We start from the raw sequence: 225,375 nt of genomic DNA, 5'->3' as shown, positions 1-225,375 counted from the left end.
ACCGTCGGCGGTGACCCGCACGATCGAGGCGTCGTCGCGCTGGGTCACCAGGGCCGATCCGTCGGCGAGGAACACGATCGCCCACGGGACGTTGAGGCCCGACGCGATCGTGCCGTCGATCCGCGGGTCGATCGGCGTCGGCGCCGGAGGGGTGCTCGCGGTGGTGGGCGGCGGCTCGGACGCCGTGGTCGTCGCGGTCGAGGCGCTGGGACGGAGCTTCGGGTCGTCGCCGCTGCAGCCGGCCAGCCAGGCGGCGCCCAGGGCCGCTCCCCCGACGATGACGCTCCGGCGATCCATGACCCGATCATGCCGCAAGCAGCGGACCTGCCCAACCAACGGAATGTCACAGTGGAGATGGACGTTGAAGAAGCAGTACCCGACGAAAGGCCATCATGACCACGATCAACCTGACTGCCGACACGTTCCAGGACACCGTCACCGGTGAGGGCATCACCCTGGTGGACTGGTGGGCCGGCTGGTGCGGGCCGTGCATGCAGTTCGCCCCGGTCTACGAGGCCGCCAGTGAGCGCCACCCCGACATCACGTTCGCCAAGATCGACACCGAGGCCGAGCAGGAGCTCTCCGCCGCGGTCCAGATCACCTCGATCCCCACGCTGATGGCGTTCCGCGACGGCGTGCTGCTGTACGCCCAGCCCGGCGCGCTGCCGGCCGAGGCCCTCGACCAGATCATCGGTCAGGTCCGCGACCTCGACATGGAGCAGGTCCGCCGCGAGATCGACGCCCAGGAGGCCCAGGCCCAGGCGCCCGAGGTTCCGGAGGCCTCGCAGAACTGAGACACTCGGGGCCATGAGTCGTGTGACGTGCCCGGTGGTGTCTGAGCGGATCATGACCGCCGAGGAGGCGGTCCGGTTCATCCGTCCCGGCGACAACGTCGGGATGAGCGGGTTCACCGGCGCGGGCTATCCCAAGGCCGTGCCTCCTGCTCTCGCCGCCCGCGCCCGCGCCGCGCACGACGCCGGCGAGGACTTCCGGATCGGCCTGTGGACCGGTGCCTCCACCGCTCCACAGGCCGACGGCGTCCTGGCCGAGGCGCACGCCATCTCCAAGCGGCTGCCCTACAACTCCGACCCGCTGCTGCGGCGCCAGATCAACGCCGGCGAGGTCGACTACGTCGACGCCCACCTGAGCCACTCGGCCCAGCAGATGTGGTTCGGCTTCTACGGCCCGCTCGACGTCGCCGTCATCGAGGTGACCGCGATCCTGCCCGACGGCCTCCTCGTCCCGGGCAGCTCGGTGGGCAACAACAAGACCTGGCTCGACCAGGCCGACAAGGTGATCCTCGAGGTCAACCACTGGCAGCCCCGCGAGCTCGAGGGCTTCCACGACATCTACGGCGGCACCGCGCTGCCGCCCCACCGCCGCCCGCTCACGCTCACCGAGCCGATGCAGCGGATCGGCGAGCCGTACCTGAAGGTCGACCCGGCGAAGGTCGTCGCCGTGGTCGAGACCCGTGAGCCCGACGCCGGCGCCGCGTTCTCCGCGCCCGACGACGTCTCGCGCGCGATCGCCGGCCACGCCCTGGAGTTCCTGCGCGGCGAGGTGGGCGCCGGCCGGATGCCTCCCGAGCTGCTGCCGTTGCAGTCGGGCGTGGGCAACGTCGCGAACGCGGTGCTGCAAGGGCTCGACGACAGCGAGTTCACGAACCTCGTGGCGTACACCGAGGTGCTGCAGGACGGCATGCTCACGCTGCTCGACTCGGGCACCCTGCGGGCGGCGTCGACGGCCTCGTTCGGCCTGTCCCGCGAGGGGATGGAGCGGTTCCACGCCGGGATCGACGGCTACAAGGGCCGGATCCTCATGCGCAGCGAGGAGATCTCCAACCACCCGGAGGTCATCCGACGGCTCGGCGTGATCGCCATGAACGGCATGATCGAGGCCGACATCTACGGCAACGTGAACTCCACCCACGTCATGGGCAGCGCGGTCATGAACGGCATCGGCGGCAGCGGCGACTTCGCGCGCAACGCCTACCTGAACTTCTTCCTCACGCCCTCGACGGCCAAGGGCGGTGCGATCTCCACGATCGTGCCCATGGTCAGCCACGTCGACCACACCGAGCACGACGTGCACGTCATCGTCACCGAGCACGGGCTCGCCGACCTGCGCGGCCTGTCACCGCGGGCCCGCGCCGAGCGGATCATCGCCCACTGCGCCCACCCGGACTTCCGTCCGCAGCTGCGCGACTACCTCGAGCGCGCCCTCGCGGCACGGCCCGACGCCCGGCACACCCCGCACCTGCTCGGCGAAGCCCTCTCGTGGCACCAGCGCTACCTGGACACGGGCCGGATGTGACCCGCCCCCTCTCCACTTTTGGAACGCGATGCACCTCCATCCAGCGATCCGGCGTTGATCCCGTTCCAAAAGTGGGTCGGGTGGCTGGGTGGATCGGCCTGCTGATCGGTGCGCTGTCACTCGGCGCCTGCACGTCCCCCTCTCCCGGAAGGACCGACTTGTCCGAGGCATCCCTGCCCACCGTCTCCGCGTCGCCGAGCCCGAGTCCCGCTCCCCCGCCCGACTTCGGTGAGCTCGACCGACTGGTCGACTCCAGCGCCTCCACGTGCACGCTCGTGCTGCGTGGCGACGAGGTCGTCCACGAGCACCCCGCCGGCTCGCGGCACGCGACGCGGCGCGTCTACTCGATCACGAAGTCCGTGGTGGGCGTGCTCCTCGCGGTCGCCGCGGCCGACGGCGCACTCGAGCTCGACGACCCGGTCGCCCGCCTCGTGCCCGAGTGGCCCGACGAGTCGCGCGACGTCACGGTGCGGCACCTCATGTCGATGACCTCGGGACGCGAGTGGTCCGAGGCGCTCGACCGGGCGATGATCGGCGCGAGCGATCAGACCGCCGCCGCCCTGGCCGTGGGCCAGCAGGACCCGCCGGGCACCGCATGGCGCTACGACAACCTCGCCAGTCAGGTGCTGTCGGCCGTGCTGGAGTCGGCCGTCGGCGACGCGGAGGCGTTCGCGCGCGATCGGCTGTTCGAGCCCCTGGGACTGGCCGACACCAGCTGGAACCGCGACGGCGCGGGCCGGCTGACGACCTACGCCGGGATCGTCTCGTCGTGCGCCGACCTGGCCCGGCTCGGCGTGATGATGCGTGACGGCGGGGAGTTCGAGGGGCGCCGCATCCTGTCGGCCGAGGCGGTGTCCATGCTGGTCACGACCTCGGCCGAGGGCAACGCCGCCTACGGCCTGCTGTGGTGGAACAACGCCGAGGGCCGCGTCGTCGAGGTGCGGCGGGCGGCCGGCTTCGACGTCGACCGCGAGCCGTTCCGGGGCCGGCTGGCACCCTCGGTGCCCACCGACGCCTTCTGGGCGCTCGGGTGGGGCAACCAGCTGCTCGCGGTGGTGCCGTCGCAGGACGTGGTCGCGGTACGCCTCGGGCCGAAGCCCGCGGGACCCGACGACCTCACGTTCGACGGCTTCACCGCCGCCGTGCTCGCCGGCTGGGACGTCACGCAGCCGTGATGAACGAGCGCATGCCAACCGAGCCCATGTCGATCTCGGTGTTGAAGAAGCCGATCTCCTCGTCGGGCTCGAGCAGGCCCAGCGCCGCCACCATCGGGCGGTAGTGGTCGTCGGTCGGCACGGCGATCCGTGCGGCCGACCATGTGCGGTACGGGTCCACGAGCTTGGCCACGTCGCGCGTCGCCAGCGCGTCGGCGGTCTGGGCGTCGAACTCCTGCGCCCAGTCCCACGCCGGGCCGCCGCCCCAGCGGACGCGGTTCAGCGCGTGCACGATGTTGCCGCTGCCGATGAAGACGACCCCGCGGCGGCGCAGGTCGCGCAGGCGGCCGAACAACTCGTACAGCCGCGGCAGGGGCATCGAGTAGTCGATGCTGATCTGCAGCACCGGCACCTGCGGAGCGGGCGCGAGGAACTTCAGCACGCTCCAGGTGCCGTGGTCGAGGCCCCACTGGCTGTCGAGGCGCGCCTCGTACTCGACCAGGTGCTCGGCCAGGATGCGGGCGACCCGCTCGTCCCCGTGGGTCTCGTACTGCACCCGGTAGAGCTCGTCGGGGAAGCCGCCGAAGTCGTAGATGATCGGGTTGCGGGGAGCGTCGGTGATGTGCGTTCCGCCGGGAGTGAGCCAGTGCGCGCTGATCACGACGATGGCCTGCGCGGAGGGCAGTCCGGCGCCCACGCGCTCCCACTCGCGGGTGAAGGAGTTGTCGGCGAGGGCGTTCATCGGGTTGCCGTGGCCGACGAACAGCACCGGCATGCGCGGGCTGGGCACGAGGCGGTTCGTGAGGTCGGAGAGCGCGTGCGTGGGGACCGTCTCGGGACGCAGGTTCATCGTCGACTCCTGTTAGTTGATGATTCAACTATACCACATGGATCGTCATTTGAAGGGGTGCGCGAGAATGGAGGGATGGCCACGCCGACCGAGTTGCAGATCGCACTGCGGCACCCGGTCAGGTTCGTCCAGGACCCCGACGACCCGACGCGTTCGACCTTCGTCTTCGACACGCCCCGAGGCCCCGTGGAGGCCACCGCCAACGAGGCCGTCGGCCCCCTGAGTGGCGGGATCCGAGCCCTCACCGCCGACCCGAGCGTGCGTGCCTGGGCCACGCCCTCGATCATCGCCCTGCGCCTCATGGCCACCGGCACGCTCGCCTCCCCCGGATCCTCCGAGATGCAGCAGATGCTCGACGCGGGCCGCGCCGTCGGCCCCACGCCCGCCGAGGGGCAGGCGTCGATCCGCGCGTTCCTGGCGGCCCTCGTCGCCGGCGCGCCTGCCGTGGCCACCACGCCCCAGCGGCGGCGCGAGACCGAGCAGCCGCGGCCCACGATCGAGCGGCCGACCAGCTTCTCCTACCGGCTCGACGTCACGCTCTCCGAGCAGGCCGACGCGATGGCCGACCTCGAGCTCCACGTCCGCCCGCAGGCGATGAACCGCGCCTCGGTCCCCGCCCCGACCGTGCTGACCCGCGACGACCACCACCTCGGTCCCGCGGCGCGACCGGCGCTCGTCGCGATGCTCGAGCGCCTCGCCGTCAGCTGGCCGCCCGCCGCGCAGCTCGCCCGCGAGGGCCGGGTCCGGGTGACTCCCGAAGAACTGGGTGAGCTCGGCCAGGGCCGTCCCCAGGTGGCCGCGCTGGCGAACCGCATCGAGATCGACTGGCCCGAGGGCCTGCGCCACGACGTGCGCGCCACCGGCGTCGTCAGCCGCGTCGACCGCGAGGAGCCGCGCCTCGAGCGCGACCACGACCGGCCCCGGGCCTTCACCTCCGACCAGCTGTTCCGCTTCGACTGGAGCGTGTCGGTCGGTGGCGAGCACCTCAGCCGCGCCGAGGTCGAGCAGCTCGCGGAGTCGCAGTCCGGCATGCTGCACCTGCGCGACCGCTGGGTCATGGTCGACCAGCAGCAGGTGGCCCGCGTGCTGGCCGGGCACGGCCGCACCCTCGATCCCGGCGAGGCCCTGCGCGCCGCGGTCACCGGCAGCCTCGAGATCGACGGCCTCGAGACCGAGGTCGACACCGTGGGCTGGCTCGAGGACGTCCGGCGCCGGCTGGCCGAGCAGGACGTGGACATCACCCCGGCCGCCCAGCCCGACTCGCTCGACGGCCAGCTGCGCGAGTACCAGCTGCGCGGCCTGCGCTGGATGAGCCAGCTGGTCGACCTCGGGCTGGGCGGGATCCTGGCCGACGACATGGGCCTGGGCAAGACGCTCATGCTGATCGCGCTGCACCTGCACCTGGACTCCCCCGAGCCCACCCTCGTCGTCTGCCCCGCCTCCGTCCTGGCCACGTGGGAGCGCGAGATCGCCCGCTTCGCACCGGGCGTGCCCGTCTACCGCTACCACGGCCCGCGCCGCAGCCTCGCCGACGCCAAGTCCGGCTTCGTCGTGACGACCTACGCGACGATGCGCTCCAGCGTCGAGGAGCTGCGCCGCCACCGGTGGAACCTCGTGGTCGCCGACGAGGCCCAGCACGTGAAGAACCCCGGCAGCGGCGCCGCGCAGGCGCTGCGCCGGATCGACTCCGAGGCCCGCATGGCACTGACGGGCACCCCCGTGGAGAACCACCTCGGCGAGCTGTGGGCGCTGCTCGACTGGACCACGCCGGGTCTGCTCGGCACGCGCGAGCAGTTCCGGCGCGAGTGGTCGCGACAGATCGAGCGCGATCACGACACCGAGCGCGCGGCCGGGCTCTCGCAGCTCATCCGCCCCTTCGTGCTGCGCCGCCGCAAGACCGATCCCGGCATCGCGCCGGAGCTGCCGCCGAAGATCGAGACCGACCACCGCGTGCCGCTGTCCCGCGAGCAGGTCGGCCTCTACGAGGCGGTCGTCCAGCGCACGATGTCGGAGATCGCCGACTCCACCGGCATCCGCCGTCGCGGCCTGGTCGTGAAGCTGCTGACGCAGCTCAAGCAGATCTGCAACCACCCGGCGCAGTTCCTGCACGAGCCGGAGGCGCGCCTGACCGGCCGCTCGGGCAAGCTCGAGACGTTCGACGAGCTGGTCGAGGAGATCGTCGACGAGGGCGGCGCCGCGCTCGTGTTCACGCAGTACGCGCAGATGGGGCGCCTGCTCGCCCGCCGGCTGGGCGAGCGCAAGGTCCGGCACGACTTCCTGCACGGCGGCACGCCCGTGTCACGCCGCGAGCAGATGGTGAACGCGTTCCAGGAAGGCGAGACCGACGTCTTCGTCCTGTCGCTGAAGGCCGCGGGCACCGGCCTGAACCTGACCCGGGCCGACCACGTGGTCCACTACGACCGCTGGTGGAACCCCGCCGTCGAGGACCAGGCCACCGACCGGGCGCACCGCATCGGCCAGACGAAGAACGTGCAGGTGCACCGCCTCGTGGCCGAGGGCACGATCGAGGAGTCGATCGCCGAGCTGATCAGCGCCAAGCGCGCCCTGGCCGACGCCGTCGTCAATGCCGGCGAGGCCGCCCTGACCGAGCTCACGGACGCCGAGCTCGAGGTCCTGGTGCAGCTGCGCCACTGAGCGCGATCTCGATACGCGGCTCGCTGCGCTCGCCAGCTACTCGATCACCGGGTTCCGACTCGGCGATCGAGTGCCGGCGAGCGCAGCGAGACGGTGTATCGAGATCAGGCGATCAGGCGGTGCCGCCGAGGCGGCGCGATCCGACGGGACGGCGCTGCGCGATGGTGAGCACCATCGACAGGTCGAGCTCGAACTCGTTCAGGACGCGCGCCATGCCGCCGTGCTCCCCCAGCCCCGAGGGGTCGACGGTGAGCAGGTGCAGCATCGACGGGCCTCCGGGCTCGCGCACGCGCAGCTGGGTACCGGGGCGCAGGCCCATGCTGGCGGGGAAGACGATGGCGATGTCGGAGGCGCCGAGCTCCCGACCGGCCGCGATGAGGCCGATGGACAGCAGGTCGGCGAGGTCCTCGGTGTACTCCTGCGCACACACGGAGACGGCCACGAGCTCGGAGTCGGACTCGACCACCGTGTCCACCGCACCCTCCGCGGCGTTCACGTCGTTGAGCCGCCGGCCCCGCGAGCCGCGGTACGCGGTGAAGCCGGCCCCCTTGGCGGCCCGCTCGGCGACCTCCTGGACGAAGTCGCCGAACAGCTTCTCGGTGCTCCAGAGGAAGGCGCGGGTGGGACCGTCGGCACGGCCACTGGTGCCGTTCTGCGGACCCATCGAGAGCACGCGCGCAACGTCGAGCGCGTCGCTGAGGAAGCCGAACTGCGGCGTCAGCTGGAGCCCGTCCATGACCGACGGCGGGGGCAGGTCGCGCGAGGCCTCGGGGAAGAGGTCGGCGTACGCCCGCAGCTCGGACTCGAGCCACGGCTGCTGCACGGCACCGGCCAGCTCACCGCACGCCCACTTGAGGGAGGAGGTGACCGGGCCGTCGGACACGAACTCGGAGAAGCGGCAGTCGACGCTGTAGGGATCGACGACCCGGCGCCACATCCGGCCCGCGTCGACCTGACCGCGGATCGAGGGCGTGACGGCGGTGCGCTCGACGTAGGTGCGTGGCACTCCCTCGGAGGACGCGCGGCCCATGGCGCCGGCCACGATCATGCCGAGGAGGTCGGACAGGCCCGCGTGGCGCGAACCGCGATCGACTCGGGGCACCCACTCGAGGTGGTGGACCGTGGTCAGCATCGTCAGCATCGAGACGCGCCAGCCCGGGTCGTGACGCAGGACGTGGGGCATGATCTCGATCGTCGAGTCGCCGAGGGCGACGAAGCCCGCCACGCCACGGACCTGGATCGTGCCGGCCGCGTCGTCGATGACGAACGGCTCCTCGGTCAGGTTGAGGCGCGTGGCCAGCTCGGTCGATCGGAGCCGCAGCTCGTCGAGGTCGGCGGCGGTGCCCGTGAACGGCTGGGCGGGTCCGCCCTCGAGCAGGGTCTGTCCGGTCATCATCATCATCCACGCACCAGGAAGTCGAGAGCGATCGCGGTGTCCTCGTGGGACTGGCCCATCAAGGAGTCGACGGCCAGGGCACGGCCCGTCAGCGTCCGCGTACGGAAGGGGTAGTTCGGCGGAGCATTGCGCGAGTTCACGCGCAACAGGTCGGCCAGCTGGTCCGGGCGCGCGCCGAAGCGGTCCCGGATCTGCGGCCAGATGTCGTGGTCCCACACGCGCTGGAGGTCCTCCCACGTCGCGATGTTCCACAAGTAGAGGTGGCCGAGCTCGTAGTCCTGCCCGAGGCGCTCGGTGATCTCGTCGTTCAGGTAGCCCAGCAGCGCCACGGCCGCCGCCTGGGGCGTCCAGTGCCCGGCATCGATGTCGGGGGCGGTGGCGATCTCGATGCTGACCCCCAGGTGCTGGGCCAGGAAGTCGAGGTCGGCGTAGGCGTCGATGCGCTCGAAGCGCCGGCCGATCGCCGAGTCCAGCGGGGCGACCGCGCGGTCCACCGAGTTCATCGTGGCGAGGATGTTCACGTCGTACGGGAACGTCCACGGCTGGGGCAGCATGTAGGAGTCGCCCGAGATCATCCAGATCGGCTCGGTCACGGGGTCGCCGGTGGGGCTGCGCTGCACCTTCGGCAGGTTCACCGGGATCGCCGAGCGGGAGTCGCCGTCGCGACCGCGCCGGTAGGACGTGTCCATGAAGGTCATGAAGTCGCCGAGGATCTTCGGGACGTTGCCGCGGTTGATCTCGTCGATCACCAGCAGCGCCGAGCCGCGGCCCTGGCGGTCGAGGCGGATCGCGAGGTCGAGCAGGCGGCCCGCGAACGGGGCGAGGCGGATGCCCTCGCCGGTGGGGCGCAGGCCGACGACGAAGTCCTCGTAGCCGTAGTCCTGGTGGAAGGTGACCCAGTCGGTGATGACGGGGGGCGCGATCGGCGAGGCCTCGAACCCCGACGTGAACGGCTGGTCGATGCGGTGCGGGTCGATCTCGACGGCCTCGCCGCCGGTCCACGCGTCGTCGAGGATCTGGCGGACCTGGGCCACGGCGTGGGTCTTGCCGGTGGCGGGCGGGCCGTAGACGAGCACGCTCTTGCGGTCGCGGAAGGCGTCGAGGATCTTGCGCGCGAGCGGGGTCAGCGTCTGCACCGATCCGCTGCCGACGGTGATGACGCCCGACTCCGAGCCGGTGAACAGGGGCTGGCAGGAGGCCGGCCAGCCGGCCGGCAGGGAGGCTCCGGTGGTGTGCCCGGCGAAGTACTGGCCCGACTGGGTGCGCGCGACGTACACGTGCAGCCCGCCGAGCTCGGCCAGGACCGCCTTGGCATCCTCGACCGAGGTGGGGATGCGCAGGTCCGGCCAGCCGTGGAGGGGCAGCCAGGCGGGGTGGCGCTCGTGGCGCTCGTCGTTGCGGTTCTGGGCGTGGAGCTCGTACACGCCGTGCCTGCGGTGGGCTTTGAAGACGAGGGGGGCCGACACGTCGGGATCGCCCACGACGCGCGGGACGATGCGCACGTCCTGCCACGCCTCCGGCGAGATGTTGCGGTCCAGGCCGACGAACTCCATGAGGTCCGGGATCTGGCGGATCTCCAGAGTCGTCCTGCCGCGGAGGCCTCGCGAGGACTTCTCCATCGTGAAGTAGTCCTCGGCGCCGATCTCGCGCCACCAGATGCGCTCCACCTTCATGCGTCCCGCCCTCCCTTCGTCCGCCGCTCACGGCTCAGCTCCCGCCGTGTGACCGTGAGACGCCGCTTCACGCGCCTCATGACGCAACTCTCGTCACATTTCTTCCATGGGTCACGTCGGGGTGTCCTGCGTACGATGCGAGTGTGGGCTGGTTCACACGCGGTCGGCACCGCGAGCGCTACGTCGCGCTCGCCGTCCCCACCCTCGACGGAAGCACCTGGCCGGCCGCCGACCCCGCCGCCCGGAACGGGTTCGGCGCCGCGACGACGCACCGGCTGGGACTCGACGCGGCCTTCACTCCCGAGGCCCACGAGGTCGCGGACCTGCTGACGGCTCGCCTGCTGCCGCTGCTGGCGCTGGACGCCTCCCCCGAGGACCTGCCGCACACCGTCGACCTGCTGCGCAGTGCCGCCCAGACCGGAGCCGGGCTGGGACTGGTGGACGCCCGCGATCAGTCGCTCGGACCCGATCGCATGGGCGCCCACGTCGCCGGCGCCCTGGGAGAAGCCGAGCGCGAGCTGCCCCCGATGCCCTCCACCCTGCGGCACCAGGCGCGCTTCCTCCTGCACGCCGGCCACCACGTGGCCCGTCTCGGTCCGGAGGCCCTCCCCCGTCTCGAGGCGCAGCTCGCGGGTCCCGTCGACGCCGACTGATCGCCGCCGAGCCCCGCTCGACGCATGAGCGACGACCGTTCGTCGCAGGATCCGGACGCTCGTCGCATGCGCGCCGCGCCCTGATCGCCGCCCACCCACGCCACCCCTAGCGTCGGATGTGACCGCGATCACTGTGACGTCGGTCACGATGTCCCATCACCGTGGAGGTGTTGCTGTGAGCAATCCGACCGAATCCGACTCGGCCTCCGGGCCGACCGACCGGGAGGCGGCGTACATCGCCGTCCTCGCGTCACCTGAGTTCCAAGAGCTGAAGCGCAAGCACCGCAACTGGGTGCTTCCCGCGACCGCTGCCGCCCTCGTCTTCTACTTCATCTACGTCTTCGCCTCGACCTACGCCGTGGACTTCATGAGCCAGAAGGTGTTCGGGAACATCAACGTCGGTCTCATCTTCGGCCTGCTGCAGTTCGTCGCCACGTTCGCCGTGACGATGGCGTACGTCCGCTACGCCGACCGCGAGCTGGACCCGCGCTCGTCGAAGATCCGTGCCGAGATGGAAGCCGAGGGCCTCGCATGATCACCACCTCCCTGACCTCCCTCGCGCAGGCGACCGAGTCGGAGCAGGTCGGCAACACCGCCCTGAACATCGCCATCTTCGCGGCGTTCGTCGTGCTGACGCTGGTGTTCGTCATCCGGGCCAGCCGCACCAACAAGAGCACCTCGCAGATGTACACCGCCGGCGCGTCCTTCACCGGGCGTCAGAACGGCTTCGCCATCTCGGGCGACTATCTCTCGGCGGCCTCGTTCCTGGGCATCGCCGGCGCCATCGCCCTCACCGGCTACGACGGATTCCTGTACAGCATCGGCTTCCTGGTCGCCTGGGTGATCGCGCTGCTGCTGGTGGCCGAGCTGCTGCGCAACACCGGCCGGTTCACGATGGCCGACGTGCTGAGCTTCCGCATGCAGGAGCGGCCCGTCCGCACCGCCGCCGCGGTCTCGACGCTGGTCGTCTCCTTCTTCTACCTGTTGGCCCAGATGGCCGGCGCCGGCGGCCTCGTGGCGCTGCTGCTGAACATCAACGACTCCTTCGGCCAGGCCCTCGTCATCGCCGGAGTCGGCGCGCTGATGATCGTCTACGTCCTCGTGGGCGGCATGAAGGGCACCACCTACGTCCAGATCATCAAGGCGATCCTGCTGATCGGCGCCGCACTGCTGATGACCGTGTGGGTCCTGGCCCAGTACGGCTTCAACTTCTCCGACCTCCTCGGTGACGGCGCTGCCGCCGGCGCCTCGCTGGAGCCGGGCAAGAAGTACGGCCTCGACGGCGTGACGAAGATCGACTTCATCTCGCTGTCCGTCGCCCTGGTGCTCGGCACCGCGGGCCTGCCCCACATCCTGATGCGCTTCTACACGGTGCCGACGGCCAAGGAGGCCCGCAAGTCCGTGGTCTGGGCGATCTGGCTGATCGGCCTGTTCTACCTGTTCACCCTGACCCTGGGCTACGGCGCCGCGGCGCTGGTCGGCCCCGAGCGGATCGCGGCGGCACCCGGCGCGGCCAACTCGGCGGCACCGTTGCTGGCCTACGAGCTGGGCGGCACCCTGCTGCTGGGCATCGTGTCGGCGGTGGCGTTCGCGACGATCCTCGCGGTCGTCGCAGGCCTCACCATCACCGCATCGGCCTCGTTCGCGCACGACATCTACGCGAACGTGATCCACCGCGGCGACGCGCCGGACGGCCAGGAGGTGAAGGTGGCCCGCATCGCGGCCATCGTGATCGGCATCGTGGCGATCTTCGGCGGCATCGCGGCCAACGGCCAGAACATCGCCTTCCTGGTGGCGCTGGCGTTCGCGGTGGCGGCCTCGGCCAACCTGCCGACGATCCTCTACTCGCTGTTCTGGAAGCGGTTCAACACCCGCGGCTGCCTGTGGAGCATCTACGGCGGCCTGATCATCACCGTAGGGCTGATCATCTTCAGCCCCGCGGTGTCGGGCTCGGAGACCGCGATGTTCCCCGACAACGACTGGTCGTGGTTCCCGCTGGCGAACCCGGGCCTGGTCTCGATCCCGGCCTCGTTCCTGCTGGGCATCCTGGGCACGCTCACCAGCAAGGAGCACCTGGAGTACAAGGCCGCCGAGATGGAGGTCCGTGCCCTCACCGGTGCGGGCGCGGAGGGCAAGGCGCTCGACCACTGATCGCCTGAGGTGCAACACCCGGAAACGACGATGGGGCGGACCCGAGAGGCCGCCCCATCGTCGTTTCGTGCGTCAGGAACGCACCAGCCTGCGCGCCAGGTCGCGGTGCAGCGCCTCGACCTCGCGCTCGTCCAGGGGGCCGCCCGACCGGAGCCGGCGCAGCGTGGAGCGGACCGACAGCACCCGCACGCCGTCGACCTCGAGCGGCCGCATCGGCAGCTCGCCCTCGACGAAGCAGTAGTTCGTGTACACGGGGGCGTCGGGCAGGGGACCCGTCGAGACGGCGGCCTGGAGCGCCTCCGCGTGCTCGGCCATCTGCTCGGCCAGGCGCGTGTGGCGCACCCCGTCGATCTCGAACGTGCTCCCGTCGCGACACGCTCGGACCTTCTTGCCCGGGTAGCACCGCGGCTCGATCAGGTGCACGCCGGTCGAGGTGACGGCGATGACCGGCAGGTCGCCGGTCTGGCCGGGGATGCGCCGGTGGAACAGGAACAGCACCCGGTCCCCGAACGCGTCGATGAGGATCGAGGCGAGGACGTCGGTGGCGTCCGCCCGGTCCGTGGACTGCTCCGGCACCTCGGCGGCATCGCCGCGGACGACCGTCAACCTGGGGCGCGACAGCGGGTCCACGCTGCGCACCGTCCTTCTGCTCATGTCCATGAGACGCCGCTCACGTCACCCCATGACGCGGTTTCACGATCTTTGGTGCGAACGGTCGAAGTTTCCCCTGTTCACCGGGGAATCCCTCACGATGCGGGGGAAACTTCCCCCGCATGGCGACAGGAAACCCCGCATGGTCCGCCCGGTGTCGGACCGACACGGCAGACTGAGCCCGACATGACCTTCCACCTGCATCGCGCCGAGCGCACCGACGTGCTGGCCGACGGCCTGGCGACGCTGCTGGCCGAGCCGACGGACGATCCGTTCGCCACCGAGCTGGTCGTGGTCGCGGCACTCGGCACCGAGCGGTGGCTGTCCCAGCGACTGAGCCACCGGCTGGGCGCGTCGCCCGGTGGCGGCGACGGAGTCACCGCGGGCGTCCGGTTCGCGCGGCCGCACTCGATCGTCGCCGAGCTCGTGGGCGAGGACGACCAGGACCCGTGGCGGCCCGACGCGCTGGTGTGGCCGGTGCTCGAGGTGATCGAGGCCGGCCTCGACGAGCCGTGGCTCGCGGCGGTCGCGCGCCACCTCGGGCAGGGCCGGGCCGGGCTCGAGCGCGAGCTGCGCATCGACCGCCGGCTGGGCGTCGCCCGATCGCTCGCCGCGCGCCTGCACGCCTACGCCCGCCAGCGCCCCGCGATGACCGAGGCCTGGTCGGCCGGGCGCGACGAGGACGGCACCGGTGCGCCCCTGCCGGCCGACGTCCGCTGGCAGGCCGAGGTCTGGCGCCGCGTGCGAGCGCAGGTCGTCGCTCCATCCCCCGACGAGCGCATCGCCGCCACGATCGCCGCGCTGGCCGGCTCGCCCGACGCCGTCGGCCTGCCCTCCCGCGTGAACCTCTTCGGCCACAACCGCCTTCCCCTCGGCGAGCTGCAGGTGCTGGCGGCGCTGGCCGAGCACCGCGACGTGCACCTGTGGCTGCCGCATCCCTCCCCCGGCGCGTGGGACCGCCTCACCGACACCGCGGACATCGTCACGCGTGAGGCCGACGACACCGCCCAGCTGCTGCGGAACCCGCTGCTGGCCGCCCTCGGCCGCGACGTCCGCGAGCTCCAGAGATCCCTCGCGGCGGTGGCGCCGCGGGCCACGGTGCACCCCCCGCTGGGCGTGGAGCGACCCGGCACGCTGCTGGGCCGCCTCCAGGCCGACGTCGCGGCGGATCGCCCGGGCTCGGCCGGACCCGCCCCCGAGGCCGACGACCGCAGCGTCCAGGTGCACGCCTGTCACGGTCGCGCCCGTCAGGTCGACGTGCTCCGCGACGTGATCGTGGGGCTGCTGCAGGACGACCCCACGCTCGAGCCGCGAGACGTCCTCGTCATGGTCCCCGACATCGAGTCCTACGCACCGCTGTTCCACGCGGCGTTCGGGCAGGCCGAGATTCTCGGCGACACGCCCCACCACCCGGGCCACCGGCTGCGCGTCATGCTCGCCGACCGTGCCGCGTCGCGCACCAATCCCCTCCTCGGCCTCACGGCGGCCGTGCTCGAGCTGGCCCGGCGCGGGCGCGCCACCAACGCCGAGGTGCTCGACCTGCTCGGTGCCGAGCCCATCCGGCACCGCTTCGACCTCGACGACGACGCGATCGAGCGCATCGCCGGGTGGATCGAGTCCAGCGGGGTCCGCTGGGGCTTCGACGGGCCCCACCGCCAGCGGTTCGGCCTGCGGGTCGAGCAGAACACGTGGCGCACGGGCCTCGACCGCCTCGTCGCCGGCGTGGCCGCCACCGAGGACCCGGCCCGCCTCGTCGCCGAGGTGCTGCCGCTCGACGACGTGCCCAGTGGCGACGTCGACCTGGCCGGCCGGCTGGTCACGTTCCTCGACGGCCTGGAGCGCGCGGTCGACGCGTTCGCCGGCAGCGCCACGATGGCGCAGTGGTCCGAGCGGATCGACGCGATGCTCACCGACCTCGCCGAGGTCCCGCTGCGCGACGCCTGGCAGCGCCAGCAGGTCGACCGCGAGCTCGAGCGCCTCGACGACGACACCACCGTGCTGCGGCCCGGGGAGGTTCTCACGATGGTGCGCGAGCGCTGGGCGGGACGCCCCTCGCGGGCCAACTTCCGCACGGGCAGCCTCACCGTCTGCACGATGGTGCCGATGCGCTCGGTGCCGCACCGCGTGGTGTGCCTCGTCGGCCTCGACGACGGCACCTTCCCCCGCGCCACCCACGTCGACGGCGACGACGCACTCGCCCGCCGGCCGCTCACCGGCGAGCGCGACGCGCGCGCCGAGGACCGCCAGCTCCTGCTCGACGCCGTGATGTCCGCCACCGAGACACTCGTGGTGACCTACACGGGCGCCGACGAGCACCGGGGCCAGGCGCGCCCGCCGGCCGTCCCGCTGGGCGAGCTGCTCGACCAGGTCCGCCGCACGGCCGGCGAGACCGACGTCGTCACGCATCACCCGCTGCAGCCGTTCGACCCGCGCAACCTGCGACCGGGTGCGGTCACCGGCGATCCCCGGCCCTTCAGCTTCGATCCCGCGGCACTGGCCGGGGCGCGCGCGAGCCTGCGGCCCCGGACCGAGCCCGCCCCCTTCCTGCCCGAACCGCTGCCGGCCGCGCCACGCGAGGACCTGGCGCTGGCCGACCTCATCGCGTTCGTGCAGAACCCGGTGCGCGGATTCTGGCGCCAGCGGCTCGACGTCCTCCTGCGTGGTGAGGAGCAGCTCCTCGACGAGGACCTGCCCATCACGCTCGACGGGCTCGAGCGCTGGCGGATCGGGCAGCGCCTCCTCGACGACGCGGTGCGCGGCGTGGCACCGGCCGACGCGTGGTCGGCGGTCTGGCGAGCCGGGATGATGCCGCCGGGCCGCCTCGGCGAGGCCGTCGGCAACGACGTCGGCACGCGGGTCGCCACGCTCGTCGGCGGCACCACGGCGCTGCGCGCGGGCGACGCCGAGTCCGTCGACGTCGACATCGCCCTGCCCGACGGGAGACGCCTCACCGGCACGGTCGAGGGTGTTCACGAGGACCGACTCGTCACCGTCTCCTACTCCACCGTCCACGGCCGGCACCGGCTGCGCGACTGGGTCCGGCTGCTGGCACTGAGCCTCCAGCGGCCCGAGGTCCCCTGGGTCGCCCACCTCGCCGGCAAGGTGGGCCGCGGCACCGCCCAGTTCGTCACCCGCTCCCCCGCCAGCCGCGACGAGGCCCTGGGCCTGCTCGCCGATCTCGTCGACCTGCGCGACGACGGCCTGCAGCGTCCCCTGCCGCTGCCCGTCGAGCTCGCCCGCCTGTTCGCGTTCCAGCAGCGGACGCGCGGGCCCCAGGCCGCGGCTCGCATCGCCGCCCGCGAGTGGCAGCGGGAGGCCAAGGCGTTCGGCCCGCCCGCCGACCGCGACGCCGAGGAGATCGTCCGCGTCTGGGGACCCAAGGCACCGTTCGAGACGCTCGTCGCCGGCGGGTTCACCGCCCTGGCCGCCCGGCTGTGGGACGGCGCTCTCGACCACCAGCAGGAGGCTCAGCTGTGAGTGACCTGCCCCTGACGGCGCCCGAGCTGAGCGCGTTCGACATCACCGACCCGCTGCCGCAGGGCACCACCCTGCTCGAGGCCAGCGCCGGCACCGGCAAGACCTGGACCATCGGCGCGCTCGTCGCGCGGTACGTCGCCGAGGACGTCGTCACGCTGCCCGAGCTGCTGGTGATCACCTTCGGTCGTGCCGCCAGCCGCGAGATGCGCGAGCGCGTGCGCGACCAGCTGGTCACGGCCGAGGCCGCCCTCAGCGACCCGGCCGCCCATCGCGCGGGCGACGACCCGCTCCTGCGTCTCCTCGTCGACGTGCCCGAGCCCGAGCTCGTCGCCCGGCGGGCCCGGCTGCGCGCGGCGCTGGCCGACTTCGACGGCGCCACGATCGCCACCACCCACCAGTTCTGCCAGACGGTGCTGCGCAGCCTCGGCACCGCCGGCGACTCCGACGGCTCGGCCGAGCTGACCGACGACCTCACCGAGCTGGTCGACCAGATCGTCGACGACCTCTACGTGGCCAAGTACGCGAACGAGGACGGCCCCGCACTCTCGCACGGCCAGGCCCGGACGCTGGCCCATGCGGTCGTGGCCGACCCGCACGCGGCGCTCGTGCCCGCCGACGCCGACCCCGACTCGCCGGCCGGGGTCCGGGTGCGGTTCGCCGGGGCCGTGCGCCGCCGGCTCGACCAGCGCAAGCGCGAGCTCGGCCTGCTCGACTACGACGACCTGCTCCGGCGGCTCGAGAGCGTCCTCGAGGACCCCGACTCCCCCGCCCGCACGCTGATGCGGAACCGCTGGCGCGTCGTCCTGGTCGACGAGTTCCAGGACACCGACCCGGTCCAGTGGAACGTGCTCGACCGGGCGTTCAGCGGTGTGGCCACGCTCGTGCTGATCGGCGACCCGAAGCAGGCGATCTACGCCTTCCGCGGCGGTGACGTCCAGACGTACCTGCGGGCGGCAGCCACGGCCACCGAGCGCCGCACGCTGCCGATCAACTGGCGCAGCGACGCTCCGCTGGTCGACGCCCTCGGCGCCACCTTCGCCGGGGCCCAGCTCGGGCATCCCGACATCGCCGTCCGGCCCGTGCGGGCCCAGCACGAGGGCAGCCGCCTCTCGGGCCTGCCGCACCCGGCCGCCTTCCGGCTGCGCGTCCTCGACCGCGAGGACTTCGAGGACTCCCAGGACCTGCCGGTCGCCCTCGCGCGCCAGCGGATCGTCGAGGACCTCGCGGTGGACGTCGCCGAGGCGCTGGCGTCCGGCGCCGCCTACGACACGGGCGCCGAGGTCAGGTCGGTGGCCGCGGGCGACATCGCGGTCCTGGTCGCCACGGGCGTCGAGGCCGACCTCGTCCGGCGCACGTTCGCCCGGCACGGCATCCCCGCCGTCCTCGGCGGCGGCAGCAACGTCCTGGTCAGCCAGGCCGCCGACGACTGGCTCACGCTCCTCGAGGCGATGGAGTCCCCGCAACGGTCCGGCCTCGTCCGCGCGGCCGCCCTCACCGACCTGCTCGGTCACGACGCCTCCAGCCTCGTCGCGGGCGGCGACCGTCTCACCGACGCGATCGCCACCCGGGTGCGCGACCTCGCCGACCTGCTGGGCACCCGCGGCGTGGCCGCGGTGGTGGAGTCCCTCACCGACGAGGTGTTCTCCGCGCGCATCCTGGCCCGACCCGACGGCTATCGCCGGATGACCGACCTGCGCCACGTGGCCCACCTGCTCCACGAGGTGGCCCTGCGCGAGCGGCTCGGCCTGTCCGGACTCGTCCAGTGGCTGCGGCGCCGGCGCACCGAGGCCGGCGAGTCGCCCGAGCTCACCCGGCGCCTCGACAGCGACGCGAAGGCCGTCCAGGTGCTCACGATCCACGCCAGCAAGGGCCTCGAGTTCCCGATCGTCCACCTGCCGTTCCTGTTCAACCGGTGGCGGCCCGACCGCGACGAGCGCCCGCGCTTCCACGACGCCTCCGGCAGCCGGTTCCTCGACGTCGGCGGGCCGGGTCACCCCGACTTCGCCGCCCACTCGCGTGCCGCCCAGGCGGAGGACGCGGGCGAGGTGCTGCGACTCGCGTACGTGGCGATGACCCGCGCGAAGTCGCAGCTCGTCGCGTGGTGGGCGCCCACGCGCGACGCCCGCAACTCCGGCCTGCACCGCCTGCTCTTCCGGCCCGACCCGGCCCGCCCGGAGGTCCCCGACGAGGTCACGACCCCCGACGACCCGACCGCGTGGTCGGTGCTGCGCGGCTGGAGCGAGCGGGGTGGCCCCGTGCTCGAGCGCGTCACCGAGCGCTCGAGTCCCGTGCCACCGCCGCCCGCCGAGACCGCCGATCTCGGAGTGCGCACCTTCGACCGCGCCCTCGACCTCGCGTGGCGACGCACGTCCTACTCCGGGCTCATCCGCGCGGAGCAGGAGTCCACGCCGCACGTGGGCAGCGAGCCCGACGCCGAGGGCACCACCGACGAGTCCGAGACCCTCGTCGTGGCGGACGTCGGACGCGACGAGCGGCTCTCGCCGATGTCCGAACTGCCCAAGGGCGCCACGTTCGGCAGCCTCGTGCACGCGGTGCTGGAGGAGGTCGACGTGACGGCCCCCGACCGGCGCGCCGAGCTCGAGCTCCGGGTCCGCGAGCAGCTGGCGCTCTGGCCGGTCGAACTCGACGTCGATGTCGCCGTGGCAGCGTTCGAGGCCATCCTCACGACGCCGCTGGGCCCGCTCGCCGACGATCTCGACCTGGCCACCGTGCTGGCCGAACGCCAGTTCAAGGAGCTCGACTTCGAGATCCCGATGGGCGGCGGCGACCACCCCGGCGCCACGATGGGCCGGCTCGCCGACCTGGCCGACCTGCTCGAGCAGCACCTTCCCGCTGGTGACCCGATCCGGCCGTTCGCCGATCGCCTCCGCTCGCCGGCGCTGGCCGAGCAGTCGCTGCGCGGCTACCTCACCGGCTCCATCGACCTCGCGCTGCGGCTGCCGTCGGGCCGCTTCCTCGTGGTCGACCACAAGACCAACTGGCTCGGCGCACCCGACGCGCCGCTCACGATCGGCGGCTACCGGCCCGACGCTCTCGCCACCGCGATGAACTCGGGCACCTACCCGCTGCAGGCGCTGCTGTACGCCGTCGTGCTGCACCGGTTCCTGCGGTGGCGCGTGCGTGGGTACGCGCCGCAGGAGCACCTCGGCGGCGTCCTCTATCTCTACGTGCGCGGCATGGTCGGGCCTGACGCCCCACGGCACGAGGTCGTTCCGTACGGGGTGTTCTCGTGGCAGCCGCCCACCGCGCTGGTGATCGCCCTGTCCGACCTGCTCGACGGCACCCGGCCGGAGGCCCTCCGATGACCCCGCACGCCACGATCGACGACTTCGTCGCCGCCGAGGTCCTCACCCCGGGCGACGCGCTGATGACCGCACGACTCGGACGGATCACCGGTGAGTCCGCTCCCCTGCCGTTGCTCGCCCTGGCGTTCGCGCTGCGCGCCGTCCGCCACGGCTCCACCTGCTTCGACCCGCGCCAGGATCCCGAGGTCCCCGGCCTCGCCTGGCCCGATGCCGAGGCGTGGCTGGAGGCCGTTCGCGCGAGCGGGCTCGGACGGGTGCTCGTCGCCGAGCACGACCTGCTCTACCTCGACCGCTACCGCGAGCTCGAGGTCGCGCTGTGCGACGACCTCGCGGCCCGGGCCGCCACGACGCCCCCGGCGCTCGACGAGCAGCGGCTCACCGCCGATCTCGACCGCCTCTTCCCGGGAGACGAGCACCTCGACCAGCGGGCGGCCGCCGAGCGCGCGGCCCGCGTGGCCACGATCGTGCTCACGGGCGGGCCCGGCACCGGCAAGACCACCACGGTCGCCGGCGTGCTGGCGATCCTGCAGGCCCAGTCGCTCGCCACGCTGGGCCGACCGCTGCGCGTGGCGCTCACGGCACCCACCGGCAAGGCGGCCGCGCGCATGCGCGAGGCGGTGGTCGCCACGGCCGCGCGCCTCGCCCTCACCGACGACGAACGCGCGTGGCTCACCGGCCTGCCCTCGTCCACGATGCACCGCCTCCTCGGCTGGCGCCACGACAACCACACGCGGTTCCGCCACGACCGCAACCGGCGGCTGCCCCACGACGTGGTCGTGGTCGACGAGACCTCGATGGCGTCCCTGGAGCACGTGGCCCGGCTGCTGGAGGCCCTGCGCCCGGACACCCGCCTGATCCTGGTCGGCGACGCCGACCAGCTGGCCTCGGTCGAGGCGGGCGCGGTGCTGCACGACGTCGTGGCCGGCTGGTCCTCTGAGCACGTCGTCCGGCTCACGCGCAGCCACCGCTTCGGGGCGGGCATCGGCCGGCTGGCCGCCGCGGTCCGCGACGGCGACGCCGACACCGCCGTCGACCTCCTCACGGCCGGTGAGCCGTCGATCCGGCTCGTCGATCCCGCCCGCGCCCACGCCGAGCTGGAGTCCACCCTGCTGCCGCTGGCCCGCGACCTCGTCGCCGCGGGACGGTCGGGCGACGAGGCCACGGCCCTCGCCCGGCTGGCCCGCCACCGGCTGCTGTGCGCGCACCGCGACGGCCCGCACGGAGCCACCACCTGGAACGACCACGTCACCGCCTGGCTGCGGCCCGACGTGGGCTACGACGAGTGGTACCCCGGCCGTCCGGTGCTGGTCACCCGCAACGACGCCCCGCTCGCGGTGTTCAACGGCGACGCGGGCGTGGTGGTGGCACGCGACGAGCACGTCCTGGTGGCGCTCGACGGCGACCCGGTGCGCGAGCTGGCCACCTCGCGCCTGCCCGACGTGCAGACCGGCTACGCAATGACGATCCACCGCAGCCAGGGCAGCGAGTTCGACCACGTCACCGTGCTGCTGCCGGGAGCCGAGTCGCGCGCCATGACGCGCGAGCTGCTCTACACCGCCATCACCCGAGCCGTCACCGGGGTGACCGTGATCGGCACGCCCGAGGACATCCGGACGGCGATCGGGCGGCGAGTCGCCCGATCCAGTGGGATCGCGGAGCGACTCGCCGCCCGTGCGGCGGTGCGCTGAGTCAGCGCTCGGCGCCGGTCATCGCCTCGGCGGCATCGAGAGCCTGCTCGCCGATCGACTCGTCCTTCTTGCTCGCCTCGATCGTGTGGCGCAGCGGCTTCTCGTGCACGAACCACAGCACTACGGCCGACACCAGGGTCAGCGGCGCGAGCCACAGGAAGATCGGCATGAGCGCCTCGTTGTAGGCGCCCACCACGATGTCGTGGATCTCCTGCGGGAGCTGGGAGACGGAGTCGGGCGTCAGCGAGGACGATCCGCCACCGGCCGCCGGCAGCCTCGTACTGAGCGAGTCCGTCAGGCGCGACGTGAAGATCGAGCCGACCGCCGCGGCACCGAGGGTGCCACCGACCTGGCGGAAGAAGTTGTTCGCGGCGGTCGCCGTGCCGACGATCCGGTGCGAGAACGAGTTCTGCACGATCAGCGTCAGGACCTGCATGCCCAGGCCGATGCCGATGCCGAGCACCAGCAGCGAGCCCTCGATCACCCAGCGGGAGTCGCCGATGTCGATCGTCGAGAGCAGGAACAGGCCCAGGCCGGTGACGAGCGCTCCCGCGATCGGGTACCAGCGGTAGCGGCCCGTGCGGCTCACGGCCTGGCCGACCGTGATCGACGTGACGAGCATGCCGCCCATCATCGGGATCATCATGAGACCGGCGTGCGTGGCGTCGACGCCCACCGACATCTGCAGGTACGTCGGGAGGTAGGACAGCGAGCCGAACATCGCGACACCCAGGATGATGACGCCGACGGTGGTGAGGTTGAAGTTGCGGTCGCGGAACAGCGCCAGCGGCATGACCGGCTCCTCGGCGCGGCGCTCGGCGAACACGAAGGCGATCGCGGCGACGACGGTGGTCACGGCCAGGCCGATGATCTGCGGGCTGTTCCAGTCGTACTGGTGTCCGCCCCACGTCGCTCCGAGGATCAGGGCGCTCGTGGCGATGGCCAGCAGCGCCATGCCCAGGTAGTCGACGCGGGTGCGGGCGCGCTCGACGGCGGGCTTCTGCAGCAGCATCACGACCGCGGCGAACGCCAGCACGCCCAGCGGCACGTTGATCCAGAAAGTCCAGCGCCAGCCGGGACCCTCGGTGAACCAGCCGCCGAGCAGCGGGCCGGCGACGGAGGACAGCCCGAACACGGCGCCGAGGATGCCCATGTACTTGCCGCGGTCACGCGCGGGCACGACGTCGGCGATGGCGGCCTGCGACAGCACCATGAGGCCGCCGCCGCCCAGGCCCTGCACCGCACGGCCGGCGATCAGGACGGTCATGTCCTGGGCGAGCGCGCCGACGAGGGAGCCGATCGTGAACAGCACGATCGCGAGCAGCAGCATGGGCTTGCGGCCGAGCCGGTCGCCGAGGCGGCCGTAGATCGGCATGGTGACCGTCATGCCCAGCAGGTAGGCGGTCATGACCCAGGCGATGTGGTCGGCACCGTCGAGCGAGCCGACGATCGTCGGCAGGGCGGTCGACAGGACGGTCTGGCTCAGCGATGCCAGCAGCATCACGAGCATGAGCGCGGCGAAGACGAGACGGACGGTCCGCTTCTGGTGGGGATCGGTGATGGTGGTGCTCATAGCGTGGTGGAGGTGACCTTCCGGAAGGTGTCGATGGCCGTCTCGAGGGCGGCGGCGCGGTGCGTGTTGAAGTGGTCGGGGTCGGTCGTCCACGCGAGCGTGACGACGGCCCCGGCGAGCAGGATCAGGGCGCGGGCCTGGTGCAGGTCGGTCGGCAGGCTCTCGATGCCGAGCCAGGGCGTCTCGACGTCCTCGACGAGACGCGACGCGACGTGCTTGCGGCTGTCGGTGAAGACCTGCGTGAGCCGGGTGCGCAGGCGCGGATACGCGACGGCCAGCCGGCGGCGCTGCACGAGGTCGACGCCCGGGCCGATCGTGCTGGCGGCGACGTCTGCCACGAGGTGACTGACGCGCAGGACGGGTGTCATGCCCGTGTTGTCCCGGAACGCCCTCAGCGTCTCGTCGCTGACCGACGGCGGACGGACGCCGATGATGGCGTCCTCCTTGGTCTCGAAGTAGTTGAAGAACGTCCGGGGCGAGATCCCCGCCTCGGCGGCGATCTGCGCGACGGTCACCGCGTCGGGGCCCGACTCGAGGGCGGCCGACGCAGCAGCGTGGTGGATCGCCGTCCAGGTCTGACGCTGGCGTTCGGCCACGAGAGGGCTCACGACTACTGATTGCACAAGTGCATTCTATGCACTCGTGCACTGGATGCACCACTGCAAAACCCCTGTAACGCGGGGTTGCGCCCTGTGCTTTCAGTCACGTGCGGTCGAAGGGTCTCACCGGAACTCAGCGCAGGTCGCCCAGCTCCGAGCGGTCCACCGTCGTGCCCACCAGCTGGCGCAGCGTCTCGTTGACGTCCCAGATCCCCACGTTCATGCCCGCGGTCACGCGGGACTCGGCGTCGAGCCAGTAGGCGATGAACTCGTTGGCCGCCAGGTCGCCCCGAATCTCCACCGCGTCCTGCGATCCCGGGCGGCCCACGTACTCCATCGAGAACTCGAACTGGTCGGTGTAGAAGTAGGGCAGCCAGTCGTGCACCGTGTCGCGACCCAGGAGCACGTCGGCGACGGCCCGTCCCTGGCGGATCGCGTTGTCCCAGTGCTCGACCCGCAACCGGTCCTGCAGGGTGACGTTCCACGCGTTGGCCACGTCGCCGATCGCCAGGACGTGCTCGTCCTGGGTCTGGAACCACTCGTCGACCACGATCCCGTCGTCCACCTCGAGCCCGGCGGCCTCGGCCAGCGCCACCGACGGCACCGCTCCGATCGCCACCAGCACGTGATCGGCGTCGATCGTCTCGTCCGCCGTGCGCACGCCGACCGGACCTTCGGCGCCGACGAGCACCTCCTCCACCGTGACGCCGGTCCGCAGGTCGACACCGTGCGAGCGGTGCAGCTCCGCCAGATGGGTGGCCAGCTCGTCGCCCAGCACCTTCTGCAGTGGCAGGTCGTCGCGCTCGAGCACGGTCACCTCGACGTCGTGGCTGCGCGCCGCGGCGGCGACCTCGAGTCCGATCCAGCCGGCGCCGACGATCACGAGGCGACCGCCGGCGCCGATCGCCTCCAGCACCCGGTCCTTGTCCTCGAGGGTGCGCAGGTAGAGCGCCCGGTCGGCACCGGGCAGGTCGGGGACGCGCGGCTCGGCGCCGGTGGCCAGCACGACGAGGTCGTAGTCGAGCCACTCCCCCGACTCCAGGCGCACCCGCCCGTTCCCGCGGTCCAGCTCGGCCGCCCGCGCCCCGGTCAGCAGGCGCACGTCGTTCTCCGTCCACCAGGACTCGCCGAGCACGGTCGGGTCGGTGTCCTTGCCCAGCAGCAGGTCATTCGACAACGGCGGCCGCTCGTACGGGGCCCTGTCCTCGGCCCCCACGACGGTCACCGAACCCTCGTAGCCCTCCTCACGCAGTCGTTCGACCGCCTTCGCGGCTGCCAGTCCTGCTCCGACGATCACGAGTCGCTCCATGGCCCCATCGTCCGCCGGTCCCGCCGAGGTGCAACCCCTGGTCTGCTGGCAGGTGCGACACAGCTGCTCCGCAGACCATCCGTGATCCTTGCTTTCTTTACCGTCCGGTTGGTAAAGTAAGTGTCATGAGCCCACCCGCTGCCGCCCATCGGCCCTCGCTCCGTGACGACATCCTCGAGAGCACGCTCGAGCTGGCCAGGACCGGTGCGGCGATCTCACTGGAGTCCGCCGCGCGCGCCACGGGGATCACCAAGCCCGGACTGATGTACCACTTCCCCACGAAGGAGGCGCTGATGACGGCCGTCGTCGACCATCTGATGGACGGCTACGAGCGTGACCTCCAGGACAGGCTGGGCGCGGACCCGACGGCCCCGTCCGCCACCGAGCGGCTCATCGCCTACCTCGACTGGGTGTGCGAGGGGCGCTTCGACTCCGGCGACCTCGTCATGTTCGCCGACCCGCGCCTGCGGGACACGCTCACCAGCCGGTGGAACGAACGCATCAGCCCGTGGGTGGCCGTCCCCGACAGCCTCCCCGCCACGCGACGAGCCCGGCTCCACGGTGTCCGGCTCATCGCCGACGGCATGTGGTTCAACGCCGCCGGCAACGGCCTCCCCCTGTCGGACTCCGACCGCGCCGCCGTCCGGGCGCTCGCTCATCAGCTCATCGAGGGGACGTCATGACGAAGTGGCTGCTGCTCGGCGCCGCCATCCTCAGCGAGGTGACCGCCTCCCTGTCCCTGAAGGGCGCGCTCGACCGCCCGGCCCTCTACTCCGTGGTCGTCGTCGGCTACGTCGGGTCGTTCGTCCTCCTGGCCCTGGTCCTGCGCCAGGGCATGGCCCTCGGCGTCGCCTACGGAATCTGGGGCGCCCTTGGCGTGGCGTCCACGGCGGTCATGTCGTCATTCATCTTCGACGAGACCCTCACCGCGCTGATGGGCGTCGGCATCGCGCTGATCATCGCCGGCGTCCTCACGGTCGAGCTGGGCTCCCAGCAGGCCCAGCGCAGCGCTCACCCGAAGGAGTCCGTCTGATGCAGTGGCTGTTCCTCGCCTCCGCCATCGTCTGTGAGGTCATCGGGACCCTGTCGCTGCGGATGGCCGCCACCGGGCGCCACGCCCACTACGTCACGGTCGCCTTCGGCTACGTCCTGGCCTTCGTGTTCCTCACCCTGACCCTCGACCAAGGGCTCGGACTCGGAGTCGCCTACGGCATCTGGGCCGCTGCAGGAGTCGCGCTCACGGCCATCGCGTCACGCGTCCTCTTCAAGGAGCCCCTCACACCGCTCATGTCGGGAGGCATCGCGCTCATCATCGCCGGCGTGCTCCTGGTCGAGCTCGGCGCGACCCACTGAGGTACGCGTCACCGTCCCTCCAGCGATGAGGCGGCACGCTGACGGGTGCCGATGCCGGATAGGCGGCATCGCTGAGCGGCCCCGGACACACGAGAGCGGCGCGGCCGTCCCCTTCCCCAGGGACGACCGCGCCGCGGTTCGTGGACGATCAGCTGCAGCCGCTGGTGCTGCCGCAGCCCTCGCAGACGTGGCAGGAGCCGGCCGGCCGCATCTTCGTGCCGCAGGTCATGCACAGCGGGCTGTCGACCGCCGCGCCCGTGATCTCCTCCAGCAGCTCGGCCGAGGTGTGCGCCCGGCCGGTGGCCGGACGCGCCGTCTCGATCTGGACCGCGACCGCCTCGGCGTCGGCGATCTGCGCCTCGGCCTTGAGCTCGGCGGCCTCCTGGGCCGACGGGCCCGCGGGCTCCTCGGTGACCAGCTCGGCAGCCGTGGTGCCGTCACCCTTGGCCGGCTCGTACGATCCGGTGTCCAGGTAGCGCTGACGCTCGTCGACCGAGAAGATCGACATCGCCGAACGGGTGTCGAAGTCGATGTAGTCCAGCGCCAGGCGGCGGAAGACGTAGTCCATGATCGACTGCGCCATGCGCACGTCCGGGTCGTCGGTCAGACCGGCGGGCTCGAACTTGAGGTTCGTGAACTTGCTGACGAACGTCTCGAGCGGCACGCCGTACTGCAGGCCGATCGACACCGCGATGCTGAACGCGTCCATCACGCCGGCCAGGGTCGAGCCCTGCTTGCCGAGCTTGAGGAAGATCTCGCCCAGCGTGCCGTCGTCGTGCGCGCCGGAGGTCATGTAGCCCTCGGCACCGCCGACGCTGAAGCTCGTGGTGATCGACGCACGCGACTTCGGCAGGCGACGACGGATCGGCTTCTCGACGATCTTCTCGACGACCTTGACCTCGGCCTGGGGCGCCTCGGCCGACGTCTTGTCGTCCTGCGACTTCTGGCTGGACAGCGGCTGGCCGACCTTGCAGTTGTCGCGGTAGACCGCGAGCGCCTTCAGGCCGAGCTTCCAGCCCTGGAAGTAGACGTCGGCGATCTCCTCGACCGTGGCCGTCTCGGGCATGTTGACCGTCTTGCTGATGGCGCCGGACAGGAACGGCTGGCAGGCCGCCATCATCCGCACGTGGCCCATCGGCTTGATGGCCCGCTCGCCGACGGCGCAGTCGAAGACCTCGTAGTGCTCGGGGCGCAGGCCCGGCGCGTCGATGACGTGACCGTGCTGGGCGATGAACTCCACGATCGCCTCGATCGTCTCGCCGGTGTAGCCCAGCTTCTCCAGCGCGGCCGGAACCGTCTGGTTGACGACCTGCATCGAGCCGCCGCCGACGAGCTTCTTGAACTTGACCAGCGAGAAGTCGGGCTCGATGCCGGTGGTGTCGCAGTCCATCATGAAGCCGATGGTGCCGGTGGGCGCCAGGACCGAGGCCTGCGAGTTGCGCCAGCCGTTCTTCTCACCGATCTTCAGGTTGGCCGCCCACTGCTTGGTGGCCTCCTTCTGCACGGCGATGTCCATCGCGTGCTTGGTGCGGATCTCGTCGTTGGCCGCCTGGTGCTTGCGCATGACGCGCTGGTGGCCGTCGACGTTGGCCGCGTAGCCCTCGTAGGCACCGACGACACCGGCCAGCTCCGCGCTGCGGCGGTAGGACGTGCCGGTCATCAGCGAGGTGATCGCGCCGGCGAGCGCACGGCCGCCGTCGGAGTCGTACGCCAGGCCCGAGGCCATCAGCAGGGCGCCGAGGTTGGCGTAGCCGATGCCGAGCTGGCGGAACTTGCGGGTGGTGTCGCCGATCGCCTCGGTCGGGAAGTCGGCGAAGCAGATCGAGATGTCCATCGCGGTGATGATGAACTCGACGCTCTTGACGAACTTCTGCGTGTCGAAGGTGCCCTCGGTGGTGAGGAACTTCAGCAGGTTCAGGCTGGCCAGGTTGCAGCTGGAGTTGTCCAGGTGCATGTACTCGCTGCACGGGTTCGAGGCGGTGATGCGGCCCGACTCCGGCGTGGTGTGCCAGTCGTTGATGGTCGAGTCGTACTGGATGCCCGGGTCGGCGCAGGCCCACGCGGCCTGGGCCATCTTGCCCCACAGCTCGCGGGCGTCGATCTCCTCGATGACCTCGCCGCTGGTGCGGGCGCGCAGGCCGAAGCCGGTGCCCTCCTCGACGGCCTCCATGAACTCGTCGTTCACGCGCACCGAGTTGTTGGCGTTCTGGTACTGGACGCTGGTGATGTCCGAGCCACCGAGATCCATGTCGAAGCCCGCGTCACGCAGCACGCGGATCTTCTCCTCCTCGCGCTCCTTGGTCTCGACGAACTCGACGATGTCGGGGTGGTCGACGTCGAGCACGACCATCTTCGCGGCACGACGGGTGGCGCCACCGGACTTGATCGTGCCGGCGGAGGCGTCGGCGCCCCGCATGAAGGACACCGGGCCCGAGGCCGTGCCACCGGAGGAGCGGAGCAGCTCCTTGCTGGAGCGGATGCGCGACAGGTTCAGGCCGGCACCGGAGCCGCCCTTGAAGATCAGGCCCTCCTCGCGGTACCAGTTCAGGATCGAGTCCATCGAGTCGTCGACGGCCAGGATGAAGCACGCGCTCACCTGCTGCGGGCTGGACGTGCCCACGTTGAACCACACCGGGCTGTTGAAGCTGAAGACCTGGTGCAGGAGCATGTACGTCAGCTCGTGCTCGAAGATCTCGGCGTCGGCGTCGCTGGCGAAGTAGTCGAAGTCCTTGCCGGCCTTCACGTAGGTCAGCACGACGCGGTCGAGCAGCTGGCGCAGGCTCTGCTCACGCTCGGGGCTGCCCACGGCGCCGCGGAAGTACTTCGTGGTGACGATCGTGGAGGCGTTGAGGCTCCAGAAGTCGGGGAACTCCACGCCGCGCTGCTCGAAGACGGTCTCGCCGGTCTTCCAGTTGGTCTGGACGACGTCGCGCCGCTCCCACGTCACCGCGTCGTACGGGTGCACGCCCTCGGTCGTGTGGACGCGCTCGATCTTGAGCCCTGCCTTGGAGGACTTGCGGCTGGTGCGAGGGGCGGGTCCCGAGTTCCCGCCGACCGTCTCGGTCATGTGGTGCTCCTGTCCTGGTGTGCTGCGTGAGGTTGGTGTGGCTGTGATGTGAAGCTGGTGGGCCCGTCGAACGGACCGGGACGGGTCAGGACCCGTGGTCGGACGACTGGGGTGACGTCGGCTGGGGTGACGACGGCGGGGTCGACGCGTCGAGCATCTGCCCGATGTCGGCGTGGTCGGCCATCAGCCCGGCGATCTCGGCGACGAAGTCGTCGGCGGAGTCGAAGGACTTGTAGACCGAGGCGAAGCGCAGGTAGGCCACCTCGTCGAGGTCGCGCAGCGGCTCGAGGATCGCCATCCCGATGTCCTGGGTGTTGATCTCGGCCTGGCCCGAGGCGCGCAGGGCGTCCTCGACCTGCTGGCCGAGGCAGGCCAGGTCGTCGGTGGACACCGGACGGCCCTTGCAGGCCTTGGCGACGCCCGCGATCGCCTTCTCGCGGACGAACGGCTCGGTGGCTCCGGAGCGCTTCACGACCATGAGCTGCATCTGCTCGATCGTGGTGAAGCGCTTCTCGCACTGCGAGCAGGCGCGGCGCCGGCGGATGGAGCCGCCCTCGTCGGCCACGCGCGAGTCGAGCACGCGGGTGTCGGTGTTCCGGCAGAACGGGCAGTGCATCGTTTCCTCCTCGCGTGGGGCCGAGATCGGGTCCCCGTGGATGAACCTGGGGACGAACTGTGGACATCTCCGCAGATCGTGTGGGCAACAGGCCGCAACCTGTGGACCTATATGTGGAGAATCACATCCGTGTAACTACTAGATGTAGTGGTTACTGTACGCCGCGCATCGACGCCAAGCAACAACTTCGCAAAGAAGTCCGACAGAAACGACATCGGCCCACGATGGAGGGACGTTTGCGCAGGTCAGGGCGGGGTGTGGGGATCTCGAGTCGCGAAATCCGGGCGTGTCGGAGAACATCGAGGGGTCACCCCCCAACAGCGAGGCCCCAACCGGGGCAGCGCCGGACCGAAGGGAGCCACGATGTCGAACGATCACCTGCTCCGCCCGGCTCCCCGATGACCTCTCAGATCTCGATGATCCTGCCCCTGCCGCCCGAGCTGCGCTCGGCGCGCCTGAGCGCTCTCTCCTCCATCGCCGTGCACCTGCGCGACCTCGGTGCCGCGCGGGACGCGGTCGACCAGGCGCTCGCCGACCCGGACAGCGCCCACGACCTCGTCGCCTCGACCGCACGGATCGCGGGCCTTGCTCCTCCCGACGAGGCACAGACCGGGGACCATGTCCTCACCACCTTGGCCGCGTGCTGCCACCCCGCTCTCCCCGAAGCCGCGCGGATCGCCCTCATGCTCACGACCGCCGCCGGGCTGCCGATCACCGAGACGGCCGGCGCGTTCTCCGTCCCGGACGAGACGATGACGCAGCGCATCACCTGGGCCGAGAACCGCGCCCGCGGGGCTCTCGGTACCGCCATCGCCGAGCGCGAGGCGCAGAGCCATCTCGGCCGTGTGCTCGACGTGCTGCTTCTGATCTTCGACGACGGCATCGTCCACCCGAACTACTCCGTGGACCTGCCGCACGAGGCACTGGAGACCACGCGTGCGGTGGTCCAGCTGTTCCCCGACCAGCAGGAGCCGAAGGCACTGCTGGCCCTCATGCTGCTGACCCGGGCGCGCCGCGACGCCCGCCTGGACTCCGATGGCAGCCTCAAGGCACTCGCACGCCAGGACCGCGACCTGTGGCGCCAGGACGAGATCCAGGAGGGCCTCTTCCTGCTCCGCGGCAGCCAGAGGGACGGCCGCACCGGTCCTTACCAGATCCGTGCGTCGATCCAGGCAGCTCACGTCACGGCCCACGAGGCGAAGGACACCGACTGGAACCGCCTGCTGGCCCTGCACGACCGGCTCATGCAGGTCAGCCCCTCCGACACCGTCGCGCTCGGCCGCGCTTGCGCCGTGGCCGAGGTGCACGGCCCCGAGACGGCCCTGGAGGGCGTGGAGCGCCTCGGCCTGGACAGCCACCTCTACCACGCCACGCGGGCCGAGCTGCTGCGCCGGCTCGACCGCGCCGAAGAGGCCGACCGCGCGTGGAGCGCGGCCGTCGCGCGGGCCCGCGGCGTCACCGAGCACCAGCGGCTGCGCGGCGCACTGGAGCGCTAGACAGGTCACATCCGCTGCGGTTGCGAGCCTCGGCCAGCGCCCTACGGTGGAGGCATGGCCACCAAACCCAAGTACACGGTTCCCGGTCTCAGCATCGCCGATGGCGAGAGCATCGCGAAGACGCTGCAGGACCGGTTGAACGCACTCAACGACCTGATGCTGACCCTGAAGCATGTGCACTGGAACGTCGTGGGACCCCACTTCATCGCCGTGCACGAGATGATCGACCCGCACGTCGTGGAGGTCCGCGACATGGTCGACGAGACCGCGGAGCGCATCGCCACTCTCGGCGCGGTGCCCCTGGGCACGCCCGCCGCGATCGTCGAGGGCCGGTCGTGGGACGACTACCCCCTCGGTCGGGCCACCACGACCGAGCACCTCAAGGCGCTCGACCAGGTGTACATCGGACTGATCGACGACCACCGCAAGGCCCAGGCCGCGGTCTCGGAGCTCGACCCGGTCACCGAGGACATGGTCATCGGGCAGATCAGCACGCTCGAGCTGTTCCACTGGTTCGTGCGGGCGCACCTCGAGAGCGCCGGCGGCGAGCTCAAGAGCTGACCACACCCACTCGAGCAGACGAATGCCCCGGTCCACGACCGGGGCATTCGTCCGTTCGGTCTCAGACCAGCGTGTGGGGGTGGGCCGCGTGGCCCTGCGCGCGGCGGTCCTGCAGGACCGCGATCCCGTGACCCGCGAGCGCGGCGAGCACCTGCAGCGCCATCGACGTGACGACGACGGCCGTCGCGAGCCACCAGTAGACCGGGCCCTCCCCCAGCCCGCTCAGCAGGACGAGGGCCAGGGACACGAAGCCCAGGACTCCCCCGGCCACCACCCACGCCAGGGCGCCCATGTCGGCGGGGCGCACCCGCTGCCAGACGTATCCCGCGACCACCAGCGACAGCAGCAGGGCGACGGCGATCCAGGCCGAGATCTCGGTGAGCGCGCTGCCGAGCCAGGCCGACGGGGCGCCGACGCCGTGGGCGTCGTCACGGACCGGCACCAGCCAGGTGGCGGCGCTGGCCACCAGCAACAGGGCGGCTCGGCTGATCACCTGGCGGCGGAACCTGGTCATCACGTGGATGTGGTGACCATGGGCGACGATGGCCATGGGCGGACCTCCCTCGACGTCGGTGTCACGGCTCACGCTACGCCGCCGGGGTCCGCAGCGGGCCGACTCGGCGATGAACGCGTGTCGAACACGCTCGGACGACCACGAGAAGACGCACACGGCGCCCACCGGCCCCTTCCCCGAGGCATCGATGGGCGCCGTGTGCGGGCGCGGTGGAGCGAGCGCTCAGTCCTGGACGGGAACCGCCAGCGTGGAGCCGATGGGCAGCGGCGCCCCGTCCTCGAGGGCGTTGAGCTTGATGATCTCGTCGACCGTGGCGCGGATGTCCGCATTCGGCCGAGCCTCGGCGGCGATGCTCCACAGCGTCTGACCCGGCTGCACCGTGACCGTGGTGACGGTGCCCGGGTCAGAGGCCGACCCCGTGGCCACGACGGCCGACCCGAAGACGATCACGAGCGTGGTGATGATCGCGAGCGCGACCGCCACGATGGCCACGCGGCCCCGGCCCGTGAGACGCATGGGTGCCGACGGCGCCGCGGCGGCCGAGGCGTACGTCGTGCGGGTGACGACGGGGCGTCGCGCCAGGTCGAGCGGGGCGAACGGGGTGTGGTCGAGGGTGATGCTCATGATGGCCTCCGGGGAAGTTCGGCAGTCGTGTCGTGCGGTGTTCGATTCGATCAGGTGTTCTATCGAACACATGAACGACTGTACGACCGACCTCCGACAAAATCGAGCACCATCGAAAACTTGTTCGAACGGCGTGTCGTGCGCCGCGTGGCTGACGCCGTTAGCGTCGGGGGCATGTCGATCGTCCGCACCTTCCTGACCGCCTGGCGCCAGGCCTCGGCCCGCCAGGCTCCCCTGCTGGCCGCGGGCGTGGCCTTCTACCTGTTCACGTCGCTGTTCCCCGCGCTGATCGCCGCCGTCTCGATCTACGGCCTGGTGGCGGACCCCGCGACCGTGGCCGACCAGACCGAGCGGATCTCCGACGCCCTGCCCGCGGACGCCGCGTCCCTGATCAACGGGCAGATCGAGCAGCTCACCTCGGCGCCGTCGAGCTCCCTCGGTCTCGGCGCGGTGATCGCGATCGTGCTGGCCGTGTACGCGGCCTCGGGCGGCATCGGCAACCTCGTCACCGCCATCAACCAGCTGTACGGCCTGCAGGACACTCGCTCGTTCATCGCACGGAAGGCGCTCGCCCTGGGGCTGACCGCCGCCGGGGTCGTCTTCGGGCTCGTCGCCATCTCCCTCGTCGCCGTGGTGCCTGCCGTCCTCGACGTCGTGGACGTGGTGCCGGGGATCCGGTTCCTCGTGAATGCACTCCGCTGGGTCGTGCTGGCCGCCGGCATCACCGTGGCGATCGGTGTGCTCTACCGCGTCGCGCCCGATCGGACGTCGACCAGCGGCATCGTCAACCGGGGCGTGCTGATCGCCGCCGCCCTGTGGCTGCTGGTCTCCGTGGGCTTCTCGCTCTACGTCGACCTGTTCGGCAACTACTCCAAGACCTACGGGGCGCTGGCGGGTGTCGTGGTGCTGCTGCTGTGGCTCTGGGTCGGCATGTACGCGATCCTGCTCGGCGCGTGCGTCGAAGCCGCCCGCGAGCACATCGTCACCCGCGAGACGCTCACCGAGGACGAGCAGCTGGCGCGCCGGCGCTCACAGGACGCCGAGGTCGCCGCGGGGCTGGACCGGTTCACCGACGAGCTCGACGACAGGCTGCGCCACTGACCGCGCTCCGGCGTTTGGTACCTTCGGCTCAGCGTCGCGTGCCGGTGGCAGTCCGTGCCAGGCATGGAGGCGTGGGACCCGAAGGAGTCGACGATGACCTCGTCGTTGCCTTCGCCCTCGCGTGACTGAGGGCGAGAAGATCAGGCTGACCGCCTGGAGTCATGAGCTGCGCCGAGTCCACGCGCGGCTGCGCGAGGCCTTGGCCGTGACGCGCGCGTCCGTCGCCGCGGGCGAGGCCGCAGGCCCCGCCGCGCGCGACCTGCTGCTGTTCTGCCACGGCTTCTGCACGGCCCTCTCGGGCCATCACCGGGGCGAGGACCACGAGCTGTTCCCCGCGATCGCGTCCGCCCACCCCGAGCTCGCCGACACCCTGCGCCTGCTGCGCCAGGACCACTCGATGATCGAGTACCTCGTCACGGGCCTGCGGGACGCCGTGGACCGGTCCGCCTCGGCTGCGGAGCTCGACCGGCACCTCGAGGGCATCGCCGCGGTCATGGAGAGCCATTTTCGGTTCGAGGAGCGGCGGCTGCTGTCGGTGCTGGAGACGCTGGAGCTCGACGCCGACCCCCACAGCACCCTGGGGCCGCTGTGAGCCCGCCGCGCCGGTCAGCCGAGGAGTCGGCCGAGCAGGAAGGCGATCGCGCCGACCACCACCACGAGGGCGATCGCACCGCTGACCAGCTCGACCGGCCCGAGGCCGTGGTCGGGCACGCCGTGCTGGCGCAGGTCCACCTCGAAGTCCGGCAGCAGCAGCTGCAGGTCGACGGTGGCGTGATCGGCCACCCCGTGCTCCCGCAGCACCTCGCGGGCGCAGGCCTCGACCTGCGCCAGATCCTCGGCCGTGGACGTGCCCACACCGGACACGTCGACCGCCCACTGGTCGCCCACGCGCGTTCCCACCACCACATAGCTCACGTCCCACACCCTAGGCCACGGGCGGACACGCCGAGTCGAACACGTGTTTGATTCGCCGCCCCACCGGGACTACGGTCGTGCCATGAGCGAGAACCTGGACGAGCCGGTCGACCTGACCGGGCTGACCAAGCGTCAACGGCGCATCCTGGTGTTCCTGAAGGACCACATCGAGTCCCACGGCTACCCGCCGAGCATGCGCGAGGTCGGCGCCGCCTGCGATCTCGCCAGCACGTCGTCGGTCTCGCACCAGCTCCGCATGCTCGAGCGCAAGGGCTTCATCCGCCGCGACCCCAACCGGCCGCGCGCCCTCGAGATCTACCTCCCCGACTCCAAGCCGGCGATGCGCTCGCGTCCTGCCGAGGTCGACGAGACCGACAGCGGCGACGCGGTCCCCCAGCCGGCCTACGTGCCGATGGTCGGGCGCATCGCCGCTGGTGGCCCGATCCTGGCCGAGGAGCGCGTCGAGGAGGTCATGCCGCTGCCTCGCTCGCTCGTCGGCGACGGCACCCTCTTCCTGCTCCAGGTCAAGGGCGACTCGATGGTCGAGGCCGCGATCTGCGACGGCGACTACGTCGTGATCCGCCAGCAGCAGGTCGCCGAGAACGGCGAGATCGTGGCCGCCCTGATCGACGGCGAGGCCACCGTGAAGACCCTCAGCCGCAAGAACGGCGAGGTGTGGCTGCTGCCGCAGAACGCCGCCTACGACCCGATCGACGGCACCGACGCCCAGATCATCGGCAAGGTCACCGCGGTCCTGCGCCGGGTCTGAGCCGAGCGCGTCAGTCGGCCGGCTCGACCGGACGCGAAGCCCACGCGCTGGCGACCATGTCGTCGAGCGTGTGGGTCAGCTTCCAGTCGAGGTCGCGCGCCGCGAGTGCGCCCGAGGCCACGATGCGGGCCGGGTCGCCGGGACGACGTCCCATCACCTCGGGCTCGAACGCGATGCCCGTGGCGTCGGAGACCGACTGCATGATCTGGCGCACGGAGACTCCCTCGCCGTTGCCCAGGTTGTAGACCCGCTCGAGCTCGTTCCCGGCCAGCAGGCGCCGCACCGCGGTGACGTGCGCCTCCGCGAGGTCGGCCACGTGCACGTAGTCGCGCACGCAGGTCCCGTCGGGCGTCGGGTAGTCGTCGCCGAAGATCCGCGGCCGGTGTCCTTGGGTGAGGGCCCGGATCACCAGCGGGAAGAGGTTGTGCGGGCTCGAGTCGTACAGGTCGGGCTCGCCCGATCCCACCACGTTGAAGTATCGCAGCGACGTGTGGCGCAGGCCCGTGGCGTGGGCCTGGTCGCGGATCATCCACTCTCCCACCAGCTTCGACTCGCCGTAGGGCGACTCCGGGTTGGTGGCGGTGTCCTCGGTGACCGTCTCGACGTCGGGGGTCCCGTAGACCGCCGCGGTGCTGGAGAAGACGATCGCGCCGATGTCGAGCCGCTCCATGGCGCGCAGCAGGCTCAGCGTGCCGCCGGCGTTCTGGCGCCACGTGTGGGCCGGTCGCTCGACCGAGACCCCGGCGTACTTGAACGCGGCCAGGTGGATGACGGCCTCGATGTCGTGCTCGGCGAGCTGATCGACCAACTGCTTCGCGTGCAGGACGTTGAGGTCGATGAACGGGACCTCCGGGCGCACGAACTCGCGGTGGCCGCTGGAGAGGTCGTCGACGACGACCGACTCCAGGCCGGCTCGCTCGAGGGCCCGGACGACGTGAGCACCGATGTAACCGGCTCCGCCGGTGACCAGGATCGCCATATTGGCAGCCTAGGGCGCCCGACTACTGGCGGAACTTCAGGGTGCCCACGGACTTGTTCTTGCCCCGCGTCACCTTGACCGTCTTCGGACCGGAGAATCCGCGCGAGATGCCGCGCCACGAGTCGGCGTTGACGACGATGCGGTAGCGACCCGACGCCAGGCCGGTGACCTTGAACTTGCCGCCGCCGTCGGTCATCGCGGTGCGGTAGACCTTCTTGCCGTCGGTGGACGTCAGGCGGATCATCAGCTCGGTGCGCGGCTTGACCTTGTTCGCCGTGACGCGACCGCTGACCGAGCCGCCCTTGTAGTTCTTCAGGCCGACGCGCATCGACGAGCCCTTGACGTACACGCGCTTGTACGTGCCGGAGGTCCAGGCCCGGCAGTGCTGGCGGTACATCTTGTAGTTCTTGGCCTTCCACTTCTCGAACCCGCGGTCGAGTCCGTTGAAGTAGCCGTCGTTGTTCTTGTAGCGGCTCTTGTACCAGGCGTGGCAGCCGGTGCGGCGGCCCATCTCGAACCAGTAGTAGCCCTCGCCCAGGCTCACCTGGCGGCCGCTGCCGGCACGGACCACGTCGGACGCGAGGATCGCGCGGCCCGTCGCGTACTCGCGGATCGTCAGGTAGCGGTCGACCTTGGCCGAGCTGGACCGGCCCTGGTAGCCGCCGGTGACGACCGAGACCTTGGTGCGGTGCCCGCCGACGTTCTGCACGCGGCCGGAGAGCCCGCCGTTGGGCAGCGGGAGCATGCGACCCGTGGAGCGGGCCTCGGCACGCTGGTTGACCATCGTGTGGCACGAGCCCCACCCGCGGTCGCTCGCGCCGAACCACAGGCCACCAGCGGGCTTCACGGCGTAGATGCGGTTGCCGGAGGTGGGCAGGAACCCGACCTCGTAGCGGCCGCTGGAGTTGGTGCGGGTGCGTCCGTAGACGTTGGCGCAGGACATGAAGTCCAGGTCGCGCAGCACGCGCGAGGACCTGGACCAGTACGGAGGACGGCCCACGACGGTGACCTCGGAGCCGGCGACCGGCTTCGAGCCGTTGACGACCTGGCCGCGGATCGACGCGTAGCGCGCATTGGCGACGTAGCGGTACTTGCCGCCACGGGTCACGCGGATCGTGGTGCCCGCGCTCATGTCACGCGCACCGCCGATGAAGGCGCCCGCGCCGTTGCCCCGGAACCACCACGAGCGGCGCTCGCCGCCGGAGGTGCCGATGATGTGCAGCTTGTAGCTGGCGGACGGGGAGTTGTTCGCCCCCATGCGGACGCGGAAGCCGAACCGGCCACCGTTGCGCTCGACGTCGTTGGCCGTGGAGATCAGCACGTTGCGGTTGCGCGAGCCCAGGCGCCACAGCTCGACCTTGACGCCGCTGGCGGCTGCGCCGCCCGTGCGGGCGACGGTGCCGGAGATGGTGCCGTACGTGACCTTGGCCTGCATCGTGATCGGCCGAGCGGCCGCGCCGCTCATGCGCACGACCGCCTTCGGCTTCGCGCGCCACGTCGTGTTCCGGAAGGTGACGTAGCGCGACGACCTGGCCTTGACCTTGAAGCTGCGCTTCTGGGAGGAGACACCGTCGACCCAGATGTGTCCCTTGCACGTCTTCTTCTTGGTGCAGCGCGCCCAGACCGAGCCGTATCCGGCGTCGGTCATGGCCACGAGGGAGGTCTTGGTCGACAGCGTGCCCGCGGCCTGCGCGGGTGCGACGGCGACGAAGAGAGATCCGACGAGCGCCAGGCATGCAGCGGCGAGCGAGGGAAGACGGAACGGCATGGGATCCCCGAGCTGGTTGAGCGATGAGTCCGGGCCACGGTATCAAACCGAGGCCTGATTCCCCGCCTTCGCCGTTTCGTCGAGGCGGCGCAGGGCCGCGGTGACCACCGTGCGGTCGGTCGTTCGCCACAGCGGCGGCAGCGAGGACGCCAGGAATCCGCCGTACCGCGCGGTGACCAGACGTGGATCCAGGATCGCGACCACGCCGCGGTCGGTGGAGCGCCTGATCAGGCGACCGACGCCCTGGGCCAGCAGCAGGGCGGCGTGCTGCGCGGCCACCTGCATGAAGCCGTTGCCGCCGCGACGCTCGACGAGGCGCTGGCGCGCGCTGCTGAGCGGGTCGTCGGGGCGCGGGAACGGGATCCGGTCGATGATGACCAAGGTGCAGGTGTCTCCCGGGAGGTCTACGCCCTGCCACAGGCTCAGCGTGCCGAACAGGCAGGCGCTGGGCTCCTCGGCGAAGCGGCGGGCCAGCTCGGGCAGCTGGGCGTCGCCCTGACAGAGGATGTCCAGATCGGGCAGGGACTGGCGGACGTACTCGGCCGCCCGCTCGGCGGCCCGCCGCGACGAGAACAGCCCGAGAGTGCGGCCGCCGGCCGCCTTCACCAGGGCGGTGATCTCGCCGAGCTGCTCGGCCTCGAGGCCGTCGCGCCCGGGCGCCGGGAGGTGGCGCGCGACGTAGAGGATGCCCTGGCGCTGGTAGTCGAACGGGGAGCCGACGTCGAGCCCGGTCCAGTCGGAGCCCTTCAGGTCCAGTCCGAGGGAGGCGGCGACGGGACCGAACGAGCCACCGAGGGTGAGGGTCGCGCTGGTGAGCACGACGGTCTTCTCGCCGAACAGCTTCTCGCGCAGCGCGCCCGAGACGTCGATCGGCGCGATGCGCAGGTGCAGGCCGGTGCGGCCCTCCCCCAGCCACAGCACCTCGGTCTCGCGCCCGGCGGCCATCCGCTCGGCCACGCCCCGGACGTCGTCGATCGAGGTGCGCGCCTGCTGGCGACCCGGGTCGGCCTCCTCGCCCTTCTCCTTGGTGAAGTTCGAGAAGCACGCGCGCGCACTGTCTCGGACCAGCGCGAGCGCGCCGGCCAGCGCGGGCTCGATCGCGTCGATCCGGCCGGGCTGGACGTGCGTGAGCGCGTCGGCGAGAGCGTCGGCGGCGTCGCCGAGGTCGTCGGCGGTGCCCGCGTCGTCGAGGTAGGAGCGGGCGCGGCGGGCGGCCCGCTCGATGAGGCCGGGATCGAGCTCGTCGGTGGACGCCTGGGTGACCCGGGCGGCGAGCTCGTGCGCCTCGTCGACCACCACGGCGTCGAACTCCGGCAGCATCGGGATGCCCTCGATCGCGTCGATCGCGAGCATGGCGTGGTTCGTGACCACGACGTGGGCGTTGGCGGCGTCCTCGCGGGCCCGCTCGGCGAAGCACTCGGCGGCGTACTCGCAGCGCGAGGCGCCGAGGCACTCGCGCGAGGAGACGCTGACCTGGCGCCAGGCGCGCTCGCCGTGGGTCGGCGCACCGTCGCGGTCGCCCGCGTGGCCGCCCTGCGCCTGGTCCTCGGCCCATTCGCGCAGCTGCACGACCTCGGCGCCCAGCGAGCCCTCGGGGACCTCGACCAGGACGCCCTGGTCGTCGGGAGCGCCCTGGCGGACGCGGTGCAGGCACGCGTAGTTGGCGCGGCCCTTGAGCACGGCGTGGTGCGGCACCGTGGACATCGTGCCGCGCGCCGCCTCCTTGAGGGCGGGGATGTCGCGCTCGACCAGCTGGTGCTGCAGGTTGAGCGTGGCCGTCGCGATCACGACGCGCTTGTCGTGCAGCAGCGCCGGCACGAGGTAGCCCAGCGACTTGCCGGTGCCGGTGCCGGCCTGGACCAGCAGGTGGCGCTCCTCGGACAGGGCCTTCGCGACCGCCTCGGCCATCGCGACCTGCCCGGGTCGCTCGGATCCGCCCACCGCCGCGACGGCGGCACCGAGAACGTCGGTCACACCGGGGCGGGAGGGCATGGCAGAACGCTACCCGGCGACCGGAGCCGCAGGCTCACCGATCCACAGGTGACCGGTCAGTGGGCCCGGGCGAACTGCTCGAGCTCCGCGGCGAGCTCGGGATGGACGCGGGCGACGACGTGCGTGCCGTCGGCGACGTGCTCGAGCTGCTCGATCTCGGCGTGCAGGTGCAGCTGGTTCACGAGGTCGCCGCGCGAGTACGGCACCACCGCGTCGACCAGCACCTCGGGCACCGGCAGGTCGGCCTCGATCGCGTTCAGCAGCTCGTCGATGCCCTCCCCCGTGCGGGCGCTCACGACGACCGCGTGCGGCTCACGGGCCAGCAGCGCCTTCAGCACCAGGGGGTCGGCCTGGTCGGCCTTGTTGATGACGATGACCTCCGGGACCCGGACGGCCTCGATCTGGGCGAACACCTCGCGGACCGCGGCGATCTGACCCTCGGGGTCGGGGTGCGACCCGTCGACCACGTGCAGGACGAGGTCGGCGTCCGCCACCTCCTCGAGGGTGGAGCGGAACGCCTCCACGAGCTGGTGCGGCAGGTGCCGGACGAACCCCACGGTGTCCGAGAGCGTGTAGACGCGTCCGTCCGACGTCTCGGCGCGACGCGTGGTGGGGTCGAGGGTGGCGAACAGCGCGTCCTCGACCAGCACGCCCGCGCCGGTCAGCCGGTTGAGCAGGCTCGACTTGCCGGCGTTCGTGTACCCGGCGATCGCGACCGAGGGGATCTTGTTGCGGCGGCGCTCGGCCTTCTTGGTCTCGCGGGTGCCGCGCAACTCCTTGAGCTCGCGGCGCAGCTTGGCCATCTTGGCCTGGATGCGGCGGCGATCGGTCTCGAGCTTCGTCTCACCGGGACCACGACCACCGATGCCCTCGCCGCCCGCGGCCTGGCCACCGGCCTGCCGGGACAGGTTGCCGCCCCAGCCGCGCAGGCGCTGGGTCTGGTACTGCAGCTGCGCCAGCTCGACCTGGGCCTTGCCCTCGGCGCTCTTGGCGTGCTGGGCGAAGATGTCGAGGATCAGGGCCACGCGGTCGACGACCTTGACCTTGACGCGGTCCTCCAGGTTGCGCAGCTGGCTCGGCGCCAGCTCACCGTCGCAGATCACGGTGTCGGCACCGGTGGCGCGCACCGCCTCGCGCAGCTCCTCCACCTTGCCGCTGCCGATGTAGGTGGCGGGGTCGGGCTTCTGGCGCCGCTGGATCAGGGCGTCGAGCACGTCGGAGCCGGCCGTCTCGGCCAGCGCCTTCAGCTCGGTCAGGGAGTTCTCGGCGTCCTCGACGGTGCCCTCGGTCCACACGCCGACGAGCACCACCCGCTCGAGCCGCAGCTGGCGGTACTCGACCTCGCTGATGTCCTCGAGCTCGGTGGACAGCCCGGCGACGCGGCGCAGCGACGAGCGGTCCTGAAGGTCCATCTCCCCCTGCTGGAGGTCGGGACGGTTCTCGTCGCTCATCCGCGCCACTCCATCGTTCCGCCGGCCACGATGACGGCCGGCCCTCGCAGGACGGTGCGCTCCGGCTCGACGGTCACGTGCAGGGTTCCGCCGGGCACGTCGACCCGGTACTCGGTGGGATCGTGTGCTCCGTCGGCACGCGCCGTGGCGATCGCCGCGGCGCACGCGCCGGTGCCGCAGGAGCGGGTCTCGCCCGAGCCGCGCTCGTGAACGCGCATCGCCACGTGGTGGGTGCCGCGCCGCTCGACGAACTCGATGTTCACGCCCTCGGGGTAGACCGACTCGGAGAACGCGGGCTGCTCCAGGAGGGTGCCGGCATCGTGCACGCGGTCGACGAACGCGACGGCGTGCGGGTTGCCGGTGTGCACCTCGAGCGCCTCCCAGGTCTGGCCGGCGGCGGAGACCTTGGAGTGGGTTCCGGTGGTGAAGGCGCCCATGTCGACCGCGATCTCGTCGCCGACGACGGAGAGGAACTTGAGTCCGTCGCGCGTGTCGATCGGGAACTCGGGCCCCTCGACCAGGCCCTGCTCGAGCAGGTGGCGTGCGAACACGCGGATGCCGTTGCCACACATCTGGCTCAGCGAGCCGTCGGCGTTGCGGTAGTCCATGAACCACTCGGCGGGCGAGTTGTGGCCCAGCGCGGTGCACCGCACGACGCGCATGACGCCGTCGGCGCCGATGCCGCGGCGCCGGTCGCACAGGGCGGCCACGAACGCCGGGTCGAGGTCACCGTGCAGGGTGCCGTCGTGGTCGGGCAGCAGCACGAAGTCGTTCTCGGTGCCGTGCCCCTTGAACCACGTGAATTCCATGTCCCCAGCCTACGGGTGTTCGACGAGCGCCACCGCACGCCCGAGCAGGTCGGGGTCGTCGAAGGGCAGCCAGTGGATCCGCGGATCCTTGCGCATCATCCGGTCCTGGCGCCGCGCGAATCGCCGCGTGCCGGACTTCGTCTCGGCGCGGGCCTCGTCCTCGGTCATCTCACCGGCCAGCATCGCCAGCACCTGCTGGTAGCCGAGCGCCCGCGAGGCCGTGGGCGAGCCGGCGAGGCCGGGCAGTCCCGTGACCTCCTCGACGAGGTCGTCGGCCCACATCGCGTCGACCCGGGCGTCGATGCGCGCGTCGAGCACGTCGCGCGGCACGTCGAGGCCGATCATCACGACCTCCGGGTAGATCGACACCGGGGCGGGCATCGTGGCGACGAACGGCCTGCCCGTCAGCTCGCCCACCTCCAGGGCGCGCACGATCCGGCGTCCGTTCGTCGGCAGGATCGCCGCGGCGGCCTCGGGGTCACGGGCGAGCAGCTCCGTGTGGAGCGCCTCGGGGCCGAAAGCGTCGAGGCGCTCGGTCCAGCGGCGGCGCACCTCCGGGTCGGTGCCCGGGAAGTCCAACGGGTCGAGCACGGCGCGCACGTACAGCGACGAGCCACCCACGAGGATCGGCACGGCGTCCCGGCCACGGACCTGCTCGATCACGGCTCGCGCCTCGCGCTGGAATGCCGCGACGCTCGCCTCCTGGGACGGGTCGAGGACGTCCAGAAGGTGGTGCGGGACGCCGTCACGCTCCTCCTCGGTGGCCTTGGCGCTGCCCACGTCCATGCCGCGGTACAGCTGCACGGAGTCGGCGTTGACGATCTCGCCGCCCACGGCGCGAGCCAGACCGACCGAGAGCCGCGTCTTGCCCGAGGCGGTAGGGCCCACGACGGCGACGACGGGGCGGCTCGGTCTCATGGTCCCAGTCTTTCAGGCGGGGTCCGCCGAGCCGAAGTACCGTGACGTCCGGGACCGATGCACGGTCCCGTCACGGACGAGAGGGCCATCCATGGGCTTCCTGGACAAGTTCAAGGGCAAGGACGTCGAGCAGCTAGTCGATCGGGCCAAGGAGGAGGCGGCGCAGCACGACGAGGACATCGACGCCGCGATCGACAAGGTCGCGGACCTCGCCGACAAGGCCACCGACGGCAAGTTCACCGAGAAGATCGACGACGCCGCCGCCAAGCTCAAGGAGGCCGCGGACCGGCTCGAGGACGACCCGAAGGCCTGAGGAAGCGCTGGCAGTGACGTTCCGGGGGTCGCCTACGGCGCGTCGGCCCCGGAAACGTCACGCTCAGGGCTCTCGCGGTACCGGCGGCCGGCCCACACGAAGTAGGCCAGGGCCAGGCAGAACACCACGATCGAGGTCCAGATGTTCAGCCGGAACGGCCCGATGTGGTTCACCGTGTCGATCCGCAGGGACTCGATCCAGCCGCGCCCGAGGGTGTAGAGCATGACGTAGAGCGCGAAGACCCGTCCGTGCGTCAGCGCGAAGCGCTTGCCCAGCCACACGAGCAGCGCCGCGGCCGCCAGGTTCCACAGTGCCTCGTAGAGGAACGTCGGGTGGAACGTGGCGAACTGCTCGAAGCCGTCGGGACGGTGCCGCTCGGAGATCTCCAGGGCCCACGGCACCGTGGTGGGACGGCCGAAGAGCTCCTGGTTGAAGTAGTTGCCGAGTCGTCCGATCGCCTGCGCGACGAGAAGTCCGGGCGCCAGGGCGTCGGCCATCTTCAGGAAGTCGATGTCGTACCGTCGGCACGCGATCCACGCGCCCAGGCCGCCGAACGCGATGGCGCCCCAGATGCCCAGGCCGCCCTCCCAGATCTTCAGCGCGTCGATCGGGTCGCGACCGTCGCCGAAGTAGAGCTGGGGGTCGGTGAGGACGTGGTAGATCCGTCCGCCGATGATGCCGAACGGCACGGCCCAGATCGCCACGTCGCCGATCGCGCCGGGACGGCCTCCGGCAGCCACGTAGCGCCGCTCGGCGATCCAGATGGCGGCGAAGACGCCGGCGATGATGCACAGCGCGTAGGCCCGCAGGGGCAGCGGCCCGAGGTGCCAGACGGCCTGCTCGGGCGAGGGGATGTAGGCGGCGATGGTCATGTCAGTCCCGCTCGACGCCGGTGCGCAGGTCGGTCACGAGGTCGCGGATCGCCGCGAGCCCGGAGGCCTCGTCGGGCTGGTCGAGCAGGCAGCGCACGAGCGCCGAACCCACGATCACCGCGTCGGCGAACGCGGCGATCTCGTGGGCCTGGGCGCCGTTGCTGACGCCGAGCCCCACGCCGACGGGCTTGTCGGTGACCTTGCGCAGCCGGCCGACCAGCTCGGGCGCGAGGCTGCTGGTCTGCTCGCGCTGTCCCGTGACGCCCATGACCGCGGTGGCGTAGATGAAGCCGCTGGCGGCCTCGGCCGTCATCGCCAGTCGCTCGTCGGACGACGACGGCGACACGAGGTAGACGCGGTCCAGGCCCTGCTCGCGGGAGGCGCGCTCCCAGTCGATGGCCTCGTCGGGAATGAGGTCGGGCGTGATGATTCCGGCTCCCCCGGCGGCGGCGAGGTCGGCGGCGAACCGGTCGACGCCGCGGCGCTCGACCGGGTTCCAGTAGGTCATGACCACGGTGGGAGCGCCGGCGGCCGAGGCCTCCACGACGCGGAACACGTCGTCGACCCGGGTGCCGTTGACCAGCGCGGCCTCCGCGGCGGCCTGGATCGTGGGACCGTCCATCACCGGATCGCTGTAGGGCAGGCCCACCTCGACCAGGTCCACGCCGGCCTCGATCATGGCGCCGATGGCCGCGATGGAGCCGTCCACCGTGGGGAACCCGGCGGGCAGGTAGCCCACGAGGGCCGCGCGGTTCTCGGCGCGCGTGCGCTCGAACAGCTCGTCAATCACCGTCATCGCGCCACCGCCTCTGGAAGAGCAGGATAGGTCGGCGGCGCGATGTGTGCGCCGGATTCGTTCACTCGCTCGCGCTCGCTCATCGGTCGGTCTCCGCCCGGTCGTTCTCGTCCAGCAGGCCGAAGTACTTCGCGGCGGTGTGCACGTCCTTGTCGCCGCGGCCCGAGAGGTTGACCAGGATCGTGGCGTCGGGGCCCATCTCCTTCGCGAGCTCCACCGCACCGGCCAGCGCGTGCGCCGACTCGATCGCGGGGATGATCCCCTCGGTCTTGCACAGCAGGTCGAACGCGGACATCGCCTGCGCGTCGGTGGCGGGCCGGTACTGGGCCCTGCCGATGTCGGCCAGGTGCGCGTGCTCGGGTCCCACGCCCGGGTAGTCGAGACCGGCGCTGATCGAGTGGGACTCGATCGTCTGGCCGTCCTCGTCCTGCAGCAGGAACGAGCGGGCGCCGTGGAGCACGCCGACCTCGCCGGCGGTGATCGTGGCGGCGTGGCGACCGGTCTCGAAGCCGTCGCCGCCGGCCTCGATGCCGATGAGCCGGACGCTCTCGTCAGGCACGAACGCCGTGAACAGCCCGATCGCGTTCGATCCGCCACCCACGCACGCGACGGCCGCGTCGGGCAGCCTGCCGGTGAGCTCGAGGACCTGGGCCCGTGCCTCGTCGCCGATGCCCCGCGTCAGCTCGCGCACCATCGTCGGGAACGGGTGCGGCCCCGCGGCGGTGCCGAAGAGGTAGTGCGTCGTGTCGACCGTGGTGACCCAGTCGCGCAGGGCCTCGTTGATCGCGTCCTTGAGGGTGGCGCTCCCGGTGGTGACCGGGATGACCTCGGCGCCCAGCATCTGCATGCGGGCGACGTTCAGGGCCTGGCGCTCGGTGTCGACCTGGCCCATGTAGACGGTGCAGTCCAGGTCGAGGTAGGCGCACGCCGTGGCCGAGGCGACTCCGTGCTGGCCGGCTCCCGTCTCGGCGATGCAGCGCGGCTTGCCGATGCGCTTGGCCAGCAGGGCCTGCCCGATCACGTTGCGGATCTTGTGGGCGCCGGTGTGGTTGAGGTCCTCGCGCTTGAGCAGGATGCGCGCTCCCACGGCCCGCGAGAACCGGTGCGCCTCGTACAGCGGGCTCGGCACGTTGGCGTACTCGCGCAGCATGCGGTCGAGCTCGGCGCGGAACACGGGGTCGGCCTGGGCGGCCTCCCACTCGCGGGTGATCTCGTCGAGCGGGGCGATCAGGGCCTCGGGCATGAACCGGCCGCCGAAGCGACCGAAGTGGCCGGGACCGTCGGGAAGTGCCGATCGCGACGGCGATCGGCCGGAGGTGTCAGTCATGGTCGTCCTGGGTGAGGGGTCGGCAGGGAGCTGGTGGGTTCAGCTCGGCTGCCATCGATGCTGCAGCGCCGGATGGGAGCCGGCCGCGACCAGGTCCGCCACGGTGGCGCGAGGGTCGTCGCCCTTGACGAGGGTCTCGCCGACGAGCACGACGTTGGCGCCGAAGCGCGCGTACTCGATCACGTCGTGCGGCCCGCGGACGCCGGACTCGGCGACCTTCACCACCGAGTCGGGGATGTGGGGGGCGAGCCGCTCGAACGTCTGGCGGTCGACCTCGAGCGTCTTGAGGTTGCGAGCGTTCACGCCGATGAGGTCGGCGTCGGCGTCGAGGGCGCGGCGCACCTCGGCCTCGTCGTGGACCTCGATCAGCGGGGTCAGGCCGATCGACCGAGCGCGGTCGATCAGCGACTCCAGCGCGTTCTGGTCGAGAGCGGCCACGATCAGCAGCGCCATGTCGGCACCGGCGGCCCGGGCCTCCCACAGCTGGTACGACGTGGTGATGAAGTCCTTGCGCAGCACCGGCACGTCGACCTGGCCGCGCACGGCACGCAGGTCGTCGAGGGTGCCGTTGAAGCGACGCTGCTCGGTGAGCACGCTGATCGCGGCGGCGCCGCCGGCCGCGTAGTCCGCGGCGAGCTGGGCGGGGTTCTTGATGTCGGCGAGCGCGCCCAGGCTGGGGCTCGACCGCTTCACCTCGGCGATCACCGAGACGCCTTCGGCCCGGAACGCCGGCATGGGGTCCAGTGCGGGGGGCTGCTTGTCGGCCTGACGCTTGAGGTCGTCCAGGGACACCCGGCTCTGTCGCTCGGCCAGGTCCTCGGCCACCCCCGCGAGGATGTCGTCGAGTACGGTCATCGCACTCTCCCTTCCCCTGTCGGGACTCGGCTCCGAACTGACCTCCAGCGTATCCCCGCGCCGTGGTCAAGCGGCACGCACCCTCCGTTTCGAGACAGCATCACTGGCAGGATCGATGATCCGCACGGTGTACGGAGCGCCCGATCCTCCCTATGCTCGCCCGTATGTCGACCAACGAGCCGCCCACCGGACCCGACCCGGAGACCCCGGACGGTCCCGTCCCGCCCCCGCCGCCGCCCCCGCCCTCCTACGGCGGCACCTCCTACCCGCCGCCCCCGCCCGGTGACGCGTCCGGCGGCGGCTACCCGCCTCCCCCCGGAGGCCCGTCCGGCTACGGCGCCGGCGGGTACCCGCCTCCCCCGCCCGGCGGCTCGGGGTTCATCGAGCCCTTCAGCCCGACCGACGCGATCGGCTACGGCTGGCGCAAGTTCTCCGCCAACGCGGGTCAGTGGATCATCGCCGGACTGGCGATCTTCGCCGTCTCGGTGATCTTCGGCCTCTTCAGCTTCCTCGTGCAGCCGGACATCGACGCGAACGAGACCAACCCGTTCGCCGGGTTCAACTTCGCGAGCATCGTGGTGAACCTGCTCTCGACGCTGGCCACCTACGTGATCTCCGCGTTCATCTACCGCGGCGCGCTCGACGAGACCGAGGGCCGGCCGTTCTCGCTCGCCGACACGTTCTCGCGGGTGCCGGTCGGGCCGGTCATCCTGACGTCGCTGCTGGTGTCGATCGGCATCACGATCGGCCTCGTCCTGTGCGTCCTGCCGGGCATCATCTTCGCGTTCCTGTCGTACTTCGCGCTGCTGTTCGTCGTGGACGAGAACCAGTCCCCCGTCGACGCGATCACGTCGAGCGTGAAGCTGGTGTCGGCCAACCTCGGCCAGGCCCTGCTGCTGGCGCTGCTGAGCTTCGTGATCGTGCTGATCGGCGCGTGCCTGTGCGGCCTCGGCCTGCTGGTCGCCTACCCCGTGGTGACGATCGCCACGGCGTACGCCTACAAGAAGTTCCGCGACCAGCCGGTCGCCGCCTGACACGGCAGGACACGGCGCGGCCGGGCGAGCAGCCCGGCCGCGCCGTCCTATGCTCGGCGGGTGACGAGCTATCCCCCGCCGCCCGGCCAGCCTCCCTACGGCCAGGGGTATCCCTCGGCGCCGGACAACAACCAGGCCGTGTGGGCCCTGGTCATCGCGATCGTGAGCGTGTTCCTCTCCTGCTGCTGCGGGGTGTTCTCGATCGCCGGCGGCATCGCGGCCATGATCCTGGCCAAGGGTGAGCGCGACCGCGCGCGGCAGTGGGGCGGCCCGTACGCCGACACCTCGATGGCCACCGCCGCCTACTGGGTGGGCGTCGCCGCGATCGTGATCGGCGCGCTCTCGCTCGTCGTCGGCGCCCTCAGCGTCGTGCTGGACCTGGCACTGACGCCGTGACGGGGCGCGGCAGCAGCAGGCTGCCCACCGCCGCAGCCACGGCGAGCGCTCCGGCCAGCAGCCACGCCGACGTGTAGTCACCCGAGGACGCGCGCAGGGCGCCACTGGCCGCGGCCGCGACGCCGGCGCCGATCATGTGCGCCGCGAACACCCAGCCGAACACGATGCCGCCCCGCTCGGGACCGAACGCGGTCCGGCACAGCACCACCGTCGGCGGGACCGTGGCGACCCAGTCCAGGCCGAACAGCGCCACGACCACCAGCATCGGCGGCTCCACCGTCGGGCCGAGCAGCGCCGGCACCGCCAGCAGCGCGACGCCGCGCAGCGCGTAGTAGACCGACAGCAGGAGGCGCGGGTCGTAGCGGTCGGTCAGCCAGCCGGAGCCGATCGTGCCGACGATGTCGAAGATGCCCACCACGGCCAGCAGCCCGGCCGCGGTCGTGGCCTGCATGCCGTGGTCGTGGGCGGCGGGCACGAAGTGGCTGCTGATGATCCCGTTCGTGGTCCAGCCGCACACGAAGAAGGTGCCCGCGAGCAGGAGGAACGAGCGCGTCCGGAGAACCTCGCGCAGCACCGTGACCGCGTGGACGACGGCGGCGCCCGCGGTCTGCGGCACGACGGCGGCCGCCTCGTCGTCGATCCCGCCGTACGGCTCGAGGCCCACGTCGGAGGGGCGGTCGCGCAGCACCACCGCGACGACGGGCACCAGGGCCGCGCAGCAGCCCGCGATCGCCAGCGACGCGGCGCGCCACCCGAACTCGTCGACGATCGCGGCCAGCAGCGGCAGGAACACGAGCTGCCCGGTGGCCCACGCGGCGCCCAGGATGCCCAGCACGAGGCCCCGCCGAGCGACGAACCAGCGATTGACGACGATCGCGCCGAACACGAGCGCGACCGAGCCGGTGGCGACGCCGATCACGAGGCCCCACAGCACCGAGAGCTGCCAGGGCGCGGTCATCACGGTGGAGGCGAGGCAGCCCAGGGCGATCAGCAGGAGGGCGGCGACGGCGGTGCGGCGGACGCCGATCCGCTCGAGGAGGGCCGCGGCGAACGGCGCCGCGACACCGTAGACGATGAGGTTGAGCGAGACGGCGATCGACGTCTCCGTGCGGCTCCAGCCGAGGTCCTCCTCGATGGGCACCAGCATCACGCCGAGGCTGGACCGGAACGCGGCCGACGCCAGGAGCACGAGGAACGTGACCCCCGCGACGAGCCACGCCCGGTGCACCCGCCGCCGAGGTCGGCCTCCAGCCATCGACGCAGCCGCGCCGGCCGGCGTCCCCATGTCCGTCACGGTGTCTCTTCTCGTCAGGGGGCCAGCCAGGCGCCCCACGGCGTCAGCCGCGCGATGCCGAAGACGGCGGCCACCACGCCCAGGGCGGTCACGGTGCGCGCCGACCAGGTGAGGTAGCGCGCGGGCAGCCCGCGCGCCCGCCGGCCGAGCCACACGAGCCACGCCACCACGCCCAGGGCGACCAGGGCGACCGCAAGCAGGTTGCTGGAGACGGCGGCCGCGAAGTCGCCGCGCGTCAGCAGGTTCACCGCGCGCAGTCCCCCGCAGCCGGGACAGGGCTGCCCGGTCAGGACGAGGAACGGGCAGAAGCCGTAGGCGCCCTCGACGTGGGGGTCACGGAAGTGCAGCAGGGCGAACGCCGCGAGGCCGGCGCCGCCGGCGATCAGCGGGGCGCGCAGCAGACGACCGCGCGAGGCGGTCGTCGGGATGACCTGATCGGTCAGTGATCCTTCACCCGGCTGGTGCCGTACCCGGCGACGGACATGACCTTGCCGAGCGGGAGCGCACCCACCGCCAGCACGACGCCGATCGTGAAGAGGACCCAGTTCGGCTCGGGGATCAGGGCGATCCCGCCGATCAGGAAGCCGGCGAGGCTGACGAGGACGGCGGTCCAGGCGGCCGGCGACGATCCGTGCGACATGGGTGGTGCTCCTAGTGGTGCTCGGGGTGGTTCGGACGACAGCCTACTCGGTGGTCAGGCGGTGGGATCGACGCCGTCGTCCATCGCCTTCCACAGGTCGCTCGCGTCGGGCTCCCGGGCGGCCGGGGTCTCGTACTTGCGGCCCATCGTGGCCCAGCGCGGACCGAGCCAGGCGACGGCGCCACCGACCACGACCACCAGCGCGAAGCCGGCGATCGCGAAGGCCGGAGCGGCGGTGGAGCTCCAGTCCACCGTGGCACCGGCGACGGCGGCCTCGTCGATCGCGCGCTGCTGCGCCGTCTGCAGCGCGTCCCCGGTGCGGCTCGAGATCACCACGCCGACGACGCCGGCCACCGCGACGAGGGCGCCGATCACCCGACGCAGCCGGGGCCCGCCCGCGAGCACGCCGAGGGCGGCGGCCATCACCAGCAGGGCGAGCCCGGCCGCACCCGGGACGACGTCCGCGCCCGACACGGCGAGGTCGGTCTCGGGGATTCCCGCCGCGCGCGCGGTGGCCTCGGACCAGGTCGCGCGGACGGCCAGCAGCGTGCCCCCGCCGAGCGCCAGCAGCACGAGGACGGCGGGCCCGAGGAGGTTGCGGTTCACGTCAGGAGGTCCTGGTCGAAGCACGTGGTGGCGCCGGTGTGGCACGCGGCGCCGACCTGGTCGACGACGACGAGCAGCGTGTCGCCGTCGCAGTCGAGGCGGACCTCGCGCACGTGCTGGGTGTGACCCGACGTCTCGCCCTTGACCCAGTACTCGCCACGGCTGCGGCTCCAGAAGGTGGAGCGCCCGGTGGTGAGGGTGCGGTGCAGCGCCTCGTCGTCCATCCAGCCGACCATCAGCACGGCGCGCGACGTCGCGTCCTGCACCACCGCCGGGACCAGGCCGGCCTCGTCGCGCTTCAAGCGGGCGGCGATCGCCGCATCCAGGGAGCTCACGTCCCCCAGTGTCTCAGGCGCGGCCCCGCGCCCCGCATCAGGCGAGGGTCGCCTGCGCGACCCAGGAGGCGTGCAGGCGAGCGTAGACGCCCTCGGCCTTGACGAGATCGCGGTGGTGACCGTCCTCGACGAGACGGCCCTGGTCGAACACGAGCACGCGGTCGGCGTTTTCCGCGGTGGACAGCCGGTGGGCGATCGTCACGCTGGTGCGGCCCTGCAGCAGACGGTCGAGTGCCCGGGTGGCGCGCAGCTCGGTCTGCGGATCGACGGCACTGGTGGCCTCGTCCAGCACGAGGAACGCGGGGTCGGCCAGCGCCGAGCGGACGAGCGCGACCAGCTGCCGCTCCCCCGCCGACAACGACTCGCCACGCTGGCCCACCCGCGTGTCGAGCCCGCGCGGCAGGGCCGCGAACCAGTCGGCGAGGCCGAGCCGCTCGACGGCGTCGACGAGGTCGGCGTCCGTGGCGGTGCGCGATCCGTAGCGCAGGTTCTCGCCCAGCGTCGCGTCGAACAGGAAGCCCTCCTGCGGCACCATCAGCACGTGACGGCGCAGGTCGTCGAACGGGACCTGCGCGATGTCGACGCCGCCGAGGACCACACGGCCCTCGGCCGGGTCCATCAGGCGGGTGAGGAGCTTGGCGAACGTGGTCTTGCCCGACCCGGTCTCGCCCACGACGGCGACCCGCTGACGGGCCTGGATCGTGACGTCGACGTCGGCCAGCACGGTGGGGCCCTCGGGGTAGGAGAACGAGACGTGCTCGAAGCGCGCCTCGAGGTCGCCCTCGGGGAGGCGCTGCCCGTCCGGGCCCGGGTCGACCACGTCGGCCGGGGTGTCGAGCAGGTCCAGGACCCGGCGCCACGAGGAGATCGCGTTCTGTGCCTCGGAGATCACCTGGGTGGCCATCTGCGCCGGGCCGGTGAAGAGCCCGACGAGGAACACGAACGCCACGATCGTGCCGACGGAGAGCTCGCCGAGCACACCCAGCCAGACGCCCACGGCGAGCACCGCGGCGTTGGCGATGCCGCCCACGAGGATCGCGGCGGAGAACGCGCCGGCGGTGATCGTCTGGGCGCGGATGTTGTTGCGGTAGTTCGCGCTGACGGCGACGTCGACGCGGTGCTGCGTGCGGTCCTCGATGCCGTAGGACCGCACGACGGCCGCGCCCACGACGGGCTCGGCGATGACGGCGAGCATCTCGCCGACGCTGGCGCGCACGCGGTCGTAGGCCCGCGACATCGCGCCGGCCAGCCAGCGCAGGCTCAGCGCAAGGGGCACGAAGCTGATCAGGACCACCAGCGTGAGCTGCCACGACAGGAACGCCATGACCACCGTCGCCACCAGCATCTGGCCGATGCTGATGATCATCATGATCCCGGTGAACTGCAGGAACTGGCTGATCTGGTCGACGTCCGAGGTGACGCGCGAGACGAGCGACCCGCGGCGCTGCGTGTTCTGCGTGAGCATCGACAGGTCGTGGACGTGCCGGAACGCCGCGACGCGCAGGTTCGCCAGCCCTCGCTCGCTCGCGGTGAAGATCCGCACCTTCGACCAGTAGCCCGCAGCGGCGATCACGATCATGAGCAGCGCGGCGATGCCCACGTAGCGGGCGATCAGCGCGGTGTCGACGTCGCCCGAGGCGAAGCCGTCGTCGAGCGCGGCCCGCACGACGATGGGCACGAGGGAGCCGCCCGCGGTGCTGAGGAGCGCGAGCACGAGCGTCAGCCAGATGCCCTCGGTGATCTCGGGGTTGCGGCGCATGCCGCGGACGAGGACGGAGATGCCGCCCTCGCGGGGCGCGGAGTCACTCATGGTCGACCTCCTCACGGGCCTGGTCGTACGCGTCGACGAGGTTGCGGTAGGCGGCCGAGCGCTCGCGCAGCTCGGCATCGGTGCCGCGGTCGGCGACACGGCCGCCGGCGAGGAACACGACCTCGTCGGCCAGCGCGATCGTCGCCTTGCGGTACGCCACCACGACAGTGGTGGGCGAGCCGTCGCGGTCGGCCAGGGCACGCAGGATGCGCTGCTCGACCTCGGGGTCGAGGGCGCTGGTGGCGTCGTCCATCACGAGCACGCGCGGGTCGCGCACCAGGGCCCGGGCCAGAGCGAGACGCTGGCGCTGGCCGCCCGAGAGCGACGTGCCGCGCTCCCCCAGCTCGGTGTCGAGGCCGTTCGGCAGGGCCGACACGAACCGGTCGGCCTGCACGATGCGCAGCACCTCCCAGACCCGCTCGTCGGGGACGTCGAGGTCGAGCACCACGTTGGCGCGGACCGTGTCGTCGAACAGGAACGTGGACTGCGGCACGAGGGCCACCGCACGGGTGAGCGCTCGCTGCGAGAGCCGACGGGCGTCGGTGCCGCCGATCAGCACCGCGCCGTCGTCGGGATCGACGAGGCGGGTGACCAGGGAGGTCAGCGTGCTCTTGCCGCTGCCGGTGGCGCCCACGACCGCCGTGACGGTGCCGGCGGGCACGGTGAACGCGATGTCGTTGAGCACCGCCGTGTCGGGCTCGTCGGGGTGGCTGTAGTCGAGGTCTGTCACGGTGAGGTCGACAGGTCCGGCGCCCGGCACATGGGCGTCGCCGTAGTCCATGGCGTCGTCCTCGTCGATGACGCGCGACACCCGGTCCCAGCCGACGACGGCGCGCGGCAGCTCGCCCAGCACCCACCCGAACGAGCGGATCTGCATGCCGATCACGGTGAACAGGTAGGCCACCTGGACCACGTCGCCCGCGTCGGCGCCGCCGCCCTGCACGCGCCACGCGCCGAGCAGGAGCACGGCCAGGACGGCGAGGTTCGGCAGCGCCTCGATGACGGGGTCGAAGATCGCGCGGATCCGACCGATCGCGATGGCGGCGTCGCGCAACCGCTCGCTGGCGGCGCGGAAGCGTGCCGTCTCGTCGGCCTCCCGGCCCAGCGACTTGACGACGAGGGCGCCGTCGAACGACTCGTGGGCGACGGTGGAGACGTCACCGCGCAGGCTCTGGGCGAGCGCGATCCGGGGCCCCTGCCAGCGCTGGTAGACGGCGTTGGCCAGGAAGAGCAGCGGGATGACGACGAGCCCGACCACCGTCAGCACCGGATCGGCCAGCACCATCGTGGCGATCGCGGCGACCAGCATGGCAATCGTGCCGAGCGCCATCGGCAGCGGCATGAAGACCGACCAGGTCGCCTCGACGTCGGCGTTGGCGTTGCTGAGCAGCTGACCCGCGGGGTGCCGGTGGTGCCAGCGCAGCGGCAGCTGCAGGTAGCGGCGCGTGACGCGCAGTCGGTCGTCGCGCACGAGCCGGAAGAACACCACGCCGCCCAGCAGGCGGCGCCCCACCACGCCCACGGTGCGCAGCACCGCGGCCAGCACGAACAGGCCCACGCCGGCCCACAGGGTGGACCAGGTGACGGCACCGGCGGCGACCGAGGGGGCGATGACGTGATCGGTGGCCCAGCCGAGCACCCACGCGTCGGCGACGGTCATCACGCCGAACAGCAGGGAGGCGAGCGCGGCCCACGTGAACATCACCTTCTGGCGGGCGATGCCCCGGCCCATGACCCCGAAGCCGCGCCGGGTCAGCCGGTCGGTGCCACCGCCGCTGAGGGTGTCGAGCGCCGGGGCGCTCACCGGACCACGTGTCCGGCGCCTCGCAGCGTCTCCTTCACCGCGGGGATCGTCAGCGTGCCGAAGTGGAAGACGCTGGCGGCCAGCACGGCGTCGGCGCCCGCGTCGACCGCGGGGGCGAAGTGCTCGAGGCGCCCGGCGCCTCCGCTGGCGATGAGGGGAACGTCGGTGGCGCCGCGGGCGGCGCGGATCATCTCGAGGTCGAAGCCGGCCTGCGTGCCGTCGGCGTCCATCGAGTTGAGCAGGATCTCGCCCGCGCCGAGCTCACTGGCGCGGCGCACCCACTCGATGGCGTCGATGCCGGCCGACCGGCGGCCACCGTGGGTGGTCACCTCGAACCCGCTGGGCTGATCGTCTGCACGTCGAGCGTCAACGCTCAGGACGAGCACCTGATTCCCGAAGCGGTGGGCGATCTCGCCGATGACGTCGGGTCGGGCGATCGCGGCGGTGTTGATGCCGACCTTGTCGGCGCCGGCGCGCAGCAGCCGGTCGACGTCCTCGACGGCGCGCACTCCCCCACCGACGGTGAGCGGGATGAACACCTGCTCGGCGGTCTGGCCGACGATGTCGTAGGTCGTGGAGCGATCGCCGCTGGACGCGGTGATGTCGAGGAAGGTCAGCTCGTCGGCGCCCTGGGCGTCGTAGACGCGCGCCATCTCGACCGGGTCGCCCGCATCGCGCAGGTCGACGAAGTTCACTCCCTTGACGACGCGACCGCCGTCCACGTCCAAACAGGGGATCACACGGACGGCTAGGCTCACGGCCATGAGCGTAGTGCGTGGGTCCGACGTTCCTACGAGCCGCCTCTGGCTCCTGGCGGCGGTCACCGCACTGGCTCTCGGCGCCTGCTCGGAGTCCCCCGACGAGACCCCGGACCCGGCGACCTCCGCGACCTCGGCGGCCCCGAGCCCCACGACGGAGCCGCCCACCTCGGAGCCGCCCGCCGCCCTGCCGTCGATCGAGGACCTGACCGTCGCCCCGGGTGTCGTCGGCCCGGCACGCACCGGCATGTCGCGCGACGAGGCGCTCGCCACCGGCCTGTTCGACGCCGACGTCGAGGTCCCCGGCGAGGAGTGCGGCCGCAGCGAGCCGCTCGGGTGGAAGTCCGACTACGCCTCCTCGCTCGACGTGCTGACGAAGGAGGACGGCACCGTCGTCTCCTTCGGCGTGCGCGGCGAGCAGCCCCGCACCGCCGCCGGCCTGGGCGTCGGCAGCACCCTGAAGGACGTGACCGGCGTCTACGAGACCGCCGAGATGATCGAGGCCGGCTACGGACAGACGGGCGTGTTCGTCACCGAGGGCGATGCCTGGCTGGGCTTCCTGTTCACGGAGGACCCCGAGTCGATCGAGCCCACCAGCGAGGTGCTGATGGTCGAGGTCACCACGGGCACGCGTCCCGACCTCATGCGCGACGGCTGCTGAGCGTCAGCTCTCGTCGTCCTCTTCGTCCTCGCGCCGGCTCAGCCGGCGCTCGATCCTTCGCTCGTGGTGCTCGATGCGCTGCCCCCGGTTGACCACGTGCATGAGCCAACCGACGCCGACGCCGAGGATCGGGAAGATCGGCCAGAAGAAGAGCAGCTCGCCGCTCGCGATGCTGGTGGCTCCCCAGATCCCGCTCGTCATGACCCCGATCGCCACGACCCCGTTGCGGGCGTCACGCGTCTCCCGCCGGTAGCGCCGCAGCGCCTCCTCGTGCACGGACAGGGCCGCGGGAGTGGGCGCCTCGAGGTCCTGCAGCAGGGGCACGAACTCCCCCAGCAGCGTGGCCGCCAGGGCGCTGTGGGACCTGCGGTCGAACTCGATCCGGTCGAGCCGGCCGTCGGCGTAGGCCTCCCGCAGGGCCTCGACCGCCGTCTCGCGGTCCTGGTCGCCCGCGCGGATGCCGGCCACCTCCGCACGACGCGGATCGGCACTGAAGCCCTCCCACCGCACGAGGCCGGTCACGACTACTCCGCGACCGCGGCCAGCGCGTCGGGCAGCGTGAAGGCCCCGGCGTAGAGCGCCTTGCCGACGATCGCGCCCTCGACGCCGATGCCGGTCAGCGTGGCGATCGCGCGCAGGTCGTCGAGGCTCGAGACACCGCCCGAGGCGACGACCGGCTTGTCGGTCTGCTCGCACACCTGACGCAGGAGGTCGAGGTTCGGACCCGTGAGCGTGCCGTCCTTCGTGACGTCGGTGACCACGTAGCGCGCGCAGCCGTCGGCGTCCAGGCGGGCCAGGACCTCGAACAGGTCGCCACCCTCCTTCGTCCAGCCCCGGGCGGCCAGAGTGCGGCCGCGGACGTCGAGGCCCACCGCGACCCGGTCGCCATACCGGGCGATCGCCGAGCGGCACCAGTCGGGATCCTCGATGGCGGCCGTGCCGAGGTTGACCCGACGGCAGCCGGTGGCCATCGCGGCGTCGAGCGACTCGTCGTCTCGGATGCCGCCCGAGAGCTCCACCTTCACGTCCAGGCGGCCCACGACCTCGGCCAGCAGGTCGCGGTTGCTGCCCTTGCCGAAGGCGGCGTCGAGGTCGACCAGGTGGATCCACTCCGCACCGTCGGCCTGCCACTGCAGGGCGGCGTCGAGCGGGGAGCCATAGGACGTCTCGCTGCCGAGCTCGCCCTGGACCAGGCGCACGGCCTGGCCCTCGGCGACGTCGACGGCGGGGAGGAGTTCGAGAGTCACCCCGCGATCGTATCGACCGCCCTCCGTAGAGTGGGCGGGCCATGAACGACAGCCACCCCGAGCACGCCCCGGTCGACGCCGAGGACCCCACCGAGCCGTCCGCCGTCACGCTGCCCCACACGCCCGCCGAGGACGTGCTGGGCGTGCTCACCGGCACGTGGCTGGCCTCGCTGGGCCTGCACCTGCTGTACGAGGCGCACGCCGTCACCGGCGGCACCGCCGGCCTGTCGCTGCTGATCACCTACGCCGTGGCCCTGCCGCTCCCGGCCGTGCTGCTCCTGGCGAACGTGCCGTTCTTCGCCCTCGCGCTGTGGAAGAAGGGCTGGCGGTTCACGGTGAGGTCCGTGATCGCCGTCGCGCTGATGTCGCTGTTCACCGCGGTGCACGCCGAGATGATCCCCTCCCCCGACCTCGCCCCCGTCTACGGGATCGCCACGGGCAACCTGCTGGCGGGCGTGGGCATCCTCATCCTGTTCCGGCACGGCTCGAGCCTCGGCGGCTTCAGCGTGCTGGCGCTCATCGCGCAGGAGCAGGCCGGCCTGCGCGCCGGGTACGTGCAGATGGCCCTTGACCTCCTCGTGGTCCTGGCCGCCCTGCTGGTGGTGCCGTGGGACAACGTGCTGCTGTCCGCGCTCGGCGCGGTGATCCTCAACGTGGTGCTGGCGTTCAACCACCGGCCGGAGCGCTACCGCGCCTGACCGCGGCTAGAGGGTCGCGATCCAGTTCTCGAGCAGGCGGCGGCCGGCGTCGCCGGACTTCTCCGGGTGGAACTGCGTGGCCCACAGCGGGCCGTGCTCGACGGCGGAGACGAAGCGGTCGCCCCCGTACTGCGTCCACGTGACGCCCGGCGCCCGGAAGGCCGTGCCCTCGGCGTCGAGCAGCCACTCGCGCACGCCGTAGGAGTGCACGAAGTAGAAGCGCTCCGACTCGATCCCGGCGAACATCACCGTGTCGGCGGGCGGCTCCACCGTGTCCCAGCCCATGTGCGGCACGATCGGCGCCTGGATCTTCTCCACCGTGCCGGGCCACTCGCCGCACCCGGTGCTGCGCACGCCGTGCTCGATGCCCTCGGCGAAGAGGATCTGCATGCCCACGCAGATGCCCAGGACGGGACGGCCGGCGATGAGGCGTCGCTCGATGATCCGCTCGCCGTCGACCGCCCGCAGGCCCTTCATGCAGGCGTCGAACGCGCCGACGCCGGGCACCAGCAGGCCGTCGGCCTGCTCGGCGACCTCGCGGTCGGCGGTCAGGACGACGTCGACGCCCCGCGACTCCCCCGCGCGCTCGACGGCGCGCACGGCGGAGCGGAGGTTGCCCGAGCCGTAGTCGAGGACGGCGACGGTGGTCATGCCGGCGCTCCGCTCACAGCGCGCCCTTGGTCGACGGGATCCCCGTCTCGCGCGGGTCGGGCTCGACGGCGGCACGCAGGGCCCGCGCGAGCGCCTTGAACTGGCACTCGGCGATGTGGTGCGGGTCGCGCCCGGAGATGAGGTTCATGTGCAGCGTGATCCCGGCGTGGTGCGCGATCGACTCGAAGACGTGCGAGGTCAGCGAGCCGATGTACGAGCCGCCGATGATCGCGGTGATCTGCCGCTCGGGCTCGCCGGTGTGCACGAAGTAGGGGCGGCCCGACACGTCGACGACGCACTGGGCGACGGCCTCGTCGAGCGGGATCATGGCGTTGCCGTAGCGACGGATCCCGGCCTTGTCGCCGAGCGCCTCGCGGAGCGCCTCGCCGATGCAGATCGCCGTGTCCTCCACCGTGTGGTGGGCGTCGATGTGCAGGTCGCCCTCGGAGCGGACGGTGAGGTCGATGAGCGAGTGACGGCCCAGCGCCGTGAGCATGTGGTCGTAGAAGCCCACGCCCGTGCTGATCTCCGTGCGGCCGGTGCCGTCGAGGTCGAGCTCGACGACGACGTGCGACTCGGACGTCTTCCGCTCGATCCGTGCGGTCCTGCTGCTCATCGGGGGCCCACCTCCATCAGTGCGGCGCGGAACGCCTGCATCTCCTCCGGGGTGCCGATCGACACCCGGAGCCAACCGTCGGGTCCCACCTCGCGGATCAGGACGCCTCGATCGACCAAACCCTCCCACACGGCGTGACGATCGGGGAAATGCCCGAACAGGACGAAGTTCGCGTCGGACGCGGCCACGTCGTACCCGCGCTCGGCGAGCCAGTCGGCCGTCTCGTCGCGTGTCGTGCGCAGCGCGTCGACCTGGGCGAGCAGCTCGTCGGTGTGCCGCAGGGCGCCGAGCGCGGTGGCCTGGGTGACCGAGGAGAGGTGGTACGGCAGCCGCACGATCCGCAGCGCGTCGACGACCGCCGGATCGGCGGCGAGGTAGCCCAGCCGTCCCCCGGCGAGGGCGAACGCCTTGCTCATGGTGCGGGTGACGATCAGCCGCGGGTGGCCGGCGAGCAGCTCGAGCGCGGTGGGCGTCCCCTCACGCCGGAACTCCGCGTAGGCCTCGTCGACCACGACCATGCCGGGCGCCACGTCGAGCACGGCGCGGAGCTCCTCGGGTGCCAGCGCGGTGCCCGTGGGGTTGTTCGGCGAGGTCAGGAAGACCACGTCGGGCTGCTCCGCCTCCACGAGCGCGACCGCGGCCGGCACGTCGATCGCGAAGTCCTCGCGCCGGCGCCCCGCGACCCAGCGCGTGTGCGTATTGCGGGCGTACTCGGGATACATCGAGTAGGTCGGCGCGAAGGACAGCACCGTGCGGCCCGGGCCGCCGAACGCCTGCAGGATCTGCTGCATGACCTCGTTCGACCCGTTGGCCGCCCACACCCGGTCGGCCGTGAGTCCGTGACCGAGGTAGGCCGCCAGGGCCTCGCGCAGCGCCCACGCCTCCCGGTCGGGGTACCGGTTCAGCTCCAGCGCGGCCTGGTGCACCGCACCGGCGATGTCCGCCGCGGCCTTCTCGCTCGGGCCGTAGGGGTTCTCGTTGGTGTTCAGGCGGACCGGGACGTCGATCTGGGGAGCGCCGTACGGCTCCTCGTTCCTCAGCTCGTCGCGGATCGGCACCCAGCTGGGCACAGTCACTGGCCACGCTCCAGGCGCGCGGTGACGGCGGCGCCGTGGGACGGCAGGTCCTCGGCCTCGGCGAGCGTGACGACCTGGGGCCCGACGTCGCGCAGGGCGGCCTCGGAGTAGGTCACGACGTGCATGTTCTTCACGAACGCGCGCACGGACAGGCCCGACGAGTGGCAGGCGCACCCGGCGGTGGGCAGCACGTGGTTCGACCCGGCGGCGTAGTCGCCGAGCGAGACGGGGGCGAACGAGCCGACGAACACGGCCCCGGCGTTGACGATGCGGTCCGCGACCGCCGGCGCGTCGGCCGTCTGGATCTCGAGGTGCTCGGCCGCGTAGGCGTTGGCGACGTCGACGCCCTGGTCGGTGTCGCGCACCAGCACGGTGGCCGACTGCGAGCCGGCCAGGGCCGTGCGGATCCGCTCCTCGTGACGGGCCAGGGGCACCTGGCGGGTCAGCTCGGCGTCCACGGCGTCCGCGAGCTCGAGGGAGTCGGTGATCAGCACGGCGGCGGCCATCGGGTCGTGCTCGGCCTGGCTGATGAGGTCGGAGGCGACGAACGCCGGGTCGGCGGTGGAGTCGGCGACGATCGCGATCTCGGTGGGGCCGGCCTCGGAGTCGATCGCCACGACACCCTGCAGGTGGCGCTTGGCGGCGGCGACGTAGATGTTGCCCGGGCCCGTGACCAGGTTGACGGGCTCGTTCTCCTCCGTGCCGTACGCGAGCATGGCGAGCGCCTGCGCGCCACCGGCGGCGTACACCTCGTCGATGCCCAGGCGCGCGCACGCGGCGAGGATCGTGGGGTGCGGCAGGCCGCCGAACTCGACCTGCGGAGGGCTCGCGAGGGCGATCCCGGGCACGCCGGCGACCTGGGCCGGCACGGCGTTCATGATCACGGTGCTGACCAGGGGCGCGAGGCCGCCGGGCACGTAGAGGCCCACCCGCTGCATCGGCACGATGCGGCGCTCGACGAGCGCACCGGGCGCCACCTCCACGGAGACCGTGCGCTCGAGCTCGGCCTCGCAGGTGGCCCGCAGCCGGGTGATCGACTCGTCGATGGCGTCCAGCACGGCGGGGTCCAGGCCCAGGCGCGCCTTCTCGATGTCCTCGGCGGACACGCGGAGGCGCTCGGACCGGACGCCGTCGAAGCGCTCGCCCGCGTCCAGGACCGCGGCCGCCCCGCGGTCGCGCACGTCGTCGCAGATGGGGACGACCGCCGCGAGCGCATGCTCGACGTCGACCTCGGCACGGGGCACCGCGTCGCGGTAGCCGTCGGTCTGGTCACGCAGGTCGAGTCGTCTCAGCACACCCTGAAGTCTAGGTCGCACGATGGCCTAGCCTCACAGCGTGTCCCACTCGCCCATCGACGCGCACTGGCAGCAGCCGGTGACGGCGGGCGCGGTCACGGCGCTCGTGGGCTTCACCTCCTCGTTCGCGGTGGTGCTGGCCGGCCTGCGCGCCGTGGGGGCGACCCCGGGCCAGGCCGCCAGTGGCCTGCTGGCGCTGACCCTCGGCTTCGGTGTCCTGATCATCGCCCTGGCCCTCGTGCACCGCGTCCCGGTGACCCTCGCCTGGTCCACCCCGGGCGCCGCGCTGCTCGTGTCCACCGGGTCGGTCGAGGGCGGCTGGCCCGCCGCCGTCGGAGCCTTCGTCGTGACCGGACTGCTGATCGCGCTCATCGGCGCGGTCCCGGCGCTCGGGGCCCTCGTCGCCCGGATCCCCACCGAGATCGCCCAGGCGATGCTGGCCGGAATCCTGCTGCAGCTGTGCATCGCGCCGTTCGTCGCCCTGGCCGACTCTCCCGGGTACGTGGTGCCCGTCATCGTCGCGTGGGTCGTGGCCAGCCGGCTCGCGCCGCGGTGGGCCGTGCCGGTGGCGCTGCTGGTCGCGGTCGGCGCGATCGTCGTGGCCGCGTCCCGGTCAGGCGAGTCCCTGGACACCGCGGCGCTCGTCCCCCACCTCGAGTGGACCACACCCACGTGGACGTGGCCGGCGATCGTCGGCATCGCGCTGCCGCTCACGATCGTCACGATGGCCTCGCAGAACCTGCCGGGTGCGGCCGTGCTGCGCAGCTTCGGCTTCTCCGTGCCGTGGCGGTCGTCCGTCGTGTCGACCGGTCTCGGCACCGCGGTCGTCGCGCCGTTCGGCGGACACGCGATGAACCTGGCGGCACTGTCGGCCGCGCTCGCCGCGGGTGAGGAGGCCGGACCCCGTGACCGGCGCTGGATCGCCGCCACCTCGGCCGGCGTCGGCTACCTCGTGATCGCCGGCGCCGCGGGGCTCGTCGTCGCCCTGGCCGACGTCGCGCCCCCGGGCATCATCGAGGCCGTGGCCGGGCTCGCCCTCATCGGGGCGCTCGTCGCCTCGCTGCAGGGTGCCTTCGCGCACGAGCGCCACCGCACGAGCGCCGGGCTGACGTTCCTGTTCGCCGCCTCGGGCGTCTCCCTGCTGTCGGTCGGCGCCGCCTTCTGGGCCCTGCTGCTCGGGCTTGCCGTCCGCGCCACCCTCGAGCGCGACTGACAGCTCCCCCGGTCAAGCGGGGAAACTGACACTGAACATGGTTCGCGAACCTCGTTCAGTGAGAGAAAACCCGGCTAACCGGGGAAACTGCACCCCGGACGGCGGTAGCCTCACGCAGGTGGTCAACAAGAAGGTCGGCGACGCGACCCCGGCGCTCGCCGCGCTGCACCGCGCGGGCGTGACGGTCACCGCCCACGCCTACGAGCACGACCCGCGCGCTCGCTCCTACGGGCTCGAGGCGGCAGACGCCCTCGGGCTGGAGCCGGCACGGGTCTTCAAGACGCTGATGATCGACGTCGACGGAACGCTGGCCGTGGCGGTCGTCCCCGTCTCGGGGAGCCTGGACCTCAAGCGCGCCGCGGCGGCGCTGAACGGCAAGCGCGCCCAGCTGGCCGACGCAGCGGCCGCACAGCGGGCCACCGGCTACGTCCTCGGCGGGATCAGCCCGTTCGGCCAGCGGCGCCTGCACCGCACGGTGGTCGACGCCAGCGCGCTGACCCATCCGACGGTGTTCGTCTCGGGCGGCCGCCGCGGGCTCGACCTGGAGATCTCGCCCGACGACCTGGTGGCTCAGACCCGCGCCGTCACGGCTCGGATCGCTCGCTGACCTCGTCCGGGTACTCCTCCCGGTCCTCTTCCCCGTCGGAGCTGAGGTAGAGCGCGAGCGTGTAGCTCAGCACCGCGACGAGCGGCCACACCAGGAACGGGACGATCCCGTCGACCCCGAACTGGGCCGACACCTCGTCGCCCACCTCCAGGCCCTTGACGTCCTCGGGCGGCGGAGGCCCGAGCCAGATCCCGAGCCGCCAGCACACGAGCGACGCGGCCGACGACGCCGCGGCGAGTCCGACGACCGTCTCCCACCGGCCGGGACGGGTGAGCCGGTGGACGGCGACGCCCGTGAGGACGCCGAAGACGATCCCGACGATGACGAACACCGCCACGACCTGGAAGTCGCCGGTGGCGTTGCCCTCGGTCAGCACGAGGCCGCGCTCGGTGGCCAGCCAGCGCGAGGGCTCGGCGAACGCCCACCACACCAGGGCCGCGGGGATCCCGCCGGCGACGACCGCCAGCAGCACCCGGGACGTCCGGTTCACGCGAGGCACCCCGGTCCGAGGAGTTCCTTCAGGTCGGCGAACAACGATGACGTGGTGGACACCCGCAGGCCCTGGTCGAGGCGCATCGTCGTGGTCTTGCCCTGGCCGGAGAGCCTCAGGTGCACCTCGGTCACCCCCGGGTGCGCCCCGAGCACCTGCTTGAAGGCGTTGATCGTGTCGAGCGTGCAGCGGGAGGCGGCCAGGCTGACGACGAGAGGCTGGTCGGTGCGACCCTCCCCGATCGCCGGGCGGGTGACCTCGTTGGCCGACAGGTCCATGCCGTCGTCGTTGCGCCGGACGCGCACCTTGGCCACGACGAGCGAGTCCTGGGTGAGCACCGAGGCCGCGAGGTTGTAGGCCGCGGGGAACACCGCGATGTCGACCGAGCCCTCGAGGTCCTCGAGGGTGATCGTCGCCCACGTGTCGCCCTTCTTGCTCATCCGGCGCTGGACGCTGGTGACCAGGCCGCACAGCTTCAGCACGTCGCCGTCGGGGCGGTCGCCGTCGAGCAGCGTGCCGACCGAGGAGTCGGAATTGGCCGCCAGCACGTGCTCGAGCCCGCCGAGGGGGTGGTCGGAGACGTAGAGACCCAGCATGTCGCGCTCGAACGCGAGCTTCTGCGTCTTCTCCCAGTCGGCGATGTCCGGCACGGTGATGCCGAGCCCGTCGAACTCCTCCTCGAACGCGCCGAACAGCGAGTCCTGGCCGATCGCCGCGTTGCGCTTGATGTCGATGTACTGGTCGACCGCCTCCTCGGCGATCGAGGCCAGCGCGCGCCGGCCGTGCCCCAGGGAGTCGAACGCGCCGGCCTTGATCAGCGAGTCGAGCACGCGCTTGTTGCACACCTGCGTGGGGACCTTGTCGAGGAAGTCGGCGAAGTCGGTGAAGGCGCTCTTGGTCTCGCGCGCCTCGATGATCCCGGCCACGACGTTCGCGCCGACGTTGCGCACGGCGGTGAGGCCGAAGCGGATGTCGGGACCGACCGAGGCGAAGTTCGCCACCGAGTCGTTGACGTCGGGCGGCAGCACCTTGATCCCCAGGCGCCGGCACTCGGCCAGGTAGAGCGCCGACTTGTCCTTGTCGTCCTTGACGCTGGTCAGCAGCGCCGCCATGTACTCGGCCGGGTAGCGCGCCTTGAGGTAGGCGGTCCAGTAGCTGATGACGCCGTACGAGGCCGAGTGCGCCTTGTTGAACGCGTAGTCGGCGAACGGGACCAGGATCTCCCACAGCGTCTTGACGGCCGCCGTGGAGAAACCGCGCTCGACCATGCCGGCCTCGAAGCCGACGAACTCCTGCTGGAGCACCTCGCGCTTCTTCTTGCCCATGGCGCGACGCAGGTTGTCGGCCTGTCCGAGGGAGTACCCGGCCAGCACCTGGGCGATCTCCATGACCTGCTCCTGGTACACGATCAGCCCGTAGGTGGTGCCCAGGATCGGCTTGAGCGCCTCGGTCAGCTCAGGATGGATGTAGTCGATCTCCTGGCGCCCGTTCTTGCGCTTGGCGTAGTTCGTGTGGCTGTCCGCGCCCATCGGACCGGGACGGTAGAGCGCGATGACGGCGCTGATGTCCTCGAAGTTGTCGGGCTGCATCTGCTTGAGCAGCTGGCGGATGGGCGGCGAGTCGAGCTGGAACACGCCGAGGGTGTCGCCGCGGCACAGCAGCGCGTACGCCTCGGGGTCGTCGAACGTGAGGTCCTCCAGCACGAGGTCGATGTCGCGGTTCGCCTTGATGTTCTCGATGGCGTCATTGAGGACCGTGAGGTTGCGCAGGCCCAGGAAGTCCATCTTGACCAGGCCGAGCGACTCGCACATCGGGTAGTCGAACTGCGTGATGACCGAGCCGTCGGCCTCGCGCTTCATGATCGGCACGATGTCCAGCAGCGGGTCGCTGCTCATGATCACGCCGGCCGCGTGCACGCCCCAGTTGCGGATCTGGCCCTCGAGGCCCAGCGCGATGTCGTAGACCTTGCGCACGTCGGGGTCCTGCGCGTGGAGGTCGCGGAAGTCCTTGCCGTCGTTGTAGCGGCTGTGCGACTCGTCGAAGATCTCGGCGAGCTTCACGCCCTTGCCCATGACGTCGGCGGGCATCGCCTTGGTGATCTTGTCGCCCATGGCGAACGGGTAGTCCAGGATGCGGCTGGCGTCCTTGACCGCGGCCTTGGACTTGAGCCGCCCGAACGTGGCGATCTGGGCGACCTTGTCGGTGCCGTACTTCTGGGTGACGTACTGGATGACCTCGCCGCGACGACGCTCGTCGAAGTCGATGTCGAAGTCGGGCATCGAGGGGCGCTCGGGGTTGAGGAAGCGCTCGAAGATCAGGCCGTTCTGCAGCGGGCACAGGTCGGTGATCCGCAGTGCGTAGGCCGCGATCGAGCCGGCACCCGATCCACGGCCCGGACCCACGCGGATGCCGTTGTCCTTGGACCAGTTGATGAAGTCGGCCACCACGAGGTAGTAGCCGCAGTACCCCTTCTGCGCGATGATGTCGAGCTCCATCTCGGTGCGCGCGCGCACGTCGTCGGAGAAGTCGGTGCCGTAGCGCGACTCGATCCCGCGCCAGACCTCCTGGCGGAACCAGGACTCCTCGGTCTCGCCGGCGGGCACGTCGGCGCGGGCCATGTAGCCGCCGGTGGACTCGGTGAACTCGACGTCGCAGCGCTCGGCGATCAGGAGCGTGTTGTCGCACGCCTCCTTCATGCCGTGCTTGTCCTCCCACAGCGAGCGCATCTCGGCGGCGGACTTGATGTAGTAGCCGCCTCCGTCGAAGCGCAGGCGCTTCTCGTCGCTGATCCGCTTGCCCGAGGCGACGCAGATCAGCGCGTCGTGGGCCGCGGCGTCCTGCGGGTGCGTGTAGTGCGAGTCGTTGGTGGCCACCGGCGGGATGCCGAGCTCGCGGCCCAGGCGCAGCAGGTCGTCGCGGACCCGGCGCTCGACGGAGATGTCGTGGTCCATCAGCTCGAGGAAGAAGTTCTCCCTGCCGAAGATCTCCTGCAGCTCGGCTGCCTCGCGCCGCGCCTCCTCGTACTGCCCGAGCCGCAGCCGGGTCTGGACCGCGCCCGACGGGCAGCCCGTGGTGGCGATGAGCCCGTTCGAGTAGGTCTCGAGCAGCTCGCGGTCGGCGCGTGGCTTGTAGTAGTAGCCCTCGAGGCTGGACAGCGACGACAGCCGGAACAGGTTGTGCATGCCCTCGGTGGTGGAGGCCCACATCGTCATGTGGGTGTAGGCGCCGCCGCCGGCGACGTCGTCGCCACCCTCCTCGGCCGCGTTGCCGCGGCCCCAGCGGACCCGCTTCTTCTCACTGCGGTGCGTGCCCGGGGTGAGGTAGGCCTCGAGGCCGATGATCGGCTTGACGCCGTGCTTGCGGGCGGTGTTCCAGAAGTCGTAGGCGCCGTGCACGTTGCCGTGGTCGGTCATCGCGATCGCCGGCATCTGCTGCTCGGCGGTGCGGGCGAACATGCCGTCCAGCAACGAGTGTCCGTCGAGCATCGAGTACTCCGTGTGGACGTGCAGGTGCACGAAGCTCGAATCACTCGCCATGGTCGCCGTCGGCCTCCGCTACGTCGTTCGTTCCCCGCCCGGGGACAGGTGTCGGGCCGCCAGAGGAGCCGGCAGCCGAGGGGTCGGGGAAGGACTCCAGCCTACGTGAGCACCCGACCGGAGTCGGTAGGCACGCCCACGCGGGAGTCCTCCCCCGATGCGCTACTTGGTGGACGCTCGCTGGTAGGCCCGCACCGAGAGCGGCACGAACACCGCGATGATGAGCACCACCCACAGCAGCGTGTACAGCACCGGGTTCTGCAGGCTCCACACGTCGGGCACCGGGACCCCGACGGGGACGTTGCCGAACAGCTCGCGCACGGCCTGGGTGAGCGCCGACACGGGGTTCCACTCGACGAACGGCTGCAGGAACGGGGGGAACGACTCGGTGGGCACGAACGCGTTCGAGACGAACGTCAGCGGCATGATCACGATGAACGACGCGTTGTTGATCACGTCGACGCTGGGCACGATCAGACCGACCCAGGCCATGATCCAGCTGATGGCGTAGGCGAAGACCAGCAGCAGCAGGAAGGCGGCCAGCATCTTGGGGATGCCCTCGTGCGCCCGCCAGCCGACCAGCAGGCCGGTGAGCGCCATGATGATCAGCGACAGCACGTTGTAGACGACGTCGGCACCCGTGCGCCCCACGAGCACCGCTGAGCGTGACATCGGCAGGGAGCGGAACCGATCGATGAAGCCCTTCTGCATGTCCTCGGCCATCGCCGCGCCGGAGAACGTGGCACCGAACACGACCGTCTGGGCGAAGATGCCGCCGATCAGGAACTCCTTGTAGTCCAGGCCCGGGCCGGCATCGATCGCGCCGCCGAAGACGTAGGCGAACAGCAGGACGAACATGATGGGCGAGATCAGGACGAACACCATGATCTCGGGGACCCGCTTGATCTTGATGAGGTTGCGCTTCGCGCACACCCACCCGTCGCTGAGGACGCGCATGGGCGCGCTGCGCTCGGTGATGACGGTCATCGTCCAGCCTCCTGCTCGTTCGCTTCGTCCTCGGCCTGGTGACCGGTCAGGGACAGGAACACGTCGTCGAGGGTGGGCCGTCGCAGCCCGATGTCGAGGACGTCGATGCCGGCGCCCCGGATGTTGCCCAGCACCTGCATGAGGTCGTCGGCCCCCGAGCCGCTGACCGCCGCCGAGAGCGCGCGGTCGTTCTGCGCCACCTCGCCCTTGGCGACCTCGGCCAGGAAGTCGTGGACGCGGGGCGCCTGCTCGAGGTCGTCGACGACGACCTCGATGCGCTCGCCGCCCACCTTCGACTTGAGCTGGTCGGCGGTGCCCTCGGCGATGGAGCGGCCCCGGTCGATCACGATGATGTTGTCGGCCAGGAGGTCGGCCTCCTCCAGGTACTGCGTGGTGAGCAGCACCGTGCCGCCGTTCGCGACGAGGTCGGCGATGACCTCCCACATCTGCTGGCGACTGCGTGGGTCGAGGCCCGTGGTGGGCTCGTCGAGCACGATCACCGGCGGCTCGGCCACCAGCGCGCCCGCGAGGTCGAGCCGGCGCCGCATGCCACCCGAGTAGGTCTTCGACGGCCGGTCGGCCGCGTCGGACAGGCCGAACCGCGCGAGCAGGTCGCGCGCCCGGGCGCCGGCCGCCTTGGCCTTCATCCCGTACAGCCGCCCGACCATCTCGAGGTTCTCGTAGCCGGTGAGGTACTCGTCCACCGCCGCGTACTGCCCCGACAGGCCGATGCGCCTCCGCACACCGTCGGGGTCGGCCAGGACGTCGACGCCCGCCACGGATGCCTGGCCCTCGTCGGGTGTGAGCAAGGTGGTGAGGATGCGGACCGCCGTGGTCTTTCCCGCACCGTTGGGCCCGAGCAGTCCCAGGACGGTGCCCTCGGGCACCGCCAGGTCGAGACCGGCCAGGGCCTCGACGTCGCCATAGCGCTTGACCAGTCCGGTCGCGCGGATCATGTCACTCATCCTTCGATCATGGACGAAGGGTCCGACAGAAATAAGCCCCTGCGGGACGACTCCTGCGATCGGTGGTAGGAATGGGCCAGCATTTCCGCGAACTCGGGGGGTTCATCATGGTGGCCGAACTGCAGCTGGTCCTGCGATTCGATCCGGACGCGCTCGAGATTCCGGGGGATCCCGAGCGCCTGCGCGGCGGTGCCGAGAAGCTGCAGGACTTCATCACCGGGCTCACCGACGTGGGCCAGCGGCTCCGCGAGGCCGACGCGCCGAAGGAGTCGCGAGGGCCCACGGTCCGTGCGATGTCCCGCGTGGCCGGCACCGTCGGACGGGTGCTCGAGGCCGACGCCGAGCAGCTCTCGGACGTGGCCGAGCTCGTCCGGCGCCAGGCCGATCGCCTGACCGATGCCCAGGGCACGGTCGATGAGGCCCGACGCCGCTGGCGTCAGGCCCGTGACGAGCTCCGTGACCAGGTCGACGACCTCAACGAGCGCGTCGCCCGGGCCGAGCGCGAGCGGAACGAGCGGATCGAACGCGAGGAGCGCGAGGAGAAGGCTCGCAAGGACGGCAAGAACGGGGGTCACGGTGGTGGCGGCGACCGCGACCGTGAGCGTCGCGATCCCGAGCCGCCCACCGAGGCGGCGCAGCTGATCCGCGCCATGGACCAGCAGGTGCTCAACCAGGTGGACGGTCCGCTGCGCCGGCTCGCCGGCCTCGAGTTCACCGACCGCCACGGCGCCGTCGCGATGGCGATGGACGGCAAGGTCGACCAGATTGCCGAGCGCTACCGCCAGAGCGTGCAGGCGATCTTCGACGACGTGGTCGAGGCGCTCCGCCAGGTCCACCGGGTCGACGAGCAGCTCGTCGAGCAGCTCCCCCGGCGCGAGAAGGCCCTCGCCTCGGTCGCGCAGGCGCCCGACCAGCAGGCGGCGCCCGACCTGACCCGCGTGTCCCGCCCCGAGGACCTCACCACCGTCGGCGAGCAGCTGCAGGAGTGCGCGCAGGCCCTCAACCGCGCCGACGAGCAGCTCCCCGAGATCAGGATCGCCATCCGCGAGGGTCGCATGACGCCCGAGGACGAGCGCATCGGCAGCATGAGCGGGTTCCAACGCACCTGGAAGGAGCACCTCGACCAGGTGCGCGAGGACCTGAACCACGCCCGCAAGGCCGGTGAGGAGATCGCGCGCGAGCTGCGCGAGCTCGACGAGCGCGGAGCCCGCGAGGTCCGCCGCGCCTTCCGCCAGGCCGACTGAACCCGCCGACGCGCCAGCTGCGCGAAGGGCCTCTCCCTCGGCCCGGGAACCGTGTACGTTAACCGGACGTTCACGTACGGTTCGTGTGCGTGACACCGAAGGCAGGGGGAAGCATGAGCAGCGCGGTCGACCGGCTCGACTCCTCGCAGGAACGCGACGACTACTGGAACGCCTACTACGCCGACAGCGGCGTGGGGCGTCCGTTGCCGTCGCAGTTCGCCGCCTTCGTGGCGGGCGAGCTCGACGGTCCGGCGCGGATCATCGAGTTCGGCAGCGGGTCCGGACGCGACACCCTGTTCTTCGCCGCACACGGTCACGACGTCACCGGCGTCGACGCCTCGAAGGCCGCCGTCGAGGCGTGCACCGCGCAGGCCGCCGAGCTCGGCCTCGACGTCGAGTTCCTCGCCGCCACGATCGACCAGGACGGCCTCGCCGCGCAGCTGCGCATGAGTCCCGGCAGCTCCGTGGTCTATGCCCGCTTCTTCGTGCACGCGATCACCGACGAGGAGCAGACCGCGTTCCTCGACCTGGCGGCGGCCCTGACCTCCCCCGGCGACCGGCTGGCCGTCGAGTACCGCACCGTGCGCGACTCCAGTGGCGCCAAGGTGACCGGCAGCCACTTCCGCCGATTCGTCGACCCGACCTCCTTCAACGCCGAGGCCGTCCTGCACGGGTTCGACGTCACCTACGCCGTCGAGGGCTTCGGCTTCGCGAAGTACCGGCAGGACGACGCCTACGTGGCGCGGGCGTTGTTCGCGAGGCGGTGAGGTGACCCCGCTCGAAGCGGCGCTCCGCGAAGCCATCCGCGAGGTCGACGGCACGTTCCCGGACTTCGACTTCATCCGTCCGGGCGGTGAGCTGCGCGTCGACCTCGGTCGCACCGTCGACCGGGTGCGGGTGGACCTCCTCTCCCCCGGGATCCTGCGCCTGCAGTCCTTCGGCATCGTGACGGCGGACGCACTCCCGCCCGACGCGCTGGCGCGTCGCAGCACCGTCGCGGCGAGCAGCTGGTCCGGGAGCGCGCAGGAAACCCTTCAGCCGTCCCGCCTCCTGGACCCCGCCCACCACGACGGCCTGATGATCCAGACGCAGCACGAGGACCACCCCTGGGCCGAGGTCACGTTCGATCCGCCGGTCGAGGTCGCGGCCGTGCACCTGCGGGCGATCGACGCCCGCGCGGCGGTCGAGGACCGCGACGTCCGGGTGCACGTCGGCTCCCCCGGCTCGGAGCTCGAGACCGTGTACGACGCGACCGAGCGCGGGGACGGCCTGCGCGAGCTCCTCGCCGCCGCGGCCGACGAGGTGCCGACCGAGATCCGCGTGCCGTTCCAGGCGGTGACCGAGTCCCTCGCCCTGACGATCACCGGCGAGTACCGCGACGCCCGGGCGACGATGAAGCAGGTCGCGAAGAAGATCCCGGAGGAGGACCGGCTCGCCTTCGTCGCGGCCGTGAACGACGGGGTGCTGCTGCGCCGGTCGCTCGAGTGGACCGCGCACGGCCCGACGCGGTCGTTCCGCTTCTGGTCCGACGAGGAGAAGGTCGACTACGTCCGGTTCACCGCCTCGGTCGCCGAGGCCCTGCGCGAGCTGACCCCACACGTCTGCTTCGGCTACGGCGCCGCGCTCGCGGTCGTCCGCGACGGCGACCTCATCCCCCACGACGACGACCTGGATCTCATCGTGGCGTTCGAGCCCCACGAGGCGGCCACGCTGCCCGAGGCACATGCCCGCGTGGAGGAGTTCCTGCGCGGCCGCGGCTTCGCCGTGAAGGGCGACTTCTTCGGCCACCGTCACGTCGCCTCCGCCCCCGGCAGGAAGAGCGTCGACGTGTTCTCGGCGCTGTTCGAGGGCGACCGCATCGCGTGGTACCCCGGCACCCGGGGCGCCCTCCACCGCTCGACGATGTTCCCCCCGAGCCAGGGAGACCTGCTGGGCGTCCCGTGCCCGCTGCCCGCGCACCCGGCGGAGTACCTCGAGACGATCTACGGACCGGGCTGGAGCACGCCCGACCCGGGCTTCCGGCACCGGTGGCGCAAGAAGGACTTCGCCGACCAGGCCGTCGCGGCACCCACCGCGACCGAGCCGGAGCCCGAGCCCGAGCCCGAGCGACGCGGCTGGCTCGCGCGGGTGCTTCAGTCCTGGCGGTAGGTGCTGAGGAAGTTCCCCATCCGCTGGATGGCCTCGGCAAGATCGCGCGACCACGGCAGCGTCACGATGCGGAGGTGGTCGGGATCGGGCCAGTTGAAGCCCGTCCCCTGCGTGAGCAGGATCTTCTCGCTCATCAACAGGTCGAGCACGAACCGCTGGTCGTCCTTGATCGGGTACACCTCGGGGTCCAGGCGCGGGAAGGCGTAGAGGGCTCCGCGCGGCGTGACCACGCTGACGCCGGGGATCTTGCGCAGCTCGTTGACGGCGGTGTCGCGCTGCTCGAGCAGGCGGCCGCCGGGCAGGATGAGCTCCTTGATCGACTGGTAGCCGCCGAGCGCCACCTGGATCGCGTTCTGGGCCGGCACGTTGGGGCACAGGCGCATCGAGGCCAGCAGCGTGAGGCCCTCGAGGTAGTCCTCCGCGCGCTCGAGCGGGCCGGTCACCACGAGCCAGCCGGCGCGGTAGCCGCACACCCGGTACGCCTTGGACAGGCCGTTGAAGGTCAGGGTCAGCACGTCGGGCGCGACGCTGGCCATCGGGATGTGCACGGCGTCGTCGTACAGGATCTTGTCGTAGATCTCGTCGGCCATGAGGATCAGGTCGTGCTTGCGCGCCAGGTCGGCGATCGCGGTGAGCGTCTCGCGGCTGTAGACCGCGCCCGTGGGGTTGTTCGGGTTGATCACGACGATGACCTTGGTGCGGTCGGTGATCTTGGACTCGAGGTCCTCGAGGTCGGGGTTCCAGTCGTTCTCCTCGTCGCACCGGTAGTGCACCGGCCGGCCGCCGGCGAGGTTGGTGACGGCGGTCCACAGCGGGTAGTCCGGCGTGGGAATCAGCACCTCATCGCCGTTGTCGAGCAGCGCCTGCAGGGCGATCTGGATCAGCTCGCTGACGCCGTTCCCGAGCCAGACGTCGTCGATGTCGATCGCCGGGAAGCCGTCCTGCAGCTGGTAGTGGTGCACGACTGCGCGGCGGGCGGACTGGATGCCGCGGGAGTCGGAGTACCCCTGCGCCGTCGGGAGGCCGGCGATGACGTCCTGGAGGATCTCCGAGGGCGCGTCGAAGCCGAACGGCTGCGGGTTGCCGATGTTGAGCTTGAGGATCCGGTGACCCTCGGCCTCCAGCTGGGCAGCTCGCGCGCTGACGGGGCCGCGGATGTCGTACAGGACATCCCTCAACTTCTCCGACTGGCGCACGACAGGGCTCATGCGCCCATTGTGCCGGACGGCCTCCGTGCGCAGCGCTGGCAGTGACGTTTGCGGGCGCGACACGCCGGTCAGTACCCCACGAACGTCACTGCCAGCGTCGACCCGGCCCCCAGGAGCGGAACCACGCGGGTTGCTCGAGGGTCCAGTCGCGACGGTGGGAGAGCCGGGCGTCGCGATGACCGAGCCGGATGCGGTGGACCAGGCCCGGAACGTCCCTGTGGTCGAGCGACGTCGCACGGACCACGACCAGGCCGGCGCGCTCGAACCTCTCCTCCCGAACGTTGTCGTCGGTGTGGTTCTGCGCGTCGCGGTGGTGAGCGCCATCGGTCTCGATCACCAGCCCGGTCTCCTCGTCGAGAAGGTCGGCGACCCCGAGCAGGGCACCCGATGGACCAAACACCGGCGCGTTGACCTGTTGGTCCTGCAAACCGGCGTCCAGCTGTGCGACGAGCCTCGTCCGGGTCTCGAGCGGACTCGCGCTGCGCTCCGATCCGAGCCGCAGGGCCTTCTTCGCCCTCATGATGCCGCGCGTCTTGCGATGTGAGTCCACCACCTGCTGCACCGCCCGCAACGAGGTGTGCGCCGTGTCCCGCACTCCTGCGACGGCCGAGTCCAGGGCGACGACCGCTGCCCTGAGTGACGGGGCGAGGCGCATCTCGTCGTACACGGCTCGCGCCATCGTCGTCACCGGAACACCCTCGAAGCACGTGACCTCGTGTTCCCAGACGGCGGCCCGGCACGGTTCGACCACCTTGCGGCGGCGCATCTGCGTTCCCGCACCGCAGTGCACGAGCGCCGGGCGCAGCTCTTGGTCGCGGCCGTCAAACGCGTCGTTGCCCTGGAATCGCAGGGAGGCCCATCCGCCGAGGACACATCCGTCGGTCAGGAGCGCTATCGCGTCCGCGACTCGCCCGTCGGCCTCCCCCACCGCCATGCCGGCGGGCCGCCACAGTCCGTGCGCACGCTGCTCCCACATCGGGCCACGCAATTCATCCGGCGTCGCCGTCAACGCACGGGTTCTCGCGGTCGCGAAGATCGGCTCCATGATCCGCAAGCGTGGGCCGTCCAGCGCTCGTTGCTCGCGTTTTCCACATCCGAATTCGCGAGCGTGACCCTTCGGGGGTACTCACCGGCGTGTCGGCCCCGCAAACGTCACTGCCAGCGCTTCCCGCGCCCGCGCCTCAGTCGAGGTCGCGCACGACGTCGAGCGCGCGCTGGAGGTCGTCGGGGTACGGGCTCTCGTACTCGGCCCACTCGCCGGTGCCGGGGTGGGTGAACCCGAGCCGCACGGCGTGGAGCCACTGGCGCTCGAGGCCGACGCGCTTGGCCAGCACCGGATCGGCGCCGTAGAGCGGGTCGCCGACGCACGGGTGCTTGATCGCGGCCATGTGCACGCGGATCTGGTGGGTGCGGCCCGTCTCGAGCTTGATCTCGAGCAGCGACGCGAAGCGGTGCGCCTCGAGCGTGTCGTAGTGCGTGATGCTGGCGCGGCCGTCGGCGCGCACCGTGAACTTGAAGTCGTGCTTGGGGTGACGCGCGATCGGCGCGTCGATCGTGCCGGTGTGCGGGTCGGGGTGGCCCTGGACGAGCGAGTGGTAGGTCTTGTCGACCGTGCGATCGCGGAACGCCTGCTTGAGGATCGTGTACGCGCGCTCGGACTTCGCGACCACCATGAGGCCGCTGGTGCCGACGTCGAGCCGCTGCACGATGCCCTGGCGCTCGGGGGCGCCGCTGGTGGAGATCCGCACGCCCACGCCAGCCAGGTGGCCCGAGACCGTGGGACCGTCCCAGCCCACGCCGGGGTGCGCGGCCACGCCGACGGGCTTGTCCACGACCACGATGTCGTCGTCCTCGTGCACGATCGACATGCCCTCGACCTCGGTGGGCACGACGACGGCGCGCCGCGGAGCCGGGATGGTGGCCTCCATCAGCGCGCCGTGCTCGACGCGCTCGGACTTCATCGGGGCGGCGCCGTCGAGCAGCACCAGGCCCTCGGCGACCAGGTCGCCGGCGCGCGTGCGCGAGACACCGAACAGCCGCGCGAGGGCGACGTCGACGCGCTCACCGGCCAGGCCCTCGGGAATGTAGACGCTACGCACCTCGGTGGTGTCGTCCGATGTCACGAGTCCTCCCGGGTGCCGTCGAAGCGGTGACCCCGCCACGACCGCCAGATGATGATCACGGCCGCCACCGTCAGGGCGATGTCGGCCACGTTCCCGACGAAGAACCCGGCGTAGTCGATGAAGTCGACGACGTGGCCCCGCAGGAACGACGGCTCACGGAAGAGCCGGTCGATCAAGTTTCCCACGGCGCCGCCCAGGAACAGCCCGAGCCCCACCGCCCACCAGGGATCACGCAGTCGCGGGGCGATGACGACGAGGGTCACGGTGACCGCGATCGCGATCAGGCTCAGCACGATCGTGTAGCCGGCTCCGGTGCCGAGCGCGGCACCGGGATTGAGCACGAAGCGCAGGCTCAGCAGGTCGCCGAGCACGGGGATCGCGTCATGCCCGTCGAGTCGGGCGACGGCCCACCACTTGGTGAGCTGGTCGATCGCCACGACGGCGAGCGCGACTCCGGCGAAAAGGCCGACCCGGCGCCGGCCGAGGGGCTCGGCCACCGGGTCCGTGGACGGGGTCACGGGAGTCAGCGACGCTCCTCGCGGCGCTTGCAGTCCATGCACAGCGTCGCGCGGGGGAAGGCCTGGAGGCGCAGCTTGCCGATGGGCTCGCCGCACTGCTCGCAGACGCCGTAGGTGCCGTCCTCGAGACGGGCCAGTGCCTTCTCGGTCTGGAGCAGCAGCTCGCGCTGGTTCGCCGCGAGCGACAGCTCGGCGTCACGCTCGAGACTGTTCGACCCGACATCGGCCTGGTCGTTGCCCGCACCGTCGACGCCTCCGGACAGAATGTCCTGCAGATCCTTGGCCGAATGGTCGAGCTCGGTCTTGAGCCTGGCGAGGTCCTCGGTGAGTTCCTCGCGCACGGCCTTGGCCTCGGCGGGGGTCCACGGCTCTTCGTCCGCGCGCACGGCCAATGTGGTCTTGGGCATGCCCGGGACAGTAGACCGACCACGGGGCCGGTGCAAGTCGGCCCACCGTAGGATTGGCCGAGTGAGTCAGGACGCCCCGAACGCCCCCGCAGTGCCGCCCACCTCCGCTCCTTCCGGGGCCGCCGGTGATGCGCTGCGCTACCGCCCCGTGCCCGCCCACGTCGACCTGCCGGCGATGGAGCGCGAGATCCTCGATCTGTGGGCCGAGCAGGGCACCTTCGCGGCCAGCCTGAGCACCCGCGCCGACGCCGAGCGCTGGACCTTCTACGAGGGCCCGCCGACCGCGAACGGGGTGCCCGGCACCCACCACGTGGAGGCCCGCGTCTTCAAGGACGTCTTCCCCCGCTTCAAGACGATGCAGGGCTACCACGTCGAGCGCAAGGCCGGCTGGGACTGCCACGGCCTGCCGGTGGAGATCGCGGTCGAGAAGGAGCTGGGCTTCAACGGCAAGCCCGACATCGAGGCGTTCGGCATCGCCGAGTTCAACGCGAAGTGCCGCGAGTCCGTCCTGCGCAACGTCGACCAGTTCGAGGCCATGACCGAGCGGATGGCGTACTGGACCGACATGTCGGACCCCTACCGCACGATGGACGCGTCCTACGTGGAGAGCGTCTGGTGGGCGCTGTCGCAGATCCACGGCAAGGGCCTGCTCGTCGAGGACTACCGCGTCGCCCCCTACTGCCCCCGCTGCGGCACCACGCTCTCCGACCACGAGCTGGCGCAGGGCTACGAGACCGTCGTCGACCCGTCGGTCTACGTGCGCTTCCCGCTGACCTCGGGACCGTGGGAGGGCACCGACCTGCTGGTCTGGACCACCACGCCGTGGACGCTCGTCTCGAACACCGCGGTGGCCGTGCACCCCGACGTCACCTACGTGGTGGCCACCGACGGCACCGATCGCGTCGTCGTGGCCGAGCCGCTCGTCGGTGCGGCCCTCGGCGAGGGCTGGGAGGCCGTCGAGACCGTCACGGGCCGCGACATGGAGCGCTGGACCTACCGACGGCCCTTCGACCTCGTCGAGATCCCCGACGCGCACTTCGTCGTGCTCGGCGACTACGTCACCACCGAGGACGGCACCGGCCTGGTGCACCAGTCCCCCGCGTTCGGCGCCGACGACATGGCGGTCTGCAAGGCGTACGGACTGCCCGTGGTCAACCCGATCACGCCCGACGGCCACTTCGAGGCCGACGTCGAGCTCGTCGGCGGCGCGTTCTTCAAGGAGGCCGACCCCACCCTCGTGGCCGACCTCGACGCGCGCGGCCTGCTGTTCACCAAGCTCGACTACGAGCACAGCTACCCGCACTGCTGGCGCTGCCACACGCCGCTGATGTACTTCGCCCTCCCGGCCTGGTACATCCGCACCACGGCCCGCAAGGACGAGCTGCTCGCACAGAACGAGCAGACCAACTGGTACCCCGGCACGATCAAGCACGGCCGCTACGGCGACTGGCTCGAGAACAACATCGACTGGTCGCTGTCGCGCAACCGGTTCTGGGGCACTCCCCTGCCGATCTGGCGCAACGACGCCGACCCGAGCAAGGTCGTGTGCGTCGAGTCGCTGGCCCACCTGTCGGAGCTGACGGGCACCGACCAGTCCGACCTGGACCCGCACCGGCCCTACATCGACGACGTGACCTTCACGGTCGACGGCGAGCCCGGCACCTACCGCCGCGTGCCGGAGGTCATCGACGCGTGGTTCGACTCCGGCTCGATGCCGTTCGCGCAGTGGGGCTACCCCCACGTCGAGGGCTCGAAGGAGAAGTTCGAGCGCGCCTACCCCGCGCAGTACATCGCCGAGGCGATCGACCAGACGCGCGGCTGGTTCTACTCGCTGATGGCCGTCGGCACGCTCGTGTTCGACCGGTCCAGCTACGAGAACGTCGTCTGCCTGGGCCACATCCTGGCCGAGGACGGCCGCAAGATGAGCAAGCACCTGGGCAACATCCTGCTGCCCATGCCGCTCATGGACGACCACGGCGCCGACGCGCTGCGCTGGTTCATGGCGTGCTCCGGCTCGCCGTGGTCGGCGCGCCGCATCGGCCACAACGCCCTGACCGACATCGTGCGCAAGGTCCTGCTGACGTACTGGAACACCGTGGCCTTCCACGTCCTGTACGCCCGCGCCGAGGGCTGGAGCCCGGCCGGCGCCGACGTGCCGCCGCCCGCGGAGCGGGGTGTGCTCGACCGGTGGCTGCTCTCGCAGACCCAGGACCTCGTGCGCGAGGTGACCTCCGCGCTCGAGGACTTCGACACCCAGCGCGCCGGCCTGATGATCTCGACCTTCGTCGACGACATGTCCAACTGGTACGTGCGCCGCTCGCGCAAGCGCTTCTGGCGTGGCGACGCCGCCGCGCTGGCCACCTTGCACGAGGTCCTCGACGTCCTCACGAGGCTGATGGCTCCGCTCGTGCCGTTCGTCACCGAGCGGGTCTGGCAGGACCTGATCGTCCCGGTCGATCCCGACGCCGCGCCCTCCGTGCACCTCGCGGACTGGCCGGTGGCCGACGAGTCGCTGCGCGTGGACGGTCTCGCCGAGCGGGTCTCGCTGGCGCGACGTGTCACCGAGCTGGGCCGCGCCGCGCGCGCCGAGGCGAAGGTCCGCACGCGCCAGCCGCTGCGCCGCGCCCTGATCGGCTCAGTGCACTTCGAGCAGCTCGGCGACGACCTGCGCGCGCAGGTGTGCGAGGAGCTCAACATCGAGCAGCTCGGCTCGCTGGCCGATGCCGGCGCCGATCTCGTCGAGTTCTCCGCCAAGGCGAACTTCCGCCAGCTCGGCAAGCGCTACGGCAAGCAGACCCCGGTGGTCGCCCAGGCGATCGCCGCGGCCGACGCCGGCGAGCTCGTCGCGCGACTCGAGAAGGGCGAGGCCACGGTCACCGGCGAGGACGGCCAGACCTGGCAGGTCGAGGCCGACGACGTGATCGTCACCGAGCGCCCGCGCGAGGGCTGGTCGGTCGTCAACGAGCAGGGCGAGACGGTCGCGCTCGACCTCGCGATCGACGACGAGCTGCGCCGCGCCGGCCTGGCCCGTGAGGCCGTGCGCGTGATCCAGGAGGCCCGCAAGGCCGCCGGCCTGGAGATCACCGACCGGATCACCCTGACGTGGACCGCCGACGGCGAGACGGCCGACGCCCTGCGCGAGCACGGCGCGAGCATCGCCGAGGAGGTCCTCGCGGTGTCGTTCGAGCCCGGCGACGCCGCCGACGTGCGCGACGACGACCTCGGCCTCGCGGTCAGCCTCAGCCGCGCCTGACCCGCGCGCCCGCCAGGCCCAACGAAGGCCCCGGACCCACTTCTGTGACAGGAGTCGGGTTCCGGGGCCCTTTCGGGCCGAATCCCGTCACAGAAGTTGGGGCGGGGCGGCCGGGGCAGGCACACGAACGACGGCGCCCGATCCCCTGAGGGATCGGGCGCCGTCGTTCGACTCAGTACGCGCGGTGTCGCAGCGTCACTCCTTGCCGTCGAGCGCAGTCCCCTGCTGCGGCGCGACGGGCTGGCTGCCCTCCAGCTGGGCCAGCTGGTCCTGGAAGTAGGCCTTCAGGCGGGCGCGGTACTCGCGCTCGTAGGCACGCAGGTGGTCGATCTCGCCCTGGAGCTCCTGACGCTCGCGCTCGAGGTTGGAGATGACCTCCTTGCGACGCTGCTCGGTCTCGACGTCGAGCTGCTCGGCGCGCTTGCGCGACTCGTACTGCAGGGTGTCGGCGTTGCGACGGGCCTCGGCGGACACCTGCTCTGCCTCGACACGGGCCTCACCGATGATCGTGTCGGCCTCCTCCTTCGCGGCGTCCATGAGCTGGTCGGCGTTGGACGACGCGATCTCGAGGAGACGCGCGGCGGCCGTGGAGGCCTCGGCGGTGGAGGTGACGCGGAGCTCCTGGGGCGCGGCCGGCGGCGCCACGGGGGCGGGGGCCGGCTCGGGCTCCTTGACCGGCTCGGGCTCCTTGACGGGCTCGGGCTTGGCGGCGACCGGGGCGGGCTGCGCCTTCGAGGCGTCCTCGAGCGCGGACTCGAGCTCGGCGACCTTGGCCTTCAGCTCGGAGTTCTCGCTGACGAGACGCTCGAACTCGACCTCGACCTCGTCGAGGAACTGCTCGACTTCGCCCATGTCGTAGCCGTCGCGCAAGCGCACGGCGGTGAACTGCTTGTCGCGAATGTCCTGGGGCGTGAGCGCCATCTGGTCACCTCTGCGTGTGAGTCGGGTCTGTCTTGGGAAAGATTCGGGGCCTCATCAACGGTACCGCTTCAGTCTAAGCACCGGACAACGGCCCGGTGCTCAAGTCTCAACGATCACCTAAAAGATCACGACCACCAGGGACTGGGCGATGAACAACAGGAGCAACAGCACCATCGCCGAGACGTCGAGCATGATCCCGCCCAGACGGATGGACGGGATCACCCTGCGCAGGGCGCGCAGTGGCGGATCGGTGACCGTGAAGATGAACTCGCACAGCACGGCGATGAAGCCGCGCGGCTGCCACTGACGGGCGAGCAGCTGCACCCAGTCCACGACGAACCGGGCGATCACGAAGATGATCGCCAGGTAGATCAGGTTGTAGAGGACGACGCCGATCGTCGACACGTCGCCTCAGCTCTGGTTGTAGAAGCCGCCGGCCGCGAGCTGCGCGCGGTCCTCGTCGGACACCTGCACGCCCTCGGGCGACAGCAGGAACACCTTGGCGGTGACGCGGTTGATCGTGCCGTGGACCGCGAAGACCAGGCCGGCCGCGAAGTCGACGAGGCGCTTGGCGTCGTCGTCGCCGATGTCCGAGAGGTTCATGATGACCGGGACGCCGGACCGGAACGACTCGCCGATCGTGCGGGCGTCGTTGTACGTCCGGGGCGTGACGGTCTCGATGCGCGCGAGGTCGGCCACGGACATGCCGGGCTGACGACGGTCGTCGAGGGCCGTGACGGAGCGCGGCGCGACCTGCTGGGGGGCGGCCTGGCGCACGGGTGCCGCGGCGCGAGCCGGGGCCTCCGTCTCGTACTCGAGCGCCTCGTCGTACTCGGCCTGCTCGACGAGTCCGAGGTACTCGCCCATCCTCCGCATTGCGCCAGCCATGCTCACTCCCGATCTTCGGTCTTGACGTTGTTGAGACTACTGCAGTACAGGGCGCTGCCCGAGCACCGAACGACCCACGCGCACGTGTGTCGCGCCGTGCGCGATCGCGACCTCGAAGTCCTCGCTCATCCCCGCTGAGATCATGGTCGCCGACGGCGTGGTGTGCCGCAGTTCGGCGCTGATCTCGCGCAGGTGGGCGAAGCTCGGGGCGGGATCGCGGCCCAGGGGCGCGACGGTCATCACGCCACCGAGCTCGAGGTGGGGGCACTCCCCCGCGATGACGTCGGCCAGGGCCTGAACGTCGGCCGGGAGCACGCCCGCGCGCCCCGGGTCGGTCGTGTCGAAGTCCACCTGGACGAGGCACCGCAGGGTGCGCCCGGCGGCCTGCGCGCCACGGTCGAGCGAGCGGGCCAGCTTGGCCCGGTCGACGCTGTGGACGACGTCGGCGTAGCGCGCGATCGCGCCGGCCTTGTTGGTCTGGAGGCCGCCGACGAAGTGCCAGCGCAGCGCCACGCCGGCCTCGACGGCCGCGAGGTGCTTCCCGGCCGCCTCGGGGTGGCGGTTCTCGCCGACGTCGGTGACGCCGAGCTCGGCCAGGAGCGCGACGTCGGACGCCGGGTGGGTCTTGGTGACGACCACGAGGGTCACCTCGTCGGCGGACCGGCCGGCCGCGTCGCAGGCCTTGGCGATGCGCTCGCGGACGGCGGCGAGGCTCTGCGCCAGCTCGTCACGGCGTTCCATCGCCACTCCCCTCGTGCAGCACCACGGCGGCGCCGAAGCGACCGGCGGCATCGCCCTGGCGCCGGTGGGACCAGAACCGCTCGTCCTCGATCGTGCAGCCACCGAGGTCGTGGACGACCACGTCGGCGCGCCGCAGCTGGGCGACGACGCCGGCGCCGATGTCGAGTCCGGGCGTGCCTCGGCGCGTGGTGGCGCGGGCGGCCGGCTCGACCGCCGCGACCTCGTCGGCCATCGCGGCCGGCACCTCGTAGCAGGATCCGCACGCCCGGGGACCGACCCACGCCTCGAGGCGCTCGGCACCGCGGGACCGCATGGCCTCGACCGCCGCGCTCGCGACTCCCGAGGCCATGCCGACGCGGCCGGCGTGGACCACGGCGGCGAGCGGTCGGTCAGGATCGACGAGCACGACCGGCACGCAGTCCGCGACGCGGACGATCGCGACCACGCCGGTGCGGTCGAGCACGAGGGCGTCGGCCTCGGGCTGGGCCTCGGGGTCGGCCACGGCGACGGTCGCCCCGTGGACCTGACGCATGAGCGCCGGGCGGCCACCGAGCGCGGCAGCGACCACGCCCGGACCCTCCGCGGGTGATCCGTCGGCCGGACCCCGGCCCAGGTCGGTGCGCGCGTCGGTGAAACCGAACGACGCGACCCCCAGGTCGGACCGGAACCAGAACGGCGCGGAGCGGTCAGGAGCGTGGGCGGGCACGGTCAGCGCAGGAAGTCCGGGATGTCGAGGCCGTCGCCGAACTCCTGGCCGGCGGGCTGGCCGACCGGGACGGGCTCGGTGACGACCCGCTGCTCGGAGCTGTCGGACCGCTCGGCGGGCTTCTGCGCGGCGGGCGCCGACTCCTTGGCAGCGGCCTGCTGCTCACGGCTGCGCAGCGCCGGCTGGGCGGCGTCGCGCTGCTTGGGCTCGCCACCGTCGAAGCCGGCGGCGATCACGGTGATGCGCACCTCGTCGCCGAGCGAGTCGTCGATGACCGTGCCGAAGATGATCTTGGCGTCGTCGTGGACGGCCTCCTGCACCAGCTCGGCGGCCTCGTTGATCTCGAACAGGCCGAGGTCGGAGCCGCCGGCGATCGACAGCAGGACGCCGCGGGCGCCCTCGATCGAGGCCTCGAGCAGCGGGCTGGAGACGGCGAGCTCGGCGGCCGTGGCGGCGCGGTGCTCACCGCGGGCCGAGCCGATGCCCATGAGGGCCGAGCCGGCGTCGCTCATGATCGACTTCACGTCGGCGAAGTCGACGTTGATCAGGCCGGGCGTGGTGATGAGCTCGGAGATGCCCGAGACGCCCTGGTAGAGCACCTGGTCGGCCTGGCGGAACGCGTCCAGCAGGCTGATGCTCTGGTCGCTGATCGACAGGAGTCGGTCGTTCGGGATCACGATGAGGGTGTCGACCTCCTCGCGGAGTCGCTGGACACCCACGTCGGCCTGCGCCGCGCGGTTGCGTCCCTCGAACTTGAAGGGCCGGGTGACGACCCCAATGGTCAGGGCACCGAGCGACCGCGCGATGCGCGCCACGACCGGCGCGCCGCCGGTGCCCGTGCCGCCGCCCTCGCCCGCCGTGACGAAGACCATGTCGGCGCCCTTGAGGGCCGCCTCGATCTCCTCGGCGTGGTCCTCGGCCGCCTTCTTGCCGATCTCGGGATCGGCGCCCGCGCCGAGGCCGCGCGTGGAGTCACGGCCCACGTCGAGCTTCACGTCGGCATCGGTCATGAGCAATGCCTGGGCGTCGGTGTTGATCGCGATGAACTCCACACCCTTGAGCCCGGCCTCGATCATGCGGTTGACGGCGTTGACACCACCGCCGCCGATGCCGACGACCTTGATCACCGCAAGGTAGTTCTGGACCGCCATGTCGTTCCCCTTCAAACCTTAAACTTCAAGTGGAGGCTTATAGTTATGTCAACCTCGTCGATGGTTTGACACTAGGTGGGCCGTCCGGACGATCGTCGATGACACGCCGTGTCGCGCGTGTGTTGTTGAACTCGATGCGGGTGGGGCGGCTGAGGGCGCGCGTCACTCGAGCGTCGTCGGGCGCTCGGGGGCGCTGACGTCGTAGCTGCGTGCGTCGATCTGCAGCAGCGGACGCAGCACCGACAGCTTGGCCTGCGCCTCCTCCGCGCTCCCCCACACCACGGTGCGGTCCTTCGACAGGGCCAGCTCGATCGAGTCGCGGGTCTCGGCCGTGATCGTGTCGGTGTCGCCGAGCAGGTCGCGATCCCCCGCGGCGATGTCCGCGGCCACGCGTGCCGTGGCGGCCACGACGCGGCGGTCCTCGATATCGACGTCCAGCTCGGGCAGGTGCCGAGGACGAGAGTTCAGCGGACGGTAGATCACGCCGGAGGGGTCGACGGCCCACGGCGTGCCCGAACGGTCGACCCACGCGACCGCGTCACGCTCGGTCACCACGATGCGGATCGTGTGCGGCAGGTCCCGCTCGACCTTCACGGACTCGACCGGCTTGAGGGTCGCGACCCGTTCGGCGATCGCGTCGGTGTCGACCCGCAGCACCGGCGTGCCCAGGGGAACCTCGGCGGTGCGAACGACTCGGTCGACCGGCACGTGCTCGGTGCCGCTCACGGTGACCTCACGGGACTCGAAGACGCTCGAGAACCAGATGGCCCACACGGCCCCGGCGACGACGAGCACCAGCAGGACCACGCCGGCGATGCGCCACCGCGAGCGGCGACGCTTCAGGCGGAGCTTCTCGGCGAACCGGTCACTCATCGCCGGAGTCCCGCAGCAGCTCGAGCAGGGCCGGCCCGACCGTGGTGACGTCCCCGGCGCCCAGGGTCAGCACGAGGTCGCCCGACCGGACCAGCGGCAGCAGGAATCCCGGCACGTCCTGCACCGGTCCCCCGGCGACGGCGTGGGCACCGGCGGCCTCGACCACGAGCGCCGACGTCACGTCAGGATCGGCGGCCTCGCGCGCAAGGTAGAGGTCGGCCACGACGACGAGGTCGGCCGCGGCCAGCTCCTGACCCATGCGCGCCCCGAACAGGCGCGTGCGGCTGACCAGGTGGGGCTGGAACACCACCACGAGACGGTCGCCACCGGCCAGGGCCCGGGCCGCGGCGAGGTCGGCGGCGATCTCGGTGGGGTGGTGGGCGTAGGAGTCGACGACGCGCACGCCGGCGGCCTCACCCTTCGGCTCCATCCGGCGGGCGGCACCCGTGTAGGCCGAGAGGCCCTCGATCATCCCGATGAGGTCGTGGCCGAGCTCGCGGCCGATCGCCAGGGCCAGCAGCGCGTCGGCGGCGTAGTGGCGTCCCGGCACGGCCAGCACGACCTCGGTGGGCGGCCAGTTGCTGGCGGAGACCGTGAAGCGGGTCGTGGAGCCCACGACCTCCACGTCCTGGCCTCGCACGTCGGCGTCGTCGGCGAAGCCCGCCGTGACGAGGCGCGGGCTGTCGACGGACTCGCGCAGGCGCCGGCAGCCGGGATCGTCGGCCGAGATCGCCACGACCTCCTCGACCGTGCCCGTGAACTCGGCGAACGCCTGCTCGTACGCGTCGACGGTGCCCCACGTGTCGAGGTGGTCGGCGTCGATGTTGGTGATCACCGCGGCGTGCGGCCGGTAGTGCAGGAAGGCGCCGTCGCTCTCGTCGGCCTCGACGACGAACTCCGGACCCGCACCGCGGCGGGCGTTGGTGCCCAGTCCCGCGACCTCGGCGCCGATCGCGAAGGACGGGTCGGCACCGGCGCCCCGCAGCGCGAAGGTGAGCATCGCGGTGGTGGTGGTCTTCCCGTGGGTGCCCGCGATCGCGATCCGGCGGTCGCCCAGCATCGTGGACATGAGCCCGGCGGAGCGCGGCCACAGCCGCAGTCCGCGCCGCTGCGCCTCGACGATCTCGGGGTTGTCCTCCGGGACGGCGGTGGAGGCGATGACGGTGTCGCGGTCGGCGAGGTACGCCGCGTCGTGGCCCACGTGGCACGTGATGCCCGCAGCGCGCAGGCGCCCGAGCACCGCGGACTCCTTGCCGTCGCTGCCGGTCACGTCGACACCGGCCTCTTGCAGGAGCAGGGCGATCGCCGAGAGACCGGCCCCGCCGATCCCGATGAGGTGCACGCGACCGAGGCGGTCGGCGGGCAGGACCTCGCTCGGCAGGTCGATCCTCACCGGCGCTCCTCCCCCGCGCGGTGCACCAGGTCGGCGAGGCGCTCGGCGGCGTCACGCCGCACGATGCCCGAGGCGGCCCGGGACATGCGCTCGAGGCGCTCGGGCGAGGTGACCAGCGAGACGACCGCGCTGTCGACCCAGGCCGGCGTGAAGGCCGCGTCCTCGATCAGCAGCGCACCTCCTGCCCCCACCACGGGGTGCGCGTTGAGGGCCTGCTCACCGTTGCCGATGGGCAGCGGCACGAACACGGCAGGCAGGCCGACGGCGGCGACCTCGGTGACGGTGTTGGCGCCGGAGCGGCACACGACGAGGTCGGCCGCGGCGTAGGCCAGGTCGATCCGGTCGATGTACTGCTCGACGACGTAGGGCGGGTCACCCTCACGACGGTCGAGGTCGACCTCCTCGGGACGGCCGGCCGCGTGCAGGACCTGCACCCCGGCGTCGGCGAGGTCGCGGGCCGCGGCGGACATCGTGGTGTTGATGCGGCGCGCGCCCTGCGAGCCGCCGGTGACCAGGATCGTCGGCCGGTCGGCGTCGAGGCCGAAGTGCGCGCGCGCCTCGGCGCGCGCGGCATGACGGTCGAGGTCGGCGATCTGCCGGCGGATCGGCAGGCCGATGTAGGTGGCGTGGCGCAGATCGGTCTCGGGGAAGCTGGTGGCCACGTGACGCGTCAGGCGCGCGCCGAGCTTGTTCGCGATGCCGGGCAGCGCGTTGCCCTCGTGCACCACGAGGGGCAGCTTGCGGCGGCGGGCGGCGAGGTAGGCCGGCACCGAGACGTACCCGCCGAAGCCCACGACGACGTCGGGACGGAAGCGGTCGATGACGTCGAGGGTGGCCGAGACCGAGCGGCGCAGGTTCGCCGGCAGCCTCACCAGGTCGGCGTTCGGGCGACGCGGCAGGGGCACGGGCGGCACCAGCTCGAGCGCGTGGCCGGCCTGCGGGATCAGGGTGACCTCGAGACCGCGGGGCGTGCCGAGGCAGACGATGTCGTCGCCTCCCTCGGCCAGGACGGCGGCGGTGGCGAGCAGCGGAGACGTGTGACCGGCGGTACCACCGCCGGCGAGCAGGACACGCACGGTCAGCGACCCACCGTGCGCTGCTTCTTGCGCGCCTTCGCGCGACGCGAGGTGGACAGCGCCCGTGCGGCGCCCGGTTCGGTGGTGGCGCAGTTGGCCAGGAGGCCCAGCGCGGCGAGTGTGGCGATCATGCTGGACCCACCGTACGAGATGAGTGGGAGCGGGACGCCGATGACCGGCAGCATGCCCAGCACCATGCCGATGTTGATGACGGCCTGGGTCGTGAGCCAGATGGTGATGCCGGCGGCCAAGTAGCGCGCGAAGCGGTCGCGGCTGCGGTGCGCGATGCGAAAGCCCGTGTACGCCAGCAGGCAGAACAGCACGAGGATCACGAGGCTGCCGGCGAGGCCGAGCTCCTCGCCGATCACGGCGAGGATGAAGTCGGTGTGCGCCTCGGGCAGGGCACCCCACTTCTGGCGGCTGCTGCCCAGGCCGAGGCCCCAGAAGCCGCCGCGGGCGAAGCCCATCATCGCCTTGATCGCCTGGTAGCCCGACTGCTCGGGATCGGCCATCGGGTTGAGGAACGACATGAACCGGTCGACGCGGTGCTGGGCCGTGGCGACGAAGAACAGCAGCAGGACGACGAGTCCGGCGCCGAAGCCGAGCATCGGCTTCAGCGGCAGCCCGGCCACCCAGAGCATGCCCGCGATGATCGCGAACAGGATCACGGCGGTGCCGAGGTCCTTCTGGAACACGACCAGGCCCGACACGGCGCCGGCGATCGGGACGACCGGCGTGATGACGTAGCGCGGCGTGCCGAGGTGACGGTGCCGTCGCGTGTAGAGGTCGGCGATCCACAGCACGATCGCGAGCTTTGCGAACTCCGACGGCTGCAGGTTGAAGCCGGCGAACAGCGGGATCCAGTTCCGGTTGCCGTTGATGTCCATGCCCAGGGGCGTGAAGGTCAGGCCGATGAGGAGCACGACGACGAGGAGCGCCGGTCGCGCCAGCTGCCGCACCCGCGCCAGGGGGATGCGCATCGCGATGACCATGGCGACCAGGCCGACCACGGCGAAGATCGCCTGGCGGCCGAAGATCTCGAAGGAGTTGCCGTACACCCGCAGGGCGAACACCGAGCTCGCGCTCAGCACCATGATCAGGCCGAGTCCGAGCAGCAGGCCGGTGGTGCCCAGCACGAGCTGGTAGGAGGCGAGCGGACGCTCGAGCAGGGTCCGCACGGTGTCGAGGGTGCTCGACGACCGCCGAGATGCGGTGGTACTCATGGCGTTCCTTCGGGGAAGAGAAGAGAAACTGCTCACCAGTGTGGCCCGTGGGACGGCGTGCCTCGGGGACCTGCGGGCGCGTGTCGCCCGAGGACCCGGTCAGGCCCCGCCGACGGGCGCGCGCGCGGGGCTGGTCGGTGACCGGTGCCGGGCGTACGGTGGATCGATGGGGCTCGACTCGGACTTCCCGGTCGCACGCATCACGGACCCGGACGATCGCGTGCCGATCTACTTCGGGCGGCGGGTCATCGGGCACCTGGGACCCGCCGACGCCTTCCACTCGTCGGCGACCAACGTCACGTGCCGCATCAGTCGCCGCAACGGCGCTTGGTACAGGCTCTGGAACCCCGGCGGGTGGGACCCGACCGCGACGTCGGCCTACGTCTCGACCGCACGCACCTTCCTGCAGAACGTGGACGCCCCGAACCCGATGCACGACTGCGTGGGCAACACCGACTCCCCCGGGCCGCCATGGTGGCGCGATGTCGTCGTCGCCACCACGATCGCGGGCAGCGTCCTCGCGGCGATCGCGGCACGACGGTTCCTGCGCGAGCGGCTCCCGCGTCCCCCGATCCCGCCGCCCGTCGAGAGGCCCGGAGCGGGACCGTGAGCGTGCGGTGGGGTCAGTCGCGGCCGAGCCGGCGCACGGCCTCCGCGAACGCATCGCCGCGGTGGGCGTAGTCGCGGAACTGGTCCATCGAGGCGGCGGCCGGCGCGAGCAGGACGGTGTCGCCTGGGCGCGCGAGCCGGCGAGACGCGGCGACGACCGAGTCCATGAGGGAGTCGGCGTCGGCCCCGTCGGCCAGCTCCACCGGGACGTCGGGCGCGTGCTCGGCCAGCGCGGCCGCGATCAGCTCGCGGTCGGCGCCGATCAGGATCGCGCCACGGATGCGATCGCGAGCGTCGCGGACGAGGTCGCCGTAGGACGCGCCCTTCGCCAGTCCACCGGCGACCCACACGACCTGGTCGAACGCCTGCAGGGAGGCGCGCGCCGCGTGCGGGTTGGTGGCCTTGGAGTCGTCGACCCAGCGCACCCCGTCGGCCTCGGCCACGGTGCTGATGCGGTGGGGGCCCAGCCGGAAGGCGCGCAGACCGTCACGGACCGCGACGGCGGGGACCCCATGAGCCCGCGCCAGCGCCGCGGCCGCCAGGGCGTTCTGCACGTTGTGCGGCGAGGCGTCGTCCAGGTCGGAGAGCGCCGCCAGCTCGGCGGCGCTGGTGGCGCGCTCCTCCACGAACGCACGGTCGACCAGCAGGTCGTCGACGATGCCCACCATGCCGCGGTCGGGGATGCCGAGGGTGAAGCCGATGGCGCGGGCGCCCTCGACGACGTCGGCCTCCTCCACCAGGTGCATCGTCGCCTCGTCGGCGACGTTGTAGACGCACGCGCGCTGGACCTGCTCGTAGACCTTGCCCTTCGCGGCGGCGTAGGCCTGCGCCCCGCCGTGCCAGTCGTAGTGGTCGGGGGCCAGGTTCAGCACGGCGGCCGCCTCGGCCGACATCGACTGCGTCCAGTGCAGCTGGAAGCTGGAGAGCTCGACCGCGAGCACGTCGCGGCCCTCCGGATCCATGACGGCCTCGAGGATCGGCGTGCCGACGTTGCCGACGGCCTGGGCGCGCAGGCCGCCCGCCTGCAGGATCGCCTCGAGCATCTGGACGGTGGTGGTCTTGCCGTTCGTTCCCGTGACGGCCAGCCACGGCGCCGGGTCGCTGCCGCGCAGGCGCCAGGCCAGCTCGACCTCGCCCCACACCGGGATGCCGCGTCCAGCGGCCGCGGTCAGCAGGGGTGCACTCGGGCGCCAGCCCGGCGAGGTGACCACGAGGTCGACGTCGCCCGGAAGCGCGGCCGTGGTGCCGGTGCCGAGGCGCACGTCGGCGCCGAGGACCTCCAGCAGGTGGGCCTGCTCGCGACGCTGGTCATCGCCCTCGGACTCGTCGAGCACGACGACGCTGGCGCCGAGGTGGTTCAGGGTGTCGGCGGCGGCGAATCCACTGACGCCGAAGCCCGCGACGACCGCGCGGACGCCCTCCCACGAGGAGTCGCGGTGCAGCGACGTGACGTCACGCTCAGAAGGCACCGACGACCCACTCCCAGTAGAAGAGGCCGATGCCCGAGATCACGCAGATGCCGCTGATGATCCAGAACCGGACCACGATCGTGATCTCGGCCCAGCCCTTCAGCTCGAAGTGGTGCTGCAGCGGGGCCATCCGGAAGATCCGCTTGCCGCCGCTGATCTTGAAGTACCCCACCTGCAGGATCACCGAGAAGGTGATGATGACGAACAGTCCGCCGAGCACGATGAGCAGCAGCTCGGTGCGGGTCATGAGCGCGAAGCCGGCCATCAGGCCGCCGAGCGACAGCGAGCCGGTGTCGCCCATGAAGATCTTGGCGGGCGAGGCGTTCCACCACAGGAAGCCGAAGCACGCGCCGGTGACCGCGGAGGCGACCACCGCGAGGTCGAGGGGGTCGCGCACCTCGTAGCACTTGGGACCGGGGTCGAGCAGGAAGCAGCTCTGGTTCGACTGCCACACGTTGATCAGCACGAAGGCGCCGAACACCATGACGGCGGCGCCTGTGGCGAGGCCGTCGAGCCCGTCGGTGAGGTTCACGCCGTTGCTGGCGCCCGCGATCATGAGCAGCACCCAGACGATCAGCAGGACCGTCGGCAGCTCCCACGACAGGTCGCGGGTGAAGGAGATCGCGTGGGTGATCGGGGTCTGGCCGTTGTCGTTCTCCCAGCCGATCGCGAGCACGGCGAAGACGAGGCCGACCAGGATCTGGCCGATCATCTTGGCCTTGCTGCGCAGCCCCAGGTTGCGCTGCTTGGCGACCTTGATCCAGTCGTCGAGGAAGCCGATCACGCCCAGCCCGACGAACAGGAAGAGCAGCAGGATGGCCGAGGCGCTGGGCTCGTAGCCGGTGACGAGCTTCGCGATCGCGTAGCCGAGCACGGTGGAGATGATGATGACGAGTCCGCCCATCGTGGGCGTCCCTCGCTTCACGTGGTGCGACGTGGGACCGTCGTCGCGGATGAGCTGTCCGTAGCCCTTCTTCACGAGGACGGCGATCGCGAAACGGGTGCCGACGAGTGTGCCGACGAGCCCCACGACTCCCGCGATCAATACGGCCAGCATCGCTTCCGTTGTTTCCTTCCGTGCGTGTCAGTCGCGCAGCAGCGCTTCGACGACCCGCTCCAGACGGGCCCCCCTCGATGCTTTCACAAGCACCACGTCACCGGCGTTCAGGCTCGCAGAGAGCTCACCCACTGCCGACTCGACATCGTCCACCAGCACGCCGGCGGGTCCAGCGCCCCGAGCGATCTCGGCGGCTCCGGCACCCACGGCGATGACCCGGGCGATGCCCAGGTCGGCGGCCAGGCGACCGATCCGATGGTGCTGCTCGGGCGACTCCTCGCCCAGCTCCAGCATCTCACCGAGGACGGCGGTGCCACGGCCCGGGGCCAGCCCGGCCAGCGCCCGCAGCGCCGCGGCCATCGACTCGGGATTGGCGTTGTAGGCGTCGTTCACGACGACGACTCCCCCGCGCGTCTCGTGGCGCTCCATGCGCATGGGCGAGGTGGCCCGCGCGGTGGCGAGCGCCTCCACGGCGGCGGCGGGCGGGACGCCCAGGGCGGAGGTGGCCGCGACCGCGGCGACGGCGTTGATCGCGTGGTGCTCACCCAGCTGCGGGACGGTGGCGTCGAGGACCGTGCCGTCGACCTCGAGCCGGAAGTGCGGGTGACCCGACGGATCGAGGACGACGTCGCCCGCGAGCCGCACGCGGCCGGCGCGGCCGAAGGTCAGCACCGTGCCCTGCGTGCGCGAGGCCATCGCCGCGACCCGCGGGTCGTCGGCGTTGAGGACGGCGGTGCCGTCGGGTCCCAGCGCCTCGACCAGCTCGCCCTTGGCCTGGGCGGTGCGCTCGAGTCCGCCGAACTCGCCGGCGTGCGCCGTGCCGACGTTGAGGACCACGGCGACGTCGGGTGGCGCGATCGCGCACAGCGAGGCGATGTGGCCGATCCCCCGCGCGCCCATCTCGAGCACCAGGTGACGCGTTCCGGCGTCGGCGCGCAGGACGGTCAGGGGCACGCCGAGCTCGTTGTTGAACGAGCCCTCCGGCGCCACGGTGGCACCGTGCGCGGCCAGGATGTGGGCCATCAGGTCCTTGACCGAGGTCTTGCCCTGCGAGCCGGTGACGGCGACGACGTCGACATCGGTGTCCGCCCTGAGCGCCGCCAGCCGGTCGGCCGCGAGGCGGCCCATCGCGGTGACGGGGTCCTGGACGATCACGTGAGGGCCCGCGACGGGGCGCGTGGCGATCGTGGCCACGGCACCGGCCTCGAGGGCGGTCTGCACGAAGTCGTGCCCGTCCACCCGCTCGCCCGGGATCGCCACGAAGAGCGAGCCCGGGGCGGCGCGTCGCGAGTCGATGACGACCGCGCCCTCGACCGCGAGGGTGTCGTCGCCCTCCACCCGCCCGTGCGTCGCGGCGGCCACCTGGGCGAGGGTCGTGCGGATCACGTCGTGCCGCCGATCAGGGAGACGAGCACCTCGCGGTCGTCGAAGGGGTGGACGACGTCGCCGACCTGCTGGCCGCGCTCGTGACCCTTCCCCGCGACCACGACGGTGTCACCCGTGCGGGCCTGCCCGACGGCGGTGGCGATGGCCTCGTGGCGGTCGCCCACCTCGAGCACCTGCGCCGCCCCGCGCTCCGCGCCGGCCAGGACCTCCGCGCGGATCCGTGCCGGGTCCTCGGTGCGGGGATTGTCGTCGGTGACGATGACGACGTCGGCGAGCCGGGCGGCCACCTCGCCCATGAGGGGCCGCTTGCCCTTGTCGCGATCACCGCCGGCGCCGATCACGACGATCAGCCGTCCTGCCGTGACGGGCCTCAGCGCACCGAGGACCGCCTCGACCGCCTCGGGCTTGTGCGCGTAGTCGACGACCGCGGTGAAGGGCTGGCCGGCTTCGACCCGCTCCATGCGGCCGGGGACGCCACGAGCGGCGGCGACACCCCGGACGAGGTCGTCGAGGTCGTGGCCCTCCCCCGCGAGCGCGACGATCGCCGCGACCGCGTTGGAGACGTTGAACGCGCCGGCCAGCGGGACCGACAGCTCGGTCTCGGCGCCGTCGGGCGCGATGAGCGTGACGTCGCTGCCGAGCCGGTGGGCCCGCACGTTGACGGCGCGCCAGTCGGCCGCCGCGCCCTCGGTCGAGAACGTGGTGACGGGCAACGAGGTCAGCTCGGTGAGCCGCCGACCGTGGGCGTCGTCGAGATTGATCACGGCGCGCCGGGCGTGCTCCGGCGTGAACAGCTCGGCCTTCGCGGCGAAGTAGGAGTCCAGGTCGTGGTGGAAGTCCAGGTGGTCGCGGCCCAGGTTGAGGAACACGGCCGAGTCCAGCACGAATCCGTCGACGCGTCCCTGGACGATGGCATGGCTGGACACCTCCATCGCGCACGCCGCCACCTGCTCCTCGGCCATGACCGCGAAGAGCGCCTGAAGCGCGGGCGCCTCCGGCGTGGTGAGGCTGCTGGCCGCCGGGCGTCCGGCGATGCGCGTGCCGATCGTGCCGATGACGGCCGAGTGCGACTCCCCCAGCGCGGCCTCGGCGAGGTAGGTGGTGGTGGTCTTGCCCTGCGTGCCGGTGACCCCGACCGTGGTGAAGCGGGTGCTGGGGCGGTCGTAGAAACGGGCCGCGAACTCGGCGAGGTGCGAGCGCGGGTGCTCCACGACGACCGTGGGGACGCCCACCGGCAGCGCCGCCGCGCCCTCGGCGTCGGTGAGGATCGCGACGGCCCCGGCCTCGAGCGCCTGGGGCGCGAAGCGGGATCCGTGCGTGGTCGCTCCGGGCAGCGCGGCGAACAGGTCTCCGGCCACGACGTCACGGGTGGAGAGGCTGATGCCGGTGACGGTCGCCTCGCCCGACACGGTGGCCGCGGGCAGCTCGGCGGCCACCCGCGAGAGGGGCCACGTGGGCCTGTCGTGCGGCCTGACCCTCATCTCGTCCACCCGCCCCAACTTACCGGGCGGCACGACGGCTACCAGTCCTGCTTGATCTTCGGCGGCTTGGCGCCCGTGGGCGTCACGCCGAACCGCTCCAGCGCCATCGACATGATGTCGTGGAAGACCGGGCCGGCCATCGAGCCGCCACCGGCGTTGCGCGGCGGCTTGTCGATCACGACGTACGTGATGAAGCGCGGGTTGTCGGCCGGCGCGAAGCCCATGAAGGAGATCGTGTTCTGGCCGCGGACGTAGCGCCCCGTGTTCGGGTTGACCCGCCAGGCGGTGCCCGTCTTGCCGGCCACGCGGTAGCCCTCGATCTGGGCGGCCGGCGCGGTGCCGTCGTCGGCCGTGACGGCCTCCATCATCCGGGTGACCTCGGCGGCGGCCTCGCGGGAGACGACCCGCCGGGACTCGCCCGCCGGGGTCTTCTCCACCGAGCCGTCGGCCTTCGTCAGCGAGTCGACGACCCGCGGCGTGCACATCACGCCGCCGTTGGCGATCGCGCCGACCGCGCGGACCATCTGGATCGCGTTGACCGACACACCTTGGCCGAACGAGGTCGTCGCGTGCTTGGCCTTGGTCCAGTCGCGCACCGGGGAGACGATGCCCACCGACTCCTCCGGCAGGTCGATGCCGCTGCGCGCGCCGAAGCCGAACTTGCGCAGGTAGGAGTAGAAGGTCGAGTCCGACATCTGCTCGGCCGCGACGATCGTGCCCAGGTTGGAGGACTTGGCGATGACGCCGGCGGCCGTGAGCTTCAGGGCGCCGTGCTGCCAGTAGTCACCGATCGGGAAGCCGTCGATGACCATGCCCGAGGGCACCTTGATCTTCGTGTCGGCCGTGACCTTGCCCTGGTCGGCCAGGGCCGCCATGGTGATCGTCTTCATGACCGAGCCGGGCTCGAAGACGTTGGAGACCGCACGGTTGACGAGCGTGTCGTCGCTGACGCCGTCGCGGCTGTCCGGGTTGAAGGTGGGCGCCTGCGAGAGCTGCACGATCTGGCACGTGCGGACGTCCATCGTGACGGCCAGGCCGTAGTCGGCGCCGGCCGAGCTGACGACGTCGCGCAGCCGCTGGTCGGAGTACCACTGCAGGTCGCGGTCGATCGTGGTGTTGACGTTCGCGCCCGGCACCATCTCCTTGACCGTGGAGTCAGCCATCGGGATGCGCTGGCCGGTCGAGGAGACCTCGTAGGTGGACGAGCCGTCCGTGCCGGTCAGCCCGGCGTCGTACTGCATCTCGAGGCCGGCGATGCCCTTGCCGTTCTCCTCGGTGATGCCCAGCACGTTCGCCGCCAGCGAGCCGCCCGGGTAGCTGCGCAGGCTCTCGGTCTCGGTGAAGACGCCGGTGTAGTTGGCCTCGGCCACCGCCTTCACGGCCTTGCGAGCCTCGTAGGCCGGCAGGTCCTTGACCAGGTAGACGAACTTCGAGTCAGGGGTGCGGAGCTTCTGGATCGTGTCGAAGTAGTCGATCTCGTCGCCCAGCTTCTCGTGCAGGATGCGCGCGATCTCCGGGGCATTCTCCGCGGTCATCGACGGGTCGGCCGTGATGGTCAGGCCGTCGGTGCTGGTCACCAGCTCCTCGCCGTTGCGGTCGACGATGTCCCCGCGCGGCGCCGGGATCACGGCCTTGCGGGTGCCGGCCTCGATCGCCATCGCGGCATAAGCCTTCGTGTCGACGGCCTGGATCTGGAAGAGCCGGGCGCCGAAGATGACGAACAGGGCCAGAACGCAGATGACCAGGACGCGCAGGCGGCTGCGGGTGATGGCGAGCGGCATCAGCCGGCCCTCCTGACGTTGGTGTCGGGTTCGGCGGGGACGGGCTCGCCGATGACCTTGCCGTCGGCGAGTCGCAGGAAGACAGGGTTCGCGTTGGGCACCATGCCCTCGCTCAGCGCTCGGTCGGCCAGGCCGGAGGGGCTCTGCATCCGGTCCACCTCGGTGGCGAGCTGCTCCCGCTGGGCCTGCAGGAGCGTGGAGCGCTGCTGCAGCTCGTCGATCTTGAACGCCTGCGCCTGCATCGCGGTGCTCAGCAGGATGAGGCCGACCAGTCCGGCGGCCAGGATCGAGAGCACGACGACGACGAACGGGGCGCGGCGCGCGCGCACCCGCACCGGGCCGACCAGCTTGAGACCGACGTCGCGGGCGTCACGACCGCGGGCCGCGAGGCCGGACGCGAGCGCGGAGGAGCGGGCGGCCGCCGAGCGGCTCAGGGCACGGGGAGACGTTGCGGTGCTCATCGGTTCTCTCGCTGGCGCTCGTTCATGGGGCGATCCGTTCGACAGCGCGCATCCGGACCGAACGCGCGCGGGGGTTGTCGGCGATCTCGTCCTCACCGGCCAGCTCGGCGCCCCGGGTGAGGGAGCGGAAGCGGGCCAGCATGGACTCGGGCACCACGGGGAGGTCCCGCGGAGCCGTGGACGTGGTGGCGGAGGTGATCACGCGCTTCGTGATCCGGTCCTCCAGCGAGTGGTACGACAGCACGACGACGCGCCCACCCACCGACAGCAGGTCGAGCGCGGCCGGCAGGGCGCGGCGGTAGACGCCGAGCTCGTCGTTCACCTCGATCCGCAGCGCCTGGAACGTGCGCTTGGCCGGGTTGCCGCCCGTGCGCCGCGCGGGCGCCGGGATGCAGCGACGGATGAGGTCGACGAGCTGGGCGCTGCGGTCGAAGGGCCGGGTCTCGCGCTCGGTGACGATCTCCCGGGCGATGCGGCGGGCGAACTTCTCCTCGCCGTACTCGCGCAGGATCCGGGCGAGGTCCTTCTCGTCGTACGTGTTGAGGACGCCGGCCGCGGTGAGCTCGTCCTCGGAGTTCATCCGCATGTCCAGCGGGGCGTCCTGGGCGTAGGCGAAGCCACGGTCGGCCAGGTCGAGCTGCATCGAGGAGACGCCGAGGTCGAACAGGACCCCGTCGACCGTGGTGCGGCCGCTGTCCGCGACGACCTCGGGGATCTCGTCGTAGACGGCGTGGGCCGCCTCGAAGCGGTCACCGAAGGGAGCCAGCCGCTCCCCCGCCCGGCGCAGCGCCTCGGGGTCGCGATCGACGCCGATGACGTGCAGGGACGGGTAGCGCGTGAGCATCGCCTCGGCGTGTCCACCCAGGCCGAGCGTCGCGTCGATGATCACCGGGTGCTCGTGACGCTCCACCACGGGGGCGAACTCCGACACGACGCGGTCCAGCATCACCGGGACGTGCCGGGCGCTCATGCGCTCGCCTCGTCCAGGCAGGCCGGCAGGGCGATGGGGCCCGATCCCCGCCTGCAGAGTTCTGACGCCGGGGAAGTGACGTCAGAACCCCTCAGGCGGGCATCGCGCCCCACCGCGGAGGTGCTCAGAAGATCCCGGGGAAGATCTCCTCCGACAGGTCGGCGAAGCCCTCCTCGTGCTCGTCGGAGAAGTCGTTCCAGCGAGCCGAGTCCCAGATCTCGAACCGCTCGCCCGTGCCCACGACCGTGCAGTCGCGGTCCAGGCCGGCCCAGTCGCGCAGCAGCTGCGACACGGGCACGCGTCCCTGCTTGTCCGGCGTCTCGTGCGCCGCTCCACCGAAGAGCATGCGGACGAAGTTCCGCGCCTGCCGGTTCGTGAACGAGGCCTGCCGGGCGCGTCCGGAGAAGTCGTCGAACGCCTCGGGCGTCCAGCCGTAGATGCAGTGCTCCTGACCTCGGGTCAGCACCACACCGTCCGTGAGCAGCGGCCGGAACTTCGCCGGCAGGAAGAGCCGACCCTTCTCGTCGAGGCGCGGCGTGAAGGTGCCGAAGAAGTGCGTCGATGCCGGTGCGGTCATCGCGTCCTCCCTGCTCCACGTCGCTCTCCTCTGAGGTCGAAGTCCGGTGTTTCCACCACTACGCCCCACCTTAACCCACAACGCTCCACCATCCACCCGCTTTTCGTCAAGGGAAGGGCGTGTCGCGTGGGACGGGAACGAAAAAAGCCCGCCATCTGGGCGATGGCGGGCTGGTGGAGCGAAGTGGGGGAAGTCAGGTCATCGGGACCGTCTCGGGCGGGGCATGACGAAGGCCCCGCCGATCGGCGGGGCCTCGTGGAGCGTGCGTGTCGTGGTGGTGGATCAGATCCCGTCGTCCTGGCGGCGCTGCCAGCGCTCCTCCATGCGCTCGACGAAGGAGCCGGAGCCCTTCGGCGAGGCCGGGGCCGGTCCGCCGGCATCCTGGGCGCCACTGATGCCACGGCGCCAGGCTCGGACGAAGAAGTAGGCGGCGGCCACCATCGCCACGAAGCCCAGGGCACCGATCCAGGTCATCTTGGACACGGCTCCGCCCAGCAGCATGGCGACACCGGCCAGGAAGCCCACGACGCAGATGGCCGCGACACGGCGGTTGTGCGCGATCAGCTTGGAGCCGCGCAGCGTGGACGCGAACTCGGGATCCTCGGCGGCCAGCGACTGCTCCAACTGGGCGAGCAGCCGGGCCTCTTCGTCCGACAGTGGCACGGTGACTCCTTGGTCAGGGGTGTGAGGTCGATTCTAGGCGGGCCATGGTCTGCAAACCAGCCGAACGACCTGCGAACTGCGGAATCCGGCGAATCGTCTGCTCGAGCCCGAACAGCTCCTCGCGCGCACCGGCCGATCCGTCGACCACGACGCCCGGCACCTCGTCGCTCAGGACACGCACGCCCTGGCTCACGACAGGGGTGAGGCCCTGGCCGGAGAGCAGCTGCTCGAGCTCCTCGAGGTACCACCGTCGCGGGCCGAGGGTGTCGAGGTCCCAGGTGGCGTCGGGCACGGCGTCGACGAGGGCTCGGGCCGCGGCGAAGTCGCCCGCGGCGGCACGTGCGGTGATGGTGGCGACCCGTCCGGCGACGACGACGCTGAGCCAGCCGCCGGGCCGCAGCACGGCTCGCGCCGCACCCACGGCCTGGGCCGGGTCGACGACGTGCTCCAGCACGCCGTGGCAGATCACCAGGTCGACGCTGGCGGGCGGCACGTGCTCGGCCAGGTCGGTGGAGTCGCCGAGCCGTCCCTCGACGTCCACGCCGGCCTCGGCGGCACGCCGGGCGGAGGCCGCGAGGGCATCGGGGCTGGGGTCGACCACGACGACGCGGTGGCCGAGGGCGGCGACGCGGACCGCATCGGACCCCGTTCCCCCGCCGAGGTCGAGGACACGGAGGGAGCCCGAGCCGTCAGCGGCGGCGCCGGCCTGCACGAGCGCGTCGAGCACGGACTGCCACGCCAGCACTCCACGGATGGGACCCATGACGCCACCCTCCCACAGTCCCCCGGAGCGCGATCGAGGGCCGGTCCCCCGCGCGATACGGTCACGGCATGGACCTCGCCGCCCTCGTCTTCGCCACCGGCTGGGCCAGCGGCGTGAACGCCTGGGCCACCGTGGGGGTGCTCGGGATCGTGGCGCGTGCCGGCGGCTCGGAGTGGGTCCCGGCCGGCTTCGGCGACTGGTGGGTGATCGGCCTGAGCCTGGGCATGTTCACGATCGAGTTCGTCGTCGACAAGGTGCCGTGGCTCGACTCGGCGTGGGACGGCATCTCCACCGTCGTGCGTCCCGTGGTCGGCGCGGTCGTGGCCTGGAAGCTGGCCGAGTACGGCGGCGAGCTCGACCCGGCCCTGCTCGCCTTCCTCGGAGGAGGCACCGCGCTGGCCTCGCACGGGGTGAAGTCCGGCGTGCGCGCCGCGGTCAACACCTCGCCCGAGCCCTTCTCGAACGCCGCCCTCAGCGTCGGCGAGGACGTGAGCGTCGTGGCGGTGGTGCTGCTGGCGCTCGCGCACCCGTGGATCGCACTGGCCGTCACCGCCGTCGCGCTGGTGCTCGGCGTCTCGCTCTTCCTGTGGCTGTGGCGCGCCGTCCGCCGGGCGCGGGCGCGACGACGCGACAGGAGGGGATGACGGTGGCCCGGATCATCGTCGTGGGCAGCGGCTTCGCCGGACTGTCCGCCGCCGCGCGCCTGGCGAAGCTGCGTCACGACGTCACCGTCCTCGAGCGTGACGCCGAGCCCGGCGGGCTGCTGCTGGGCCGCACGATCGGCGACCGGCGCTGGGCCGCCGGACCCGACAGCGTCACCCTCCCGGGCGTCTTCCGCGACCTCTTCCGCAAGTCCGGCCGTCCCATGGACGCCCTCATCGCGATCTCGCCCTCGGGCCCGCGCCGCCACCTCGTCGGGGCACGCTGGCCCCGCCGCGCCACCGAGCTCGACCTGCCGTTCGGCACGCGCAGCGCCCAGCATGACGCGGTCACCGCGGCCCTCGGGTCCGATCCGTGGTCGCCCTGGGTCGACGAGCTCGCCGATCCGTGGGACACGGTGCGCCGGACCGTGTTCGAGGCGGTCCACGCCGGCGCTCCCGTCGCGGAGGCTCCCTTCGCGGATCGGTCGCTGCGTCAGGTGGCGCGCGCGGCCGGCGACCCGCGCCTGCGTCGGATCGGCGCCGAGCTGCCGGGCGTGGATGAATCGGGCCCGTCCGTCCTGGCCGTCTGGCACTACGTGGAGCGGAACTTCGGCCGGTGGCGGTTCGACGGTGGCAGTGCCGGGCTGGCCACCGCGCTGCTGACGCGACTGCGGGAGCGGAAGGTCTCGGTCGAGACCGGCGTCGAGGTGGCGGAGCCCGCGGTGTCCTCCGGTGTCGTCGACGGCGTCGTGCTCGCCGACGGCTCCCACCGGGCGGCCGACGTCGTCGTGTGGGCCGTGGGATCGGGTCCGAGCACGTCCCGCGCCCTGACCGCCGTGCGACTCTCGGGGGCCGACGTCCCCGAGGACCTCGTGGTGCATGGGCGCGACGTCGTGCGCGGGTGGAGGTCGGACGACGACGGCTGGGTCCTCGAGGCCCCGACGGGCGTCGATCCGCTCGAGGAGCTCGCCCGGGTCGGGCTCGACCTGCGACCTCACGTGACGTGGCGCGAGACGGTTCCCGCTCCCCCGGTGCTCACCGAGCTCCCACTCGCCGCGCGAAGTCCTCGCGACGGACTGTGGCTCGTCGGCGCCGCCGCCGCACCCGGGGCCGGCCTCGAGATCACCGGCATGGGCACCGCCGCGCTGGCCGCCCACCTCGGTGCCGCTCCGCGGTAGGCGAAGTTTCCCCTGTTAACAGGGGAAACCACCGCCTTGCGGGGGAAGTTTCCCCCGCAAGGCGGTGGGAAACCCCGCACGGTGGGGTCGGGGGGGGTCAGACGAGGCCGTCGGCGCGGAGCTCGTCGAAGATCTCGCGCGTGGCGGGCGACCGGTTGAGGGTCATGAAGTGCAGGCCCGGGGCGCCGCCGGCGAGGAGGTCGCGACACAGCTGCGTGGCGAGCTCGATGCCCTTGGCGCGGACGGCCGCCCGGTCGTCGGCGATGGGCTCGATCTGGTCGAGCACCTCGCGCGGCATCTCGGCTCCGGACAGCTCGGCCATCCGGGCGACCTGGCCGAAGTTCAGGATCGGCATGATGCCCGGGATGATCGGCAGGTCGCAGCCGCGGTCGCGGACGCGCCGCACCAGACCGAAGTAGTCGTCCGCGCGGAAGAACAGCTGCGAGATCGCGAAGGACGCCCCGGCGCGCGACTTCGCGACGAGCACGTCGGCGTCGTCGTCGAGGCCGCCGCAGTCGGGGTGGCCCTCGGGGAACGCGGCCACGCCCACCGACAGGCCGCCGACCTCGTGGACGAGGGCGACGAGGTCGATGGCGTGGTCCATGCCGTCGGGGTGCGGCTCCCACGGGGCCCGCGGGCCGCCCACCGGGTCGCCACGCAGGGCCAGGACGTGCTGCACGCCCGCCGCGACGTACTGCTTGAGCACCGTCTCGATCTCGCCGCGCGTCTGCCCGACGAGGGTCAGGTGACCGACCGGCGGCATCGGGGCCTCGCGCGCGATGCGCTCGGTGATGCGCACCGTGCGGTCCTGGCTCGTGCCGCCCGCGCCGTAGGTGACCGAGACGAAGGTCGGCTCCAGCGGCGAGAGGTCGGCGATCGTGCGCCAGAGCTGGGCCTCGCCGTCATCGTCCTTCGGCGGGAAGAACTCGAACGACACCGCAGGCCGATCGGCGGCCAGGGCCTGCAGGATCGGGTCGTCGAGCGCGGCGTCGAAGGAGTCGGGCATGCCCCCAACGGTATCGTCACCGACGTGAACAGCCCGGCAGCCGATCCCACCTTTCGGACAGCGGTCGCCCGACAGCTGGAGTCGTTCGTCGAGGACCAGCGAGAGCTGCTGACCGATCTGGACCCCGCCGTCGGCGACCTCGTCGACGCGGCCGTGGACTTCACCGCCGGGGGCAAGCTCTTCCGGCCCACCTTCTGCCACGCCGGCTGGCTGCTGGCCGGAGGCGCACCGGCGGACGATCGGGTCGCCGCCGCCGGTGCCGCGTTCGAGTGGCTCCAGGGCAGCGCCCTCGTGCACGACGACCTGATGGACGGATCGGACACCCGACGCGGCCGCCCGAGCGTCCACCGCGACTTCGAGGCACGCCACGTCGCGGCGAACGGCCACGGCACCGCCGACCAGTTCGGCGCCCGCGTGGCGATCCTCGTGGGCGACCTGATGCTGTCGTGGGCCGACGAGCACCTCCGGCGCGCCGAGCCCGACGCCCGCACGGCCCGCCTGTGGGACGCCTGCAAGTCCGAGGTCGTCTCGGGCCAGTTCCTCGACGTGCTGGCCCAGACGCGCGACCGGCTCGACGTCGAGAGCGCGATGCACGTGATCCGCTTCAAGTCGGCCAAGTACACGATCGAGCGGCCCTTGCACGTGGGCGCGGCGCTCGCCGGCGGGGACGACGCGCTGCTGGCCCAGCTCACCGAGGTCGCCCTCCCCCTGGGCGAGGCGTTCCAGCTGCGCGACGACGTGCTCGGCGTCTTCGGCGACCCGGCCGACACGGGCAAGCCGACCGGCGACGACCTGCGCGAGGGCAAGCGCACCGTGCTGGTCGCCCGCACCGCCCAGGTGTGCGGCGACGACCGCGTCCTGGCCCTGCTCGGCACCGAGGAAGGCGTGGACGAGCTGCACGAGCTCATCGCCTCCAGCGGCGCGCTGGCCGAGGTCGAATCGGACATCGATCGCCTCGTCGGCCGGTCGCTGCGCGCGATCGACGCGATCGGCCCGTCGGCGGCCGCGGTGCTCGAGCCGCTCGTCGACGCGGCCGTCCGACGCGTCCGCTGACCCGGCGGATCACGGGGAATCGGGTCCGAGCCCTTAGAATCAAGGTGTTCCAAGGGAGGCGGGCATGACGCTCACGGATGACGACGCACTGGTCGGGCGCACGCTCGACCAGCGTTACGTGATCCACGAACGCATCGCCCGCGGCGGCATGGCCAGCGTCTTCCGTGCCACCGACCTGCGTCTCGACCGGATCGTCGCGGTGAAGATCATGCACCCCGACAGCGACCTCGAGGACAATCCCGAGCGCTTCGTCCGCGAGGCGCAGTCGGCGGCGAAGCTCAATCACCGCGGCATCGTCTCGGTCTACGACCAGGGCGTCGACGGCGAGACGATCTACCTCGTCATGGAGTACGTCCCGGGCCGCACCCTGCGCGACGTGCTGCGCGAGGAGGCGCCCATGCCTCCGCGGCGGGCGCTGTCCTACCTCGAGCCGGTGCTGATGGCCCTGTCGGCCGCGCACGACGCGGGTCTGATCCACCGCGACATCAAGCCCGAGAACGTCCTCATCTCCACCACGGGCGAGGTGAAGCTGGCCGACTTCGGCCTGGCCCGCGCGATCAGCAACGAGTCCACCTTCGACGGCGTCCTCGTGGGCACCGTCTCCTACCTCGCTCCCGAGGTGATCACCCACCAGGGCGCCGATCCGCGCACCGACGTCTACGCGTGCGGCGCGATGCTGTTCGAGATGCTCACCGGCTCCAAGCCGCACACGGGCGACTCGCCCCTGGCCGTGGCCCACCTGCACGTCAACGAGGACGTCGCCGCGCCCTCCACGCTGCAGCCGGGCATCCCGCCCTACCTCGACGCGCTCGTCCGCCGGGCCATGACACGCGACCGAGGGCGCCGCTCCCCCGACGCCCGGGTCCTGCTGCACCAGCTGCGCCAGGTGCAGCGCGCGCTGGCAGCGGGCCTCGCGGACGATCCCGAGCTCACCCAGGACCTCCTCCCTGGGTCCGGCCCCACGCCCGCCGAGTTCCCGACGCTCGACGGCGCGCCCGCCGACGTCGAGATGACCACTCCGGTCACCTCCCTCTACGACATCGGCCGCGAGCAGCCCACCGCCGCCGTCCACGAGCCCACCACCACCTTCGGCGGGGCCGTCGTCGCCACCCGTCCGGCCGCGTCGGCCGTCGCCGAGGCGCCCTCCGGCCGGCGGCGCCGCGGCCCGGTCCTGCTGCTGGTGGCGCTGGCCGCTCTCGCTGCCACGGCCGTGCTCGGCTGGTACCTCGCGATCGGGCGCTACGAGACCGTCCCCAACCTCGTCTCCCTCGACCAGGCCGAGGCCGTCAAGACCGCCGAGGCCGCCGGCTTCACCGTCGACATGGGCACCCCCGCGTACTCCGAGGTCGTCGAGAAGGGCGCGGTCGTGTCGACCGACCCCGACGCCGGCTCGCGACTCCTGCCCGACGAGGCGATCACGCTGGTGGTCTCCAAGGGCAAGGAGCGGTACGAGATCCCCAACATCCAGGGCCGCACGCTGTCGGAGGCCGAGACGATCCTGGGCTCCCTGAACCTGCGGGTGGGCGAGGTCACCCAGCAGTTCAGCGACAAGATCCCGACCGACGGCATCGTGAAGTCCACCAGCCACAAGGTCGGCGACCGGGTCAAGCGCGACACCGCCGTCGACCTCGTCGTGAGCAAGGGCCCCAAGCCCATCGAGATCGCCGACCACACCGGCGACCCCGCCGACGAGGCGAGGGCCGACCTGGAGCAGCAGGGCTTCGTCGTCCGCACGGTCGAGCAGTTCAGCAACACCGTGAAGAAGGGCGTCGTGATCTCGCAGACGCCGTCCGCCGGCACCGGAGTGCGGGGCGACACGATCGCGCTCACGGTCTCCAAGGGACCCGAGTCGGTCGCCGTGCCCGACCTGCGCGGCATGACCGAGGCCGAGGCGCGCGCCGCCGTCTCGGCGGTGGGACTGAAGCTGAACGCCGCGAAGAACCCGTTCTCCGGGGACGACGCGCGCGTGCAGTACCAGATGACCGACGCCGGCAAGAAGGTCAAGCCGGGGTCGACCGTGACGGTCTTCCTGTCCTGACTCGCGTCAGGCCGTGATCACGAGCGGCCGGCGAGCATCTCGGCGACGAGGAACGCGAGCTCCAGCGACTGCGCGCGGTTGAGGCGTGGGTCGCACAGGGTCTCGTAGCGGTGCTCCAGGTCCTGCGCGGACAGCTTCATCCCGCCGCCGAGGCACTCGGTGACGTCGTCACCGGTGAGCTCGACGTGCAGGCCGCCCGGCCACGTGCCGAGCGCCCGGTGGACCTCGAAGAAGCCGCGGACCTCGTCGATGACGGCGTCGAACTCGCGCGTCTTGTAGCCGTTGTCGGTGGCGAACGTGTTGCCGTGCATGGGATCGGTGACCCACGCGACCTCGGCGCCCGCGGCCGTGACCTTCTCCACGAGCGTGGGCAGCAGGTCGCGGATCTTCTCGGCGCCGAAGCGGGTGATGAAGGTGACCTTGCCCGGCACGTGCTCGGGGTTGAGCTTCTCGTAGAGCGCGAGCGCGTCGTCGGCGGTGCTCGTGGGGCCGAGCTTCACGCCGATCGGGTTGGCGATGCGGCTCAGCAGCTCGACGTGGGCGCCGTCCAGCTGGCGGGTGCGCTCGCCGATCCACACGAAGTGGCCCGAGACGTCGTAGGGCAGGTTGGTGCGCGAGTCGATGCGCGTGAGGGCGTGCTCGTACTCGAGCACGAGAGCCTCGTGCGAGGAGTAGAAGTCGACCGTGTGCAGCTCGTCGGGATCCGAGCCGATCGCGTCCATGAACGCGAGGGCACGATCGATCTCGTCGCCGATGCGCTCGTAGCGCTCGCCCACAGGGCTGTTGCGCACGAAGTCGGTGTTCCACGCGTGCATCTGGCGCAGGTCGGCGTAGCCGCCGGTGGTGAAGGCGCGCGCGAGGTTCAGCGTGGCGCTGGACGCGTGGTAGACGTCGAGCAGCCGCTGCGGGTCGGGGTGACGCGCCTCGGGCGTGAAGTCGAAGCCGTTGACCGCGTCGCCGCGGTAGGCCGGCAGCGTGACGCCGTCACGGGTCTCGGTGTCGCTGGAGCGCGGCTTGGCGTACTGACCGGCGAGGCGGCCGACCTTGACCACCGGCACGCTCGCGGCGTAGGTCAGGACGACGGCCATCGAGAGCAGGACCCGCAGCTTGTTGCGGACGTTCTCGGCGGTGACGCCCTCGAAGGTCTCGGCGCAGTCGCCGCCCTGGAGGAGGAACGCCTCGCCCCGGGCCACGGCCGCCATCTTGTCGCGCAGGGAGTCGCACTCACCCGCGAAGACCAGCGGCGGCATCTTGCCCAGCTTCTCGACCGCACGATCACGCGCGTCGAGGTCGGGGTACGTCGGCTGCTGGGCAGCGCCGATCGCACGCAGTTCTTCCAGGCTGGGAATGCTCACCTGCCAAGAATACGCGACGCCCTCGCGGCCTCTGAACGCCGTCCAGAACGGTGGCGCCGTCTACTCGGTGATCTCTTCCCAGACCTCGTCGGCCTCGGCCTTGTCACGCTCCTTGGCAGCCTGGCGCTCCAGCTCCTTGTCGCGCTTCTTGGCGTCGGGGGCGTAGAGGTCGACGTACTCCTGGCCGGAGAGGTTCATGATCTCGTAGAGGATCTCGTCGGTGATCGCGCGCAGGATGTAGCGGTCGTCCTGCATGCCCTCGTAGCGCGAGAAGTCCAGCGGCTTGCCGAACCGCACGCCGGGGCGGGCATAGCGGCCGAAGATGCGGCCGGGAGGGGCGACGACGTCGGTGTTGATCACCGCGACGGGGATCACCGGCACCTTCGCCTCCAGGGCGAGGCGCGCCACGCCGGTGCGCCCTCGGTACAGCTTGCCGTCGTGCGAGCGGGTGCCCTCGGGGTAGATCCCGCACACCTCGCCGTCGGCCAGGAGGCGCAGCTGCGTGCGGATCGCGCCCGCGGCCGCACTGCCGCTGGAGCGGTCGATCGGGACCTGGCCCGAGCCCGAGAAGAACTGGCGCTGCAGGAAGCCCTTCAGCCCGGTTCCCTCGAAGTACTCGGCCTTGGCGACGAACGTGACGCGCCGTGGGATGACGAGCGGCATGAACAGCCAGTCGCTGTACGAGAGGTGGTTGCTGGCCAGGATCACGGCGCCCTCGCGCGGGACGTTCTCGGTGCCCTCGGCCCACGGCCTGAAGATCAGCTTGAGCACGGGACCCAGCGCCAGGAACTTCAGGAACCAATAGAACACGCACGAGACATTACCGCGCCCCTGCACCAAGGGACGTGACATGGGGCACCATGGCGTCATGTCCGACTCCAGCCCACACGCCACCTCCCCCGTCCGGCCGGGCGCCGAACCGTTCTTCGCCCCCGGCGGCCGCGTCGGCGTCCTGCTGAGCCACGGCTTCACCGGGTCGCCGGCCTCGATGGTCCCGTGGGGTCGCCGGCTGGCCGAGGCGGGCCACACGGTCGCGGTACCGCGTCTCCCCGGCCACGGCACCACGTGGCAGGAGATGAACACCACCACGTGGCGCGACTGGTACGGCGAGCTCGACACCGCCCTGACCGACCTGCGCTCGCAGTGCGAGTTCGTCGCGGTGTGCGGCCTGTCGATGGGCGGGGCCCTGGCGCTGCGCCTGGCCGAGCAGCGTCCCGAGGAGGTCGACGCGCTCGTGCTGGTCAACCCGGCGATCGCGCTGCAGCGCCGCGACCTCAAGCTCGTTCCGCTGCTCAGTCGCGTGCTGCCGTCGATGCCCGGGGTCGGCAACGACATCAAGCTCACCGGGCAGGACGAGGTCGCCTACGACCGGATGCCCCTCAAGGCGATGGCCTCGCAGCTGCAGCTGTGGCGCGACGTCCGCGAGAACCTCGACCGGGTCACCGCGCCCCTGCTGATGTTCCGCTCCACCGAGGACCACGTCGTCGACGCGACCACGGCCGGACTGGTGATGAAGGGCGTCTCCTCCCCCGAGCGCGAGCTGGTCGAGCTCGGCGACAGCTACCACGTCGCCACGCTGGATCATGATGCGGAGTTCATCATGGAGAGGTCGGCGCAGTTCCTCGCCGACCACGCGCCCGTCGCGTGAGCCGCCTCGTCGCCGACGTCACCAGGAGGTCGTCATGACCGACCCCGCATCGCCCCGTGACGACTTCGACCGGATCGTCGAGGGACTCGACCTGGACCTCTCGGGACTGGAGGACTTCGACCGGTCCGCGGCGCAGGCCGCCGCCGCGCGGGAGCGGGCCGAGCTCGAGGAGGAGCAGCGTCGCGCCGCCGAGCCGGTCGAGGCCGACGACCAGTTCTACCGCGAGGTGGGGCCCGCCGACCTGCCCTCCGACCGGCGCACGAAGATCGCCTGGTTCGTCGTCGTGGGCGCCCCGACGCTGCTGCTGCTGGCGCGGTTCGCCTCGATCCGGCCGCCGACGTTCGTCGTGGCCTGCGTCGTCATCGCGGTCGTCGTCGCCGTCGTCTACCTGATCGCGCGACTGCCGGACCGCGGACCGAGTAACCCGGACTGGCCGGACGACGGCGCCGCGCTCTGAGCCGAGCGAGGTCGGCCGCGCCCACGAGGCCGGCGTCGTTGCCCAGGTGCGCCGCCACGATCCGAGCCTCGGAGCGGTAGCCGCGGCCAGTGAGGTGCTCGGCGAACGCGGCACGCGCGGGCTGAAGCAGGAACTCCCCCGTGCGGCTCACTCCCCCGCCGATGACGAAGATCGCGGGGTCCAGCGAGGCCGCGAGGTTCGCCAGGCCGATGCCCAGCCAGCGGCCGACGTCACCGACCCAGGCCTGCGCCTCCTCGTGGCCCTCGGACGAGAGGCGGCCCACGGTGGCGCCGTCCACCAGGTCGACGGCGCCGGCCAGCTCCACGAGGGCTCGACCGATGTCGGTGCCCTCCGCCACGGCGGCACGGGCGCGGCGCTCGAGGACGCGCCCGCTCGCGTACTGCTCCCAGCAGCCCCGGTTGCCGCACTCGCACGGCAGCCCGTCGTCGACCACGCGCTGGTGGCCGAACTCGCCCGCCATGCCCGAGTGCCCGCGGTAGAGCTTCCCGTCGAGGACCATGGCTCCGCCGATGCCGGTGCCCAGGTTCACCAGGACGACGTCGGCAAGGTTCTGGGCGGCACCGAAGCGCCACTCGGCCCAGCCCGCCGCGTTGGCGTCGTTGTCGACGAGCACGGGCAGCCGCGTGCGCCGCACGACCGCATCGCGCAGCGGCTCGTTCCGCCACGCCAGGTGGGGCGAGAACACCACGGAGGACCCGGTGACGTCGACGTAGCCGGCGGCGCCCACGCCCACCGCGCGCACGGGGTAACGGTCACGGAACTCCTCGACGATCCCGGCGATCGCATCGAGCACCGCCGCGGGATCCGTGCTGGGCGTGGCCCGCTGGGTCCGCGCCAGGATCCGGCCGTCCTCGTCGACGACTCCCCCGGCGATCTTCGTGCCGCCCACGTCGATCCCGACGGCGAGCCGCTCAGGCACCGACCTGGCTCTCGACCCGGCGCTTGAGTCCCTTGAGCGCGGTGTCGACGATGACCTTCTCGGCCTTGCGCTTGAGCATCCCCAGCAGCGGGAGCTTCAGCTCGACCGACAGCTGGTAGGTCACGCGCGTGCGGCCGGCGTCCACGGCGTCGAGCGAGTAGGAGCCGTCCATCGCCGAGAGCATCGTCGCGTCCTCGGGCACGAGGCTCCACGTGACGAGCAGCTCGTCGCGCCAGTCGTAGCGCAGCGTGAACGTGTCGCGGATCGGGGCCGAGTCCACGACGAAGCGGACGTCGAGCGGACGACCCTGTGCATCGGTCTCCAGAACGGTGACCTCGCGCATGCCGGTGGCCCAGTCGGGGTAGTCGGGGAACGCGGCGATGACCGACATCACGGCCCCCGCCGGAGCCTCGATCACGATGTCGCTGACCGTGCGCGCCATGTCCACCTCCTCGACTGCGGCCCAGCCTATCGGCGCGCGGCCGGCGACGGCGGGGACGGTACCGTGCTGTCTGTGACCACGGAGAATTCGAACGCCGTCCCCGCGCGCGCGTGGGGAACCCTGAGCCTTGACGTCCTCGACCGGCTCGACGCCCACCGCGACCGCGTGTCGCTTCGTCGCGTCGTCGACGGCGAGTGGATCGACGTCACGCTCGGGCAGTTCCACCAGGAGGTGACGGCCGCCGCGAAGGGCCTGCTGGCCGGCGGAGTCGCCCACGGCGACCGCGTCGCCCTGCTGGCCAAGACCCGCTACGAGTGGACCGTCCTGGACTACGCCAACTGGTGGATCGGTGCGGTGACCGTCCCGATCTACGAGACCTCGTCGGCGCCGCAGATCGCCTGGATCCTGGCCGACTCGGGCGCCACGCACGTGTTCTACGAGAACGACGAGCACCGGGCCCGGATCGACGAGGCTCGTCCCGAGACGCCCGAGCTGGCGTCGAGCCGGCCGATCGAGGACGTTCTCACCTCGCTGGCCGCCGAGGGCACGTCGATCGACGACGAGACCCTCGAGGCGCGCCGCGCCGCGGTCGTCGAGGACGATCTCGCCACCTTGATCTACACGTCGGGCACCACCGGGCGCCCGAAGGGCTGCGAGCTCACGCACGCGAACTTCCGCGCCGAGCTGTGGGGCGCCAACGAGCGCCTCGAGGTGATGTTCGCGCCCGACGACGCGGCCACCCTGCTGTTCCTGCCGCTGGCGCACGTGTTCGCTCGCATCGTGCAGGTGGGCGCGATCCGCTTCGGCTCCGTGCTCGGCCACACCGCCGACATCGCCAACCTCGTCGACCACCTCGGAGAGTTCCAGCCCACGTTCGTGCTCGCCGTGCCGCGCGTCTTCGAGAAGGTCTTCAACAGCGCCAGCACCAAGGCGTACTCCGAGGGCAAGGGCAAGATCTTCGACGCCGCCGTGCGCACCGCGATCGCCTACAGCCGCGCCACCGAGTCGGGCAAGCCGTCGCTGTCGCTGCGCGCCAAGCACGGCCTCTACGACAAGCTCGTGTACGGCAAGCTCCGTGCCGCCCTGGGCGGCCGCGCGAAGTACGCGATCTCCGGCGGTGCCCCGCTGGGCGACCGTCTCGGCCACTTCTACCGTGGTGTCGGCCTGAACGTCTTCGAGGGCTACGGCCTCACCGAGACCACTGCCGCGCTCACGGTGAACCACCCGGGCGCCCAGCGCATCGGCACCGTCGGTCCGCCGCTGCCCGGGGTGGAGGTCCGCATCGGCGACGACGGCGAGCTGCTGTTCCGCGGGCCGCAGGTCTTCCAGGCCTACTGGAACGCCGAGGCCGCCACGCGCGACGTGCTCAGCGAGGACGGCTGGTTCTCCACGGGCGACCTCGGCGAGGTGACCGAGGACGGATTCGTGAAGATCACGGGCCGCAAGAAGGAGCTCATCGTCACCGCGGGCGGCAAGAACGTCTCCCCCGCGATCCTCGAGGACCGCGTGCGGTCGCACCCGCTGGTCAGCCAGTGCCTCGTCGTCGGCGAGGGCAAGCCCTTCGTGGCGGCCCTCGTCACGATCGACGCCGAGGCGTGGGAGGGCGACCTGGACGACCCCGAGCTGCTCGCCCAGGTCCAGAAGGCCATCGACGACGCCAACTCCCAGGTCTCGCGCGCCGAGGCGATCCGCAAGTTCGCGATCGTCGAGGAGGACTGGACCGAGGAGAACGGCTACCTCACCCCCTCGTTCAAGGTGAAGCGCCACATGGTCGTGCGCGACCTGCACGACACGATCGAAGCGCTCTACGTGCGCTGAGAGTCCGAGCACGAGAACGGCCCCCGGCGATCGCCGGGGGCCGTTCTCGTGGGGCCGGTTCGGGCCCGCGGGTCAGGAGACGCGCGCGTAGACGCCGAAGCCCGAGGACAGGCTGGTGATCTCGACGCTCTTGCCGGGGCGCGGGGCGTGGATGACCTTGCCGCCACCCAGGTAGATGCCGATGTGCGACATGCTCGGGTAGGCCACGAGGTCGCCGGGCGCCAGGTCGCCGGCCGAGACCGAACGGCCCGCCGACATCTGCGGGCCCACGACGCGCGGCAGCGAGACGCCCGCCGCGGCGTAGGCCTTCATCACCAGGCCGGAGCAGTCCCAGCTGTCCGGGCCGGTGCCGCCGTAGACGTAGGGCTCGCCGAGCTGGCTCATCGCGAACGCGATGGCCTTCTTCGCGGCGCCGGCGCCCGCGTTCTGCACCGCGTCGACGTCGCCGGCGTTCATCTCCGACTGCTGGGCGGCCGAAAGGAGGGCGAAGTCGGACTTGGCCTTCTGGTAGGAGTCGACGAGCTTCTTCTTCGTCTTCTCGGCCTTCGCCAGCTTCGCGTCGAGCTCACGCTCGTGCTCGGCGAGCTGGGTCTGGCGCTTCTCGAGCTCGACCCGCGTGCGGGTGAACGACTCGAGGGCGTCGGCGCGCGTGGTGTTCAGCGCGTCGATGGCACTGAGGCCCTCGATGAAGAGGTCGGGGTCCTGGCTGGCGAGCAGGCCGACGGTGGGGCCGAGCGGCTGCTCCAGCTGCTGCTGGACGATGTCGGCGCCCAACTCGTCGCGCTGGACCGTGAAGACCTTGCGGATCTTGCGGATCTCGGCACCGACCTCGTCGATGCGCGCGTCGAGGTCGTCGGCGTCCTCGGTGAGCTGGTTGAGCGTCTCGTTGGCGGCCTCGGCCTGGTCGAAGGCCTTCTCGACGTCGGCCTCGGTCACCTCGGGCTCGGCGTTGGCGGGTGAGACGGCGATGAACGAACCGGCCACGAAGGCCGAAGCGGCCACAGTGGCCGCAGCGGTGCGAAAGCGCACGAAATGAACTCCTGAGTACCTCGACGCCTACCAGGTGAGCTGACGGATTCGGGCCTCGGTCTTGCCCTACGACCGGCGAGCCGGTCGATTCACCCCACGTACCTTGGTTCCCCGGCTCGCCGGCCGTTTCCGGTCCGACGATTCGGCGGCGCCGCCGTTCGGCGACACAAGAGACAACTGTAGTTGGCGGGTCAACCCCGATCAACTCGCATCGACGTGTCGTTCCGGGTCGGACACGCCCACGACGAGGCGCAGCGGGGGCACCAGACCGGTGGCGGCGAGGGCATCGAGGGCGGCGCGCTCGTCGGCGTCGAAGGCCACGTCGCTGGGTGGTCCGAGCAGGACCGAGACGACGCAGTCGCCGCACACGGCCGGGCAGCGGACGAGGCAGCTGTCGCAATCGACGACGACCGGTGCCGTGGTTTCCATCTCGTTCATGGCCGCGACGCTAGGTGTGACCTCCGACAGTTTCCCTCCCCGGCGCCGCCTGACCGGATTCGTCGGACCCGCGACCTACGGTCACCCCATGGCATCGCACCAACCCGCCTTCGACGACCCCGACATCGACTGGGGTGGCCGTCCCCTCCACGACACCACGTTCTGCGTGGTCGACCTGGAGACCACGGGCGGATCGCCCGCCAAGGGGTCGCGGATCACCGAGATCGGTGCGGTCAAGGTGCGTGGCGGCGAGATCCTGGGCGAGTTCCAGACGCTCGTGAACCCCGACCAGCTGATCCCCGCGTTCATCACGGTGCTGACGGGGATCACCGACCAGATGCTCGTCGAGGCGCCCCGCATCGCCGAGGCGCTGCCCAGCTTCCTGGAGTTCGCGCACGGCACCGTCCTGGTCGCCCACAACGCGCCCTTCGACGTCGGCTTCCTCAAGCACGCGTCCAGGGAGCTGGGCATCACCTGGCCGGGCTTCGACGTCATCGACACCGTCCCACTGGCCCGTCGGGTGCTGCTGCGCGACGAGGTGCCCAACGTCAAGCTCTCCACGCTCGCGGCCCGCTTCTCCCCCGTCCAGCCCGATCACCGGGCGCTCACCGACGCCCGCGCCACGGTCGACGTCCTGCACGCCCTCTTCGAGCGGCTCGGCACCTGGAACGTGGCCACCGTGGAGGACGTCGCCAGCTTCACCTCGAAGGTCACGCCCCAGCAGCGCCGCAAGCGTCACCTCGCCGACGGCGTCCCCGATGCGCCCGGCGTCTACCTCTTCCGCGACGCGCGCGATGAGGTCCTCTACGTGGGCACCTCGCGATCGCTGCGCACCCGCGTGCGGTCGTACTTCACCAAGGCCGAGACGCGCTCGCGCATGGGCGAGATGATCGCGCTGGCCGAGCGGGTCGACACCGTGGTGTGCTCCACCGACACCGAGGCGCGCGTGCGCGAGCTGCGCCTCATCGATCGCCACCGCCCGCCGTACAACCGGCGCTCCAAGTTCCCCGAGCGGGTGTCGTGGCTGCGCCTCACCGACGAGCCGTGGCCGCGTGTCTCCCTCGTCCGCTCGGTCACCGAGGGTGCGGCCACGCACATCGGCCCCTTCGGCAGCCGGCGCCAGGCCGAGGCGGCTTTGGCCACGCTCCACGACGCCTTCCGGATCCGGCAGTGCTCCGGCCGGCTGCCGATCAAGCCCAGTCGCGCCGCCTGCGTGCTGGCCGAGCTCGGCCAGTGCCTCTCCCCCTGCGACGGTGCCGTCACGCCGGCCGACTACCTCCTCGAGGTCTCGCGGGTGCGCACGGCGATGACCGCCGACCCGGTCGAGGTCGTCTCCCACCTCGAGCAGCGCATGGCCCACCTCGCCGAGAGCCAGCGATTCGAGGACGCCGCCGTCCTGCGCGATCGCGCCGCCAGCCTGATCCGCGCCGTGCGCCGCACCCAACGGCTCGACTCCCTCGCGGCCGAGCCCGAGGTGATCGCCGCGGCGCCCCACGCCGACGGGTGGCAGGTGCACGTGATCCGTCACGGCCGGCTCGCGGCCGCGGCGATCCTGCCGCGCCAGGTCGCCACCACCCGAGGCGCAACGGCCGGCTGGGTCGACATCCTGCTGACCACCGCCGAGACGGTCGAGCCGGCGATCCGGCCGATGCCCGCGGCCCTGATCGAGGAGACCGAGGCGCTGCTGCGCTGGCTGGAGTCGCCGGGTGTCCGCATGGTGCGGGGCTCCTGGAGCTCGGCGTGGCCCGCCGCGGCCCGGCACCTCGAGCGGTTCGACGTCGACCTCCAGGTCGCGCGCCTGGCCTGACGACGCGGCTAGGCTGGCCCGGTGATCACCGCCATCGTCTTCGTCCAGGCCGAGGTCTCCTCCATCCCCGAGACCGGCGCCGCGATCGCCGACATCCCGGGGATCAGCGAGGTCTACTCCGTCACCGGCGACCACGACCTCATCGCCATGGTGCGCGTGCGCACCCACGAGGAGATCGCGTCGGTCGTGGCCGACCGGCTCAACAAGGTGCCCGGGGTGCTGTCCACCCAGACGCAGATCGCCTTCCGCACCTTCAGCCGCCACGACCTCGAGGACGCGTTCAGCATCGGGCTGGACTGACTCAGCTGCTGCCGCCGGCCGAGCCGGCGACCGCCGCGCCCATGATCGCGGCCATCACGGCCGCCTCGGCCCCGGCCACGGCGCGGCGCACCGCCTCGCTCGCCCAGTCCTCGGCGGACACCGTCTTCGCCCGCGCCTTGGCCCTCTTGCGGTCGGGCCGGTCGACGACCAGCCCCAGCTGGTTCACGGCGGCCAGCAGCGACACCACCGGCCCGGTCCTTCCGTCGGGAGCGGCCTCCTCCAGCAGGACCGCTCGCACCGCTCGGACGAGCTCATCGCGGCCGTCGGTGTCGAGCACGTCGTACCGGGTGACGTCGAACAGCAGCACCTTCTCGGTGCGCGAGCGCACGCGGTGCTCCTGCTCGAGCGCCGCGTAGGCGCGCTTGCGCCCCTCGTGGCCGAGCCGTGAGATGACCGAGGACACCGGGAGGGGCTTGTCCTTGGTCAGGCGCGAGAGTGCATGGTCGAGATCCGGGCGTCCCGTCGGGGACCGGTCGTCGACCACCACCCGCAGCCTGCGTCCCTCGCCCCGCGTCGACAGCCGTCCGGCCTCGAGCAGGTCGATCAGGTGCGCTCCGGCGTAGACCGCACCGGGGTTCGCGGCGCTCAGCCGGAACTTCCCGGTCGCGGGATCGGTCGCGATCAGCGTCAGGTCCCCGGCAACGGTCATGCGGTCACGCTAGGGCGCGCACGGGCCTGCGGCCAGTCCGGAGGATCAGGCCACGTGGCGCGAGGTCGCCTCGACCCAGCGACCGAGCGCGGCGCGGGCGGCTCCGGAGTCGATGGACTGCGTGGCGCGGGCGACGCCCGCCCGCAGTCGCTCGACCAGGGCGCCGTCGGCGTTCTCGTGCGCGGCGATCGCCGCGCCGGCGTTGAGCACCACCGCATCGCGCACGGGGCCGGGCTCGCCGTCGAGCACGCGGCGGAAGACGTCGGCGTTGTACGAGGGCTCGCCGCCGCGCAGCGCATCGGCGGGCGCGTGGTCGAAGCCGAGCTCGGCCGGGTCGAGGACCTGCTCCTCGATGCCGTCGGGACCGGGCAGCCAGAACCGCGTCGTCGTGGTGACCGTGATCTCGTCGAGGCCGTCGTCGCCGCGGAACACGAACGCACTGCTGCCGCGGCGGGCCAGCACGTCGGCCATGAGCGGCGCCATCCGCGGGTCGGCACAGCCGATCGCCGAGGCCGCCGGGCGCGCCGGGTTGGTCAGCGGGCCGAGGAAGTTGAAGAACGTGGGGATGCCGAGCTCGCGCCGCGTGGGCCCGGCGAAGCGCATCGAGGCGTGGAAGACCGGCGCGAAGCAGAAGGTGATGCCGGCCTCGCGGTAGACGTCGAGAACGTGCTCGGCCGGGACGTCGAGGCGCACGCCGAGCTTCTCGAAGACGTCGGCCGTGCCCGACTGGCTGGAGGCCGCACGGTTGCCGTGCTTGACCACGCCGATGCCCGCGCCCGCCGTGGTGACGGCCGCCATGGAGGAGATGTTCACGGTCTTGGCCATGTCGCCCCCGGTGCCCACGATGTCGACGACCCGGTCGTCGAGGTCGAGCGTGGTGGCCTTGGCGTACATCGCGTCGACGAGCCCCTGCAGCTCGGCAGCCGTCTCGCCCTTGGCGCGCAGCGCGACCGCGAACCCCGCGATCTGGGCACCGGTGGCGTCACCGGAGAGGATCTCGCCCATCGCCCACTCGGTGGTGGCCGTGTCGAGATCGCGCGCGGCGATCAGCTCGGTCAGGACGTGGGGCCAGGTGAGGGCCACGGACCGGCCGCTCAAGGACGCGCGCCGGACACGGCGACGCCGCGCAGCAGCGCGATGACCGACTCGGCGAGCCGGAACGGGTCGAGCGGCTGCGGCACGACCGCGTCGGCGCGGGACCACGTGGCGAGCCACGCGTCCTGCGGACGGCCGGTCAGGACGAGGCTCGGCGGCGCCTGGTAGAGCTCGTCCTTCATCTGCCGGGCGATGCCCATGCCACCGGCGGGAACGGCCTCGCCGTCGAGGATCGCCAGGGCGATTCCCCCGGCGTCGAGCTGCTGCCAGACGACCGGCTCGGTGGCGCACTCGACGAACTCCATAGGCGGCAGATCGGGGTGCGGCCTGGTGCCAAGCGCTGCGACGACGGCGGTTCGGACCTCCTGATCGTCGCTGAAGAGGAGGACTCGAAGGGGCTGGTGCTCGCTCACGATGGCATCGTACATAATGATCACGTGGCAACTACTTCTGCGATCCCCGCGTCCCGGCTCCATGGCGTCGAGGGCCGCCCGTCCTACGTGACGGTCGGCACCATCGTGTGGCTGTCGAGCGAGCTGATGTTCTTCGCGACGCTGTTCGCGGCCTACTTCACGGTGCGCAGTGTCGCCCCCGAGCTGTGGGCCCAGGAGACCGAGCTCCTCAACATCCCGTTCGCCACGGTCAACACCACGATCCTGGTGCTCTCGTCCGTCACCTGCCAGCTCGGCGTCTACGCCGCGGCCAAGGGCAACGCGGCCGGCATGCGCAAGTGGTTCATCATCAGCTTCATCATGGGAGCGGTCTTCATCGGCGGCCAGGCCACCGAGTACGCCGAGCTGGTCCACGAGGGCCTGACGATCCAGAGCTCGGCCTACGGCTCCCTCTTCTACCTCGCCACCGGCTTCCACGGCCTTCACGTCATCGGCGGCCTGCTGGCCTTCCTGCTGGTGATCGGCCGCACCTACGCCGCCCGCAAGTTCACCCACGAGCAGGCCGTCTCGGCCATCGTCGTGTCGTACTACTGGCACTTCGTCGACGTCGTCTGGGTGGCCCTGTTCGCGGCCATCTACATCATCCGCTGACCCTCTCGGGGATAGGCGGACCTAACTACACAGTCTGAGCTCGGCCCTCGCTACGCTGAGGCGAACGCATGGGCCCACATGGCTGGGGACGATAGCGGAAATGCCGTCCTCATCCTGGTCCGATTTTCAGATCTTCAGGAACGAGGTTCTCTCGGTGCGGAAACTGTCGACACGCCGCCGGCATCCCATGGCGCTCCTGGCGCTGCTGGCCCTGGCGCTCTTGCTGACCGGCGCGGCGTACGCGACGGTCGCGCCGGAACCGGCCACCGCCGAGTCCGCCTCGTCGGTCTCGCAGGTCGAGGCCGGCCGGCAGCTCTTCGTCGTGGGCTGCGCCAGCTGCCACGGCCTCAACGCCGAGGGCATCACCACCTCTGGCACCGATGACGCCAAGGGCAACTACGGCCCCTCGCTGATCGGCGTCGGCGCCGCCGCCGTCGGCTTCCAGATGGAGACCGGCCGCATGCCCATGGCGCAGACCGCGCCCCAGGCCCCGCGCAAGCACATCGAGTACACGCAGGACGAGATCGACCAGATCGCGACCTACGTCGCGTCGCTGGCCCCCGGCCCGGCGCGTCCCTCCGCGGAGGACCTCGACTGGCAGAGCGTCGACAAGCAGGGGATCTCCGAGGGTGGAGAGTTCTTCCGCACCAACTGCACGGCGTGCCACAACTCGGTCGGCGCCGGTGGCGCCCTGCCGAGCGGCCGCTACGCCCCGACGCTCCAGGGCGTCGACGCGATCCACATCTACGAGGCCATGCTGACCGGCCCGCAGCAGATGCCCGTCTTCTCCGAGGACGTGCTCACCCCCGAGGACAAGCGCAACATCATCGCCTACGTCAAGACCATCCAGCAGCAGGGCAACGCCGGCGGCATCGGCGGCGGCGGCCTCGGCCCCGTGGTCGACGGCATGTTCGCGTGGATCATCGGCATCGGCGGCCTCACGGTCTTCGCGGTGTGGATCGGCATGCACGGAACGAGGTCGAAGAAGCGATGACGACGGAAATCGAACGCACCGGCGACCCGATCGCCGACCCGGGGCTCGCACCCCACCAGTACCGCCCGCAGGACGTCGACGGAAACCAGGAGCGCCGCACCGAGCGCCAGATCGCCGGCATGTTCGGCGTGGCCACGCTCCTGCTGATCGGCTTCTGCGTCGCCTACTTCACGATCGACTCCGACGTGCGCGTCTTCGCCTTCGGTGATCCGAACAGCGGCGACGCCTTCGGTGGCTGGTCGGCGCAGAACTTCACGTTCGGCACCACGCTGGGCGGCGCCCTGCTGCTGATCGGCATCGGCATCATCCAGTGGGCCAAGAAGCTCATGGGCGACCACGAGATGGTCGAGATGCGCCACCCCGCGCGCTCGAGCGACGAGGACCGCTCCGCGGTCATGGCCGACATCAACGCGGGCGTCCAGGAGAGCGGCATCGGCCGTCGTCCCCTGATCCGCAACAGCCTGCTCGGCGCCGTCGGCGCCATGGGCCTGCCGGCCATCGTGATGCTGCGCGACCTCGGTCCGCTCCCCCACAGCCAGGACGAGACGGTCTGGAAGAAGGGCATGCGCGTCGTCAACGACGTCTCGGGTGCGCCGATCAAGCCGGCCGACCTCGAGGTCGGCCAGCTCGTCAACGCCGAGCCCGCGATCTTCTTCGAGACCGACGACGAGGGTCACCCCGTCATCCACGGTCACGACCTGCTGGCCGCCAAGGCCAAGGCCGCCGTCATCGTGGTGCGCATGCGCCCCGAGGACATCACGCCGAAGAAGGGCCGTGAGAACTGGGGCGTCGAGGGCATCCTGTGCTACTCCAAGATCTGCACCCACGTCGGCTGCCCGATCAGCCTGTGGGAACAGCAGACCCACCACCTGCTCTGCCCGTGCCACCAGTCGACGTTCGACCTGGCCGACAACGGCAAGGTGATCTTCGGTCCCGCCTACCGTCCGCTGCCGCAGCTGCCGCTCGCGGTCGATGGTGAGGGCTACCTGGTCGCCGTCAGCGACTTCCCCGAGATCGTGGCGCCCAGCTACCCCGAGCTCGCTCGCGACCAGGAAAAGCTCAACGAGAAGTTCGGTGGTGAGGCATGAGCCAGAGCACGTTCACCCGGATCGAGGACTCCCCGTCCGGCAAGAAGCTGTCAGGCCCGGTCGGCTGGTTCGACGACCGCCTCGGCCTCGCCGCGGCAGGCAAGAAGAACCTGCGCAAGGTCTTCCCCGAGCACTGGTCCTTCATGCTCGGCGAGATCGCCCTGTGGAGCTTCGTCGTCCTGCTGCTGACGGGCGTCTTCCTGACGTTCTGGTTCGTCCCGAGCATGGGCGAGGTCGAGTACACCGGCTCCTACGCGCCGCTGTACGGCATCGAGATGTCGCAGGCCTACGCCTCGACGCTCGACATCTCGTTCGACATCCGCGGCGGCCTGCTCATGCGCCAGATCCACCACTGGGCGGCTGCGCTGTTCGTGGCGGCGATGATGGCCCACATGCTGCGCGTGTTCTTCACGGGCGCGTACCGCAAGCCGCGTGAGATCAACTGGCTCATCGGCGTCGGTCTGCTGAGCCTCGGCATGGTCGAGGGCTTCGCGGGCTACTCGCTGCCCGACGACCTGCTGTCCGGCACGGGCCTTCGCTTCGTCGACGGCTTGATCCGCTCGATCCCGCTGGTCGGCTCCTACCTGGAGTTCTTCATCTTCGGCGGCGAGTTCCCCGGCGAGATCATCATCCCCCGCCTGTACATGGCGCACATCCTGCTGATCCCGGCGCTGCTGCTCGGCCTGATCGGCGCGCACATGCTGCTGCTCGTCTACCACAAGCACACGCAGTGGCCCGGCGCCGGACGCACCAACGACAACGTCGTGGGCTACCCGATGCTCCCGGTGTACATGGCCAAGGCCGGCGGATTCTTCTTCATCGTCTTCGGCTTCACCGCGCTCATGGGCGCCCTGATCCAGATCAACCCGGTCTGGGCCTACGGTCCGTACAACCCGTCCGAGGTCACCGCCGGCTCGCAGCCCGACTGGTACATGGGCCTGTCCGAGGGCCTCGTGCGCCTCATGCCGCCGCTGGAGACCACGTGGTTCAACCGCACGTGGACCTGGAGCGTCTTCCTGCCCGGTGTGGGCGGTCTGGGCATCCTGTTCACGTCGCTGGCCGTGTGGCCGTTCATCGAGCGCTGGATCACCGGCGACACCCGTGAGCACCACCTGCTCGAGCGTCCGCGCAACGCGCCGGTCCGCACGGCGCTGGGTGTCGCGGCGATGACCGCCTACGCCTGCGGCTGGATCGCCGGCGGCAACGACATCATCGCGCTGAAGTTCGGCCTGGACATCTTCGCGATCACGTGGGTGCTGCGCTTCGGCATCTTCATCTTCCCGGTCATCGCGTTCATCGTGACCAAGCGCATCTGCATCTCGCTGCAGCGCAAGGACAACGAGACGCTGACCCACGGTTGGGAGACGGGCGTCATCGACCGCGCCCCCGACGGTGGGTACTCCGAGCGTCACGCGCCGCTGCCCGACCGCGCCGCGTATGCGCTCACGGCGTCGCGCGAGCGTCTGCCGGAGCTGGAGGAAGTGCACAAGCACGACGCCTACGGGGTGCGCAACCCGCACTACCGCAAGCAGTCGCTGCGCCAGAAGCTGCGCAACTTCTACTACGACGGATCGGTCGACAAGCCGACCCGCCACGACATGGAGCACGCGGCCGAGCACCTGGCCGGCGGCGGCGAGCACCCGGTGGAGCTCGGCGACGACTTCCAGGGCGTCTCCGAGACCGGCGTCCCGCGCGTCCACTGAGTCATCCAGCACGAGGGCCCCGACCGTTCCGGTCGGGGCCTTCGTCCGTCCGGGGCAGATCGTGAGGGAAAGCCCCGCTCGGTCCGCTCAGCGGGTGCGGTGGGCGATGTCGTCGGCGAGGACGCCGGGCCAACGCCGCACGTCGTCGGGCGTGTGCGCCACCTGGAGCGTGGCGTGCGGCATGAGGTCCACCAGCGCCTCGGCGGTGGACAGCGGGTGTGCGGGGTCCTCCACCCACGCCAGCACGGTGGTGGGAACGTCGATGCGGGCGATCTCCTCAGGGGCCGGGAGGTCGCTCAGCGACGCACCGCGCAGGACGGACGGCAGCAGCTCGGGGCGGACGTGGGGCACGGTGTCGGGGTGCCCCACCGTCGCGGGCGGCTTCGGGGCCGAGCGGTCCAGCTCGAGGAACGGCTCGACGCCCTGCGCCTCGATGGCATCGGCCATCTCCCGGTAGTCGTCGGCGCGCGCCGCGCGGGTCTCCCAGGCCGTGGGCGGCAGCAGCAGCGTGAGGCCGTCGAAGCGGCCGGGATCGCGCACGGCGGCGTGCAGCAGCGTGCCAGCACCCATGGAGGGCCCGACCCCGTGCACCGGCTCGTCGGGGAACCAGAAGTCCAGCAGCCGCAGCAGGTCGTCGGCCAGCGTCGACCACCGGTAGTCCTCGGGCACTCCCCTGCCGGACGAGTGACCGTGCCCGCGGGCGTCGTAGCGCAGCAGGCGGGTGTCGGACAGGCCGCGCCCCAGGTCGAGGTCGAGCACGCGGTCGCGCGACCGGCTCGACGTCAGGCCGTGGAGCTGCACGACGGCGTGCCCGGACTCATCGCTGAACGCCCAGGCGAGCTCGGCATCCGGCACGGAGAACCTGTGCACGACGGCTCCTGATCTGATGGGGTGACCGGGGCAATAGGTTACTGGCATGCGTCTCACGCACGTCGCGCACCTGCGCCTTCCGTTCGGCCCGCTGCTCAGCCACGAGCTCGTCGTGTCCGAGCCCGGACCGCAGCTGCCCGTCTCGTTCGACCAGGCGCGCCACGTCGGCTTCGGCGACCGCACCGGGTCGTGGATGGCGCTGGCCATGCGGCTGGGCGCTCCGGTGCCGCGCGACGACCTGGCGGCCGCGTGGTGTGCCGTGGTGCAGGCGCACGGGACGCTGCGCTCGGTGTTCGTGCCGGGGACCGACGGCTCCCCCACCCTGCACGAGGTGACGGTGGAGGCCGGACGATGGACCGAGCACGAGGTGCTTCCGGGTCAGTCCATGAACGATGCGCTGCGCGATGTGCTGGACGAGGGCTGCCGCCCCTACCAGCGGCCCTCCCACCGGTTCTGCGTCATCGAGACGGCGGACGGGCCGAGTCTCATCATGGCGGCCGACCACGCCCACGTGGACATGTGGTCACTGCTCGTCATGGCGCGCGACCTGCTGGCGGTCCTCGACCAGATCCGCGAGGGGCGGACGGCGGAGCTGCCGGAGGTGCCCCCGTTCGCCGAGCACACGGTCGAGCTCGCGCGGCTCACGCCCGCGCCGGAGGAGATCCACCACCGCTGGGACGAGGTCATCGAGGCGGGCGGCGGGGCGATGCCGCGATTCCCCCTCCCTCTCGGCGACCCCACGCCCCAGCCCGAGCGCGTGGTGATCCGCGACGTGCTCGACCTCGGCGAGCTGGCGGCGTTCTCCGCGCGGGCCGCCGATCAGCGCGTCTCCACGCTCGCCCTCGCCGTCTCCGCGATGACGGCGACGACGCTCGAGCTCGCGGGCACGCCGCTGCGGACGGTCTTCCCCGTGCACAGCCGCCACGAGGACCGGTGGCACGACTCGGTCGGCTGGTTCATCACGAACTCCGTGCTCGAGTCCGCCGACGAGGACCCGCGGGCGTGCTCCGCTGCCGTGAAGGAGGCGATCCGGCTGGGCTCGTGGCCGTTGGCCGACCTGATGAAGCCCTGGGGCGGGATGCCCGAGCAGCCGGGCATGTTCGCCGTCTCGTGGCTCGACCTGCGTCGCCTCCCCGTGCGGATCGACACGGCCGGGCTCGACGCGCAGTACGTCGGCGCGGCCATTCGCACGCATGGCGTGATGCTCTGGTTCATCATCGACGACTCCGGCGTGCACCTGCGCTGCCGCTACCCCGACACCCGCGAGTCGCGGAGGAATGTCGGCGCCTGGCTCGACGACCTGGTGGCGCGGATGCGCGGTCTGGCGACGGGTTCGGCCTCCACCGAGGGCTGAGTCCCGGACGGCGAGGGATCAGCCGGCCACGGCCTCGGCCGCCGCGAGGACGGCGAGGACGTACTCGTCGGAGTGGTTGTACGAGTGGATGGCCCGGCTCCAGCCCTGGCCCGTGCTCAGGTCCTGGCCCGCGGCGCACAGGTAGCGCGCCGCCGCGAGTGCGGCGTCGTCCAGGTCGTGCGGGTCCTCGACCCCGTCGCCGTCGCCGTCGGCCCGCCAGCGCTCCCACGTGGACCCGATGAACTGGAACGGCCCGACCGCGTGGTCCCAAACGGGGTCGCCGTGGCGGGCCGTCGAGGCCGCGTCTGCCGGTATCGCCGCCAGGCCCGGTGATCCGTCGAGCGCGGGTCCGATCACCGGCACGGTGGTGCGGCCCTGCGCGTCGAGGGTTCCGCCAGCGTGTCGCCCGTGGTCAGACTCGACCGTGGCGATGCCGGCCAGGGTGGTCCATCCCAGGCGGCACGCCGGCTGCTCGGTGCCCAGAGCGAGGGCGGCGTCGGCGTACGCGCCCACGGCGACCGCGGGGATGCCCGTGCGGTCCGCGTTCCGGCGGACCCAGGTGGGGTCGACGCCCGATTGGGCGGTGGCGTCGACGGACGGGGGCAGCGCGGAACCGGCACCGATCGAGAGCTCCTGCACTCGGTCCGTCCGCGATGGTGAGCGTGGCCACTCCCCCGGTGAGGGCAGCGGCGCCGACGACGGCCAGGGTGCAGATCCCGGCCACGGCCACGGCGGCGGTGAGGGCGAGCCGCAGCCGGGCCGCGCGCCTCATCCGAAGCGGCCGTTGACGTAGTCGTGCGTCCGCTGGTCCTGGGGCGAGGCGAACATCGAGGCGGTGTCGCCGTGCTCCACGATCACGCCGGGTGTCCCCTGCGCCGCGAGGAAGAACGCGCACTGGTCCGAGACGCGTGCGGCCTGCTGCATGTTGTGCGTGACGATGACGATCGTCACCTCGCGCGCCAGCTCGATCATCGTCTCCTCGATGACTCGCGTCGAGGTGGGGTCCAGGGCGGAGCAGGGCTCGTCCATCAATAGGACCCGCGGCCGGATCGCGAGTGAGCGCGCGATGCACAGGCGCTGCTGCTGACCGCCGGAGAGACCACCGCCCGGCGCGTCGAGGCGGTCCTTGACCTCGTTCCAGAGCCCGCCGCGGCGCAGGCAGGACTCGACGAGCTCGTCCTTGGTGGACCTGCTGGCGCGGGTGCCGGTGAGCCGCAGGCCGGCCAGCACGTTGTCGCGGATCGACATGGCCGGGAACGGGTTGGGCTTCTGGAACACCATGCCGATGCTGCGGCGCACGTCCATGAGCTTGCGGCGCGGGTCGTAGATGTCGTCGCCGTCGAGGCGGACCGCGCCCGCGAACTGGGCGCCGTCGACGAGCTCGTGCATGCGATTGAGGGTGCGCAGGAAGGTGGACTTGCCACAGCCGGACGGGCCGATCAGCGCGGTGACGCGTCCCGCGGGCATGTCGAGCGACACGCGGTCGAGGACGTGGTGGCGGCCGAACCAGGCGGAGACGCTCTCGGCGTGGAGGCCGGCCGGTGTGGGCCCGTCCACGACCGGGATGACGGTCGTCTCTGACTCCACGAGGGGAATGATCGACGTGTCGGTGGTGACGCTCATGAGGGGTTCCTTCGATGGTGAGGGCCGGGCCGGGGCGGGCTCGAGGAGCACCGCCCCGGCCGCGACCCGGGACTCAGCGGGTGACCTTGACCTTCAGGGTCCTGGCCTTGGCGCCCGTGACGTTCCGGTCGCCTCCGTACGACACCACCAGCCGGTGCGTGCCCTTCTTGAGCTTCGCCAGCTTGACGGTGACCTTCCCGTTCCTGACGACGCCGCGACCGACGACCTTCGAGCCGGCCTTCACGGTGACCTTGCCCGTGACCGGCACGCCCGCGGGCTTGACCGTCACGCGCAGCACGCCGCGCTGCGACGCCTTGACCTTGGCCTTCACGAGCTTGGCGGTCACGCTGCCCTTCGCCTTGGCGATCTTGAGCGTGAACGTGCGGCTGGCCGGGTCGACGGACGCCGAGCCGGGCAGCGAGGCGACCACGCGCAGGGCGCCCGCAGCCGTCCCGGCCGCGACCGGGACCGTCGCCGTGCCGCGCGACAGGGGGTAGGCCCTGGCCGCGCCGGTGCCGACCGCGACCCGCACGGAGCCGGTGGCGGCCGCGCCGTTCACCGTCGCCTTGACGGTGACCGTCTTCGCCTTGCCGTACGGGGCCGAGACACCGGTGACCGTCACCGCGGCGGGGGTCTTGACGACGACCTGCTGCGGGGCGGACTCGGACGGGGTGAAGTCGTTCGCCCGAGTCGGCACGAACGTCGCGGTGTACTGGTGCGAGCCGACCGAGACACCGGACAGCGTGAGCGAGGCGACGCCTCCCGAGGTGAAGGCGGACCCGACGACGGACTCGCCCTCACGGAACTCGACCTTGCCGGCCGCGGGTGCGCCGCCACCGGTGCCGACCGTCGCCCGGAGGGCCACGGTGCGGTTGCCCGGTGCCGAGGCCGCGAGCGTCGTCGTGGTGGCGACCGCGTCGGCCTGGTCGGAGGTCTTGAGGTTGGAGACCGGATCGGTGACGAACTGGCCGCACGCGCCGCCGTCCTCCGTGGAGGCCAGCTGCTCGAAGCCGGCCCTCTCGATCACGGCGCGACCATCCGGCCCGCAGATCCAGCCGTCCTCACCGAAGACGTTCGTGAGCGTGGACCCGAGGGTCCCGCTCGCCAGGTCCGCGGTGCGCACGACGTTGTAGACCGCGCGCGTCGCCTTCCAGCCGCCGAGCGCGTCGACCGTGGAGGTGATCGTGGCGCGGGCGCTGGAGAACGGCGCGATCGCGTTGGGGTCGCCCTTCACGTCGACGTCGCTGTGCTCCTGCGTGGAGCTGGCGACGGGGGTGAACGGGATGCCACCGTTCGCGGCGGTCAGCTGCGACGTGAAGAAGCTCAGGGTGCCGGAGCCCGACTGCGGGATGAGCGCCCTGATGGCGCCCGGCCGGCCGCCGACCTGGCTCCAGTTCGTGACCTCGCCCTTGTAGATCCGCAGGATCTGGTCGATGGTCAGCTCCGCGGGCGCGTTCGTGGCGCTCGAGCTGACGGCCATCTGCAGACCGTCGACGGCGAAGGCCGCCTGCTTGAGCCCGCCGGTGATCTCGGCCGGGTTGAGGGTGGACGAGGACCGGGCGAACGAGACGTGGGGGTTGTTGTCGGGAGCGTAGAGCAGCTTCTTGCCCGCGCCCGAGCCGTTCGGACGGGTGATCGCGGCGAGTCCGCTGCGCAGCGTCACGGTGGCCGGTGCCCCGTCGGCCGCGAACGACGCGATCCGGCCCGAGGCACGGCCCGCGTTGTAGGCGACCGCGATGTCGTGCGTGACGATCTGGGTGGTGTCCGATCCGACACCGACGAGGTCGTCGGTGGTGTTCGGGACGAAGGTCGGATCGAAGGGGTTCACGTCGGCCGCGACGGCGGGCGACATGAGGGTCAGCGTCGAGCCGACCACGAGGGCCGCACCGGCCGTGACGGCCGATACACGGTTTCGCTTCATCGGGGGTTCCCTTTCCTCGAGCCGGCGCTCTGCCGGGTCTCGTGCGGCACGCTATGAGGGATCCCTCGTGTGGCGCGGTGCTTGCGGTGAACGGCAGGTGAAAGGCGGAGGGCCATCTGGCACTCACACCAGATTCGGCAGCAGGCTCACGCCGAGATCGGTCGCGATCCAGGCCAGGGCGACGAGTGGGGCCGACAGCAGGACCCAGGCACGGGCTCTCCCGAGCCGGGCGCGCGCATAGGTCGCGAGTGCGACCACCGCTGCGACGCCGGCCAGGACCAGCGCCAGCAGGGGCAGGACGGACGTGTCACGGCCCATGGGCTGCTCCGCCTCGGGCACCGAGGGCACGCGAGGAGCCCCGGCCTCGTGCGGCTTGGAGACGAGCTCCGCGTCCACGAAGACCACCGCGCCCGGGGACAGTGCCGCGAGGCGGCCCTGACCCTCGGCGCCGACGAGTACGAGCCGGCCCGCGCCCGGTGCCAGCGGCTGCGGCAGCGGGTCGCCCGCGCGCCTGAGCCCACTGACCTCGTAGGCCGCCCGGCCCTGCCCCGTGACGGTCATGATCGGGTCGCCGACGCGCAGGTCGTCGAGCCCGCCGAACGGTGCGCCGAAGGTGCTGCTGCGTCCGTAGAGGACCGAGGTGCCGGGCTGTCCCGGCAGGACGGTGTCGCGCCGGTGCCCGGGTCCGCCGAGTGTCTGGCTCGATGCGGTGCCCTCGACCACCACCTCGCTGATGCCCCGGCCGGGGATGGTCAGCGTGGAGACCGGCGTGCCGGGATCGATGACTCCGCCGACCGGCGCGGTGGCGGAGGCGAGGTCCGTGCGGAACTGGGCGTGGAGCACGTGCTGGGCACGGTCGTGCGAGACCCCGCCGAGGACGAGCAGCTGCAGGACGACCCAGGCGCACACGACCGCGACCACGGTCAGCGCCTCGGTCACGACCGCGATCTCGGCCGGCAGGGCGACCGGTGCGGCCACGGGTCGTGGCTTCGCCCGCCGCCCCGGCACCCGCACGCTCCAGGTGGTCACCGCCGTGCCCTCGCCGCCGCGACGCCCCGCAGGACCGGCCCGAGCGCGCCCGCCGCCAGGCCCACGCACAGCAGCAGCGGCAGCAGCATTCGTCCCGACGTCGAGGTGATCGCGCTCGTGGGCTCCGTCGCGACCATGGTGGCCTTCGCCGGTCCGGAGGCGCGGGCCTGCTCCGGCGGGACGTCGCCCTGCGGCGCCGTCACCGAGGTGTCGGGACCTGAGCCACCGCCCGCCGACGCGGTGGTGGTGTCGTTCGTCCCCGGCGCACTCTCGGGCCGCTGCGCAGCGATGAGGTCGGCCGCGTGCCGCGCCGCGTCGTACAGGCGCTTCGTGACTCCCGCGGCCAGGATCGGCAGGTAGCCCGACGGCAGCGTGCCGTTGGCCGACCCCGGCCGCTGACCCTCGCTCGTGGCGACGCGGATGAACTGGGAGACGTGCTGGGCGTCCTTCGGAGCCAGGCCGCGCGTCCGCGCCACGGTGTAGACGATCATCGTCCCGGGGTAGGCCTGCGGTCGCTTCGCCAGCGCCCGCGGCGTGATCTCGAAGGCGCCGGTCGAGCCCTTCACGGCCGTCGCGGTCCCGACGGCGGCCGCCATCGACGAGCGGGTCGGCGACACCCAGGTCTTCCCGGAGGTGCGCACCGCCGCCGTCCTCAGGCCGAGCCGCTCGGCGTCACCGAGGCTGACGACGCCCAGCATGAAGCGCGCGCCGACGCCCTGGCGGTCGGCCCGCCCGAACTTGTACGGATCGGAGCTGGAGGGCCGCTCGCACTTGGTCTGCACGTTCGGCCAGGCGTCGAGCACCGCCTCGGCGATCGTGCGCAGGCTCGAGACCGGTGCGGCGAGCTGCGTGAAGTAGGGGGTGCTGAGCTGCTGCTGGCAGTCGAGGTCGTACTCGGGCACGAACGTGTCCAGCAGCGGCCACTCCGCCACGGGCAGCTTCAGCCGGCGGTAGCTCGGGTTGATCGCCATGCCCCACGGATCGGCCTTCCCGTCCATGAAAGCCCGGGCCTCGGGATCGGCGGCGATGTAGGAGGTCAACGAGGTCATGACGTCCGAGGACTCCGACAGGGACAGCACCGTGGCCGCCGCCTCGCGAGTCGTGGCGTCCAGGCCCGGGTTGAGCGCCTGGAACTCGGGGTCCTGGTTGAGGGACTGCGGGTTGCGGCCCATCCCCGGATGCTGCGCTCCGTAGGCGGAGCCGGTGTAGGACTGCGTGAGGAGCTTCGCGAGGAGGCGCGGGGTCAGCCTCAGCCGGTCGTACTCGCCGGCGTTCTTCGGCCGGTCGATGACGTAGGAGATCGCGAACCCGGTGACGGCGGTGGGCGCGTAGGCCACGGGGGCCTCGTCCTCCTGCTCGCGACGCCCTGACACCAGCGCCGCCGGCGCGCCGCCCTTCTCCACCAGGGCGAAGGCGGCCTCGTCGGACATGCGGTTGTGCTGGAACTTGAAGCGCTTCCTCGACAGGCAGTAGGCCGGTGCCCACTGCAGTGCCGCCTGCGACATCAGCTCGGAGCCGTAGAACGCCGTCGGCGCCCGCGAGTCGAGGACGTCGCACACGTTGGGCGCGGTGCCGAACGTGACCGGGATCGTGATCCGGTTGCGCCAGTTCGACCCGGCCCACCAGTAGGAGGCCGAGACCGCGTCGTCGACGCCGTCACCGGCGAAGTTGCTGGAGCCGGGGGCGAAGCGTCCCGTGCGGGTGCACTCGTCGTCCCCGTCCACGCAGCTGAGGCCCATGACCGGGATGACGACGATGGAGCACGCCACCGTGTCGCTGCAGCCGAGGGACTCGTTCTCGGTGGCGGTACGGACCTCGAAGCTGGTCGACCCGGTCCCGTCGGCGTCGGTGTACGCGGCCTGCTCGGCGGCGGGCAGGGCGGCGTCGACGGCCGCCTCGGGCGCCATCGTCTCGGCGCTGCAGGACGTGTACGACTTCCCCTTCGCGTCGACGAACGTCACGGCGTGCGCCGAGAAGCTCGGGACGTCGTCGCACCCGCTCGTCGGGAATGGGTCGATCCCGCTCTTCTGCCTCGTGTCGCCCTCGCGCGCGTGCAGGTCGCGACGCCAGATCGCCTGGCGCTCCGACGTCGACCGGAAGCGCTGCTGGGCCGTCGAGGTCCAGCACGTCTCCGGCGAGACCCGCTTCGCGGCTGGCAGGGCGGCATCGTCCCGTCCCCGGCACTGGAGGATGACGACCGGGTACTCCTGGCGCAGGCCGGCCGCACCGAACGGGCTGGCCGCGCGACCACCGCTCGGGTGGGCACCCTTCCAGGAGATCTGGACGCGCTCGCGGCCGCGGAGGTCCTGCGTGTGATCGACCGTCACCGACACGCGGCGCTTCTCGACCGACACGGCCTGGCCGTCCTCCTCGAAGGTGCGGTCGACCTCCTTCGTCCGGCTGAAGGACGAGCCCGACGCGGCCTGCGCCCCGGGGGTCACGGCGGGCGGCAGACCGGCCACCACGACCAGCAGGGCGGGGATCAACAGCAGCGTGCGCTTCATCGGACCTCTCCTCGACGACGCAGGAACGCCGCCACCATCCCGGGTATCAACACGATCGCGAGCAGCTCGAGGGCCGCCACGGTGCCGAAGACCCGTGAGTCCCCCGGCCGTGACGACGTCAGCTCGACCGGCACGGCCTGGGCGTTGCCGCCCGTCGCGCCGGCGGCCTGCACGGCATCGCCCGTCACGGGGTCGATGGCCCCGCTCTCGGGCGCGGCGTCCACCGCTGCGGACGGGCCGCCCCCCGCGCCGGTGGACGCCCCTGCGGACGAGTCCTTCGCCGTCTTCTCGGCCTCCTCCAGCGTGGTGGGCGCCGAGCCGGTTCCGCCGTCGCAGGGTCCGGCACCGGCCTTGTCGCAGGCCGCCGGCTTCGGGGCGATCTCGGCGAGCTTGTTCTTCGACAGGTCGCCCGCGACGAAGGTGGGGTTGTTGCACGACTTCACGTCGCGCCCGGCGATCTCGACCTTCGGATCGGCGGCCTTGAGCCGCTTCAGCTGGTCGAATCCGGCCTTCACCAGGTTCAGCGGCAGCGGCGAGTAGCCGTAGGCGCCGGCCTTGGACTGCCCCTCGCACAGCGAGTAGTACATGAAGTCCGCCAGCGTCTGGCGCTTCGTCGTGGTCATCCGGCGATCGGACGCACCCGTCGGCAGCAGCATGTAGGAGTACGAGCTCAGCGGGTACGCGCGCGGGTCCGCCGCGTTGTAGACGCCGTCGAGGATCTGGGTCAGGTAGTTCTGGGAGCCCTTGTCGGTGTTGATCCGCGCCTTGGTGAGGGCGACCGCCACGTTGTACTGGGTCGGCTCGACGAAGAAGCCGGAGCGGTTCAGCACCTTGACGACCGGGAACTTCTTGTTGACCGGGTACGAGTACTCGACGTAGCCGATGGTCCCGTTGCCGGCCGCCCCCGCGATGGTGTTCATCACCTGGTCGGAGCCGGCCGCGGCGATCGTGTCACCACGCCGCGGGTAGTACGAGGTCAGGCCGGACTTGCCGAAGAAGCCGCGCCACACCTTGGGGTACTGGGCATCCATCCAGCGGGTGAACTGCGCGGTGGTGCCCGAGCCGTCGGATCGGACCACCGGGATGATCTTCAGCGACGGCAGCTTGCGGCCGTTGTTGTCCTTCGCGATCGCCGGGTCGTTCCAGTTCGTGATCTGGTTCGTGAAGATCTTGGACAGTGTCTCGCCGGAGAGCCTCAGGTTCTTGACCAGCTTCCCGCCGACGCGGATCTGGTACGAGAACGCGGTGCCGCCGGCGATGATCGGCATGTAGGCGAACTCGCGGCTCCCCGCGGTGTCGGCGTTGCCGCTCTCGTCCTTGCCCTGGTAGGGGATCTCGGTGATGCCGAAGTCGGTGACGTGCTGCGCGAAGGCCTTGCGCCCCTGCGAGGACCCGCCTCCGTTGTACGTGACCTTCATGCCGTTCGCGTTCACGTCGGCGATCCACTGCTGCACGATCACCTCGGACCAGGTGGAGCCCGATCCCTCGATCTGGGCGTACGCGGCGTGCGCCGGGCGGATCGACGCCAGCGCCACGACGGACATCACCGCCAGCACGAGAGCGAGGCGCTGGTACCGGCTGCGGAGCGGGGACAGGGTCATCGGGAGACCTTTCGGGGGCGGGCGAGGCGGCGAGCGATCGCGAAGAGCACGAGCACCAGCAGGAGCAGGACGGTGGCGGCCGCGAAGGCGCGCTCGATGTACATCGGCTCACCGCTGCGCACGGTCGAGTAGATGAACAGCGGCAGGGAGTTCATCACGCCGTCGGTCGGGTCGAGGACGAGGAAGGAGGCGGCACCGGAGGTCAGGAGCACGGGCGAGGTCTCGCCGATCCCCCGCGCGACGCCGAGGATCAGGGCCGTGGCCAGGCCCGGCCGGGCGGTGGGCAGGACCACGTGCCAGACCGTGCGCCACCGCGACGCACCGAGGGCCAGACTCGCCTCGCGCAGGCCGCCGGGAACGACGCGCAGCACCACGTCGGCGGCGCGGGCGATGATCGGGAGCATCATCACACCCAGCGCCATCGCGGCCGCGAACCCGGATCGGTCGATCCCGAGGGCCACGATGAGGGTCGTGTAGATGAACAGCCCGGCCACGATCGACGGCAGCGCCGTCATCGCCTCCACGACGGTGCGGACGATGCGCGCGTAGCGGCCACCGACCTCGGTCATGAAGACCGCCGTGCCGATCCCGAGCGGCACGGTGACCAGCACGGCGATGCCCACCTGGATCAGGGAGCCGACGACCGCGTGCAGGATGCCTCCGCGGTCGAACGCGTCCCGTGGCCCGACGCCCGACATGTCCTGCGTCAGCAGCGAGAAGTGGAACAGTGCGCCCAGCCCGCGGTACACGATGAACGCCACGGTCGACAACAGGGCGACGGCGACGATGAGGGCCGCGACGTGGACGAGTGCCGCGACGACACGGTCGACGACCACGGGTCGCGGCTCGGTCATCGCCGTGGCCACGGCCAGCACGCCCAGGCCGGCGACGACGGTCGAGATGACGAGCGGCAGGAGCCCCGTCCACGGCAGCAGCCGCGCGTTCACGATCCACGCCAGTGAGAAGCCGGCCACCCACGAGCCGATCTCGACGAAGCGGTCCTCGGCCGTCACGGTGGAGAGCCGGCGGGTGCCGGCGGGCGGCTGGGGCGTGGCCGGCTCGGACCGGGCGATGGTCGTGCTCATGCGTCGGTCCCCGCTCCGGAACGGCTCCGCGAGACGACGACGGCCGCCGCGGTGTTGATGAGGAGTGTGATCACGAACAGGACGAAGCCGGCCGTCAGCAGGGCCTGGAGCTGTCCCCCGCTGGCCTCGCCGAACCGTCCTGCGATCAAGGCCGAGACCGTGTTGGTGCCGATCTCGAGGACGCGGGGCTTCAGGACGAAGGCGGGCGAGATGATCAGCAGGACGGCGATCGTCTCGCCGAGGGCACGGCCCAGGCCGAGCATCGTGCCGCCGATGATGCCGCCACGCCCGAAGGGCAGCACGACCGAGCGGATCATGCCCCACCGCGTGGCGCCGAGCGCGTACGCCGCCTCCCGCTCGCCGAGCGGCGCCTGGCTGAACACCTGGCGCATGATGGCGCACGCCATGGGGATCACCATCATCGCCACAGCGAGGCCGGCGATGAAGGCCGAGGCCGTGTAACGGCTCTGCTCCCAGATCGCGGCCCCGGGATCGGCCTTGACCTCGAAGAACGGGAGGAAGCCGAGGTGCTGGTGCATCCACCTGGCCACCGAGCTGGCGTGCGGCTGGAGCAGGAAGAACCCCCACAGCCCGTAGATGATGCTGGGCACGGCCGCCATCAGGTCGACCATCGAGATGAGCGGTCCCCGCAGCCGCGCCGGCGCGTACTCGCTGATGAACAGCGCCGTGGCGAGAGCGAGCGGGAACGCGACGACGAGCGCGACGGCGGCGACCGAGAACGTGCCGACGAGGACCGAGCCGATGCCGACGACGTCCGCGTCCGGCTCCCACTGCGTCTCGGTGAAGAACGAGAGCCCGTAGTGGCGCAGGGTCGGCACCGCCTGCAGCGCCAGGAAGAGGCCGATCCCGCCGGTGATCAGCAGGACCGTCGTCCCGGTGGCGCGCATCGCGAGGTCGAAGACGCGGTCGGCGCCGGCCTGGCCGCCGCCGATGGCGCGGGGGGCGTCCGGTGCAGCATCGGACGGCGCCCGGGTGGGCAGGACCGTGGTCACACGACCTCCATGATCTCGACCCCGAACAACGACGCTGCGACTCTAGGGAAGACCTCACGGTCCGTTCAGCACGTGCGGTGAACGCGGTATGAACGTTGCGAGGCGCTTCGGCGAGAGTGCGACGATGGGTCCATGAGCCTCTCGATCACCGGCGACCCCACCGCCGACCAGCTGCTGACCGACGACCCCTTCGCCCTGCTCGTGGGCATGCTGCTGGACCAGCAGATCGCGATGGAGGCGGCGTTCTCCGGCCCCGCGAAGATCCTCGACCGGGTGGGCACGCTCGACCCCGCGGACCTCGCCGGGCAGGAGCCGGAGGCGTTCGAGGCGGTCTTCCGCCAGACCCCGGCCGTGCACCGCTACCCCGGCTCCATGGCCGGGCGGGTGCAGGCCCTCGCCGCGTCCGTGCGCGACGAGTGGGGCGGCGACGCGACCGCGATCTGGACCCAGGGCTCCCCCGACGGTCCCGAGGTCCTCAAGCGGCTCAAGGCGCTGCCGGGGTTCGGCGAGCAGAAGGCCAAGATCTTCCTCGCCCTGCTGGGCAAGCAGTACGGCTACGACGGCGCCGGCTGGCGCGAGGCGGCCGGCGACTACGGGCAGCCGGGCCACCGGAGCGTCGCCGACATCACGAGCCCTGAATCGCTCGTGAAGGTCCGCGAGTTCAAGCGCGAGCAGAAGGCCGCCGCGAAGGCCGCCAAGGGCAGCTGAGGGCTCAGGCGCCCTCGGCGTCCTCCCCGAGGGCCGAACCCTCGAGCCACTCGTCCCACGAACGGTTCCAGTCGGTCCAGCCGTTGCCCGGCTCGAGCCGGCGAGGGCTGCCCACATAGCTGACCACGTCGCCACGCTTGCTCTGCGCGAACACCCACGCCGCGTCCTTGGTGCTCATGCCGACACAGCCGTGGCTCACGTTGGCGTTGCCCTGGGCCGCGGCCGACCACGGCGCCGCGTGCAGGAACTCCCCCGAGTTCGTGACGCGCATCGCCCACTTCACGCCCTTGAGGTTGTAGTAGCCGGGGTCGTCGGAGTCCACGCCCGTGGTGGCGGCGTCCATGTCGATCGACCGGTGCTTCTCCATCACGACCTTGATGCCGTTGCGGCTGCGGTGGTCGGCGTCGCCCGTCGAGACCGGGATCGTGCGCACGTTCTTCCCGTTGATCTTCACCGTGGCCCGGTGCCGGCTCGTGTCCACGACGGTCATCACCGAACGGCCGACACGGAACTTCACGTGCTGGTCCTGCTGGCCGTAGACGCCGTTGCCCGCGTGCACGCTGTTGAGTCCGAGGTCGACCGAGACCTCGGTGCCCGGCTTCCAGTACTGCTTCGGCCGCCAGTGCGCGGTGTTGTTGCTGAGCCAGTACCAGCCGCCCGCGGTGGCCGGCTGGGCCGTGACCTTCATCCGCTTCTCGAACGCCGCGCGGTCGATGACCGGGACGTCGAAGCTCACGATCACGGGCATCCCGATGCCGACGGTCTCCCCCTCGAGGGGCGCGACCGCCGGGTACGTCTGCTCGTCGAGGGTCAGGGCGCGGGTGGTGAACCGCGAGATCGTGGTGACCGGCTTCCCGTCGTCGCCGGTGCCCAAGGCCTTCAGCACGTAGGACGTGGCGGGCTCGAGGAGACCGGATGCCGTCCAGCGCACTCCGTGGATCTCGCCGGGAACGGTCGACTTCCCGTCGTCGGAGGCCAGCGAGACATCCGCCAGCTGGCCGTCGAAGCCGTCGACGGTGACGACCGAGTCGACGGCAACGTCCGCGGCACCGTCGTCGACGCTCGCCGAGATGCTCAGCGGCGCCTTCTCCTCGACCTCGTCGGCCGGGCTCGCCGCTCCGCCGCCGGTGCACGACGCTGCCAGGACCATCACCGTCAGCAGGCCCACGGCCCGCGCTGCCCACGTACTCACGCCTGAAAGTCTAGGCAGACCGACCCACCCGCAGGACGACGAAACGCCCCCGGTGTCGAAACACCGGGGGCGTGGTCGTGCGGGGCGCGGCTCAGTGAGCGTGCGCGCCGCGGTAGTACTCGAAGAGCCAGCCGATCAGACAGATCGCGCCGAACGGCAGGGCCATGATGAACATCCACCAGCCGAAGACGACGCCGAGCACGAGCAGGCCGAACGACATCGCCGCGAACAGCGGCCACCAGCTGTAGGGCGGGAAGAAGCCGAGCTCGCCGGCACCCTCGAGGATCTCGCCGTCCTGGCGGTCCTCAGGACGCTCGGGGATCGCCTTGGCGACGAACCACAGGTAGAAGCTGATCATGAAGAACAGCAGCATCGCCATGACGAGCGCGACCGTGCCGGTGACCTCGTGCGCGACGGCCCAGTAGACCGGCGTCACGATGACGAAGAAGATGGCGCAGCTGAAGAACAGCCAGAATTCCTTGCGCATCGATCACTCACCAGCCTTCGGGTTGTTGCCGCCGAGCGCCTCGCGACGACCCTCGACATCGGGTGCGTCGGCCAGGGGCTTGTCCTCGTCGGGGTTCTGCGCCAGCTCGAGCTCGACCACGTCCGGGTGGTGCAGGTCGAACGCCGGGCTCTCCGAGCGGATCCGCGGCAGCGACACGAAGTTGTGACGCGGCGGCGGGCTGGAGGTGGCCCACTCGAGCGTGCGGCCCCAGCCCCACGGGTCGTCCTGGCGAACCAGGGGCGCCTTGCGGGACTTCCACACGTTGTAGAGGAACGGCAGCGTGGAGGCACCCAGCAGGAACGCACCGATCGTGGAGATCTCGTTCAGGCGGGTGAAGCCGTCGCCGGGCAGGTAGTCGGCGTAGCGACGCGGGAAGCCCTCGACACCCAGCCAGTGCTGCACCAGGAAGGTCAGGTGGAAGCCGACGAACAGCAGCCAGAAGTGGATCTTGCCCAGCTTCTCGTCGAGCATCCGGCCCGTGATCTTCGGCCACCAGTAGTAGTAGCCGGCGAACATCGCGAACACGACCGTGCCGAATACGACGTAGTGGAAGTGCGCCACCACGAAGTAGGTGTCGGACAGGTGGAAGTCCAGGGCCGGGGAGGCCAGGACGATGCCGGTCAGACCGCCGAAGAGGAAGGTCGTCAGGAAGCCCAGCGCGAACAGCAGCGGTGTGTCGAAGGAGACGGAGCCTCCCCACATCGTGCCGATCCAGTTGAAGAACTTCACACCGGTTGGCACGCCGATCAACAACGTCATGAAGCTGAAGAACGCCAGGTTCACCGCTCCGGTGACGAACATGTGGTGCGCCCACACCGCCGCCGAGAGGACGGCGATCGCCAGCGTCGCGCCGACCAGGCCGACGTAGCCGAAGACCGGCTTGCGGCTGAAGACCGGCAGGACTTCGGTGATGATGCCGAAGAACGGCAGGGCGATGATGTAGACCTCAGGGTGACCGAAGAACCAGAACAGGTGCTGGTACATGATCGGCCCACCCGTGGATGGGTCGAACACGTGCGCCCCGAGCATACGGTCGGCGCCCAGCGCGAGCAGCGCGGCGGCGAACACCGGGAAGACGATGATGATCAGGATGCTGGTGACCAGCGTGTTCCACACGAAGATCGGCATCCGGAACATCGTCATGCCGGGTGCGCGCATGCAGAAGATCGTGGTGATGAAGTTGACCGCGCCCAGGATCGTGCCCAGACCCGACATGTAGAGGCCCATGACCCACAGGTCGCCACCGACGCCGGGGCTGTGGATCGAGTCCGACAGCGGCAGGTAGGCGAACCAGCCGAAGCTGGCGGCGCCGCCGGGGACGATGAAGCCCGAGACGGCGATCAGCGAGCCGAACAGGTACAGCCAGTAGCTGAACATGTTCAGACGCGGGAACGCCACGTCGGGGGCGCCGATCTGCAGCGGCATGATCATGTTGCCGAACGCGAAGAACAACGGCGTCGCGAACATCAGCAGCATGATCGTGCCGTGCATCGTGAACAGCTGGTTGTACGTCTCGTCGCCGACGAACTGTCCACCCGGGCGAGCCAGCTCGGCGCGGATGATGAGCGCCAGGATGCCGCCGAAGATGAAGAAGAAGAACGTCGTCACGGCGTACATCTGACCGATGACCTTGTGGTCGGTGGTCGTCAGCAGCGTGAAGGCCTTCGTCCCGAAGGAGCGCTCCCGGACGCCGGTGCTGCTGCGCGCCTCGGGTGCGTCGAAGGTTGCGGTGGCCATCAGTCCTCCGGTTCGCTCTCGCCGCTGGCAGTGATGCCGGCGACGGTGTCAGCTGTCGTCGAGCCCTTCGGCGTGCCGATCTGTCCGGCAGCCTCGAGGTCGGCCAGGTGGGCCTCGTACTCGTCGGCGGACACGACCTTGACCTTGAACAGCATGCGGGTGTGGTAGACGCCGCACAGCTCGGCGCAGCGACCGGTGAAGGTGCCCTCGCGGTTCGGCGTCATGGTGAATGAGTTGTTGCCGTCCTTGCCGGGGATGTTGCCCGGGACGACGTCCATCTTGAAGTAGAACTCGGGGACCCAGAAGGAGTGGATGACGTCCGGCGAGATCAGCTCGAACTTCACCGACTCGTTCACGGGCAGCCACAGCTCGGGCAGGTTCGCGGTGTCGCCCTGGTCGAAGACCGGCTCACCGCCGGGGGCGCCCTCGAGGTAGTTGAACGTCCACTGCCACTTGCTGCCGACGACCTCGATCGTGTGGTCGGGGTTCTCGACCTCTTCGAGCTGGGCGTTCTGCGACTCCACGGTGTGGAAGAAGAACACGGCGACGATGATCACCGGCGCGATCGTGTAGAGCGCCTCCAGCGGCAGGTTGTAGCGCACCTGCACGGGGGCCGGGTCGTCGCTCTTCTTGCGGCGGTAGCGGACCGGCGCGTAGACGATCATGGCGAACACGAGCACGAAGACCACGAGGACCGCGATCCAGGTGCCCAGCCACAGGTTCCACATGTAGATGGATCGGTCCGATCCGGCCACAGGGAGGGCGAGTCGGTTCAGATCCGACTCGTCCAGGGGCGAGCAGCCGCCAAGCATGACAGCGGCCAGGGCGGTCAACACCGCCAGTTTCATCCGACCCACGGGGCGCCTTTCTCAGAAGATCTTGACCACACAGGGTTTTGAAGAACAGTAACGCAGGCGACCGGTCGCCCAGCGGGTTAGGTCAGCCTGACTTGACTACCGCGTCATGGCTGATCGAGAGGGCCTCGCCGATCTCGTCGCAGGCCTCGTCGCCGTACGTCGAGCGGACCCGGTCGAGGAACGCCGAGCGTTCCAGCAGGTACTCCTGGGTGCCGATCGTCTCGACGACACTGGCCGCGATCGTGCAGCCGACCTGGGCCGCCCGGTCGAGCGACAGGTCGGCCGCGATGCCGGCCATGAAGCCGGCGCGGAAGCTGTCGCCGACGCCCGTCGGGTCGACCGCGGTGACGCCCTCGATGGCGCCGATCTGGTGGCGGGTGCCGTCGGACTCGATCACGACGCAGCCGTCCTTGCCGTGGGTCACGACGCGCACGCCGACCCGCTCGGCGATGTCGGCGTCGCTCCAGCCGGTCTTCTTGGCGATCAGCGCCGCCTCGTAGTCGTTGCTGAAGAGGTACGCCGCGCCGTCGATGAGCTCGCGGATCAGCTCACCGCCCGCCCACGCCAGCTGCTGCGACGGGTCGGCGGCGAACGGGATGCCGAGCTCGCGGGCGGTGCGCGTGTGACGCAGCATGCCGTCGGGATCGTCGGGGCCGATGAGCAGCAGGTCGATCGGCTGCTGGGCGTGCAGGGCGGCGATGTCGATCTCGCGGGCCTGCGCCATGGCGCCGGGGTAGAACGTCACGATCTGGGCGTGCGCCTCGTCGGTCGTGATGGTGCACAGGGCGGTGTGCAGCGTGGGGTGGACCAGGACGGTCGAGGTGTCGACGCCGGCCTCCTGCAGCCACTCGCGGTAGCCCAGGTCGAAGTCGCGTCCGACAGCCGCCACGAGGGTGGGGTGCAGGCCCAGGCTGCCCAGCCCGAAGGCGATGTTGGCGGCGCATCCGCCGCGGCGGACGTCGAGGTCCTCGACCAGGAACGAGACCGCCAGCTTGTCCAGCTGGTCGGGCACGAGCGAGTCGGAGAACTTCCCGGCGAAGGTCTGCAGGTGGTCGGTGGCTACCGATCCGGCGATGGCAAGGTGCACGGCCGCCACGATAGGCGATCGGGGCACGCCTCCGGAAACCCGGTGGCGTGCCCCGATCGGCGTACGCGTTCTGGACGGCTGAGTCTGGACGGCTCAGTCCGCGTGACTCAGTGGAAGGAGTCGCCGCAGGCGCAGGAGCCGGTGGCCATCGGGTTGTCGATGGTGAAGCCCTGCTTCTCGATGGTGTCGACGAAGTCGATGGTGGCGCCGTGGAGGTACGGCAGGCTCATGCGGTCGACGACGACGTTGACGCCGTCGAACTCGCGGATCTCGTCACCGTCGAGCGTGCGCTCGTCGAAGAAGAGCTGGTAGCGCAGGCCCGAGCAACCGCCGGGCTGCACGGCGATGCGCAGCGCGAGGTCGTCGCGGCCTTCCTGCTCCAGCAGGCTCTTGACCTTGCCGGCCGCGCCGTCGCTGAGGCTGATCCCGTCGGCGGGCGTGGTTTCGGTGCTGGTCTGGTCCGTGGCGGTCATCGAGGCTCCTCGGTCTACGGATGGATCGTGCTACCGGGTGCAACGCGGCGCGATCCGTTTCGATTCCCATCGTACGCGGCCCATCGAGCCCGTCGAGCCGGCCGGGCTCTTTTCGCGCGTCGCGTCAGGCCGACCAGGACCGGGCGACCCGCGCGGCGAGGTCGGCCAGGTGCCGTCCTGGCTCGCGCAGGGCGGCGTCCTCCCCCACCCGGTCGACCACTGCGTAGGCCGACTCGACGCCGAGCGCCCGCATCTCGCGGCTGCCGACGTCGACCCGCCCGGCCAGCACGACACACGGCGTGGCGCCGGCCATCGCGATCGACGCGACACCGTGGACCACCTTCCCCGCACGGGAGGAGTAGTCGAAGGCCCCCTCCCCCGACACCACGAGGTCGGCGCCCTCCACCAGCTCGGCGAGGCCCGCCTCCCGGGCGACCAGCCCGATCCCCGACGTCACCTCGGCGCCCAGCACGAGCAGCGCGAAGCCCAGCCCGCCCGCGGCGCCGGCGCCCTTCTGGTCGGCGACGCGCCGCTCTGCGGGCGTGCTGCCGCACACGGCCTCGACGAGACGGTCGAGCCGGTGGTCCACCGTGAGGACCTGCTCGTCGCTGAGGCCCTTCTGGGGCCCGAAGGTGCGGGCGGCTCCGAACATGCCCAGCAGGGTGGTCTCCACGTCGGCGGCGATCACGAGCTCCACGCCGGTGAGCCGGTCGCGCACCGGGCCGAGGTCGACGCGTGTGACTCCGTCGAGCCCGGCGGGCCCGGCGTCCAGTGGGACGTCGGCCGTGGCCCCGAGGGCCGCGAGCAGTCCGGCGCCGCCGTCGCTGGTGGCGCTGCCGCCCAGGCCCACGACGATGCGGTGCGCTCCCCCGTCGACGGCCGCCGCGATGGCGCGGCCCACCCCCACGGTGGTGGCGTCCATCGGTCGCGGGTCGGGCACGAGGTGCAGGCCGCACGCCTGCGCGGACTCGAGATAGACCGTGTCCCCCACGACGAGCAGCCCGACGGGCGTGGGCTCACCCAGCGGCCCGGGGACGCTGACGACCTCGAGCCGCCCGTCCTCGCCGAACGCGTCCTGCAGGGCGTCGACGAAGCCCGGTCCCCCGTCGGCCATCGGCGCCTCGACGAGCTCGTCGTCCGGAGCGGTGCGCCGCCAGCCCTCGGCGATGGCGCGCGCCGCCTCGGGAGCGGTCAGGGTGCCCGCGAACTTGTCCGGCGCGATGACGATGCGCACGTCAGGCCGAGACGGCCTTCTCGGCTGCGGCGAGCAGCACGCAGGTCGCCAGACCCTCCATGGCCTGCGTCAGCTCCGCCATGGGCGGGAACGACGGCGCGATGCGGATGTTCCGGTCGCGGGGGTCCTTGCCGTAGGGGAACGAGGCACCCGCCGGGGTGAGCGAGATGCCGGCCTCCTTGGCCAGCCGCACGACGCGCGAGGCCGTGCCGTCGACCACGTCGAGGCTGACGAAGTAGCCGCCCTTGGGGGTGGTCCAGGTGGCGACGTCGTGCGGGCCGAGGCGCTCGGACAGGATCCTCAGGACGGCCTCGAACTTCGGGGCCAGGATCTCGCGGTGGCGCGCCATCAGGTCGAGCACGCCCTGCGGGCTGCCGAGGAACCGGGCGTGGCGCAGCTGGTTGACCTTGTCGGGACCGATCGTGCGCACGGCCGTGTGGGACAGGTACCACGCGACGTTGTCGGGCGAGCCCGCGAGGAAGCTGACGCCCGAGCCGGCGAGGGTGATCTTGGACGTGGACGCGAACATCAGCGGCCGGTCGGGGTGACCGGCGGCCGAGCACAGCCCGACGATGTCGGCGGACTTCACGTGCTGGTCGGTCAGGTCGTGCACCGCGTAGGCGTTGTCCCAGAAGATCCGGAAGTCGCCGGCCGCCGTGTCCAGCGACGCGAGCTCGGCGGCGACCTGCTCGCTGACGACGGCGCCGGTGGGGTTCGCGTAGGTGGGCACGATCCAGATGCCCTTGACCGCCGGGTCGGCGACGTGCTCGCGGACCGCGGCCATGTCGGGCCCGTCCTCGAGCATCGCGACCGGGATCATCTCGATGCCGAGGTGCTCGCAGATGGCGAAGTGGCGGTCGTAGCCCGGCGAGGGGCACAGGAACTTGACCGGCCCGTCCTTCCAGGGCGATCCGCCCGGCGTGCCGTGCAGCATCGCGAAGACGATCGAGTCGTGCATCATCGACAGGCTCGCGTTGTTGCCGGCGACCAGCTGGTCGACCGGCACGCCCAGCAGCTCGGCGAAGATCGCGCGGAGCTCGGCCAGTCCGGTGCCGCCCCCGTAGTTGCGCACGTCGACGCCGTCGGACACGTGATCCTCCACCGGCGTGGTGAGCAGTCCCTCGGAGAGGTCCAACTGGTCCGCCGAGGGCTTTCCACGCGTGATGTCGAGCTTCAGGCCCGCCTGCTGGAGGTCGGCGTACGCCTGCTGCTGCTCGGCCAGGAAGGCGTCGAGCTGGTCACGGGAGAGGGAGTCGAGGGTCACGGTCCCAAGGTATCGCGCACGGGTGGTCGGTCAGTCCCGGCATCGCGGGAGGACGCGCTGCCCTAGCATCGGGCCCATGATGGGGGACGAGGGCGGCCGCCTGCGCCGATGGCTGCGGCAGGTGTCGCGCACGATGACGCTGCGCCAGGTGCTCGCGGCGCTGGCCGCCGTGGTGGTGCTGGCCTCGGGCCTGTTCGGCGGCCTGGCCACGGCGGAGACCACCGGCCCGGCCGCGCTGGAGCCCGGCGAGGAGATCCACGCCGAGCCGTTCGACCTCACGGTCGACCGCGTGCGCTGGTCCACCGACCTCGGCCTCGACGAGGAGGTCCGCGGACGCTACCTCGCGGTCGTCGCGACGCTCGAGAACACCTCCGACCACCCCGTGTACACCGGCACGCTCCGCGACACGATCCGCCTGCGCGGACTCGACGGCCTCTACTCCGGGCTGAGCGGTGACGAGACCGGGGCCAGCGAGGACGCTCGGCCGCAGGTGCTCGTGATGACCGACGGCTCACCGCTCAGCGCCGCCGCGCCGGGACTGGAGTACGAGGTCGCGTTCGTCTGGGAGCAGACCGAGTCCGAGCCGCTGCCCGCGGAGGCCACCGTCGAGGTCTCGCAGTGGACCTGGCGCCGCAGCACCCTCGACGACCAGTTCATGTGGTTCGACCCGACACCGACGCACGAGGGGACCTTCGACGTCGAGCGGGGGCGCGAGTCGTGAGCCGGCTCGGACTGCGCCGGCCGCCCGCCACCGCCGGCGTCCTGGTCGTGCTCGCCCTGGTCCTGGGGCAGTGGCTCCACCAGCAGCTGCCCGAGCGGGCCCAGTCCTCACGTCCCTACGAGGTCGAGGTCGGGGTCGGCGAGACCGCCGAGCTGCGTAGCGGCGACCTCGAGGTGCTGTCCGTCGACGGCGCGTCCTCGGTGGCGCCGCAGGGCGGGTCGGTGCTGGTCTCCCCCGGCGTCTTCGTCGCGGTCGAGTTCACGTTCACGCCACGCGGCGAGTCCTCCGACCTCACGTACGCCGCGCTGCGGGACAACGACGGTCGCGTGCTGCCGTTCTTCGGCTCCAGCGGCCGCAGCTCGATCAGCTGCACGGGCCGTCTGGTCGACCGTCCCACGCGGTGCCTCGCGGTGGCGGAGGCCGATCCCGCGACGCTGCCGGGCGCGGTCGTCGCCCTCGCCCCGAACGGCACCGACGAGCGATGGGACTCCATGGCGCTCGTGGACCTCGACGTCGACGCGGCCGACGTGACGGCGTGGATGGCGCGCAGCGAGCCCCTCGATCTCCCCGAGGCCGGCGTCATGACGCGGACGGAGGCGCCGTGAGCACGATCGAGCACCGCCGCACGTGGTGGCAGCGCAACCGGTGGGGTCTCGTGGCCCTGCCCGTCGCGCTCGTCCTGGCCCTCGCCGCGGGCAGCTCGCGCCTGCACGACTACTGGTGGACGCGCGGCTTCCACTCCCCCGCCCCGGTGACCTCCAGCCAGGCACATCTCGTCGACGAGTACGACGACGGCCACCTGCGCTACCCGATCGAGGCCCGCTACGCGGTGGACGCGTTCGAGCCGGCCGACGACATCGCCCTGTTCACCGGCGACCCGCTGCCCGACGGCGTGCGGGCGTGGCGGCTGAGGCTCGACGTGAGCGCCGACCCGGACGTCTCGCTGGTGGGCTGCACGGTCGCGGTCGTCGACGCCGAGGGCAACCTCCACGGCGAGTCCGACTCGGCGCTGAGCATCGACGGTCCGCAGTTCTCCTCCTGCGTGCCGGGTGACACCCCGGGGCCGCAAGCCACGTTCGGCAGCACGGAGCAGCCCGGCCTCCGCGAGGGCGACGATCCACGCCCTGCGGAGTTCACGACCGACACCGTCTTCGTCCTGCCCGAGGAGGCCGAGCCCGCTGCGGTGCGGCTCTGGTACTTCCTGCCCCGCTACGTCGAGCTGCCGGTCGACGGCTCCGCCGCCTGACCCGCGGCCTCCTGCTCCCTGCGGCGCTGGTTGCCCAGGATCCGGCCGATGGCGGCGGCCAGCAGGCCGGCCAGGATGACGTACTCGATCGCCGAGGCGGTGATGTCGAGCCATGGCGAGAACGCCAGGGCCGTGTCGCGGTCGCGCGGACCGAGCACGAGGCGCCAGAGCTCGTTCACGAGGGCGTTCGCCTGGTCGGCGATGACGAACACGAGGCAGAACATCACCATCGGCACGAGCCCGCCGAGGGCCAGCACGCGGAAGCCGTCGCGCAGGCCGCTGAAGCGGCCGCGGAAGTCCGAGGTCGCCTCGCCGGCCCAGCGCTTCACCACGGCCGGGGTGCGCGAGCCCACGGCCGCGATCGGACGCACGCGGCCGAACCGCGACGTGCGCTGCTTGGGCGGCGGCGGGGCGATGCTGCGCCCGAAGACCACGGCGGCCACGGTGAGCCACGCGAGCGGGACCAGAACCACGTCGTCGGCGTTGTCGATGAACGTCCCGATCCACCCGACGGCCGTGGCGATCGGGTCGCCGATCGGGCCGAGGAAGTCGATGAGGTCGGCCCACGTGTCCTGCACCCAGTGGACGAAGCGCCGCTCGGTGATCCACTGCCAGATCTCGTCCTGGAAGGTCGAGAACGAGACGCCCAGCGTGACGATCCAGAGCGTCTCCACGTAGGCCGCGGCGAAGGCGAGCGGGCGGCTGCGCGCCGGCAGGTTGAAGCGGTCGAACGCGAAGCGCAGCACCAGCGCGATGACCACGATCGCCGCGAGCATCCAGCCGGTGGCGATCGCGGTGCGGTCGATGTTGGCCGCCTCGCCGTAGACCGCGCCGGCGCTGCCGTAGATCTCGTCGTAGGTGGCCTCGTTGACGTAGGCGCGCACGTCGGCCTTGAGCAGGCCCTGCGCGGCGTACACCGTCAGGAAGGGCAGCAGCGCTCCCGCCAGCACCCCGAGCCACCCGCCGCCCTGCGCGCCCGCGGCGGGATCGGACGTGTCGGCGACCAGCACCGTGACGGAGGTGGAGACGACGAGCAGCATCGCGATGATCGCCACGAGGCTCGACAGCGGCGCGAGCGGGACCACGAGGCCGGCGAGGGTGGAGTGCTCCTCGCTCAGCGCGACGGCGAGCCACAGGAAGCCGTAACGGCCCGCGGCGCCCAGCAGGTAGATCGTGACCAGCACGGGCCAGTGCGCGCCGACGAGCCGGAAGCCCTGCCACACCACGGCGATCGCGTCGCGCAGCACGCTCCTCAGCTCCCCCATGGGCGCTGAGTCTAGACCGGGATCGTCAGAGCCCGGGGGCGCCCCAGATGGCGAGCCAGCGCTCCAGATCGGGCTCGATCGGCACGTCCTGCTCGATCAGCGCCCGCATCCGCAGCTCGGTGGGGTTGTCGCGGCGGCGCGCGGCCGTCGGATCGGGGACGAACGGGTAGAACGTGCCCCGCTTGAACAGGTACACCAGCGCCGACCGCTGCCCCTCGTGCTCGAACACCACGGTCGAGCACAGCATCGACGCGTCGAAGCCCTGCGCGGCCATCGTGGAGTTCACGGCGTGGAGGTCGGTGACCAGGCCCGAGACGTCGCCCGAGGGTCGCACGACCTCCAGCCAGGTGAACCCGAACTCGTCAGCGTGCATCTCGACCGTGGCGGTGGGGTCGGTGCGGATCATCTCCTGCGCCGACGCGATCACCTCGTCGTCGGCCCGGCCCTCGGCGTCGCGGAAGCAGACCGCGCCGTGCCCGCTGAAGGCGAACCCCTCGGCCTGGAGCGTGAGCGCCGCCTGCGGCACGGAGAACAGCACGTCGAGGTTGGCCTTCGGCGGCTTGGTGCGGCCGAGCAGCCCGTCGAGGAATCCCACGCTCAGTGCCTCTCGGTGAGGTCGGCGCCGATGCGGGCGAGCTGGTCGAGCCGGGCCTGCAGCGGCGGGTGCGTCGACATGAGGGCCTGCGCGGTGTCGCCCTTGAGCGCCGGCGCGATGAAGAAGGCGTTCATCGACTGCGCCTCGCGCAGGTCGGAGGTGGGGATGCGGCCCATGTCACCGGAGATCTTCACCAGTGCCGACGCCAGCTTGGACGGCCGGCCCGTGAGGTAGGAGCCGGAGCGGTCGGCACTGAGCTCGCGGTAGCGCGAGAGGGCCCGGGTGAGCAGGAAGCTGACGGCGGTGACGACGAGGCTGACCAGGACGATGACGATCATCGCCGGGCCGCTGTTCTTGTCGCGGCCGCCGCCGAACCACATGCCCCAGCGGGTGAGGAAGCCCGCCAGCAGGCCGAGCGACGACGCGACCGTCATCACCGAGACGTCGCGGTTGGCGACGTGCGCGAGCTCGTGCGCCAGGACGCCCTCCAGCTCGTCGGCGTCGAGGCGCTGCATGATGCCGGTGGTCACGCAGACCGCGGAGTGCTTCGGCGAGCGGCCGGTGGCGAACGCGTTCGGCATGTCGGTGACCGCGACGGCGACCCGCGGCTTCGGCATGTCGGCCAGCGCCACGAGGCGGTCGATCATCGCGTGCAGCTCGGGCGCCTGGTCGGGCGTCACCACGTGGGCGCCCATCGACTTCAGCGCGAGCGAGTCGGAGAAGTACCACTGGCCCCACGCCATGCCGAGCGTGATGAGCAGCGCCACCCACAGGCTGCCGGCGACCGAGATGAGCATCGCGCCGAACAGCACGTAGAGCAGGACCAGTCCCAGGCCGACCCCGCCCATCCGCAGGGTCAGCCCGCGGTCACTGCGAAATCTGGTGCGGGCCATGTCCGTCTCCCTCCACGGCGCGCGGCTCGGCGTCCACCGAGCCGAGGGCCTCGTCGAAGCGCCGCAGCAGCGCCTCGTCCTGCGACTCTCCCGGCCGGGCCAGGATGCCTTCGTTCATGAGCTCGTCGACGGCGTCGGCCGTCGCCTCCAGCTCGCGGGTGTGCCGCTCGGCGTCGGCCATGACGCGGCCGACCTCACCGGCCGTGGCGCCGATCCCGGCGGTGGCGCCGTGGATCTCGTTGCGGGCCTGGGCCGCCGAGTAGCGCGCGGCCAGCGTGTCCTTGCGGACCCGGAAGTCCTCGATCTGGCGCTCGATGGACGCCGCGGAGCTGATCAGCTGCTCCTCCTCCGAGCGCAGCTGGACGTGGCGGTCGTCGAGCTCGCCCGCGGCCTTCTCGAGCGCGACCTGGCGCTCGAGGGCCCGGCGGGCGCCGGCATCGTCGCCGCGAGCGACCGAGGCCTTGGCCTCGTCGTCGGCCGCCGCGATCTCACGGCGCAGCGAGGCGAGCTGGATCTCGACGCGCTTGCGGCTCGTGGCCACGTCGGCGACGCCGCGCCGTACCTGGGCCAGCAGCTTCGACTGGGTCCGGTAGGCCTCGTCGAGCCGCGCGCCGACCTCCTCGATGTCGGGTCCGTCGTTGCTCGCGGACCGCGACTTGAAGATGCGCGTGACACGTGTCCAGAACCCGCCCTCAGCCATGGCCCCACCCTAACCGTGCGCTCCAGCGCTCGCCCCGGCCTTGTAGGGTCGTCGGCGTGAACGACGCAGCCGACGAGACCCCCCAGCGCAAGGGTGGACCGACCCGCAGCCGCCGGGAGGCCGAGGCCGCCCGCAAGCAGCAGATGAAGCGTCCGCTGACGCGCCGCGAGCAGGCCGAGCGCGAGCGTCGCCGCCGCTCCGCCGCCCGCGACAAGCAGCGCGAGGCGCTCCTGGGCGGCGGCTCGACCGCTGACCTGCCGGCCCGCGACCGCGGCCCGGGCAAGGCGCTCGCCCGCGACGTCGTCGACCGCCGCCGCACGGTGGCCGAGTTCATGCTGCCGCTGCTCGTCGTCATCCTGGTCCTGAGCTTCTTCCCCGCGATGGCCGAAGTGGTCTTCTCCCTGTGGACCGTCACGATCTTCGCCACGCTCATCGACGAGATCTGGCTGATCACCGTGCTCAAGCGCGAGCTGAAGAAGCGCTTCACCCCAGCGGAGCGTCGCGGTGCGGTGCTCTACGCCGTCCTGCGCAGCACGCAGATCCGCCGCATGCGCCTGCCGAAGCCGGCGCTCGCGGTCGGCCAGCCGCTGCGCGAGCACTACTGAGCCGCGCGCGGCCGGATCACTCCGGTCGCAGGGACATCGGGCCGTAGACCTCGGTCCCGTCCTCCAGCAGGCGCACCTGCTCCACGCCGTCCTCGAGCAGGTCCTCGAAGGCCGTTCCGATCCACGACTCGGCCTCGCCGCGCTGGTCGAACTCCTCCGACGTGCCGACGGTCTCGCCGGCGCTGTTCTCGTACTGCCACGTGAAGCTCATGTCAGTCCTCCTTGGTGGACGGTTCGACGAACGGGGGCTTGGTCACCGTGAACTCCTGCTGACGGCCGCGCACGTCGACGGTGACCGTGTCGCCGTCGGCGACGGTGCGGTCGAGCAGCGCGAGGCCGATCCCCTGGCGCAGCGTGGGCGAGAAGGTGCCGGACGTGACCTCGCCGAGGACGCCGCCGTCCGCGGCGTGCACCGCCATGCCGGGTCGCGGGATGCCGCGTCCCTGGGCCAGCAGGCCGCGCAGGGTGCGCACCGTCTTCTCCTCGCGCTGGCGCTCGAGCGCCTCCTTGCCCCAGAACGTGGGCTTGGACCAGCCGACGGCCCAGCCGGCCCGCGCCATGACCGGCGAGACCTCCGCCGAGAGCTCGTGGCCGTGCAGCGGATAGCCCATCTCGGTGCGCAGCGTGTCGCGCGCGCCCAGGCCGCAGGCGCGGATGCCGAGCGACTCCCCCGCCGCCATGACGGCGTCCCACACCGGGACGACCTCCTCGGCGGCGACGACCAGCTCGTAGCCGCGCTCGCCCGTGTAGCCGGTGCGGCACACGGTCAGCTCGACGTCGTCGATCGTGCCCTTCGTGAAGGACATGTAGTCGTGGTCCGAGGGAAGCCCCAGCGCGTCGAGCAGCTCGTCGCTCAGCGGACCCTGGATCGCCAGGACGGCGAAGTCGCGGTGCTGGTTCTCGACCTCGATGCCCTCGGGAGCCGCGGCGCGGAGCCGGCGCACCACCTCGGCGGTGTTGGCGGCGTTGGGGATGAGGAAGACCTCGAACTCGCTGCGCAGGTAGGCGATGAGGTCGTCGACGGTGCCGCCGTCCTCGGAGCAGCACAGCGTGTACTGGGCCTTGCCCGGCGCGATCTTGCCCAGGTCGTTGGTCAGGCACCGGTTGACGAAGTCGACCGCCCCACTGCCGCGCACGAGCGCCTTGCCCAGGTGGCTCACGTCGAACAGGCCGACCGCCTCGCGGACGGCCTTGTGCTCGGCGAGCACCCCGCCGCCGGCGTACTCGAGGGGCATCGACCAGCCCCCGAACTCGGAGAACTTGGCGCCGAGGGCCTCGTGCCGTTGGTGCAGGGGCGACAGGAGCAGGACCATGCGAGCCAAACTACCGCTGACTAGAGTGACGGCATGTCCACGGTCCAGTTGCGTGCCACCCTGCCCACCGTCGATGCCGTCATCGCGCTCCTGCCCTCAGGTTCCGGCCTTCCGGACGGCATCCCCTGGAGCGCCTTCGGGTTCACCGGTGAGGCCGGCGACGTCGCTGTCGTGCCGAGCGGCGACGCCCAGCTGACCGCCTGGGTGGCCACGGCCGAGGCGCCCACCGCCGAGCAGCAGCGCCGCGCGGTGGCCAAGGGCCTGCGCTCCGTTCCCAAGGCGACCCGCGTGGGCATCGATCCGAGCCGCGTGGCCGAGGCCGACCTCGCCGCCATCGCCGAGGCCGCCGTCCTGGCGACCTACGCCTACCTCGACTACAAGGGCGACGAGGCGCGCCGCAAGACCACCCTCGTCGACACCGTCACGATCCTGAGCGCCGATGCCCGCAAGGCCGCCGCCAAGCGCCTCGTCGAGGACGCCGTCGTCATCGCGGAGGCCACCTGCGTGGCGCGCGACTGGGTCAACACTCCTCCCGGCGACCTGCGCCCGCCCTCGTTCGCCGACGCCATCAAGGCCGCCGCGCCGGCCGGCGTGCGCGTGCAGGTGTGGGACGAGAAGCGCCTCGCCAAGGAGAGCTGCGGCGGCATCCTCGGCGTGGGCGCCGGCTCGGACGCCCCGCCGCGCCTCGTGAAGCTCACGTACAACCCCGAGGGCGCCAAGACCCACCTGGCCCTGGTGGGCAAGGGCATCACCTTCGACTCGGGCGGACTCTCGCTCAAGCCGGGCGCCTCGATGATGACGATGAAGTGCGACATGGGCGGCGCGGCCGCGATCGTCGCCGCGACCACCGCCATCGCGCGGCTCGGCCTGCCCATCCGCGTCACGGCGTTCGCCTGCATCGCCGAGAACCTGCCCAGCGGCACCGCCACGCGTCCCGGCGACGTGCTGCGCATGCGCTCGGGTGCCACGGTCGAGGTCCACAACACCGACGCCGAGGGCCGCCTCGTGCTCGCCGACGGCCTCGCGCTCGCGGTGGAGGCCAAGCCCGACCACATCATCGACGTCGCCACGCTGACCGGCGCCGCCATGGTCGCCCTCGGCACCCGCACCACGGCCGTGCTCGGCAACGACGAGGCGCTCCAGGACCGCGTGCTCGGCGCCGCCGAGGTGGCCGGCGAGTCGATGTGGCGCCTGCCGATCACCGAGGAGATCGGTGCCGCCGTGAAGACCTCGTCGATCGCGGACCTGCGCCAGCACAACCCGAAGCCCTACGGCGGCACGATGTACGCCGCGGCGTTCCTGCGCGAGTTCGTCGCCGACGCCTCGTGGGCGCACCTCGACATCGCCGGTCCGGCGTTCAACGACGGCGCGGCCTTCGACTACACGCCCGTCGGCGGCACCGGCGCGGGCGTCCGCACGCTCGTCCACCTCGCCCGCGACCTCGGCTGACCGCGGTGTCGGCGTTCGACGACCTGCTGCACGCCGAGCGCGAGGGATCGGGCTCGGCCTCGGTCTCGGCAGCAGTCGTGCGGCACGGCAGCCTGCACTGGTCCGGCGCGGTCGGCACGCTCGACGGACGTGACGGCCCCGCGGCGACCCCCGCGACCCCGTACCGCATCGGCTCGATCACGAAGACGTTCGTCGCGGTGGAGGTCATGCGCCTGCGCGACGAGGGTCGGCTCGACCTCGCCGACCGCATCGATCGCCACCTGCCGGACGTGCCCTTCGGCCACGTGACGATCGCGCAGCTGCTCACCCACACCTCGGGTCTGCAGGCCGAGACCAACGGCCCCTGGTGGGAGCGCACGCCCGGCGGCGACTGGGACCAGCTGATCGCGTCCGGGCCGGCGCTCGTGCACACGCCCGGCACGCGCTTCCACTACTCGAACGTGGGCTTCGCCGTGCTGGGCCGCCTGGTGGAGGTGCTGCGCGGCACCTCGTGGTTCGAGGCGATCCGCACCGGAATCCTGGTGCCCCTCGGACTGCACGGCATCAGCCAGGAGCCGGGCGAGGGCGCCGCGACCGGGCTCTCACACCATCCGGCCGACGGCCGGCTCATGGTGGAGCCGCACCACGACGCCGGCGCCATGGCGCCGGCCGGTCAGCTGTGGTCGAGCGCGGAGGACCTCTCCCGCTGGGCGGCGTTCGCCGCGGGCGACACCGGGGGCGTGCTCGCGGAGTCGAGCTGGGCCGAGATGGTCGTGCCGCTGGCGGTCGACGACCGCCCGGGCGTGCCGTGGGCGACCGCGCAGGGACTCGGCTGGCGCATCTGGCCCGGCAACGGCACCGGCCGCCTCGTCGGTCACGGCGGATCGATGCCCGGCTTCCTCGCGACCGCGATCGCCGAGCCGGCGAGCGGCTGGGGCGTGGTGGTGCTCGCCAACGACACGCTGCACCTGGGCGACCTCGCCACCCGACTCCTCGACGCGGCCACCGCGCTCGACCCGCTAACCACCGAGACCGCCCCGGTCGAGCCGCCGGAGGACGTGGCAGCGCTCGTGGGCGACTGGTTCTGGGGACCGGTCCCCTACCGGCTCGAGCCGACGGCCGACGGCTTCCACCTCTCCGACGCGATGAACAACCGCCGCTCGCGGTTCGTTCGCGACGGCGACGGCTGGCGGGGGCTGGACACCTACTTCGCCGGCGAGCGCCTCGTCGTCCGCGACGACGGCGCCCTCGACCTGGCCACGTTCGTCCTCAGCCGCGAGCCCTACGACCCCGCCGTGGACCACCCCGGCGGCCTCGACCCCCGCGGCTGGCACTGAGTGCGGGTCTCGATACGCCGGCTCGTTCCTCGCCGCGCTACTCGACCAGCGGGCTCGGTGATCGAGTGACGGCGAGCGCAGCGAGACGTCGTATCGAGATCACGATGGGTCGCGACTAGAGGCCGAGCTTGCGGGCGGCCTGCTCCACCTGGTCCCAGCGGGCGCGGTCGCCACCGGTGCGGTCGGGGTGGGCCTTGCCGCGCGCGGCGCGCAGGACGCGCTCGAGGTCGGACTTCGAGGGGTTGCGGGGCAGCGGCTCGGTGCCGGCGATCGTCTCGAGCGTCATGATCGCGGCGAACTGGGCCGGGCTGTAGTCGCCGCGCTCCACCTCGACGCTGGTCTTCTTGGCGCTGGCGCGGGCGTTGTACTCGCGCATCCGCTGCGGGTAGCCCACGCGGTTCGCGTCGTAGAGCGGGATCTTGAGGCTGCGCGCGAGGTCGGCGGCGGCCTTCTCGTTCGGCACGCGGCGGCGGGTCCACTCCCCGTCGGCGGCCACGAACACCACGGTGGTCTGGGTGACCGTGGTCTTGGGCTCGACGAAGGCCTCGACCCCGGAGCGTGAGGTCGCGAACTCCCTCAGGGCGGCCAGATCGGCCCTGCTGGCGTCGCGATCGGACACGACGGCACCGGCTGAGGTGCGTCGACGGCGTTTGAACAGTCCCACGGCGCAATTCTGCCCGACCGCACCCACCCCCATCAGGAAGCGCGCGGAACCTACCCCGAAGTCACGTCCCGCGAGCCCTCCCCGGTGGCAGCCCTCACCGGACAGGTGACAAGATGACAGCAGACCACCTACCCGGAGGACATCGTGCCCGACGACGCACCCCATTCGTTCGACATCGTCATTCTCGGAGCCGGAAGCGGGGGCTACGCCTGTGCCCTGCGCGCCGTCCAGCTCGGCAAGACCGTTGCCATGATCGAGAAGGCCAAGGTGGGTGGCACGTGCCTCCACGAAGGCTGCATCCCCACCAAGGCGCTCCTGCACGCGGCCGAGGTCGCGCACGTCGCCAGTGAAGGTGACTCGATCGGCGTGCACACGTCGTTCGACGGCGTCGACATGACCAAGGTCAACGCCTACAAGCAGGGCGTCATCGACCGCCTCTACAAGGGCCTGACCGGCCTGGTGAAGTCCGGCGGCATCACCGTCATCGAGGGCGAGGGCAAGCTCGTCGACGCCAAGACCGTCGAGGTCGACGGCCAGCGCTACACCGGCACCAACGTCGTGCTCGCCACCGGCTCGGAGCCCCGCACGCTCGGGATCGAGATCGGCGGCCGCGTGATGACCAGCGACCAGGCCCTCAAGCTCGAGGAGGTCCCGAAGCGCGCCGTCATCATCGGCGGCAGCGTCATCGGCGTCGAGTTCGCCTCCGTCTGGAACCACTTCGGCGCCGAGGTCACCATCATCGAGGCGCTGCCCACGCTCGTCCCGCTGGAGGACCCGATCCTCAGCAAGGGCCTGGAGCGCGCCTTCCGCAAGCGCAAGATCGCCTTCAAGACCGGTGTGAAGTTCACCGGCGTCGAGCAGAACGACAACGGCGCGGTCGTCACGCTGGAGAACGGCGACACGATCGAGACCGACCTCGTCCTCGTGGCCGTCGGCCGCGGCCCCCGCTCGGCCGGCATGGGCTTCGAGGAGGCCGGCATCACCGTCGAGCGCGGTTGGGTGCCCACCGACGAGCGCCTGCGCACCAACGTCGACGGCGTCTACGCGGTCGGCGACCTCGTGCCCGGCCTGCAGCTGGCGCACCGCGGCTTCGCCCACGGCATCTTCGTCGCCGAGGAGATCGCGGGCCTGAGCCCGCGCCCGATCGTCGACGTGAACATCCCCCGCGTCACGTACTGCGAGCCCGAGCTCGCGTCGGTCGGCCTCACCGAGGCCCAGGCCAAGGACAAGCACGGCGAGGTCGAGACCGTCGAGTACAACCTCGCCGGCAACGGCAAGAGCCAGATCCTGCAGACCGCCGGTGTCGTCAAGGTGGTGCGCGAGAAGGACGGCCCGATCGTGGGCGTCCACATGCTCGGCGCGCGCATGGGCGAGCAGATCGGCGAGGCGACCCTCTGGGTGGGCTGGGAGGCCTACCCCGACGACGTCGCCGAGTTCATCCACGCCCACCCCACCCAGAACGAGTCCCTCGGCGAGGCTGCCCTCGCCCTGGCCGGCAAGCCGCTGCACTCGCACGCCTGAGAACCGAACAGGACACCCACATGGCAACCGAAGTCACCCTTCCCGCGCTCGGCGAGTCGGTCACCGAAGGCACCGTCACGCAGTGGCTGAAGGCCGTCGGCGACACGATCGAGATCGACGAGCCCCTGCTCGAGATCTCCACCGACAAGGTCGACACCGAGATCCCCTCCCCCGTCGCCGGCACGATCCTGGAGATCCGTGCCGAGGAGGACGACACCGTCGAGGTGGGCGCCGTGCTGGCGATCATCGGCGACGCTGACGAGTCGTCGTCCGACTCCGGCGACTCGGGTGAGTCGTCCGAGGCAGAGGCCGAGCCCGCCGCCGAGGAGCCCGCCGAGGCTGAGGAGGAGTCGCAGCCGGCTCCTGCCGAGGAGCCCGCCCCCGCCGAGGAGCCTGACGAGGAGGCCCCGGCCCCCGAGCCCGAGACCAAGCCCGCGTCGTCCGGCAGCACGAGCGGCCAGGCCGTCACACTGCCCGCGCTGGGAGAGTCCGTCACCGAGGGCACGGTCACGCAGTGGCTGAAGGCCGTCGGCGACACGGTCGAGGTCGACGAGCCGCTGCTCGAGATCTCCACCGACAAGGTCGACACCGAGATCCCGTCCCCGATCGCCGGCACGCTGCTGGAGATCAAGGTCGACGAGGACGAGACCGTCGAGGTCGGTGCCGAGCTCGCGATCATCGGCGAGGAGGGTGCGGCCCCCGCCGAGTCGGAGCCCGAGCCGGAGCCCGAGCCCGCGCAGGAGGAGGCCCCGGCCGAGGAGCCGAAGGCCGAGGAGTCCCAGCCCGAGCCCGAGCCGGAGCCCGAGCAGCCGAAGGCCGAGGAGCCCAAGGAAGAGCCGAAGGTCGAGGTCTCCGCGTCCTCCGACGCCGGTTCGTCCGAGGGCTACGTGACGCCGATCGTCCGCAAGCTGGCCAAGCAGCACGGCGTGGACCTGTCCACCGTCACCGGTTCCGGTGTCGGCGGCCGGATCCGCAAGCAGGACATCCTCGACGCGGCCGAGAAGAGCAAGGCCGCCGAGAAGCCCGCCGCCGAGAAGCCGGCTGCCGCCGCCGCGGCACCGTCGGCACCGGCGTCTCCGCTGCGCGGTCGCACCGACAAGCTCAGCCGCCTGCGCAAGACCATCGCCAACCGCATGGTCGAGTCGCTGCAGGTCGGGGCTCAGCTCACGCAGGTGCACGAGGTCGACGTCACCGAGGTCGTCCGCCTGCGCGCCCAGCACAAGGACGCGTTCCTGGAGCGTGAGGGCGTCAAGCTGACGTACCTGCCGTTCTTCGCGAAGGCGGCCATCGAGGCGCTCAAGCAGTACCCGCAGGTCAACGCGGCACTCGACCTCGAGGGCGGCACCGTCACGTACCCCGACGGCGAGCACCTGTCGATCGCGGTCGACACCGAGCGCGGCCTGCTGGCGCCCACGATCAAGGACGCCGGCGACCTCAACATCGCCGGTCTGGCCCGCAAGATCGCCGACATCGCCGATCGCACCCGGAACAACAAGATCCTTCCGGACGAGCTCTCCGGTGGCACGTTCTCGATCACGAACCTGGGCAGCAACGGGGCCCTGTTCGACACGCCGATCATCAACCAGCCGCAGGTCGCGATCCTGGGCGTCGGCTCGATCGTCAAGCGTCCGGTGGTCATCACCGACGCGAACGGCTCGGAGTCCATCGCGATCCGCTCGATGGCCTACCTGGCGCTCACGTACGACCACCGCATCATCGACGGTGCCGACGCGGGCCGCTTCCTGACCGCGATCAAGGAGCGGCTGCAGGCCGGCGCCTTCGAAGGCGAGCTGGGCTGAGCATGCGAGTCGTGATCGGGGGCGCGTCGGGGTTTCTCGGCGCGCCCCTGGTCCACCACCTACGCCAGCGCGGCCACGAGGTCACCACGCTGGTGCGGCGCACCGCGGGAGCCGGCGAGTCCTGGTGGAAGCCCTCCGAGGGCCTCATCGACCAGGACCTGATCGCCCAGGCCGACGCGGTCATCAACCTGTCCGGGTCGCCGATCTCGCAATGGCCCCGCACCCCGTCGCGCAAGCGCGAGATCCTCGCGTCCCGCCTCGGCGCCACCTCCACGCTCGCGCGCGCCGTCGCCGCCTCCCCCACGCCTCCGGCGTTCCTGTCGGGATCGGGGATGTCCTGGTACGGCGTCGACCGCGGTGACGAGGAGCTCGACGAGACCTCCGGACCCGGCACGGGATTCCTCGCCGACGTGGCCCAGCAGTGGGAGGCGGCGGCCGCTCCGGCGGTCGAGTCCGGCGCCCGCGTGGCCTACCTGCGCACGGCGATCGTGCTCGACAGGTCCGGCGGCGCGCTGAAGCTCATGCTGCTGCCGTTCCGGCTGGGCCTGGGCGCCCGGCTCGGCGACGGGCACCAGTACTTCTCCACGATCTCGCGTCGCGACTGGGTCTCGGCGGTGACGCACGTGCTCGAGGGCGACCTCAGCGGCCCGGTGAACCTCGCGATCCCCGACGACGTCACCAACCGCGACTTCACCCGCACGCTGGCCTCCACCGTGCACCGGCCGGCCGTGCTGGCCGCTCCGGCGTTCGCGATCCGGCTGGCCCTCGGAGGACTGGCCGACGACCTCCTCGGCTCCCTGCGGGTCCGTCCCGCGGCGCTGATGGCCGACCGGTTCTCCTTCGCCGACCCGGGCATCGACCGCGTGCTGCGCACGGCCCTCGGCCGCGGCGCCTGACTCAGCGCACCCGCACGATCCGCCACCAGCCGTCGCGGTGGGCGACCTCGACGATCCTGCGGTCCCACGCGTCGGCGGGCAGCGGGCGGCGCGTGCCGTCCGCGAGCACCGCCACCGTGGGGCCGAGCCGCTCGACCACCTCCACCCCATCGGCTCCGACCCGGCAGGAGGCCCGCACGGTGCGCGCGCCCTCGACGGTGATCCCGCGCTCGCGCCAGGAGCGCAGCCGCTCGACATCGGCCTCGTCGGTGCCCGGCACGTAGGCCCTGGCGAGCAGCTGCTCGTCGCTCGAGGTCCACGCGAGGGCACGCAGGGCGTCGAGCGCCGTGAGCGCGTCGCAGTGCCCCGTGAACGGCACGGCGAGGGCGGCGAGCGCCGCGATCCACTCCCCCATGACCGCAGCCTCGCGGGTGCCCGCGTGCCGTGTCGACTCGTGGTCCACAGCCCTGCCACGATGGACCGGTGGCGACCATCCGCGCGGCGATCCCGGCCGACCTCCCGGCGATCCTCGACATCCACAACGAGGCCATCGAGAACACCACGGCGATCTGGGACGAGACGCCGGTCGATCTCGCCGATCGCGTGCACTGGTACGAGACCCGCGTCCGCGCGGGTCACCCGGTGCTGGTTGCCGACGTGCACGGTGAGGTGGCCGGCTACGCCAGCTACGGGACGTTCCGCCCCCGCGAGTCCTACCGGCACACGGTCGAGAACGCCGTCTACGTCCACCCCGACCACCGGCGCCGCGGGATCGCCCGTGAGCTCATGGTGGCGCTGCTGGGGCACGCCTGCGACGCGCCCGACGTCCACGTCGTGCTGGCGCTCATCGAGTCGGGGAACTCGGTGTCGATCGAGCTGCACGAGGACCTCGGGTTCGAGCAGACCGGGCGCCTCGAGGAGGTCGGTCGCAAGTTCGACCGCTGGCTCGACCTGACCATCCTGCGCCGCGTCGTAGGCTGACCCCGTGCGCTACCTCCAGGACTGGTACGGCGACGCCGCGATCGACTACACGCAGGCGTGGCAGCTCCAGCGCGACCTGCACGCCGATCGCGTGGCCGACCGCATCGAGGACACGGCCCTGCTGCTGGAGCACCCGCCGGTGTACACCGCGGGCCGGCGCACCGAGCCCCACGAGCGTCCGCAGGACGGCACGCCCGTCGTCGACGTCGACCGCGGAGGCAAGATCACGTTCCACGGCCCCGGCCAGCTGGTGGGCTACCCGATCGTGAAGCTGCCCTCGCACGTGCTGGTCGTCGACTACGTCCGTCGCATCGAGGAGGCGCTGATCCGCTCGCTGTCCGACCACGGCCTGGCCACCGGCCGCGTGCCGGGGCGGTCGGGCGTGTGGCTGCCCGAGACCGCGGGTCGCCCTGAGCGCAAGATCGCCGCGATCGGCATCCGCGTCTCGCGCGGCGTGGCGATGCACGGCTTCAGCCTCAACTGCGACGTCGACCTCGGTTGGTACGACCGCTTCGTCCCGTGCGGGATCGCCGACGCGGGCGTGACCTCGCTCGACCGCGAGATCGGCCGCGACGCCGCCCCGCGCGACGTGGCGCCCACCGTCATCGCCCACCTCGACGACCTGCTGACGTGGCGCACCTACGAGCCCTCCCCCGACATCGACCGCGTCGAGCACGCGGCAGTCCCGCTGCTCTGATCACCGGACGCCACGTAGGGTGGTCACCGTGACCATCGCTCCCGAAGGACGCAAGATGTTGCGGCTCGAGGTCCGCAACGCCGAGACCCCCATCGAGAAGAAGCCCGCGTGGATCAAGACGCGCGCCAAGATGGGGCCGGAGTACAACGAGCTGATGAAGCTCGTGAAGAGCGAGGGCCTGCACACGGTCTGTCAGGAAGCCGGCTGTCCCAACATCTTCGAGTGCTGGGAGGACCGCGAGGCCACCTTCCTCATCGGCGGTGAGCAGTGCACCCGCCGCTGCGACTTCTGCCAGATCGACACGGGCAAGCCCTCCGACCTCGATCGCGACGAGCCCCGCCGCGTGGCCGAGAGCGTTCGCACGATGGAGCTGAAGTACGCCACCATCACCGGCGTCGCCCGCGACGACCTGCCCGACGGAGGTGCTTGGCTCTACGCCGAGACCGTGCGCAAGATCCACGAGCTCAACCCGGGCACCGGCGTGGAGAACCTGATCCCCGACTTCAACGGCATCCCCGAGCTGCTCACCGAGGTCTTCGAGTCGCGTCCCGAGGTTCTCGCGCACAACGTCGAGACCGTGCCGCGCATCTTCAAGCGCATCCGCCCGGCGTTCCGCTACGAGCGCTCGCTCGACGTGCTGACGCAGGCGCGGGCCTTCGGCCTGGTCACGAAGTCGAACCTGATCCTGGGCCTGGGCGAGACGCGCGAGGAGGTCTCGCAGGCGCTGCGCGACCTTCACGCGGCCGGCTGCGAGCTGATCACGATCACGCAGTACCTGCGTCCGTCGGCCCGTCACCACCCCGTCGAGCGGTGGGTCAAGCCCGAGGAGTTCGTCGAGCTGCAGCAGGAGGCCGACGAGATCGGATTCTCCGGTGTGATGTCCGGACCGCTCGTCCGTTCGTCCTACCGCGCGGGAAGGCTCTACCAGCAGGCCATGGACGCTCGGGCCTGACGTAGAATCGGGCTCATGTCCAGCCCCGCTCCCGCAGCACCCGCCGGACGCATCGCGCAGCTGCGCAATGCGTACCAGATGACCAAGCGGACGCAGCCGCGTCTCGGCCTGCTCCTGCTCGGTGTCTTCGTGCTCTCCGCCGCCGCCATGGCGACGCTGTCCCTGTTCATCCTCGGGACCTGGTGGCTGGGCATCATCATCACGGTCCTGCTCTCGCTGACCACCGCTCTGCTGGTCACGATGATCGTGTTCGGCAAGCGCGCCGAGAAGTCGATGTACGAGCAGGCCGAGGGCCAGCTGGGCGCCGGCGCGGGTGCGCTGCAGATGCTGCGCCGCGGCTGGGACGTCAAGCCGGCCGTCGGCTTCACGAAGCAGCAGGACGTGGTGCACCGCCTCGTCGGCCGTCCCGGCGTCGTCCTCGTGGGTGAGGGCCAGCACGCCCGTGTGAGCAACCTGCTCGGCTCCGAGGTCAAGAAGCACCGCCGGATCGTCGGCGAGGGCGTCCCGATCACGACGCTGATCGTCGGCCGCGGCGAGGGCGAGGTGCCCCTGCCCCAGCTGGTGAAGCGGGTCAAGAAGCTGAAGAAGGCGATCAAGCCCGCGCAGCAGACCGACGTGCTCTACAAGCTGAAGGCGCTCGACGCGATGCGTCCGGCCGCCCCGATGCCGCGCGGCCCGGTGCCCACCAGCACCAAGGGCGCCCGCAAGATGATGCGCGGCTGACCCAGCCTCCGCTCAGCGCCCGCCACTCGTCGAGTGGCGGGCGTTGTTGCGCCTGTCGGTGATCGAGTAGCGGCGAGCGCAGCGAGACTGGGGGCACCTCCCGCTTGCGGGGGAGTATCGAGATCAACCGGCCTAGGCAGGCTCACGCCTTGACGACCTTGCTGCCTGCGGCGAGGTCGTGCAGGCCGCGCTTGTCGTCGGTCATCACGATCGCCGGGATCACGAGGCTCAGCAGCACGGTGCGCAGCAGCGCCCGCAGCACGCCGATCGGGCGGCCGTCGGGGTTGATCAGCCGCAGGCCCATGATGCGCTTGCCGATCGAGAACCCGGTGAGCCCGACGAGGATCGCGACCTCGACGACGAACACGCCGTTGATGATCAGCTGGTCGCGGATGCCGTCGGGCGGGAACCGCACACCCGTCCACCCGAACAGCGCCACGGCGGAGAACGAGGCGATCACCCAGTCGATCAGCAGCGCCACCAGGCGCCGCCCGAGGGACGGCTCGTCGAAGGTCTCGGTCACGGTCCCAGCCTAGGCAGCGGCACCGCCCTCGGCTTCGACGCCTACGGTCTCGCGCCCGGATCGCGGCAGGAGCAGGCAGTCCTACGCCGGCGGAACCAGCAACAACAACGACGAGCAACAGGTCAACTCCTCGACGAGGGAGACGAGTTTCTTGTCGAATCGCCAGCCCGACGAGTCCGGAACCCCGTGCCTAGGTCGCTGAGTTGATGCCTCGGACGCTCCGAGCTCGGCGAACCGCCGGAGGGCATCGCGCGCCCGCGGCCAGGCGCCATGAACGTCACAAAGCAGGCCGAGCTTTGCGCCCTTTCCATTCGTCGACTCGGGTTTGCGAGCGTCCAGGCAGGAGTCAGGTGACGAACAGGTCCGGCCGGACTAGTCAGGCGTCGGCCAGCCAGGAGTTCCGGACGACGGCCCACGCCTCGTCGGGGCCGACCCGGATGACGCACTGGTGGCCCAGCGCCGTGGTCCACTCGTCCTCAGTCGGCGCGCTGGCGAACATGAAGGACGCTGGCCTGCGGGCGGTGGGGCCGTGCTTGACGAACAGGTCGACGGCCCCGGTGGTGACTGCGCCACGCTGAGCGAGTGCCCAGAGGTCGTACAGGTCGCGTGGGGCTGCACGTTCGCACCATGCGGCGAGCTTGGAAGCGGCGAAGGCAGCGAGCGTTGGCACGCGCATGGTGGCGGCGGGAACGCCGGCGTACCGCTGATACAGGCTCACAACCTCGGTAGGCCAAGCGGGATGGCCGGTGCCGTCGAGGAGCTGCACCTGCACCTGGAGACCGGCGACCTGCAAGACCGCCGGCTCTGAGCCGCGGGTGATGGTGAGTTCGGGCAGCCAAGTCACCTCACCGTAAGCCCTGGCCAGCGCACGCGAGACGACGCGGTCAATATCGTTGGTCACGTCAGCGCGACGACCCAAGGCGATCAGATCGATGTCCTCACTGAGCCGCAGATCGGGCAGGTGGGTGCGGCTGAGCGCGGTGCCGCCAAAGAACATCAGCCGGTCATCCGGCAGCTTCGACAACGCGACCAAGACGTGCGAGATCAGCTTGTCGCGCTCGACCTGTGCGTTGCCGACGCCGAACTGCTCGGCGACACGAGCTTCGTCTGTGGCCGCCGGCGGGTCGATCGGTCCGGTCATCACGCAGTCCTGACGAGCTCAGCGGCGCGGCGGCCGAAGTTGTGCTCGTCGGCGAGCTCGAGCAGGTACTCGGTGTCAACGCGCGGCATCACGTTCGCGATCGCGGCGCGAGCCTCGACCTCCAGGCCCCCCAAGTTCGGGCGTCGTGCGAGGTCGAGGACGGTCTGCTCGACGGTAGTGACCAGGACGCGGCCGGTCTCCACGGGCATCCGCACCGCGTCGAGACGGTCGGTGTCGCGGGCGACAAAGAGGACTCGGCCTCCGTCATCGAGGGTGATGGGCGAGTGCTGGCGTGGGACGGCGACGATGCCGACACCGATTGCGCGAGGCAGCGCCCCGTGAATGCGTGCTGCGGTCAGACCCATCAGCACGACATCCTCGTCGGGGTAGGCGGTCGTTGCGATAGCCGCGGCGGCGGTCTCGATAGTGGGCCGCCATGCGAGGGGCTGGTCATCCGGCGGAGCCATGTAATAGCCGGGAGCAAGCCGGATCAGTTCGCCCTTCGCGGCGTGGTGGCGCAGGAGGGCCCGCGGGTTCGCGTACTTGTCCGCGAGGTTCACCGGGCGTGCGGCGCGGAGTTGCGCACGTGCGACATCTCGGAGTGCAGTCATGTCCCGCCCTTCGCTATTACTGAAATCGTAGCATAGGACACTACGATTTCATTAGTATCCCCTCTTGAGGAATCACAGGGAGTTGACCACCAACCTCCCCGAACACCTCATCCGGCCCGACTTTCTCGCCTTCTTCGCACGGGCCCTCCAGTCGCGGCGTTAACTGGCGACGCGGACTTTCAGGGCGCGAGGTGCAGGCGGGCTGACGCCTCGGCGCGGACCGTCGCCGTGTCGGGGAGGCCCGGCGGCACGAGCGGGAGCCGGGCCCGGCGGGTGACCCGGACGTCGACGCGGTCGTCGGCGGTGGTCAGCGTGAGTCTCACGTCGGGCGGGACGATCCCCGCCGTCAGCGCGCGGGCGTCGGCAGCGTCCAGGGTCGCCTCGTCGGTGAGGCCGCCCAGGTAGACGCGGTCGCGGTCGAGCCCGTCGGCGGCGTGCAGCGCGATCCGGTCGGCGAGGTTCATCAGCTCGCGCCTCTCGAGGAATGTGGCCGACGCGTTGACGACCACGACGACAAGCAGGCCCAGCACCGCGAGGAACCCCACGGTCAGCACGGTGACGTTGCCACGCTCGTGAGCACTCACGGCGCCGCCCGGTAACGCCCGAAGGGCTCGGTGTGGGTGGAGGCGACGTCGAAGGCCGCGACCGGATCGCCGAACAGGTCCGGGGCCAGCGGGAGGCGCTGGGACGAGCGCACCCGGACGACCACGCTCGAGCCGGGCACGAAGCACTCGGGCCGGCACTCGGCGGAGATCGCGGCGCCCGCGACGCCGTGGTCGGCCAGGACCAGTCGCGCCGCGACCCGGGCCCGCGCCTCGGCCTCGGCGGGGCCCGCGGCCTGGATGAACGCCCGTGCCGCAGCCTCACTGGCGGCCGTGACCCCGTAGGCCGCGCGCTGGGTCTCGAACACCGCCACCACGATGTAGACCAGCGGCACCAGCAACAGCAGCGTCAACCAGGTGAACTCGACGGTCGCGCTTCCCCGCTCCGTGCTCATGGAGCCTCCTGACGCACGGCCCGGCCCACCGCATCCACCGCGACACCCGGACCCCACAGCCCGAGCGGCGGCACCTCCGCGCTGACGCGGACCTCGATCACCGAGATCCCGTCCACCTGGGCCTCCCGAACGCTCACGTCCTCGGCGTAACGGTCGGCCAGGGTCGTCCGCAGCACCTCGCGGGCCCGCGAGCGCGCCTCGCCGATCGGCGCGTCCAACGACGCTGCGGCGCGGGCGCCGTCGGACGCGGCGGCGGTCATCGTATTCCTCACGTGCATCACGAGGGCGACCTGCGCGATGGCGAACACGAGCGGGATCAGCACCATCAGCACCATGACGAACTCGGGGACCGCGGAGCCGCGCTCGTCGCGCACGGGCCACCGCGTGCGCACGCTCAGCCGCCGACGGACGACAGTGCCTGGTTGAGCATGGCGGACAGTCTCGGCCCGGCGATCGCGGTGAGCCCGACGACGATGCCTGCCGTCATGAGCGTGATCATCACCCAGCCGGGCACGTCACCTCGCTCACGATGGCGGCGTCGGCGCAGCTGCTCGATCCGTGACGTCATGCGGTCTCCTTCATCTCAACCACCCGAGGACAGGTGGAGTCCGGCCAAACCTGGGAAGAATGCGAACGCGATGGTGACGGGAAGGATCAGGAAGACGACCGGCACCATCATCGCGATCTCGCGCCGTCCGCCCGACTCGATGAGCTCGCGACGGGCCTGCTCGCGCACGTCGGCCGCCTGCGCGTGAAGGACGTCGATCAGCGGAGTCCCTCGGTCGATGGCGACGGCGAGGGCCTCGGCGAACCGGGCCACGCTCATCACGCCGGTGCGGGCGGCGAGGCGGTCGAGGGCGTCGACGACCGTGGCGCCCGCCCGGACCTCGGCCAGGACCCGGCTCAGCTCCAGGGAGAGCGCTCCGTGACTGACCCGGCTGACGCGGTCGATCGAGGCCACCGGGCTCTCTCCCGCCGCCACCGACAGCGCGAGAAGGTCGGCGACGGTCGGGAACTCGACTCGCATCCGGGCTTCATGGCTGCGCACCCGGGAGGACAGCCACTGGTCACAGGCGAGGCAGCCGCCGATCAGCCCCGCAGCGCACCAGAGCAACAGCACCACGACGGGAGGCCGAGCCACCGACCACGCGACCATCGACGTGGCCACCGCCCCCGCGAGGCCGATCGCTCCCCAGGTGGCCTGCCGAACACGGAAGCTCTCGACGGTCTCGTCGCTGGCGCACCGGCGCAGCCGGCGGGCGATCGCCGCGTTGCTGCCCAGCGACTCGCCGATGGAGCGCGTCAGACGACGCCACCACGGCCCGATGAGCTGGTCGATCACCCGGCTCGCGGGGAGGTCGGCGGAGGGGTGGACGTCGCGGACGTAGGGGACGACGCGATCGGCCAGCGACGGACGCCGTGCCCGCCGCCATCCGTCGGCGACGAGGAGGAGCCCGGTCGTGAACATGGCCGCGACGATCGCGCCGGTCATGCGAGGATCCGCTGTTCGGTGGGAAGCCGTCCGAGTCGGAGCATGAGTCGGTAGGCCACGAGGCACGTCGTGGCGCCGGCCACGAGCAGGACGACTCCGGACGGCGTGGCGAACCGGGCGATGACGTCGCGCTGCAGGCTCATCATCAGCAGGACGAGCCACGGGGCTGCCACCGCGAGCCTCGCGGCGCCGATCGTCCACGACTGACGTGACTCCAGCTCGCCGCGCGTGCGCAGGTCGTCGCGCAGGAACCCCGACAGGGAGCGCAACAGCCGGCCGAGGTCGCCGCCGCCCACCTCGCGGGCGATGCGCAGTGCTTCCACGACGCGATCCCCGATGGGGTCGGCCAGGCGGGCCTTCAACCGGTCGAGACTCTCGGCGAACCGGCCCGTCGACGTGTAGTCGCGCCCGAACTGGCTGAACGGCTCGCGCAGCTGCTCGGGCCCGCGCTCGCCCAGCTGGATGAGTGCCTCGGGCAACGACAGTCCCGCGCGGACCGCCGAGGCGAGGTGGTCGACGGCGTCGGGCCAGGCCTCGGCGTGCTCGCGTTGGCGCCGACTGGCTCGCGACCGGATGAGCGCGAACGGCAACCACCCTGCGGCCATCCCGGCCAGCAGGCCCACCACCGGCACGGCGGTGAGCGTGAACGCGATGAGGGCCGCGACCATCGCCATGACCAGCGAGCCGAGAAGAAGGGTGAACGGCGCGACGTCGGGCATGCCCGCCCGTTGGAGGAGGCTCTCCAGATGAGAGGGCCGTACCGGCCGCGCCGCGCGCGATGGCCGTGGGTGTCGGCTGTCCACGATCAGCAGCACGCCGATGCCGAAGACGAGGCCGATCAGTGTTCCCACAGCGCCTCCGGATCGATCCCGGCGGCCTCGAAGGCCTCGCGACGCTGGGGCGTTCCCGCCCCTCGGACCAGGACCCCGCCGCGGCGGACGAAGACCGGCTCGGCCTCGATGATCCCGTTCTCGGCGCGGCCCGTGGTGGCGACGATCTCCCGGACAGCGCGGCGGCCGGCCGTGTCGATGCCGGTGTGGATGACGATGTCGACCGCCGTGGCCACGGTGGGCACGACGAAGCCGGCCGAGACGTTCTCCCCGGCGAGCAGTGGCAGCGTGCACAGCTTCACGAGCGCCTGCTTCGCCGAGTTCGCGTGGATCGACGCCATGCCCGGGAGCCCCGAGTTCAGCGCGAGCAGGAGGTCGAGTGCCTCCTCGGCGCGCACCTCGCCGACGATGATGCGGTTCGGCCGCATTCGCAGCGCCTCCTTCACCAGCATGCGGAGCGTGATCTCGCCCGTGCCCTCGAGTCCGGCCTGCCGGGTCTGCATGGCCACCCAGTCGGGGTGCCCGGTCTTGAGCTCGAAGACCTCCTCGACCGACACGAGGCGCTGCGTGCCGGGGATCGCTCCGGTGAGGCAGTTCAGCAGTGTGGTCTTCCCGGCCTGCGTGCCTCCGCTGACGACGATGTTGAGACCCGCCTGCACGCACGACGTGAGGAAGGCGGCCGACCGCTCGTCGAGGGTCCCCAGAGCGACGAGGTCGTCGAGCCCGGCGGCCTTGGCGACGAACTTGCGGATGTTGACGGCGGTGAACCCGCGGGTGATGCCGTCGAGCACCACGTGGAGCCGGTGGCCTCCGGGAAGCATGGCGTCGACGAACGGCTGACCGAGGTCGAGCCGCCGGCCGCTGGACGACAGCATCCGCTCCACCAGCTCACGGACCTGCGCGGTGGTCAGCATGACGGAGGTGAGCTCGTGTCGGCCTGCGCGGGCGACGAAGACCCGATCCGGCTCGTTGACCCAGACCTCCTCGACCTCCGGGTCGTCGAGGAACCGCTGCAGCGGACCGAAGCCGACCAGGTCGGAGACGAGCTCGCCCACGACCCGCTCCGGCTCGTCGAGCGCCCGGACGGCGCCGGTGAGGCTGCGCTGCTCGTGCTCGGCGACCGCCTCGGCGGCGGCTCGGCGCACAGCCTCGACGTCGGTGCGCGGATCGATCCGTCGCTCGCGGACGAGCGCGCGCACGCGATCGCTCAGTACTTCCATTCGCTTCCCCCCGAAAGCCGCTCCCACCCGAACGTCGGCCCGATCCTGCCCAACTCGCAGTGACGCGTGCAAGGTGCCGTCCCAAACCCTGTGGACGGTGGGACGGACGGGCCTGGTGGGGGAAACCAGGCTCGTCGGAACCGCCGCTACGAGCGCCGCAGTCGCTTCACCATCGGGGCCTCGTCGAACTGCTCGCCGCCCGCGCCGAACGAGAGGACGAACTGGGTCGAGACGTACTTCGTCGCGTGACCCTTCAGGCACGACCGCGGCACCTTGAGCCGGACCACCTGGGGACCCCAGCTGCCGGAGATGCCCTTGCAGGTGCGCTTCTTCAGGTCGAAGTGGTCGTAGTAGAGCAGGCTGACCTTCGCGGGCTGGCCCTTGTGCTGCCGGATCCGCACGACGTACCCGGCCTCGAAGATCTCGTGGCGAGACACCAGGAAGTCGGCTGTGCCGGACTTCCCGAGCTCGGGGATCTTGGCGGCCACGCGGACGCGGTCGGACTCGTGGGAGTACCGCACCTTCGTGATGTCGATCCGAGCCGGTGCGTCGCCACTCGGGTCGTTCCTCGTGACGGTCTGGGCGGAGGCCGGTGCGGCCACCCCGCCCACGAGCAGCACTGCTCCGAGCAGCCCGGGAACCATGGTTGAACGCCTCATCGTCGGCCTCCTTCGCGCGCGGGCACCGTGCCCGCCCTCTCCCCTCGGTGAGCGGCGCGCGCTCCGACCGATACCTGCCCAGGCGGTTGCTACACCGGGGCGCAGGATGCGTCTGGGACCGATGTGTTGCACGCTGTGGGCATGGTCCGCGTCGCCCGTCGGTGGAGCATTGCAGTCGCTTCCTCCCTCGCCCTCTCCCTTGTCGCCCTTCCCAGCCATGCCGAGACCCCGGAATCCGAACCGAGCTCGACCCCGTCCACTCCCGCCGTCACCGCGCTCCCCGAGAACGCTGCGAGCCCCGAACCCGCGCCGGTTGCTTCCTCCGAGCCTTCGACGGCCGCGCCCGCCGCGCCGGCCCGCCGCATGACGGCTTCGCGTGCGCCGGCAGCCGCCTCGGCGCCCTCGGTCAACACGCCCGCGAAGTCGGGCCGCTGGGTGAGCATCCGCATCAACAGCGGCGCCGACACCCGCGTCCTGACTCGCGAGAACTTCTGGCTCCGTGGCCGCGTCCTGACCACCAGCGGCAAGCCGCACGCCCGCACGAAGGTGCGGATCTACCGCGACACGAGCAAGGGCCGCGTCAAGGTCGCCACGGTGCGCACCTCGGCGAACGGCTGGTACTCGTGGATGCCGCGCGTTCCCAAGAGCGGCAAGTACCGCGCCATCGTGAGCGCCACCCGCTACTCCCCCAAGATCACCGTGAAGCGCGCCTACGGGAACCGCTCGCTGGCCTCGCGCGAGAAGGCGATGTCGTTCCTGCTCGGCGCGCCGAGGGGCGGGGTCCAGCGGGCCAACGGACTGATCTGGCGCGACTACTCGAGGGCGACGCTCATCCAGCGCGGCAACCGCACATGGGTCGTGCGCACCCACGCCCTCAAGCAGATGCGCGCCCACGGTGGCGCGGCCGGCAGGCTCGGCGCCCCCACCGGCGACCTGCGGTGCGGCCTTCCAGAGGGTGCCTGCCTGCAGCAGTTCCGCACCGGCGCGGTCTACGTGAACAAGAAGGCGAAGAAGACGGTGACGTCGGCCGTGGCGTCGAAGTTCGGCGCCGCCGACCTGGTGGCCGCCGCGAAGTCGCAGGTGGGCTACCGCGAGAAGAGCCCCCGGAAGAGCAAGTACAACAAGTGGATCGGGCGCACCGGCCCCCGCGACCCGTGGTGCGGCTACTTCGTCTCCTGGCTGGCGCACGCCGCCGGGAAGCCCGGATCGGTCATCAAGGCCAAGTCGTTCCCCGCCCTGCTCAAGGCCGAGCGCAAGCGCGGACGCACCTCGAAGACGCCTCGGGTCGGCCGCCTGGCCTACATCGGCTACTTCGCCAAGGGCACCCCCTCCCACGTCGGGATCGTCGTGAAGGCCCAGGGCGACCACGTCTGGATGGTCGAGGGCAACGTCGACGCCGGCGGCGGCTCGAAGCATCCCCGCGGCGTCCACGTGATCAAGCGGCACAAGTCCGCCGTCGTCTTCTACGCCGATCCGAAGTACTGAGCGAGCGGGCGACCGGGCGCCTCGGCGCACCCCCGAAGACGCGTAACCTGCATGTAACAATCCGGTGATGGACGGGAAACTGCCCCCGCCTAGCCTCTAGGTGGACGCAGGGAGATGCTGTCCGCACCGATCTATCCGCCGCACCGCGGTCGAGGAGGCCACATGTTCGGCAATGCCGACGAGTTCTTCAAGTTTGTCCGGGACGAGGGCGTCGAGTACATCGACATCCGATTCACCGACCTCCCGGGCATCCAGCAGCAGGTCACGATGCCGATCTCGGCATTCGACGAGGACACCGCCGCCGAGGGCGTCGCGTTCGACGGCTCGTCGATCCGCGGTTTCCAGACCATCGACCAGTCGGACATGAAGCTGCTGCCCGACTACGGCACGGCGTACGTCGACCCCTTCCGCAACCCCAAGACGATCGCGATGGACTTCTTCGTCCACGACCCGATCACGGGCGAGGCCTACTCGCGCGACCCGCGCAACATCGCCCGCAAGGCCGAGGCGTACCTCAAGACCACCGGCATCGGCGACACGGCGTTCTTCGCCCCCGAGGCCGAGTTCTACATCTTCGACCGCGTGTCCTACGGCACCAGCGCCCACAAGAGCTACTACGAGATCAAGTCGGCCGAGTCGGCCTGGTCCACGGGCGACGAGGTCCACGAGAACCGCGGCTACAAGGTCCGCTACAAGGGCGGCTACTTCCCCGTCCAGCCGACCGACCGCTTCGCCGACCTGCGCAACGACATGATGACCCACCTGTCCGACGCGGGCCTCATCCTCGAGCGCGGCCACCACGAGGTCGGCACCGCCGGCCAGGCCGAGATCAACTACCGCTTCGACACGCTGCTCAAGGCCGCGGACGACACGATGAAGTTCAAGTACCTCGTCCGCAACACGGCGTGGGCCGCGGACAAGACCGTGACCTTCATGCCGAAGCCGATCTTCGGCGACAACGGCTCGGGCATGCACGTGCACCAGTCGATCTGGAACAACGGCGAGCCGCTGTTCTACGACGAGTCCGGCTACGGCGGACTGTCCGACACCGCCCGCTGGTACATCGGCGGCATCCTGAAGCACGCCCCGTCGCTGCTGGCGTTCACCAACCCCTCGGTGAACTCCTACCACCGCCTGGTGCCGGGCTTCGAGGCCCCGATCGCGCTGGTCTACTCGGCCCGCAACCGCTCCGCCTGCGTCCGCATCCCGATCACGGGCTCGAACGCCAAGGCCAAGCGCATCGAGTTCCGCTGCCCCGACCCGTCGAGCAACCCGTACCTGGCGTTCTCCGCGCTGCTGCTCGCCGGCATCGACGGCATCAAGAACAAGATCGAGCCGCCGGCCCCGATCGACAAGAACATCTACGAGCTCCCGCCGGAGGAGTACGCCGAGATCGACATGGTCCCGACGTCGCTCGGCGAGGTGCTCGATGCCCTCGCAGCCGACCACGAGTACCTGACGGTGGGCGACGTGTTCACGCCCGACCTGATCGAGACGTGGATCGACTACAAGCGCAACGAGGAGATCCTGCCGATCCAGCTGCGCCCGCACCCGCACGAGTTCGAGCTGTACTACGACATCTGATTCGTCAGCACCGAGACGGCCCTCGACCTGCCCAGGTCGGGGGCCGTTCTCCTTCCCGTAGGCGATCGTCTGCGCGGTTGATCCCCCGGTTGCGCCCGCCCGTCCGCTGCGAAATCATCGGTGTCGGACGGTGCCGCGCGGGGCCGGTCCCGTATCCCCGTCCCCCGGGCTCTGACGCCCGGATCCGAGAGCAAGGACCACCATGGCCCACTCCTCCCCCGACGCCACGACGCGACCAGGATCGCAGTGGTACCGCGTGCCGGTCGAGCACCGGATCCTCGGCCTGGACAAGCGCAGCTTCCCCTTCGCGCTCATCGTTCTCGCGCTGTGGCTGGGGCTGCAGTTCGGGGTGCCCGCCGTCAACGATGCCGTCGCGAACGACGACCTGACGGTCGCAGGCGACCGCATGCTGGTCACCGAGACGCTGGCGATCACTCCGACCACGGGGTGGGAGGTCAACCAAGGAATCCGGACCACCGACGACGTGTCCAGCCCCGAGCCCGAGGCGGTCTACCTGACGAAGGGTGGCGTCCAGTTCTTCGTCCAGAGCGACGACTTCGAGGGTGACGCCACCGAACTCCTGGACCAGATCGATCGGGTCGCGAAGGCGACGGATCCCAGCGCGTTCAACCCGGCGACCCACCGCTCGACCGTCACCACGACGGCCGGGATCACGGGTGTCGCCGAGACGGTGCAGGGCGCTGCCACCACGGGTCAGGTCATCGCTCTCACCGAGGACGGGACAGGCATCGAGATCCAGGTCGCCGGGCCGTCCGACCAGATGGCCACGCTCGCGCCGGAGGTTCACCGCATGATCCAGAGCCTGGGTCCCGTCAAGTCCACCGAGGAGAACTGATGCTCGACACCACCAGCGACCTCGCGACCTTGCAGCAGCTGCGCCGGGACGCGCTCGACGAGACGGGCTGGGGTCTGCCGTTCCGCTTCCTGCAGCCTCGCAACCTGTGCTTCTGGACGTTCCTCGTCATCGTGACCTTCGGTGCGTACCAGGCATGGAGCTCCTTCACCCCGCAACTCGGCTACTTCCTGCCGGCCATCGGGCTGAGCGGAGGCGTCGGCATCCTCTTCACCATCGCGTGGGCGATCTGGTTCCGCCATCTCGACAAGTTCGAGCGTCAGCCGTGGTCGCTCCTGGCGGTGGCCTTCGTCTGGGGCGGTTTCGGAGCCACCTTCGCCATGGCGGTCGCAGCGAACACCTCGCTCAACTACCTGTACGGCAAGCTGTTCGGACGCGACTTCTCCGCGGACTGGTCCGCCTCACTGTCCGCGCCGTTCGTCGAGGAGTTCGCCAAGGGCGCCGGCGTCCTGCTGCTCATGGGCCTGGCACGGCACCTCGTCGTCACGGTCGCCGACGGGGTGATCATCGGCATCTTCGTCGGGCTGGGCTTCCAAGCCCTGGAGGACTTCATCTACTCCGGGCGAGCCGCAGCCGCCCAGTTCGGATCGGACCAGGTCGGCGTCTCGATCCACATGGACGTGACGCGTGCCTACTCCGACCTCATGTCGCACCCGCTCTTCACCGCGATCTTCGGTGCGGGTGTCGTCTACCTCGTCGGCACCCGGGTCCAGCCGCGACGCATCGGGCGCGGACTGCTCCTGATCGCGACGGCGATGCTGATCCACGGCGTGTGGGACGGGATGGTGGCGATCAGCGGCGGAAATCCCGCACTCGTCTACGTGGTGCTGCTGACGGTCTCCACGGTGGCGGCCGTCGCGCTGTGGTGGGCGTTCGAGTGGGCCACGCGTCAGGCCGCCCCCTACGCGGCCGCCGTGCTGGCACCCGAGGTCGCCACCGGCGTGGTGCAGCAGCCCGAGGTCGACGCGCTCTTCGGGCGCAAGGCCCGCAAGGCGTTCATCAAGTCCCACGCCGAGGACAAGCGACGCGCCAGCAAGGTGGCGCGCTGGCACCACCGCCGCATGATCGCCGCGGTGCTCGACCTCAATGCCGACCTCGCGAAGAGCTACGGCGAGGACAGCGCGGACGTGATCCACTCCCGCGCGGAGGTCGAGCGGGTTCGGGCGCTCTAGGGTCGTCCCTTCGCCCCGAAGGATGATGCCTTCGGGTACCCCAGCGGGGCCGAAGGCATCATCTTTCGCCCCCAGGTCTGGGGGAAAGCGGCGCGCGGCTCTCGCCGATGGCCCCTCTTCTGCGACGATGTTCGGACGATGGTGTGATCCACGCCGCCCGGAGTCCCTTCCGAGAGGAGCCACATGTCCACCGACGTCAGGTCCGAGAAGGTCAGGCGGGGCGCATTCTCCTCGCGCAAGGTGTTCATCTTCGCCGCAATCGGCTCGGCCGTCGGGCTGGGCAACATCTGGCGGTTTCCCTACGTCGCCTACGAGAACGGCGGCGGAGCGTTCCTGATCCCCTACCTGGTGGCACTGTTCTGCGCCGGGTTGCCGTTCCTCTACCTGGACTACGCGCTGGGTCACCGGTTCCGCGGTTCGGCTCCCCTGTCCTTCGCGCGACTGAGTCGCCCAGCCGAGGCGATCGGCTGGTGGCAGGTCGGCATCTGCTTCATGATCGCCGTCTACTACGCCGCGGTGATCGCATGGGCGCTGCGCTACACGTTCTTCTCGGTGAACACGGCGTGGGGGGACGATGCCGAGACGTTCTTCATGAAGGACTTCCTGCAGACCGGAGACGTCACGGTCGACCTGAAGGTCGTGGCCGGCGTGCTGGTCCCCATGGTGATCGTGTGGCTCGCCGTCATCCTCATCATGGTCGTCGGCGTCGAGAAGGGCATCGGCCTGACTTCGGTGGTCGCCATCCCCGTGCTCGTCCTCGCGTTCCTCGCCCTGGTGATTCGCTCCCTCTTCCTGCCCGGCGCGGCCGAAGGCCTGGAGGCGTTCTTCACGCCCGACTGGAGCACCCTGACCCACGGGGGCGTGTGGGCGGCGGCCTTCGGACAGATCTTCTTCTCGCTCTCGATCGGCTTCGGCATCATGATCACCTACGCCTCGTACGTCGGCAGGGACACCGACATGACGGGCTCGGGCACGGTCGTCGGCCTGGCGAACTCCAGCTTCGAGCTGCTCGCCGGAATCGGCGTGTTCGCCGCTCTGGGCTTCATGGCGCAGAGCCAGGGCGTGGCTGTCGACGAGGTCGTCCAGGGCGGCGTCGGTCTGGCGTTCATCACCTTCCCGACGATCATCGGTGAGGCCACCGGCGGCGCGCTGATCGGTGTGCTGTTCTTCGCCTCACTGGTCGTCGCGGGCATCACGTCCCTGGTCTCGGTGCTCGAAGTGGTCGTGTCCGCCGTGCGGGACAAGTTCGACCTCTCGCGGCCGGTGGCCGCTGCCGCCGTCAGCATCCCCGCCGCCGCGATCAGCCTCGTGTTCTTCTCCACCGCGAGCGGGCTGTACGTGCTGGACATCCTCGACCACTTCATCAACCAGTTCGGCATCCTGCTGGTCGCGATGGTCTCGATGGTGGTCGTGGCGTGGTCCTTGCGCGCCCTGCCGCAACTGGCCGACCACATGAACCAGCACGGGTCCATCCAGCTGCTGTTTTGGTGGCGACTCCTCGTGGGCGGCGTGGTGCCGATCGCGCTGGCCTACCTGGCGCTCGACTCGTTCCGCACCGACGTCGAGACGCCCTATGGCGGCTATCCGACCTGGATGATCGCGCTGTTCGGCTGGGGAGCCGCGGCGTCCGTCATGGTCGCGGGCTACATCCTCGCCCCCATCCGATGGCGACGCGGCACGTCGCTGGACCTTCCCGTTGACGACACCGAAGGAGCTGAACGATGAGCGCCGCCGCCATCACCATGATGATCGTCGCGATGGTCGCCCTCTGGGGCGGCCTCGCCCTGGCGATCTTCAGCCTGACGCACCACGACCCCGAACCCGAGGACTTTCACCGAGACCTCTGAACCCCCGGTCGGCACGCCGAGGCGCAGCGCGAGTGAGAACGAATCGGTGCCTAGGATGAACCATCGGCGCGCCGGCTCCTCCGAGACTCGGCACAGACTCCACGGAGGACCACGTGACGGACGAGCGCTCCCATGATTCCGTCGACTGGCTCGAGCTGGTCGCCGTCGTGCTCCTCTCGGTCACGGCGATCCTGACCGCGTGGACCGGCTTCCAGGCCAGCAAGTGGGGCGGCGCCATGTCCATCTCCTTCGCGCAGGCATCCACGGCCCGCATCGAGGCCGCGCGCCTCGAAGGGGACGCCAATCGCAAGCAGACCGTCCAGGTGTCGCTGTTCACCCAGTGGCTGCAGGCGTACCAGGCCGAGGACGACACCCTGACCACCTTCCTCGAGCAACGCTTCCCCGAGCCGTTGGCCAGCGCCTTCCCCGTGTGGATCGCCGAGCAGCCGTTGAAGAATCCGGCGGCCGCGCCCACCCCGTTCCAGCTCGAGGAGTACGCGATTCCGGAGCTGGAGCAGGCGCGGGCGGCCGACGCCCGTGCCGACGCCAAGTACCAGGAGGCCTTGCGCAACAACCAGCGTGGGGACAACTACACGATCCTCACCGTCGCCTTCGCGAGCGTGCTGTTCTTCACCGCACTGGCCACCCGCCTGCGTCGCCCGCGCACGCAGTGGGTGCTGCTGGCGATCGCCGGGGTCGGGTTCCTGTCGACCACGGCGTTCCTGCTCAGCTTCCCCAAGCTCATCTGACGGCAGGGTCGTGCGGGACCCGGCCTAGGATGGCGAGGATCCCCATGTCTGTCCCCGTGAATCGTCCCCGCAAGCTGCTGCTCGTGGTCGACGCGCCCTCGCTGCTGCACCGCAACCACCACGCCCGGGCCCACACCCGGCTGATGGACCGATCGGGACGGCCCGCGTGGGCGCTCCACGGCATGCTGCGCCAGATCATCGAGGCCATCGAGCGGTTCGCGCCCGATGCCGTGATCTTCGGGCTCGACGACCGGGCGGCGTCCGAGCGCGCGGACTTCTACCCGGCCTACAAGGCGGGGCGGGCGGAGAAGGATGCGGCGCTCGTGGGTCAGCTCGAGCGCACGGGAGCGTTCCTCGACGCGCTCGGCCTGGCCACGCTCACTCCCCCGGGGCTCGAGGCGGACGACGTGAGCGCCTCAGCCGCCACGTGGGCGCGCGACAACGGCTGGAACTGCGTGATCGTCACCTCCGACCGGGACGCGTTCGCCCACATCAGCGACCACACCCAGGTGCTCCGGCTGATCAACGGCGGTATCGATGGATCGCCGCTGCTCAATCCGGCACGGCTGCTCACCATGTACGGCATCGCGGCCGAGCACTACCTGGCGTTCGCGGCCCTGCGCGGCGACCCCAGCGACAACCTCCCGGGCGTCTCCGGCATCGGTGAGAAGACCGCGGCCGTCCTGCTCACCCAGGCCGGATCCATGGAGACCGTCTGGGCGGACATCGACCACAACGAGGGACGCACCCTCGCCGCGACCCTGGATGCCTGGGCGACGGAGACCGGCGGGCGCCGGACGGGTGCCACCGTGGTCCGCCGTCTCGCCGCTCCCGGGGCCCGCGAACGCTACGACTTCAACGTGCGGATCATGTCGGGTCGCGACGACCTCGACCTCGGTCTCACCCCTGACGTTCCCGGCACCCCGGGCCTGCTCCCGCTGGATCTCGGCCGGGTCAACACGGTCGTGGGCTACCTGGGCGTCGAGTCCACGACGACACTCGCCGTGAGGGTGCTCAGCACGAACCCGGCGTCCGCGTCGATCCGCTGAGTCCCGCGGTCGGGCCCGCGCCGCGACCGCCGTCACCCCGTGCTGCCACGCCGGGTAAATTCGCTGGGTGTCCGACAAACGCCCCCGCCGCACGTTCGCCGTCATCAGCCACCCCGATGCCGGCAAGTCCACGCTGACCGAAGCGCTCGCGCTGCACGCCCGCGTCATCAACCAGGCCGGTGCCGTGCACGGCAAGGACGACCGCAAGGCGACGGTCTCGGACTGGATGGACATGGAGAAGGCTCGCGGCATCTCGATCACGTCCGCGGCACTGCAGTTCGTGTACCGCGACCACGTGGTCAACCTGGTCGACACCCCGGGCCACAGCGACTTCTCGGAGGACACCTACCGGGTGCTGTCGGCGGTCGACTCGGCGGTGATGCTGGTCGACGCCGGCAAGGGACTCGAGCCCCAGACCCTCAAGCTCTTCCGGGTGTGCGCACTTCGCGGCATCCCCGTGATCACGGTCATCAACAAGTGGGACCGCCCCGGCCTGTCGCCCCTGGGCCTGATGGACGAGATCGAGCAGGAGATCAAGCTGCGTCCGACTCCCCTGACCTGGCCGGTGGGCGAGGCGGGCGACTTCCGGGGTGTCCTGGACCGTCGCACGGGCGAGTTCGTGAAGTACACCCGGACCGCGGGCGGGGCCGAGCGGGCACCCGAACGCCGGATGTCGTCGTCCGAGGTCGAGGACGTCGACGCCGACGTCTGGTCCGCCGCGGTGGACGAGAGCGAGCTGCTCTCCCTCGACGGCGCCGACCACGACCAGGAGCGCTTCCTCGGCGGCGAGACCACGCCGGTCATGTTCGCCTCGGCCCTGCAGAACTTCGGCGTGGCCCAGCTGCTGGAGCTGTTGCTCGAGCTGGCGCCCGGACCGAGCGCGACGGCGGGGATCGACGGCTCGGTCCGTCAGGTCGACGACGCCTTCAGCGCGTTCGTGTTCAAGGTGCAGTCCGGCATGAACACCTCCCACCGCGATCGGCTGGCATACGCGCGCGTGGTCTCCGGGACCTTCGAACGCGGCATGGTCGTCACCCACGCCTCGACGGGTCGGCCCTTCGCCACGAAGTACGCCCAGGCCGTCTTCGGCCGGACGACCTCCTCGGTCGAGCACGCCGCGCCCGGCGACATCATCGGCTTCGTCAACGCCCAGGCTCTGCGCGTCGGCGACACCGTGTACGACGGCGACGCGATCGACTACCCCCCGGTGCCGAGCTTCGCCCCCGAGCACTTCATGACCGCCACAGCGAAGGACATCGGGCGGTACAAGCAGTTCCGTCGCGGCATCGAGCAGCTCGACCAGGAAGGCGTGGTCCAGGTCCTACGCTCCGACCTTCGAGGCGACCAGAGCCCGGTCCTGGCCGCCGTCGGACCGCTGCAGTTCGAGGTCGTCGAGGAGCGGATGAAGAACGAGTTCACCTCGCCGATCCGGCTCTCGCGCTTGGAGTACCAGGTGGCCCGACGCACCGATGCGGACGGCGCGAAGGCCCTGAGCGGCGAGCGTGGCGTCGAGGTCCTGCAGCGCGCCGACGGCACCCACCTGGCGCTCTTCACGGACAAGTGGCGGGCGAACAAGGTGGCGCGCGACCATCCGAGCGTCATGCTCGACGAGCTGCCGGCCGGGGGCAGCTGAGGACGCACCCCGCCGGGGAACGATGATGCCTTCGGGTACCCCAGCGGGGCCGAAGGCATCATCCTTCGTCGCCGACTGATCCCAGCGCCGGCACCCCCCGATAACGGGGGCAGTCAGGACGTTCCAGGGGCACTAGGGTCAGCACCATGCGTCTCCTGCGTCCCGCGCTGCTCGCCCTCCTCGCCCTCCTGCTCGTCCCGCTGACAGCCACGTCGGCGCAGGCGGCGGACGGCCGGATCACCGGCGTCGCCCTCGATCCCAGCGGCAAGCCGCTGCCGAACGTCGGGTGGGAGATCTACATTCGCGAGGGCGGCGAGTGGACGACGCTCCAGTTCGGACCGAAGCTCACCGACGCGCAGGGTCGCTTCTCGTGGCAGGTGCCCGTCGGCGGGCAGTACCGCGTCTGCTTCGCCGACACCTACTACGGCGAGGTGTCCTCGACGAAGTTCTGGCAGCCGGAGGTGCGCCACCGCGACACGTGCTGGCCCAACGCCACCTCGTTCGAGACCGCGCAGACCTGGACCTCCTCGACCGCGACGCCGTCCAAGACCTTCTCGGTCACGTTGCCCAGGCAGGGCCTGGGCATGGCGCCGGTGGACCCGTTCATCGTCGGCTCGTACCGCGTCGGCGAGCCGCTGACGATCGTCGGGCAGGAGGGCTGGCGCCCCACGGACGCCACCTTCAGCTACCAGTGGATCTCCCGGCGTGACGGTGCTCCCGCCGTGACGATCGCGGGAGCCACCTCCGCGAGCTTCACCCCGACGCCGGCCCAGGACGGAGCGTGGATCCACGCGAGGGTGACCTCCAGCCGCCCGGGCTACAAGCCCGCCACGCTCATCACGCCCACGACGAAGGTCGGCGGCACGCAGCACGTGCAGCCGACGTCGCCCCTCACGATCGCCGGCACGGCCACGCCCGGCGCCACGCTGACCGCGAGCTTCGGCAAGCCGGCCAGCACGTACAGCGAGATCTCCTGGTTCGTCGACGGCGTCCCCCAGCCGGCCTCCACCACGTACAACGGCGCCACCTCGCGCTTCACCGTGGCCGCGGCCCACGCCGGCGCGCGGATCGACGCCCGCCTGAAGATCTACCGGACCGACGCCCAGGGCAACTACGTCGACGGCAGCGACAGCTTCCAGCGCGCGCAGGTGCAGGTCGCGGGGAGCCGTCCGGTCCAGGCGCTGCGCGCGACCCCGGCGCCCGCCGGCGCGCCGACCGTCGGACGAGTCCTGGCCGCGCCGACCGGCCTGACCGCGGACCCCGCCGCGAAGGTGACCCATCAGTGGCTGCGCGGCTCGACGGCCATCACGGGCGCGACGGGCAGCCGTTACACGCTGCGCTCCGCCGACGTGAACCAGAAGGTCCGGGTGCGCACGACCGTCACCCGCCCGGGCTGGTGGAACCACTACGTCAGCACCTCGGGCGCCACGGTCGCCAAGCGTGCCCTCAAGGTTGGTGGCGTCAAGGTGATCGGCACCGCGAAGGCCGGCAAGCGGCTCAAGGCGCACACCGCCAAGTGGGGGCCGAAGCCCGTCAAGGTCCGCTACCGCTGGACGCGGAACGGCAAGCCGATCCGCGGCGCCGTGAAGTCGACCTACAAGGTCAAGAAGGCCGACCGCGGCAAGGTGATCAGGGTCCGCATCACCGTGTTCAAGTCGTCGTACCTGACGGTCGCCAAGACCAGCAAGGGGCGCAAGATCAAGCGCTGACCCTCACGGATCAGGACTGGCGCGGCGGCAGCGGCACGAAGACGGACGTCCGGGCCGCGTACGCGTCCCAGCCGGATCGGCCGCGCATGCGCCGTTCGGCGATCCGGACGCCCGAGACGACGGTGACGATCGCCGTCAGCACGATCGGCGCGGGCAGCGTCCACAGCAGGGGCGCCCACCCGCTCGCGGCACCGGCCACGAGCCACAGCCCCCACCAGGTCATCGCTTCGCCGAAGTAGTTCGGGTGCCGACTCCACGACCAGACGCCGGTGGACAGGACGGCCGCGCGCCGCTCCTTGGGCGTCGCACGGTACGCCGCGAGCTGACGGTCGGCGACGGCCTCGAAGGCCACCCCCGCCACCGCCACCACCGCACCGACGATCGCGACGACCGGCCACCGCACGGACAGCGAGGCCGACGCGAAGACCGGATAGCCCACCGCGAGCACGAGGACCGCCTGCAGTCCGTAGACCTTCGTCAGCAGCGCGACGAACGCCACCTCCCGCGCCGAGCCGCCCATGTACTCGAGGTACCGAGGGTCGTCCTCCTCCGCCGCGAAGGTTCGCCGGCCGAGGTGGGAGGCGAGCCGCCCGGCCCAGACCAGCACCAGCACGAGCGCCAGCACCGTGCGCCAGGCCTCCCCGAGATCGCCCACGAGGCCCACCGATGCCGCTGCCGCCATGCCCACGCCGAAGGCCACAGGCCAGGCGACGTCCACGATCGCGAACGTGTCCCTGACCCGCGACGCCACGGCTCCGGCCGCCATGACCAGGACGACCGCCGCGAACGCGACGACGACGGTCACCATGCTCGGGGGCCGTCGTCGAGACCGTGCGGCGCTCCCGGCCGCACCGCCAGGATCTGGTCGACTCCCATGCGGCCGTCCCGGAAGGCGGCGGCACCTCCGGCGAGGTAGAGCCGCCAGACGCGAACGACCTCATCGCCGACCAGCTCGGTCAGGCGGTCGACGTTGCGCTCGAAGTTCTCGATCCAGCCCGCGACGGTGCGCACGTAGTGCTCACGCAGGGCGTGGACGTCGCGCACCTCCAGCCCGGACTGCTCGAGCAGGTCGACCGTCTGGCCCACCGGCCGCATGTGCATGTCGGGAGCGATGAAGCTCTCGATGAACGGTCCACCACCCGGCCACCGTCCCGTGCGCGACATCTGCTGGATCAGCACGCGGCCGCCGGGGCGCACCCGGTCGCGCAGGACTCCGGCGAACACCGGGTAGTTCTCGGCGCCCACGTGCTCGCCCATCTCGACCGACGCGGCGGCGTCGTACTCCCCCGTGGCGTCGCGGTAGTCGCACAGCCGCACCTCCACGAGGTGCTCGAGACCCTCGCGGCGGACCCGTTCGGCGACGAAGTCGCGCTGCTCGGCGGCGATCGTGACCGCCACGACCTGCGCCCCGAAGTGCTTCGCGGCATGGATCGTGAGCGATCCCCAGCCACAGCCGACGTCGAGCAGACGGCTGCCCTCACCGAGCCCGAGCTTGCGGCAGATCAGCGAGAGCTTCGCCTCCTGCGCTTCCTGCAAGGTGGCGTCCTCGGAGGTGTAGTACCCGCAGGAGTACGCCATGGTCGGGTCGAGGATCTGCTCGTAGAACTCGTTCGACAGGTCGTAGTGGTGGGCGATCGCGGCCCGGTCACGGTCGCGCGAGTGCAGGCGGCCCTTGACGACCGCCTGCGACGCCGGCGGCGTCGGTCGTCGGCCGATCGCCCCGGCCCGGACGAGCAGCGGCAGGGCTCGCGCCATCGTCCTCGCCGTCCGTGTGGCGGGGACCGGTCCCACGCTCCGGCCCGCAGCCAGCAGGGTCGTCAGCGCAGCGTCGAGGTCTCCCTCGATCTCGGCCTCGCCGGACACGTAGGCCTGGGCGGCTCCGAGCTCGCCCGGACTCCACAGCAGGCGACGCAGCGCCGCCGGCGAGGTGATCCGCACGATCGGACCTCGCACCGGTCCGACGACCGACCCGTCCCAGAACTCCAGGCGCACGGGAATCTCGCCCACGACCGGTTCGAGCACGGCCGCGGTCTGCCCCGCCAGCCCGTCGATGTGCTGCCTTTGGCTCATCGGCCGCTCTCCTTCGTCCAGACGAGGTGGTGGTCGTCGAGGTAGCCCGAGTCGAAGCCCGCTCGGGAGTACTGCAGGTAGAAGTGCCACATCCGGCGGAAGGTGTCGTCGAAGCCGAGCGCCCTCACGTCGTCGGCCTTGGCCAGGAACGTCTCGTCCCACTGCCGCAGCGTCTCGGCGTAGTGGGCTCCGATGGCCTCGGTCGACGTGAGGCGCAGCGACGTCCCCGCGGTCGCCTCCTCGAGCGCCCGGGTCGACGGCAGGAACCCACCGGGGAAGATGTACCTCGTGACCCAGGTCTGGGTGTTGCGGGTCGCCTTCATCCGGTCGTGCGGCATCGTGATGGCCTGGATCGCCGCGCGGCCCCCGGGCTCGAGCACCCGGTCGATCGTCGCGAGGTAGGTGCTCCAGTGGCGCCAGCCGACGGCCTCGATCATCTCGATCGACACGACCGCGTCGTAGCGTCCCTCCACGTCGCGGTAGTCGCACAGGTCGACGTCGATCCGGTCCTGCAGACCAGCCTCGGCGATGCGCTCGCGGGCCAGCTGCTGCTGGGCCACCGACAGGGTGATGGTCCGGACCCGGGCGCCGCGGCGCGCGGCCCGCAGGGCCAGCGACCCCCAGCCCGATCCGATCTCCAGCAGGTGCGTGCCGTCGCCGACGTGTGCGAGGTCGAGCAGCCGGTCGAGCTTGCGCTCCTGGGCCTGCTCGAGGTCGCCACCGACCACCGGGGTGCCCGTGTCGGTCTCGTCGAACAGCGCGCTCGAATAGGTCATCGTCGGGTCCAGGAACGTCTCGAACAGCTCGTTCGACAGGTCGTAGTGGTGCCCGACGACGCGCTGGGTGTCCGCCTTGTCCCCCCGCTCGTCGCGCGGCGGCCGCGGCATGACGGCACTGCGCATCACCTGCAGCGGCCGCGGCACGAGGGTGCGGATCCCCGCAGCGAGCACGGTGAGGAATCCACCGAGGTCATCCGCGTCCCACGCCCCGGTCATGTAGGACTCGCCGAACCCCGTCGAGGGCTGGCTCCCCAATCGCCGGAAGAACTCGTCGGAGCGGTGGATCGTCATCCGGGGCCCGCCGGCGCCGAGGATGCGGCCGTCGAGCTCCACGGTCACGTCCAGCCGGTCCACGGCCGAGGTGAAGAGGCGGCGGGCCACGGCCACCCGCAGATCGGTCGTGCGCGTGCGTGGCGGGAGGACCAGTGTCGGCCAGTGAGAGGCCGCGAGAGTGGTGAGAGTCGTCATCGGACACCTTCCTGGTGGTGCATGGGGCGAGGTTGGATGGGCAGGCGCCGCATCCAGAGAACGAGGCCGTGTGCGGTGATCGCGAACCGGTCGACCATCCCGGCGGTGGCGGCTCGCCATCGGAGCCCGCCCGTCCGCCGGCCGTGGAGCGACGCCTGGAACGTCGCGCCGTCCGGGTGGTCGAGCTCGACGCTGACGTCGAGGACGTCGGTCGGCGGAGGCGCGGACACCCGGTAGGAGCCGGCCACGCCGTGGAACGGCGAGACGTACATCGCCTTGTCCACGCGGCGCTCGGTCTCCGTCCCACGGTCGAACAGGTACGCATGCCGGTCGCCATACGTGTTGTGCACCTCGACGACCGTGGCGAGGGGGGTGCCGTCGCGGCGCGTGCACCACCACACGCTGATCGGGTTGAAGCAGAATCCGAAGGCCCGCGGGTGAGCCATCAGCCGCACGCTCGCGTCGCCCAGCTCGATGCCGTGCCGGGCCAGGAACGCCGCCAGGTTCTGTCGCAACGTGGCCGTCGGGTCGCCGAGGTGGTCGCGCGCCTCGATCGTGCCCCCGGTCACCCGGCGCCAGAACGACTGCTGTTCCTGCCGCGCTCCCTGCTCGTCGATGTCGACGACCCACATCGAGGATCGCTGCTCGAACGTGCGGGTGAAGGGCTGGGTCCGGCGATGGCCGACCCGGGTACGGAAGACCTCGGGCGCGCGATCGGCCGGTGGGGCGGCCGCCGGAACGGCCAGGCCCAGACGCCTCACCGCGTCGGCGCCGGAGCGCGCGCCGTCCTCGTGGAATCCCCAGCCGTGGTAGGCGCCGGCGAACACGATGCGGTCCGTCTCGATCTCGGGCAGTCGCCGCTGGGCGGCGACGGTCTCGGCCGTGTAGAGCGGGTGCTCGTAGTCCATCCGCGCGATGACCGTGCCGGGATCGACGAGGTCCTCGCCTCCGAGGGTCACGAGGTATCGCGTGTCGGTGGGCAGCCGCTGCAGGACGGTCATGTCGTAGGTGACCGTCACTCGCCCCTCGGGGGAGCTCGGCAGCCTCAGGTTCCACGCCGCCCGAGCGCCGTCCGCGCGCGGCAGCAGCCGGTCGTCGGTGTGCAGCAGCGCCGGGTTGGGCGAGTAGGGCATCGCCGCGAGCACCTCCCGCTGAGCCGGCGTCGGCGCCGACAGCATCGTGAGCGCCTGACGGGGATGCGTCGCGATGACGACGCGATCGAATCGCTCCTCGCCCCCGTCCGCATCGCGCACGATCACGCCACCGGCGTCCTCCTCGACACCCGAGACCGCCGTCGAGAGCCGGATGTCCGGGAGCTCCTTGGCGATCCGGCGCACGTACTCGTGCGAGCCGCCCACGACGGTGCGCCACTGAGGACTGCCGAACACCGAGAGCATCCCGTGGTTCGCCAGGAACGCGAACAGGTGCCGGGCCGGGTACTGGCCGGCGATCTCGGGATCGCAGGACCACACCGCCGCCACGAGCGCACGGACGAAGCTCCGGCGCAGACGGCCGCTGAACCGGTGCTGGTCCAGGAACTCGTCGAGGGTGGGGTCACCGGCCTCCGACGGCATTGCGAGCAGTCGGCGGGCTGCTCGGTGGAAGCGCGGGATCTCGGCCAGCATCCGCCAGTGCCCGACGTCGAGCAGCCGGCGCGGCTCGGGGAACAGCCCGCGCCGTCCCTTGGCGCCCGCCCACTCGAGCCCGCTCGCCACGTCGTGCACCGACAGGGACATCTCCGACGGCTGCGTCTGCACCCCGAGCTCGTCGAACAGACGGCAGAGCACCGGATACGTGCGGCGGTTGTGGACGATGAAGCCCGTGTCGATCGCCAGCTCCTGCGTCCCGTCGTCGACGAGGTGCGTGTCCGCGTGACCGCCCAGGCGCTCGTCGGACTCGTACAGCACGACGTGTGCGCCTGTCTGGGTGGCGAACCAGGCCGCGCTCAGGCCGGAGATCCCGGACCCGATGACCGCAACCCGGCATGTCTCCGGTGCATCCATGTGAGCCATTCGGAGCCGCGGGCCCATCGGATGGGTCCGCGGACGAAAGGACACGCCGTGAGCCGGCCGCGGCGGCCACACCGTCTCCTGCGCGAGGGCGCGGGAGCGCGCTGCCTCGGGGTCGTCGCCGAACCTGCTTCAGGAGGGCGAGGGCGATCCCGCGAGGAGCTCTCGGCACTTCACGACGCAGGCACGGACGGCGCCGCGAAGAACGCCAGCTCGTGCTCGGCGGAGGCCCGGTAGGCGCGCCACATCGCCCGCCGCGTCGCCTCGTCGGCGTCGCTCGCGAGGCGCGTGGCGATCCTCGTCGCCTGCTCGGTGGCCGCCGCGAACGCGGGGTCGCCGTACGTCAGCAGCCACTCGCGGTAGGGATGCTCGTCGGTCGCGACGCGACGGAGGCGCTCCCCCAGGTCCGCGTAGATCCAGTAGCAGGGCAGCACGGCCGCGACGAGCACCCGGTAGTCGCCCCGCGCCGCCGTCGCCAGCAGGTGGTCGAGGTAGGCCGTGGTGGTCGGGCCCGGCTCCGGCGGCGTGATGCCGCCCAACCAGTCGGTGTGCAGGCTCAGCTCGGTCACGAGGGCGCCGTGGGCCCCCGCGGCCCAGAAGGCCTGCTCGTCGAGAGTCGGCGCGAGCCGGCTCGCCTCGGCGAGCACCCGGGCGTAGTCCCGCAGGTACAGCGCGTCCTGGGCGAGATACCAGCCGAACGCCTCCTCGGGCAGGGTCCCGTCCGACAGTCCGCGCACGAACTCGAGGTCGTCGATCGCGGTCCGGATGTCCGCCACGCCCTCCCACCACTCGCGCTCCACCTGCTCGGGCGCCGGACGGGTGGCGGTGCCACCGCGCGCCCACATCCCGGCGAAGTGGCTGATCGGGCCGTTGCCCCGTCCCACCTCGAGGGACGCTCCGTGGCGGATGCTCTCGGTCAGCCAGCGCTTCGCCTCGGCGGTCGCCGGCTCCCACGACCCGAGGCGGGCTCGGTGCGTGGCGACGGCCGAGGACAGCGAGCAGCCCGTCCCGTGCGTGTTGGTCGTCGCGATCCTCGCGCCGGGGAACTCCACGACCTCCCGGCCGTCGAGCCGGGCCCCGCCCACGTCGACGAGCGCGTCCGGCACGGCGTCGCCCTCGACGTGTCCGCCCTTCGCCAGGACGATGACGTCATGGGCCGCCGAGACCTCCCGTGCCTGCTCCAGCACGTCCGGCCACCGCGTCGCCGCGGCACGCCCGGCGAGGACCGCGAGCTCGGCCACGTTCGGGGTGATCAGGTCGGCCAGCGGCAGGAGGTCGCGCAGCGCCTGCTCGGCGTCGGCGTCGAGCAGCCGGTCGCCGCTCGTGGCGATCATGACCGGGTCGATCACGACGACTGGGGGACGCGTCCGGTGCAACCACGCCGCGACCGTCTCGATCACCTCGCGACCGGCGAGCATCCCGATCTTGACCGCGTCCAGAGTCACGTCGTCGCTGACCGCGTCCAGCTGCGCGGCGAGGAAGTCGGTCGGCGGCACGTGGACCGAGCGGACACCGCGCGTGTTCTGGGCCACCAGCGCCGTGACCACCGCCATGCCGTAGCCGCCCGCGGCGGCGATGCTCTTCAGGTCGGCCTGGATCCCCGCACCGCCCGTCGGATCGGTGCCCGCGATGGCGAGCACGCGCGGCACGCGGTTCCCGCCGCTCATGCCGCGCCTCCCCAGGCGGCGGCGAACTCCGTGGCGGCGCGGCGGGGATCCTCCGCCGCGCAGATGCCGGAGACGACGGCGGCTCCCGCCGCACCCGCGGCCCGCAGTGGGCCCAGGTCGGCGACGGTGATCCCGCCGATCGCGACGGCCGGAAGCTCCGTCGACCGGGCGAGCTCGGCGAAGCCCTCCACCCCCAGGGGCGGCGGCGCATCGGTCTTGGTGGCGGTCTGCCGGACCACCCCCACCCCGACGTAGTCGACGCGACCGGGATCGGCGGCCGCCGCGGACAGCTCGGCGAGGGTCGCCGCACTCACCCCGATCACCGCGTCGTCGCCGACCAGCTGCCGCACGAGCGACGGCGGCAGGTCGGACTGCCCGACGTGCACGCCCGTCACCCGGGCGCCGGCGGCGCGGGCGGCCAGGAACACGTCGACACGGTCGTTGACGATCAGCGCGACGTCGTCGGGCAGCACGTCCGACACGGCCAGGACCGTCGCGAGGAACCGCGCGGCCGGCACGTCCTTCTCGCGCACCTGCACGGTCGTCACTCCCCCGGCCACCGCCTCGGCAACGGTCTCGGCGAGGTCGCGTCCCCGCGAGGCGGCCAGCCCGGAGTCGGTCACCAGGTACACCGACAGGTCGGTCATGACAGCCGCGCCCGCGCCGCGAGGTCGGCCTCGCCGACGGAGTCCAGTGCGTCGATGAAGGCGGTGGCGAAGCTGCCGGGACCGGTGCTTCGCTCGGCCGCCAGCTCCGCGGCCACGGTGTACACGGTGACGGCGGCGACCGTGGCGGTGAACGGGTCCTCGGTCACTGCCGCGAACGCTGCCATCACCGCTCCGAGCGCACAGCCGCCACCGGTGACCCGCGTCAGAAGCACGTCGCCGTTGGCGATCCGCACGACCCGCTCCCCGTCGGTCACGGCGTCGACCGGTCCCGACACGGCGACGACGCCTCCGGTGGTGGAGGCGAGCGCGCGGGCCACCTCCACGGCGCCGTCCACGTCGTCGGTGGAGTCCACGCCGCGTCCGCCGGCACCCGCGCCGGCGACCGCGATGATCTCCGAGGCGTTGCCCCGGATCACCGTGGGGCTCAGGTCACGCAGGCGGTGGGCGAACGGGGTCCGGACCGGGAGGGATCCGACCGCCACGGGGTCGAGCACCCACGGCGTGCCGGCCCCCGCAGCCGCCGAGGCCGCCTCGAGCATGGCCTCGCGCTGCTCGCCGGCCGGCGTGCCGAGGTTGATCAGCACCCCGCCGGCGACTGTCGCGAACGGTCCGGCCTCCTCGGGCACGTCGACCATCGCGGGCGCGGCGCCCACGGAGAGCAGGGCGTTGGCGGTGAAGTTCACCACGACGCTGTTGGTGAGGCACTGCACGAGGGGCGCGTCCGCGCGCACCCGGGCCAGGGCCTCAGTGGTGGAGGTGAGCAGGTCTTCAGGCGTGCGCGACATCGCGACATCCCTTCGCTAGTGCGAACTAGATCAGGTTCGACGGGTGTGATCTCAGCCCCGGCGGGGCACCCCGTGTCTTGGCGCTCACAGGCTAGCGCCATCCCTCCGTCACCGGACCTGACGGTCCGGCGGTGGCTGTCGGCGGCTACCCCAGTGCCGCGACGAACTCCGCGGTGAAGCGATCCTGGAACGCATCGTGGTCGAGGCCCGGCGTGGGCACCTTGTTCGACGGCAGCGGCGACATGAAGTCGAAGTGGCCCACGCCCTCGTAGCGACGCAGGTCGAGCCCGGCGGGTGCCGGATGCAGCACCTCGGCCGACTCCGGGGGCGTCACGGTGTCCTCCGACCCGACGAACGCGGTGACCGGCGCGGCGACCTCGTCGAGGGTGTCGGGTCCGGCGAACCAGCCGGCCGCGGGCGCCAGCACGATGACGCGCGAGACGCGCGGCTCCGAGGGCACCTCGAACGCCTCGCCCCGGCGGTTCCGCGGCCTGGCTCCCGCGAGGCACAGCGCCGCACACCCGCCCAGGGAGTGCCCGGCCGCCACCACCGGCAGGTCCTCCCGCCCGATCTCGGCGAGCGGCGCACCCAGGGCGGACACGCGCTCGCGCACCACGTCGTCGGAGAAGATCTCCGTGAGGTGGTGGGCCGGGGCGGCCACGATGAAGCCCGCGTCGGCGGCGGCGCGCAGGAGCCGCTCGTAGCGGGACGGGTCGCCGCCCGCGCCGGGCGCGAAGAGCAGGATGCCGCGGGGATCGTCGGACGTCAGCAGGATCGGCGTCATGCCCACGACCCTAGGCCGATCCGCGAGGCGAGACACCCCAGCGCGCTGCCGCAGAAGGTGAGGCTACCCTTCGTATGTTGTTGCCTTCGACCCGCTCGGGAGTCTCCGGATGCCTCGTACGTCCCGCCCGCTGACCATCCATCCGATCGTCCTGCGCCAAGCCGAGGTGACCCGGGTGGTCGACGTCAGCCCGAACCTGCGTCGCCTCACGCTGGCCGGTCCCGACCTCGCCGAGGGCATCATGGGCGAGGGTTTCGCGCGGCCCGCGTTCTCCTCGACCGGGTTCGACGACCACGTGAAGATGGTCGTCCCGCCCGCCGACGGCGACCTCCCCCGGGCCGGCACCCAGGAGGAGCGGCGGTTCGCGTGGAATCCCGAGGTGCTCGAGTTCACCCGCGACTACACGGTCCGCGCCTGGGACCCCGCCGTCGGCACCTTCGACGTCGAGGTCGTCCGCCACGACCACGGCCTGGCCGCCGAGTGGGCCTTCCGCGCCACCCCGGGCGACGCCATCGCGTTCGCCGGCCCCAAGTCCTGCGCCGGGGTCAACCACGACGTCGACTGGCACCTGGTCGCCGGCGACGAGACCGCGCTTCCCGCGGTCGCACGCTGGCTCGAGGAGGCCCCCGAGGACGTCCGCGGCCACGCCATCGTGGAGGTGCCGAGCGAGGCCGACCGCCTCGACCTCCCCCGTCCCGCCGGCGTGACCCTCGAGTGGCTGGTCCGCGGCGAGGTCCCCGCCGGGCACAGCCGTCAGCTCGACGCCGCCGTGCGCCGGTTCACTCCCCCGTCCGGGCGCGGCTTCGCCTGGATCGCGGGAGAGGCGATGACGATCGCTCCCCTGCGGCGCTACCTGCGCAACGAGCTCGGGCTGCCGAAGGAGGACGTCGAGGTCGTCGGGTACTGGCGGCGGACCGCCTCGCCCGAGGAGACGGTCGTCCAGCCTCCCGAGCGCGACGACGCCGAGCGGCTCGTCCCGCCGACGCCGGCCTCGGAGGACACCGCCCGAGCCGTGCTCGAGCACGTCCACGAGATGACCGAGCTGGCTCCACCGATCGTCACGCGTGTCGCGGTGACCCTGGGGATCAACCCGGCCGTGGCCCGCGGGGCCGACACCGTCGCCGCGCTCGCCGACTCCACCGGGGTCGCCGCCGAGCGGCTCGCTCCCCTGCTGGACGCGATGACCGCCCTCGAGCTGCTCGAGCACGACGGGAAGGCCTACCGCAACACCGCACGGGGGGCCGTCCTCATGGAGGAGCACTCCATCGACGAGCTCGATCTCGCCGACCCGGCGAACCGCGATGCGCTCGCCCTGGTCGACCTGCTCGACGTGCTCCGCACGGGCCTGCCCTCGGCGCGCTCAGGAACTGCCACGTGGCGAGGCCGCCGTGCCGCCGATCCGGCGCTGCAGGCCGGCTACGACTCGCGGGCGGCCGACGAGCTGCAGTACGTGCTGCAGGCCCTCGCCGAGCTGGCCCCGGTGAAGGCAGCCGGCACCCTGGCGGTCTTCGGCGACGCCGCGGCGCTGGTCGCCTCCTCCGTCGCCGCCGGCCGCACCGTCCACCTCCCGGGCGAGGACGTCGCGGACTGGCCGGCCCACGACTGCGCCGTGGTGGTGGGCGCCCTCGAGGGCCGCACCGACGACGACGCCCTGCGCGTCCTGCGCTCCGCCCTGTCCTCCGGCACCACCGTCGTCCTGTCCGAGCGGGTCGCCGACGGCGCCGACGAGGACGACCACGTCGCCGAGCACGCGCTGACCAGCCTGGCGCTCAGCGGCCTGCCGATGCGGACCCGTGACGAGCTGACCGCCCTCCTGCGTCGCGCCGGCGCGAGCGAGGTCGAGCGCGAGGTGCTGGGCTGGGGCTTCGGCCAGCTGTCCCGCGTCCTCGTCGCGCAGGCCTGAGCGGAGCCCGGATGACGACGACGGTCCAGGCGCGCCCGGACGGGACCCGCCGCACGCGGATGCCGCTGGCGGTCCTCGGCCTGTCGGTGGCGCTGCTGGCCGCCGTCGCGGCGAGCCTCCTCGTCGGCACCGAGACCCTCGCGCCCGATCGCGCGCTGGCCGGCCTGCTCGGGCACGGCGACGCGGAGGCGGAGGCGCTCATGCAGTCCTACCGGCTGCCCCGCACCCTCGTCGCGATCTTCGTGGGCGCGGCCCTGGGCACCGCTGGTGCGCTCATCCAGGCGTACACCCGCAACCCGCTGGCAGACCCCGGGATCCTGGGCGTCAACGACGGCGCGGCGCTCGGGGTGACCGTGGCCGTCGCGCTCGGGGCCACCGGAGCGGTCGGCACCCTGGTGTGGCCCGCCCTCGCCGGTGCCGGCGTGGCCACCCTCGCCGTGCTCCTGCTCGCGGCGACGGGTCGCGGACCCGCCACTCCCCTACGCATGACCCTCGCGGGCGTCGCGCTGGCGGCCGTCCTGGCCGGCGTCGCCACCGCGATCCGGCTCAGCGATCCCGACACGTTCGAGCGCTTCCGGTCGTGGGCCGCGGGCTCCGTCGCCGGCCGCTCGCTCGACGACCTGGCCGGCGTCGTGCCGTACATCGTGGCCGGACTCGTCCTGGGGCTCGTGCTGCTCAAGGCGCTCAACGCGGTCGCCCTCGGTGACGACGTCGCGGCCTCGCTCGGCGTGGATCCGCGCCGCACCAGGCTGCTCACGGTGCTCTCGGTGACCCTGCTGGTCGGCTCCGCCACGGCGGTGGCGGGACCGATCTGGTTCCTCGGCCTGATGGTGCCGCACGTGTGCCGCCTGCTGGTCGGCAACGACCACGCCCGCATCGTCCCGCTCTCGATGCTGGCGGCGCCCACGATCCTGCTGCTGGCCGACACGCTCGCCAGGGTGGCCGTGCCGCTGCGCGAGATGCCCGTCGGCGTCGTCACGGCGTTCGTGGGTGCGCCCGTCCTGATCTGGCTCATCTCCGGGCGGCAGGTGCACACCCAGTGATCACCCGTTCGCCCGCCGAGCAGGGCTTCGTCGTCGTCCGCGTGCCTCAGGGCCTCGCGATCTCCGGGCTCGTCCCGGTGCGTGCGGTGCTCGGATGCCTGGGCCTGCTGGTCGCCACCCTCGCCGTGACGGGCGCGGCCCTGATGCTCGGCGAGGTCACCTTCTCCCCGCCCGAGGTCGCCCGAGCGCTCTTCGGGGACGCGGCCCGCGACGTCGAGCTCTTCGTCGTGCAGTGGCGGCTCCCGCGGGCGCTGGCCGCCGCGGTGTTCGGCGCCATGCTCGGCGTGGCCGGCGCGATCTTCCAGTCCGTCACGCGCAATCCGCTGGGCAGTCCCGACATCATCGGCTTCACGGCCGGTGCCTCGGCCGGGGGCGTCATGATGATCGCCCTCGTCGGCTCGAGCTACCTGCTGGTGACGTGCGGCGCGGTGGTCGGCGGCCTGCTCGTCGCCGTCGCGGTCCTGCTGCTCGCGCGCGGCGGCGGCGTGGCGGGCTTCCGACTCGTGATCGTCGGCATCGCCCTGAGCGCGATGCTCAACTCCGCGCAGACCTGGATCGTGCTCACCGCCGACCTCGAGCTGGCCCGGGTCGCCGCGGTGTGGGGCTCGGGCTCCCTCAACGGGGCGAGCTGGGCGTACACGGGCCCCGCCCTGGTCGCGGGTCTCGTCGTGATGCTCCTGACCGGCGTCCTGCTGAGCCGGCCGCTCGGGCTGCTCGACCTCGGCGAGGACAGCTCGGCCGCACTCGGCGTGCCGCCGGGCCGCACCCGGCTGATCGCGGTGCTCACCGGCGTCCTGCTCGTGGCGATCGCCACCGCCGCGGCCGGCCCGATCGCCTTCGTCGCCCTCGCCGCGCCGCACGTCGGCCGCCGGGTCGCCGGCACGAGCGGTGCCTCGATGGCCCCGGCGGCCTGCGCGGGCGCGTTCCTGCTCGCGAGCGCCGACCTCGTCGCCCAGCACGCCATCCCCGACCGCTCGCTGCCCGTGGGCGTCGTCACGATCGCCCTCGGCGGCCTCTACCTCGTCTCGCTGCTCGTCCGCGAGAGCCGGAAGGGAACCCTGTGAACCACACCGATCTCGACCGTCCCGCCGCCCTGCGCGCCCAGGACCTCACGATGGGCTACGACGGTCGCGTCGTGGGCGAGCACCTCGACCTCGCCGTGCCCGAAGGGGCGTTCACCGTCATCATCGGTCCGAACGCGTGCGGCAAGTCCACCCTGCTGCGCTCGCTCGCGCGACTCCTCAAGCCCCGCGCCGGTGCGGTGCTGCTGGACGGCAAGGACATCCACCGGATGCGCGGCAGGGACGTCGCCACCCGGCTCGGCCTGCTGCCGCAGTCGGCCGTGGCGCCCGCCGGCATCACCGTGTTCGACCTCGTGCGCCGTGGTCGCTACCCGCACCAGTCGATCCTCACCCGCTGGAGCGAGGCGGACGAGCGGACCGTCCGCCGAGCGCTCGAGCAGACCGACCTCGTCGACCTGGCGGACCGGCCCATCGACGAGCTCTCCGGCGGACAGCGCCAGCGGGCCTGGGTCGCGATGACCCTCGCGCAGGACAGCCGGATCCTGCTGCTCGACGAGCCCACGACGTTCCTCGACATCGCCCACCAGATCGGCCTGCTCGATCTCTTCGCCACGCTGAACCGGTGCGACGGCCGCACGATCGTCGCCGTCCTGCACGACATCAACCACGCCGCCCGGTACGCCGACCACCTCGTGGTGATGTCCTCGGGCCGCATCGTCGCGCAGGGGTCGCCTCGCACCGTCCTGACCACCGAGCTGCTCGCGGACGTCTTCGACATCGACGCCGCGATCATCGAGGACCCGCTCAACGGCGGTCCTCACGTCATCACCCGTCACCACGGCCACTCCGCGCCCGTGGACGACCCGATCCGAAAGGTCACCGCATGAAGACCGTTCCCACCTCGCGAGCCCGGCGCGGCCGCGTCGTCCTGACCGCCGCCGCCGCGGCGCTCGCCCTCACCCTGAGCGCCTGTGGCTCGGACTCCGCGGCGTCCGGCGACGAGGCCGAGACCCGCACCGTGACCGACGCCCTCGGCACCGAGGTGAAGGTCCCGAAGGAGCCGAAGCGTGTCGCGACGCTGCACTACGCCGCGACCCAGCCCGTGCTCGACCTGGGGATCACCCCGGTCGGCCAGGGCTCGTTCGAGGAGGGGATCATCCCGGAGGACCTCGTCGAGACCGTCGCCGACGTCCCCGTCGTCACCAACGACGCCACCGAACCCCAGCTGGAGAAGATCACGGGCGTCGATCCCGACCTGATCCTGGCCCCGAACGTGCTCGAGGAGGAGGTCCTCAAGCAGCTCGAGGCCATCGCGCCGGTCTACGTGTTCACCCTGCGGGGAGGCGACCGTGCCAACTGGGCGCAACGCACCGAGGAGATCGCGGATGCGCTCAACGCCACCGAGAGGGTCGACGAGCTCGCCTCCGACTTCGCGAAGCGCCAGGAGGAGATCGCGACGACCTACGCCGACGTCATCGAGGGCAGGACGGTGGGCGTCATCGGCGCCTACGAGGAGAACAACTTCTACGCCTGGGGCGAGAAGAACATGAGCGGCACGCTGCTGGAGCCGCTGGGCTTCACGTGGTCCGCGCGGGAGGACGCCGTCGTCTCGAAGGAGAAGGAGCCCGAGGCCACGGTCTCGTTCGAGAAGATCGGGTCGACCGTCGGGGACGCCGACATCCTCTTCCTCGACTCGAACCTGCGCGAGGAGGTCAACCCGTTCATGGAGGCGCTGCAGGGCACGAAGCTCTACCAGCAGCTGCCGGCCGTGAAGGCCGACCAGGCCTACGTCATGGGCAAGAACACGGTCGCCGGCTACACCGACGCGCACTACAGCCTCGACCGCGTGGAGGACGCGCTCCAGGACCTGCAGGCGAAGTAGCCAACGAGCAGCGGGCCGACGTCGTCACCCGACGGCGCCGGCCCGTTGCCGTCTGCCCTTGACCTCAACGCCGGTTGAGGTTGTCCGATGGACCCATGCACGCGATACGACACCACGAGTTCGGTCCCGCCGACGTCCTGCGCCTCGAGTCCATCCCCGATCCGGAGCCGGCAGCCGGGCAGCTCCGCATCGCCGTGGAGGCCGCCGGGGTGCACCTGCTCGACACCTCCATCCGCGCCGGGGAGGCCTTCGGTGCCGGGCCGGCCCCCGACCTGCCGATCGTCCCGGGCCGCGAGGTGGCGGGCGTGGTGGACGCGATCGGCCCGGGCGTCGACCCCGGGTGGCTCGGCCGTCGCGTCGTCGCGCACCTCGGCTTCGGCGGCGGTGGCTACGCGGAGCAGGCGGTCGTCGACGCCGGGCGCGCCCATCCGATCCCCGAGGGGATGGACGCCGCCACCGCCGTGGCCGCGATCGGGACGGGCCGCACCGCCACCGCCATCCTGGAGCTCGCCGAGCTGCAGCCCGATGACGTCGTCGTGGTGACCTCCGCGGCCGGCGGGCTCGGCCCGCTGCTGCTGCAGGGCGCCACGAACGTCGGCGCACGCACCGTGGGGGTGGCCGGAGGTCCGGACAAGACCGCGCTGGTCTCGCGGTTTGGCGCCACCCTCGCCCTCGACCGCCACTCCCCCGACTGGCAGCTCCGGCTCCACGACGTCGGCACGCCCACCGTCGTCCTCGACGGGGTCGCCGGCCCCGTCGGGCGCGCGCTGTACCGCAGTCTCGCGCCGGGTGGTCGTCTCGTGCGCTTCGGCTGGTCGTCGGGTGAGCAGAACGACTACGCCGATCCGCAGCGGCGGGTGATCGACGTGCTGGGCCCGCCGATCCTCGACCGGATCGAGGAGTTCGAGTGGGCGGCGCTGGCCGCCGCGGCGGACGGGACCCGCGTGCCCCACGTCGGGACGGCGCTCCCTCTCGCCGAGGCGGCGGAGGCCCACCGCGCGCTGGAGACCCGGGCCGCGGTGGGCAAGGTCGTGCTGGTGGTGCCGCGCTGACCCGTCAGGGCAGTCCGGGCGCGGACGTGCCCGCCTGGCCCGGACGTGTCACGGTGAGGGGATGGAAACAGCGCGCGGGTGGCTCCTCGACCGGTGGGTGAATCACCCCCGAATCGCTCTCGCCCTGCGCGCGGCCGTCGCCGCGGCGATCGCCTGGACCCTCGTGCGGTTCGTCCCCGGCTCGCAGGACTATCCGTACTACGCGCCGTTCGGCGCCATCATCGCCACGACGTCGACCCTCGCGGGCTCGGTGCGCGAGTCGCTCCAGGCGGTCGGCGCCATCGTCGTCGGCGGCGCCATCGCGTGGCTCGTCGACACGGCGACGGGCGACTACGTCGCGGCCGTCACCCTGGCGCTCGTCGTCGCGCTGTCGGTCAGCGCGGCGGGATGGCGCGTCCTGGGCGCCATGGGCGGCTGGGCGCCGACCGCGGCGGTCTTCACGCTGATCATCGGCCATGGCGAGGCCCAGTTCATCGGCGCCTACGGGGGGCTCACGCTGTTCGGCGCGCTCGTCGGGATCGTCGTCAACATGGTCTCCCCACCGCTGCCGCTGGCCCCCGCACGGTCCGCCGTGGGCCACACGCGCGAGGTGCTGGCGGAGCAGCTGCGCGAGATCGCCGACCTCATGGTCGAGCACGAGCTGCCGACCCTCGACCAGTGGCACCGCGAGCACTCCGAGCTCCGACGCGCCCGGACCGAGATGCGCGACGCCGTGTCGCGCGTCCACGAGTCGCTCACCGCGAATGCTCGGGCGCGACGCCACCGCGACGCCCTCGCGGTCCTCACGGAGGAGGCCGACAGCCTCGACCGCGTCTCGCTCTTGGTCTCCGACGTCGCGGACCTGCTCCTGCGGCCCCACGGCGTGCCCGGCGATCCCGCGACCCAGACCGTGCTGAGCGACGAGGTCCGCGAGCCGATCGCGCGTGCCATGCATCGGGTCGCCGACGCACTCGACGCCTACGGGCACGGCGCCGACGTCGATCCCCGGCTCGAAGCGGCCGACGTCGAGCTCACCGCGCTGCTCGAGAACCGGATCGGCGAGACCCACGAGCAGCTGCTCGTGGACAGCGTCGTGCTCTCCCTGCGGCGGGCGCTCGACACCTTCGCCTGACCTCCGCCGGGGCATCGCCGCAGGTCAGAGGCACAGGCTTGACGGTCGAGTCCCGATTCGGCCCGGGAATTCCATCGACCGGCTCCCGCGCTGGTTGACTCGTCGCATGACATCGTCGAAGAAGGCCTTCGGTCAGTTCGTGACCGCGAAGCGCAAGGCCGCGGGCCTCACGCAGGCAGGGCTGGCCGAGCGCCTGTTCGTCACCGAGTCTGCGGTCTCCAAGTGGGAGCGCGGGGTCTCCTACCCCGACATCTCGATGGTCGCTCCCCTCGCCGAGCACCTCGGCGTGACGGAGGGCGAGCTGATCCGGGCCAGCGACGACGTGGTGGCGGCGCGGGTCGACCGCGAGGCTCGCTTCTACCGCCGCTGGCGCGCGGGGATCCTGTGGACGACCGCCATCGGCTACGCCATCGCCCTCGTCGCCTGCCTCATCGCGAACCTCGCCGTCGAGCAGACCCTGAGCTGGTTCTGGATCGTCCTGGCGTCCGTGGGCGTGGCCTTCAGCCTCACCACCCTGCCGCTGCTGGTCGCGGAGCGGCGGGTCCCCACCGTGGTCGGTGCGTTCCTGGTCAGCCTGCTCGCCACGTTCACGGTGGCCTGGGCGATGAACGGACGCGGCGAGTGGCTGCCGATCGCCGCCGGAGCAGTCCTGCTCGCCGTCGTGGTGCTCCTCGGCCCGCTCGCGCTCCGCCATGCGCCCCTGCCGGCACCGTGGTCACGGCACGAGGTGGTCATCGCCCTGGCGCTCGACACGGTCGCCCTCCTGGCCTTCCTCTTCGTGGTCATGCTCGCCACCGACCAGCTCGACACGTGGTGGAGCCAGACCGTCCCGATCACGGCCCTCGCGCTCGTCTATGCGTGGGTCGTCGCGCTCGTCAGCTGCTACCTGCCGACCTCGCGCCTGATCCGCGCAGCCGTCGTGATCGGCTTCAGCGGCATCTACGCCTGGTTCTTCCGGACGGCCGTCGGGCGGATCCTGGACGAGCCCAGCCAGCCGGTCGACCTCGCCCGGTGGCGCGACCCGTACATCAACGGGAACGTCTCACTCCTCGTGCTGATCGCCTGCCTCGCGATCGCGGCGGTCCTCGTCGTGGTGTCCGCCGTGCAGGCGTCACGCGAGCGGCGCCCGGCGCCCGCCGTGGACTCGCACGGCCTCTCCGGCGCCCCGTGAACGTGTGACGCAGCGGCTCGCTGGTCAATGGCAGGCACAGAGGGAGGCACATGATGGCGATCACCCGTGAGGTGTTCCAGAGATTCGATCCGGCAGACCATCTCAACGATCTCGCCGACGTCACGGACCATCTGCAGATCGCGCTCCACGCCTCACGTGAGGACCCGACGGCGGTTCCTCGCGCGCTCGGAGTGATCGCTCGGTCGCGGAACATGAGTGAGCTGGCACGCACGGTCGGCATGAGCCGCGACGGGCTCTGCCGCGCCTTGTCCGAGAACGGCAATCCTCGATGGTCGACCGTCATCAAGGTCACGCAAGCGCTCGGACTGAGATTCGAACTGCACCCCGTCGCCCAGCCGGCGCCGCGATCCGAGCACTCACCCGACGCTCGCAGCGAAGGCGGGTGGGTCGTGACGACGACGCGCGGCTCTGCGGCGCCTGCCAGTTCGAGCTCCTCGTCGAGGACCCGCCGGGCGGGCTTCACGAAGGGCTCACCCCCGAGGTGTACCTGCGAGCGCCGGCCTTGACGCGTCAGCCCTGCGCGAGCGGCCGGTCGGGATCGGCCGTCCACGCGTTGAGCGAGCCGTCGTAGACAGCGACGTCGTCGCGACCCAGGCCCTTCAGCGCGAAGGCCACCGCGGTCGCGGCGATGCCGCCGCCGCAGTACGTCACCGGTGCCACCTCGGGATCGAGCGCGCCGACCGACTCGAACAGCGGGCGCAGCTCGTCGAGGCTGCGCTGCCGGCCCTGGTCGTCCACCAACTCCGAGAACGGGACGTTCACGCTTCCCGGGATCCGGACGCCCGAGAAGGACTCCCGGTCGAGCGAGTTGATGAGCAGCACGGAGGAGTCCTGCGTCGCGGCCTCGACGTCGGCCGTGGCCACGCTGCGCTCGGGGTGCCGCTCGGCCCTGAACGAGGCGGGCGCGGTCGAGGCGTCGCCAAACTCGACCGGCAGCCCGGCGTCCTGCCAGGCCTTGAGCCCGCCGTCGAGCACCACGACGTCCTCGTGCCCCTCGAACGCGAACTGCCACCACAGGCGCGTGGCCCAGATGCCGTTGACCGTGTCGTAGACGACGACGGTGTGCTCGTTGCCGATGCCGAGCTCGCCGACAACGCGGGCGAACTGCTCGGACGGAGCGGCCTCGAACGGCGCCTCGCCGTCGTGGACGGTGAGGTCGGTGAGCTGGTCGGCGAAGACCGCCCCGGGCACGTGGCCCTCGCGGTAGGTCTCGCGACCGGACTCGGTGTGCGCGCCGTCGTCGTCGAAGGTCAGGTGAACGGTGGCGTCGACGATGCGGATCGACGGGTCGTCGAGCCGGTCCTTGAGCCACTGGACGTCGACGAGGCGGGGATGCGAGGAGGTCATGCTCCGAGCCTAGGTCGGCACGGCGCCCGTGGTTCCTCGTCTCACCTGGTGCGCAGCACACAGGCGGTGGTCACCGACGTGCGCCCAGACGCAGGCGCTCCCACCCGCCCCCGTTCCACTTTTGGAAACGGATTCACCTCGGATCGCCGCGCAGCGGTGAATCCGTTTCCAAAAGTGGAGAGATGGAGCGGAGGCGGCCGAGCGGAGGCGGCCGAGCGGAGCGGCCGAGCCGGGCTACTCCCCCGGCGTGAACAGCTGCTGCACCTGGCGCCGCATCACCTTGCCGATCTGCGAGCGCGGCAGCTCCTCGACGACCTCGACCCGGCGCGGGAGCGCGTAGCGGGCGAGGCGCTGCTCGCCGTGCGCGCGAACCGCCTCGACCGAGGGCGCGTCGGCCCCCGGCTCGAGCACGAAGGCCGCCAGGACCTGGTCGTCACCGCCCGCCGTGGCCATGCCGACGACCGCGACGTCGACGATGCCGGGCATCAGGCGCAGGTGGTCCTCGACCGTGGACGGGTACACCTTGAAGCCGCCGACGATGATCATCTCCTTGACCCGGTCGACGAGCGTGACCCAGCCGGTGGGGTCCACCTCGACGACGTCACCGGTGCGCAGCCACCCGCCGTCGAGCAACTGGTGCGCGGTCTCCTCGGGCCGGTTCAGGTAGCCCGCGAACACCTGGGGTCCGCGCACGAGCAGCTCGCCACGTCGCACGCCGTTCCCGTCGGACTCCACCTCGCGCGTGTGGTCGTCGATGTCGACGATCCTCATGTCGGTGTTCGGGAAGGGCACGCCGAGGGTGCCGGGGCGGCGGGTGGGGACGCACGGGTTCCCCAGCGCGATCGGCGCGCACTCGGTCATGCCGTAGCCCTCGATGAGCAGTCCTCCGGTGAGCCGCTCCCAGCGCTCGACCGTGGCCGGCGGGATCGGCATCGCGCCGGCGAACCCGAGCCGAGCCTGCCGCAGTCCGTCGAGGGACGCCTTCGGCGCGGAGTCGGCCGCCACCGCGATGCGCTCGAACATCGGGGCGACGCCGGCCATGAACGTGGCGGGCCGGCGCCCGAACGCCTTCAGCACCGTCTCGGGCTCGAAGTTCGGGAACATCACCAGCGTGGCGCCGATGTGGCCGGGCAGGTTGAGGCAGAAGGTCAGGCCGAACGCATGGAAGAACGGCAGCACGCCGTAGACCGTCTCCTCGCCCTGGCGGAAGGACGCCCACGCCTGACCGTGGACGACGTTCGCCACGAGGTTCCGGTGCGTCAGCATCGCCGCCTTCGGCGTGCCGGTCGTCCCGCCGGTGTACTGCAGCAGGGCGAGGTCGTCCGCCCCCACCGGCGCCGCCGGGACCTCGCCGTGAGCCCGCTCCAGCAGCGTGTGCCAGTCGGGAACGCCCGCAGGGACGGTGCCGCGCAGCGCGCTGCGCTTCGCCCGCGCCGCCTTCACCGGCAGCTTCAGCAGCAGCTGGGCCGAGCGCGGCAGGTCTCGGCTGATGTCCACGCTCACGACCTGCAACGTCGAGTCCCCGCTCGCGGCCAGCACGGTCGCCACCACCTTGTGCCAGACGAGCGCGTGCTGCGCCCCGCAGTCGACCAGCAGGTGGGCCAGCTCGGCCTCGGTGTAGGTCGGGTTGAGGTCCACGACGACCGCGCCGAGCCGCAGCACCGCGTGGTACGCCACCAGGTGGCTGGGGCTGTTCGGCAGCACCAGCGCGACGGTCCCGCCCGGCCTCACGCCGAGGTCGCGCAGGACGACCATCGCGCGGCGGATCGCCCGCTCGGTCTCGGCATAGGTCGCCGTCGCACCGAGGAAGTCGGTCGCGACCCGGTCGGGCCACCGCTGCGCGGCTCGTTCAAGACCGGCCGTGATCGGCTCGTCGGGGATGTCGATCTGGGTCGGCACGCCCGGTCCGTAGTGGACGGACCAGGGACGCTCACCGTGCTCGTGCATGTTCCTGCCTAGCGGGTCGAGGGTCGGATGCCTGCGGGCTCCGACTGACCTCCCGAGTCTAGGAGCCGTGGGGGCACGGCGAGAGGCGCCGGTCCGAGTACCGGCGCCCGCCGCGCACGACCCGCGTGACGTCCGGTCAGGACGCCCTGCGGAACGCGCGGTCCGAGACCTTCACCACCTGGCCGGCGCCCTCGATCCCGAGGAAGCCGGCGATCGACCACGCGGTGGCGTACAGCGACCTGCCCGCGAGCACCACGCCGGTGGGCATGGTCACCTGGGCGTACGTCCTCTTCCCCCACGGCGAGACCTTGACGATCTGGCCGACGGTGGCCGGGTCGAACTCGGGTCCGGGCTCGCCCTCGGGCATGCCCTCCAGGACCTCGGTGACGTACATCGTGCCGTCCCTGCCCACCGCGATGCCGGTGGGTGCGGTGAAGCCCTTGATCACCTTGCGCACCTTCGCGGTCCGGGCGTCGAGGACGTAGACGCGACCCTCGCCGGGCGCCTCACCGGTCAGCGCCGACACGTAGATCGTGTTGCGCGGGCCGTAGGCCAGTCCGGTCGGGACGGAGTCGCAGCCCGTGTGGGCGGCGTCGTTGTTCGGCCGGCCCGCGCAGGCGCCGGTGTTGACGGTCGGCGGGACGAAGAACGTCGACACCCGGCCCTTCGAGTTCACGCGCAGGACCGCGTTCGCGCCACCGTCGGCGACGAGCACTCCTGCGTGGCGTCCTCGCTCGGCGAGGAGGCTGAAGGGGTTGGACAGGGCGTCGAGCGGCGTGGTCCCGTCGGGCGCGAACTGGGTCTGGCCGTCGGGGTTGTACTTGAGCTCGTGCGCCATCAGGTCGGCGAAGACGCTGACCTTGCCCTTCGAGGCCACCAGCACCGACGATCCGGGGTAGGGCCCGGCCGGAGCCGAGGGATCGGCCTCGCCCGTCACGATGGCGATGTGCTTCCCCACCCTGACCGCTCCACTGGCGGCGTTGGGCCCGAGGCCGCTCACCAGGGTGCGCACGCTCCCCCGCTTCCTCGGGTCGACCGAGATGACACGGCCGGCTCCGGACTCCATGACGAGCAGGCGATGGTGGCCGTCCCGGGAGATCTGGAACGGCCCTTCGAGGCCGCCGGCGACGACGCTGATGGGGCGGGGCGCGGGCCGGTGCTTGCCGTGGGCGGAAGCAGATGGCGCGAACGCGAGGGCGACGCATGTCACGGTCGCGGCCGTGGTGACGACTCGAAGTACTGGGCGCATCTCGGACTCCTAACGAGGGGGGACGGTTCCCGAGATAATGTGACCTACATCACACCTAGCACGGAACGCGCGCTCGGTGAACCCCCCTCCCGGGCCCTCCTGTCCGTGGCTCGGGGACTGTAACCGGGTGTTCCCCGAGAAGCCCGAAAGGATTCGACCTAGGCTCACCGGGACGGAGGTGGCAACGTGGTGAGGCTCCACGCGGAGGAACGACGCAAGCAGCTGCTCGCTGTGGCGCGCGAGGAGTTCGCGCGCGTCGGACCGGAGGGCGCGCGCATCAGCGACATCGCCCGGCTCGCCGGCGTCAACGTTGCCCTCCTGTACCGCTACTTCGACTCGAAGGAGCAGCTGTTCGAGGAGGCGATCGTCGAGCCGATCGACCACCTCCTGCAGGACGTGCTCGCCCAGACGATCGCCGGCAGCATCAACGGATCGTCCGAGGCGGTCAAGATCTTCTACCGCTCACTGCTCCTGGTGTTCGTGGAGTACCTCGACCTGTTCAACGTGGTGCTGTTCCGCGATCGAGACAGCGGCCAGGAGTTCTACCTGCGTCGCATCGCGCCGTTCATCGACTCCCTCGTGGACCAGGTCCGAAGCGCCGACGAGCTGTGGTCGCAGAAGGCGGACCCGAGGCTGACGGCCCCCATGTGCGTGGGCATGTGCTGGGGCGTCGCCATGGACGCACACTTCCGAGGCATCGACCTGGACGCCGAAGGGGTCGCGGAGACCCTGGCGGCGATGACGTTGAACGGGCTCTCGGGCCGACCCCCGTCGAGTTGACGGCGATCCTGCTTGGCCCGTACCGGAGCGCCCACTAGCGTCGGCGCCATGACGCACAGCGGCCCATGGCTCGACGACGACGAGGCCGAGGCGTGGCTCGCACTCGTCTCCATCATCGAGGTGCTGCCGGCCGCGCTCGACGCCCAGCTGCTCCGGGACGCCGACCTGACGTTCTTCGAGTTCCTCGTCCTCGTGCAGCTGGCGGAGGCCGGGGACGAGTCGATGCGCCTGTCCGATCTCGCCGCCGCCACCCACACCTCGCCACCGCGACTCTCGCGCGTCATCGCCCGGCTGGAGAAGGACGGACTGGTGACGCGGACGGCGGACTCGGACGACGCGCGGTCGCGCCACGCGGACCTGACCGACACAGGATGGCAGCGACTCGAGACCGCCTCCCCCGGGCACGTCGAGCTGGTGCGCGAGATCTTCGTCGGGCCCCTCACCCGCGAGCAGCTCGGGCAGGCCCGCCGGATCGGCAGCCGCATCCTCGCGGTGCTCGATCCCGGCGGCAGCGTGCTCGCCGGCACGCGGGACTCCACCCGCGGTCGTCAGGGACTCTCCCGCTTGCCCGAACGGCCCGGCGCTCCCGACTGATCAGGTCCGGTGGACCTTCCAGAACCCGAGGATGAAGGTGGCGATCGCCGAGCCCAGGGCCATCGCGACCCAGAAGGCCAGGTCCCACGAGGTGGTGGTCGCGCCCTCCTGAGCGGGCTGCTGCACCAGCTGGACGAACGAGAACAGCCAGACTGCGGCCGTCAGCACCATGAGACCGCGCAGGACCTGGCCGCCGCGCTTCGTCGGCTGTCCCGGGGCAACGGCATCGGTGTCCCGCTCGGTGACTGATTCCTGAACACCGTGACCGCCGTCGTGGCGGAGATCCGAGGTCTCCGACGCGCCCATTGACTTCCTCCTGGAACTAGTTGTAGATACAACTTTCTGAAGCCAGTCTAGGCCGGACTCCCGGGGCCCACAACTCGCGCGTGACGGGCTCAGCCGCGGACGTAGCTCGGGTCCTCCTGCGACTGGTGAGGCGTCGCGAAACCCGTGCGCCAGCGTGCGCGCGGCGGCAGCGCGTGGACGTCGTAGTAGTCCAACGCCACCACCCGTCGCGCGACGCGCCAGCCCGCCTCGGGCCGGTGCTCGAACCGGTCGAGGTAGCGCACTCCGAGCGTCTCGAGGACCTCCCCCGAGCCGTCGGCGTCGGGCAGCACGTGGCGCGCCGTCGCGTAGCTCTCCACGTACGCCACGTCGCCGGCCAGGTCGATGTCGATCTGGTGCAGCGCGTGCATCGAGCCGCTCATCGCGGAGACGTGCCCGATCACCCACTCCACGAAGCCGTCGGGGCCGCCCCGGTACTTGTCGCCGTGGTCCTCGACGGCGTCGTCGTGGTACGTCGCGCGGATGAGGTCGGCGTCGCAGCGGTCCACGCCTCGGCAGTAGGCCGTGATCCGGGCGCGGATCCGCTCCTTGGCGACCAGCTCCGACAGCTCGTGGGGCGTCAACCGACCGCCGCCGAGCCGAGGTAGGCCTCCTTGACCTCGTCGTTCTGCGAGACCTCCGCCATCGTGCCGGTGGCCACGATCGTTCCCTGGTTGAGGACCACGACCTTGTCGGCCAGCGCGTTGACCGCCTGCAGCACGTGCTCGATCATGACGATCGCCACGCCTGCTTCACGGCACGCACGGACCTGCTCGATGACGACGTCGACCTCCGCCGGCGTCAGCCCGGCCATGACCTCGTCGAGCAACAGGATCTTCGGCTTGGCCGCCATGCCGCGCGCGCAGTCGACGATGCGGACCATCGCGGTGGGGATGTCCCCCAGCGCCCGGCCGCGGTACTGCCAGAGACCGAAGCGTCTCAGCTCCTCCTCGGCGATCGAGTTCGCCTCGCGGTACGAGCTCGCCGTGCGATAGGCCGACATCGCCACGCACTCGAAGACGTTCAGCTCGGCGACGTTCCCCGAGACCTGGAAGGTCCGCGCGACTCCCTCGCCGAACACCTTCGCCGGCGCCATCCCAGAGATCTCGTCCCCGTCGAGGCGGATCGACCCCGTGTCGGGCGTGAGGTAGCCCGACACCAGGTTGACCAGCGTGGACTTGCCCGCGCCGTTGGGACCGATGAGGGCGGTGACCTTTCCCGACTCCGCCGTGAAGGACACGTCGGTCAGCACCCTCAGTCCACCGAACCGCTTGGCGACACCCGTGACCTCAAGCATGAGCGACCTCCTTCTCCGTCTCGTTGCGCCGTTCGTCCTCCAGGTCGTCTGGACCCGGATCGCTGCCGTCGCCGAACAGGCGCTCCAGCAGGGCGTTCCACATCGGCACGATGCCGTCGGTGCCGAACCGCACGAGGAGGATCACGATGACGGCGTACATGATCTGCGTGTAGCTCGACACGTTCGAGCTGGACACGTCGAACGACCGCAGCAGCTCGTCGAGCGCGGCGATGCCGATGCCCGCGACGATCGGTCCGGCGAGGGTGGCCGAGCCGCCGATGATCGCGCCGACCATCATCGCGATGCCGATCTCCATGTTCAGCACGGAGTCGTAGCTGACGAAGTTCGTGTACTGCGCCATGAGTGATCCGCTCACCGCGGTGAGTCCCATGCTGAGGCCCATCGCCCCCGCCTGGTTGCGCACCACGTCGATGCCCATGCTGGCTGCCATCTGGGGGTCCTCGCGGATGAAGGCCAGCGACCGGCCGAAGCGGGTGCGCTTGATCATCCACGCGGTGCCGATCACCATCAGCGTCAGCAGCACGAGGGCCACGAAGTACAGCGGGATGGGGTTGGTGAACCACTGCAGGTGCAGCAGCCCCTCGTCCGCCGACAGGTTCTGCAGCCCGTCGTTGCCGCCGGTCACCGACCACGACGCCGCGATGCCGGCGATCGCCAGCGACAGCGCCATGGTGCCGAGCGCGAAGAAGAAGGCGTTGACGCCGAACCGGCTCATGATCAGGCTGACCACGACCCCGACGGCCGCGGAGAGCACCATGCCGACGACGATCGCCAGCCACACGTTCCAGCCATGGGTCCAGGTCAGGATCGCCACCGCGAACGCGCCGATCCCGAAGCCCGCCACGTGGGCGAGCGACAGAAGGCCCGTCAGGCCTCCGGCGATGTTCCAGGTGAAGTTGCGCATCGCGAAGATGAGCGCCACGAATCCGACGCTCACCAGCGGCGACTCGACGACGAACGGGTAGATCACCGCCACGACGACGGCGACCGTCACGATGACCGCGTTGATCTTCTTGACCGGCGTGTCGAAGCGCCGCAGCACATCACGGATGCTCATGAGACGGACACCTTCCTGCGCAGCACGAGTCCTTGCGGCCGGACGAGGATGACCACGAGGAAGAGGAGATAGATCGCCGACGTCGCCAGCGAGCCGGAGACGAGGATGCTGCCCGCCGCCTCGGCGATGCCGAGCAGGATGCCGGCCGAGAGCACGCCCCACAGCGACTCACTGCCGCCGACCACCACGACGATGAACGCCTTGATCGTCAGGTCGAGGCCAAGGTGGGGCGAGACGGGCTGGAACGGAATGAGCAGCGCACCGGCCACCGCCGCGATCGCCGCGCCGAGCGCGAACGTCGCGCGGTACACGCGGGTGTAGTTGATGCCCACGTGGACGGCGCCCTCGAGCGACTGCGAGCACGCCCGCATCAGGCTGCCGAACCGGGTGCGGTAGACCAGCCAGGAGACCGCGAGCGCCAGCACGAGGCTGATCGCACCCGCCGCCAGGCGACCGGAGCCCACCGTCACGCCGAGGACCTGGATCGCGTCGAAGGGCCAGGGGTTGGCGATCTTCTGGTACGGCTCGGGGAACATGATCTGGAAGAAGTACTGCATCGCCAGGCCGAGGCTGATCGTGATCACCAGCTGGGCGTGACCCGGCTTGTGCAGCGTGGACTCGATCAGCGTGCGCTCGACCAGGTAGCCGAACGCGCCGGACAGCGCCACCACGACGAGCGTGGCCGCCAGGAAAGCCGGGAGCGAGGTCGGGCCGAACCACAGCAGCCCATACATGCCCAGCAGGACGAAGAAGCCGTGCGCGAAGTTGACGACGTTCATCACGCTGAAGATGAGGTACAGCCCCAGGCCGATCAATGCGTAGATCAGCCCCTGGAGCACCCCGGTCATGAGGATCTGGGTCAGTGTCGACATCAGCCGACTCCTTTCTCTTCACCCGTCGGCACGGCGCCGAGGTAGCCCGACTCGAGCAGGGGCGAGTCGCGGAGGTCGTCGCTGGACTCCGAGGCGATGACCGCACCCGCGTCCAGGACGTGCGCCCACGAGGACATCGAGAGCGCCTGGTGCACGTTCTGCTCGACGAGCAGGATGGAAAGGCCCGTGGCCGAGATCTCGCGGATCGTCGCCATGATCGAGTCGATGACGACCGGCGCCAGGCCCAGCGACGGCTCGTCGAGGATCAGCAGCCGCGGCTGCAGGGCCAGTCCCCGCGCGATGGCGAGCATGCTGCGCTCGCCGCCGCTGAGCGTGCCGGCGAAGTTCGTGGCACGCTCCTGCAGCCGGGGGAAGAGGTCGTAGAGCTCGTCACGGCTGAACCGCGCTCCCCCGGCCTTGGCGCCCTTGGTCTGCACGATGTCGAGGTTCTCCTCGACGGTCATCGCGGGAAAGAGCCGCCGCTCCTGGGGAACCACGACCAGGCCGCCGTTCACGAGGTCCCAGGGCTTGCGGCCACGGACGTCCTCGCCGAACAGCTCGAATCGGGTCGCGCGCGTGGGCAGGATGCCCAGGACGCCCTCGATGAAGGTGGTCTTGCCGGCTCCGTTGGAGCCGACCAGTGCGACCAGGGACCCGCCCGGGATCGTCAGGTCGATGGACCTGACGATCTCCGAGCGGCCCCGCCACACACTGAACTGCTCGACGAGCAATGCGGTGTCCATGACGATGTCCTTGATCCCGCGTCAGCGCTTCGGGTAGATGATCTTGGCGTTGGCGACGTCGTCCGGGAACACGGGCACGTACTTGCCGTCCTGGATCTGCGTCACCAGGCCGACCGCGGCCGCGTTGAACCCCTGCTCGTCGAAGTCCACGCCGTGGCTGACGATGTACAGCCCGTTGTCGTCGCCGTTGATGCCGGAGATGTCGACGTCGCGCAGCGCCTTGGTGAGCGACTCCTTGTCGTCCACGTCGTCCGCGTTGCGCAGCGCCTCGGCCACGACGGCGGCCGCCGAGTAGTAGTACGCGCCGACGCCGTCGGGCGACTGGCCGTCATAGGCCTCCTTGTAGTCCTCGACGAAGCCCTGCGGCGTCTGCTTGGCGTCGTCACCGGGCTTCAGCTCGGCCGTCCAGTAGTTGCCGGCGACGTCACCGTCGGCGGCCTCGGCTCCCACCGAGGAGATGAACTGGGCGTTCGTGTTGCCGCCCAGCGATCCGAGGGTGGCCTTCGGCTGCCAGCCCGAGTCCTGCAGGGCCGGGTAGAACTGGAACGCGCTCTGCGGGTTGCCGCCGAAGATCAGCAGGTCGGGATTGGCCGCCTTGGCCTTCGCGACGAGGGGTCCGAAGTCGCTCGTGGACGCCTCGTCGAACGTGATCGTGTCGATCAGCTCGACGTCGGGGAACTCCTTCTCCAAGGTGCCCGTCCACGCCTGGCCCGCCTCGGGGAACGCGCCGGTGCTGGCGTTGATCAGGAACGCCGTCTTGATCGGGTCACCGGCATCCTGCGACCCCTTCATCACGGCGCGGACGCCCTGGGCCGACCAGCCCTGGTCCGCCAGGACCGAGGGCGCCAGCTTGAACACGTGGGACCGGCCCTCGCCGATGATCACGTCGCCGGCCTCCATCGGCACCAGGAGCGGGACCTTCAGCTGATCGGCGGCCTGCGCGCCCGTCACGGTCAGCGGCGTGGAGGACGCACCGAGGATGATGTTGACGTCCTCGCCGACGAGGCGACGCATGAGGGCGGGCACCTCCTCGGGCTTGGAGCGGTTGTCCAGCGCGACGACCTCGAGGTCGCGGCCGTCGATGCCGCCCGCCTCGTTGATGTCGTCGACGGCCAGCTTGAAGGAGTTCAGGCTCTGCACGCCGTAGGGAGCGGCGATGCCCGTCAGGGCCGCCACCACACCCACCTTGATCGGTCCGTCGCCGTCGCCCTCGTCGTCCCCGCCGGCGCATGCCGAGAGGAGCAGGGTGCCGGCCAGGGGCAGCGCAATGGCAGCCCGCAACGCCGAGCTGGCTCGGCCTCGTCGTGTCGACTTCATTGTCAATCTTCCTTTCGGGGGGTGGTGGGCTCCGGTGAGCCCGTGGCGCTCCGGTGCGGGCCGACTCATCGGCCACTCCAGATCGGTTCTCTCTTCTCGCGGAAGGCGCGAGCGCCCTCCGCACGGTCCTGGCTGAGGTACGGGCTGGGACCGGGGTCGAGCCGCAGCGCGGCGGCGATGGGCAGGGTCGAGCCGAGGTTCACCATCGCCTTGTAGCGACGGATCGTCACGGGGGCGCGGGAGGCGATGAGCTCCGCGGTGCGGTCGGCCTCGGCCTCGAGCTCGTCGGCCGGGAGGGCGCGCGACACGAAGCCGATGCGCTCGGCGTGGGCGGCGTCGAAGGGCTCGGCGCCGTAGAGGATCTCGAAGGCGTGGGTGTGGGCGACCAGGCGCGGGAGCATCTGGCTGCCGAAGTTCGCGCCGAGCCCGACCTTGGCCTCGGGGAGCAGGAAGCGGGCGTCGTGCGACGCGAGCCGGATGTCGCAGGCCATCGCCAGCTCCATGCCCCCGCCGACGACCCAGCCGTCGAGGACGGCGATGGTCGGCTTCCGGCACTCCAGGACCGCCTCGTAGACGTTGCGGGTGGCGCCGTTCATGGGCTCGTACGGAGCCGCGCCCCGATCGTCGCCGGACGCCATCTCCTTGAGGTCGGCGCCCACGGAGAACGCCCGGCGGATCGTCGAGCCGAGCGTCACGGCCCGAACCCGCTGGTCACGGTCCAGCTCGGCGAAGGTCTCGACGAGCTGGGCCTGCAGCGAGGAGCTGAGGGCGTTGAGGCGCTCGGGCCGGTTGAGCCGGACGTCGGCGACCGCGCCACGGAGCTCGACGAGGAGCTCCGGGCCGGGCTCGACGTCCTCGACCTCGACGGCGGTCACCACGGGACCGACTCCCCCACCTCGCGGGCCGCGACGGCCGGGTGCGGCGGCGTCAGCACCTCCCACAGTCCGGGCGCCTCGGGGAAGATCAGGCGATCACCGAGGTAGTGCGCCCACTCGTGCTGCGTGCCGTACTCGTCCTGCCAGCTCCACAGGCGCCGCGTGAGGAGGTGGAGGCGGTGCTCCTCGGTGGCGCCGATCGCGCCGAACACCTGGTGGGCCGAGCGGGCGTGGCGACCGGCCTGGATCCCGAGGGTGACCTTCGCTGCCGCCGCCGTCATCACGCGGTGCTCGGGCGCCGCCATGAAGGTCGCCTCGACCGCGGCCCGCGTCGCGGCGGCGGCCTGGGCCACGGTCACGACGTGCTGCTGGATGGCCTGGAACGACCCGATCGGCTGACCGAACTGGTGGCGCTGGCCGGCGTACTCGACCACGAGGTCGACGACCGAGTCCATCGCGCCGGCCGCGGCGGCGGCGCGGAGCAGCGCACCGCGGGCCCGGGCCTCGCGGGGGCCGAGGGCGGAGTCGGTGGACACCTGCCCGGCATCCACGCGCTGGCGCTCGACGTGCACGGTGTCGCGCGGCTCGCCGGCGAAGTTGCTGCCCTCGGTCATCCGCTGGGGCTCGAGGGCGACCAGTGACGTCGTCCCGTCGCCGTGGCGGGCGAACGCGAGGACGACCTCGGCGTGACGGCCCCACGGGACCCGGCGCAGCGCGCCGTCCACGACGAGCCCGTCGTCGTCCCGGTCCACCACGGTCAGGACCTCGCCGGTCGAGACGGCGGGGACCGCCAGCCCGCCCGGCAGCTTGATCCCGGCCGACGCGGCCATCCACGCCGCGAGTCCGGCCTCCACGAGTGGAAGCCCGAGCGCCTGCGCGCCGACGGCGGTCGCCACGGCGCAGAACTCCGCCAGGCCGACCTCCGGCTCGGCCGGGTCGATCGAGGCGTACCCCTGCTCGTTCAGCGCGGCCCACAGCTCGGGGTCCCACGTCGCGACGGCGCCGTGACCGTCGCGGGCGGCGCGCGCCCCGACGATGTCGTCCAGGGCGCTGAACAGCTCCTGTGCCAGCTCGCTCATGCCGATTCCTTCCTCGTGCGCCGCAGCGACTTCCAGACGACGGTCCGCAGCACCTCGTTCGTCCCGCCGCGCAGCGTGAACGTTGGCGCGGTGATGACCGCGTCGGCCAGCAGCCCTTCGAGTCCCGGCGCGCCGGGGTCGAGCTCCCCGCCGGCGAGCGTGCGGAGCTGCTCGATCGCCTCCTGCTCGAACTGCGTCCCGAGGTCCTTGACCAGCGCGGCCTCGACGGCGGGCGTCTCGCCCCGGTCGAGAGCGCGGGCGATGGACAGCGACATCGAGCGCAACGTCATGTAGGTCGCGAACGTGCGGCCCAGCGACGTGCGAACGTCCGCCGGCACGTCGGCCGTCTTGAGCTGCTCGAACATCAGCGCCAGCACGGGCATGACCGACATGAAGCGGTCAGGACCGGAGCGCTCGTGGGCGAGCTCGGAGGTCACCTGGTGCCAGCCGTCGCCGACGTTGCCCAGGACCATCGAGTCCGGGACGAAGACGTTGTCGAAGTGCACCTCGTTGAAGTGGTGGAAGCCGTTCAGGAGCCTGATCGGCGAGACCGAGACGCCCTCGGCGCGCAGGTCGACGATCAGCTGGCTGAGGCCGATGTGCTTGCGTCCCTCCGCGGGCGACGTGCGGCACAGGGTGATGACGTAGTCGCTGTACTGGGCGCCCGAGGTCCAGACCTTCTGGCCGTTCAGCAGCCAGCCACCCTCGGTGCGGGTGGCGCGCGTGCGCACCGACGCGAGGTCCGAGCCGCTGTCCGGCTCGCTCATGCCGAGGCAGAACCACACGTCGCCGGCGACGATGCGCGGCAGAAACTCCCGCTGGTGCTCCTCGCTGCCGAAGCGCACGAACATCTGCGCGGTCTGACGGTCCCCCACCCAGTGCGCGCTGATCGGCGCCCCCGCGGCGAGCATCTCCTCCACCACGACGAACCGCTCCACCGCGGTCCGGCCGGGGCCGCCGTGCTCCTTCGGGATCGTCATGCCGACCCAGCCTCGGGCGGCGACGCGACGGCTGAACTCCATGTCCGCCGCGGCGTTGATGCCCAGACCCACGCTCAGGCCGTTGGCCCGCTCCTGCGCCATGAACTCGCGCACCTCGTCACGCAGGCGCAGCTCGTCGTGGGTCAGCGGCTCGGCCGCGAAGCGCATCATGCCTGGGCCTGCGTCTGCTTGAGCCGGCGCGCCTGGGTCCACAGCTGCACGCCACGCTCCACCTCGAGGGCCGCGGCCCACGGCAGCGGCGTGGACTGCGTCTCGAGGTTGAAGCTGCGCTTGGCGCGGCGCGCGATCAGCGGGTCGCGAGCCACCAGCTGCGCGATCTCCGCCGCCGTCTTCTCCGTGTCTTCGTCCGGCACGCACACCCCGGCCATGCCGAAGGCCTTCGCCTCGACGCCGGAGATCTCCTGGCTGAACAGGCCGAGCAGCGACGCGGCCTCGCGGCCAGCCAGCCGGCGCACCAGGGTGAAGAAGCCGCCACCGGGGTGGATGCCGGCCTTGAGGAAGCCCGCCATCAGCCGCGCGTCCTGCGACACCACCCGCAGGTCCGCCGCGAGGGCCAGGTTCAGACCCGCACCCACGGCGGAACCGCGCACGGCGGCGATCGTCGGAGCCTTCAGCTCGCCGAACCGGACGAACGATCCGTACATCTCGTCGGTGTCCGCGTACGCCTCGTCGCTGAGCGGGTCGTCGCCGTAGGTGTCGGCCCACGTCGACGTGTCGGCTCCCGAGCAGAAGGTGCCACCGGCGCCCTGGATCACGGTGCACCCGATCGACGGGTCCGCATCGATCTGCTCGCACACCGCCCCGAGGTCGTGAGCCATCTGCTGCGTCAGGGCGTTCTTGATGCGGCTGTTGTCGAGCGTGATCACGGCGACCGCTCCCACGCGGTCGAGGCCAATGCGTCCGGTCATGCTGTCTCCGTTTCGAGGGTCATCAGGAAATCCAGGGCGAGTACGGGCCGCTCGGCGCGGTCGAGGACCCGCACGGGGTTCACCTCGAGCTCGCGCAGGGCCGGTCCGGCGATGTCGGCGAGGTGGCTGATTCGCGACACGAGGTCGGCCACGGCGTCCACGTCCAGCGGCGCGGAGCCGCGGAAGCCGGTGAGCAGCGGGGCCGCCTTGAGCTCCATCAGCAGCGAGCCCGCCCGCGCGGCGTCGACCGGAGCGAAGGTGGTCGCGGTGTCCGCGTACAGCTCGGTCGCGGTGCCGCCGAGCCCGACGGTCACGAGGGGAAGTCCCCCGTCCGTCCGGGTCACGCCGACGATCAGCTCGACGCCGGCCGGCACCATCTCCTGCACGAGGACGCCCTGCGGCTCGTCGGCAGCGAACTCGTCCAGCATCGTCGCCGCGACCGCGCGCACCTCCGCGGCAGCGAGGCCGAGGCGGACCCCGCCGCGCTCTGTCTTGTGCGCGATGCCGGGTGCCTGGATCTTCACGACGTACGTGCCGTCCGTCTCCAGCGGGAGGGCCTCGATGTCCGCGGGCCCGGTGGCCAGGTGCGCCTCCGGCGTCCGGATCCCGGCGGCGGCGAGGACAGCCTGCGCCTGCGACTCCGTGACGGTCCCGTGGAGGTCGTCCAGCAGGGCCCGCACCGCGGCCTCGTCGAAGTCCGCGGGACGTCCTCGGGGCGCGGTCGGCGCAGCGACGCGGCGCAGCGAGCCGATCGCGCGCATCGCCTGCTCGGAGGAGTCGAAGACGGGAACGCCGGCCTCGCGCAGGATCTCCCGGCCCTTGACGGTCTGCTCGCGGGCCGCCGCCCACACCAGGGCGACGGGCTTCTCCACCCGGGGAATCAGGTCGGCCAGGGCGGTCGCCATCGTGGCCGCCAGCTCGCCGGTGACCAGGGTCAGGGCGATGACCACCGCGTCGACCTCCGGAGCGTCGCAGCCGATCCGGCACACCTCGATGAAGTCGTCGACCTCGCTGGACCGGAAGATCTGGGCCGTCACGTCGACCGGGTTGTCGACGGCGCCGAAGTCCGGGACGAGGGCGGACAGCCGCCGCTGGGTGTCGGCGCTCAGGTCGTCGATCGTCAGGCCGAGCTCGTGGGCCTTGTCGGCGGCGAGGCTGCCGGCCCCGCCCGACGTGGTGATGACCGCCGTGGACGGACCCTGGCTCGGCGGGAGGGCGAGGTGGGCGTGCGCCAGGCGGACGAGGTCGTCGATGTCGCTCGCCTCGACGACGCCGTACTCGCGCGCGGCGACGCGGTAGGCGCCGTCGTCGCCGACGATCGCCCCCGTGTGGGACGCGGCGGCCTTGGCGCCCGCGGCGCTCGTCGCCGACCGCAGGACGATGAGCGACCGGCCGAGCTCGTGGGCACGGGCGGCGAGGTCACGGAACTCCGCCTCCCCCACCGCGCTCTCGAGGTACAGCGCGAGCACCTCGGTGTCGGGCTGCTCGACGAGGTGGCGAGCGACCTCGACGGTGGTCAGGTCGGCCTGGTTGCCGGTGCTCACCCAGCTGGAGATCCCGATGCCCTGCTCGCGGGCCAGGCTCAGGATCGAGCCACCCACGGCGCCGCTCTGGCCCACGTAGGCGAGCCCGCCGCGCCGGACCGGGCCGAGCTCGAGGGCCGCCGTGAACGTGCCGTAGAGGCGGTGGGCGGTGGAGAGCACGCCCTGGCAGTTCGGGCCGATGACGCGGACGCCGTGCTCGCGCGCCGCTGCCGTCAGCGCTGCCTGCTGGCGCACGCCCTCCTCCCCGGTCTCGGAGAACCCGGACGCGAAAACGACCGCTGCGCGGGCGCCGGCGGCGGCCACCTGAGGGATGAGCTCCACCGCCGCGGCGCCCGGCACCATCAGCAGCGCCAGGTCGACCGGCTCGGGAAGGCTCGCCAGATCGGGGTAGCAGCGCAGCCCGCGCAAGGTCTCGTAGCCGGGATTGACCGGGAACACGTCGCCGTCGAAGCCGAACTCCGTCAGGTACTGCAACGGGCGTGCGAAGGGATTCCCCTCGCGACCGGAGGCGCCGACGATCGCGATGCGTCGGGCGTTGAACAGCGCGCCGATGCCGGGATCCAGCGCTCGGTGCTCGGCCTGGTGGGCGGGTGTTTCGACGGACACGGTCCTGCTCTCTGTACCGGTGGGGCGCTTGACAAGCGCTCGCTTTACTGTGTTGGCTGTCACACACCAAACATGAATCTGGCGCCACTGTCAACTGCCTCTCCACGAAATGGGTTTCCATGACCTCCATCGCCACCGCATCCGGCCGCTCCGTTCCCGTGACGGACCTCGGGCACACGCTCATGCACGAGCACGTGTTCGTCTTCAACGACGAGGTCGAGCGGAACTACCCCGGCCGCTGGGACGAGGAGGTGCGCGTCGCGGACGCGATCACGAAGCTCGAGTCGGCGTACGACCAGGGGGTCCGGACCATCGTCGACCTCACGGTCCTCGGCCTCGGTCGAGACCTCCCGCGCGTCCAGCGCGTCGCCGAGCAGGTCCGGATGAACATCGTCGTCGCGACCGGTCTGTACACGTACGACGACGTCCCGATGTTCTTCAAGTTCCGTGGTCCCGGCCTGCTCATCGACGGGCCCGAGCTGCTGACGGAGTTCTTCGTCAAGGACCTCACCGAGGGCATCGCCGACACGGGGATCAGGGCCAGCATCATCAAGTGCGCGACCGACGCCCAGGGCATCACACCCGGGGTCGAGCGCGTTCTGCGCGCCGCCGCCCGCGCCCACCGCGAGACCGGCGCACCGATCTCCACCCACACCCACGCGCCGACCGAGCGCGGCTCGGACCAGCTGGCGGTCTTCGTGGAGGAGGGCGTCGATCTGTCACGTGTCGTCATCGGGCACTCGGGTGACACCACGGACCTGGACTACCTCCAGCGCCTACTCGACCGCGGCGTCTACCTGGGCATGGACCGGTTCGGTCTCGACCTGATGCTGTCGTTCGAGGACCGCGTGGCGACGGTCGCGGCACTGTGCGAGCGGGGGTATGCCGACCGGCTGGTCCTGGCCCACGACGCGTCCAGCTACACGCACAATTTTGACTTGGACGCCAAGGAGAAGTTGATGCCGAACTGGCACTACGAGCACATCCACACCGACGTGCTGCCGGCCCTGCGCGACCGCGGCGTGACCGAGGCCCAGATCGATCAGATGCTGGTCGCCAATCCGGCCGCGATCCTGGGGTGACGGACCGGTCAGTCGGGGACGGGGATCCCGAGCGACTGGGCCCACATGCGGCTGAGTGTGGTCACGACGGTCTCGGTGTCGTAGTCCTCGTCGAAGTTCAGCCACATGTAGCAGAAGTTGCTGACCATCGACGTCAGCGCGTCCGCGGCCACCTGCGCCGGCAGTCGGGGGTCAATGACCCCCGACTCCTGCCAGCGCCGGATGCCGCGCTCGGTGCGAGCCCGGAACATCGTGCGGGTCTCACGACGCATCGCCTTGAACTCCGGGCTGAAGGTGGCGACCTGCTCGAGGATCATGATCATCCCGGCGTCGGCCTTGTACCCCTCGACGTAGCGGCGCGTGGCCGCCTCGATGCGCTCGTACGGCGACGCGCCCTCGGGCAGGCGCGAGGCGGCCACCTCGAACATGCGACCGTTCACCTGGGCGATCGCGGCACGGAAGATGTCTTCCTTGGAGTCGAAGTAGTTGTAGAAGCTGCCGTTGGCCGTGCCGGCCTCGGTGGTGATGTCGGTGATCTTGGTGTCGAGGAAGCCCTGGCGCGCGAAGACCACCGCGGCGGCGTGGAGCAGGTTGTCCCTGGTCCGCCGCCCGCGATCGGTCAGCTGCTTCTCCTGCATCGGCGCCACGTCCGCCCCCTCGTCTCGACTTCTCACCCTCGGGCATTGTGCACGACGCACGAGCCCTGCGGAGGTCGGCTCCACCGAAAGAATTGTAGTTGACAGTGGCGCCAGATTCAACTTAGAGTGACTCCCGCCACAGGCACGCCTTTGCGTGATCGGCACCACACCGCAGCAACGGAGGTCGCATGTCCCAGTCATTTGCACCTGAGCAGCACGCCGTCGACACGTGGCTGGCGCAGTTCGCATCTGCGCTCGAGCGTGCCGACCACGCCGCCATCGCGTCCCTGTTCGCCGAGGACGCCGACTGGCGTGACATCGTCGCCTTCACCTGGGACTTCACCTCGGTGTACGGACCCGACGACATCGCCCGGCGCCTGCTGGAGACGAACACCGAGACCCGCGTGCGGGACCTCTCCCCCGACACGTCGCGCACCCCGACGTCGCGCGTCGTCCGGGCCGGCGAGGAGGTCATCGAGGGATTCCACCGGTTCGAGACCTCGGTGGGCCACGGCACCGGGATCGTCCGGCTCCGCGTGGACGCGGACGGTCGCGTTCTGGCCAAGACGCTGCTCACCACGCTCCAGGAGCTGGAGGGCTTCGAGGAGCGCCGCGGCGCCCGCCGGCCGCACGGCACCGCCTACTCGCGCACCTTCGGCGGGCAGAACTGGAAGGACCTGCGCAACGCGGAGCGCGAGTACGCCGACCGCGACCCCGAGGTCCTGATCGTCGGCGGCGGTCAGGCCGGCCTGTCCATGGCGGCCCGGCTGCGCACGATCGGCGTGGATGCGCTGGTCATCGACGGGCACGAGCGGATCGGCGACGTCTGGCGCAAGCGCTACCACTCCCTCACGCTCCACAACGAGGCGTGGGTCGCGAGCCTGCCGTTCCTGGAGTTCCCCGACACGTGGCCGACGTACATCCCCAAGGACAAGCTGGCCGACTGGTTCGAGTTCTACGCCGAGGCCATGGAGCTCAACACCTGGACGAGCACGCGCCTGGTGTCGGGAGCCTACGACGAGTCCGCCAGCCAGTGGACGGTCGAGCTCGACCGCGACGGGTCGAAGGTCGCGCTGCGACCGCGCCACGTGGTCATGTGCACCGGCAGCGTCAGCGGCAAGCCGAAGATGCCTCGCCTTCCAGGCCTCGAGGGCTTCACCGGCGAGGTGCTCCACTCGAGCCACTACTCCTCGGGCACCCAGTACGCGGGACGCAAGGCGCTCGTGATCGGCACGGGCACGAGCGGACACGACGTGGCGCAGGATCTCCACGCCCTCGGCTCCGAGGTCTCGATCGTCCAGCGCAACGCCACCACGGTGGTCAGCCTCGAGCCCAGCGGGGTCTCGGTCTACGCGCTCTACTCACAGGGCCTGCCCCTCGAGGACGCCGACCTCATCGCGGCCGGGAACTCCTTCCGGACCCTCATCGCGTCGAACCAGCTGCTGGCCCAGAAGATGCTCGCCGACGACGCCGAGCTGCTCGAGCGGCTGCACGCCGTGGGCTTCCGCACCGACATTGGCGAGGACCACACCGGGTTCCACCTGAAGTACAACCGGCGCGGCGGCGGCTACTACATCAACGTGGGGTGCTCCGACCTCATCGCCGACGGCGAGGTCGGCCTGCTCCAGCACGACGAGATCGAGCGGTTCACCCCTGAGGGTGTGCAGCTGCGCGACGGGACGGTCACGCCGCTCGACCTGGTCGTCATGGCCACGGGCTACAGCAACCAGCAGGAGGACGTCCGCCAGTTCTTCGGCGACGCGGTCGCCGACGCCGTCGGCCCCATCTGGGGCGTCGACGACCGCGGCGAGATGCGCAACATGTGGCGGCGCACGGCCCAGCCGGGCCTGTGGTTCCACGCCGGCAGCCTCGCGGCGTGCCGGATGAACTCCAAGTACCTGGCTGTCCAGATCAAGGCCGATCTCGAGAAGATCGCGCCGGCGAGGGAGAACGCATGAAGATTGACATCAAGGACGCGCACGAGCTCGTCCGGCAGGCCATGTCCCGGTTCGGGTACGACGACGAGCAGCAGACGATCATCGCCGACCACCTCATCGACTGCACCGTGCGCGGCTTCGACGTGGGCGGACTCCCCCGGGCCGCCACGCTGGTGGAGCGGCTGCGCAGGTCCGAGCCCTTCGGTCCGATCGTCGTCGAGCAGGAGACGGCGTCCAGCATCGCCCTCGACGGTGGCGACCAGCTCGGCTACATCGTGGCCAAGCAGCTGACCGAGACGCTGATCGAGAAGGCTCGCCACGTCCCCGTGGTGGCGGGTACGGCCCGGCGCACGTGGTGCACGGGCATGTTCACCTACTACCTGGAGATGGTGACCGCCGCGGGACTGGTCGGCTTCGTCGCCTCCAGCGGCGGCCCGACCGTCGCGCCGCACGGCGGGGCCGAGGGTCGCTTCGGCACCAACCCGGTGGCGTGGGGGTTCCCGACTCCCGGCCAGCCGATCATCTGGGACATCGGCACGTCGGCGGCGATGCTCGCCGACCTCTCGTTCGCGATCAAGACCGGCCAGGAGCTCGAGCCCGGCCTCGCCTTCGGGCCGGACGGCGCTCCCACCACCGATCCCGCGGCCGCCCTGGACGGCGGGGCCATCGCGCCCTGG

General features: G+C 71.4%; 218 protein-coding genes and 2 riboswitches (2 of these 220 cut by a window edge). Of the genes, 82 read left to right on the top strand and 136 right to left on the bottom strand.

The features are described from left to right. On the bottom strand, window positions 1-297 hold the 5' end (the start) of the coding sequence (locus tag B5D60_RS14440; RefSeq protein ID WP_078700804.1) for a PQQ-dependent sugar dehydrogenase. The gene continues 828 nt to the left of window position 1, outside the view; only the first 297 of its 1,125 coding nucleotides appear in the window; the start codon lies at window positions 295-297; the stop codon falls past the left edge of the window. Between the two features lie 95 nt (window positions 298-392). Here B5D60_RS14440 and B5D60_RS14435 point away from each other — a divergent pair, with 95 nt between their 5' ends. The 3 genes from B5D60_RS14435 (at window position 393) to B5D60_RS14425 (ending at window position 3,488) form a co-directional block, all read left to right on the top strand. Continuing rightward, window positions 393-794: a thioredoxin family protein gene (locus B5D60_RS14435; RefSeq protein WP_078700803.1), complete on the top strand. Its 402-nt coding sequence runs from the start codon at window positions 393-395 to the stop codon at window positions 792-794. 13 nt (window positions 795-807) lie between these two features. Continuing rightward, window positions 808-2,313, top strand: a complete 1,506-nt coding sequence (locus B5D60_RS14430) for an acetyl-CoA hydrolase/transferase family protein (protein WP_078700802.1) — start codon at window positions 808-810, stop codon at window positions 2,311-2,313. Between the two features lie 158 nt (window positions 2,314-2,471). Further along, window positions 2,472-3,488 (top strand): serine hydrolase domain-containing protein, encoded by a 1,017-nt coding sequence (locus B5D60_RS14425; RefSeq protein ID WP_172806378.1) that lies wholly within the window; start codon window positions 2,472-2,474, stop codon window positions 3,486-3,488. On the opposite strand, the gene B5D60_RS14420 is transcribed toward B5D60_RS14425, so the two are convergent. Then, the gene (locus B5D60_RS14420) at window positions 3,475-4,317 is read right to left on the bottom strand and encodes a dioxygenase family protein (RefSeq protein WP_078700800.1); all 843 of its coding nucleotides are present in this window, start codon (window positions 4,315-4,317) and stop codon (window positions 3,475-3,477) included. The genes B5D60_RS14425 and B5D60_RS14420 overlap by 14 nt on opposite strands. Window positions 4,318-4,392: 75 nt before the next feature. On the opposite strand from B5D60_RS14420, the gene B5D60_RS14415 reads away from it, so the two are divergent. Beyond that, window positions 4,393-6,972, top strand: a complete 2,580-nt coding sequence (locus tag B5D60_RS14415; RefSeq protein WP_078700799.1) for a DEAD/DEAH box helicase — start codon at window positions 4,393-4,395, stop codon at window positions 6,970-6,972. A gap of 112 nt (window positions 6,973-7,084) precedes the next feature. On the opposite strand, the gene B5D60_RS14410 is transcribed toward B5D60_RS14415, so the two are convergent. Next, complete coding sequence (locus tag B5D60_RS14410) at window positions 7,085-8,365, bottom strand: 5-methylcytosine restriction system specificity protein McrC (RefSeq protein WP_172806377.1); 1,281 nt, start codon at window positions 8,363-8,365, stop codon at window positions 7,085-7,087. Between the two features lie 5 nt (window positions 8,366-8,370). Beyond that, window positions 8,371-10,041: an AAA family ATPase gene (locus B5D60_RS14405; RefSeq protein WP_078700797.1), complete on the bottom strand. Its 1,671-nt coding sequence runs from the start codon at window positions 10,039-10,041 to the stop codon at window positions 8,371-8,373. A gap of 143 nt (window positions 10,042-10,184) precedes the next feature. Here B5D60_RS14405 and B5D60_RS14400 point away from each other — a divergent pair, with 143 nt between their 5' ends. The 3 genes from B5D60_RS14400 (at window position 10,185) to B5D60_RS14390 (ending at window position 12,845) form a co-directional block, all read left to right on the top strand. Further along, entirely contained in the window at window positions 10,185-10,694 is a 510-nt protein-coding gene (locus B5D60_RS14400) for a hypothetical protein (RefSeq protein ID WP_078700796.1), read from the top strand. Window positions 10,695-10,869: 175 nt separating this feature from the next. After that, window positions 10,870-11,229 (top strand): DUF485 domain-containing protein, encoded by a 360-nt coding sequence (locus B5D60_RS14395; RefSeq protein ID WP_231948873.1) that lies wholly within the window; start codon window positions 10,870-10,872, stop codon window positions 11,227-11,229. After that, window positions 11,226-12,845 (top strand): solute symporter family protein, encoded by a 1,620-nt coding sequence (locus B5D60_RS14390; RefSeq protein ID WP_153303047.1) that lies wholly within the window; start codon window positions 11,226-11,228, stop codon window positions 12,843-12,845. Before B5D60_RS14395 ends, B5D60_RS14390 begins: the two co-directional genes overlap by 4 nt. A gap of 72 nt (window positions 12,846-12,917) precedes the next feature. Here B5D60_RS14390 and B5D60_RS14385 read toward each other — a convergent pair whose 3' ends face one another. Continuing rightward, on the bottom strand, window positions 12,918-13,499 hold the full coding sequence (locus tag B5D60_RS14385; protein WP_153303046.1) for a hypothetical protein: 582 nt from the start codon (window positions 13,497-13,499) through the stop codon (window positions 12,918-12,920). 183 nt (window positions 13,500-13,682) lie between these two features. On the opposite strand from B5D60_RS14385, the gene recC reads away from it, so the two are divergent. Genes recC through recD form a run of 3 tightly spaced genes read left to right on the top strand, consistent with a single transcriptional unit; the run spans window position 13,683 to window position 21,987 of the window. Beyond that, window positions 13,683-16,973, top strand: a complete 3,291-nt coding sequence (recC, locus tag B5D60_RS14380) for an exodeoxyribonuclease V subunit gamma (protein WP_078700794.1) — start codon at window positions 13,683-13,685, stop codon at window positions 16,971-16,973. After that, a complete protein-coding gene (locus tag B5D60_RS14375) occupies window positions 16,970-20,299 on the top strand; it encodes a UvrD-helicase domain-containing protein (protein ID WP_231948858.1) in 3,330 nt (1,109 codons plus the stop codon). The genes recC and B5D60_RS14375 overlap by 4 nt, the downstream gene beginning before the upstream one ends. Further along, a complete protein-coding gene (gene recD, locus B5D60_RS14370) occupies window positions 20,296-21,987 on the top strand; it encodes an exodeoxyribonuclease V subunit alpha (protein ID WP_078700793.1) in 1,692 nt (563 codons plus the stop codon). The genes B5D60_RS14375 and recD overlap by 4 nt, the downstream gene beginning before the upstream one ends. A gap of 1 nt (window position 21,988) precedes the next feature. Here the strand turns inward: recD and B5D60_RS14365 are convergent, their stop codons facing one another. The 3 genes from B5D60_RS14365 to B5D60_RS14355 form a co-directional block, all read right to left on the bottom strand. Next, window positions 21,989-23,560 (bottom strand): MDR family MFS transporter, encoded by a 1,572-nt coding sequence (locus tag B5D60_RS14365; RefSeq protein ID WP_078700792.1) that lies wholly within the window; start codon window positions 23,558-23,560, stop codon window positions 21,989-21,991. Then, window positions 23,557-24,183, bottom strand: a complete 627-nt coding sequence (locus tag B5D60_RS14360) for a TetR/AcrR family transcriptional regulator (protein WP_078700791.1) — start codon at window positions 24,181-24,183, stop codon at window positions 23,557-23,559. The genes B5D60_RS14365 and B5D60_RS14360 overlap by 4 nt, the downstream gene beginning before the upstream one ends. A gap of 109 nt (window positions 24,184-24,292) precedes the next feature. Continuing rightward, a complete protein-coding gene (locus B5D60_RS14355; protein ID WP_078700790.1) occupies window positions 24,293-25,468 on the bottom strand; it encodes an NAD(P)/FAD-dependent oxidoreductase in 1,176 nt (391 codons plus the stop codon). A gap of 125 nt (window positions 25,469-25,593) precedes the next feature. Here B5D60_RS14355 and B5D60_RS14350 point away from each other — a divergent pair, with 125 nt between their 5' ends. Genes B5D60_RS14350 through B5D60_RS14340 form a run of 3 tightly spaced genes read left to right on the top strand, consistent with a single transcriptional unit; the run spans window position 25,594 to window position 26,821 of the window. Further along, window positions 25,594-26,151, top strand: coding sequence for a TetR/AcrR family transcriptional regulator (locus tag B5D60_RS14350; protein ID WP_153303045.1), 558 nt, complete (start codon window positions 25,594-25,596; stop codon window positions 26,149-26,151). Further along, entirely contained in the window at window positions 26,148-26,501 is a 354-nt protein-coding gene (locus tag B5D60_RS14345) for a DMT family transporter (RefSeq protein WP_078700789.1), read from the top strand. Before B5D60_RS14350 ends, B5D60_RS14345 begins: the two co-directional genes overlap by 4 nt. After that, window positions 26,501-26,821 (top strand): DMT family transporter, encoded by a 321-nt coding sequence (locus B5D60_RS14340; RefSeq protein ID WP_078700788.1) that lies wholly within the window; start codon window positions 26,501-26,503, stop codon window positions 26,819-26,821. The genes B5D60_RS14345 and B5D60_RS14340 overlap by 1 nt, the downstream gene beginning before the upstream one ends. A 148-nt stretch (window positions 26,822-26,969) precedes the next feature. Here the strand turns inward: B5D60_RS14340 and B5D60_RS14335 are convergent, their stop codons facing one another. Both B5D60_RS14335 and nrdR read right to left on the bottom strand, forming a co-directional pair. Then, a complete protein-coding gene (locus B5D60_RS14335) occupies window positions 26,970-29,888 on the bottom strand; it encodes a vitamin B12-dependent ribonucleotide reductase (RefSeq protein ID WP_078700787.1) in 2,919 nt (972 codons plus the stop codon). An 85-nt stretch (window positions 29,889-29,973) separates the two neighbouring features. Continuing rightward, window positions 29,974-30,504: a transcriptional regulator NrdR gene (gene nrdR, locus B5D60_RS14330; protein ID WP_078700786.1), complete on the bottom strand. Its 531-nt coding sequence runs from the start codon at window positions 30,502-30,504 to the stop codon at window positions 29,974-29,976. A gap of 398 nt (window positions 30,505-30,902) precedes the next feature. Between nrdR and B5D60_RS14325 the strand changes: the two genes are divergently transcribed. Beyond that, window positions 30,903-32,000, top strand: coding sequence for an RNA polymerase sigma factor (locus B5D60_RS14325; RefSeq protein ID WP_078700785.1), 1,098 nt, complete (start codon window positions 30,903-30,905; stop codon window positions 31,998-32,000). A gap of 54 nt (window positions 32,001-32,054) precedes the next feature. Next, entirely contained in the window at window positions 32,055-32,561 is a 507-nt protein-coding gene (locus tag B5D60_RS14320; protein ID WP_078700784.1) for a Dps family protein, read from the top strand. Between the two features lie 61 nt (window positions 32,562-32,622). On the opposite strand, the gene B5D60_RS14315 is transcribed toward B5D60_RS14320, so the two are convergent. Together B5D60_RS14315 and B5D60_RS14310 are read right to left on the bottom strand one after the other, a co-directional pair. After that, on the bottom strand, window positions 32,623-33,147 hold the full coding sequence (locus B5D60_RS14315; RefSeq protein ID WP_172806375.1) for a hypothetical protein: 525 nt from the start codon (window positions 33,145-33,147) through the stop codon (window positions 32,623-32,625). Window positions 33,148-33,297: 150 nt separating this feature from the next. Beyond that, a complete protein-coding gene (locus B5D60_RS14310; RefSeq protein ID WP_172806374.1) occupies window positions 33,298-33,699 on the bottom strand; it encodes a LysM peptidoglycan-binding domain-containing protein in 402 nt (133 codons plus the stop codon). A gap of 174 nt (window positions 33,700-33,873) precedes the next feature. Here B5D60_RS14310 and B5D60_RS14305 point away from each other — a divergent pair, with 174 nt between their 5' ends. Further along, a complete protein-coding gene (locus tag B5D60_RS14305) occupies window positions 33,874-34,800 on the top strand; it encodes a YihY/virulence factor BrkB family protein (RefSeq protein WP_078700781.1) in 927 nt (308 codons plus the stop codon). Window positions 34,801-34,921: 121 nt separating this feature from the next. After that, a complete protein-coding gene (locus B5D60_RS14300; RefSeq protein WP_078700780.1) occupies window positions 34,922-35,392 on the top strand; it encodes a hemerythrin domain-containing protein in 471 nt (156 codons plus the stop codon). A 14-nt stretch (window positions 35,393-35,406) separates the two neighbouring features. Here B5D60_RS14300 and B5D60_RS14295 read toward each other — a convergent pair whose 3' ends face one another. After that, entirely contained in the window at window positions 35,407-35,715 is a 309-nt protein-coding gene (locus tag B5D60_RS14295) for a hypothetical protein (RefSeq protein WP_153303043.1), read from the bottom strand. Between the two features lie 82 nt (window positions 35,716-35,797). Between B5D60_RS14295 and lexA the strand changes: the two genes are divergently transcribed. Then, window positions 35,798-36,484 carry a transcriptional repressor LexA gene (lexA, locus tag B5D60_RS14290; protein WP_078700778.1) on the top strand — a complete coding sequence of 229 codons (687 nt, stop codon included), beginning with the start codon at window positions 35,798-35,800 and terminating at the stop codon, window positions 36,482-36,484. Window positions 36,485-36,494: 10 nt separating this feature from the next. Here the strand turns inward: lexA and galE are convergent, their stop codons facing one another. From galE to miaA, 6 genes are read right to left on the bottom strand one after another with little or no spacing between them, the layout of a single operon-like run. After that, window positions 36,495-37,463: a UDP-glucose 4-epimerase GalE gene (galE, locus tag B5D60_RS14285; protein ID WP_078700777.1), complete on the bottom strand. Its 969-nt coding sequence runs from the start codon at window positions 37,461-37,463 to the stop codon at window positions 36,495-36,497. Between the two features lie 22 nt (window positions 37,464-37,485). Then, window positions 37,486-39,231: a carboxypeptidase-like regulatory domain-containing protein gene (locus B5D60_RS14280; RefSeq protein ID WP_078700776.1), complete on the bottom strand. Its 1,746-nt coding sequence runs from the start codon at window positions 39,229-39,231 to the stop codon at window positions 37,486-37,488. A gap of 42 nt (window positions 39,232-39,273) precedes the next feature. After that, window positions 39,274-41,223 carry an ATP-dependent DNA helicase gene (locus B5D60_RS14275; protein WP_078700775.1) on the bottom strand — a complete coding sequence of 650 codons (1,950 nt, stop codon included), beginning with the start codon at window positions 41,221-41,223 and terminating at the stop codon, window positions 39,274-39,276. 56 nt (window positions 41,224-41,279) lie between these two features. Then, entirely contained in the window at window positions 41,280-42,674 is a 1,395-nt protein-coding gene (gene hflX, locus B5D60_RS14270; RefSeq protein WP_078701462.1) for a GTPase HflX, read from the bottom strand. Beyond that, window positions 42,671-43,483: a diaminopimelate epimerase gene (dapF, locus tag B5D60_RS14265; RefSeq protein WP_078700774.1), complete on the bottom strand. Its 813-nt coding sequence runs from the start codon at window positions 43,481-43,483 to the stop codon at window positions 42,671-42,673. Before dapF ends, hflX begins: the two co-directional genes overlap by 4 nt. 9 nt (window positions 43,484-43,492) lie before the next feature. Further along, the gene (gene miaA, locus B5D60_RS14260) at window positions 43,493-44,401 is read right to left on the bottom strand and encodes a tRNA (adenosine(37)-N6)-dimethylallyltransferase MiaA (protein WP_078700773.1); all 909 of its coding nucleotides are present in this window, start codon (window positions 44,399-44,401) and stop codon (window positions 43,493-43,495) included. Window positions 44,402-44,492: 91 nt separating this feature from the next. Between miaA and B5D60_RS14255 the strand changes: the two genes are divergently transcribed. Then, a complete protein-coding gene (locus B5D60_RS14255) occupies window positions 44,493-44,714 on the top strand; it encodes an antitoxin (protein ID WP_078700772.1) in 222 nt (73 codons plus the stop codon). A 32-nt stretch (window positions 44,715-44,746) separates the two neighbouring features. Here B5D60_RS14255 and lgt read toward each other — a convergent pair whose 3' ends face one another. The 4 genes from lgt to trpC all read right to left on the bottom strand — a co-directional run bounded on the left by lgt (window position 44,747) and on the right by trpC (window position 48,564). Continuing rightward, a complete protein-coding gene (gene lgt, locus B5D60_RS14250; RefSeq protein ID WP_078700771.1) occupies window positions 44,747-45,586 on the bottom strand; it encodes a prolipoprotein diacylglyceryl transferase in 840 nt (279 codons plus the stop codon). A gap of 1 nt (window position 45,587) precedes the next feature. Then, window positions 45,588-46,382, bottom strand: coding sequence for a tryptophan synthase subunit alpha (gene trpA, locus B5D60_RS14245; RefSeq protein WP_078700770.1), 795 nt, complete (start codon window positions 46,380-46,382; stop codon window positions 45,588-45,590). A gap of 79 nt (window positions 46,383-46,461) precedes the next feature. After that, the gene (gene trpB / locus B5D60_RS14240; RefSeq protein WP_078700769.1) at window positions 46,462-47,709 is read right to left on the bottom strand and encodes a tryptophan synthase subunit beta; all 1,248 of its coding nucleotides are present in this window, start codon (window positions 47,707-47,709) and stop codon (window positions 46,462-46,464) included. A 39-nt stretch (window positions 47,710-47,748) separates the two neighbouring features. Continuing rightward, on the bottom strand, window positions 47,749-48,564 hold the full coding sequence (gene trpC, locus B5D60_RS14235; protein WP_078700768.1) for an indole-3-glycerol phosphate synthase TrpC: 816 nt from the start codon (window positions 48,562-48,564) through the stop codon (window positions 47,749-47,751). A gap of 164 nt (window positions 48,565-48,728) precedes the next feature. Between trpC and B5D60_RS14230 the strand changes: the two genes are divergently transcribed. Both B5D60_RS14230 and B5D60_RS14225 read left to right on the top strand, forming a co-directional pair. Continuing rightward, window positions 48,729-49,598: a DUF2189 domain-containing protein gene (locus tag B5D60_RS14230; RefSeq protein WP_078700767.1), complete on the top strand. Its 870-nt coding sequence runs from the start codon at window positions 48,729-48,731 to the stop codon at window positions 49,596-49,598. 60 nt (window positions 49,599-49,658) lie between these two features. Continuing rightward, window positions 49,659-49,994, top strand: coding sequence for a hypothetical protein (locus B5D60_RS14225; protein WP_078700766.1), 336 nt, complete (start codon window positions 49,659-49,661; stop codon window positions 49,992-49,994). Here the strand turns inward: B5D60_RS14225 and B5D60_RS14220 are convergent. The 8 genes from B5D60_RS14220 to hisF all read right to left on the bottom strand — a co-directional run bounded on the left by B5D60_RS14220 (window position 49,960) and on the right by hisF (window position 57,241). Beyond that, entirely contained in the window at window positions 49,960-51,249 is a 1,290-nt protein-coding gene (locus tag B5D60_RS14220) for an MFS transporter (RefSeq protein ID WP_231948856.1), read from the bottom strand. The genes B5D60_RS14225 and B5D60_RS14220 overlap by 35 nt on opposite strands. Before the next feature lie 53 nt (window positions 51,250-51,302). Continuing rightward, the gene (locus tag B5D60_RS17120; RefSeq protein ID WP_269456881.1) at window positions 51,303-51,635 is read right to left on the bottom strand and encodes a DUF2752 domain-containing protein; all 333 of its coding nucleotides are present in this window, start codon (window positions 51,633-51,635) and stop codon (window positions 51,303-51,305) included. A 92-nt stretch (window positions 51,636-51,727) separates the two neighbouring features. Then, window positions 51,728-51,928: an HGxxPAAW family protein gene (locus tag B5D60_RS14210; RefSeq protein WP_078700763.1), complete on the bottom strand. Its 201-nt coding sequence runs from the start codon at window positions 51,926-51,928 to the stop codon at window positions 51,728-51,730. A 54-nt stretch (window positions 51,929-51,982) separates the two neighbouring features. Then, window positions 51,983-52,534, bottom strand: a complete 552-nt coding sequence (locus B5D60_RS14205) for a Trp biosynthesis-associated membrane protein (protein ID WP_172806373.1) — start codon at window positions 52,532-52,534, stop codon at window positions 51,983-51,985. Further along, entirely contained in the window at window positions 52,531-52,869 is a 339-nt protein-coding gene (gene hisI / locus B5D60_RS14200; RefSeq protein ID WP_197684329.1) for a phosphoribosyl-AMP cyclohydrolase, read from the bottom strand. The genes B5D60_RS14205 and hisI overlap by 4 nt, the downstream gene beginning before the upstream one ends. Window positions 52,870-52,906: 37 nt before the next feature. Continuing rightward, the gene (locus B5D60_RS14195) at window positions 52,907-54,679 is read right to left on the bottom strand and encodes an ABC transporter ATP-binding protein (protein WP_153303041.1); all 1,773 of its coding nucleotides are present in this window, start codon (window positions 54,677-54,679) and stop codon (window positions 52,907-52,909) included. Further along, window positions 54,672-56,483 carry an ABC transporter ATP-binding protein gene (locus tag B5D60_RS14190; protein WP_153303040.1) on the bottom strand — a complete coding sequence of 604 codons (1,812 nt, stop codon included), beginning with the start codon at window positions 56,481-56,483 and terminating at the stop codon, window positions 54,672-54,674. Before B5D60_RS14190 ends, B5D60_RS14195 begins: the two co-directional genes overlap by 8 nt. Further along, window positions 56,480-57,241 (bottom strand): imidazole glycerol phosphate synthase subunit HisF, encoded by a 762-nt coding sequence (hisF, locus tag B5D60_RS14185; protein WP_078701458.1) that lies wholly within the window; start codon window positions 57,239-57,241, stop codon window positions 56,480-56,482. Before hisF ends, B5D60_RS14190 begins: the two co-directional genes overlap by 4 nt. A 4-nt stretch (window positions 57,242-57,245) precedes the next feature. Between hisF and B5D60_RS14180 the strand changes: the two genes are divergently transcribed. Then, a complete protein-coding gene (locus B5D60_RS14180) occupies window positions 57,246-57,902 on the top strand; it encodes a hypothetical protein (RefSeq protein ID WP_153303039.1) in 657 nt (218 codons plus the stop codon). 3 nt (window positions 57,903-57,905) lie between these two features. Here B5D60_RS14180 and B5D60_RS14175 read toward each other — a convergent pair whose 3' ends face one another. Further along, the gene (locus B5D60_RS14175) at window positions 57,906-58,424 is read right to left on the bottom strand and encodes a DUF1707 SHOCT-like domain-containing protein (RefSeq protein WP_078700760.1); all 519 of its coding nucleotides are present in this window, start codon (window positions 58,422-58,424) and stop codon (window positions 57,906-57,908) included. A gap of 2 nt (window positions 58,425-58,426) precedes the next feature. Beyond that, window positions 58,427-59,149, bottom strand: coding sequence for a bifunctional 1-(5-phosphoribosyl)-5-((5-phosphoribosylamino)methylideneamino)imidazole-4-carboxamide isomerase/phosphoribosylanthranilate isomerase PriA (gene priA, locus B5D60_RS14170; protein WP_078700759.1), 723 nt, complete (start codon window positions 59,147-59,149; stop codon window positions 58,427-58,429). Between the two features lie 41 nt (window positions 59,150-59,190). Between priA and B5D60_RS14165 the strand changes: the two genes are divergently transcribed. Continuing rightward, window positions 59,191-59,847 carry a YitT family protein gene (locus B5D60_RS14165; protein ID WP_078700758.1) on the top strand — a complete coding sequence of 219 codons (657 nt, stop codon included), beginning with the start codon at window positions 59,191-59,193 and terminating at the stop codon, window positions 59,845-59,847. Window positions 59,848-59,853: 6 nt separating this feature from the next. Here the strand turns inward: B5D60_RS14165 and hisH are convergent, their stop codons facing one another. Genes hisH through hisD form a run of 4 tightly spaced genes read right to left on the bottom strand, consistent with a single transcriptional unit; the run spans window position 59,854 to window position 63,485 of the window. After that, entirely contained in the window at window positions 59,854-60,498 is a 645-nt protein-coding gene (hisH, locus tag B5D60_RS14160; RefSeq protein ID WP_078700757.1) for an imidazole glycerol phosphate synthase subunit HisH, read from the bottom strand. Window positions 60,499-60,511: 13 nt separating this feature from the next. After that, window positions 60,512-61,114, bottom strand: a complete 603-nt coding sequence (hisB, locus tag B5D60_RS14155; protein WP_078700756.1) for an imidazoleglycerol-phosphate dehydratase HisB — start codon at window positions 61,112-61,114, stop codon at window positions 60,512-60,514. Continuing rightward, window positions 61,111-62,190 carry a histidinol-phosphate transaminase gene (locus B5D60_RS14150; protein ID WP_231948854.1) on the bottom strand — a complete coding sequence of 360 codons (1,080 nt, stop codon included), beginning with the start codon at window positions 62,188-62,190 and terminating at the stop codon, window positions 61,111-61,113. Before B5D60_RS14150 ends, hisB begins: the two co-directional genes overlap by 4 nt. Then, on the bottom strand, window positions 62,187-63,485 hold the full coding sequence (gene hisD, locus B5D60_RS14145) for a histidinol dehydrogenase (RefSeq protein ID WP_078700755.1): 1,299 nt from the start codon (window positions 63,483-63,485) through the stop codon (window positions 62,187-62,189). The genes B5D60_RS14150 and hisD overlap by 4 nt, the downstream gene beginning before the upstream one ends. 40 nt (window positions 63,486-63,525) lie before the next feature. On the opposite strand from hisD, the gene B5D60_RS14140 reads away from it, so the two are divergent. Both B5D60_RS14140 and ybaK read left to right on the top strand, forming a co-directional pair. Beyond that, window positions 63,526-64,698, top strand: coding sequence for a benzoate/H(+) symporter BenE family transporter (locus B5D60_RS14140; protein WP_197684327.1), 1,173 nt, complete (start codon window positions 63,526-63,528; stop codon window positions 64,696-64,698). Window positions 64,699-64,816: 118 nt separating this feature from the next. Next, window positions 64,817-65,305 carry a Cys-tRNA(Pro) deacylase gene (gene ybaK, locus B5D60_RS14135; protein WP_231948846.1) on the top strand — a complete coding sequence of 163 codons (489 nt, stop codon included), beginning with the start codon at window positions 64,817-64,819 and terminating at the stop codon, window positions 65,303-65,305. Here the strand turns inward: ybaK and B5D60_RS14130 are convergent. The 4 genes from B5D60_RS14130 to B5D60_RS14115 all read right to left on the bottom strand — a co-directional run bounded on the left by B5D60_RS14130 (window position 65,283) and on the right by B5D60_RS14115 (window position 71,283). Next, window positions 65,283-65,795, bottom strand: coding sequence for a hypothetical protein (locus B5D60_RS14130; RefSeq protein ID WP_078700753.1), 513 nt, complete (start codon window positions 65,793-65,795; stop codon window positions 65,283-65,285). The two genes, ybaK and B5D60_RS14130, sit on opposite strands and share 23 nt — an antisense overlap. Continuing rightward, window positions 65,792-69,331: a DNA polymerase III subunit alpha gene (gene dnaE, locus B5D60_RS14125; RefSeq protein ID WP_078700752.1), complete on the bottom strand. Its 3,540-nt coding sequence runs from the start codon at window positions 69,329-69,331 to the stop codon at window positions 65,792-65,794. The genes B5D60_RS14130 and dnaE overlap by 4 nt, the downstream gene beginning before the upstream one ends. 162 nt (window positions 69,332-69,493) lie before the next feature. Then, window positions 69,494-70,318: an ABC transporter permease gene (locus B5D60_RS14120; RefSeq protein ID WP_078700751.1), complete on the bottom strand. Its 825-nt coding sequence runs from the start codon at window positions 70,316-70,318 to the stop codon at window positions 69,494-69,496. After that, window positions 70,315-71,283 (bottom strand): ATP-binding cassette domain-containing protein, encoded by a 969-nt coding sequence (locus tag B5D60_RS14115; protein WP_078700750.1) that lies wholly within the window; start codon window positions 71,281-71,283, stop codon window positions 70,315-70,317. Before B5D60_RS14115 ends, B5D60_RS14120 begins: the two co-directional genes overlap by 4 nt. 107 nt (window positions 71,284-71,390) lie before the next feature. Between B5D60_RS14115 and B5D60_RS14110 the strand changes: the two genes are divergently transcribed. From B5D60_RS14110 to B5D60_RS14100, 3 genes are all read left to right on the top strand, one after another. Then, a complete protein-coding gene (locus tag B5D60_RS14110; RefSeq protein ID WP_153303038.1) occupies window positions 71,391-72,527 on the top strand; it encodes a putative T7SS-secreted protein in 1,137 nt (378 codons plus the stop codon). A gap of 113 nt (window positions 72,528-72,640) precedes the next feature. Next, window positions 72,641-73,294: a class I SAM-dependent methyltransferase gene (locus B5D60_RS14105; RefSeq protein ID WP_078700748.1), complete on the top strand. Its 654-nt coding sequence runs from the start codon at window positions 72,641-72,643 to the stop codon at window positions 73,292-73,294. Window position 73,295: 1 nt separating this feature from the next. Continuing rightward, window positions 73,296-74,675, top strand: coding sequence for a hypothetical protein (locus B5D60_RS14100; RefSeq protein ID WP_078700747.1), 1,380 nt, complete (start codon window positions 73,296-73,298; stop codon window positions 74,673-74,675). Here B5D60_RS14100 and B5D60_RS14095 read toward each other — a convergent pair. From B5D60_RS14095 to B5D60_RS14075, 5 genes are all read right to left on the bottom strand, one after another. Beyond that, window positions 74,660-75,883, bottom strand: coding sequence for a pyridoxal phosphate-dependent aminotransferase (locus B5D60_RS14095; RefSeq protein ID WP_078700746.1), 1,224 nt, complete (start codon window positions 75,881-75,883; stop codon window positions 74,660-74,662). The genes B5D60_RS14100 and B5D60_RS14095 overlap by 16 nt on opposite strands. A gap of 85 nt (window positions 75,884-75,968) precedes the next feature. After that, entirely contained in the window at window positions 75,969-76,859 is an 891-nt protein-coding gene (locus tag B5D60_RS14090) for a hypothetical protein (RefSeq protein ID WP_153303037.1), read from the bottom strand. Between the two features lie 205 nt (window positions 76,860-77,064). Continuing rightward, entirely contained in the window at window positions 77,065-78,006 is a 942-nt protein-coding gene (locus B5D60_RS14085; protein ID WP_078700744.1) for an RluA family pseudouridine synthase, read from the bottom strand. Next, a complete protein-coding gene (gene lspA / locus B5D60_RS14080; RefSeq protein WP_231948825.1) occupies window positions 78,003-78,524 on the bottom strand; it encodes a signal peptidase II in 522 nt (173 codons plus the stop codon). The genes B5D60_RS14085 and lspA overlap by 4 nt, the downstream gene beginning before the upstream one ends. Window positions 78,525-78,529: 5 nt before the next feature. Beyond that, window positions 78,530-78,931 carry a TraR/DksA family transcriptional regulator gene (locus B5D60_RS14075; RefSeq protein ID WP_078700743.1) on the bottom strand — a complete coding sequence of 134 codons (402 nt, stop codon included), beginning with the start codon at window positions 78,929-78,931 and terminating at the stop codon, window positions 78,530-78,532. A gap of 91 nt (window positions 78,932-79,022) precedes the next feature. Here B5D60_RS14075 and ileS point away from each other — a divergent pair, with 91 nt between their 5' ends. Beyond that, window positions 79,023-82,184, top strand: a complete 3,162-nt coding sequence (ileS, locus tag B5D60_RS14070; protein ID WP_269456880.1) for an isoleucine--tRNA ligase — start codon at window positions 79,023-79,025, stop codon at window positions 82,182-82,184. Window positions 82,185-82,379: 195 nt separating this feature from the next. Here ileS and B5D60_RS14065 read toward each other — a convergent pair whose 3' ends face one another. The 10 genes from B5D60_RS14065 to ftsW all read right to left on the bottom strand — a co-directional run bounded on the left by B5D60_RS14065 (window position 82,380) and on the right by ftsW (window position 91,156). After that, window positions 82,380-83,105, bottom strand: a complete 726-nt coding sequence (locus B5D60_RS14065) for a DivIVA domain-containing protein (RefSeq protein WP_078700741.1) — start codon at window positions 83,103-83,105, stop codon at window positions 82,380-82,382. A gap of 117 nt (window positions 83,106-83,222) precedes the next feature. Next, window positions 83,223-83,510, bottom strand: a complete 288-nt coding sequence (locus B5D60_RS14060) for a YggT family protein (protein ID WP_078700740.1) — start codon at window positions 83,508-83,510, stop codon at window positions 83,223-83,225. 6 nt (window positions 83,511-83,516) lie between these two features. After that, the gene (locus B5D60_RS14055; protein ID WP_078700739.1) at window positions 83,517-83,993 is read right to left on the bottom strand and encodes a cell division protein SepF; all 477 of its coding nucleotides are present in this window, start codon (window positions 83,991-83,993) and stop codon (window positions 83,517-83,519) included. 36 nt (window positions 83,994-84,029) lie between these two features. Then, window positions 84,030-84,734, bottom strand: a complete 705-nt coding sequence (locus B5D60_RS14050) for a YggS family pyridoxal phosphate-dependent enzyme (RefSeq protein ID WP_078701454.1) — start codon at window positions 84,732-84,734, stop codon at window positions 84,030-84,032. Continuing rightward, entirely contained in the window at window positions 84,721-85,440 is a 720-nt protein-coding gene (locus tag B5D60_RS14045) for a polyphenol oxidase family protein (RefSeq protein WP_078700738.1), read from the bottom strand. The genes B5D60_RS14050 and B5D60_RS14045 overlap by 14 nt, the downstream gene beginning before the upstream one ends. A 2-nt stretch (window positions 85,441-85,442) precedes the next feature. Beyond that, window positions 85,443-86,591, bottom strand: coding sequence for a cell division protein FtsZ (ftsZ, locus tag B5D60_RS14040; RefSeq protein WP_078700737.1), 1,149 nt, complete (start codon window positions 86,589-86,591; stop codon window positions 85,443-85,445). Between the two features lie 162 nt (window positions 86,592-86,753). After that, on the bottom strand, window positions 86,754-87,464 hold the full coding sequence (locus tag B5D60_RS14035; RefSeq protein WP_078700736.1) for a cell division protein FtsQ/DivIB: 711 nt from the start codon (window positions 87,462-87,464) through the stop codon (window positions 86,754-86,756). After that, the gene (murC, locus tag B5D60_RS14030) at window positions 87,457-88,857 is read right to left on the bottom strand and encodes a UDP-N-acetylmuramate--L-alanine ligase (protein ID WP_078700735.1); all 1,401 of its coding nucleotides are present in this window, start codon (window positions 88,855-88,857) and stop codon (window positions 87,457-87,459) included. Before murC ends, B5D60_RS14035 begins: the two co-directional genes overlap by 8 nt. Beyond that, window positions 88,854-89,933 (bottom strand): undecaprenyldiphospho-muramoylpentapeptide beta-N-acetylglucosaminyltransferase, encoded by a 1,080-nt coding sequence (gene murG / locus B5D60_RS14025; protein ID WP_078700734.1) that lies wholly within the window; start codon window positions 89,931-89,933, stop codon window positions 88,854-88,856. Before murG ends, murC begins: the two co-directional genes overlap by 4 nt. A gap of 2 nt (window positions 89,934-89,935) precedes the next feature. Continuing rightward, the gene (gene ftsW / locus B5D60_RS14020; protein ID WP_078700733.1) at window positions 89,936-91,156 is read right to left on the bottom strand and encodes a putative lipid II flippase FtsW; all 1,221 of its coding nucleotides are present in this window, start codon (window positions 91,154-91,156) and stop codon (window positions 89,936-89,938) included. A gap of 166 nt (window positions 91,157-91,322) precedes the next feature. On the opposite strand from ftsW, the gene B5D60_RS14015 reads away from it, so the two are divergent. Beyond that, window positions 91,323-91,766 carry a hypothetical protein gene (locus B5D60_RS14015; RefSeq protein ID WP_078700732.1) on the top strand — a complete coding sequence of 148 codons (444 nt, stop codon included), beginning with the start codon at window positions 91,323-91,325 and terminating at the stop codon, window positions 91,764-91,766. Between the two features lie 13 nt (window positions 91,767-91,779). Here the strand turns inward: B5D60_RS14015 and murD are convergent, their stop codons facing one another. The 10 genes from murD to B5D60_RS13965 all read right to left on the bottom strand — a co-directional run bounded on the left by murD (window position 91,780) and on the right by B5D60_RS13965 (window position 102,373). Next, window positions 91,780-93,234, bottom strand: a complete 1,455-nt coding sequence (murD, locus tag B5D60_RS14010; RefSeq protein ID WP_078700731.1) for a UDP-N-acetylmuramoyl-L-alanine--D-glutamate ligase — start codon at window positions 93,232-93,234, stop codon at window positions 91,780-91,782. Further along, window positions 93,224-94,291, bottom strand: a complete 1,068-nt coding sequence (mraY, locus tag B5D60_RS14005; RefSeq protein ID WP_078700730.1) for a phospho-N-acetylmuramoyl-pentapeptide-transferase — start codon at window positions 94,289-94,291, stop codon at window positions 93,224-93,226. Before mraY ends, murD begins: the two co-directional genes overlap by 11 nt. Window positions 94,292-94,318: 27 nt before the next feature. Beyond that, window positions 94,319-95,674, bottom strand: coding sequence for a UDP-N-acetylmuramoyl-tripeptide--D-alanyl-D-alanine ligase (locus B5D60_RS14000; protein ID WP_407922769.1), 1,356 nt, complete (start codon window positions 95,672-95,674; stop codon window positions 94,319-94,321). Then, window positions 95,674-97,158 (bottom strand): UDP-N-acetylmuramoyl-L-alanyl-D-glutamate--2,6-diaminopimelate ligase, encoded by a 1,485-nt coding sequence (locus tag B5D60_RS13995; protein WP_078701453.1) that lies wholly within the window; start codon window positions 97,156-97,158, stop codon window positions 95,674-95,676. The genes B5D60_RS14000 and B5D60_RS13995 overlap by 1 nt, the downstream gene beginning before the upstream one ends. 38 nt (window positions 97,159-97,196) lie before the next feature. Further along, entirely contained in the window at window positions 97,197-98,939 is a 1,743-nt protein-coding gene (locus tag B5D60_RS13990) for a peptidoglycan D,D-transpeptidase FtsI family protein (protein ID WP_078700728.1), read from the bottom strand. Further along, window positions 98,939-99,400: a hypothetical protein gene (locus B5D60_RS13985; RefSeq protein ID WP_078700727.1), complete on the bottom strand. Its 462-nt coding sequence runs from the start codon at window positions 99,398-99,400 to the stop codon at window positions 98,939-98,941. Before B5D60_RS13985 ends, B5D60_RS13990 begins: the two co-directional genes overlap by 1 nt. Before the next feature lie 22 nt (window positions 99,401-99,422). Then, a complete protein-coding gene (gene rsmH / locus B5D60_RS13980) occupies window positions 99,423-100,370 on the bottom strand; it encodes a 16S rRNA (cytosine(1402)-N(4))-methyltransferase RsmH (RefSeq protein WP_078700726.1) in 948 nt (315 codons plus the stop codon). A 124-nt stretch (window positions 100,371-100,494) separates the two neighbouring features. Beyond that, the gene (gene mraZ, locus B5D60_RS13975) at window positions 100,495-100,947 is read right to left on the bottom strand and encodes a division/cell wall cluster transcriptional repressor MraZ (RefSeq protein ID WP_078700725.1); all 453 of its coding nucleotides are present in this window, start codon (window positions 100,945-100,947) and stop codon (window positions 100,495-100,497) included. A gap of 282 nt (window positions 100,948-101,229) precedes the next feature. Then, complete coding sequence (locus B5D60_RS13970) at window positions 101,230-101,610, bottom strand: DUF3040 domain-containing protein (RefSeq protein WP_078700724.1); 381 nt, start codon at window positions 101,608-101,610, stop codon at window positions 101,230-101,232. Between the two features lie 13 nt (window positions 101,611-101,623). Beyond that, window positions 101,624-102,373 carry a class I SAM-dependent methyltransferase gene (locus tag B5D60_RS13965; protein WP_078700723.1) on the bottom strand — a complete coding sequence of 250 codons (750 nt, stop codon included), beginning with the start codon at window positions 102,371-102,373 and terminating at the stop codon, window positions 101,624-101,626. Between the two features lie 68 nt (window positions 102,374-102,441). On the opposite strand from B5D60_RS13965, the gene B5D60_RS13960 reads away from it, so the two are divergent. Next, on the top strand, window positions 102,442-103,017 hold the full coding sequence (locus B5D60_RS13960; protein WP_078700722.1) for a DUF4126 domain-containing protein: 576 nt from the start codon (window positions 102,442-102,444) through the stop codon (window positions 103,015-103,017). A 2-nt stretch (window positions 103,018-103,019) separates the two neighbouring features. After that, window positions 103,020-104,192, top strand: a complete 1,173-nt coding sequence (locus B5D60_RS13955) for a phytoene desaturase family protein (protein WP_172806371.1) — start codon at window positions 103,020-103,022, stop codon at window positions 104,190-104,192. Window positions 104,193-104,289: 97 nt separating this feature from the next. Here B5D60_RS13955 and metF read toward each other — a convergent pair whose 3' ends face one another. Continuing rightward, the gene (gene metF / locus B5D60_RS13950) at window positions 104,290-105,198 is read right to left on the bottom strand and encodes a methylenetetrahydrofolate reductase [NAD(P)H] (protein WP_078700720.1); all 909 of its coding nucleotides are present in this window, start codon (window positions 105,196-105,198) and stop codon (window positions 104,290-104,292) included. Window positions 105,199-105,222: 24 nt separating this feature from the next. Between metF and B5D60_RS13945 the strand changes: the two genes are divergently transcribed. Together B5D60_RS13945 and pknB are read left to right on the top strand one after the other, a co-directional pair. Beyond that, window positions 105,223-106,251 (top strand): polyprenyl synthetase family protein, encoded by a 1,029-nt coding sequence (locus B5D60_RS13945; protein WP_078700719.1) that lies wholly within the window; start codon window positions 105,223-105,225, stop codon window positions 106,249-106,251. Between the two features lie 64 nt (window positions 106,252-106,315). Further along, window positions 106,316-108,289, top strand: coding sequence for a Stk1 family PASTA domain-containing Ser/Thr kinase (gene pknB / locus B5D60_RS13940; RefSeq protein WP_078700718.1), 1,974 nt, complete (start codon window positions 106,316-106,318; stop codon window positions 108,287-108,289). 17 nt (window positions 108,290-108,306) lie between these two features. On the opposite strand, the gene B5D60_RS13935 is transcribed toward pknB, so the two are convergent. Beyond that, on the bottom strand, window positions 108,307-109,644 hold the full coding sequence (locus B5D60_RS13935; protein WP_078700717.1) for a class II 3-deoxy-7-phosphoheptulonate synthase: 1,338 nt from the start codon (window positions 109,642-109,644) through the stop codon (window positions 108,307-108,309). A gap of 60 nt (window positions 109,645-109,704) precedes the next feature. After that, on the bottom strand, window positions 109,705-110,454 hold the full coding sequence (locus tag B5D60_RS13930; protein WP_078700716.1) for a lysophospholipid acyltransferase family protein: 750 nt from the start codon (window positions 110,452-110,454) through the stop codon (window positions 109,705-109,707). A 58-nt stretch (window positions 110,455-110,512) separates the two neighbouring features. Between B5D60_RS13930 and B5D60_RS13925 the strand changes: the two genes are divergently transcribed. Together B5D60_RS13925 and B5D60_RS13920 are read left to right on the top strand one after the other, a co-directional pair. Further along, window positions 110,513-111,292 carry an alpha/beta hydrolase gene (locus B5D60_RS13925; RefSeq protein WP_078701452.1) on the top strand — a complete coding sequence of 260 codons (780 nt, stop codon included), beginning with the start codon at window positions 110,513-110,515 and terminating at the stop codon, window positions 111,290-111,292. A gap of 34 nt (window positions 111,293-111,326) precedes the next feature. Further along, window positions 111,327-111,749 carry a hypothetical protein gene (locus B5D60_RS13920; protein WP_078700715.1) on the top strand — a complete coding sequence of 141 codons (423 nt, stop codon included), beginning with the start codon at window positions 111,327-111,329 and terminating at the stop codon, window positions 111,747-111,749. Here B5D60_RS13920 and B5D60_RS13915 read toward each other — a convergent pair. Both B5D60_RS13915 and B5D60_RS13910 read right to left on the bottom strand, forming a co-directional pair. Next, window positions 111,652-112,689 carry an ROK family glucokinase gene (locus tag B5D60_RS13915; protein WP_078700714.1) on the bottom strand — a complete coding sequence of 346 codons (1,038 nt, stop codon included), beginning with the start codon at window positions 112,687-112,689 and terminating at the stop codon, window positions 111,652-111,654. The genes B5D60_RS13920 and B5D60_RS13915 overlap by 98 nt on opposite strands. Then, the gene (locus B5D60_RS13910) at window positions 112,682-113,131 is read right to left on the bottom strand and encodes an SRPBCC family protein (protein WP_078700713.1); all 450 of its coding nucleotides are present in this window, start codon (window positions 113,129-113,131) and stop codon (window positions 112,682-112,684) included. Before B5D60_RS13910 ends, B5D60_RS13915 begins: the two co-directional genes overlap by 8 nt. A gap of 72 nt (window positions 113,132-113,203) precedes the next feature. On the opposite strand from B5D60_RS13910, the gene B5D60_RS13905 reads away from it, so the two are divergent. Beyond that, window positions 113,204-114,949 (top strand): AMP-dependent synthetase/ligase, encoded by a 1,746-nt coding sequence (locus B5D60_RS13905; protein ID WP_078700712.1) that lies wholly within the window; start codon window positions 113,204-113,206, stop codon window positions 114,947-114,949. 72 nt (window positions 114,950-115,021) lie between these two features. Here B5D60_RS13905 and B5D60_RS13900 read toward each other — a convergent pair whose 3' ends face one another. Next, window positions 115,022-115,978: a C40 family peptidase gene (locus tag B5D60_RS13900; protein ID WP_153303036.1), complete on the bottom strand. Its 957-nt coding sequence runs from the start codon at window positions 115,976-115,978 to the stop codon at window positions 115,022-115,024. Between the two features lie 9 nt (window positions 115,979-115,987). Beyond that, window positions 115,988-116,136, bottom strand: a riboswitch (cyclic di-AMP (ydaO/yuaA leader). 43 nt (window positions 116,137-116,179) lie between these two features. Next, window positions 116,180-116,416 carry a hypothetical protein gene (locus B5D60_RS13895; protein ID WP_078700710.1) on the bottom strand — a complete coding sequence of 79 codons (237 nt, stop codon included), beginning with the start codon at window positions 116,414-116,416 and terminating at the stop codon, window positions 116,180-116,182. A gap of 88 nt (window positions 116,417-116,504) precedes the next feature. Here B5D60_RS13895 and B5D60_RS13890 point away from each other — a divergent pair, with 88 nt between their 5' ends. Continuing rightward, window positions 116,505-118,223, top strand: a complete 1,719-nt coding sequence (locus B5D60_RS13890) for a DEDD exonuclease domain-containing protein (RefSeq protein ID WP_078700709.1) — start codon at window positions 116,505-116,507, stop codon at window positions 118,221-118,223. A gap of 21 nt (window positions 118,224-118,244) precedes the next feature. Next, complete coding sequence (locus B5D60_RS13885; protein WP_078700708.1) at window positions 118,245-118,523, top strand: Lrp/AsnC family transcriptional regulator; 279 nt, start codon at window positions 118,245-118,247, stop codon at window positions 118,521-118,523. Window position 118,524: 1 nt separating this feature from the next. Here the strand turns inward: B5D60_RS13885 and B5D60_RS13880 are convergent, their stop codons facing one another. The 3 genes from B5D60_RS13880 to B5D60_RS17250 are packed head-to-tail and all read right to left on the bottom strand — an operon-like array spanning window position 118,525 to window position 120,593. After that, a complete protein-coding gene (locus B5D60_RS13880) occupies window positions 118,525-119,193 on the bottom strand; it encodes a GOLPH3/VPS74 family protein (protein WP_078700707.1) in 669 nt (222 codons plus the stop codon). Between the two features lie 45 nt (window positions 119,194-119,238). After that, a complete protein-coding gene (trpD, locus tag B5D60_RS13875) occupies window positions 119,239-120,276 on the bottom strand; it encodes an anthranilate phosphoribosyltransferase (protein ID WP_231948806.1) in 1,038 nt (345 codons plus the stop codon). An 11-nt stretch (window positions 120,277-120,287) separates the two neighbouring features. Further along, a complete protein-coding gene (locus B5D60_RS17250; protein WP_331712486.1) occupies window positions 120,288-120,593 on the bottom strand; it encodes a hypothetical protein in 306 nt (101 codons plus the stop codon). A gap of 96 nt (window positions 120,594-120,689) precedes the next feature. Here B5D60_RS17250 and ctaE point away from each other — a divergent pair, with 96 nt between their 5' ends. From ctaE to qcrB, 4 genes are all read left to right on the top strand, one after another. Continuing rightward, complete coding sequence (ctaE, locus tag B5D60_RS13870) at window positions 120,690-121,331, top strand: aa3-type cytochrome oxidase subunit III (protein ID WP_456236403.1); 642 nt, start codon at window positions 120,690-120,692, stop codon at window positions 121,329-121,331. Window positions 121,332-121,485: 154 nt separating this feature from the next. After that, on the top strand, window positions 121,486-122,325 hold the full coding sequence (qcrC, locus tag B5D60_RS13865) for a cytochrome bc1 complex diheme cytochrome c subunit (protein WP_078700704.1): 840 nt from the start codon (window positions 121,486-121,488) through the stop codon (window positions 122,323-122,325). Then, window positions 122,322-123,413 (top strand): cytochrome bc1 complex Rieske iron-sulfur subunit, encoded by a 1,092-nt coding sequence (gene qcrA / locus B5D60_RS13860; RefSeq protein ID WP_078700703.1) that lies wholly within the window; start codon window positions 122,322-122,324, stop codon window positions 123,411-123,413. The genes qcrC and qcrA overlap by 4 nt, the downstream gene beginning before the upstream one ends. Then, window positions 123,410-125,116 (top strand): cytochrome bc1 complex cytochrome b subunit, encoded by a 1,707-nt coding sequence (gene qcrB, locus B5D60_RS13855; RefSeq protein WP_078700702.1) that lies wholly within the window; start codon window positions 123,410-123,412, stop codon window positions 125,114-125,116. Before qcrA ends, qcrB begins: the two co-directional genes overlap by 4 nt. Before the next feature lie 87 nt (window positions 125,117-125,203). Here qcrB and B5D60_RS13850 read toward each other — a convergent pair whose 3' ends face one another. Continuing rightward, window positions 125,204-125,986: an alpha/beta fold hydrolase gene (locus B5D60_RS13850; protein WP_153303035.1), complete on the bottom strand. Its 783-nt coding sequence runs from the start codon at window positions 125,984-125,986 to the stop codon at window positions 125,204-125,206. 46 nt (window positions 125,987-126,032) lie between these two features. On the opposite strand from B5D60_RS13850, the gene B5D60_RS13845 reads away from it, so the two are divergent. Next, entirely contained in the window at window positions 126,033-127,340 is a 1,308-nt protein-coding gene (locus B5D60_RS13845; protein WP_153303034.1) for a condensation domain-containing protein, read from the top strand. Between the two features lie 18 nt (window positions 127,341-127,358). On the opposite strand, the gene B5D60_RS16830 is transcribed toward B5D60_RS13845, so the two are convergent. The 8 genes from B5D60_RS16830 to pstC all read right to left on the bottom strand — a co-directional run bounded on the left by B5D60_RS16830 (window position 127,359) and on the right by pstC (window position 138,116). Further along, window positions 127,359-127,979, bottom strand: a complete 621-nt coding sequence (locus tag B5D60_RS16830) for a lytic murein transglycosylase (protein WP_153303033.1) — start codon at window positions 127,977-127,979, stop codon at window positions 127,359-127,361. Between the two features lie 129 nt (window positions 127,980-128,108). Next, window positions 128,109-128,963 carry a phosphate ABC transporter ATP-binding protein gene (locus B5D60_RS13840; RefSeq protein WP_078700700.1) on the bottom strand — a complete coding sequence of 285 codons (855 nt, stop codon included), beginning with the start codon at window positions 128,961-128,963 and terminating at the stop codon, window positions 128,109-128,111. Window positions 128,964-129,036: 73 nt separating this feature from the next. Further along, a complete protein-coding gene (locus B5D60_RS13835) occupies window positions 129,037-130,884 on the bottom strand; it encodes an Ig-like domain repeat protein (RefSeq protein WP_078700699.1) in 1,848 nt (615 codons plus the stop codon). Between the two features lie 123 nt (window positions 130,885-131,007). Further along, window positions 131,008-131,913, bottom strand: coding sequence for a sortase (locus B5D60_RS16825; RefSeq protein ID WP_153303032.1), 906 nt, complete (start codon window positions 131,911-131,913; stop codon window positions 131,008-131,010). Next, window positions 131,910-134,417, bottom strand: a complete 2,508-nt coding sequence (locus B5D60_RS16820; protein WP_153303031.1) for a hypothetical protein — start codon at window positions 134,415-134,417, stop codon at window positions 131,910-131,912. The genes B5D60_RS16825 and B5D60_RS16820 overlap by 4 nt, the downstream gene beginning before the upstream one ends. After that, window positions 134,414-136,018, bottom strand: a complete 1,605-nt coding sequence (locus B5D60_RS13825) for a substrate-binding domain-containing protein (protein ID WP_231948797.1) — start codon at window positions 136,016-136,018, stop codon at window positions 134,414-134,416. The genes B5D60_RS16820 and B5D60_RS13825 overlap by 4 nt, the downstream gene beginning before the upstream one ends. Beyond that, window positions 136,015-137,103: a phosphate ABC transporter permease PstA gene (gene pstA, locus B5D60_RS16815; RefSeq protein WP_153303030.1), complete on the bottom strand. Its 1,089-nt coding sequence runs from the start codon at window positions 137,101-137,103 to the stop codon at window positions 136,015-136,017. The genes B5D60_RS13825 and pstA overlap by 4 nt, the downstream gene beginning before the upstream one ends. Beyond that, complete coding sequence (pstC, locus tag B5D60_RS13815; RefSeq protein WP_153303029.1) at window positions 137,100-138,116, bottom strand: phosphate ABC transporter permease subunit PstC; 1,017 nt, start codon at window positions 138,114-138,116, stop codon at window positions 137,100-137,102. The genes pstA and pstC overlap by 4 nt, the downstream gene beginning before the upstream one ends. 132 nt (window positions 138,117-138,248) lie before the next feature. On the opposite strand from pstC, the gene B5D60_RS13810 reads away from it, so the two are divergent. After that, complete coding sequence (locus B5D60_RS13810) at window positions 138,249-138,824, top strand: HhH-GPD-type base excision DNA repair protein (protein ID WP_078700696.1); 576 nt, start codon at window positions 138,249-138,251, stop codon at window positions 138,822-138,824. A 4-nt stretch (window positions 138,825-138,828) separates the two neighbouring features. On the opposite strand, the gene B5D60_RS13805 is transcribed toward B5D60_RS13810, so the two are convergent. From B5D60_RS13805 to B5D60_RS13770, 8 genes are all read right to left on the bottom strand, one after another. After that, window positions 138,829-140,016 (bottom strand): L,D-transpeptidase, encoded by a 1,188-nt coding sequence (locus tag B5D60_RS13805; RefSeq protein ID WP_153303028.1) that lies wholly within the window; start codon window positions 140,014-140,016, stop codon window positions 138,829-138,831. Window positions 140,017-140,107: 91 nt separating this feature from the next. Further along, window positions 140,108-140,503, bottom strand: coding sequence for a cytochrome c oxidase subunit 4 (locus B5D60_RS13800; protein WP_078700695.1), 396 nt, complete (start codon window positions 140,501-140,503; stop codon window positions 140,108-140,110). A gap of 3 nt (window positions 140,504-140,506) precedes the next feature. After that, window positions 140,507-142,261 (bottom strand): aa3-type cytochrome oxidase subunit I, encoded by a 1,755-nt coding sequence (ctaD, locus tag B5D60_RS13795; RefSeq protein ID WP_078700694.1) that lies wholly within the window; start codon window positions 142,259-142,261, stop codon window positions 140,507-140,509. Then, complete coding sequence (ctaC, locus tag B5D60_RS13790) at window positions 142,261-143,109, bottom strand: aa3-type cytochrome oxidase subunit II (RefSeq protein WP_172806415.1); 849 nt, start codon at window positions 143,107-143,109, stop codon at window positions 142,261-142,263. Before ctaC ends, ctaD begins: the two co-directional genes overlap by 1 nt. Before the next feature lie 91 nt (window positions 143,110-143,200). Further along, window positions 143,201-144,205, bottom strand: coding sequence for a carbohydrate kinase family protein (locus tag B5D60_RS13785; protein WP_078701448.1), 1,005 nt, complete (start codon window positions 144,203-144,205; stop codon window positions 143,201-143,203). A 107-nt stretch (window positions 144,206-144,312) separates the two neighbouring features. Next, a complete protein-coding gene (locus B5D60_RS13780; protein ID WP_078700693.1) occupies window positions 144,313-144,678 on the bottom strand; it encodes a HesB/IscA family protein in 366 nt (121 codons plus the stop codon). Between the two features lie 124 nt (window positions 144,679-144,802). Beyond that, entirely contained in the window at window positions 144,803-145,912 is a 1,110-nt protein-coding gene (locus tag B5D60_RS13775) for a glycerate kinase family protein (protein WP_078700692.1), read from the bottom strand. A 1-nt stretch (window position 145,913) separates the two neighbouring features. Further along, window positions 145,914-147,176: an aminotransferase class I/II-fold pyridoxal phosphate-dependent enzyme gene (locus tag B5D60_RS13770; protein WP_078700691.1), complete on the bottom strand. Its 1,263-nt coding sequence runs from the start codon at window positions 147,174-147,176 to the stop codon at window positions 145,914-145,916. 76 nt (window positions 147,177-147,252) lie between these two features. On the opposite strand from B5D60_RS13770, the gene B5D60_RS13765 reads away from it, so the two are divergent. The 3 genes from B5D60_RS13765 to B5D60_RS13755 are packed head-to-tail and all read left to right on the top strand — an operon-like array spanning window position 147,253 to window position 149,143. Continuing rightward, entirely contained in the window at window positions 147,253-147,897 is a 645-nt protein-coding gene (locus B5D60_RS13765; protein WP_078700690.1) for a hypothetical protein, read from the top strand. Further along, window positions 147,894-148,502 (top strand): hypothetical protein, encoded by a 609-nt coding sequence (locus tag B5D60_RS13760; protein WP_078700689.1) that lies wholly within the window; start codon window positions 147,894-147,896, stop codon window positions 148,500-148,502. The genes B5D60_RS13765 and B5D60_RS13760 overlap by 4 nt, the downstream gene beginning before the upstream one ends. Then, window positions 148,499-149,143 carry a hypothetical protein gene (locus B5D60_RS13755; protein WP_078700688.1) on the top strand — a complete coding sequence of 215 codons (645 nt, stop codon included), beginning with the start codon at window positions 148,499-148,501 and terminating at the stop codon, window positions 149,141-149,143. Before B5D60_RS13760 ends, B5D60_RS13755 begins: the two co-directional genes overlap by 4 nt. On the opposite strand, the gene B5D60_RS13750 is transcribed toward B5D60_RS13755, so the two are convergent. From B5D60_RS13750 to B5D60_RS13735, 4 genes are read right to left on the bottom strand one after another with little or no spacing between them, the layout of a single operon-like run. Further along, window positions 149,107-150,408, bottom strand: a complete 1,302-nt coding sequence (locus B5D60_RS13750; protein ID WP_078700687.1) for a hypothetical protein — start codon at window positions 150,406-150,408, stop codon at window positions 149,107-149,109. The two genes, B5D60_RS13755 and B5D60_RS13750, sit on opposite strands and share 37 nt — an antisense overlap. Before the next feature lie 25 nt (window positions 150,409-150,433). Beyond that, the gene (pspAB, locus tag B5D60_RS13745; RefSeq protein WP_078700686.1) at window positions 150,434-151,003 is read right to left on the bottom strand and encodes a PspA-associated protein PspAB; all 570 of its coding nucleotides are present in this window, start codon (window positions 151,001-151,003) and stop codon (window positions 150,434-150,436) included. A 2-nt stretch (window positions 151,004-151,005) separates the two neighbouring features. After that, window positions 151,006-151,896: a zinc metalloprotease HtpX gene (gene htpX, locus B5D60_RS13740; protein WP_078700685.1), complete on the bottom strand. Its 891-nt coding sequence runs from the start codon at window positions 151,894-151,896 to the stop codon at window positions 151,006-151,008. Then, the gene (locus B5D60_RS13735; RefSeq protein WP_078700684.1) at window positions 151,871-152,596 is read right to left on the bottom strand and encodes a PspA/IM30 family protein; all 726 of its coding nucleotides are present in this window, start codon (window positions 152,594-152,596) and stop codon (window positions 151,871-151,873) included. Before B5D60_RS13735 ends, htpX begins: the two co-directional genes overlap by 26 nt. Window positions 152,597-152,652: 56 nt before the next feature. Between B5D60_RS13735 and B5D60_RS13730 the strand changes: the two genes are divergently transcribed. Beyond that, window positions 152,653-153,201, top strand: coding sequence for a DUF3043 domain-containing protein (locus B5D60_RS13730; RefSeq protein ID WP_172806368.1), 549 nt, complete (start codon window positions 152,653-152,655; stop codon window positions 153,199-153,201). A 16-nt stretch (window positions 153,202-153,217) separates the two neighbouring features. Here the strand turns inward: B5D60_RS13730 and B5D60_RS13725 are convergent, their stop codons facing one another. Beyond that, window positions 153,218-153,412 (bottom strand): hypothetical protein, encoded by a 195-nt coding sequence (locus B5D60_RS13725; RefSeq protein WP_078700683.1) that lies wholly within the window; start codon window positions 153,410-153,412, stop codon window positions 153,218-153,220. A gap of 1 nt (window position 153,413) precedes the next feature. Next, window positions 153,414-154,514: a glycine cleavage system aminomethyltransferase GcvT gene (gcvT, locus tag B5D60_RS13720; RefSeq protein ID WP_078700682.1), complete on the bottom strand. Its 1,101-nt coding sequence runs from the start codon at window positions 154,512-154,514 to the stop codon at window positions 153,414-153,416. A gap of 33 nt (window positions 154,515-154,547) precedes the next feature. On the opposite strand from gcvT, the gene B5D60_RS13715 reads away from it, so the two are divergent. Both B5D60_RS13715 and B5D60_RS13710 read left to right on the top strand, forming a co-directional pair. After that, complete coding sequence (locus B5D60_RS13715; RefSeq protein WP_078700681.1) at window positions 154,548-155,963, top strand: leucyl aminopeptidase; 1,416 nt, start codon at window positions 154,548-154,550, stop codon at window positions 155,961-155,963. Between the two features lie 5 nt (window positions 155,964-155,968). Next, window positions 155,969-157,279, top strand: coding sequence for a serine hydrolase domain-containing protein (locus B5D60_RS13710; RefSeq protein WP_172806367.1), 1,311 nt, complete (start codon window positions 155,969-155,971; stop codon window positions 157,277-157,279). A 115-nt stretch (window positions 157,280-157,394) separates the two neighbouring features. Here the strand turns inward: B5D60_RS13710 and B5D60_RS17305 are convergent, their stop codons facing one another. After that, complete coding sequence (locus B5D60_RS17305) at window positions 157,395-157,943, bottom strand: hypothetical protein (protein ID WP_197684326.1); 549 nt, start codon at window positions 157,941-157,943, stop codon at window positions 157,395-157,397. A gap of 144 nt (window positions 157,944-158,087) precedes the next feature. Between B5D60_RS17305 and lpdA the strand changes: the two genes are divergently transcribed. The 3 genes from lpdA to B5D60_RS13690 are packed head-to-tail and all read left to right on the top strand — an operon-like array spanning window position 158,088 to window position 162,159. After that, window positions 158,088-159,464 carry a dihydrolipoyl dehydrogenase gene (gene lpdA, locus B5D60_RS13700; protein WP_078700680.1) on the top strand — a complete coding sequence of 459 codons (1,377 nt, stop codon included), beginning with the start codon at window positions 158,088-158,090 and terminating at the stop codon, window positions 159,462-159,464. A 20-nt stretch (window positions 159,465-159,484) separates the two neighbouring features. Then, complete coding sequence (gene sucB, locus B5D60_RS13695; protein WP_078700679.1) at window positions 159,485-161,263, top strand: 2-oxoglutarate dehydrogenase, E2 component, dihydrolipoamide succinyltransferase; 1,779 nt, start codon at window positions 159,485-159,487, stop codon at window positions 161,261-161,263. A gap of 2 nt (window positions 161,264-161,265) precedes the next feature. Continuing rightward, a complete protein-coding gene (locus B5D60_RS13690; protein ID WP_078700678.1) occupies window positions 161,266-162,159 on the top strand; it encodes a TIGR01777 family oxidoreductase in 894 nt (297 codons plus the stop codon). A gap of 1 nt (window position 162,160) precedes the next feature. Here B5D60_RS13690 and B5D60_RS13685 read toward each other — a convergent pair whose 3' ends face one another. Further along, window positions 162,161-162,553 carry a hypothetical protein gene (locus tag B5D60_RS13685; RefSeq protein WP_153303027.1) on the bottom strand — a complete coding sequence of 131 codons (393 nt, stop codon included), beginning with the start codon at window positions 162,551-162,553 and terminating at the stop codon, window positions 162,161-162,163. 68 nt (window positions 162,554-162,621) lie between these two features. Between B5D60_RS13685 and B5D60_RS13680 the strand changes: the two genes are divergently transcribed. Genes B5D60_RS13680 through B5D60_RS13665 form a run of 4 tightly spaced genes read left to right on the top strand, consistent with a single transcriptional unit; the run spans window position 162,622 to window position 165,491 of the window. Beyond that, window positions 162,622-163,119 carry a GNAT family N-acetyltransferase gene (locus tag B5D60_RS13680; protein ID WP_078700676.1) on the top strand — a complete coding sequence of 166 codons (498 nt, stop codon included), beginning with the start codon at window positions 162,622-162,624 and terminating at the stop codon, window positions 163,117-163,119. Window positions 163,120-163,123: 4 nt separating this feature from the next. After that, a complete protein-coding gene (gene lipB / locus B5D60_RS13675; RefSeq protein ID WP_078700675.1) occupies window positions 163,124-163,816 on the top strand; it encodes a lipoyl(octanoyl) transferase LipB in 693 nt (230 codons plus the stop codon). Between the two features lie 55 nt (window positions 163,817-163,871). Continuing rightward, window positions 163,872-164,768, top strand: a complete 897-nt coding sequence (gene lipA, locus B5D60_RS13670; protein ID WP_078701445.1) for a lipoyl synthase — start codon at window positions 163,872-163,874, stop codon at window positions 164,766-164,768. 15 nt (window positions 164,769-164,783) lie between these two features. Beyond that, window positions 164,784-165,491, top strand: a complete 708-nt coding sequence (locus B5D60_RS13665) for a DUF4191 domain-containing protein (protein WP_078700674.1) — start codon at window positions 164,784-164,786, stop codon at window positions 165,489-165,491. Between the two features lie 142 nt (window positions 165,492-165,633). On the opposite strand, the gene B5D60_RS13660 is transcribed toward B5D60_RS13665, so the two are convergent. The 11 genes from B5D60_RS13660 to B5D60_RS13615 all read right to left on the bottom strand — a co-directional run bounded on the left by B5D60_RS13660 (window position 165,634) and on the right by B5D60_RS13615 (window position 172,964). Continuing rightward, on the bottom strand, window positions 165,634-166,014 hold the full coding sequence (locus B5D60_RS13660; protein WP_078700673.1) for an RDD family protein: 381 nt from the start codon (window positions 166,012-166,014) through the stop codon (window positions 165,634-165,636). A gap of 376 nt (window positions 166,015-166,390) precedes the next feature. Beyond that, the gene (locus tag B5D60_RS13655; RefSeq protein ID WP_078700672.1) at window positions 166,391-167,155 is read right to left on the bottom strand and encodes a nucleotidyl transferase AbiEii/AbiGii toxin family protein; all 765 of its coding nucleotides are present in this window, start codon (window positions 167,153-167,155) and stop codon (window positions 166,391-166,393) included. Next, window positions 167,155-167,766, bottom strand: a complete 612-nt coding sequence (locus B5D60_RS13650; RefSeq protein ID WP_078700671.1) for a type IV toxin-antitoxin system AbiEi family antitoxin domain-containing protein — start codon at window positions 167,764-167,766, stop codon at window positions 167,155-167,157. Before B5D60_RS13650 ends, B5D60_RS13655 begins: the two co-directional genes overlap by 1 nt. A gap of 179 nt (window positions 167,767-167,945) precedes the next feature. After that, complete coding sequence (locus B5D60_RS13645) at window positions 167,946-168,350, bottom strand: pilus assembly protein TadG-related protein (protein ID WP_078700670.1); 405 nt, start codon at window positions 168,348-168,350, stop codon at window positions 167,946-167,948. Then, the gene (locus tag B5D60_RS13640) at window positions 168,347-168,763 is read right to left on the bottom strand and encodes a hypothetical protein (protein WP_078700669.1); all 417 of its coding nucleotides are present in this window, start codon (window positions 168,761-168,763) and stop codon (window positions 168,347-168,349) included. Before B5D60_RS13640 ends, B5D60_RS13645 begins: the two co-directional genes overlap by 4 nt. Then, window positions 168,760-169,155 carry a TadE/TadG family type IV pilus assembly protein gene (locus tag B5D60_RS13635; RefSeq protein WP_231948795.1) on the bottom strand — a complete coding sequence of 132 codons (396 nt, stop codon included), beginning with the start codon at window positions 169,153-169,155 and terminating at the stop codon, window positions 168,760-168,762. Before B5D60_RS13635 ends, B5D60_RS13640 begins: the two co-directional genes overlap by 4 nt. Before the next feature lie 2 nt (window positions 169,156-169,157). Beyond that, window positions 169,158-169,331 (bottom strand): hypothetical protein, encoded by a 174-nt coding sequence (locus B5D60_RS16975; protein WP_172806366.1) that lies wholly within the window; start codon window positions 169,329-169,331, stop codon window positions 169,158-169,160. Between the two features lie 15 nt (window positions 169,332-169,346). Further along, window positions 169,347-170,255 (bottom strand): type II secretion system F family protein, encoded by a 909-nt coding sequence (locus B5D60_RS13630; protein WP_078700668.1) that lies wholly within the window; start codon window positions 170,253-170,255, stop codon window positions 169,347-169,349. Then, on the bottom strand, window positions 170,252-170,974 hold the full coding sequence (locus tag B5D60_RS13625) for a type II secretion system F family protein (RefSeq protein WP_231948793.1): 723 nt from the start codon (window positions 170,972-170,974) through the stop codon (window positions 170,252-170,254). The genes B5D60_RS13630 and B5D60_RS13625 overlap by 4 nt, the downstream gene beginning before the upstream one ends. A 119-nt stretch (window positions 170,975-171,093) precedes the next feature. Further along, window positions 171,094-172,305, bottom strand: coding sequence for a CpaF family protein (locus B5D60_RS13620; RefSeq protein ID WP_078700666.1), 1,212 nt, complete (start codon window positions 172,303-172,305; stop codon window positions 171,094-171,096). A 146-nt stretch (window positions 172,306-172,451) separates the two neighbouring features. Further along, on the bottom strand, window positions 172,452-172,964 hold the full coding sequence (locus B5D60_RS13615) for a hypothetical protein (protein ID WP_153303026.1): 513 nt from the start codon (window positions 172,962-172,964) through the stop codon (window positions 172,452-172,454). A gap of 363 nt (window positions 172,965-173,327) precedes the next feature. Between B5D60_RS13615 and B5D60_RS13610 the strand changes: the two genes are divergently transcribed. The 10 genes from B5D60_RS13610 to B5D60_RS13565 all read left to right on the top strand — a co-directional run bounded on the left by B5D60_RS13610 (window position 173,328) and on the right by B5D60_RS13565 (window position 185,066). Further along, the gene (locus B5D60_RS13610; RefSeq protein ID WP_153303025.1) at window positions 173,328-174,449 is read left to right on the top strand and encodes a CHAP domain-containing protein; all 1,122 of its coding nucleotides are present in this window, start codon (window positions 173,328-173,330) and stop codon (window positions 174,447-174,449) included. 162 nt (window positions 174,450-174,611) lie between these two features. Beyond that, window positions 174,612-176,033 carry a type I glutamate--ammonia ligase gene (gene glnA, locus B5D60_RS13605; protein WP_078700663.1) on the top strand — a complete coding sequence of 474 codons (1,422 nt, stop codon included), beginning with the start codon at window positions 174,612-174,614 and terminating at the stop codon, window positions 176,031-176,033. A 202-nt stretch (window positions 176,034-176,235) separates the two neighbouring features. Further along, window positions 176,236-176,889: a hypothetical protein gene (locus tag B5D60_RS13600; RefSeq protein WP_078700662.1), complete on the top strand. Its 654-nt coding sequence runs from the start codon at window positions 176,236-176,238 to the stop codon at window positions 176,887-176,889. Continuing rightward, complete coding sequence (locus B5D60_RS13595) at window positions 176,889-178,079, top strand: PrsW family intramembrane metalloprotease (protein ID WP_078700661.1); 1,191 nt, start codon at window positions 176,889-176,891, stop codon at window positions 178,077-178,079. Before B5D60_RS13600 ends, B5D60_RS13595 begins: the two co-directional genes overlap by 1 nt. Window positions 178,080-178,262: 183 nt before the next feature. Further along, a complete protein-coding gene (locus B5D60_RS13590; RefSeq protein WP_078700660.1) occupies window positions 178,263-179,804 on the top strand; it encodes a sodium-dependent transporter in 1,542 nt (513 codons plus the stop codon). Beyond that, entirely contained in the window at window positions 179,801-179,926 is a 126-nt protein-coding gene (locus tag B5D60_RS13585; RefSeq protein ID WP_078700659.1) for a methionine/alanine import family NSS transporter small subunit, read from the top strand. The genes B5D60_RS13590 and B5D60_RS13585 overlap by 4 nt, the downstream gene beginning before the upstream one ends. Window positions 179,927-180,039: 113 nt before the next feature. Then, a complete protein-coding gene (locus tag B5D60_RS13580) occupies window positions 180,040-180,675 on the top strand; it encodes a hypothetical protein (RefSeq protein WP_078700658.1) in 636 nt (211 codons plus the stop codon). Window positions 180,676-180,719: 44 nt separating this feature from the next. Further along, entirely contained in the window at window positions 180,720-181,724 is a 1,005-nt protein-coding gene (locus tag B5D60_RS13575) for a 5'-3' exonuclease (protein ID WP_078700657.1), read from the top strand. Window positions 181,725-181,791: 67 nt separating this feature from the next. Continuing rightward, complete coding sequence (locus tag B5D60_RS13570) at window positions 181,792-183,357, top strand: peptide chain release factor 3 (protein ID WP_078700656.1); 1,566 nt, start codon at window positions 181,792-181,794, stop codon at window positions 183,355-183,357. Between the two features lie 146 nt (window positions 183,358-183,503). Next, window positions 183,504-185,066: a hypothetical protein gene (locus B5D60_RS13565; RefSeq protein WP_078700655.1), complete on the top strand. Its 1,563-nt coding sequence runs from the start codon at window positions 183,504-183,506 to the stop codon at window positions 185,064-185,066. 10 nt (window positions 185,067-185,076) lie between these two features. Here the strand turns inward: B5D60_RS13565 and B5D60_RS13560 are convergent, their stop codons facing one another. From B5D60_RS13560 to B5D60_RS13525, 8 genes are all read right to left on the bottom strand, one after another. Further along, window positions 185,077-185,874 carry a DUF1295 domain-containing protein gene (locus B5D60_RS13560; RefSeq protein WP_078700654.1) on the bottom strand — a complete coding sequence of 266 codons (798 nt, stop codon included), beginning with the start codon at window positions 185,872-185,874 and terminating at the stop codon, window positions 185,077-185,079. Further along, complete coding sequence (locus B5D60_RS13555) at window positions 185,868-187,136, bottom strand: SAM-dependent methyltransferase (RefSeq protein WP_078700653.1); 1,269 nt, start codon at window positions 187,134-187,136, stop codon at window positions 185,868-185,870. The genes B5D60_RS13560 and B5D60_RS13555 overlap by 7 nt, the downstream gene beginning before the upstream one ends. Continuing rightward, the gene (locus tag B5D60_RS13550) at window positions 187,133-188,383 is read right to left on the bottom strand and encodes an SAM-dependent methyltransferase (RefSeq protein WP_078700652.1); all 1,251 of its coding nucleotides are present in this window, start codon (window positions 188,381-188,383) and stop codon (window positions 187,133-187,135) included. The genes B5D60_RS13555 and B5D60_RS13550 overlap by 4 nt, the downstream gene beginning before the upstream one ends. Further along, on the bottom strand, window positions 188,380-190,386 hold the full coding sequence (locus B5D60_RS13545) for an FAD-dependent oxidoreductase (protein WP_231948769.1): 2,007 nt from the start codon (window positions 190,384-190,386) through the stop codon (window positions 188,380-188,382). The genes B5D60_RS13550 and B5D60_RS13545 overlap by 4 nt, the downstream gene beginning before the upstream one ends. Before the next feature lie 179 nt (window positions 190,387-190,565). Continuing rightward, the gene (locus tag B5D60_RS13540) at window positions 190,566-192,059 is read right to left on the bottom strand and encodes a bifunctional hydroxymethylpyrimidine kinase/phosphomethylpyrimidine kinase (RefSeq protein ID WP_078700650.1); all 1,494 of its coding nucleotides are present in this window, start codon (window positions 192,057-192,059) and stop codon (window positions 190,566-190,568) included. Continuing rightward, complete coding sequence (gene thiE, locus B5D60_RS13535) at window positions 192,056-192,706, bottom strand: thiamine phosphate synthase (protein ID WP_078700649.1); 651 nt, start codon at window positions 192,704-192,706, stop codon at window positions 192,056-192,058. Before thiE ends, B5D60_RS13540 begins: the two co-directional genes overlap by 4 nt. Continuing rightward, window positions 192,703-193,512: a hydroxyethylthiazole kinase gene (gene thiM, locus B5D60_RS13530; RefSeq protein ID WP_078700648.1), complete on the bottom strand. Its 810-nt coding sequence runs from the start codon at window positions 193,510-193,512 to the stop codon at window positions 192,703-192,705. The genes thiE and thiM overlap by 4 nt, the downstream gene beginning before the upstream one ends. Then, window positions 193,503-193,595, bottom strand: a riboswitch (TPP riboswitch). (Overlaps the previous gene by 10 nt.) 62 nt (window positions 193,596-193,657) lie before the next feature. Continuing rightward, on the bottom strand, window positions 193,658-194,296 hold the full coding sequence (locus B5D60_RS13525; protein ID WP_078700647.1) for an alpha/beta hydrolase family protein: 639 nt from the start codon (window positions 194,294-194,296) through the stop codon (window positions 193,658-193,660). 109 nt (window positions 194,297-194,405) lie between these two features. Between B5D60_RS13525 and B5D60_RS13520 the strand changes: the two genes are divergently transcribed. The 9 genes from B5D60_RS13520 (at window position 194,406) to B5D60_RS13485 (ending at window position 204,007) form a co-directional block, all read left to right on the top strand. Beyond that, on the top strand, window positions 194,406-196,199 hold the full coding sequence (locus B5D60_RS13520) for a siderophore-interacting protein (protein WP_078700646.1): 1,794 nt from the start codon (window positions 194,406-194,408) through the stop codon (window positions 196,197-196,199). Window positions 196,200-196,210: 11 nt separating this feature from the next. After that, complete coding sequence (locus tag B5D60_RS13515) at window positions 196,211-197,242, top strand: FecCD family ABC transporter permease (protein WP_078700645.1); 1,032 nt, start codon at window positions 196,211-196,213, stop codon at window positions 197,240-197,242. Further along, complete coding sequence (locus B5D60_RS17240) at window positions 197,239-198,306, top strand: FecCD family ABC transporter permease (RefSeq protein WP_231948767.1); 1,068 nt, start codon at window positions 197,239-197,241, stop codon at window positions 198,304-198,306. Before B5D60_RS13515 ends, B5D60_RS17240 begins: the two co-directional genes overlap by 4 nt. Continuing rightward, window positions 198,303-199,151 carry an ABC transporter ATP-binding protein gene (locus B5D60_RS17235; protein ID WP_231948760.1) on the top strand — a complete coding sequence of 283 codons (849 nt, stop codon included), beginning with the start codon at window positions 198,303-198,305 and terminating at the stop codon, window positions 199,149-199,151. Before B5D60_RS17240 ends, B5D60_RS17235 begins: the two co-directional genes overlap by 4 nt. Then, window positions 199,148-200,146, top strand: a complete 999-nt coding sequence (locus B5D60_RS13505) for an ABC transporter substrate-binding protein (RefSeq protein ID WP_078700644.1) — start codon at window positions 199,148-199,150, stop codon at window positions 200,144-200,146. The genes B5D60_RS17235 and B5D60_RS13505 overlap by 4 nt, the downstream gene beginning before the upstream one ends. 95 nt (window positions 200,147-200,241) lie before the next feature. Next, a complete protein-coding gene (locus tag B5D60_RS13500; RefSeq protein WP_078700643.1) occupies window positions 200,242-201,198 on the top strand; it encodes an alcohol dehydrogenase catalytic domain-containing protein in 957 nt (318 codons plus the stop codon). Between the two features lie 61 nt (window positions 201,199-201,259). Then, the gene (locus B5D60_RS13495) at window positions 201,260-202,309 is read left to right on the top strand and encodes an FUSC family protein (RefSeq protein WP_153303024.1); all 1,050 of its coding nucleotides are present in this window, start codon (window positions 201,260-201,262) and stop codon (window positions 202,307-202,309) included. Window positions 202,310-202,415: 106 nt separating this feature from the next. Continuing rightward, entirely contained in the window at window positions 202,416-203,480 is a 1,065-nt protein-coding gene (locus B5D60_RS13490) for a helix-turn-helix domain-containing protein (RefSeq protein ID WP_078700641.1), read from the top strand. A gap of 50 nt (window positions 203,481-203,530) precedes the next feature. Then, window positions 203,531-204,007 (top strand): addiction module antidote protein, encoded by a 477-nt coding sequence (locus B5D60_RS13485; protein WP_231948758.1) that lies wholly within the window; start codon window positions 203,531-203,533, stop codon window positions 204,005-204,007. Between the two features lie 4 nt (window positions 204,008-204,011). On the opposite strand, the gene B5D60_RS13480 is transcribed toward B5D60_RS13485, so the two are convergent. From B5D60_RS13480 to B5D60_RS13470, 3 genes are all read right to left on the bottom strand, one after another. Beyond that, on the bottom strand, window positions 204,012-204,848 hold the full coding sequence (locus tag B5D60_RS13480; RefSeq protein WP_078700640.1) for a sulfurtransferase: 837 nt from the start codon (window positions 204,846-204,848) through the stop codon (window positions 204,012-204,014). 234 nt (window positions 204,849-205,082) lie between these two features. Further along, on the bottom strand, window positions 205,083-206,795 hold the full coding sequence (locus tag B5D60_RS13475; protein ID WP_078700639.1) for an AMP-binding protein: 1,713 nt from the start codon (window positions 206,793-206,795) through the stop codon (window positions 205,083-205,085). 136 nt (window positions 206,796-206,931) lie between these two features. Beyond that, window positions 206,932-208,044: a ScyD/ScyE family protein gene (locus B5D60_RS13470; protein WP_153303023.1), complete on the bottom strand. Its 1,113-nt coding sequence runs from the start codon at window positions 208,042-208,044 to the stop codon at window positions 206,932-206,934. 186 nt (window positions 208,045-208,230) lie between these two features. Between B5D60_RS13470 and B5D60_RS13465 the strand changes: the two genes are divergently transcribed. Together B5D60_RS13465 and B5D60_RS13460 are read left to right on the top strand one after the other, a co-directional pair. Beyond that, entirely contained in the window at window positions 208,231-208,824 is a 594-nt protein-coding gene (locus B5D60_RS13465; RefSeq protein ID WP_078700637.1) for a TetR/AcrR family transcriptional regulator, read from the top strand. A gap of 48 nt (window positions 208,825-208,872) precedes the next feature. After that, a complete protein-coding gene (locus tag B5D60_RS13460; RefSeq protein ID WP_078700636.1) occupies window positions 208,873-209,418 on the top strand; it encodes a MarR family winged helix-turn-helix transcriptional regulator in 546 nt (181 codons plus the stop codon). On the opposite strand, the gene B5D60_RS13455 is transcribed toward B5D60_RS13460, so the two are convergent. The 12 genes from B5D60_RS13455 to B5D60_RS13400 form a co-directional block, all read right to left on the bottom strand. Next, on the bottom strand, window positions 209,419-209,724 hold the full coding sequence (locus B5D60_RS13455) for a hypothetical protein (protein ID WP_078700635.1): 306 nt from the start codon (window positions 209,722-209,724) through the stop codon (window positions 209,419-209,421). A gap of 89 nt (window positions 209,725-209,813) precedes the next feature. Continuing rightward, entirely contained in the window at window positions 209,814-210,326 is a 513-nt protein-coding gene (locus B5D60_RS13450) for a nuclear transport factor 2 family protein (protein WP_078700634.1), read from the bottom strand. Then, window positions 210,323-211,039, bottom strand: a complete 717-nt coding sequence (locus tag B5D60_RS13445; RefSeq protein WP_078700633.1) for an ABC transporter ATP-binding protein — start codon at window positions 211,037-211,039, stop codon at window positions 210,323-210,325. Before B5D60_RS13445 ends, B5D60_RS13450 begins: the two co-directional genes overlap by 4 nt. Further along, window positions 211,032-212,117 carry a branched-chain amino acid ABC transporter permease gene (locus B5D60_RS13440; protein ID WP_078700632.1) on the bottom strand — a complete coding sequence of 362 codons (1,086 nt, stop codon included), beginning with the start codon at window positions 212,115-212,117 and terminating at the stop codon, window positions 211,032-211,034. Before B5D60_RS13440 ends, B5D60_RS13445 begins: the two co-directional genes overlap by 8 nt. After that, window positions 212,114-212,989: a branched-chain amino acid ABC transporter permease gene (locus B5D60_RS13435; protein ID WP_078700631.1), complete on the bottom strand. Its 876-nt coding sequence runs from the start codon at window positions 212,987-212,989 to the stop codon at window positions 212,114-212,116. The genes B5D60_RS13440 and B5D60_RS13435 overlap by 4 nt, the downstream gene beginning before the upstream one ends. Beyond that, window positions 212,989-213,732, bottom strand: a complete 744-nt coding sequence (locus B5D60_RS13430; RefSeq protein ID WP_078700630.1) for an ABC transporter ATP-binding protein — start codon at window positions 213,730-213,732, stop codon at window positions 212,989-212,991. The genes B5D60_RS13435 and B5D60_RS13430 overlap by 1 nt, the downstream gene beginning before the upstream one ends. A 21-nt stretch (window positions 213,733-213,753) precedes the next feature. Then, complete coding sequence (locus B5D60_RS13425) at window positions 213,754-215,049, bottom strand: ABC transporter substrate-binding protein (protein WP_172806365.1); 1,296 nt, start codon at window positions 215,047-215,049, stop codon at window positions 213,754-213,756. Between the two features lie 65 nt (window positions 215,050-215,114). Next, window positions 215,115-215,927 (bottom strand): enoyl-CoA hydratase/isomerase family protein, encoded by an 813-nt coding sequence (locus B5D60_RS13420; RefSeq protein WP_197684325.1) that lies wholly within the window; start codon window positions 215,925-215,927, stop codon window positions 215,115-215,117. Then, a complete protein-coding gene (locus tag B5D60_RS13415; RefSeq protein WP_078700628.1) occupies window positions 215,921-217,003 on the bottom strand; it encodes an acyl-CoA dehydrogenase family protein in 1,083 nt (360 codons plus the stop codon). Before B5D60_RS13415 ends, B5D60_RS13420 begins: the two co-directional genes overlap by 7 nt. Beyond that, window positions 217,000-218,154, bottom strand: coding sequence for an acyl-CoA dehydrogenase family protein (locus B5D60_RS13410; protein ID WP_197684324.1), 1,155 nt, complete (start codon window positions 218,152-218,154; stop codon window positions 217,000-217,002). The genes B5D60_RS13415 and B5D60_RS13410 overlap by 4 nt, the downstream gene beginning before the upstream one ends. Then, the gene (locus tag B5D60_RS13405) at window positions 218,151-218,912 is read right to left on the bottom strand and encodes an enoyl-CoA hydratase/isomerase family protein (RefSeq protein ID WP_078700627.1); all 762 of its coding nucleotides are present in this window, start codon (window positions 218,910-218,912) and stop codon (window positions 218,151-218,153) included. Before B5D60_RS13405 ends, B5D60_RS13410 begins: the two co-directional genes overlap by 4 nt. Next, a complete protein-coding gene (locus B5D60_RS13400; RefSeq protein WP_153303022.1) occupies window positions 218,909-221,062 on the bottom strand; it encodes an acetate--CoA ligase family protein in 2,154 nt (717 codons plus the stop codon). The genes B5D60_RS13405 and B5D60_RS13400 overlap by 4 nt, the downstream gene beginning before the upstream one ends. 119 nt (window positions 221,063-221,181) lie before the next feature. Between B5D60_RS13400 and B5D60_RS13395 the strand changes: the two genes are divergently transcribed. Beyond that, entirely contained in the window at window positions 221,182-222,144 is a 963-nt protein-coding gene (locus B5D60_RS13395; protein ID WP_078700625.1) for a phosphotriesterase family protein, read from the top strand. An 8-nt stretch (window positions 222,145-222,152) separates the two neighbouring features. On the opposite strand, the gene B5D60_RS13390 is transcribed toward B5D60_RS13395, so the two are convergent. Further along, window positions 222,153-222,761, bottom strand: coding sequence for a TetR/AcrR family transcriptional regulator (locus tag B5D60_RS13390; protein WP_231949063.1), 609 nt, complete (start codon window positions 222,759-222,761; stop codon window positions 222,153-222,155). Window positions 222,762-222,949: 188 nt separating this feature from the next. Between B5D60_RS13390 and B5D60_RS13385 the strand changes: the two genes are divergently transcribed. Further along, the gene (locus B5D60_RS13385) at window positions 222,950-224,719 is read left to right on the top strand and encodes a flavin-containing monooxygenase (RefSeq protein WP_078700624.1); all 1,770 of its coding nucleotides are present in this window, start codon (window positions 222,950-222,952) and stop codon (window positions 224,717-224,719) included. Further along, window positions 224,716-225,375: the 5' portion of an Ldh family oxidoreductase gene (locus B5D60_RS13380; RefSeq protein WP_078700623.1), read on the top strand. It continues 327 nt past the right edge of the window; 660 of the gene's 987 nt are visible here — the first part of the coding sequence; its start codon is at window positions 224,716-224,718; its stop codon lies beyond the right edge, outside the window. Before B5D60_RS13385 ends, B5D60_RS13380 begins: the two co-directional genes overlap by 4 nt.

The organism is Aeromicrobium choanae (assembly GCF_900167475.1).
Classification (GTDB): Bacteria; Actinomycetota; Actinomycetes; order Propionibacteriales; family Nocardioidaceae; genus Aeromicrobium; species Aeromicrobium choanae.
The sequence above is the reverse complement of the archived record's forward strand: the minus strand, read 5'-3'. Positions and strand labels throughout refer to the sequence as shown.

What these genes read in the sequence shown, in the direction of transcription:
- B5D60_RS14435 (WP_078700803.1), top strand. Translation starts at nt 393, where the DNA reads ATGACCACGATCAACCTGACTGCCGACACGTTCCAGGACACCGTCACC.
- B5D60_RS14430 (WP_078700802.1), top strand. Translation starts at nt 808, where the DNA reads ATGAGTCGTGTGACGTGCCCGGTGGTGTCTGAGCGGATCATGACCGCC.
- B5D60_RS14420 (WP_078700800.1), bottom strand. Translation starts at nt 4,317, where the DNA reads ATGAACCTGCGTCCCGAGACGGTCCCCACGCACGCGCTCTCCGACCTC.
- B5D60_RS14415 (WP_078700799.1), top strand. Translation starts at nt 4,393, where the DNA reads ATGGCCACGCCGACCGAGTTGCAGATCGCACTGCGGCACCCGGTCAGG.
- B5D60_RS14410 (WP_172806377.1), bottom strand. Translation starts at nt 8,365, where the DNA reads ATGACCGGACAGACCCTGCTCGAGGGCGGACCCGCCCAGCCGTTCACG.
- B5D60_RS14405 (WP_078700797.1), bottom strand. Translation starts at nt 10,041, where the DNA reads ATGAAGGTGGAGCGCATCTGGTGGCGCGAGATCGGCGCCGAGGACTAC.
- B5D60_RS14390 (WP_153303047.1), top strand. Translation starts at nt 11,226, where the DNA reads ATGATCACCACCTCCCTGACCTCCCTCGCGCAGGCGACCGAGTCGGAG.
- B5D60_RS14385 (WP_153303046.1), bottom strand. Translation starts at nt 13,499, where the DNA reads ATGAGCAGAAGGACGGTGCGCAGCGTGGACCCGCTGTCGCGCCCCAGG.
- recC (WP_078700794.1), top strand. Translation starts at nt 13,683, where the DNA reads ATGACCTTCCACCTGCATCGCGCCGAGCGCACCGACGTGCTGGCCGAC.
- recD (WP_078700793.1), top strand. Translation starts at nt 20,296, where the DNA reads ATGACCCCGCACGCCACGATCGACGACTTCGTCGCCGCCGAGGTCCTC.
- B5D60_RS14365 (WP_078700792.1), bottom strand. Translation starts at nt 23,560, where the DNA reads ATGAGCACCACCATCACCGATCCCCACCAGAAGCGGACCGTCCGTCTC.
- B5D60_RS14355 (WP_078700790.1), bottom strand. Translation starts at nt 25,468, where the DNA reads ATGGAGCGACTCGTGATCGTCGGAGCAGGACTGGCAGCCGCGAAGGCG.
- B5D60_RS14350 (WP_153303045.1), top strand. Translation starts at nt 25,594, where the DNA reads ATGAGCCCACCCGCTGCCGCCCATCGGCCCTCGCTCCGTGACGACATC.
- B5D60_RS14345 (WP_078700789.1), top strand. Translation starts at nt 26,148, where the DNA reads ATGACGAAGTGGCTGCTGCTCGGCGCCGCCATCCTCAGCGAGGTGACC.
- B5D60_RS14340 (WP_078700788.1), top strand. Translation starts at nt 26,501, where the DNA reads ATGCAGTGGCTGTTCCTCGCCTCCGCCATCGTCTGTGAGGTCATCGGG.
- B5D60_RS14335 (WP_078700787.1), bottom strand. Translation starts at nt 29,888, where the DNA reads ATGACCGAGACGGTCGGCGGGAACTCGGGACCCGCCCCTCGCACCAGC.
- nrdR (WP_078700786.1), bottom strand. Translation starts at nt 30,504, where the DNA reads ATGCACTGCCCGTTCTGCCGGAACACCGACACCCGCGTGCTCGACTCG.
- B5D60_RS14325 (WP_078700785.1), top strand. Translation starts at nt 30,903, where the DNA reads ATGACCTCTCAGATCTCGATGATCCTGCCCCTGCCGCCCGAGCTGCGC.
- B5D60_RS14320 (WP_078700784.1), top strand. Translation starts at nt 32,055, where the DNA reads ATGGCCACCAAACCCAAGTACACGGTTCCCGGTCTCAGCATCGCCGAT.
- B5D60_RS14310 (WP_172806374.1), bottom strand. Translation starts at nt 33,699, where the DNA reads ATGAGCATCACCCTCGACCACACCCCGTTCGCCCCGCTCGACCTGGCG.
- B5D60_RS14305 (WP_078700781.1), top strand. Translation starts at nt 33,874, where the DNA reads ATGTCGATCGTCCGCACCTTCCTGACCGCCTGGCGCCAGGCCTCGGCC.
- lexA (WP_078700778.1), top strand. Translation starts at nt 35,798, where the DNA reads ATGAGCGAGAACCTGGACGAGCCGGTCGACCTGACCGGGCTGACCAAG.
- galE (WP_078700777.1), bottom strand. Translation starts at nt 37,463, where the DNA reads ATGGCGATCCTGGTCACCGGCGGAGCCGGTTACATCGGTGCTCACGTC.
- B5D60_RS14280 (WP_078700776.1), bottom strand. Translation starts at nt 39,231, where the DNA reads ATGCCGTTCCGTCTTCCCTCGCTCGCCGCTGCATGCCTGGCGCTCGTC.
- B5D60_RS14275 (WP_078700775.1), bottom strand. Translation starts at nt 41,223, where the DNA reads ATGCCCTCCCGCCCCGGTGTGACCGACGTTCTCGGTGCCGCCGTCGCG.
- hflX (WP_078701462.1), bottom strand. Translation starts at nt 42,674, where the DNA reads ATGAGCGACGAGAACCGTCCCGACCTCCAGCAGGGGGAGATGGACCTT.
- dapF (WP_078700774.1), bottom strand. Translation starts at nt 43,483, where the DNA reads ATGGAATTCACGTGGTTCAAGGGGCACGGCACCGAGAACGACTTCGTG.
- miaA (WP_078700773.1), bottom strand. Translation starts at nt 44,401, where the DNA reads ATGAGACCGAGCCGCCCCGTCGTCGCCGTCGTGGGCCCTACCGCCTCG.
- B5D60_RS14255 (WP_078700772.1), top strand. Translation starts at nt 44,493, where the DNA reads ATGGGCTTCCTGGACAAGTTCAAGGGCAAGGACGTCGAGCAGCTAGTC.
- lgt (WP_078700771.1), bottom strand. Translation starts at nt 45,586, where the DNA reads ATGACCATCGCCGCCTACATCCCCTCGCCCGAGCAGGCCGTCTGGCAC.
- trpA (WP_078700770.1), bottom strand. Translation starts at nt 46,382, where the DNA reads ATGACGGTGATTGACGAGCTGTTCGAGCGCACGCGCGCCGAGAACCGC.
- trpB (WP_078700769.1), bottom strand. Translation starts at nt 47,709, where the DNA reads ATGACTGACACCTCCGGCCGATCGCCGTCGCGATCGGCACTTCCCGAC.
- trpC (WP_078700768.1), bottom strand. Translation starts at nt 48,564, where the DNA reads ATGACCGTACTCGACGACATCCTCGCGGGGGTGGCCGAGGACCTGGCC.
- B5D60_RS14230 (WP_078700767.1), top strand. Translation starts at nt 48,729, where the DNA reads ATGTCGACCAACGAGCCGCCCACCGGACCCGACCCGGAGACCCCGGAC.
- B5D60_RS14220 (WP_231948856.1), bottom strand. Translation starts at nt 51,249, where the DNA reads ATGGCTGGAGGCCGACCTCGGCGGCGGGTGCACCGGGCGTGGCTCGTC.
- B5D60_RS14210 (WP_078700763.1), bottom strand. Translation starts at nt 51,928, where the DNA reads ATGTCGCACGGATCGTCGCCGGCCGCCTGGACCGCCGTCCTCGTCAGC.
- B5D60_RS14195 (WP_153303041.1), bottom strand. Translation starts at nt 54,679, where the DNA reads ATGAGTGACTCCGCGCCCCGCGAGGGCGGCATCTCCGTCCTCGTCCGC.
- B5D60_RS14180 (WP_153303039.1), top strand. Translation starts at nt 57,246, where the DNA reads ATGAGCGTAGTGCGTGGGTCCGACGTTCCTACGAGCCGCCTCTGGCTC.
- B5D60_RS14165 (WP_078700758.1), top strand. Translation starts at nt 59,191, where the DNA reads ATGAACGACAGCCACCCCGAGCACGCCCCGGTCGACGCCGAGGACCCC.
- hisH (WP_078700757.1), bottom strand. Translation starts at nt 60,498, where the DNA reads ATGACCACCGTCGCCGTCCTCGACTACGGCTCGGGCAACCTCCGCTCC.
- hisB (WP_078700756.1), bottom strand. Translation starts at nt 61,114, where the DNA reads ATGAGCAGCAGGACCGCACGGATCGAGCGGAAGACGTCCGAGTCGCAC.
- dnaE (WP_078700752.1), bottom strand. Translation starts at nt 69,331, where the DNA reads ATGGCGAGTGATTCGAGCTTCGTGCACCTGCACGTCCACACGGAGTAC.
- B5D60_RS14120 (WP_078700751.1), bottom strand. Translation starts at nt 70,318, where the DNA reads ATGACCGTCATCACCGAGCGCAGCGCGCCCATGCGCGTCCTCAGCGAC.
- B5D60_RS14115 (WP_078700750.1), bottom strand. Translation starts at nt 71,283, where the DNA reads ATGAGTGACATGATCCGCGCGACCGGACTGGTCAAGCGCTATGGCGAC.
- B5D60_RS14110 (WP_153303038.1), top strand. Translation starts at nt 71,391, where the DNA reads ATGGTGGCCGAACTGCAGCTGGTCCTGCGATTCGATCCGGACGCGCTC.
- B5D60_RS14105 (WP_078700748.1), top strand. Translation starts at nt 72,641, where the DNA reads ATGAGCAGCGCGGTCGACCGGCTCGACTCCTCGCAGGAACGCGACGAC.
- B5D60_RS14095 (WP_078700746.1), bottom strand. Translation starts at nt 75,883, where the DNA reads ATGAGCCCTGTCGTGCGCCAGTCGGAGAAGTTGAGGGATGTCCTGTAC.
- B5D60_RS14090 (WP_153303037.1), bottom strand. Translation starts at nt 76,859, where the DNA reads ATGTGGGAGCAGCGTGCGCACGGACTGTGGCGGCCCGCCGGCATGGCG.
- B5D60_RS14075 (WP_078700743.1), bottom strand. Translation starts at nt 78,931, where the DNA reads ATGCCCAAGACCACATTGGCCGTGCGCGCGGACGAAGAGCCGTGGACC.
- B5D60_RS14065 (WP_078700741.1), bottom strand. Translation starts at nt 83,105, where the DNA reads ATGGCGCTCACGCCCCAGGACATTCGCGACAAGCAGTTCACCGCCGTG.
- B5D60_RS14055 (WP_078700739.1), bottom strand. Translation starts at nt 83,993, where the DNA reads ATGGCTGGCGCAATGCGGAGGATGGGCGAGTACCTCGGACTCGTCGAG.
- B5D60_RS14050 (WP_078701454.1), bottom strand. Translation starts at nt 84,734, where the DNA reads ATGGAACGCCGTGACGAGCTGGCGCAGAGCCTCGCCGCCGTCCGCGAG.
- ftsZ (WP_078700737.1), bottom strand. Translation starts at nt 86,591, where the DNA reads ATGGCGGTCCAGAACTACCTTGCGGTGATCAAGGTCGTCGGCATCGGC.
- B5D60_RS14035 (WP_078700736.1), bottom strand. Translation starts at nt 87,464, where the DNA reads ATGAGTGACCGGTTCGCCGAGAAGCTCCGCCTGAAGCGTCGCCGCTCG.
- ftsW (WP_078700733.1), bottom strand. Translation starts at nt 91,156, where the DNA reads ATGAGTACCACCGCATCTCGGCGGTCGTCGAGCACCCTCGACACCGTG.
- B5D60_RS14015 (WP_078700732.1), top strand. Translation starts at nt 91,323, where the DNA reads ATGGGGCTCGACTCGGACTTCCCGGTCGCACGCATCACGGACCCGGAC.
- mraY (WP_078700730.1), bottom strand. Translation starts at nt 94,291, where the DNA reads ATGCTGGCCGTATTGATCGCGGGAGTCGTGGGGCTCGTCGGCACACTC.
- B5D60_RS13995 (WP_078701453.1), bottom strand. Translation starts at nt 97,158, where the DNA reads ATGAGGGTCAGGCCGCACGACAGGCCCACGTGGCCCCTCTCGCGGGTG.
- B5D60_RS13990 (WP_078700728.1), bottom strand. Translation starts at nt 98,939, where the DNA reads ATGCCGCTCGCCATCACCCGCAGCCGCCTGCGCGTCCTGGTCATCTGC.
- B5D60_RS13985 (WP_078700727.1), bottom strand. Translation starts at nt 99,400, where the DNA reads ATGAGCACCGCAACGTCTCCCCGTGCCCTGAGCCGCTCGGCGGCCGCC.
- rsmH (WP_078700726.1), bottom strand. Translation starts at nt 100,370, where the DNA reads ATGAGCGCCCGGCACGTCCCGGTGATGCTGGACCGCGTCGTGTCGGAG.
- mraZ (WP_078700725.1), bottom strand. Translation starts at nt 100,947, where the DNA reads ATGACCGCACCGGCATCGACGCACTTCTTCGGCACCTTCACGCCGCGC.
- B5D60_RS13965 (WP_078700723.1), bottom strand. Translation starts at nt 102,373, where the DNA reads ATGGGTCCCATCCGTGGAGTGCTGGCGTGGCAGTCCGTGCTCGACGCG.
- B5D60_RS13960 (WP_078700722.1), top strand. Translation starts at nt 102,442, where the DNA reads ATGGACCTCGCCGCCCTCGTCTTCGCCACCGGCTGGGCCAGCGGCGTG.
- metF (WP_078700720.1), bottom strand. Translation starts at nt 105,198, where the DNA reads ATGCCCGACTCCTTCGACGCCGCGCTCGACGACCCGATCCTGCAGGCC.
- pknB (WP_078700718.1), top strand. Translation starts at nt 106,316, where the DNA reads ATGACGCTCACGGATGACGACGCACTGGTCGGGCGCACGCTCGACCAG.
- B5D60_RS13925 (WP_078701452.1), top strand. Translation starts at nt 110,513, where the DNA reads ATGTCCGACTCCAGCCCACACGCCACCTCCCCCGTCCGGCCGGGCGCC.
- B5D60_RS13920 (WP_078700715.1), top strand. Translation starts at nt 111,327, where the DNA reads ATGACCGACCCCGCATCGCCCCGTGACGACTTCGACCGGATCGTCGAG.
- B5D60_RS13910 (WP_078700713.1), bottom strand. Translation starts at nt 113,131, where the DNA reads ATGGCGCGCACGGTCAGCGACATCGTGATCGAGGCTCCGGCGGGGGCC.
- B5D60_RS13895 (WP_078700710.1), bottom strand. Translation starts at nt 116,416, where the DNA reads ATGAACGAGATGGAAACCACGGCACCGGTCGTCGTCGATTGCGACAGC.
- B5D60_RS13890 (WP_078700709.1), top strand. Translation starts at nt 116,505, where the DNA reads ATGGCATCGCACCAACCCGCCTTCGACGACCCCGACATCGACTGGGGT.
- B5D60_RS13880 (WP_078700707.1), bottom strand. Translation starts at nt 119,193, where the DNA reads ATGACCGTTGCCGGGGACCTGACGCTGATCGCGACCGATCCCGCGACC.
- B5D60_RS17250 (WP_331712486.1), bottom strand. Translation starts at nt 120,593, where the DNA reads ATGGAGTTCGTCGAGTGCGCCACCGAGCCGGTCGTCTGGCAGCAGCTC.
- qcrA (WP_078700703.1), top strand. Translation starts at nt 122,322, where the DNA reads ATGACGACGGAAATCGAACGCACCGGCGACCCGATCGCCGACCCGGGG.
- qcrB (WP_078700702.1), top strand. Translation starts at nt 123,410, where the DNA reads ATGAGCCAGAGCACGTTCACCCGGATCGAGGACTCCCCGTCCGGCAAG.
- B5D60_RS13845 (WP_153303034.1), top strand. Translation starts at nt 126,033, where the DNA reads ATGCGTCTCACGCACGTCGCGCACCTGCGCCTTCCGTTCGGCCCGCTG.
- B5D60_RS13840 (WP_078700700.1), bottom strand. Translation starts at nt 128,963, where the DNA reads ATGAGCGTCACCACCGACACGTCGATCATTCCCCTCGTGGAGTCAGAG.
- B5D60_RS13835 (WP_078700699.1), bottom strand. Translation starts at nt 130,884, where the DNA reads ATGAAGCGAAACCGTGTATCGGCCGTCACGGCCGGTGCGGCCCTCGTG.
- B5D60_RS16820 (WP_153303031.1), bottom strand. Translation starts at nt 134,417, where the DNA reads ATGAAGCGCACGCTGCTGTTGATCCCCGCCCTGCTGGTCGTGGTGGCC.
- B5D60_RS13825 (WP_231948797.1), bottom strand. Translation starts at nt 136,018, where the DNA reads ATGACCCTGTCCCCGCTCCGCAGCCGGTACCAGCGCCTCGCTCTCGTG.
- pstA (WP_153303030.1), bottom strand. Translation starts at nt 137,103, where the DNA reads ATGAGCACGACCATCGCCCGGTCCGAGCCGGCCACGCCCCAGCCGCCC.
- B5D60_RS13810 (WP_078700696.1), top strand. Translation starts at nt 138,249, where the DNA reads ATGAGCCTCTCGATCACCGGCGACCCCACCGCCGACCAGCTGCTGACC.
- B5D60_RS13800 (WP_078700695.1), bottom strand. Translation starts at nt 140,503, where the DNA reads ATGCGCAAGGAATTCTGGCTGTTCTTCAGCTGCGCCATCTTCTTCGTC.
- ctaD (WP_078700694.1), bottom strand. Translation starts at nt 142,261, where the DNA reads ATGGCCACCGCAACCTTCGACGCACCCGAGGCGCGCAGCAGCACCGGC.
- ctaC (WP_172806415.1), bottom strand. Translation starts at nt 143,109, where the DNA reads ATGAAACTGGCGGTGTTGACCGCCCTGGCCGCTGTCATGCTTGGCGGC.
- B5D60_RS13780 (WP_078700693.1), bottom strand. Translation starts at nt 144,678, where the DNA reads ATGACCGCCACGGACCAGACCAGCACCGAAACCACGCCCGCCGACGGG.
- B5D60_RS13765 (WP_078700690.1), top strand. Translation starts at nt 147,253, where the DNA reads ATGATGGGGGACGAGGGCGGCCGCCTGCGCCGATGGCTGCGGCAGGTG.
- B5D60_RS13750 (WP_078700687.1), bottom strand. Translation starts at nt 150,408, where the DNA reads ATGGGGGAGCTGAGGAGCGTGCTGCGCGACGCGATCGCCGTGGTGTGG.
- htpX (WP_078700685.1), bottom strand. Translation starts at nt 151,896, where the DNA reads ATGGCCCGCACCAGATTTCGCAGTGACCGCGGGCTGACCCTGCGGATG.
- B5D60_RS13735 (WP_078700684.1), bottom strand. Translation starts at nt 152,596, where the DNA reads ATGGCTGAGGGCGGGTTCTGGACACGTGTCACGCGCATCTTCAAGTCG.
- B5D60_RS13725 (WP_078700683.1), bottom strand. Translation starts at nt 153,412, where the DNA reads ATGAGCTTCACGTGGCAGTACGAGAACAGCGCCGGCGAGACCGTCGGC.
- gcvT (WP_078700682.1), bottom strand. Translation starts at nt 154,514, where the DNA reads ATGGTCCTGCTCCTGTCGCCCCTGCACCAACGGCACGAGGCCCTCGGC.
- B5D60_RS13715 (WP_078700681.1), top strand. Translation starts at nt 154,548, where the DNA reads ATGTCCACGGTCCAGTTGCGTGCCACCCTGCCCACCGTCGATGCCGTC.
- sucB (WP_078700679.1), top strand. Translation starts at nt 159,485, where the DNA reads ATGGCAACCGAAGTCACCCTTCCCGCGCTCGGCGAGTCGGTCACCGAA.
- B5D60_RS13690 (WP_078700678.1), top strand. Translation starts at nt 161,266, where the DNA reads ATGCGAGTCGTGATCGGGGGCGCGTCGGGGTTTCTCGGCGCGCCCCTG.
- B5D60_RS13685 (WP_153303027.1), bottom strand. Translation starts at nt 162,553, where the DNA reads ATGGGGGAGTGGATCGCGGCGCTCGCCGCCCTCGCCGTGCCGTTCACG.
- lipA (WP_078701445.1), top strand. Translation starts at nt 163,872, where the DNA reads ATGTTGCGGCTCGAGGTCCGCAACGCCGAGACCCCCATCGAGAAGAAG.
- B5D60_RS13665 (WP_078700674.1), top strand. Translation starts at nt 164,784, where the DNA reads ATGTCCAGCCCCGCTCCCGCAGCACCCGCCGGACGCATCGCGCAGCTG.
- B5D60_RS13655 (WP_078700672.1), bottom strand. Translation starts at nt 167,155, where the DNA reads ATGACCGGACCGATCGACCCGCCGGCGGCCACAGACGAAGCTCGTGTC.
- B5D60_RS13650 (WP_078700671.1), bottom strand. Translation starts at nt 167,766, where the DNA reads ATGACTGCACTCCGAGATGTCGCACGTGCGCAACTCCGCGCCGCACGC.
- B5D60_RS13640 (WP_078700669.1), bottom strand. Translation starts at nt 168,763, where the DNA reads ATGAGCACGGAGCGGGGAAGCGCGACCGTCGAGTTCACCTGGTTGACG.
- B5D60_RS16975 (WP_172806366.1), bottom strand. Translation starts at nt 169,331, where the DNA reads ATGACGTCACGGATCGAGCAGCTGCGCCGACGCCGCCATCGTGAGCGA.
- B5D60_RS13630 (WP_078700668.1), bottom strand. Translation starts at nt 170,255, where the DNA reads ATGACCGGCGCGATCGTCGCGGCCATGTTCACGACCGGGCTCCTCCTC.
- B5D60_RS13625 (WP_231948793.1), bottom strand. Translation starts at nt 170,974, where the DNA reads ATGCCCGACGTCGCGCCGTTCACCCTTCTTCTCGGCTCGCTGGTCATG.
- B5D60_RS13620 (WP_078700666.1), bottom strand. Translation starts at nt 172,305, where the DNA reads ATGGAAGTACTGAGCGATCGCGTGCGCGCGCTCGTCCGCGAGCGACGG.
- B5D60_RS13615 (WP_153303026.1), bottom strand. Translation starts at nt 172,964, where the DNA reads ATGAGGCGTTCAACCATGGTTCCCGGGCTGCTCGGAGCAGTGCTGCTC.
- B5D60_RS13610 (WP_153303025.1), top strand. Translation starts at nt 173,328, where the DNA reads ATGACGGCTTCGCGTGCGCCGGCAGCCGCCTCGGCGCCCTCGGTCAAC.
- glnA (WP_078700663.1), top strand. Translation starts at nt 174,612, where the DNA reads ATGTTCGGCAATGCCGACGAGTTCTTCAAGTTTGTCCGGGACGAGGGC.
- B5D60_RS13600 (WP_078700662.1), top strand. Translation starts at nt 176,236, where the DNA reads ATGGCCCACTCCTCCCCCGACGCCACGACGCGACCAGGATCGCAGTGG.
- B5D60_RS13595 (WP_078700661.1), top strand. Translation starts at nt 176,889, where the DNA reads ATGCTCGACACCACCAGCGACCTCGCGACCTTGCAGCAGCTGCGCCGG.
- B5D60_RS13590 (WP_078700660.1), top strand. Translation starts at nt 178,263, where the DNA reads ATGTCCACCGACGTCAGGTCCGAGAAGGTCAGGCGGGGCGCATTCTCC.
- B5D60_RS13585 (WP_078700659.1), top strand. Translation starts at nt 179,801, where the DNA reads ATGAGCGCCGCCGCCATCACCATGATGATCGTCGCGATGGTCGCCCTC.
- B5D60_RS13575 (WP_078700657.1), top strand. Translation starts at nt 180,720, where the DNA reads ATGTCTGTCCCCGTGAATCGTCCCCGCAAGCTGCTGCTCGTGGTCGAC.
- B5D60_RS13565 (WP_078700655.1), top strand. Translation starts at nt 183,504, where the DNA reads ATGCGTCTCCTGCGTCCCGCGCTGCTCGCCCTCCTCGCCCTCCTGCTC.
- B5D60_RS13560 (WP_078700654.1), bottom strand. Translation starts at nt 185,874, where the DNA reads ATGGTGACCGTCGTCGTCGCGTTCGCGGCGGTCGTCCTGGTCATGGCG.
- B5D60_RS13555 (WP_078700653.1), bottom strand. Translation starts at nt 187,136, where the DNA reads ATGAGCCAAAGGCAGCACATCGACGGGCTGGCGGGGCAGACCGCGGCC.
- B5D60_RS13550 (WP_078700652.1), bottom strand. Translation starts at nt 188,383, where the DNA reads ATGACGACTCTCACCACTCTCGCGGCCTCTCACTGGCCGACACTGGTC.
- B5D60_RS13545 (WP_231948769.1), bottom strand. Translation starts at nt 190,386, where the DNA reads ATGGATGCACCGGAGACATGCCGGGTTGCGGTCATCGGGTCCGGGATC.
- B5D60_RS13540 (WP_078700650.1), bottom strand. Translation starts at nt 192,059, where the DNA reads ATGAGCGGCGGGAACCGCGTGCCGCGCGTGCTCGCCATCGCGGGCACC.
- thiE (WP_078700649.1), bottom strand. Translation starts at nt 192,706, where the DNA reads ATGACCGACCTGTCGGTGTACCTGGTGACCGACTCCGGGCTGGCCGCC.
- thiM (WP_078700648.1), bottom strand. Translation starts at nt 193,512, where the DNA reads ATGTCGCGCACGCCTGAAGACCTGCTCACCTCCACCACTGAGGCCCTG.
- B5D60_RS13525 (WP_078700647.1), bottom strand. Translation starts at nt 194,296, where the DNA reads ATGACGCCGATCCTGCTGACGTCCGACGATCCCCGCGGCATCCTGCTC.
- B5D60_RS13520 (WP_078700646.1), top strand. Translation starts at nt 194,406, where the DNA reads ATGCCTCGTACGTCCCGCCCGCTGACCATCCATCCGATCGTCCTGCGC.
- B5D60_RS13515 (WP_078700645.1), top strand. Translation starts at nt 196,211, where the DNA reads ATGACGACGACGGTCCAGGCGCGCCCGGACGGGACCCGCCGCACGCGG.
- B5D60_RS13505 (WP_078700644.1), top strand. Translation starts at nt 199,148, where the DNA reads ATGAAGACCGTTCCCACCTCGCGAGCCCGGCGCGGCCGCGTCGTCCTG.
- B5D60_RS13500 (WP_078700643.1), top strand. Translation starts at nt 200,242, where the DNA reads ATGCACGCGATACGACACCACGAGTTCGGTCCCGCCGACGTCCTGCGC.
- B5D60_RS13495 (WP_153303024.1), top strand. Translation starts at nt 201,260, where the DNA reads ATGGAAACAGCGCGCGGGTGGCTCCTCGACCGGTGGGTGAATCACCCC.
- B5D60_RS13490 (WP_078700641.1), top strand. Translation starts at nt 202,416, where the DNA reads ATGACATCGTCGAAGAAGGCCTTCGGTCAGTTCGTGACCGCGAAGCGC.
- B5D60_RS13485 (WP_231948758.1), top strand. Translation starts at nt 203,531, where the DNA reads ATGATGGCGATCACCCGTGAGGTGTTCCAGAGATTCGATCCGGCAGAC.
- B5D60_RS13480 (WP_078700640.1), bottom strand. Translation starts at nt 204,848, where the DNA reads ATGACCTCCTCGCATCCCCGCCTCGTCGACGTCCAGTGGCTCAAGGAC.
- B5D60_RS13475 (WP_078700639.1), bottom strand. Translation starts at nt 206,795, where the DNA reads ATGCACGAGCACGGTGAGCGTCCCTGGTCCGTCCACTACGGACCGGGC.
- B5D60_RS13470 (WP_153303023.1), bottom strand. Translation starts at nt 208,044, where the DNA reads ATGCGCCCAGTACTTCGAGTCGTCACCACGGCCGCGACCGTGACATGC.
- B5D60_RS13460 (WP_078700636.1), top strand. Translation starts at nt 208,873, where the DNA reads ATGACGCACAGCGGCCCATGGCTCGACGACGACGAGGCCGAGGCGTGG.
- B5D60_RS13455 (WP_078700635.1), bottom strand. Translation starts at nt 209,724, where the DNA reads ATGGGCGCGTCGGAGACCTCGGATCTCCGCCACGACGGCGGTCACGGT.
- B5D60_RS13445 (WP_078700633.1), bottom strand. Translation starts at nt 211,039, where the DNA reads ATGCTTGAGGTCACGGGTGTCGCCAAGCGGTTCGGTGGACTGAGGGTG.
- B5D60_RS13440 (WP_078700632.1), bottom strand. Translation starts at nt 212,117, where the DNA reads ATGAGCATCCGTGATGTGCTGCGGCGCTTCGACACGCCGGTCAAGAAG.
- B5D60_RS13435 (WP_078700631.1), bottom strand. Translation starts at nt 212,989, where the DNA reads ATGTCGACACTGACCCAGATCCTCATGACCGGGGTGCTCCAGGGGCTG.
- B5D60_RS13430 (WP_078700630.1), bottom strand. Translation starts at nt 213,732, where the DNA reads ATGGACACCGCATTGCTCGTCGAGCAGTTCAGTGTGTGGCGGGGCCGC.
- B5D60_RS13425 (WP_172806365.1), bottom strand. Translation starts at nt 215,049, where the DNA reads ATGAAGTCGACACGACGAGGCCGAGCCAGCTCGGCGTTGCGGGCTGCC.
- B5D60_RS13415 (WP_078700628.1), bottom strand. Translation starts at nt 217,003, where the DNA reads ATGAGCGAGCTGGCACAGGAGCTGTTCAGCGCCCTGGACGACATCGTC.
- B5D60_RS13410 (WP_197684324.1), bottom strand. Translation starts at nt 218,154, where the DNA reads ATGATGCGCTTCGCGGCCGAGCCGCTGACCCACGACGAGCTGCGCCTG.
- B5D60_RS13405 (WP_078700627.1), bottom strand. Translation starts at nt 218,912, where the DNA reads ATGACCGGACGCATTGGCCTCGACCGCGTGGGAGCGGTCGCCGTGATC.
- B5D60_RS13395 (WP_078700625.1), top strand. Translation starts at nt 221,182, where the DNA reads ATGACCTCCATCGCCACCGCATCCGGCCGCTCCGTTCCCGTGACGGAC.
- B5D60_RS13390 (WP_231949063.1), bottom strand. Translation starts at nt 222,761, where the DNA reads ATGCAGGAGAAGCAGCTGACCGATCGCGGGCGGCGGACCAGGGACAAC.
- B5D60_RS13385 (WP_078700624.1), top strand. Translation starts at nt 222,950, where the DNA reads ATGTCCCAGTCATTTGCACCTGAGCAGCACGCCGTCGACACGTGGCTG.